Below are 230,686 nucleotides of genomic sequence, written 5' to 3'. Positions count from 1 at the left end.
CGGCGCTGCAGGGGCGGTTCTATACCCAGTTCCCCAGCATAGTCTGACGATGCGATCAGGTTGCCGACCTGCGCGGCAATCTGGGCACCGGCGGAATCCCCTGCGAGGAAGACGCGAGAGGTGTCGAGGTTGAGTTTACCGGCATTCCGGTCCAGAAAAGCCAGTGCCCGGCTTACCTGCTCAACCGGCTTCGGATAGTGAGCCGCGGGAGCCAGGGAGTAGTTGAGGGCGGCCACTGCATAGCCGTGCCCCGCCAGCAGGGCGCTATAGTTGGCGATCCCTTCCTTGCTGCCAGCGACCCAGGCGCCGCCGGGGACCCAGACCACCAGGGGCATAGGCCTGCCATTCAGCTGTGGCGAGTAGAGGTCGAGCTGGGCGTCCGGGTCGTCGGGGGCGTAGGGAATGTCCTCCCTGACCCGGACGTATGCTGGTCTCAGGGGGGCCAGCGCGGTATTGAGCTGGTTGGCCTGTTTCTCAAACGCCAGCCGAATCAGGGTGGCCGACGGCCGCGGTGAAAGTTCGAAGGCTGCATAGATCGAGCCGGTGATGACGAGCAGCAACAGGGTAGCCATCACCAGAGGCCGCGGGCGGCACCGGCGTCGACCATTTTTATTGTGTGGCTGGGGATGGTTGTCCCGACCAGCTTCCGTCATAGCTTCCTGCCCGATGGGGCGCCCTTTATCCGGCGGGCCCGGCTCCGCGGGTGAAGAACCACAGCAACAAGAACAACAGCAATGCTGCCAGCATCAGCGCCAGCCCCCGCAACATGAGCGTTTTGGCGTATTTGGCCTCGCCATACAGGAGTGCATAGGGCAGCCCGGTCAGCGGACCGAGGAAGATCGACGGGATGCCCCACAGCCACTGCTTGTTGCCCAGGGCCACCAGCGCCGCCACCAGCCCACCAAACCAGAAGATCGCCAGGCCCACCACGAAGATCAGGAACAGGGGCAGTACAAGCCACTGGTGCGCGAGGTAAAACTGGATCAGGGCCTCTTCAGTCATGGTGCGATCTTTCCTGTCGGTTGAGCTTCTTCTTTGCCCGCAGCTGCCCGCGTCCCCGGCCCGAAATCTCCGCATCCCTGCCAATGGTGGCGCAAATGCGGTAAACCCCGGGATTACGACCACGAAATTTTTAACGGGAATCAAGAATGTACAAGAAAAAAGCCTGAGTTGCCCTGATCCCGGACGTTGGTAATTCAGTGCCGCTGGGGATGAAGCTTCGGCGTATGTTTAGCCACACTGCCGTGGTTACCCGAGGAGACCAGCATATGGGCGAGTCGACTTCGCGGTCGCGTGAGGAATGTCAGGTGCCGTAAGGCCAGGTTTCCGGTGGTTCGCGCGCTTCCCAGTGCCCGGTGATATCCAGCGGTTCCAGCGCCCGGGTTTCGTCCAGGTGGAACAACGCGTCGAACTGCTCCGCCACCGTTGCGCGAAAATAGTGGCTCTGGCCCTCGGTTTCGGGTCGGTAGATGACTCCGATGGCCCGCTCCAGTAGTGGCCGGTGCAGGGCGCAGGTGTCGACGGATGCCAGGTCGAGGAAAAAGTCACCCAGCCCGGTTTCGTGGAACAGCAGTTCCACGCTGCCCTCCATTGCCGGGCGCACCCAGCGGTGCTCGGCAGGCTGATCCCACTCCCGCGCTGCGGTGACATGGCCCGTATACGTGGTAAAACCCACCAGCAGGGCCTGCTCCTCAAGCTTTTCCCGCAGCAGTTGCCCCACGTTGATTTCATCCTGCAGCGCGGCGTCGGTGGCGCGGGCATCGCCCAGGTGGGAATTGTGCGCCCAGAGCGCGATTCTTGCCGGCCGCCCCCGTTGTTTCGACAGGTACTGGCGCAGGTCCAGCACCGTGTTCACCATATGGCGGTCGCGCAGGTTCCAGGTGTTTACATCGGAGAAAAACATCCCTCGGTAGTAAGCTTCGGCGTGGTGCACAACGCGCGCGTTGCGCTCGGCGTAGAACTCCTCGTCCTCCGCCCGCGGCCCGTCGCGCTGCAGCCACTGGTTGCGGCGCTCCATCATTTCCAGCAGCTGTTCCACCGCCGCTTTCTGGCACGATTCGCTGATGCCCATGGCGGCGCGGTAACCATAGCGCTGGGGATCGCCGTGGTGGTTCATGCAGGCATACCGTTCCCGAGCGCGGCGTGCGGCTCCCGGGTCGACCGTTTCCAGGTATTGGATCACTGCCTCGGCGGAGCGGTACATGCTGTACAGGTCCATGCCATAGATGCCTGTCTGTCGCCCGCGTTCCTGGCGGCTGTTCCAGAGCCGCAGCCACTGCACGAAGGACTCCATCTCGGTATTTCGCCACATCCACAGGGGAAAGCGTTCGAAGTCCGACAGAGCCTGCCCGGGCGAATCGTCGCCGTCGCGGCCATGTACATAGCGGTTGATGCGGGCGACGTCGGGCCAGTCTCCCTCAATGACGATGGCGTCGAGGCCCTGTTCCTCGATCAGCGCCCGGGTGATGGCGGCACGCGCTTCGTAGAACTCGTGGGAGCCATGAGTGGCCTCGCCGAGCAACACCATGTCGCGGTCGCTGGCGAGCTGCAGCAGGGCGCGATAATCGGATGGGTCGCCGGAGAGGCTCAGCGCTGTTTCCCGGATCTTTTGAATAGATGTAGTTGGATCCGTCATAGATAGAAAGTCCTGCAGTTGTCTCCTGCCTGTCAGCGGGGCTGCCCATTTGCAGACGGATTGTAGGGTGAGTCTTGGCGCTTCACGGACTGGTGCTTTCTCCCGCTGACCGCGCGGTTTAGCATGGGAGCGTGTTTCTGCCACCAGTGAGGCTGCCGTGGTCCAGCAATCTGTTGTCACCGAGAGCGATGGTGCTGTGTTCATCATCCGCCTGTGTCGGCCTGAGGTGCGCAATGCGGTGGATGGACCCACGGCAGCGCAGTTGCGTCAGGCCTTCGAGGAGTTCGAGCAGAGGGAGGAGCTGGCTGTCGCCGTGTTGACCGGCAGCGGGGGCCATTTCTGTGCCGGTGCCGACCTGGGGGCACTGGGCGATCCCCGCCGCCGCAACCCCGTCGAGCCCACCGGTACGGGGCCTGGTCCCATGGGGCCGACGCGGATGCTGCTCAGCAAGCCGGTCATTGCTGCGGTCTCCGGCTATGCGGTAGCGGGGGGGCTGGAACTGGCGCTGATGTGCGACCTGCGGGTGGCGGATCCGACGGCAGTCTTTGGTGTTTTCTGTCGCCGCTGGGGGGTGCCCCTGATTGATGGCGGCACGGTGCGCTTGCCGCGGATAGTCGGCCACGGTCGGGCCATGGACATGATCCTGACCGGCCGTCCGGTCGATGCCGGGGAGGCCCTGCAGATGGGCCTGGCCAATCGACTGGTTGGCGAGGGCGAAGCCCTGGGTGCTGCCCTTGAGATGGCCGCCCGGATCGCAGCGTTCCCGCAGCAGTGCTTGCGTGCTGACCGCGCTTCGGCCTACCGCCAGTGGGACCTCGATCTCAATTCCGCCCTGGAAGCCGAGGGGCGGGGTGGCTACCCGGTGGTGTTGGAGGAGGCCATTGACGGCGCAGCGCGTTTTACCCGTGGCGCCGGGCGGCACGGCGAGTTTCCCGAGTAGGCCAGCCTGCGCAACGGAAGGCCGGCCCCCTGGTCTGTCCCCTTCCTGTGAACCGATAGCCCCGGGGGACGTTTACCGGAACACTTCTATGCTGAATGCTGACGGAGTGCACTAGCCGCAGGGAGGGCTGGCCGTGGCGGGACAAAGGGCAACAGCGCTGTATTGCTCCAGGCTCCCGCCATAAGAGGCATGTTGCTATACTCCGCACCCTTTTGAGCTGTATCCACCAAATCAGGGGCAATCCATGGCTGATTCTGACGCTTTGTGTGACATTGGTTTTATCGGCGCGGGGGTGATGGGCAAGAACCTGATCCTCAACCTGGCCGACAACGGCTACCGTGTCTGCGCCTTCGACCTGGATCACCACAAGCTGGATGCGCTGCTGGAACAGGATGCCCGCGAGCGCGGTGACCAGCCGGCCCGCGTCGAGACCTGCAACTCCTACACCGAACTCCTTTCCCGGGTAAAAGCCCCGCACCTGGTGATACTCTCCGTGCCCGCCGGTGCCCCGGTGGACGACGTGTGTAACAAGCTTCTGGATGCCGGCCTCAAGGCGGACGATATCGTGGTGGATACCGGCAACAGCCTGTGGACCGATTCGGTGACGCGCTGCAAGCGCTATGAGGGCAAACTGATCTTCTTTACCACTGCCGTCTCCGGCGGTGAGGTGGGCGCCCGCTTTGGCGCCTCGTTGATGCCCAGTGGCGATCCTTATGCCTGGGCCCGTATCGAGCCTATCTGGCATGCCATCGCCGCCAAGGTCGACCCGGGCAGCGGCCAGCCCATCGAGCGCTTCGAGCCGGGCAACCCGGTCACCGAGGGCGAGCCCTGCGCCGCCTATATCGGCCCCATCGGTTCGGGCCATTTCGTGAAAATGGTGCACAACGGCATCGAATACGCCGACATGCAGATGATCTGCGAGGCTTACGATGTGATGCGTAGCGCGCTGGAGATGACCCCGGCAGAGATTGCCGCAGTCTTCCGCGAGTGGAATGAGGGCAAGCTGAATAGTTACCTGATCGATATCAGCGCCGAGGTGCTGGCCACGGTAGACGCTGAAACCCGGCAGCCGCTGGTGGATATCATTCTCGATCGGGCCGGCCAGAAGGGCACCGGCCTTTGGACCGCAGTCAGCAGCCTGGAAGTCGGCTGCCCGGCGCCGAGTATTGCCGAGGCGGTCTTTGCCCGCTCACTCTCTACCCGCAAGGTCCTGCGTGGGCGTGCGGCGAAGAAACTGCACGGCCCCGACATTCAGCCGGTGCCAGAGGCCGAGCGCGCCGAGGCAATTCAACAGCTGCACGATGCACTCTACTGCGCCAAGATCTGTGTCTACGCACAGGGCTTTGACCTGATGAAACTGGCGGCGCGGGAGCAGGGCTGGCAGCTGAATTTCGCCGAAATCGCCCGCATCTGGCGCGCCGGCTGCATCATCCGCGCCGTCTTCCTGCAGTCCATCAGTGACGCCTATGAGCGGGACATCAAGCTTTCCAACCTGCTGCTGGATGATTTCTTCATCGAGCAGATCGCCTCCAACCAGGGTAACTGGCGCCGGGCGGTGGCGGATGCCAGTCTGCGCGGTATCCCGGTGCCGGCCCTGTCCTCAGCACTTAGTTATTACGACGCTTTCCGCCGCGAATCCCTGCCCGCCAACCTGCTGCAGGCGCAGCGGGATTTCTTCGGTGCGCATACCTTCTCCCGGGTCGATCGGCCGGAGAACGAAAAATACCACGTGCAGTGGAGCGAGAAAGGCCGGCCGATGGTCAAGGTCTGACATCGACGCTCAATAAAAAAACCCAGCTGGCCCGGGGTTTTTTATGCGTGGCGCCAGCAGTGCTGTTGAGACTGAGCTCGGTTAGCGGCCGCCGGGGAAATGCCGGAATATATCGTTGACGACCGCGGACAGGGTGGGCCGCCGTCAATCTTCTCCGAGGCGGGCCTGCATGATGGTGACCACCTCGCCGTGATAGCGCTCGCGGCGCAGCCGCTGCCAGCCCAGGGTCTCGTAGAAAATCTCCTGACCCGGTGTGAACAGGTAAAGTGCCGGCAGGCCACGGGCCTGACACTGTGCCATCACATGCCGGATCAGCTGACTGCCCAGGCCGCGGCCACGGTGGCGGGGATGGACGTACACATTGGCAAGCCACGGCCCCAGCTCGCGGTTGGTTTCCATGTCCTGCTCGAGCACCGAGGCGGAACCCCAGACACCCTCGTCATCGACCAGCACCCAGGTAGCCGGAACTGCTCCCCGCTCGAGTGAGCGGCGCAGGTCTTCGGCAAAGTCTGTATGGGTCTCGTCTGGGTATAGATGCCGCCACTCGTCAAAGTGCCAGCTGGCCAGCATATCGACGGCAGTGGGTTGGTCGCTCAGGTTATCTATACGCATCGGGAAGTGGGATGGGCGTCAGAGCTCCACTTCCTCCACCTCTGCCGCCAGCTGGTCCTGCTCGGTGCGGTTGGCGCGGGCGACAATCTCCTCCACACTGGCGCCCTCGCCGGCACCACCGAACGCGGCCACCAGGTCGGTGAGCAGGGCGGAGATCTCCAGAGTCATGACCGAGAAATCGGCATCGAAACGTTGGGCGGCATTCTCGCTGTCGGCGCTGTCCGCCTTCTCGACCAGTTCATCACTGAACTTGACCCGCTTCAGGGACAGCTGGTGATCCACCACGAACTCGACACCGCCGTTCCAGACCAGCCCCAGCTTGTGCACCTGCATCCCGGCCACCAGGTGATTGTGGATCTCTTCGGCGCAGAGGTCCTGATTCTTGCAGCGGATCACGCTGCCACTGTCTTTGGGGTCGCGCAGTTCGCACTCGTGGCCGAATTCAAAGTTGACCGGGGCCTCAGGTGCCGTGAGCCAGTGGGTCATGGCCTGCTGGGGCAGATTCTTGGCGGACAGCGGGATTACCGCCAGGCTGCTGAGGGCCTCGCGCAGGTGTTCCAGCAGCTCCTCAGCGGCAGACGCGGACGAGGCATCCACCACCACCCAGCCGTCCCGCGGTGCGATATAGGCATAGTGCAGGCGTGAGCGGGCAAAGGCCTTGGGGCGCATCTCAAGCAGCACCTCGTCCTTCAGGTTCTGTTTCTCCTTGCGGCCCACCTGGCGGTGTTCCTTCTCGGAAATGGCCTGGGCCCGTTCCTCGACTTTCTCGTTGACGACGCCGGCAGGGATGACTTTCTCCTGCTTCTTGGCGCACACCATCAGGTAGCCGTTGGTGGCATGGACAAGCTCGCTACCGTGGCGGCCCAGCGGTGGTACCCAGCCATAGCGGGCGGCATCCTGGCTGCCACAGGGCACAAACGCCTGCGGCTCCAGCAGTTCGTTCAATTTTTCGGCAGAAAGGTCAAATTCTTTGGTGAGGCGGTAAACGCGCAGATTCTTAAACCACATACAACGGGCCGTCTGTTGGGATTCTTTTCATCGGCCGGCAATTATGCGGAATCAGGCGAGGTGGGGCTAGAGCAAAGCGCCAGTTCCGGGTAACTGCCGAGTCAACAATAGGATCATGGCTTGAGTATGCTGGTCGAGGAAGGGGCTGGGTAAAATTCGACCAAATTGGGCTTGCCGATATTTTCCTGAATCTAAGCCACGGGTCAGTCGGGAGGCTGACTACGACCCGCTCCTGGATACCGATGACATGGAGGTAAAGCATCGTGGTATTGGCATCATTGTGGCCGGGTAATTCCTGGGTATTAAAAATATCCATGCCTGACGTGATCAGTCGTATGGCAAAGGAATGCCGAAACATATGGCAGCTGGCACTTTCTCGAATACCCGCATGCAGGTGAGCGAGGGCAAACGCAAGCTCTTCTTCGAAGTGCGATTATTTTACTTGATACACAACATCGAAAAACTGATGAAGTACGGGGCGATTCAGTGACTCACAGGGATATCGACACTCCTCTGCACAAAAATAGTTGCTATGGCGTCGAATAAGTGATTATGTAAAAGCGGAGTGGTCAAATCATGTTCAATGCGGTGAGCAAGAAAAAGCCGTAGGGTCATCCAGTTTGGTCCTGTTTTCCATAGGATCGTTAGAATTTCAGGGGGAGTGATTATGAGAATTTTTCTGGCAGTTTTTATCTTTATATTCTCAGTTTGTGCAGGTGCCCAAAGCGAAGAGGAAATCTATAAGGAGGCAATGCAATATGTTACCGATAATCAGGAGCTTGTATTTGCAATATCGTTTATTTTTAATGCAAGTACCAAACTAAAGTACTGTGGGTCGAGATTCGCGTCTGAGTTGTCTGACGTTGAAGTGGCTTATGGAAAATTCAATAAGTGGATCAAATCCCTGGATGATGAGATGGACACACCTGTGGAAAGAATGGTGCTAACTGAGTTCAGGGTTGATGCTGAAGGGGCGGCAATGAAAAATATTGAGGAACGTATGGTCTTACAGGCATGCGAATCATTGGTTCGGCTGGCTAAGCAGGAGAAGTTGCCCCCTAAAGTAATCGCGGTCTTAAATGGCCTGGAAAAAGCCTGAATGGCCATGCACGAGGCCTTGCTTCAACTTTGAATTGGTTACTGCCTTAAGAGATTGACATAAAAATCAAATTCAGGTTGTCGCCACTGGAATGGCGTGTGGGGTTTATTTTCCCCATGATTGATAGCTCCTCTCCGTTTCTGCATTATTGGTATTGGTGATTTTGGCATTGCTGGCTCCACAACATGGAGGTGGTCTCAGGTATGAAGATCTGGCTTCGCTGCTGATGTCCAAGCTTCGGAATCGGAATCATCCATAACCGGGCAGGTAGGATGTTATGGGATGGGTTTCTGTAGGGCTATAGTCGATAGCCATGCTGGGTGTGTGGTTGCCGACAATGCTTCCAAAGTTTGTTCTGCTGTCACTAAATTTTTGACTTTTTACTGTTAATCAAACCCCCGCCGCTGCTGGCTGAGCAGCAGGTCCAGCGCATCCGGCTGCAGTCGCCGGTTAACGGTAATCGCATAGAAGTGCTCGTATACATCGGGCAGCTTGAAGTAGACCGCCAGCTTGCCGCTCGCCAGTTCATCCCTCACCACCACGCTGGGCATCACCGCCACCGAGCCACTGTCCCGGGCCAGCAGTCGCAGCATGGCCATATCGTCCACTTCTGCTTGGATTTGCGGGTCGAACTGCCACAGGCTGCAGAAGGCATCGAAAGCCTGCCGCATTTCGCTGCGGAGGCCAGGTAGCAGCCAGCGCAGCCCGGCGTAACCCTCCGGGAAGGCGGCATTTGGCTTCAGGTCTGGGGGGCCGATCACGGAGAGGGGCTGGCTGGCCACCCGTTGTACCTGCCAGGGGCGGTGGGGGTCGTCGCCGACGTTGGTGTTGGTGAGCACCAGGTCCAGCTCATGGTTGGCAAGGCCGTCCAGCAGGGTGGGCATGGGCAGGCTCTGCAGGCTGAAGCGCTGATCCGGGTCGCTCAGCAGCGGCGCGATAAAGACCTCGATAAAGTTCCTCGACATGGTGGCGGCCATGCCGATGCGCAGCGTCTGGTGCACCGGGTTGATTCCCTGTCTCAGTACCGCCTCGAGTTCCTCCCCCTTCCTGAAGATGTCGTTGGCATAGCTGAGAACCTGCTGCCCCGCTTCGGTCAGTTGCAGCTTGCGTCCCTGGCGGTTGAAGAGCTGCTGGCCCAGGTTGTCCTCGAGCTGGCGGATCTGGGTGGAGAGGGCCGACTGCGAGATATGCAGCTGGTTGGCGACCTGGGTGAGGTTGCCGCCCCGGGCAACCTGCCAGAAGTAGTAGAGGTGGTGATAGTTCAGTCGGCTCATTGTTCTATTTTAGAGAACGATTGGTGAATTAATATCAATTTTACCTAACCCATGTCCCTGTGGATACTGCGCCCCATCGCAAATAGACCTTGGGGACTGGGATGCAAGCACACTTACTGGACTGGCTGTTGGCACTAATGGTATCGCTCTACCCGCTGGCGGCACTGTTGCGTGTGCGCTGGTCGGTGGCGATCGGCATGGGCGGCCTGGCGCTGGCTCTAGCGCTGGGCAGTGCCACCTTGCAGTGGTTGACCGATCTCGCCCCGGGCCGCTGGTTCAGCCCGCACCCGGCGAGCCCGGTGGTGGCCCTGATCGTCACTTTCATCGGGTTCCTGGTACTGCGCTTCTCGCGGAATTATCTCGCCGGTGAGCCGCGGCTGGGTGTGTTCCAGCGCCGCGTGCTGTGGCTGCTGGGCGGGGTGGCGCTGGTGGTGACCACTAACCACGCCCTGATGCTGCTGGCCGGTTGGGTTGGCATCAGTTTGGCTCTGCACAGTTTGCTGCTCTTCTATCCCGAGCGCCCGCGGGCGCAACTTGCCGCCCACAAGAAGTTCCTGTTGGCGCGGCTGGCCGAGCTGTCCCTGGGGGTGGCGCTGCTGCTGCTCTACCTGCACCACGGCAGCCCATGGCTCGATGAACTTTTCTCCGCCGACGGCATGCTCTCCCTGCAACAGGGGGTGGCGATCGTGCTGATTGCGATTGCGGCACTGATCAAGTGTGCACAGCTGCCGGTACACGGCTGGTTGGTTCAGGTGGTGGAGGCGCCGACTCCGGTTTCAGCACTGCTGCACGCAGGGGTGATCAACCTCGGAGGCTACCTGCTGATTCTGGCTGCCCCGTTGTTGGCAGCATCGCTGGCGGCCCAATGGCTGGTGCTGGTGGTTGCCGGGCTCACGGTGGTTGTGGCCAGCCTAGCCATGAGTTTGCAGACCAGCGTCAAGGAACGCCTGGCTTGGTCGACCAGTGCACAAATGGGCCTGATGCTGCTGGAATGTGCCCTCGGCCTCCATGCCCTGGCGCTGCTGCACCTGGCCGCGCACAGCTGCTACAAGGCGCACGGTTTTCTCGCCGCCGCGGACAACATGAACAAGGTGTTGGCGCAGAAACTGGCCGGTCCCCCTCGCTGGCGTTATCGGCTGTTGCCGGCGCTGGCTTTAAGTGTCGGTCTCTGGCTGCTTGGAGTAACCCCTGCGGCCCTGGCGCTGCTGGCTCTGACACTGGTGATGGTGGGACCTCTGGGCGGGCTGCTCATCGCTGTAGCTTATCTGGTCCAGAAAACCCTGTTCGAGACGCTGCTACCGGCACCGTTTGCCCCCGGTTGGTCAGAGACTCTGTGGGTGGCTGCCATCGCGCTGCTACTGTTCGCCGGGTTTGTGGCGCAGGCCGAACCGAAACGCGTTCGCTTCCGCCACTGGCTGCACGCAGGCCTTTTCCTCGATCACTGGGCGACACGTCTGACGCTGGCGGTCTGGCCCGCTCCTATCGAAAAACTCGCACTGCTATCCGCTGCAAAACGTAACAAGGAGTCCTGGTCATGAGTCTCACCGATGCCTGTGCCCGCATTGCCCCGGCTTGGCCGCTCGACCAGCTGATCGCCGTTAATCCCTGGTGGCCGCTGGTGGACCAGCCCATGCCAGAGGTTGCCGCCCGCCTCGCTGCACTGGGTGGGGTGCGTTGCCTGATGAGCATCGATCACTACCGGGCGCAGAATATCAGTGAGGCCTCCCTGGCTGCGGCGGCAGCGGAGCAGGAAATCTCCCTGACTGAAGTGGAAGCCGCCCACGATTCGGCTGCGCCACGGCACTGGCAGTCCCTCGCTGCCATGCACCGGCAGAGTGAAGCGTTCAGTTGGCGCGATGCCATTGTCGACCAGGTGAGCCGCTGCTGCGCCATGTACTGGCAGGAGGCGGACCAGCTCTACCGGCACTGGCTGGCGCATACCCGCGATGAGAAAGGGCTTGCGCTGCTCATGGGCTGCCCGCAGTTGCGCAAACTACTCAAGAAGCTGCCCAGCGATGCCGGGGCAATGCTGGAGCTGGCGCAGGCGTCACTTGGCATCAGCGAGGAGGAGGCCTGTGCTCTGGGACACGGCTGGTTACTGGAGATCAACGGCTGGGCTTCTGCTGGTGCCTACCTGCACTGGCAGGCCAACCTGGCTGGTGAAGAGCGTCAGTGCCTGCAGCAATTGCTGGCGATCCGCCTGGCCTGGGAGTGGTTGACCTTGCAACTGGCCGGCGAAGAATTATTGGCAAGCTGGCAGCAGCAGTCCATTCCGATGCTGGTCGAGGCGCACCGCTCTCACCAGCGCTTGGCCTGGGTCTGGCAGCGCGCGGCGGAGCTGGATTACCAGCGCGGTCTTGCGCGGGAACTGGCCCAGCCAGCGGAGCGGAAGAAAACAGCGGCTAAGTTGCAGGCGGTGTTCTGTATCGACGTGCGCTCAGAGCCGATGCGGCGCGCGCTGGAAGCGCAGCATGCGGGTATCGAAACCCGCGGCTTTGCCGGCTTCTTTGGCCTGCCACTGGGCTATCGGCCCGCCGGCGCGAAGTACCAGCGGCCACAGCTACCCGGCCTGCTGGCGCCGCAGGTCTGGGTACGCGAAGCAGAGCCGGCCAAGTCGGGGCCAATCAAGCTCAAGCGAAAGACCTACTGGCAGCGACTGATGGCGGGTTCGCCCGGCACCTTCGGCGCGGTAGAGGCGACCGGGCTGGCCTATGCAGCCCGACTGTTGAAGCGCAGTTTCTGGCCGAGCGCGCCGCAGCATCCGGTTAACCGGCTGTTGCGGGCGGCATCGGGGCCATTCGTACTGGAGGACGCCGACGGCCCCCTGAGCTTGGATCGCCAGGCCGGGATGCTGGCGGGCGTACTCAATGCGATGGGGCTCACCGAGCCGGCGCAACTGGTGTTGCTGGTGGGGCATGGCAGCAGTACCTGTAACAACCCCCATGCCGCGGGACTCGACTGCGGCGCCTGTGGTGGCCAGAGCGGCGAACTCAATGTGCGGGTTCTGGCGCAGCTGGCCAATGATCCGCAGGTGCGCGAGGCGCTGGCAGACCGCCATGGGATTTTCCTGCCGCCCGAATGCCGCTTTGTGGCTGCCCTGCACGACACCACCGCCGACAATATCCATTGCTTCGATGAAGTGGATGCGGAGGTGCAGGCGTGGCTGGCCGATGCAGGCAAGCGGGCCCGTGCCGAGCGTGCACCAAAATTCGGCGAGAGTGATGAAAAGGCGCTGGAGCGGCGGGGCTGGGACTGGTCGCAGACCCGGCCCGAATGGGGGCTCGCCGGCAATGCGGCGTTTGTCATCGCACCGCGTTCGCGCACCCGCAATGCCAACCTGGCTGGTCGCGTGTTCCTGCACGATTACGACTGGCGGGGGGATAAAGAGTACCGCCTGCTGGAGACGCTGCTCACTGCGCCGATGCTCGTCACTCACTGGATCAACATGCAGTACAACGCTTCGGTAACCGATCCGCAGCGCTACGGCAGCGGCAACAAGATTCTGCACAACCTGGTCGACAATCTCGGTGTGCTCGAGGGGCAGGGTGGGGACCTGCGTATCGGTCTCTCCCTGCAGGCGGTGAACGATGGCAAGCAGTGGCAGCACCGGCCCCAGCGACTGTGTGTAGTGGTTGCGGCTCCGGCAGAGCCACTGCATGCACTGGTTCGCAAGCATGCGGTGGTGCGGCAGCTGGTGGATAACCACTGGCTGACCCTGCTACGAATGGATGAGGATGGTCGGCTGTTCCGACTCTACCGGGATGAATTCCGGCAGGAAGCAGAGTAATCATGAGACAGGGGAGGTTTGTTCTGCCATGCGCACTGTTGTGTGTGACCACGGTCAACTGATGGGGCGCCGGGTGGCAACAGAAGTGGGTTTCAACTTTTCAATCGTTAACCGGATGACCCGCCCAGGCGTGGCGCCGGAAGGATATGGCTTGTGAAAACCGAATATCTTGACAAGGGTTCCATCAACCGGGCCGCCGAGTTGCTCTCCGCCGGCGAGCTGGTGGCATTGCCGACGGAAACGGTGTACGGCCTGGCGGCGGATGCGTACAACCCGGATGCTGTAGCGGCCACTTTCGCGGCCAAAGGGCGGCCCGCCGACCACCCGTTGATCGTGCACCTGAGCAGTGTGCAGGAAATGGCGTTCTGGGCCGCTTCGGTGCCGCAGGAAGCTTGGGATCTGGCGAACAGATTCTGGCCGGGGCCACTGACGCTACTGCTGCGCAAGGGCAAGCGGGTGCCTGACGTGATTACCGGTGGGCGCGATACGGTGGCGCTGCGATTGCCGGCACACTCGCTGTTCCTCCTGGTGCTTAAGCGCCTGGGGCGTGCAGTGACGGCGCCATCGGCCAATCGCCACAAGCGCTTGAGCCCCACATCCGCCGGGGATGTCCGGCGCGAACTGGATGGGTGCATCAGCGGGGTGCTCGACGGTGGCGACTGTGCGCTGGGTCTGGAGTCAACGATCCTGGATCTGACCGCTGCACCACGGATTCTGCGTCCGGGGCCCATCAGTGCGAAGGAGATTGAAAGCTGCCTGGGGCAGGCAGTCGAGCAGCCGGTGGCGCACTCTGTTGCCGTTGCCGGCAACCTGCGGGAGCATTATCGCCCCCAGGCGCCGGTCTGGCTGGTGCCGGCCGGCTCACTCGATAGGGTGGTTGGCGAGGTGCAGTCAGCGCGTCTGGGAGTGCTGCACCTGCCGGGCAACCGGCCGACTATCGGAAACTGTATCGAGATGCCGCCGAGCGCGGTGGATTTCGGGGCGCGCCTCTATCGGCAGATGCGCGATCTGGATGAGAGTGGCTGCGAAGCGATTCTCGTCGAGGAACCGCCCGCTGATGTCTCCTGGGCCGCTGTTCACGATCGCCTCCGTCGTGCCGCAATGTGCACTGCCAGCGAGGCGCGCGCGATCAATGAAGTCTTGCAGTCGTCGGCGGTCGGTGCTGGCTAAAGAAAACCGGTTGGCAGCAGCCCGGAGTGGAGTCCGGGCTGTCTGTGCAGGGTAGGATCGTCTCAACTGCCTCTGAAAGCTACAGGGGTAATTGCACCAGCGTTACGGCCTGTACTGCTCCTCAATCTGCAGGTTGCCATTTTTAACCTGACGGTAAGCCGTCAGGGGCAAGGCAATCGTGTCCGTGGCTGCGGAAGCCACGCTGTCGACGAAATAGAATCCAAGCTGCCAGTTGAAATAAATCGAGTTTTTGTTGGAATTCATTTTGCAGAGGTTATAAGACACGCCACTGTAAATCCTGGGCAGCGTCTCGCAATTGGATTCCTGACGTTTCAGGTTTGCAGCGATTTCCCTGTCTGACTTGGTCAGTGTTGTGAAGCTGCCGCATGCACTAAGGACCAGTGCCGTAGGCGCGATCAAAATTGCTTTCATGGAATAACGGTATCCTCAATGTTTGTTTTAATCGCAAAGCATTATTTTTGGAGGTGTTTCCTGAGAGCCAATGATCTCGCTGCTCAGGAAGCCACAAGAGGTGATGGTTAAAACTGATAACCAAGATGAAATCCATATTCCATGCCTGATCTGAAACCACCATTCCAGTCCGTGTGGCGATAGGTTTTCCCTGCACTGAGTCCAGTCAAAAAGCCCGCTTGGCCAGCACCGGTGAAGTAGTAGGTGTAGGTGCCTGAGAGGCGGCTCTCGAAGGAACCGTCGTCATCGTAGTCGAAAACTCTGGTCCCGGTCTCAGGTTGCAAACGGTATTGCGCATCCCAGGTTTCTCTAATACGGAAGGCGAGACCAAAACTGTGCTTTTCGAACATCGCCCGCTCCCAGCCAAGTGTCAGCCCGGCTCGGCTGTCAGGGTGGCTGGCCAAACCGGCACCGGCGTACAAACTGTTGTTGTCCAAATTTACCGAGAATTTGAACCCGGCGAGACCGCCGTATTGGGTACCAAGCCCGAGACCAAAACTGGTGTCGACATCGGCCATGGCCAGGCAGGGTAGCAGTGCGCTGATTAGAGCGAGCTTTTTCATTTTGCTTCCTTGTAACGTGAATAGGGAATGCTCAGATCAGCTTTTTGGGAAAAAGTTCTTTAAAAAATTTCAAATATAAAAAAATATTACAATCTGTCTGGTCTTGGCGAGCCTGGGAGTAATGATCGGGGCTGGGGGGAGTGCTATCTGCGAGGTGACGAGAAAAAGGGCTGCGTTGGAGCAGAGGTGAAAAGCCCCACCTCCCGTGAGGTGGAGCCGTCATCGGTCCAGTCAATCAGGCCTTCGGGATGGCCTGCACCACCTTCAGGAAGTAATCCCAGAAGTTGCCCACGCTCTCGATATGGACCCGCTCTTCCGGCGAGTGCGCGCGGCGGATGGTGGGGCCGAAGGAGACCATGTCCCAGTGAGGGTAGGGCTTGGCCAGCAGGCCGCATTCCAGGCCGGCGTGGATGACCTTTACCTCCGGTTCCTCGCCGGTCATGTCCTGATAGACATCCTTCATCAGTTTCAGCAAGGGCGAGTGGATGTTCGGTGTCCAGCCGGGGTAGGCATTGTCCAGTGATACCCTGGCGCCGGCCAGCTCGAAGGTGGCGGCGACGTTCAGGCCGTGATCGTCGCGGGCGCTGTCGGACAGGCTGCGGACCAGGCACTGGATGCGCACCTGGTGCTGGCCGTCCACTTCTTCGGTGACGACGCGGGCCAGGTTGTTGGAGGTATCGGCGATGCCTTCCAGGTCGGTGCTCATACGGGCAACGCCATTGGGGCAGCAGCGGATGGCACGGATCAGTTGCTGCTGGGTAGCCGGGTTCATCACGTTCGCGGGTCTTTCGGTCTCCTCGATGGTGATTTCCAGTTTGGCCTCGTTATCCAGCTCCGCCTTGATGACGGCGGTCTCCTGCAGGACGATTTCCACCAGCCGCTCGGCATGTTCTGCCGGTACCGATACGGTGCTGAACGATTCCCGTGGAATGGCGTTGCGCAGGCTGCCGCCATCGAGGCTGGCGATATGCAGGTCGCCGATCTCGCGCAGGGCGATGTCGATGATGCGGTTGGCGATCTTGTTGGCATTGCCGCGCCCCTTGTCGATGTCGAGGCCGGAATGACCGCCGCGCAGGCCGCGCACAGTCAGGCGGAATGCCTTGTGGTCGGCGGGCATGCCGGTGGCGGTATAGGGCAGGGCAACATTGATATCGACACCGCCGGCGCAGCCCACGTACAGCTCACCCTCGTCCTCGGTATCCAGGTTCAGCAACAGTTCCGCCTCGAAGTGGCCCGGCTTCAGGTGCTTGGCGCCGGTCATGCCGGCTTCCTCGTCGATGGTGAGCAGCGCTTCCAGCGGCGGGTGCGGGATGTCAGTGCTCTCCAGCAGAGCGAGGATGGCGGCAACGCCGATGCCGTTGTCGGCGCCCAGGGTTGTGCCTTCGGCGGTCACCCATTCGCCGTCCACATGGGCCTTGATAGGATCCTTCAGGAAGTCGTGGTCGGTGTCGGCATTCTTCTGCGGCACCATGTCCACATGGCTCTGCATGGCCAGGATTTTGCGGTCTTCCATGCCCGGCGTGGCCGGTTTCTTGATGATGACGTTGCCGATCTGGTCCAGCTTGACCTCCAGGCCGCGCTCCTTACAGAAATCGAGGATATAGGCCACGACCTTCTCCTCGTGTTTGGAGGGGCGGGGGATTTCGCACAGTTTGGCAAAATGCTTCCACAGAGGCTTGGGATTGAGCTCGGCAATACTGGTCATTGTTGGACCCCTTGTATCTGTTGCTGGCTATTGGTGCTGGCTGTTGGTGCCGGCAATGATTCTTTTGGAATTGAATTGTTACTGGCCGATCGGTTTTGCCGGTTCGCCAGTGGTGCCGGAGTCCAGTGGTGCTGGATTCCGGCCTTCGCCGGAATGACGATGGAAAGCAAGGTCGGGCAGGGGGTGGAGCCTGCCCATTGTCAGTAGATTATTGGGCCGTAACGGATTCCACCACTTCCAGCGCGATGCGGCGCTTGTCCACGTCCACACTGCTGACTTTGACGGTTACCGGCTGTTCCAGGCGGTAAGTCTGGCCCTTGTTGGTCAGGGTCAGGTGTTTGCCGTCGAATTCCGGCGGGTTTTTCTTGTCGGTGTTCATGCGCACGAAGCCGTCGATACCATTGTCATCGAGACGCACGCCGATACCGGCACCGTTCACCTGGGTGACCTTGCCGGTGAACTCCTGGCCCACCTTGTCCTGCATGAACTGGCAGTAGAGCCACTGTTCCAGTGCGCGGTTGGCCTGGCGGCCGCAGAGCAGGCTCTCCTGCAATGCTTCGATCTTGTTGTGATCCAGGGCGGGCAGTTTTTCCCCTTCAGCGGCAGCGCGCAGCACGCGGTGGTTGTGCAGGTCGTTGTACTTGCGGATCGGCGAGGTGACCGTGGCATAGCAATCGAGCCCGAGGCCCAGGTGCGCGCCGGGACAATTGGCTAGCTGGCCGGGGCGCAGCATGCGCTTGAGGACGGCCAGCAGGTTCTGCATCTCTGGCTCGTCGTGGGTTTCGAGGTATTTCACCAGTGCCAGATAGTTGTCCAGCTGGTGCAGGTCTTTTTCCGCATGCTCTGGCAGGGACTCCTTCAGCAGGCTCTTTACCTCGCCCATGCGCTCATCGCGGAAGCCCAGGTGCACGGAGAAGCAGCCCTGACTCAGTTCTGCCAGCTTGCGTCCCATGGAGATATTGGCGGCCAGCATGGCCTCCTCCACGATGCGCTGGGCGGCGTTGCGCTCCAGCTTTTCGATGCGGTCAATCTTGCGATTCTCGTTGAGATAGATCGCGTAATCCGGGCGGTCTTCCATCATCAGCGAGTGACCGGCTCGGTAGGCAGCGCGGGCTTCGGACATGGTGGCCAGGTTGCGCATGCTCTCCTGCTGCTCCGCCGGCACTGCGCTGTCATCCCCTTCGAGGAACTTTGCCACCTGGTTGTAGCTCAGCTTGTGCTGGGAGCGGATCGCGGCAAATTCATAGCTGGCTTCGCCGAGGTTGCCGTCACTGTCGACATCGACGTGCAGTACGAGCACCGGGCGCAGCTCGCCGGGCAGTAGCGAAAACTGGTGCTCACATAGCTCCCGGGGCAGCATCGGCAGGGTTTCACCGGGGAGGTACTGGCTGTGGGCGCGCCTGAAGGCCTCTTTGTCCAGCGGGCTGTCGGTTTCGATCAGGCTGGACGGGTCGGCCACGGCGATGTGCAGGGTCCAGCCGCCATCGCGGGCGGTGACCGCCAGGGCGTCATCCATGTCGCGGGTAGACTCGGCGTCGATAGTGACGAAGCCAAGGCCGGACAGGTCCTGCCGTTCACTGACGACGGACTCCAGCTTGCCGGTAATGTCTTTGGCCTGTTCCCGGGCGGCTTTGCCAAAAGCTTCCGGCAGCCGGTGCTGCGCGACCACATAGGCGTGCTCGATGCCGGGCATGTCCGGTTTGCCGATCACGGTATCGACTCTGGCTTGGGCGCGGCCATCCTTGAACGGGTGGCGGTTGATGCTGCAGGCGATAAAGTCGCCGGGCTGGGCCTTGCCGCGGGCTTTGGGGGGCAGGAAAATCCAGCGGGTAAAGCCGGGCAGGCTCGGCTGGACAAAGTGGCCCTGGCCGCGCTGCACATACTGGCCTACCAGGTACTTGAGTTCGGAATCCTGCAGGGTGTCCAGTTCCGCGGACAGCTTGCCCTTCTCTTCCTCATTCAGACTGACCCGCACCCGGTCCCCGGGGAAGACCCGCTCCATTTCCGCCGGGGGCAGGAAGGCCTCGCGGCCGTCATCGAGGGTGACAAAGCCAAACTTGCCGTTGCTGCCGCGCACCCGGCCCTCGGCAAACTCCTTGGTGGAGCGGATGTCAGTCTTCAGTTGGGAAAGTTGCTTGAGGGCGTCGGCATTCAGCATTGCGGGGTCTCTACGGCTTCTCAGGGTCGTTAGTGGGCGCGGATTCTACCAGACCATTGCGGCGGGGCCAGTGACAGTCGAACTACGGGTCGCCCCAGAATGTGACCGCTTGGGCATGTTTATTCCCGTGTGACCCCTCATCCTAATAATTGATTGATGGCGTGATGTTTTCGCCCGTCTATCGTCGGATTGTGCAAAATTTGCAAACTCTATATCCCGGCACTGGATATAATCTTACCTTCGAATAAGAACAGAAACGGGCTGTGGTCGTTCCCCAGCTGTAGAACCGGTCTCCGGAGAGGAACACAGAATGAGTATTTTTTCCCATCCCGCCTATGACAAGCACGAACAAGTTGCTTTCTACCAGGATGCCAAAAGCGGCCTGAAGGCGATTATTGCGGTGCACAACACCAATCTGGGACCCTCACTGGGCGGTTGCCGTATGTGGCCGTACGCCGATGACGGCGAGGCCCTCAATGACGTGCTGCGTCTCTCCCGCGGTATGACCTATAAATCTGCCATGGCCGGCTTGAAGCTGGGTGGCGGCAAATCGGTGATCATTGGCGATCCGCGCAAGAACAAGACCCCGGAGCTGCTGCGCGCCATGGGCGACTTCATCAACACCCTGGGCGGCCGCTATATCACCGCTGAGGATTCCGGCACCAGCGTCGCCGATATGCACGTGATCGGTGAGCGCACCAGGTTCGTCTCCGGTGTGATCGAGGGTTCCGAGCACGGCGGCGACCCGTCCCCCTCTACTGCCTACGGCGTTTTTGTCGGCCTCAAGGCGGCCGCCGAGCACCGCTGGGGCAGAAGTGACCTGAACGGCCTCAAGGTGTCCCTGCAGGGCGTGGGCAACGTGGGCTTCCGCCTCGCCAGGCTGCTCAAGGAAGCGGGTGCCGAGCTGTTCGTCACCGACATCTTCCAGGACAACATCGATCGCGCTGTCAACGAGCTGGGCGCGACCGCAGTCGGCGCCGACGAGATCTTCGACCTTGATGTCGACCTGTTCGCCCCCTGTGCCATGGGCGCCATCCTGAACGATGACACCATTGCACGCCTGAAAGTGGGTGCCATCGCCGGTGCCGCCAACAACCAGCTGGCGGAAGAGCGGCACGCGGCAGTGCTGCGCGAGAAGGGCATCCTCTACGCACCGGACTACGTGATTAACGCCGGCGGTATCATCGACGTCTATTACCAGCAGCAGGGTGACTACAAGCCGGCCCAGGTCAAAGAGCATATCGAGACCATCGGCACCACCATGCAGGAAGTTTTCCAGCGGGCTGATGAAACCGGTGACACCACCGCCCACGTGGCGGACCGGGTGGCAGAGGAGCGCTTCGGTCACGAAGACACGCTGAAAACGGATACAGCGGCAGCCTGATCGGTTGCCCGGCTGGCCGCCAGTGGGCGGTCAGCCCGTTACGGGTTTCTCCCGGTGACGAGTTGATCGTCGCGACTCCCGTGAGGTATTTGCCTGGGCGCTCTGGCGCCCTTTTTTGTCTTGGGCCTCCCTTCAGGGGGCATTGCCGGCAAGTCTGGCCTCCCACCGTATTTCTTCCTTTCTTACTTCCTTTCCGGACACGCCTCTCTCCTACAATTAGCCGGCTGATCATCGATTGGCATGGCCTGCACGTAGAAGTCTGTGACACAGGCCGCTCTGATTACGCATTCAAATCAATTGTCAGCCAACTCTGGCGCATGGATTACTACTCTTTTCACAGCCGGAAAACGAAATGACGAAACTCCCAGCTCTGTCTTGTTTGCTTCTGGTATTGGCGTTGCTCGGTGGTTGCGGAGGCGAGCGCAGCGGTGAGGAGGCTCCGCACCGGGCGTTGACGGTCGACCGCGAGGCGGCGGCCAGCAGCAAAGCCGCCGCTACCAGCGGTGATGCCTTTGTGGAGGCGCCAGAAATCCAGATGCCGTTCCACAAGGAGCGCCTGGACAATGGGCTCACGGTGATCGTGCACGAGGATCCCAAGGCGCCGGTGGTCGCGATCAATGTCTGGTACAAGGTGGGCTCAAAGGAGGAGCAGCGCGGAAAAACCGGCTTCGCGCATCTTTTCGAGCACCTGATGTTCAATGGCACCGAGAACTACCCGGGCGAATATTTTGAGCCATTCCAGCGCTCCGGTGCCACTGACATGAATGGCACCACCAACACTGACCGCACCAATTATTTCGAAACCGTGCCGAAAGGGGCGGTGGACATGGCCCTGTGGATGGAGTCGGACCGGATGGGCCATTTCAGTGGCGCCATCACCCAGGAGGTGCTCGATGAGCAGCGGGGCGTGGTCAAGAATGAAAAACGCCAGGGCGAAAATGCCCCCTACGGCAAGGCGTTTGAAACGATTGCCCGCAGTACCTTTCCTCCGCACCACCCGTATTCCTGGACCACCATCGGCTCCATGGAGGACCTGGATAACGCCAGCCTCGATGATGTGAAGCAGTGGTTTGCCGATTACTATCAGCCCGCCAACGCCATTCTCGTCATTGCTGGCGATATTACGGTGGAAGAGGCGATGGCCAAAGCGCGCAAATACTTTGGTGACATTCCCAGTACGGAAGTGCCCCCCAGGGTACAGAACTGGGAAGTACCCATGACAACCAACAAACGGGAAGTGCTGTTTGACCAGGTACCACAGACGCGCATTTACCGGGTGTGGAATGTTCCTGCCATCGGCAGCGAGGAAGAGAACGCCCTCGACCTGATGACATCGCTGCTGGCCAATCGCAAGAATTCGCTGCTTTACCGGCGCCTGGTGCGGGATGAGCAGGTGGCGACCAGTGTGAGTGCGTTTTACTACGGTCGCCAGCTGTCGGGGCAGATCATCGTGATGGTTGATGTAAAGCCCGGAGTCCCCCTGGATAAAGTCGAGACGTTACTGGATGCAGAGCTGCATGAGTTTTCCCGCAAGGGAGTCATTGCTGAGGAGTTGAAGCGGATCAAGCAGAGCGAATTCGCCAGCCTGGTGAAAGGGCTGGAGAAGGTGGGAGGCTTCGGTGGCAAGACTGATATCCTGGCGCGGTCCGAATTCTACTATGGCGACCCGGGCGCGCTGGTATCCAGCCTGAAAGACTACGCCAGGGTATCGGCCGCGGAGGTCCAGGATGTTGCCAAGCGTTGGTTGACCGATGACAGCTATACCCTGGTGATCAAGCCCGAGGAGAAGTTTTCCGCTGCCCGTGAGGGCGCTGACCGCAGCCAGCTGCCACCAGTCGACAAGGCCGTGCAGCTGGATCTGCCGCGGCAACAGGAATTTACCCTCGACAACGGTTTGCGGGTGATTCTGGCTGAACGCCACGATACGCCGGCCGTTTTTCTGAACCTGCAATTTCGTAGCGGCGCAGCCGCTGATGCCGACAGGCCGGGTCTCGCTTCTATCGCTGCGCGCATGCTGAGCGAGGGGGCCGGGAATTACGATAGCCTCCAGTTCAGCTCCCGACAGGAGGAACTCGGAGCGGCGATTACTGCCGGTAGCGGGTTGGATTACAACACCATCGGTCTCAGCGCACTGACTACGCAACTGAAACCCTCCCTCGAGCTGTTTGCGGATGTGGTCATGCGACCGGCTTTCCCGGAACAGGATCTTGCCATCGTAAAGTCAAACCGGATTGACGCCATCGCGCAGGAAAAGGCGCGGCCCCAGGGACTGGCCCTGCGGGAATTGCCGCCGCTGCTGTACGGTGAGGATCATCCATACGGGGCGCCGCTGACCGCCTCCGGTACAGTGGAGGGCATTCAGGCTATCAGCCGGGATGACCTTGTAGCATTCCACGAGACCTGGGTACGCCCGGACAATGCCACTCTGGCGGTAGTGGGGGATGTGACCCGGGAAAAGCTGGAGCCGATGCTGAATCAGATTTTTTCCGGCTGGCGGGTTCCGAAGGCGAAATTGCCGACGATTGACCTCCCTTCAGTGACTCGGCCTGACAGCATGCGGATCTACCTGCTCGACCGGCCGGGTGCCGAACAGAGTTATATCCTGGCGGGGCTGCTGTTACCCCCCTGGCAAAAGGAGGGGGCGGAGGCGTTTGATGCCATGGCATCGGTGATTGCCGGCAAGTTTACCTCCCGGGTCAACATGAACCTCCGGGAAGACAAGCACTGGTCCTATGGTGCCCGGGCCATGACCGTGGACACCGAGGGCAACCGTCCGTACATCCTGTTTGCGCCGGTGCAGACAGACAAGACGGCAGCGGCGCTGCAGGAGCTGTTGAAAGAGTACCGGACTTTCCTGGGAGAGCGCCCGATTACCGAGCAGGAACTGGCTGACTATCGGGACGACGAAGTGCTCAAGCAGAGCGGCGCTTTCGAGACCAAGGGGCAACTTCTCTCTATGATCAACTGGCAACTGGAAAAGGGCCTGCCGCCTGAATATATCGCGGAATATCCGCAGCGGGTTTCGGCGCTCACCGAGGAGACGGTGATGGCGGCAGCACGGGAATTTCTTGCCCCTGAACAGTTCACCTGGGTGATTGTCGGCGATCTCGACAAGATCCGTCAGGAGATCGAGGCGCTGGATCTGGGACCGGTACAGGTTCTGGATCATGAGCTGTGAAATCCGTCAGGGCGGGCAGGGTGCAGGAATCGCCCCCCACACATAGGCGCTTGATTTCTCGTCTGGACGCGGCCAGGGTGACGGTGCACTGGTAATCTTGTGATTTCCCGTTAGGCTAGGATGAGCGACCAAAAAGCGCGCCAGCTTTACCGGGTTTCTCCCCGGGCCGGTGCCCCTGGCTGCTGTAACCGCGCTGTGACAACTCAGAATAAATCGTTTTTCTGCAGTTCCGGACCATCCTTGCTGCTGTGGGTAGGAAGAGAGGGCTGGACGGGCCTGCTTCAACCCCGGTGCACGAACTGCTGCCTGTTGCGGCAGATGCGTGCATGGGCATTCTTTTGGGCAGGCTAGTCCAGGCGGCTGTCCCCACAATAAAAAGGTGACCCCATGAAACTTGCGATTCTCTCCAGAAGTCCCGACTGCTACAGCACCGCCCGTCTCACGGAAGCGGCCAGGAACCGGGGCCACGATGCGGAGGTGCTCGATACTTTCAAGTGTGCCATTGACCTGGAACGCGGTGCTCCTGATCTGTACTACCGGCGCAAGCAGATTGAGGACTTCGATGCCGTATTGCCGCGTATCGGCGCCTCGATCACCTATTACGGCACGGCGGTGGTGCGGCAATTCCAGGAGATGGACGTTTTCTGTGCTAACACCGCCCACGGGATCAACAATTCCCGTGACAAGCTGCGCAGCCTGCAGCTGCTGAGCCGTCACCATATCGGTATTCCCCGGACCACCTTCGTTCACAGCAAGCGCGATGTGTTGCCAGCGATCGAGCGGGTTGGCGGAGCCCCGGTGGTGATCAAGCTGATCGAGGGCACCCAGGGAATCGGGGTGCTGCTGGCGGAGACTGTCAAACAGGCGGAGGCCATCATCGAGTTGCTGCAGAGCCAGAAACAGAACGTTCTGATCCAGAAGTTCGTGGCCGAGAGCAAAGGGCGGGATATCCGCGCCTTCGTGGTTGGAGACCGTGTGGTTGCCGCCATGCGCCGAGTGGCCCAGGGGCAGGAGTTCCGTAGCAATGTGCACCGCGGGGGTATCGCCGAGCGGGTCGAGCTGCCGCCGGAATATGTCGAAACCGCCGTGCGGGCAACCCAGATCATGGGCCTTCAGGTGGCCGGTGTGGATATGCTGGAGAGCAACAGTGGACCGCAGATCATGGAGGTGAATTCCTCGCCCGGGCTGGAGGGGATCGAGACCTGTACCGGCCTGGATGTGGCCGGGGCGGTCATCGAGTATATCGCCGCCCAGGTAGATTTTCCGGAGATCGACGTGCGCCAGCGCCTGACCGTGAGTAAGGGCTACGGTGTCTCGGAAATCTACATTCCGGAAGGGTCGAAGTTTGTCGGCAAGACCATCCGCGGCACCCAGCTCTACGAGCATGACATCAATGTGCTTACGCTCTACCGCGGTGCCAAGGTCATTCCCAACCCCAAACCAGAGCGCGTTCTGGAGCCCAACGACAAGCTGCTCTGCTTCGGCAAGCTGGAGGCGATGCGGGGCATGATTCCGGTCAAGACCCGTCGTCGTCGCCGGCCGGAGATCTCCGACCTGCCTGCGGATGCGGTGCCGGCCGGAACTGCGGAAGTATCCGATTGATCCGCTCGGGTCGCGGTTTGACATGTGGCGCTGATCACCCTGTAAACGGCCGGGGGAGGTCGTGGCGAGTGGCAAGGCTTGCGACAGGGCACGCCGCTGTCCCCGGTGTGGCAGAGTGCCCTCTTGCGGAGCGGATGCATGGAAACCCAAGAGTTACTGGATGAATTAACGCAGACCGCCGGTGAGGTGCTGGCCTCGACCGACCGGATGGAAGTGCTCTGGCAACTGGGCATCATTTCAGCAATCTATGCGTTGGCCTATGTGGTTGCTCATCGCCTGGTCAAGCTGGTGCCCTGGTTCCGGCGCCCGCCGGAGAGGCCGAAGCAGTCACCTATTCATTTACTGACTTACCGTTGCGGTCGGCTGCTGTTTCCCCTCCTGGCCATTCTGCTGCTGCGGATTGACCTGGCGTTTGTTCCCCAGGTTCTCGGCGAGAGCTGGGTCATCCAGGCTGCCCTGGCCGTGGCCATCCTGCTGCTGTTCAGCGATTTCATCAAGCTGGTGATCACCCGGCCCACGGTGGCTACGGTGTTCCGCTGGGTGGGTATGCCCATCCTGTTTCTGTATGTCATCGGTGCCCTCGACGATATCGTGCGGGTGCTGGACTCGATGGCAATCCAGCTCGGTAATATCCGTATCTCTGCCTACGGCATTGCCCGGGCACTGATCTTCGGTTCACTGTTGTTCTGGCTCGGGCGGGTCTCGAACTCCACCGGGCAGACCATTATCCGTAACCAGGAAGCCCTCGATTATCGCACCCGGGAAGTAGCGGCAAAGCTGTTCGAGATTGCCCTGTTTACCCTAGTCTTCATCCTGATTCTCAACCTGATGGGCATCAACCTGACCGCGCTGGCCGTTTTCGGTGGTGCCGTGGGGGTTGGTATCGGTTTTGGGCTGCAGAACATCGCTTCCAATTTCATCTCGGGGCTGATCATCATCCTCGACCGCTCGGTGACCCTCGGCGACTATATCGAACTCGCTGACAGTCGCTGCGGCACCGTCTCCAAACTCAGCCTGCGCGCGGTGACGTTGGAAACTTTTGACGGCAAGGATATCGTCGTACCCAACGAGAAGTTCGTATCGGAATCCTTCGTCAACTGGACCCAGAAGAACCGGAAACAGCGTTATCGCGTGGACTTTTCCGTGTCCTACAGCACCAATGTGCGGCAAGTGGTTGAAATCATCAAAGCGGCGGTGGCTGAGCATCCCCAGGTGTTGAGTGGCGATGATCTTCCCATCGAGGAGCGACCGGACTGCGAAATCGACAGCTTCGGCGACAATGGCGTCAATATGTTCGTCGAGTTCTGGATGCTGGGGGTGGACGACGGCCGTAACCGGGTCGGTGGAGACCTGCTGCTGATTATCCTGGAGACGCTGCAGGAGCACGGGATCGAAATACCGTTCCCGCAGCGGGATGTGCGTATCGTTGAAAAGCCGATATTGGAAATCTAGGGGCCGGTTACCGTTGTCACATGAGGGCGTCAGGCTGAAGCGCTGGGGCGGGCGCTCAGCTCGTCGCGCCAACGCAACAGGTTGGGGTGTTGGTCGGGATCCGGGCGCAGCTTGACCGCCTTGCCGAAGTCCAGTGAGCACAGCATGCCGATATCTGCCACGGAAAAATAGTCGCCCACAAGATACCGGTTCTCTTCCAGGTGCTGGTCCAGCACATCGAAGAACTGTACGGCTTTTCTGCCGCTCTCCTCGCCAAACTCCGGAAAGACTCTCATGCGGTCGGCAAAAAATCCGGTGGTGTGCTGGAAACACATGCCGACATTGAACATCATGTTGAAGTCCCCCCGACGTGTCCACATCTCCACCAGCGCTTTTTCTTTGGGATTACGCCCGAACAGTGGCGGCTCCGGCTGCAACTCCTCGAAGTAACGCTGTATGGCCACAGATTCAGCGATGTGGCTGCCGTCATCGAGCTCCAGCACCGGCACCTTGGCATTGGGGTCCCTGCGCCGGTACTCCTCACTGAGGTTCTCACCCTTGCCAATGTCGACGTGCACATAGTCCATCTCGATGCCTTTCTCGGCCAGAAACATGCGCACCCGGCGACAATTCGGGGCCTGGGCGAATTCGTAGATTTTCATGGGGCTTCCTCTCCGTTCCGCGATTGCGGTAGATTGTAGGACTTTTCTCGCGCCGCCTGGCGAATACCTCTGCGGAATCCCTCGCAGTGGCGCGGTAACCGGATGAAGTCTTGTCCTGAATCTATGCCAGTCACAGGGGCTCTACAATGACAACAAATACCAAACAGCATCGCCTGCGGGCCCGAGTTCTGACCTTGCTGCTGCTTGGCAGCACCTGGATGGTCGCCGCTGCTTCTGCGGAAGAAATTGCCATCTATGCGGGTAAGCTGTTCGATAGTGAGCGCGGCGAGTTGCTGCCGAATCGCACGGTTCACATCGTCGATGGTCGCATTGAATCAGTGCAGGCCGGGTTCGCCAAGCGTGACCGCGAGCGGCTGGTGGACCTGCGGGACTACACGGTCTTGCCTGGTCTGATGGATATGCACACCCACCTTGTGTATGAGTTTGGCCCCCGAGCCTATATGGAAACTTTCACCTGGAATCCGGCTGATTACACTCTGCGCGGGGTCGATGCGGCGCGCCGGACACTGGAGGCTGGTTTTACCACGGTGCGGGACCTGGGCGACAAGGACAATGTGACCGTCAGCCTGCGCAATGCCATCAATGCGGGCACGATTACCGGCCCCCGGATTTTCACCGCAGGCAAGTCCATTGCCACCACCGGCGGTCACGCTGACCCTACCAATGGCCACCGTATGACACTGATGGGCAGCCCCGGTCCCGCGGAGGGAGTGGTCAATGGGGCCGACAGTGCCCGTGAGGCAGTGCGGCAGCGCTATAAGGATGGTGCAGACCTGATCAAGATCACTGCCACCGGCGGTGTGCTCAGTGTGGCCAAGAGTGGGCAGAATCCGCAGTTCATGTCAGACGAGCTGGAATCAATCGTGAAAACGGCGAAAGACTACGGTTTCACCGTGGCCGTGCACGCTCACGGTAAGGAGGGTATGGAGCGGGCGATCCGGGCCGGGGTCGACTCCATTGAGCACGGCACTTATATGGATGCGGAGACCATGGACCTGATGCGCCGGCACGATACCTGGTATGTGCCTACCATACTGGCAGGAGAGTGGGTCACGGAAAAGGCGGCTGTCGAGGGGTTTTTCCCGGAGGTGGTGCGCAGCAAGGCCTCCACCATCGGGCCGCTGATCCGCGATACTTTTTCCGAAGCCTACAAGCGCGGGGTCAAAATCGCCTTCGGTACGGACAGCGGGGTAAGCCCTCACGGGGACAACGGACGGGAGTTTGCGCTCATGGTTGGTGCCGGCATGCCTCCCGCGGATGCAATCCGCAGTGCTACCTGGAATGCAGCCCAGCTACTCGACATGGAGGATGAACTGGGGAGTATCAGCCCCGGCAGGCATGCGGACATCATCGCCGTAAAAGGCAACCCGCTGGAGGATATCACTGAGTTACAGCGCGTCCAGTTTGTGATGAAGGGGGGCGAGGTGTTCAAGCCGGTGCAGACCAGGCAGTGACTCTCGAGGAATTATCAAAGAGAGGGCGCCGCGAGGCGCCCTGTCTTTTTTGGAGAGGCCGTGCCCTGCCTCAATCTGCCAGTTCGAATACCAGATCCAGGTTGACCGTGAGAGTGGTCTCCCCCGGTGCGACCGGCGCGCGCGCATCGGCCGAGGCCATCTCAGCTCGCATCATGGGGCGAGGCATATCGACACTGCCGCCCTCGGAGACGCTGACCAGTCGCCGGACTTCCATGCCCAGCGCCTCGGCATAGGTCTCTGCCCGCGCCCTGGCTTTCTCCAGTGCCTGCAGGCGCGCTTCCGCCAGTACCGGTTCCGGCTCACCGATTTCCAGGTTGGGACCATGGATCTGGTTGGCTCCGGCCTCAGTGAGTGCATTCAGCACGTCTCCCAGTTCACCAATCTCGCGCACCTTCAGGCTGACGGTGTTGCGGGCGATATAGCCGACCAGGGTGCGGCCGGGGCGATTGGGGCTACCGGCGCTGTTGGGTGGATACTCATAGCGCGGTGTGAGACTGATGCCGGATGTCTGCACATCCTTCTCCTCGATACCTGCCTTGCGGATTGCCTTGACCACCTTTTCCATTTGCTCGGCGTTGGATTTCATCGCCGTCTCGCTGTCTTTCGCTTCCGTGACGACTCCGGCGCTGAGGCTGGCCATATCCGGTACCCGCGTGGCTTCACCGGTGGCGGAGATTGAGACCAGTGTGCCGTGAGTCGCCGGTGCATTGCCATTGCCGCATCCTATCAGGCCGAGGGTGAAGAGGGCGGCGAGAGAGAGCTTAAGCATTTTCATGACATATTCCTTTTTGTGTTGCCTGCCCCGCTGGCGAGGCGGTCGAGAAGGCCTATCCTAGTTTTTCCAAGCTGAATGGCGGCTGAGTGCTCTGAGTCGGTCTCAACCAAAAACCTGGCGGTAATCCTCATTTTCGGCATGGTAGATGGCGAAGCCGAGGCGCAACAGGCGCTGGCGCCGATCACAGAGAACTCCGCGCTGCTGCAGTTCCTCCTGCAGCTGGCCGGATCTTTCTGCGGTGGTGCAGTCGAAGGTGAAGAAATGCCCGTGACCACTGTGCAGGTCATGGTGGATCAGGTTGTCACGGTTCAGCAGAGGGTGTTCCGCCCTGTCCATGGTGTCGAGGAAGCGCTGCTGTGCGTTTTTCACATACTGGTGGATTTTATCGACGGTGACACCCTCGCGGGCGAACTGCTGCATGACAGCGAGTCCCCGGTACAGTGCTGAGTAGTCCATGGTGGCGCCGGCGAAGCGCAGCCAGTTATCGGCATAACCCACCCGGTCTGCACGGTTTTCCAGCTCCGCCAGCTCTGCGAACCAGCCGGTATTGCGGGGGCGCAGGGGGCAGTTGGCGGGAATGCTCATAAAACAGAGCCCTTCGCCTGCACCGAGGTATTTATAGGAACCAGCGGTGTAAAAGATTTTGTCTCCCACGCCGGCCAGATCGGTGGGCAATGCGAAAAAACCGTGGTAACCGTCGATGACGAACTCGGTGCGTTCCGGTTTGTTGGCAGCAATCTCCAGAAGTTTGGGGAAGACCACCCCCGAGCCGAAAAATACCTGGCTGGCGTAAGCGAGGTGGTAATCCCCCCGGTGCAGCTCCTCCTCGAAACGCGAGGCGAGGGTATCGAAGGGCTCGCGGTGGACACGCGTAATTTCGATATTGGGTTCCTCTTCCAGTCTCTGCAGTTGCCGGGCGAAGCTGTAAAACTCGCCATCTGTGGTCAGTATGCGCAGTGGCTTGGTGGGGTCGAAGGCACTGATCAGCCGGTAGACCAGCTCGTGGGTATTCGGGGCAATGGCGATACGTTCCGGCGCTGGGAGATTGAGGGCCCCGGCGACTGCGCGCTGCCAGTCGGGGATTTTCTCCCCGAAGATCAGTTCCCACTTGCTGTCGGCGTGCTGTGCCGCGTCATGCCAGTACTGCAACATGGCTTCCCGTGTCACATCCGGCCAGAAGTGATGGGAATGGCAGGCCATGTGCAAAGTGGGGTAGGCGGCGTCAGGCGCCGCTGAGGAAGCCTGCAAAAATTCTCGAAAGTATTTCTGATACATTTGATGCTGGTGTCCGATCCTGTGAACTTTTATCGTGCCGCGGCGATTGTAGCCTCTCCGCCACTATAATCGCACAGCGCCCGGGCGGAGAATCGACACATTCGCCCGGTTTATCAAAGGTATAGGCACAATCGATTGGATCCGGCAGCGATGGTGCCATTCAATGCCAGCTGTTACCCACCTGATGAGGAGTTATTGATGGAATATCTGCACACCATGGTTCGCGTTTCCAACCTCGAGGAATCCCTCAAGTTCTACTGCGAAAAGCTTGGCCTGCAGGAAGTCAGCCGCATGGACCATGACAAGGGGCGCTTTACGCTGGTATTCCTGGCGGCCCCCGGTGATGCCGAGAGCGCCCGAGAGAACAAGGCGCCATTACTGGAGTTGACCTACAACTGGGATCCGGAGACTTACAGCGGTGGGCGAAACTTTGGCCATCTGGCCTATCGTGTGGATAATATCTACGCCATCTGCCAGCGATTGATGGATGAGGGTGTGACCATCAATCGCCCGCCCCGAGACGGTCATATGGCGTTCGTGCGTTCCCCCGATGGCATCTCCATCGAATTGCTGCAAAAGGGCGAGTCCCTCGACCCGCAGGAACCCTGGGCGTCCATGGAGAATACCGGGGAGTGGTGAATGCCGGGGCCCGGTCCCGCGGAAAGCCCGGGGCCTTCCGGGCGGCTGCCGAACAAGAATGAGAATGCGCGGTGAGCCGTGCATCGCGTGTAGTAGAGAGCTTCAGTGAAAAAGCCAAGTTGTGTTTTGCTGGCGGGTGCCAATGCGGCCCGGCAGATTCGAGAGGAGGGGCTGCGTGCCGAGCGGGTCTCCACCCTGATCGGAGCCTCCGGCGGACCGAAGTGGCTGGTGATCAGCCAGTTGGACCGGGTGCTCATTGGCGAATTCTTTCGCGACCGAAAAGAGCCCGTCGTGACGCTTGGCTCATCCATCGGCAGCTTTCGCAATATGTGCTATGCCATGGACGACCCGCTGGCGGCGCTGGAGCGCCTTGAGTACGGCTATGTGAACCAGGTCTATGACTCTGGAAAGCCCACGCCGGACGAGATCACGGCTCAGGCCGGAAAAATACTCGAAGGAGTGCTGGGAAGTGACGGTGCCCGCCAGGTAGCCGGCAACAACATCTGGCAGAGCCATTTCGTGACCGTGCGTGGCCGGGGGCCCCTCGCGAGTGAGCGCCGGGCGGTGCTGGCACCGGCCCTGCTCACCTCTGCACTGGCCAATGCCTTTACCCGCAGGAGTCTCAGCGCATTCTGGGACAGGGTTGTGTTCCATGCCGGCAGCGAGTCCCGGGTGGGGTTTCGCAATCTGCGCACGGTAGATGTCCCCCTGAATGAAGACAACGTCTGCCCCGCGGTTCTCGCCAGTGGCTCCATTCCCCTGGTGATGGCGGGCATTCGCGACCCCCACGGCGCACCGCGCGGTAATTATCGGGACGGCGGAATTACCGATTACCATTTCGACCTGGGTTTCGAGCGGCCCCCCGGGCTGGCGCTCTACCCGCACTTTTTCCCCTACATGGTGCCCGGCTGGTTTGACAAGAGCCTCAGCTGGCGCTGGGTCCGGGGTGGTGCCATGGCGGATACGCTACTGGTGGCGCCATCTCCCGGCTTCGTGGCGGATTTGCCTTTCGGCAAGATTCCGGACCGGGACGATTTCGTGCGCCTCAGCACGGCAGAGCGGTTGAAGTACTGGCATGCGGTGATCGATGCCAGTCAGCGGGTGGCAGAGGATTTTCACGAATTGTGGCAGACTGGCAGGATTCCTGACCAAATGATTGAAGTGGGGGCCGATGATGTCCTCCATCGTCTGCCCAAGGTGAGTGCTGCATGACCGTGTCCCAGGAGTTCAATATCCCGCAGGAGGAGTACCGCACCACGCAGGAGCGGGTTTATTACCAGGTGCGGGATGCGATCCTGAGGGGCAAGTTCCTTCCCGGGCATGCCATCACCATTCGCGGCCTGGCCGCGGAGCTCGACTGCAGCCCTATGCCTGTGCGTGAAGCCCTTCGGCGGCTGACCTCGGAGCGGGCGCTGGAGCTCTCGGATACCCGCCGCGTGACCGTACCGACAATGACCCCGGAAAAACTGGCTGAGATTTGCGCTGCCCGGGTTTCCCTGGAGTGCCAGGCGGCAGAGCAGGCCCTGCCTTTTGTCGGGCCGAAGGAGCTGGAGCTGTTGCGCCAGCTCGACGGCCGCGTGACCACCGCCCTGGAAGAAAAGGATATCGAGGAATATGTCACGGCCAATCTCGAGTTCCACTTCACTCTGTATCGGCTCGGTCATCCCCATATCATCCTCTCCCTCATCGAGAGCCTCTGGCTGCAGACGGCACCGCTGCAGCATCTGGTATTCCAGCGCTTTGGAGTACAGGAGTTGCCGGATCGGCACCAGGACCTGATCGAAGCCATTGCCTCCGGAGATCCGGTACGGGTGCGGACTGCCGTTCGACAGGATATTGAAGAGGGGCTGGGTTCCATTTCTGCCGAGGAGCTGCTTTGATGCCTGTATTTCTCAGCTGGATCCTGCACGTTGCTGCACCACTCGCGGTAGCCTGGTATTTTTTCCGCGCGCAGTGGAAGCGTGCTGCACTCTTTATGCTGGCCGCTAATCTGGTGGCGCTGGACCGTGTCTTTTTCGAAGCGGCAGAGACACCGACCAACTGTGCGATCAACGCCTACCCCCTGCATATGATGCTGCCAATCTCTCTGTACGGGGCCATGATGTTCCTGCCGTGGTTGCCGGTGCGCTGGCTCGGCATAGGGTTGGTGCTGCACATGTTGGTTGATGCCCTGGGGTGCGGACTCTAACAGCACCTCAACCCGCCAATCAGGTACAGCTTCAGCGCTCAAACCCTCAAAAATGTTCTCATTGCTCCCTTGATTTGCCTGTTTTTGACTTCGGTCGGACTGGTTCACTGTTGCCGGGCACAAAGCGGTTAATCTTTGATGACAGAACAATAACCAGCCGGAGAAACCGCCGGCACTGCACATCAAGGAGCACGCCATGTTCGCGCGAACAGCTTTTGTCCTATGCCTCGCCCTGGCCAGCCACGGATCGCTGGCCTGCATTTCCCAGGAATCCGAATCCAACGACGCCGAAGCGGATGCCGATGGCCCTGTCTGTTCCTCGCAGGCTGTGACTGGCGGTATTGACGGGCGCCGGGATCAGGATTGGTATTACTTCGATGTAAACCAGGCTGCGACTCTGACGATTTCCCTCGATCATGACGGGCGGGATGACTTTGACTGGTACCTGTACGACCCGCAGAGGCAACTGTATGCGGCGGAAACGGGCAGCGTACCCGAGGCGGCCAGCGTCAGCGTGGATGGAGTGGGCCTCTACACCCTGAAAGTCACCCGCTACAGGGGGCAGGGCGCCTACACACTGGATGTGGCGGGCATACCCGATAGCGGCACCGGGGGCGGGGATACAGGCGGTGGCGACACCGGTGGTGGTTCTGGCGGCAGTTGTGACCAGGGGCCGCGCCCGTCTAAACCGGGTGGTCTGACCAGTTACCTCACCGGCAATGCGGCGGATGCCTGTGTGTCCCAGTCCAGTGGCGGTCTGCTGGTAATGGGGGGCGGTACCGATGTGGACGCTGCATTTACCCGCCGGGTGAAGCCCCTGATCGGGGGCGGTGATGTGGTGGTGCTGCGCACCTCCGGTAGCGACGGTTACAACGATTATCTATTGAATTTGCTGGGCGCAGACTCGGTAGAGACGCTGATGGTGGATCGTCCCCAACATGCTGAAAGCGACTATGTGGCCTGGGCGATTCGAACGGCGGAATTTGTCTGGATTGCCGGTGGTGACCAGTCCGATTACCTGAACCAGTGGCAGGGCACCCTGCTGCAGGCTGCGCTGGATGAAGTGCTTGCCCGGGGTGGTGTACTGGGCGGGACCTCTGCGGGTGCGGCGGTACAGTCCGAGTATATCTACGATCCTGACGGCGTGCTGGGGGCATATTCTTCCGAGGCGGTAACGGACCTCTGCCACGAGTATATCAATGTTTCCACCGGCTTCCTGGGTACGGCGACCATGCAAAATGTGATCGTGGATACCCATTTTGCTGAACGCGACCGGATGGGCCGCCTGATGGCCTTTATGGCGGGGCTGCCAAATGGTATCCGGGGCATCGGTGTTGACGAGGCCACTTCGATCTTCTTTACCAGCGATGGCCACGGTGTCGTCGATGGCAGTGGCAATGTCTATATCCTGGCCGAGGACGGGAGCACTTCCCGTACCCAGGCCAGCTGTGGCTCACCGGTCATTTACGAGGGTGTGCTCCGTTACAAGCTGTCGGAGTTTGATGAGTTCAACATCCTGACCGGTGCAACCAGCGTCTCGCCGAAGCGTATCGGCATTGATGGGCGCGACAATGACTTTTACATAAACCAGCCGTACCAGTAACGGCACTTTACTGAAGCACTGGTCACTGTAGTGAAGGCGGCTTGGGTGAAATTCCCAAGCTGGCCTTTTTTTTGATGACAGTTTTCCCTCTCTGGCAAGTCCTGCAGCCCGTGCATTTTTTGAGCGCCGGCGAAAGATAATTTGGTTTCGTCAGGCCCAAACCGCCGACTTCTGTGCTCTTTCAGAAAGGCTTTACAGCATTTTGTCGCCGTGATAAAAAACTCCAAAGTTTGCAAATAAGAACGTAAACCAGCCAACGCCAAGCGCTATGAACTCAAGCAACGTGGTTACAACTGCTGCTGTCGAGCGCTGCTCTGCCAACTACTACCTCAGCGAGTGGTTTGACGAGTAGCTTCCTTTCGGCACGACCGGACGCTCTGAAGTGTTGAGCGTGCTGCCGAGCACAAGGAAGCTATAAGTCGGATTTCTGTTTCCCGCCTTATTGCCAATCAACCATACGCAAGATAGCTGTGTCTGATGCATGGTGCCTTGTGCCAATCCCGGTGAGCCGATTCCTGTCAGTTTGCATCGCCCGCGGTGCGAGTGATGACTCATCAAAAAAAGGCCAAAGGTCTCAACAACGAGGGAAACACAATGAATAAGAGAACCCATCTCTACCAGGCCATTCGTGTGGCAATCGGTTGTTCTCTGGTTAGCGGAAGCGTTTATGCGCAGGAAGTGCCGCGACCAGCAGAGGAAGCCGTTGAGGAAGTAGTGGTTACCGGTACTCACATCAAAGGATTGGACACCGAGGGGGCGGTGCAGGTAGTTCAGATCGGCCGCGATGAGATTGAAGCGTCCGGTGCGACCTCCCCGATCGAGATTCTGCAGGAGCTGACCCAGACCGGTGGCGGAAACGGTACCTTTTCCACCACCACCGCAGGTCCGCTGTCGAGCAACACTCCCGTAGGCGCCGCCGGTGTCTCACTGCGCGGCCTGGGCGCATCTGCCACGCTGGTGCTGGTGAATGGTCGCCGGGTTTCCGTCAGCTCTTTCGCCAAGGGCCAGGAGTCCTTTGTCGACGTGAACTCTATCCCACTGTCTGCCATTGAGCGTGTGGAAGTGCTGCCTAGTGGTGCCGCTGCGACCTACGGCGCCGATGCGGTAGCCGGTGTGGTCAACTTCGTATTGCGCGATGATTTCGAGGGCAGCGAGATTACCCTGTCCCACGGCAACTCCACTGCCAGCTCCGATGAAGGCAAGTACAACCTGAACTGGGTCTGGGGCCACAAGGGTGAGCGCAGCCACACCATGCTGGTGGCAGACTTCTTTACCCGCAACGCGCTCTACGATCGCGACCGCGATATCACAGCGAACTCCATCCGCCCGAGCCAGCAGGGTGTCTACCCGAGCTTCAACGATCTGTTCGCCATGTACTACGACCAGACTGAAGCACCTGTGAATGGAGGTTGCCCGGAGGACCAATTTGGTTTTGGCAGCTTTGGCGAATACTGTGAGTTCAATACCAACGCCTATGTGGCAACTCAGGATGAATATGAGAGTGGGAGCCTGGTCGGTACCTTCAACTATCAGCTGACCGATGATGTGGAATGGTTCAATACCGCCATGGTGCAGATGAACCAGTCCCGGGGCACGGGCTCTCCGGCCAATTTCAGCCGCGCACCTTTTGACCCTGAGAGCCCGCTCTGGCCGGAAGAGCTGAAGGCCGACATCGTTGAAGAAGGCTCGTTCAGCCCGGACTTCCCGACCACCGACTTCAGCGATTTTTACGGATACCCGATTTTTGCCTGGGGTAAGTTCCCGGATCCTCGTGCGGTCGAAGTGGAAAACCAGTCCATGCGCCTGGTGTCGGGGCTGCGTGGTGACCTGAACGGCTGGGACTGGGAAGTGGCAGCCAATGTCGGCCGTAGCGAGTCTGAGCAGCGCGGTATTTCGGGGCTCTACAATTCTGAAGCCTTCTACAATGCAGCGCTCGGCAACCTGTGTACCGATGGCACTGTCGTGAATCGCTGGGATGTGGATCTGGTTCGTCCGGGTGCAAGCTTCAGCGGTGAAACTTGTGAAGCTAACGGTAAAACCACTGCTTGGTACAACCCCTTCGATGGACAGGCCGAACAACTGGATGTTGTAAACGACTACGTGCGCACTGATGCGATGCGTGAGGGTGTTTCCAGCCTGTACGCGATCGATGGCAACCTGTCCGGTTCCTGGATCGAGCTGCCTGCTGGTGCCGTGCAGGTTGCGGTGGGTGCCGAATTCCGTCGCGAGACCGTCGAGGACACACCTTCCGGCGACGCGGTGTCCACTACTCTGAACCCAGAGCCGATCCTTGGCTTCAGCTCCACTTCCGCTGATGCCGAGCGCGATCAGTGGGCGGTATATATGGAGCAGATGATCCCGGTTGCGGCCAACACTGAGCTGCAGCTGGCTGTCCGCTACGACTACTACGACAGCTTTGGTGGCGACACCAACCCGAAAGTCGCCCTGCGTCATGCTTTCAACGATGCCATTATCTTCCGCAGTAACTGGTCCACTTCCTTCCGGGCGCCTTCTCTGGCCCAGGTTGGTGCCGGTACCCTGTTGAGCAGCTACACCGTTGACTGTTCCGTAACGCCAGGCGCCTGTGATGGATTGGCGGATGAAAGCGGTGAATCGCTGTTGTCTGAAGAAGTGAGCAACGACGATCTCAAGCCGGAGACTGCGACCACCTGGGGTGCCGGCTTCCTGCTGAAGCCGACAGCTGATACCGAGCTGACCATCGACTACTGGAACATCGAGCACGAGAACCTGGTCGGTGTGGAGGAGGATGACTTTATCCTGCGCGCACTGAATGGCGAGTATCCCGTCGTTGGCGAGGGGGAGTTGCCCACTGGCCAGCCCGGTCTCGAGGTCGCCAATGGCTTTGTAGTCGACTCCCACTTCGAGCTGACCAATCTCGGCTGGCAGAAGACCAGTGGTGTGGATATGGCGTTCACCCAGTATTTCGATACTGACAACTGGGGTAGCTTCCGCTTTGTTCTGGATGGCACCTACCTGAGCGAGTTCGACAAGTTGCCTTCCGATACCTTCGGTATCATCAGCGAGGCCGGTCAGTACACCTATCCGCGCTGGCTGGCAAAGACCTCTCTGCGCTGGCGCTACGAGGACTGGTCTGCCCAGCTCGGAGCCCGCTACACCCACAGCTACATGGATGACCCGAGTCCCCGTGTGCTTGAGGCGGTTGGGCTGCCGGACGACGCCGCAGTTGAAGTAGATTCCTGGACAGTGTTTGACCTGAGCCTGAGCCGCGACTTCAACAACGGCAGCTATGCCAGCCTGCGCGTCAACAACCTGCTGGACGAAGAGCCGCCACTGGTACTGGGTACCGGTGCCAATGTGGATCACTTCAACCACAGCTCCATGGGTCGTTTTGTGACCCTGCGTTACAGCTACGCCTTCTAAGCGCAGTTGTATCAAGCGGGCGGTACCCTTGGGTGCCGCCCAGATAGCCGGGGCAGGGTAGTGCAAAACCATTCCCTGTTACCGGCATGCTAAATAGTTATTTCTTCCTGGTGTACCTCTATGCAAGCTTCTGCACCTGAAGTCGAAAGCCAACAGCAAAATGCAGTGGCCGCAGAGCCCAAATGGGCCATGCCGGATACCTACCTGATTCTGCTGTTTGTGGCCTTGCTCGCGTTTGCGCTGAATTTTTTGATCCCTGCCGGCACCTACGAGACCATGGTGGTCAATGAGCGTACGGTTGTGGACCCGAGCACCTATCAACAGGTGGCAGAAGAGCCTCAGGGCCTGGCCATATTTGCCGAGGGTGGCAATATCGGGCTGTTGAATTTTGCCTTTGAGGGGATGGTTTCCGGCTCCAAGTGGGGCGCCTCCATCGGTGTATTTGCGTTTATCCTGTTGACCGGTGGTGCATTTGGTCTGATTTTTGCCAGTGGCTCGGTTGAACGCGGCCTCTTTCAGGTAATTGCCAAAAACCGTGAGGCTGGCGGTCTCTACCTGGCAATTCTCTGTGTCATGTTTTCTGCCGGCGGTGCCGTGTTCGGCATGGGTGAGGAGGTCATTCCCTTTACTCTGATTGTGGTGCCGCTGCTGGTTGCCATGGGTTATGACAGTATCACTGCCCTGCTGGTGACCTATGTGGCGACCCAGGTAGGTTTCGCCACATCCTGGATGAACCCGTTCGGTGTCAGTATTGCCCAGGGCATTGCCGATGTTCCCCTGATGTCCGGCAGCGTCCCGCGCATGATCCTCTGGGCAGGGGCCACCGCTTTCCTCGTGTTGTTTACCTTGCGTTACGCTCTGCGCGTCCGCAACAACCCGGAATCTTCCCTGGCGTATCAGTCGGATGAGGTGCACCGCAACAAGCGGCAGTCCCTCGATGCACTCCAGACCATGGTGCGGGGCGATGGCTTGGTGTTGCTGCTCTTTGCTGCCGGTATCGCCTGGATGATCTGGGGGGTCGTGGAGCGTGAGTACTTCCTGCCGGAGATTGCCAGCCAGTTCTTCACCATGGGCATCGTGATCGCGATTGTCGCCATCGCCTTTGGCCTCAATGGGCTGACTGCAAACAAGGCCGCTGCGGCCTTCAAAGAGGGGGCGCAGCAATTGTTGCCCGCGGCCATGGTGGTGGCTTTTGCCAAGGGGATCGTGCTCCTGCTTGGCGGCGACGACCCCAGCAGCCCCAGTGTGCTCAACACCATACTGAACTGGGCGGGCCAGGGCCTGGCCGATGTGTCGGGCACAGTTTCGGCCTGGTGCATGTTGCTCTTTCAGACCGTTTTCAATTTCTTCATCACTTCCGGATCCGGGCAGGCGGCACTCACCATGCCGATTATGGCGCCGCTGGCAGATGTGGTTGGTGTTACCCGACAGACCGCTGTGCTGGCTTTCCAGCTGGGGGATGGCTTCAGCAATGTGGTTGTGCCCACCTCCGCCGCACTGATGGGATGCCTGGGTGCCGCGCGTCTCGACTGGGGGGTATGGATTCGCTTCGCTCTGCCGCTGATGGCCTGGCTGTTTGCCCTGGCTTCCGTGGCAGTTGTTCTCGCCGCTTTAACCGGATTTTAAGCAGTACTTATGTCAAGAATCGTTCTAATAAAAAACGCCCATGTGTTTGCCCCCAGGGATCTCGGTGTGTGCGATGTGCTGGTCGCGGGCGAAAAAATTGAAAAAATCGATCAGGGCCTGAGCCTGCCTGCAGCCATTGGTGAAACAGTGGACGCAGACGGGGCCTGGTTGATCCCCGGTCTTGTGGACTCTCTGGTGCATATCAGTGGCGGTGGAGGTGAGGGTGGCTTTGCTTCCCGCACACCAGAGCTGGATCCCCGCGAGGCCTTTGAATCCGGCGTTACCACCGTCATCGGTGTGCTGGGCACGGACGCCACAACACGTACCCTGAATGAACTGTATGGCAAGGCGCGCGCGCTGGATGCTCAGGGATTGTCCTGTTACATGCACAGCGGCTCCTACCAGTTTCCGGTGAATACGCTTACCGGGAGCGTGCGCACCGACATCATGCTGGTGCACAACATTATCGGTGTCGGTGAACTGGCGATTTCTGATCACCGCTCTTCCCAGCCGTCGACTGCCGAGCTGGTTCGGGTAGCATCGGACGCGCGGGTGGCGGGCCTGCTGAGTGGTAAGAGTGGTGTGATCAGTATTCATGTAGGCGACTGTAAAGGGCGCCTGCAACCGCTGTTTGACGCGGTCGCGTCCTCTGATATCCCTATCAGCCAGTTCTATCCCACGCATATGAACCGCAACGACAAGCTGCTCGCGCACGGGGTCGAGTTCGCGCAGGCGGGCGGCTTCATCGACTTCACCACCTCCACCACTCCGGAGATTCTTGCCAGCGGCGAGCTGCGTGCGAGTCGCGCGCTGCGGGTGGCGCTGGAATCCGGTGCCCCGGCCGAGCGACTGACCATGTCTTCGGACGCGCAGGGATCGATGACCAATTTCTGCGATAACGGAACGCTGCAGGATATCGAAGTAGGCTCCGTGGCCAGTCTGTTCGATGAGTTCCGCCGGGCAGTGCAGGACGAGCAGGTGCACTTCGTCAAGGCCCTGCAGTCGGTCACCGCAAACCCGGCCAGGGTGCTGGGGCTGCGCAACAAGGGCTGCGTGTCTGAAGGCCTCGATGCAGATCTCAGTATTGTGGATCCCGACAGTTTTGAAATACAGCATGTCATGGCCCGGGGCCGCTGGCAGTATTTTGATCGTCAATTGCGTTTCCAGGGAGCGTTTTCCAGCTAATGAATCAGGGTGCAGCCACTTCCGTAGCCATTGTCCTGCTACCGGGTTTCTCCATGGGGGCACTCGGGGTGTTGATGGAGCGATTTACTCTCGCAGGTGGCGCAGCCCCGCTGATCTTCAGTTGCTGCGGTGAGAAAATGGTTGCAGCGGAGCACGGTGTGCAGGTACAGGCACAGGTGTTACCGCCTCTGCCTCTCACTGCGCACACACTGATCGTCTGCGGAGGCAGGCAATCTCAGCCCATGCCCCGCGAGACCAGCGAACAGTTGTTGCGTCATGCACGGGGGGCAACTTACCGGATCGGCATCGGCGGGGGGGTACTGTTGATGGCGCAGGCGGGCCTTCTCGATGGGCACCGGGTTAGCCTCGCTGAGGGCTTGCGGCCCCAGCTGCAACAGACGGGCCGACCCGTGGTGCCAGAGGGGAGTCCCTTTACCCGCGACGCGAACCTCTGGACCTGTTCCAGTGAGGACGGCCTGCCGCTGATGCTGGATACCCTGTTGCCGGTCTGGAGCGGGGAGGGCGATGACGGGGGGCTACAGCTCCAGAGTGAAGTCGAGGACCGTTTGACGCTGGCCGAGGCCCAGGCCTTGATGCGCAACAACCTCGCGGAGCCATTGGCGACCGGGGAAATTGCCGGCTATCTGGGAATTTCCAGCAAGAAGCTGGAGCGGATCTTCAAGCGATTTGTCGGTCAGCTGCCGGCGAGGTTTTATATCGGCCTTCGCCTGTCGCTGGCGCGGGACCTGCTGCACCACAGCAGCCTCAGTATCGAGGAGATCGGCAAGCGCTGTGGGTTCAGTTCCCCTTCCCATTTCAGTCGCGCTTTCAGGAATCATTTCGGCTGCACCCCGCGCACGGAGCGGCAACAGTTTGTCTCCATGTGGGAGCCCCTCGCTGGCTGGGGGGCAGGTAACAGAGCATGTATCGCAGGATGAGAATTGCAACAATGAGATTACTGGTTTCCAAATTCATCGTTTTTGTGTCGCTCGCGCTGATTGCCTGCGAAGGGTATTCGGCCGGCAAGTTGATGATCGTCGGCGGGGCATTGCGCAGTGATAACGAGGCCGTGTATCGCGAATATATCGATGCGATTCCTTCGCGCTGGGCAGATGTGGCCATTGTGCCCGCCGCCTCCGGGCGCCCGGCCCACTATGCCCGTCAATTCGAGCAGGACCTGCGCAACTTCGGTTTCGAGGGAGAAATCCTTATTCTGCCGGTGGCGGTCAAGGATGATGGTTCCACCGGGGACGTCGATGAAAGCACCTGGTCCAGGGGTGCCTATGATCCGCAGGTGGTAGCAAAGCTCAAAACCGTTGGGGGTATCTGGTTTGTGGGCGGCGACCAGACTCGTATTACTGACACTCTGGTGCAGGAAGATGGGTCTGATTCGCCGCTGTTGGCGGCAATCCGCAACCGCCTGGCAAAGGGCGGTATTGTCGGCGGGACCAGTGCCGGTGCCGCCATCATGAGCAGCCCGATGATCGCCGCTGGTGACTCTCTCAGTGCACTGACCGAGCCACGGGCGGAAAACTATGCCGGCATGCAGTCACAGGAATCCGGCCAGCTGATGGTCAAAGGTGGTCTCGGGTTCCTCGATGCGGGCCTGGTGGATCAGCATTTTGACCGTAAGAGCCGCCTGGGCCGCCTGATACGGGCGCTGGAGCCGCCATTGGCCAGGGACATGCGCCGGGGTTACGGCATCGATGAGGATACCGCGGTGCTGGCCGATCTCGATACGGGTGAAATGAAGGTCCTGGGTCGCGGCACTCTGGTGCTGGTGGATGCTCGCGAGGCGGATTTCGCTGAAGACAGTCCGCGCTTTGCGGTGAAAAATCTCTCACTCTCCATTTTGAGCGAGGGCGATCGCTACAACTGGCAGACCGGCAAAATGAACCTGGATGGTGCGGCCACCGTCGGCAAAGAGGCGTTTGGCTATACCGCAGAACAGGGTGCCGGCCTGACCCAGCCCAATGGCCGCCTCGACCACCTGCTGGGGTTCTCGCTGCTGGATAACAGTGATACTGCGGAGTTGCGCCGTTACGCGTTTGCCGAGAACGGGCCCGGGGTGCTGTTCCGTTTTGAGCAGACAGGGGACAGCCAGGGGTTCTGGCGCTACGGTTCCGGCACCAAGGATCAGTACTCGATCCAGAACGTGCGTCTGTCCATCGAGCCGGTAACGGTCAGTATCAAACAGTAAACGCTCTTCCTGGGACGTGCGTCCGCACGTCCCTTTCCCCGACCTCTGTCAATTGGACATGGCTATGAATGATTCCGCCCTGTATCGCGTGGAAAAGGATCTGCTGGGCGAGCGAAAAGTGCCAGCGGCGGTGTATTACGGTGTGCAGACGTTACGTGCGCTGGAAAACTTCAACATCAGTGGTATCCCCATCAGCCATTTTCCCGACCTGGTGACCGCCCTGGCGATGGTCAAGAAGGCCTGCTCCAGGGCCAACCGGGATCTCGGCAAGCTGGAACAGGCACAGGCAGATGCTATTGCCAGAGCGTGCGATGAAATCATCGCAGGTGAGCTGCATAGCGAGTTCTGTGTCGACATGATCCAGGGTGGTGCCGGCACATCCACCAATATGAACAGTAACGAGGTGATCGCAAACCGGAGCCTCGAGCTGCTGGGCCAAAACCGTGGCGAGTATGAATACCTGCATCCCAATATTCACGTGAACATGTCCCAGTCCACCAATGACGTCTATCCCACCGCGCTGCGCCTGGCGATGATTTTCGGGCTTCAGCAGCTGGAGCACTCGACCGCGGCATTGCGGGAGTCACTGGCCGAAAAAGGACTGGAGTTCCGCGCGGTCCTGAAAATGGGACGAACACAGTTGCAGGATGCGGTACCCATGTCCCTGGGGCAGGAGTTCAGTGCCTTCGCCACCACCATTGGTGAGGAGGTGTCGAGGCTGCGGGAGATGGCGGCGTTGCTGATGGAGGTCAACTTGGGTGGTACTGCCATTGGTACCGGCCTGAATACCGAGGCGGAGTACCGGGACCTGGCCATTGCCCACCTGCGTGAGGTTAGCGGAGTACCGCTGGCGCCCGCCGAAGACCTGGTAGAGGCGACTTCGGACATGGGCGGTTTCGTCCTTCTCTCGGGCATGCTCAAGCGCACGGCGATCAAACTTTCCAAGATCTGCAACGACCTGCGCCTGCTCTCATCCGGACCCCGTTGCGGATTCAACGAAATCAACCTGCCCCAGCGGCAGCCAGGCTCTTCCATCATGCCCGGCAAGGTGAATCCGGTCATTCCGGAGGCGGTCAATCAGGTGGCATTCACCGTTATCGGCAACGATACCGCCATCACCATGGCCGCGGAGGCGGGGCAGCTGCAGCTGAACGTAATGGAGCCGCTGATCGGTTACAAGCTACTGGAATCGATCCGCTATCTGGGTGCAGCGATGGAGTCCCTGAGGCGCGACTGCGTGGTCGGTATTACTGCCAACGAGGCGGTATGCCGCAGTTACCTTGAGCGGAGCATCGGGCTGGTCACGGCCCTGAATCCCTATCTCGGATACGGCAAGACCACCACCATTGCCCAGCGGGCGCTGGAGACGGGGCGCAGCGTGGCAGAGCTGGTCATCGAGGAGCAGTTGATGACGCCCGAAGAGCTGGAGAAACTGCTGCGACCGGAGGCGATGCTGGGCCCGGTTCTGCGGGAGGGGAAAGTGCTCGCCTGACCTTAAAGTTTCATCCACCGGCTCGATAGATCTTGCGCTCGAAGCGGGGTCACCCCTAAAATGTGATCACAAATTTGGAGGTACCCCGTGCAGGCCTGAGCCAAGGCCCGGCCGAATCGGCGCGTATCTCTACCGATAAAGCCAGGAGCGAGAGATGAACAAGAGTCAACTGCTACAACAAGACCGCGAGCACCTGCTGCACCCCTTCACCGACTTCCATGACCTGGGCAAGCAGGGCACCCGGGTAATCACCAACGCCGACGGTGCCTATATCACCGATATCGACGGCCACCGCATGCTCGACGGCATGTCCGGTCTCTGGTGCTGTAACCTCGGCTACAGCCGTACCGAGATTGCCGACGCAATTTACGAGCAGCTGAAGACCCTGCCGTTCTACAACAGCTTCTTCCAGTGCACCACCATTCCGTCCATCGAGCTGGCCGATGCCCTGGCTGAAGTGACGCCGGCAGGCATGAACAATGTCTTCTTTACCGGTTCCGGTTCCGAGGCCAACGATACCAACCTGCGTATCATCCGCCGCTACTGGGACCTGAAAGAACAGCCCCAGAAGCGCATTGTCATCTCCCGCAAAAATGCCTACCACGGCTCCACCATCGGTGGTGCCAGCCTGGGCGGCATGAGCGGTATGCATAAACAGTTCCAGGCCCTGGACTACATCACGCACATCCAGCAGCCATACTGGTTCGCCGAAGGTGGTGACATGTCTCCCGAGGAGTTCGGTGTGCACGCCGCCCGCTGCCTAGATGAGAAAATTCAGGAGCTGGGTCCCGACAATGTGGCCGCCTTTATCGCCGAGCCAATCCAGGGTGCCGGTGGCGTGATCATTCCGCCGGAGACCTACTGGCCGGAAGTGAAGAAAGTGCTGGCCAAGTACGACATCCTGCTGGTGATGGACGAGGTCATCTTCGGCTTCGGCCGCACCGGTGAGTGGTTCGGTGCAGACTACTACGGTCTCAAGCCCGACCTGATGACCTTCGCCAAGGCGGTGACCAACGGCTACTTCCCGCTGGGCGGTACCATGGTCAGTGACCGTGTGGCAGAGGTGATCAAGGCCAAGGGTGGTGAGTTCACCCACGGCTATACCTACTCTGCGCACCCGGCGGCCTGTATGGCTGGCCTGGCGACCCTCAATATCCTGCGCAACGACAAGATCATCGACAACGTGCGTGACAACACTGGTCCCTACCTGGCCAAGCGCTGGGCGGAGCTGGCGGATCACCCGATCGTCGGTGAGGCGCGCAGCCTGGGCATGGTTGGTGCCCTGGAGCTGGTCAAGGACAAGGGCAGCCGCGCCCGCTTTGATGACAAGTGCACCGCCGGCGGCGTCTGCCGCGACATGAGCATCAAGAACGGTCTGGTGATGCGCGCCACCGGTGACACCATGATCATCGCGCCGCCGCTGATCATCACCACCGAGCAGGTGGACGAGCTGGTGGAAAAAGCGCACCGGGCGCTGGATGATACTGCCAAGGCTCTGGCGTAGAATGGCTGAATGCGGGCACCGCCGGTGCCCGCATTGCGTTATGGCAAGTAAAAATTCCCGGGCAATGTATGTCATTACAACAAAAATTTTCCCCTTCCCCTGAAGTCCTCAGTGAGTCCCAGACCTTCCTGGAGGAGCACCCCGATCTCAAGTGGGTCGAGGGTTTCGTGTTCGATATCAACGGTATTCCCCGCGGCAAGTGGTTACCGGCAGATTCTGCGGAAAAACTGCTGGGTGGGGGGCTGCAGATGCCGCGTAGCGCGGTGAGCCTCGATGTCTGGGGCCGTGACATCGAAGACAGCCCGCTGGTGTTTGCCAGCGGTGACAGCGACGGTGTCTGTGTCCCCGTCTCCCCCCTGTCTGAAGCTCCGTGGCACCGGGAGAAGACGGCGCAGCTGCACATGCAGCTTTTCGAAGCAGACGGCTCACCGCTCTATGCCGATCCGCGGACCCAGTTGCAGCGCGTGGTCAAGCGCCTGGAAGAGCTGGGTTACCGGGCGGTGGTGGCAACCGAGTTGGAGTTCTACCTGCTGCGGGAGGATGTGGATCACCTGGCGCGCCCGCGTCCGGTGAGTGACAACGACGCCGAGCTGGTACCGTCCACGGATGTCTACGACCTTTCCGAGCTGGATGCCCAGCGCCACTTCTTTACCGATGTGCGCACCGCCTGTGAGGCCCAGGGGATCCCGGCGGATTCTATCCTCTCGGAGTGCGCCCCGGGCCAGTTCGAGATCAACCTCCTGCACTGTGACGATCCGGTGAAGGTGGCCGACCAGACGTTGCTGTTCAAGCACCTGCTCAAAGGCGTGGCGCGAAGCCACGGGCTGCGGGTGAGCACCATGGCCAAGCCTTTTGGTGACCAGGCCGGCAATGGCATGCACGTGCACATGAGCCTGGTGGATGCCGAAGGCAACAATGTTTTCGACGATGGCACGGATGAGGGCTCCGAGCTGTTGCGTCAGGCTGCTGCCGGCATGCTGGCAACGGCTAACGATGCGATGGCATTTTTTGCGCCGCACTCCAATTCTTACCGGCGCTTCCAGGAGAGCTCCCATGCCCCCCTGAACCTTTGCTGGGGTTACGACAATCGCACCACCACCCTGCGGGTGCCGGCAAGCCCGCCGGCGGCGCGCCGTATCGAGCACCGGATAGCCGGCGCCGATGTGAACCCCTACCTGGTGCTGGCGGCCATCCTCAGCGGGGTCTGCTATGGTCTGGAGAACCGCCTGGAAGCCCCGGCGCCGGTGTCGGGGGATGCCTACCAGGTCGAAAGCGACCAGCTGGTGAACACCTGGAGCGGTGCGCTGCGGCGGTTCGAGCAGAGCCCTATCTGGCAGAAGTACCTGGATCCGCGCTTTATCGAGCTCTTCCTTCTTCTTAAGCGCCAGGAGCTACTGGAGATCGCCTCCCGGGTGACAGACGTGGAGTACCAGAGTTACCTGCACCGGGTGTGATTTGCAGCCCTGCCGGGTTGCGCACTGGTCCTAAAAAACCTGCGCGACCCGATGGCTTTGGCGTCAGGATGGCGAGCGCGGAGTAAACCTCTGCTATACCTAAGGTTAAGCGCAGTGGCGCTTACGACTCTCCTCCTGAAAGTGTGTTCGAGAAACCTGGCCCGCCTCTTGGCGGGCATTTTTTTTGGTTGCTATTTTTCTGACAGAATTTTTTCCTTTCCCTGGCCTGTCTATTAGTCGAGCCTTGCTTGAATTCAAAAAACCCTGCCTATACTGAAGTAACCGCGACTGCGGCGAAGGAGCGATTTAGCGTTACAAGGAGTTACCCATGAGATTCAAGCCTCTCATCATTCCCATGGCCGTGGCGGGTTTAGCCGGCCTCGCCGCTCAGTCCGCGCTTGCGGGCCCCTCTGGTTACCCCGTCATGCAGCCGACCCCGCCTGTTTGGGGCGCAGGTACTTTTGCTGTGCGCGTGGGGGCGGCCTATGTCGATCCCGATGAAGACGGCGTGGGCAACGTCATCACGACTTTCGTCGACGATCCCTTGACGGAAGATGTGATCGAGGAGATCCCCCTGGATGTGGGGGCATTTGTCGGCCTGGATGATGATACCAGCTGGTTTATCAACGCCACTTACGTCTTCATGGATCACTGGGCGGTCGAGCTGTACCACGCCAATGATGTCAGTTTTGAAGGCGGGTTGTTCTCGGATGCCTTCTTTGATGGCGAACTCATCGGTGAATTTGGTCAAGACCTCGGTGATTTCGATTCGTACTTCACCAGTTTCTTCGTGGACTGGTATTTCCTGGACCCGACCTGCCTGTGGCAGCCCTATGTGGGCCTGGGTGTGAATTACACCGATATCGAAGAGCAGTTCATCCGTCCGGTCTTCAACAACGACAATCGCTGGGGTGCTGGCAAGATCGGCTTTGGTAGCGACTTCAGCTGGACCGCCCAGGTCGGTGTCGATGTGGTGCTGGGTCGCGAGAGTAACTGGGTGATCAACGCATCAGCCATGTACGTGGACTCCTCACCGGAGTTCTCAATCGGCTTCGACACGGAAACCGATCTGCCAGGTTTCGAGGATCCGGTGGTGACCCCGGTGCGGATACGCAATGAGGACCTGAGTCTGGACCCGTGGATCTTTAATCTGGGCGTCGGCTATAAGTTCAGTTTCTGACCTGAGGCATTCGCAGTTCCGAGAGCGAGAGCGCATTTTGCGCTCTCGCTTTTTTGTGCTCTGCTTGCGGAGGGTTTCGCATGAAGGTTGGACGGATTCCGCCTAGCAGTCACTGTCGGGCCGGTGTATTCTTTGGTTTCACCCGCCAATGCAGAACAGTAACGACACGGGGAAGCCATGACCGCCCTGGGGAATTTTGCCGACGGTCCCATCGCCGCTGAAACGCGGCCCTTGCGTATCTGCCTGCTCGGTTACCGCAGCCACCCCTATTGTGGGGGGCAGGGCGTCTACCTGCACTATCTCAGCAAGGCCCTGGTGGATGCGGGGCACGAAGTGGACGTCATCTCCGGCCAGCCCTATCCCCAGTTGGATCCCCGGGTCAATCTCATCAAGATGCCGGGGCTCAACCTGTTCGAATGCGAAAACCCGACCCGGGCATTGCGCTGGCGGCACCTGCTTTCCTGGACCGATTTCTTCGAGTGGTGGAGCAAACTCACCGGCGGCTTTGCAGAACCCTATACCTTCGGTCGCCGGGTGGCCAGGTACCTGCACAGGCATGGACAGCGATACGACATCGTGCATGACAACCAGTGCCTCGCCTACGGCCTTCTCGACATCGAGCGCATGGGACTGCCGGTTGTTGCGACCATCCACCATCCCATCACCCGTGATCGCCAGCTGGCGCTGGATGCGGCGCCGGACTGGCGCTACCGGTTGCTGGTGCGTCGCTGGCACAACTTCCTGCACATGCAGACCCGGGTTGCCCGGCGCCTGCGCAACATCGTCACTGTCTCGGAGCAGTCGCGCCGGGATATCGTCGAGCAGTTCGGGGTGCGGCCCGAGCGGATCAGCCTCGTACACAACGGTATCGACACCACACTGTTTCGCCCCCGGCCGGACATCGAGCCGCGTCCGTTCCGTATCATGACCACAGCCTCGGCCGATCAGCCGCTCAAGGGACTGCGCTTTCTGCTCGAGGCCGTGGCGGGGCTGCGAAAGGAAATCCCTGGTGTGGAACTTCTGGTCGTGGGGAGCCTGCAGGAGGGCGGCGATACCGAAGCGTTGCTGGAGCGTTTGCAGTTGCGTGACTGTGTGCAGTTCGTCAGTGGTATCTCCAATGAAGACATGGTGAATTTTTACGCCCAGGCCGCGGTTGTGGCCTGTCCATCGCTCTACGAGGGCTTCGGCTTGCCGGCCGGGGAGGCCATGGCCTGCGGGGTGCCGGTGGTTTCCACTGATGGGGGTGCGCTGCCCGAGGTGGTCGGCGATGCGGGCATCGTGGTTCCTGCCGGCGACAGCGATGCGCTGGCCGGGGCACTGCGCCAGTTGCTAAGGGACGCGGACCTGCGGGCCCGGTTGGGTGATCGGGGCAGGGCGCGTATCTTGCAGCAGTTCTCCTGGAAGCTCGCTGCCGAGCAGCTCACGCGCTATTACCGTGGATTGATAGAGGGGGCACCTGAGGCAGTCCCCGGGCGGCAGCCGGCCGGGCAGGTCGATTCCGCGGAGGCTGCCTGATGATAACCGTGGATCCCTTTCACCTGAAGTTACAAGCCGGCCAGCGGGTGCTGGACCTGGGATGTGGTGAGGGCCGACATGCCATCCATCTGTGGCTCACGGATGCGGTGGAAGTGTTTGGCGTGGACCTGAATATCAAGGATGTGGCAACTGCGTCGGAACGGGCCCAACCGTTCGCCGAGAGCGGCCAGGTGGCCGGACGTTTGTTGCTGAGTGTGGCAGACGGCATGGCACTGCCGTTTGCTGACGACACTTTCGATGTGGTGATCTGCTCTGAGGTGCTGGAGCACATCGAGGACTACCAGCCAGTGCTGGCGGAAATCGATCGCGTATTGAAGCCCGCGGGCATCTTTGCCGCCAGTGTGCCCAGTTTCTTCCCCGAGTGGGTCTGCTGGCAGCTCAGTGAGGAATACCACCAGGTAGAGGGTGGCCATGTCCGTATTTTCCGGGAGCGCCAGTTGCGGGGCAGTATCGAATCCCTCGGGCACCGTTTTTTTGCCCGTCACCGGGCCCATGCACTGCACGCACCCTACTGGTGGTTGAAATGCCTTTTCTGGCGCCGACCGGAGTCACGACTCGTGGCTGCCTACCACCGCCTGTTGGTGTGGGACCTGATGGAAAGGCCGCGGCTCACCCGCTGGCTGGAAAAGCTGCTGAATCCGCTGCTGGGTAAAAGTACCGTGCTCTACTTCGTCAAGCCACCGCAATCCGCGGTCGAAGCATCAGCCGGCGGGGAAATCACACCCAACTCAGTGGAGGCCACCGCGTGACCGAACCTGCGGCCGTAACTGCGGTGCCCCTGTTTCCGGAATCATTCCTGCGATCGAGCGCGGACTACATTCTGTCCCAGCAGCTGCCGGACGGCATGATCCCGTGGTTCCGGGGGCACTACGCCGACCCCTGGGATCACGTGGAAGCCGCCATGGGGCTCACCATTGCCGGTGAATGGGAGGCGGCAAAGCGGGCCTACCGGTGGCTCGCGGCAAACCAGCTTGAGGATGGAAGCTGGTGGGCGGCCTACAAGGACGGCGCAGTGCAGGACCGCGAGCGCCGGGAAACCAATTTCGTCGCTTATGTGGCGACTGGCGTCTGGCACCATTACCTGGTGAGTGGTGATCGGAGCTTCCTGCAGTCGCTGTGGCCAACCGTGCAGCGGGCAATCGACTTTGTCCTCTCGCTGCAGACAGAAGAAGGCGATATTCACTGGGCCGTGGATGAGCACGGTGCTCCCATGAAGGATGCGCTGGTTACCGGCTGCTCGTCCATTTTCAAGAGCCTGGAATGCGCCGTGCAAATCGCCGAGACGCTTGACCAGCCACGTTCCGACTGGCAGAGCGCACATCAGCATCTGGGGAGCGCACTGCGTTCCAAGCCTTACCGTTTTGACCGCACATGGGAGAGCAAGGCCCGCTTCTCCATGGACTGGTTCTACCCGGTGTTGACCGGGGTTTTCCGTGGCAGCGAGGCCCGGGCCCGGATCGGGGCACGTTGGGATGAATTTGTCGTGGCAGGCCTGGGATGCCGCTGTGTCAATGATGAGCCCTGGGTGACGGTGGCCGAGTCCTGTGAGCTGACCATGGCCCTGCTGGCGGCAGGTGATAGAAAGCGGGCGGCAAACCTCTACCGCGGCCTGCACCGCTGGGCTGACAGTGACGGCGGCTACTGGACCGGATACGTCTACCCCGATCGGGCGATCTGGCCGGAAGAGAAAACAACCTGGACAGTGGGGGCCATGCTGCTGGCGGCCGATGCGCTGGCAGACCTGACGCCGGCCAGCGCATTATTTACCGGTGGCAGCACGGTTTCAGATGCGGCGAAGGATACCGAGGGTGTCGACCATCTCCAGCAACTCGAATTGGCCGGAAGCCAGCGCTAACTGGTAGATCTCGAACGGAGCCTGTCCACCATCGGCCGGATTGGGAAAAATATCGTGAATGGTCAGAAATCCGCCCGGCACGATATGCCGGGACCAGCAGCGGTAATCGGTCAGAGCCGCCTCGCGGGAGTGGCCGCCATCGATAAAAACCAGGCCCAGTGGTGTATTCCAGCGGCGCGCAGCAATGGCTGATGGCGCCACTACCGGAACAACAAAGTCCTCTAGTTCTGCCGCGCGTATATTGGCCCGAAAGGTGCGGAAGCTGTCCATCAGCTGTGCGCTGTTGTCGAACAGATCGGGATCGTGGTATTCCTCACCCGGCTGGTGTTCCTCGGAGCCGCGGTGGTGGTCGATGGCAAAGAGGATATTGTCGCTTTTACGGCAGGCTGAGCCGATATAGATGGAAGATTTGCCGCAGTAGCTGCCGACCTCGAGGCAGGCGCCCAGAGGTGCCGCCCGTGTTGCGAGGTGAAAAAGGGCTTCGCCCTCGCTGGCCGCGAGAAAACCTTTGATGTTGTCGATTTCGATGGGTAGTGGAACAGACATGGATAAACGAAACTCCGGCGGGTGTGCGGCAACGGTAAACCGCTACTGTGGCAAAAGCAATCGAGCCGGTACTGGTTTTCCTTCCACCCCGGGCGCCATCATCGAAATCCCGCCGGGGGCACCCTGAATGCGCAAAGACCATCGGCCCTACTGGTTGAAACACTGGCAGCTTCGCCTGAGAAAGTGGCGGGCCCGGCATTTCCTGTTGCCGCAGTTCGATGCAATCGGCTGTGAACCGGAAATCATGGATCCCGGTTCCGTGCATGTGTTCGGCAGTAACATCTGCCTGGGGAATTATCCGCACCTGATTTCAACCCCGGATAACGCTATCCGTTTCACTACTCTCGGGCATCGCGGTGGTGATGCATTCATCACCATTGGCGACTATGTGCTGATCTCCCCCGGCGTGCGTATTTCTGCAGCGGAATCCATTACCATCGGCGATGCCTGCATGATTGCTGCCAATGTCTATATCTCCGACTCCGACTGGCATGGCCTGTATAATCGCACGCGGCCATTTCGCTGCACGTCACCCGTCACGCTGGGTAACAATGTCTGGGTCGGTGACAGTGCAATTGTCTGCAAGGGGGTCTCGATCGGGGACAACTCGGTCGTCGGTGCCGGCAGCGTGGTGACCAGAAATGTGCCGGCAAACACGGTGGTTGCCGGAAATCCGGCCCGCGAGATCAAGGCCATCAATCCCCGACGACGCATGATCACCCGTGAAGCGCTGTTTGCAGATGCCTTCCGCCAGACGCGCAATATGGATGACCTGGATCGCATGCTGCTGGATGGCAATTCCATCCTCGGCTGGCTGCGCTCGGTTCTGCTCCCGCGTTCTGGAGACTAGCGGGGTGTCGTTGATGGAGAAAAGAAAAGTTAAGTAATGAACAGCAGAAAAAGTATTGTCCTGATTGGAATGCCGGGGGCCGGCAAGAGCACGGTGGGAATACTGCTGGCGAAGGAGCTGGCACTGGACTTTGTCGATACCGATGTGTTGATCCAGGCCCGCGAGGGCAAAACCCTGCAGCAGATCATGAACGAGAGCGATTATCTCAACCTGCGGCGTATCGAGGGGGAGGTGATTGCTGCTGCGGATCTGCCCGGCCATGTCATTGCCACGGGAGGCAGTGCGGTTTACAGCGAAGAGGGGATGGCCAACCTTGGTCGCTTTGGCCCCATCGTGTTCCTGGACTGCTCGGCGGCTGAGCTGCGACGGCGTATCCATAACTATGAGAGCCGTGGTATCGCCAAGGCTCCGGGCCAGTCCTTCGCCAGCCTTTTTGAGGAGCGGCAGGCGCTCTATCGAAAGTACGCCGATATCACCATTGAGTGTGACGGACGCAGCCTCCAGCAGGTGCTGGAGGCCATCTTGCGGGAGCTGGAAGCGATCTGAGTGCGGCGGTTGCCGACGCCGTTGATGTCGCAACCAGCCGGATCAGAGTGGCAGTTGCGTGGTGTACTTGACCTGCTTCAGGGCAAAGGTGGAGTTAACCGAGGCCACATTGGGCAGGTGTACCAGGGTGCGCTTCAACAGCTGTTCATAGTGGGCCACACTGTCCACCACCACGCGTAACAGGTAGTCCTTGTTCCCGCTGGTGGAGTAACACTCCACAACCTCCTGTACATCCTGCACGGCGGACTCGAAATTGTTCAGAGAGTCCTCGTCATGGTTGTGAATGGTCACGTAGCAATGTACTGTGACCCCCAAGTCGAGTTTTTGTGGGTCGAGCAGGGTCACGCGGCCACGGATGATGCCCTCGGCCTCCAGGCGTTTGATGCGGCGCCAGCAGGGTGTGTGGGAAAGTCCCACTTTGTCTCCGAGTTCCGCCATGGAATAATCGGCGTTCTCCTGCAGCGCTCGCAGAATCTTGCGGTCAAAATCGTCCAGGTCAGTCGAACGCTTCATAAAAACTCCCATCCTACACAATCTATTCTGGTCGAGATAACTGTCACAATTTTACGCGCTATGGCGTAAATAAAGCAATGCTCTATTGCTGCTAAGCATCTAGTATGAACTGACCAGTCCGTCGCGGGTGAAGGCGAGAATTATCGCTTTCTGCGACCGACGGGGGCAAGAGAGTCGCTACATAGTGGCGCTGTTCGCCCCACCCCCGGGCGTGGCAGGTAAGCCGGAAGAATAACGACCAATAGTCCGAGATCCATCGAACTAGGGAAATAACCGGAAGTTAGGTATATGAGTGAAGAAGTGCGCAAGGCGCAGCAGGTAGAGTCTCCGCGCAGGAAGCAGGTCTCTCTGGACGATCGCTACACCACCCTCAAGGGTCGTGTGCTCCTTTCAGGTATCCAGGCGCTGGTGCGCCTCCCCATCGACCAGATGCGGATGGATCGGGCCCGGGGCCTGAACACCGCCACCTTTATCTCCGGCTATCGCGGTTCGCCCCTGGGTGGGTACGACCAGCAGCTGAGCAGGGCCAAGAATCACCTGGACGAATTCAATATCCGCTTCCAGCCTGGCGTCAACGAGGAGTTGGCGGCGACTGCGGTCTGGGGTTCCCAGCAGGTGGGCCTGTTCGATGGCGCGGAGGTCGATGGTGTCTGCGGTATCTGGTATGGCAAGACCCCAGGGGTCGACCGCTCCGGTGACGCCTTCCGCCACGCCAATGCCGCCGGTTCCTCACCCAAGGGCGGCGCCCTGATCATCGCCGGCGATGACCACGGCTGTAAGTCCTCTTCCTATCCCGGCCAGTCCGAGTTTGCCTTCGTCGACATGCACATCCCGGTTCTGAATCCGGCCACCGTGCAGGAAGTGCTGGACTATGGCCATTACGGACTGGAGTTGTCCCGCTTCAGTGGTTGTTGGGTGGCCATGATTACCCTGGCGGAAAACATGGACAGCGCCTGCACCGTGGAGGTGGATCCTGACCGCGTGCAGTTTTCCTACCCGGAAGTGGAGCGCCCGGAGGGCGGCCTCAATATCCGCAAGCAGGATAACCCGCTCGAACAGGAAGAGCGCCTGTGGCGCTATAAGCGGCCGGCGGCACTGGCGTTTGCGCGCGCCAACCACCTGAACAGGGTTGTGCTGGAAAATCCGCAGGCGACGCTGGGGATCGTCAGCACCGGCAAGGCTCATCTGGACCTGATGCAGGCTCTCGAGGATATGGGCATCGACGAGCAGGGTGCCCGTGAGCTGGGTATCCGTATCCTGAAGGTGGGCATGACTTACCCACTGGATGTACCCGGTATCCAGGAATTTGCCCGCGGCCTCGATTACCTGCTGGTGCTCGAGGAGAAGCGCAGCCTGATGGAGGTGCAGCTGAAAGAGGAGCTGTACAACGTCCATCTCAAGGACCCCAATTTCCCGCGCATCATCGGCAAGGTGGATGAAAACGATCGCCCGCTGATGCCGATGTACGGTGAACTTTCGCCGGCAGTGGTGGCACAGGTACTGGGCAAGCTGCTGGGCGATCAGCTGGACGAGGGCGCCGGACACCGCCTGATGCGCCTCAACGCTCTTGCGGAAAGAATTTCCCGTCAGGCGGGTTCCAGCGTCTCGCGCCTGCCGATGTTCTGTGCCGGCTGCCCGCACAACCGTTCCACCAAGGTGCCGGAAGGCAGCCGGGCCCTGGCTGGGATTGGCTGTCACTACATGGCCCAGTGGCTCGACCGTGAGACCTACACCTTCACCCAGATGGGTGGCGAAGGTGTGAACTGGGTGGGGCAGGCGCCCTTTACCAGTGAAAAGCATGTCTTCGTCAACCTGGGTGACGGCACTTATTTCCATTCCGGCATTCTTGCCATTCGCGCGTCGGTCGCGGCGAAGGTGAACATCACCTACAAGATCCTCTTCAATGATGCCGTCGCGATGACCGGCGGCCAGCCCCACGACGGCGAACTGCATCCGGATATGATCTGTCGCCAGGTGCTCGCTGAAGGGGTGCAGAAAGTGGTGCTGGTGATGGATGACAAGAACAAGTATCACGGCGCCCTGAAGTTTCCGGCTGAAGTGGAAATCCGTCACCGCGATGATATGCCCCGGGTGATGGAAGAGCTTCGTGAAGTTCAGGGGTGTACCGTCATCATCTACGACCAGACCTGCGCAACCGAGCTGCGCAGGAAACGGAAGCGCGGGCTCGCGCCGAAGGCCGAGGGCCGGCCATTCATCAACGAGCGGGTCTGTGAAGGTTGTGGCGACTGCGTTCAGCAGTCGAGCTGTATTGCAGTAGAAAAGGTGGAGACGGCACTGGGTGACAAACGCCGCATTAACCAGACCGCCTGTAACCAGGATATGTCCTGCGTCAACGGTTTCTGTCCCTCCTTCGTTACTGTCAAAGGTGGCCGTCTGAACAAGCGTGCGGGTGTTGGCGACGTGCTGCGCACCGAGGCGGAAAAACTGGATTTACCACAGTTGCCCGGGGTCGAGCAGCCCTACAACCTGCTGGTGACCGGTGTCGGCGGCACCGGCGTGGTCACCATCGGCGCCCTGTTGGCGATGGCTGCCCATATCGAGGGCAAGGCCAGCAGCACCCTGGATCAGACCGGTCTGGCCCAGAAGGGCGGTGCGGTTTATTCCCACGTGCGCTTCGGTGCCCGCCCGGAGGATCTGAAAGCCGTGCGCATTTCCGACGGCCGCGCCGATGCGCTGATGGCCTGTGACCTGATTGCGGCGGGCAACCTGGCCGCTTGCCTGGCCAAGCTGGATGAAACCCACAGCCGCGCGGTGGTGAACACGCACCTGAGCCCCACGGCGGCTTCGGTTCTCGGTCGTGAGGACAGCCACTCGCCGCAGGCGGTGCTGGATACCATTCGTGACGCCGTACGTGAAATGGACACGGTCGAGGGGCACCGGCTCACCAGCCGGGCTTTGGGAGATACCCTTGCCGCCAATATATTCATGCTCGGTTACGCCTGGCAGAGGGGACTGCTGCCGCTGGAGCAGGCGTCACTGTTGCAGGCGATCCAGTTGAATGGCGTAGCGGTCGAGGCCAACCTGCAGGGATTCGCTGCGGGCCGCCTGGCCGCCGGCAACCGTCCTGTCCTCGACCGCCTGCTGTCTGCCGACAAGGCGGAGCAGCGCCTGCCCGAGGGATTGGAAGCGATTGTCGCCCATCGATCCGCTCACCTGAGCGGTTACCAGAACGAAGCACTGGCGGCGCGATACCGCCGACTTGTTGATCGGGTGAAATCTGCCGAGATCATCAAGGTCCCGGGCAGCGAAGCCCTGGCCGAGGTGGTGGCTCGCAATTATGCCAAGTTGCTGGCCTACAAGGATGAGTATGAGGTGGCGCGCCTGTATACCGACGGCCGCTTTATCGAGGAGTTGAAGGAAAACTTTGCCGGTGATTACACCCTGGAGTTCAACCTCGCACCGCCACTGCTGGCCCGCCATGACAAGGCGCTGGGTCGGCCGCGCAAGATGAAGTTTGGCGGCTGGATGTTCCGTGCATTCCGGGTGCTCGCCAAGCTGAAATTCCTGCGCGGCACTCCGCTGGACATCTTCGGTTATACCGCCGAGCGCAGGATGGAGCGGGGTCTGATCGCGGAATACGAAGCCCTGGTCGATCGCGTGACCGGCGCGCTCAATGCCGAAAACCATGCCGCGGCCATCGAGTTGCTCGGGTACCCGGACCTGATCCGCGGCTATGGCCCGGTCAAGGAGGAGAACCTGGTCAAGGCTCGCGACCTGCGCGACGCCGCGCTGGAGCGGTTTGAAAATCCCCGCAGTGGGGGGGGCAGTGCAGTCGGTAAAGTGGAAGTCTTCGATCCGGCCACCGCACAACAGGTAGGCTGATCCGGTCACCTGACCAGAGGATCAATCAACGGGGCCCTGGGCCCCGTTTTCTTTTGCCTGCGGATTGACCTGCAGTCACCTCACCAGCTCATCTGTGCCCGGATGCCGAGCTGGTTGGTGCCGTCGCCAGTAAAGTCGTTGTCGCCAAAGCGCAGGTTGAGCATAAAGCGCACTTTGGGGTTGTGGTAATAATTGATGCCCACTATCCAGCTGTCCGCTTCCAGGTCCGGGATTTCATCGTTCTGCATGGATTCATACCGGGCGGTGAGTTCCCACGCACCCCAGGGACTGTTGGGCTTGGCAGACTTGAATATGCCTTTTTTGCTGTTGTACGGCTTGTGCTCACCGGTGATCAGCCAGCTGCCCTGAATGTACCAGGCATGGACATCCTGGTCGCCGATATAGCAACCGAAGTCCGGATCGCACTCAAAAGTGGGTGGTGCGTCGAACAACTCCTCAAAAAACAGTTCGGAAAGGTAGTAGTCGCCGTCATAGTTGCCGTAGGCGTATTCCATCTGGGCGTAGAAAGGCCCCCAGGTGCCTGCGAGTTCCAGCCCCGCCACACTGACGGAACCGCCCTGCTTACCAAAGAAGAATTCCTCATCACCGAAATCCCCGAGGAAGAGTTGTCTGTCGCCCGGGGTGAGGGCAATCAGTTGGCTAGGTCCGCGCCGACCGGCATAGTCGGCCTCTGACTCCAGTAACAGTGAATTCCGGTTGGCGTTTTCATGGCTGTAGGAAAAGCCCAGGTGGACGGTGCTCAGCTCTTCATTCAGCGGTGCCCAGGTAAACCGGCCTGCCGCACCGACGCCTTCATTCCGGGGCGTATTGGCGTTGCGCAGGTTGAAGGCCATGACTCCGGCGGTGTAACAGGCCCAGTGGTTGTTCCAGCCGATGCCCTGCTGGAACTGCCGGCCGTCGAAGAGACCGGTGGCGGTGGTGAAGGGACGCTCCAGCATCAGGATCTCATTCGAGCTGGTCAGTTCCTCCATGGCGCGGAAAGGCTTGAACTGGCCCACCCGGATGGTGCCACCGTAGAAGTCATGCCCGATCCACACCTCCCGATAGCCGGACAGAGTGCTGCCGGCAGCGAAGTCCTGCTCGAGTTTGTATTCGAAGTTATAGGCCTCACCTTCGAGGGTGATGCGGGCGCGACGGAATTCCGTCGTACTGACCGGATCTTCGATATCCGGATCAAACAGGTAGGTGTCGAAATGAATGCGGCCACCGAGCGAAGCGGAAAAATTGCCGTCGTCCGAGACAATTTCCAGCCCACCTTTGGTCTTTGCTTCATCTGCCCAGGCACCGATGCTTAGTGTGGCACCGAGAAGCAAGCTGGCTGGCAGGGAAGTTTTCACGGGTACCTCCATGTACCTGCTGTCATTGGCTGAACCGCTTCCTGCGGTCATCCGCAGTCTAGCAGTGGCTAGATTGCCTTTATATGAAACTGGTGTCTTTCCAGCTTTTTCAAGACGCTTTTTTCGCCAACCAGGTGGCCGGCCCCGACGATCACAAACAGCGTGTCGTGATTCTCGCTGGCCTCCGCAATCCTGGCAGACATATTGCGGTTTCGCTGATAGAACATGACTTCAAACAGCGAAGCAAACTGCGGGTTTTCCTGTAATTCATCGGCGATCACCAGGTCGTGCATTGCTTCTGCATCACCGCTTTTCCAAGCGGACATCATCCCGGGGATCAGGGTGTCGATATCCTTTAATTGTTCCAGTGTCTGGCGCAGCAGCAGGTCCGGGTTTTCCAGGTTGTTGAGCAGCGCAAGTTGCTCCAGCACACCCTCCAGTTCCAGCACTTTCTTATCTCCCCGCTGGTGGGCCTTTTGCAGGAAGTGTCGGTCGATACCCAGTTTCGGGTCGAGTCCGCGTGCCTGCATTTCCATCAGGCTGAGTGTGATCATGGCGATAGCGGGACGCTGGCGTATGAATATGGCTTCAGGCAGTTGCCGGCTTGCAAGCCATGCCTGCAGTTGTCGGTAGGTCTCCGCAGAAAGGTCATCGCGCAGAGTTCTGTCGCCGGTATACAGTGATGCACTCATGATCTGCTGTTGCAGCACCGGATCCCGCTCTGCCATCAGGATATCGGCCTCCACAACCAGGGCGTCACTGTGTTCGAAGGCCTCAAGAATCCTGCCCCGCAATGGGTAGAAATCCGGCGTTGCCAGGTGCACCGAGCCGAGCAGGTAGACCCGGCGATCGCCTTTTTCGGCCACCCAGAAAAGCCCCTGGTCCCCGGCGGCCCGTGCTCCATTGGATAACAGCAGGAGCAGCACCAGTCCGAGGGCTGTCATCAGCGAGTGGACGGAAAGCTCCCGGTCGGTGAAAGGGAAGGGCATGGCGGATCTCCTGTTTATCCCGGAACTGACTTTTGTTTCTCTCCGGGGCTCATCTTACGCCCGAGTGTCCGACACAGCGAGCATGGGCGGTCCCTATTTGCGGGTAAGTTGAAAAAATGTGGTGCAGGGCTCGGCAGAATTCGATCAATGGCGCAGAATATTGCCCGTAGCAAGTCATGAAAAAAATAAGTACAAAGGTTGAACAGTATCATGCGGGTTTTGCAGGCGGTGCCGCAAATGGATTACTCCCCGGAAGGACGTGCCACCCTGGACCTGGGACAGGAGTTGGTGCGCCTTGGCCACGAGTCCATCGTTGTCTCATCAGGGGGGGAGCTGACCGATCGACTGGTGTTGCGGGGTTCGAGGCATCTGGAAATGCCCCTTCACCGGCGTTCCCTGTGGTCGCTCAGGTTGGTGCGCCCGTTGCGAAAGCTGTTGCGGGAGCTCGAGGTGGATGTGGTGCATGCCCGTGCACCACTGCCCGCCTGGCTGCTGTGGCTGGCAATCCGCGGATTGCCGGAAGAGCGGCGACCCCGCTTCATTACTTCTGTCCATCGACTGTATGGAAGAGGGCTCTTCAACAGCATCATGGCCGTCGGGCAGCAGGTCACGGCGGTTTCCGCTTTCGCTGCAGAAAAGCTGCGTCAGGAATTCAGCCGCAAACTGGCCTGCAAGCCGGAGGTAGTACCGGCCGGAGTGAACACCCGGGAGTTTGATCGCACTGCACCGGTTTCGGGCTACTGGCACCAGCGGTTGTTGAATGACTTTCCCCAACTGGAAGGCAGGAACTGGCTGTTGATGCCTGCAGCCCTGGCCCCGGGGCATGGCCACCGGGAGTTCCTGCAACTGTTGTCTGCGCTCAGCCTGCAACGTGATGATGTGTTTGGCCTGATCGTGGGCGAAGTGCCGCCGGGTTCCGCGAAGTTTGCACGGAACCTGGAGCGGTTGGCGCTGGATCTCGGTCTCAGCGACAAGGTGTTGTTCATGGGGCCTCGACGGGATATGCGCGAGCTGTATGCCAGCGCCCGTATTACGTATCGCCTGGAGGAAACACCGCCCGCCTATGACCGTGTTGCGGTAGAGGCGCTGGCCATGGGGTGTCCTGTGATTGCCTACCGGTCTGGTGGGCAGACAGAATTGTTGCAGCAGTGCTTCCCGCAGGGACTGGTGGATGCCGGCGATACGGACGCATTATTGAAGGCAAGCAGCGAAATCCTTCAGCGCCCTGAGCCAGTCACCTCGACGGGGCTTGGCATTGAGGATATGTCGCAGCGGGTGCTCGCGCTGTACTCCCGGGCGTGACCCCGGCGGGCTGCGATAACTTTTGCTTTGTCCGGGCAGTTTGAATACTGCGTGCTTCCCCGGATAGTGTCTCCGGGCCCGCATCCTTCCGGCAGAGGATACGCGGGTTGTAGAAGGCCCGCAGGATTTCGTCGGCAGCCCACTGCAACCCGGTGGATAGTAAATTTGCTGAAAGACCGGGTGGCCTGGGCAGCAGCCGGTTCCGGTCATTTTGCCGAGAGCAGTAACCGTCGCCTATCCGAGCAAGAGGGCGTCGCTAGGAACCAGAATCCGCATGGCTTTCTGCTGCGCCACTCAATACCTGGGCGTAGATCTCCCAGGTGGCCTGGCCCATGGATTCCACTGTCAGCTCTGCGGCCGCACGCTGGAAGCCTTCGCGAAAATGGGTGCGGAGAGAGTTGCGATCGCTCAGAGCATGGCGCAGTTTCTGTTCCAGGCATAGCGGATGAATATCCTCAAGCAGGAAATCCCCAGGGATATAGCGGTCAGCGTCTCCGGTGTTGGGGGTGATAACCGGGCACCCATGGAGCAGGGCCTCGATCCAGTCGAAAGGGGGCTGACCGGTGCAACTGGTCACGACCATAAAGTCGACCCTGCACAGAAATTTTTTGGCGGGATCCTGTTCGCCAATGAATTGCACTCGCTGGGTGAGGTTTAGCTCTTGTACCAGTGATGTCAGGGCTTCCCGCTCCGGTCCGTCCCCTTCCACGATCAACTCGACCTCTGGCATCGCCACAAGTACCCGGAGAAGATGGTCGAGACCGCAGAGCTTTACCAGCCGGCCTGAGAACATGATACGCGCTCGGGTCGGGAGAGAAGTCTCGACTTTAAAAGCTGAACCCGGGCTAACGCGGATTCCATTGGGGATCACATGCCATTGGAGTCGGGAGCTGGCAACTACTGAGTGGCTGACGGCAATTCTGGCATCGAATGAACTGGACAATTTATCACGTGGGTGGCGCAGGTTATGCCGGGTAATGACCTGGCGGGCATCCGAATACTTCTGCACCGCAGCCAGGAGTTGTGCGGACTTGCTCCCGTGGCCGTGAGCAATCTGGAACCCACCACTTCTGAGATGGCTGGCCAGGCGCCAGATCAGGTTGGTGTGGTGACGGTTGTGGTCGGTATTGAGGGCCAGAAAGCGCACGGCGGGATCCAGACTCTCCCGATAGCGGGGGTGGGCGATAACGGCGACGTCCGCATCGGTATTACGGGCCTGCCAGCCGGAAAGTTCCGCTACATGCCGGGCCAGACTGTCTTGCTCGCGACTGGCAATCAGGTGACAAATTCGTTCGATCATTGATCAGTTCCATGACCGGCTCACTGCCCTCCCGGGAAGAGTGAACCGTTTTCTGCTCAGCCCGCCTGGCCGGATTTTTTATGGAAGCATTGTTGCCGATGACTGATGACAGCCGTCTGATGAAAATGTGACTGTCGGATGACAGTGGCCGGGCTCAGAAGTTGAAATGCCAGTTCAGCGATGCGAAGTCGAAGCCGGGGTTTGGCGTGTTGGTATAGGCGTTGGAGAAGTGACTGTACCTGAGGGAGGCCACGGCACCACTGTGGAGGCGGTAGCCAGCGGCGAAATGCAGGGCGAAGTTGCCATGGGTGGTCAGCTCGATATCCCCGAAATGCTTGTCGCTGAGATAGGCGGCACCGACGCCCGCCTCGCCAAAAAATCCTTCGGCCCTTGCACGTGGATACCAGCGCAGGACGGGTTTGAGCTCAAACACATTCTGTTTCTGGCGCTCGCCGCGATGGTCCAGCCGCAGGTGGGAATAGCTGCCCTGTGCCCACCATTGCCACAGGCCAGAGGTGAGGGGGAATTCGGCAAAGCTGGTGGCAAAGTTGATGCCGGCCATCTCGGCGCTTGCGATCGAGTCCCGCTGGATGAGCGCATCCCCCAGGCCTTTACCCGCGCTGAAGATTACCTCCTGCTCTGCACGGGCTTCGGCCGGTGTCATTGAAATGTAAACAAGCAGCAGCAATAAAAGGCGCATGGCGGGCAACGAAGGCTGTTATCTGTTGTTCGGGCGAAAACAGATAACAGCCTAGTTCCTGGCCGCCAGTTGGCAAGCCTGTCCAGCCGGGCAGGTCGAGGGCGCCGGCTAGCGCCACTGTCGCCGCAATTGCCGGATGGCATCCGAGTGCAGCTGTCTGGCCCGCTCCTGACTGAGTCCCAGCTGTTCACCGATGACCCGGAAGGAGCAGTCCCGATCCGATACCAGCCCGTAGCGCAGGTTGAGCACAGTGCGCTGACGTGCTGGCAGTCGATCCACCGCCTCCCGCAGGCGCTCGGCGAGTTCCTGGTTGGTTACCAGCTCGTCGGTGTTGTAGATCTCGTCAGCGGGTGCATAGTCCAGTTTTGTGCTGCTCTGGTCCTCGGCTACGGGATCGTCCAGTGAGCCGGTGGGCCCTGGCAACTTGAGCAGGCTCTGCACCCGCTCCAGGTCGAGCCCCGACTGGGCTGCAACATTGTCGTCGGAGGCCGGGGAGCCCTTCGAACGCAGCTCACTGATGGCGCGGTAAATTGCCCGCAGGTCATCCTGCACATTGGCCGGCTGGCGCACGATGTCGTCATTGCGCCGCAGGGCCAGCTGGATTTCCTGTTGTATCCACCAGTAGGCATAAGTGGAGAAGCGGTAGCCCATCTGTGGTTTGAAGCGCTCGATGGCCTTCATCAGGCCGACGTTACCCTCCTGAATCAGGTCGATGAATGGCACCGCCGGATTGCGGAACCGCTTGGCAATCGCAATTACCAGCCGCAGGTTGCACTGGATGAGCTTCTTGCGCTGCTCCTGGAACCGCCGCAGCAGGCTCCTGAGCGCGGTGCGGTCGCGCTGCGAGATCTTGCCAGCATCGAGCAGGGCTTCCGCCCTGGCGATGATCAGGCCATGGTCATAGGCACCGGTGCTGCCCCGCTGCTCTACGCCTTCACTGCGCAGGTCGACCAGCTCCACCCCCCGCTTCTGCAGCAGGGCGATAATCTTGTCTTCCAGCTCGCGAAGAAGGCTGGTAGTGGTTTGTTCCTCCTCTGGGGTGAGCAAGTCCAGCCGGTACAGATGCTTGAGGTAGCTCTGCATCGGAGTACTGCCGGAATCCGCGACTGATTCAGCCGCTTCCTGTACCTGTTCAGTTTCCGGTTCGCTATCCGCAAGTGCCTTGTCGGAATCGCCGCCGGAAGCCAGTTCGCCTGTGTCCTTCAGCCATGCTTCATCCCTTGAGTACATACTTTCTCGGGACAACTGAGTACACCTTCTGTTGAGTACATCATCGCCACGCACAACGGCCGGGCCGCTTTGCTTGGCGTCTCTTTCTTTTTGACTATAGGTGAGGGTAGAAATTCGCGCCGCCAAAAAGGTGACTGAGGGGTGTCGCCTTTCAGGGAAATCGTCCCCCTACACCGGGGCATTCACCCGGCGTAGAGCCTTTGCGTCCGCGATGAAAGCCGGGTTGGCCGAAATGTCGGAACCGGCTTTGGCGGGCTGGTCACTTCGTCTGGATATCAAAGGTAAAGTCGATACGCTCCGCCACTTTCAGGGTCCCGAGAGCCGCGCTGAAGGGCTTCAGGCCCAGTTGCCGGTGGGACAGCGTGAAATTTCCACTGGCGCGAACTCCTGTCGCGGTGAGGGTCACTGTCGCTGGCAGCCGCAGGGCAATGGTTCGCCCGCGCAATTGCAGCTCGGCCGCGATCAGCATCTGCTGCGGTTCGGGCGTGTCCTTCAATGGCGCCTCGCCGGTCATTCGAATGACCGGAAAGCGGTCTGCCTGCAACAGGCTCTGGCCGAGCATATTGGCCCGGGTGCCGGCGATATCCGCCTGGCTCAGCTTCGAGGAAAACTCGACGCCATAGCGCCTGCGCAAAGCGGGCGGATCCACCTCCAGTCGATGGACGGGAATCTCCAGCAGGAATTGCGAGTGTTGGGGTGACTCGCGGAGGGTGACGGTGCCGCGGATGGCTGCAGCGCGGATAACGTGGCTATGCCCCAGGTGAGCCATGGGCCCGCTCCGATAGACCCGCCAGTGGATGTCGGAGGAGGCAGAGAGCGGCAGGGTTTGCTGGGCCAGCGCCAGGCCGGCGAACAGGGCGAGAGTAGGTGCTGTAATCAGAGCGAGAAGCTGTCGCAGGCGCCCTGATCGCTTTCCCCGGGCAGAAGCTGGGGTTGCGCAGCTGAAAAGCATAGCTCGACCTCCGTTGACGCGGGCCGGGACCCACTGGAATCCAGCTTAGTGCGGGCTCCGCGTCAGCGGTAAGTCAGTCGCAGCGAGTAGAGTGGTTCAGCGCTCGCGCTTCACCCGGATCTTGCGTCCGCCCTGGGCGGGTTTCATAAAGAAGGAACCAAATAGGCCGCGCTCTACGACAATCCTGTCACCGGCGCTCCAGCGAACCCGGCCGCTGTCGTTCTGGCGCCAAACCTGGCCGTTGTCCAGTGTGATGATGGCTTTGCCGTACGCGCCTTCCTGAACTTCTGAAATCTGGGCCGTGATCTGCTCCGGGGCCTCTTCGACGATGCGCTTCTGTTCCTGGCCGAAATTCTGTTCCGCACGTTCATCGAGGCTCTTGCTCAGTGCATCGTAACAGCCGAGACGCTCTTTATCAGACTGGATCGACGCACACCCACGCATCTGCTTGGTGAGGGAATCCGCGCTGGCACTGGTTGCCAGCAGTAACAGTGAAAGAAATATAGTTTTTCGCATATTGACAGTTTGTTGTAACGAGTTGATGTGATTTTGCCTCAGTGCCGGGCGGCGGACAAATGAAAACGTGCGGGCATTCACGTTTTTACACCCCGCGGCCGTGGAACAATAATCCCCTCTTATAACCATAAATCCACACTTTCAGGGGTTGGAAAATGAAAAAAATCATTATTCCCGCAATCGTGATCGCCGCAATCGGTGGTTACCTCTACTACCAGAACATGGAGCCCGCGGGCGCCGAAGCCGAAATCGCCGCGGAAGTCCAGTCCGCAGTGGAAGAGGCCGGTACGGCAGTGGAAGAGGCCGCTGAAGAAGCCGTTGTTACAGCCAAAAATGCGGAAATGATGCCCAGTGAAGGTGACGTGTTCGCCGATGCCCCGGAGCACATGATGGAGACCGCTGAAGAGGCTGCTGACGAAGTCATGGATTCTGCCGAAGAGGCGATGGACACCGTGGCAGATGAGGCCGAGGAAGTAGCGGAAGAGGTCGCCGATGAGACCGAAGAGGCGATCGATCACAGCGATGAGTAAACCCCTTCCGGTTTGATCGCAATACCCGGGCAGAGCCCGGGTATTTTTTTGTCCGGCTGTTGCCAGGCCGGCTTGCAGTGGCTAGGAGCGTTTCCGTGAACCTGAACCAGGTAACCCTTCCCGTGCGGGATATGGCGGAGGCCACAGCTTTCTACCGACGGCTGGGATTTGTCCAGATCGTCGATACTCCCCACTACGCCCGTTTCGAGTGCCCCGATGGCGATGGGACTTTCTCCCTGCAGCTGAGTGAAGGGGAGTTCCACAATGGTGCGGTGATCTATTTCGAGCACGAGGCACTCGATGAGCTGGTGCAGTTACTGCAAGAGCGGGGGATCGAGTTTGCCCAGCTTCCGCAGGATATGCGTTGGCGCTGGCGGGAGGCGGTGCTCCATGACCCCAGTGGCAACAAGGTAAAGCTCTACTGGGCCGGCGAGGATCGCCGCAACCCGCCATGGAGAACAGAAATTCGTGAACCCTGACGGGGCGCGACTTAGCCCTGCGCGTTGAACTGCTTGCCGCTGACTCCGCGACTGTCATCCCCCATCAGATAGAGATAAGTGGGCATTATGTCCTGGGGACGGGTAACGGTGTTGGGGTCCTCCGCCGGATAGGCGGCCGCGCGCATGTTGGTGCGCGTGGCGCCCGGATTGATACTGTTGACGCGGATATTGGAAACGCCATCCAGCTCGTCCGCCAGCACCTGCATCAGACCTTCGGTGGCAAACTTTGAGACGGCATAAGCACCCCAGAAAGCCCGTCCCTTGAGGCCGACACCGGAGCCGGTGAAGATGATGGAGCCCGCGTCCGATTTCTCCAGTAATGGCAAAAGCGTCTTGGTCAGCCCGAAAGCGGCATTGACGTTGACGCGCATCACCTGTTCCCAGGTGGCGTAGTGATAATTGACGATGGGCGTGCGCTGGCCGAGGACGCTCGCGTTGTGCAGGATGCCGTCGAGCCGGCCGAACTCCTGGTCTACGGCCTCAGCAAAGTGTTCGAAGGTCTCGATCCTGGCCTCATTGAGGTCCATTGGGAAAATGGCCGGTTGGGGGCCTCCGGCTTCCTCGATCTCGTCGTATACCGCCTCCAGTTTGGCGGTGGTCCGTCCCAGCAGGATGACGGTGGCCCCGTGTGCGGCAAATGTCCTGGCCGCGATACGCCCGATGCCATCGCCCGCGCCAGTCACCAGAATGACCTTGTCCTTGAGCAGGTCCGGGGCAGGGCTGTAGTTGCCAATGGTCTCAGACATGGGATTCCTTCTTGTTCCGTAATTTTCTGGTTATCAGGCAGCGGTTCACCCCGGGCCCGGGTTAGCCGTTGCGATCCGACAGGTAATGTTGCTCCAGCAGTGGCCAGATCTCGTCGGCGCTGCCCACCAGGTGATCCGCATTCCAGTTGGCCGCGCTGTCGCCGGCATCGATATAGCCATAACTGCAGGCAATGGTCGGCATGCCCGCCGCCTTGCCGGCTTCAATATCCCGCTCATGGTCGCCCACATAAACGGCCTCGGCCGGTGTGCAGCCGATGCGTGAGCAGGCGAGGTAAATCGGTTCCGGGTGGGGTTTGCGATTCTCCACATCGTCCGGGCAGACAATGGCGCCGGGTTCGGGAAATTGGGAAAACGCCCGCATCAGCGGGATCGTATAGGCGGCGGGTTTGTTGGTGACTACCCCCCAGGCGATATCGTGGGCGGCCAGCTGTCGTAATAGTTCTTCGATGCCGGGGAACGGCACGGTGTGTTCCGCCAGGTGCGCCAGGTAGAGGTCCAGAAAACGCTGGCGCAGGCCATCGAAACCCGGGTCGCCCTCGTCGCGGCCGAAGGCCAGCCGGACCATCGCTCTGGCACCATTGGATACCACGGCGCGGATGGCCTCACCGGGGAGGGGCGGTAACTGCTCCTGGTGGCGCAACTGGTTCAGGACCACGATAAAATCAGGTGCGGTATCGAACAGCGTGCCGTCGAGGTCGAATAAAACTGCTTTCATGCTACTTCCGGTGGATCAGGGCGCCTTGGTGGCGTGTACGAGATAGTTCACATCCACGTCCCGGGGATCCAGTTTGTAGGTTCGCGTGAGCGGATTGTAGGTCATCCCGGTAATGTCCCGCAGCTCAAGGTGCGCGGCCCGGATCCACGCCCCCATCTCGGAGGGGCGGATGAACTTGCTGTACTCATGGGTCCCCTTGGGCAGCAGGCGCAGGACATACTCGGCTCCGACGACCGCAAACAGCCAGCCTTTTGCCGTGCGGTTGATGGTGGAGAAGAACAGCTGCCCCCCGGGCTTGACCAGTGCTGCACAGGCACGGATCACGGAAGCGGGGTCCGGCACATGCTCGAGCATTTCCAGGCAGGTGACGATGTCAAAGCTGGCCGGCTGCTCCTCCGCCAGCGTTTCCACGGGGACCTGTCGGTAATCGATTTGAAGCTCGCTTTCCAGGGCGTGGAGCCTGGCCACATTCAGGGGCGCCTCGCCCATATCGATGCCGGTCACCTCGGCGCCGCGCTGCGCCATGGCTTCGGTCAGGATGCCGCCACCGCACCCGACATCCAGTAGCTTCTTGCCCGCGACCGGCGCGCGTTGGTCGATGTAATTGGCGCGCAGGGGATTGATGTCGTGCAGGGGCTTGAACTCGCCCTGGCGATCCCACCAGCGACTGGCCAGCTGCTCGAATTTGGCGATTTCTGCCGGATCTACATTGGTCATGGATGTCCGTCTATGTCCCTGGTATTGATAACGTCCCGCTGCCGCCGGCGGTCTTCACGCGGCGTGCGCTCCGGCTAACTGGTTTGGCAACCTTGTATCTGAAGCCGGCGATGGATCGCGGCTATTTCGACAGGCCGGCGATTCTAGCACGCCAGCCTTGCGCCCGTTGAACCAGCTCGTCCTCATTGAGGGTGGTGAGTTTGCGCCCAGCCAACAGCTGGCGGCCGGCCACCCACACGTCGCTGACATTGTGACCGCTGGCGGTATAGATAAGTTGCGAGACCGGGTCGTGCAGGGGTTGCTGCTCGAGTCCGCCCAAGTCAATGGCGGCCAGGTCTGCGAACTTGCCCGGTTCCAGGCTGCCGATCCTGTCCTCGAGCCCCAGGGCGCGGGCGCCGTGAATGGTGGCCATGGCCAGTGCCTGCTCGGCCGGCAGGGCGTCGGCCCGCCCACTGGTGGCCTTGGCCAGCAGGGCCGCGGTATTGGCTTCGGCAAACAGGTCGAGGCCGTTGTTGCTGGCGGCCCCGTCGGTGCCCAGTGCCACGTTGATGCCGGCTGCCAGCAGGTCGCTGGCAGGGCAGAAACCGGAGGCGAGCTTGAGGTTGGAGCGCGGGCAGTGTGCAACATGGGCGCCGCTCTCCCGCATCAGGTCCAGGTCCCGCTGCGCCACTGCTGTCATATGTACGCACAGGGTCTGTGGAGAGAGCAGCCCCAGCCTGTGCAGCCGTTCGATCGGTCGTTCGCCGTGCTCGGCAACGGCCTGCTCCACTTCGCTGGCAGTTTCATGCAGGTGCATCTGCACCGGGATCTGTGCCTCGGCAGCGTACACGGCCACCTTTTCCAGCGTCTCATCCTTTACTGTATACGGCGCGTGTGGGGCGAAGACCACATCGATACGCTCGTGGGCGCGGTAGTCGTCGCGCAGCGAGAGGCCTTTCTGCAGTGCATCTTCACCGTCGCGACTCCAGGGGGTGGGGGCATCGATGATCGGGAAGGCAATCTGCGCGCGCATACCCGTCTCCCGCGCGACCATGGCGGTGGCTTCGGGGAAAAAATACTGGTCTGAGAACGTGGTTGTGCCCGAGCGGAGCATTTCAGCCACGGCCAGGCGGCTGCCGTCAGCGACAAAGTCGGGAGCTACCCACTTTTGTTCCGCCGGCCAGATATGGCCCTGCAGCCACTCCATCAAAGGGCGGTCGTCTGCATATCCTCGCAGCAGGCTCATGGCGGCATGGGTGTGTGTGTTGACGAGCCCCGGAATCAGGGCATGGCGATCGAGGCGAATGACCTCGTCGGACTGGAAGCGCCTGTCGGCCTCAGCCGAGGGGTGAATCGCGATAATTCGCCCATCGCTGATTGCAATTGCACAATTTTCATACAGTTTCCCGGCGGGCACCACCGGGATTATCCAGCGGGCATGGATCAGGGTGTCTACGCGTTGGGCTTGATCGGCTGTGGCCATGGTCTGCTCGGCGTCCGTTGTCGGGCGGTAGACTTTAGCGGCGTGCCCGGGAGGGAACAAGTCGACCGGCGGGCGTCCTCCCCGGCGCCAAGTATGGTAACATTGCGCGCTTGATTGAATCCCCGGGCTCCGCCGGCAGCGGGTGCCAGTCTGCCGGGCCTCAGCGGGTGGTTTTTTCGCCACTGCTTTCCCGGCGACAGCGGGATTCGACGCGGCGGTAATAACGATTCTCAAGGAATGCCGGAACATATGGCCGAGTTAGCCAAAGAAATCTCTCCGATCAATATCGAAGAAGAGCTGAAGCAGTCCTACCTGGATTACGCCATGAGCGTCATCGTGGGCCGGGCGCTGCCCGATGTACGGGATGGCCTGAAGCCGGTACACCGGCGCGTGCTCTTCGCCATGAATGAGCTGAAAAACGACTGGAACAAGCCGTACAAGAAATCGGCCCGTGTGGTCGGTGACGTTATCGGTAAATACCATCCGCACGGCGACTCAGCGGTATACGACACCATCGTGCGGCTGGCACAGCCTTTCTCCATGCGGTACACGCTGGTGGATGGCCAGGGTAACTTCGGTTCCATCGACGGTGATAGCGCGGCAGCGATGCGTTATACCGAGATTCGCATGGACAAGCTGGCCCACGAGCTGCTGTCCGACCTCGACAAGGAAACCGTCAACTTCATCGACAACTACGACGGTTCCGAGCAGATGCCGGAAGTGTTGCCGTCGCGGGTGCCCAACCTGCTGGTCAACGGCTCCTCGGGTATTGCGGTCGGTATGGCTACCAATATTCCGCCGCACAACATGGCGGAAGTGGTCCGGGGCTGCCTGGCGCTGATCGACAATGGCGACCTGTCCATCGACGACCTGATGGAATACATCCCGGGTCCGGACTTCCCCACCGGTGCCATCATCAACGGCCGGGCTGGCATCCTGATGGCCTACCGGACCGGTCGCGGGCGCATTTACGTGCGCGCCAAGGCCGAGGTGATCCGTGATGACAAAACCAATCGCGAAACCATCATCATTACCGAGATTCCCTACCAGCTGAACAAGGCGCGCCTGATCGAGCGCATCGCCGAGCTGGTGAAAGAGAAGAAAATCGAGGGTATTTCCGAACTGCGCGACGAGTCCGACAAGGATGGCCTGCGCGTGGTGATCGAGCTGAAGCGCGGTGAGCTGGGCGATGTGGTCCTGAACAACCTGTACTCCCAGACGCAACTGGAAAGCGTGTTCGGCATCAATATGGTGGCGCTGGTGGACGGGCAGCCAAAGCTGCTGAACCTGAAAGAGCTGCTTGAGCACTTTATCCGCCACCGCCAGGAAGTGGTCACACGCCGCACCGTCTATCTGTTACGCAAGGCGCGCGAGCGCGGCCACATCCTCGAAGGCCTGGCGATTGCCATCTCCAATATCGATCCGGTGATCGAGCTGATCAAATCCTCTGCTACCCCGGCCGATGCACGCGAGGCGCTGCTGGCCAAGGGCTGGCCTGTAGGCGAGGTACAGCAGTTTCTGGAGCGCGCGGGTGCTGACGCCTGTCGCCCGGATGACCTGCCGAAGGAATTCGGACTGCGCGATGGTGCCTATTACCTGTCACCGGCACAGGCCCAGGCGATCCTGGAACTGCGCCTGCACCGCCTCACCGGCATGGAGCACGACAAGCTGCTGGCCGAGTACAGTGAGCGGCTGGAGCAGATTGCCGAGTACCTGCATATCCTGGGCAGCTTCGAGCGCCTGATGGAGGTAATCCGAGAAGAGCTGGAGGCGCTGAGCAAGGAGTTCGGCGATGACCGCCGCACCGAGATCGTGGCCTCCCGCCAGGACCTGACGGTCGAAGACCTGATCACCCCGGAAGACAAGGTGGTGACCATCTCACACGGCGGCTACGCAAAAAGCCAGCCGCTGGCGGATTACCAGGCCCAGCGACGCGGCGGTATGGGCAAGTCCGCCACCCAGGTGAAGGATGAGGACTTCGTTGAGCACCTGCTGATTGCCAACTCCCACGACACCATCCTGTGTTTCTCCAACAAGGGCAAGGTGTACTGGTTGAAGGTCTATGAAGTGCCGACCGCCGGTCGTGCGTCCCGGGGCCGGCCGATCGTCAATATGCTGCCGCTCGAGGAAGATGAGCGTATCAGCAGCCTGATGCCGGTGTCCGACTACGATGAAGACCACTTCATCTTCTTCGCCACCGCCAATGGCACCGTGAAGAAAACACCGCTCACGGCGTTTGCGCGCCCCCGCAGTGTCGGCCTGCGGGCCATTGAACTGGAGGAGGGTGATCGCCTGGTGGCGACGGCAGTAACCGATGGTAAGCAGGATGTCCTGCTGCTGACCAGTGCCGGCAAGGCGGCCCGTTTTGCCGAGGAAAATGTTCGCTCCATGGGCCGGGTTTCCCGCGGCGTGCGTGGTATCCGTATGGCCGAGGGGGTCTACGTCATTGCCATGGTCATCCCGGAAGAGGGTGGTTCGGTGATGATGGTGACCGAGAACGGCTACGGCAAGCGCACGGCAACTTCGGACTTCCCGACCAAAGGGCGCGGTACCCAGGGTGTGATTGCCATCGCCGAGAGCGAGCGCAATGGCGAGCTGGTCGGTGCCTGTCAGGTGCACCCGGGTGAAGAGATTATGCTGATCAGTGATCAGGGTACTCTGGTCCGGACGCGGGTGGACGAGGTTTCCATTCTCGGGCGCAACACCCAGGGGGTTCGGGTGATCCGGCTCAAGGACAGCGAGAATCTCGTTGGGCTGGCGCGGGTCCAGGAAAGCGACGAGGAAGATGAAGAAGAGGGCTCCGGCGAGTGAGCCCATCATCCTAGAGACAAGAAAGGCTGCGAGGATTCGCGGCCTTTTTTGACTCTGCCGCATTAAAATTCGCCCGGCAGTGTGACAGACCTTTTGGGAATTGCCCGGTTGTGCGTCGTTTTATTTCGACTTGATCCGATCGCTGCAAAGGTCTCTGAATTGCCCTGCTGCTCAGGCAAGAATCTTTCTGTTTGTGGAACTTGTGTATGCGTAAATTCAATTTCTGTGCGGGTCCTGCGGCATTGCCCGAGCCGGTTTTGCTGCAGGCACAGCAAGAGCTGCTGGACTGGGGTGGCCGCGGTTGCTCGGTGATGGAGGTCAGCCACCGCTCACCGGAATTTACCGAGGTGGCCGAACGGGCCGAACAGGATTTCCGCGACCTGCTGTCGATACCGGATCACTATCGGGTGTTATTCGTGCAGGGCGGGGCCTCCGGCCAGTTCAGTGCGATTCCCTGGAACCTCTTCGGCGGTGAAGTGCAGCAGGCGGATTTTATCCACACCGGACAGTGGGCCAGCAAGGCGATCAAGGAGGCCAGCCGTTACGGTAAGGTCAACATCGTCGCGTCCAGTGAAGACCGCAACTTCTCCTACGCTCCCGCTGCCGATTCATGGCAGGAGAGCGACAGTTCAGCTTACTTCCACTACACGCCGAACGAGACCATTGGCGGGGTCGAGTTTGATTATGTCCCCGAGGTGAAGGCACCCCTTGTTGCGGATATGTCCTCGAATATCCTCTCGCGGCAAATCCCGGTTGAGAAATTCGGCATGATCTATGCCGGTGCCCAGAAAAATATCGGTCCGTCGGGTATTGCGGTGGTGGTCGTCCGCGAAGACCTGCTGGACCGGGCGATGCCCGATATCCCTCGCAGCCTGAGCTGGAAAGTGGCGGCCGAGGCGGGATCCATGGACAACACGCCGCCGACCTTTGCCTGGTATCTGTCGGGGCTGGTGTTTCAGTGGCTGAAGGCCCAGGGTGGTGTCGACGCGATGTATGCGCAGAGCCTGACGAAGTCCGGTCTGCTGTATGACTTCCTCGACCGCAGCGATTTCTTCTCCAGCCCGGTCGATCCCGCCAGTCGCTCGCGCATGAACGTGCCGTTCGTCCTCGCCGATGAACAGCTTGATGCGCGCTTCCTGAGCGAGGCCGAGGAAGCGGGGCTGCTCAACCTGAAAGGCCATCGCTCCGTGGGGGGCATGCGCGCGTCCCTCTACAATGCCGTTCCGTTGGAGGCGGTGGAAGCCCTGGTGGCTTTCATGGCTGACTTCGAGCGACGCGTAGCCTGAACAAAGGCAGGCAATAAAGAAATAAACCGAGTGGTAACAGAAGGCAGCGGGATGTCTGAACAACAGGAACACAGCGACCAGCAACTGGCTCAGTTGCGGGATCGCATTGACCAGATCGACGGCGAGATCGCCCGGCTGATCAGTGAGCGGGCCGAATGCGCGCTCCAGGTGGCGGAAGTCAAAAAGGCGAATGGCCAGAACGCGCTCTACTATCGGCCCGAGCGGGAGGCGCAGGTGCTGCGCCGTGCAATGGAGCGCAACCAGGGGCCGCTGACTGACGAGGAGATGGCGCGGCTGTTTCGCGAGATCATGTCTGCCTGCCTGGCCCTGGAAGAGCCGGTCAAGGTGGCCTACCTGGGGCCGGAGGGCACCTTCACCCAGCAGGCAGCCCTGAAGCATTTCGGCAATTCCGCCCAGAGCCGCCCGCTGGCGGCGATCGATGAAGTGTTCCGCGAAGTGGAAGCCGGCGCCGTCAATTACGGCGTAGTACCGGTCGAGAACTCCACCGAGGGCGTGATCAATCACACCCTGGACAATTTCATGACCTCCAACCTGCTGATTTGCGGCGAGGTGGAGTTGCGCATCCATCATCACCTGATGATCTCGGAAATCACCCGGCCGGAAGCGATCACCCGGATCTACTCCCACGCCCAGAGCCTGGCCCAGTGCCGCAAGTGGCTCGACTCCCACTATCCCAATGTGGAACGGGTAGCGGTGGCCAGCAATGCGGAGGCGGCCAAACGGGTCAAGGGTGAGTGGAATGCAGCCGCGATTGCAGGCGACATGGCAGCAGACCTGTACGGTCTCAAGGTACTGGCAGAGAAGATCGAGGACCGTCCGGACAACTCCACCCGCTTCCTGATCATCGGCTCCCAGGCGGTGCCGCCGAGTGGGGACGACAAGACCTCGCTGATGGTTTCCATGCGCAACGAGCCGGGTGCACTGCACGATCTGCTGGAGCCGTTCCGCCGCCACAGCGTCGACCTGACGCGGGTAGAGACGCGCCCGTCACAGTCCGGTAACTGGACTTATGTCTTCTTTATCGACTTCGTCGGTCACCGGGACACCCCCGACATCGCCAAAGCGCTGGGGGAGGTGGGTGCCTGTGCCTCGGATATGAAGGTGCTGGGATCTTACCCGCGAGGGGTGCTCTGAGTGGCTGAGCCATTGCTTGGGCGCCTGGTTGTCGTCGGCCTGGGGTTGATCGGCGGCAGCCTGGCGCTGGCGCTGAAGGCTGCGGGCCAGTGCCGTGAAGTCATCGGCGTGGTCCGCCGCGAGCGCACCGGTCAGCAGGCTGTCGAGCTGGGGGTCTGTGATCGCGCCGTTACCAGTCTGTCCGAGGTCCTCGTGGAACTGGAAGCCGGCGACCTGATTTTCGTCGCGGTGCCGACGCTGGCGGTGGAGGCGGTGTTTGCCGAGATGAAGGGCCAGCTGCCCGACGGAGTGACCGTCACCGATGGCGCCAGTGTGAAGGGGAATGTGGTTGACGCGGCTCGCAGGGTCTGGGGGGAAGTGCCCGACTTCCTTGTTCCCGGGCACCCGATCGCCGGCTCAGAGAAGAGCGGGGTTACCGCTGCGCGGGAAGATCTCTACCGGGATCACCGGATCATCCTCACTCCGCTGCGGCACACCGGTGGGAAGGCCCTGCAGCAAGTGCGGGCAATGTGGCGCGCGGTCGGTGCCGAAGTGCTGGATATGCCGGTGGGAGAGCACGATGAGGTGCTGGCGGCGACCAGTCATCTGCCCCACGTCATCGCCTATGGTCTGGTCGATACCCTGGCCCACGATGCGGAAAACGAGAACATCTTCCGCTACGCCGCCGGCGGTTTCCGTGACTTCACCAGGATCGCGTCCAGCGATCCTGTGATGTGGCGGGACATCATGCTGGCCAACCGCGAGGCCATTCTCGCGGCGGTTGATCTGTATCGCGGCAATCTCGACGCACTGCGCAGTGCCATCGACCGCGGCGACAGCGATTACCTGATGGGGGTGTTTACCCGGGCCAAGGCGGCGCGTGATCACTTTACAAGAATGTTGGCAAAAAAAGCGTATACAGAAACCATGCAAGCACAGGAAGTTACCTTTATCGCGCAACCGGGCGGCGCTGTCAGTGGCACGTTGCGGGTTCCCGGAGACAAGTCCATGTCTCACCGTTCCATCATGCTCGGTTCCCTGGCGGATGGTGTGACCGAGGTGGAGGGTTTTCTCGAGGGTGAGGATGCCCTGGCGACCCTGCAGGCCTTCCGCGATATGGGTGTCGTGATCGAGGGGCCCGTGGACGGGCGTGTGGTCATTCACGGGGTCGGCCTGCACGGCCTGCAGGCGCCCCCCGGTCCACTGTACGTGGGCAATTCCGGTACTTCGATGCGCCTGCTGGCCGGGTTGCTTGCCGGACAGGATTTCGATGTCACCCTGACCGGCGATGAGTCGCTGTCCAAACGCCCCATGAACCGGGTTGCGCTTCCGCTGCGGGAAATGGGCGCGGTCATCGAGACCGGCCCGGAAGGCCGGCCACCGCTGCTGATTCGCGGCGGGCAGTCTCTCAAAGGGATCGACTACGCGTTGCCAATGGCCAGTGCACAGGTCAAATCCTGCGTGCTGCTGGCGGGCCTCTATGCTGAGGGACAGACCAGTACCCTGGAGCCGGCTCCCACACGGGATCATACCGAGCGGATGTTGGCTGGGTTCGGCTACGAGGTGCAGCGGGATGGCCCCCGGGCCACGCTGCGCAGCGGTGGCAAACTGAAGGCGACGAAGATCGACGTGCCCGCCGATATCTCTTCCGCCACCTTCTTTATGGTTGCGGCTGCGATTGCGCCGGGCTCCGATGTGCTGCTGCAGCATGTGGGTATCAATCCCACCCGGGAAGGCGCCATCAACATCCTGCGCCAGATGGGCGCGGATATCGAGCAGACCAACCGCCGCGAAGTGGGCGGTGAGCCGGTGGCCGATATCCGTGTTCGCTACCGTCCCCTGCAGGGAATCCGTATCCCCGAGGACCAGGTACCCCTGGCGATCGATGAGTTCCCGGCCCTGTTCGTGGCGGCAGCCTGCGCCACCGGGGAAACGGTCCTGACCGGTGCCGAGGAGCTGCGGGTCAAAGAGAGCGACCGCATCCAGGCCATGGCGGATGGCCTGGAGATTCTGGGCGTCAGCGCGGAACCGACCCCGGATGGCATCGTGATCCAGGGGGCCGGGGGTAGTGCCGGGGAAGGCGCTGTCTTTGGTGGCGGAACCGTGGACAGTCTTGGTGATCACCGCATTGCCATGTCCTTTGCGGTGGCATCCCTGCGCGCAGGCGATACCATTCGCATCCTGAACTGCGCCAATGTGGCCACGTCCTTCCCCAACTTCGCCGAGCTGGCGACACGTGCCGGGTTGCGACTGCAGAGTACCTGAAAAGATGGTCGAGAAGCCCCGGGCCGGCGCGAAATTGGATAGTAGGTGTGAGTTTGACTATGAGTGAGATGAGCGATTTGCCACCGGTGATCACCATCGACGGCCCCAGCGGTTCCGGCAAGGGCACCATCGCCCGGCTGCTGGCGAAGCGGCTGAATTATGCGCTGCTGGATTCCGGCGCTCTTTACCGGCTGACAGCACTGGCCGCGTTGGAGCGGGGCGCGGACCTGACTGATGAGGCAACCCTGACCGAAATCGCTGCCAATCTCGATATCCGTTTCGAGTTGCGCGATGGCGAGGTGGCGGCGCTCCTGGCGGGCAGGGATGTGAGTCACGACATCCGCATGGAGCGGGTGAGCATGGCTGCCTCAAAGGTTGCCGCAATGCCCGGTGTCAGGGCGGCCCTGCTGCAGCGCCAGCGGGACTTTCGCCAGGCCCCTGGGCTGGTGGCGGACGGTCGGGACATGGGTACCACCGTCTTTCCTGACGCGCCGGTCAAGGTCTTCCTGACCGCGAGCGCGGAGGAGCGGGCCCGGCGCCGCGAAGCCCAGTTGCGGGAGAAGGGGGTTTCTGTTAGCCTCCGCGACCTGCTGGAGGACATCCGCGCCCGGGACGCCCGGGATATGAATCGCGAAACCTCCCCGCTGGCTCCCGCGAAGGACGCGGTTGAGCTGGACAGTACCGGGGTAGATATCGACAGTGTCCTGCAGACGGTATTGCAGCTGGTGCGTGAAAGGATCGGTGCTTAGCTTACCCCAGCACTAGCTTGAATAAAGTAGCGGCACAGGGATGTGCCGCCATTGGCGCAGCCAATGCGAGCGACGGAGAATCCAGCAGGTCCGCGTACCTGCGCCAGAGTTTCTGTCGTGACCAATTCCGATCGTCGGGAACGATTGGAATTGACAAGGTAAATAGATTTAAACGACAGCGGCCGGGATCAGCCAGAATTGCCCGGCCGCTGTTGTAATCCGACCCGCGTACTGGCAGCGCGGTGGGGCCTGGGCTGGCGGTTGACTACACTTCAATGTTGCCACCGGCTTGGGTCCATATATATAGGTAATGTAATGAGCGAGAGCTTTGCTGATTTATTTGAAGAGAGCCTGAAAAGCGTAGAGATGGCCCCCGGTTCCATCGTGACCGGTGTGGTGATCGATGTGGACAAAGACTGGGTAACCGTTCACGCGGGCCTGAAGTCTGAAGGCGTTATCCCTTCTTCCCAGTTCGCTGATGAGAACGGGGAAGTGAACCTGCAGGTGGGCGACGAAGTTCAGGTAGCCCTGGAAGCAGTCGAAGACGGTTTCGGTGAAACCCGTCTGTCCCGCGAGAAAGCCAAGCGCGCTGAAGCCTGGAAGATCCTCGACGCAGCCCACGCTGCTGACGAAGTGGTCAAGGGTGTTATCAGTGGCAAGGTCAAGGGTGGCTTTACTGTCGACGTTGCCAACATCCGCGCGTTCCTGCCGGGCTCCCTGGTAGACGTACGTCCGGTTCGCGACACCGCGCACCTGGAAGGCAAAGAGCTCGAATTCAAGGTCATCAAGCTGGACGCCAAGCGCAACAACGTTGTGGTATCCCGCCGTGCCGTCATGGAAGCTGCCAACAGCGAAGAGCGCGAAGCTCTGCTGGCCAGCCTGCAGGAAGGCATGACCATCAAGGGTATCGTGAAGAACCTGACCGACTACGGTGCTTTCGTAGACCTGGGCGGTATCGACGGCCTGCTGCACATCACCGATATGGCCTGGAAGCGTATCAAGCATCCGAGCGAGATCGTGAACGTTGGCGACGAGATCGACGTAAAAGTCCTGAAGTTCGATCGCGAGCGCAGCCGTGTATCCCTCGGCCTGAAGCAGCTGGGCGAGGATCCGTGGGTCTCCATCAAGCAGCGTTACCCGGAGAACAGCCGCGTCAAGGCGACTGTCACCAACCTGACCGACTACGGCTGTTTCGCCGAGCTGGAAGAAGGTGTGGAAGGTCTGGTACACGTTTCCGAAATGGACTGGACTAACAAGAACATTCACCCGTCCAAGGTTGTCTCTGTTGGCGACGAGGTCGAGGTAATGATCCTGGACATCGACGAGGAGCGTCGTCGTATCTCCCTGGGTATCAAGCAGTGTCAGGAAAACCCGTGGGATGCCTTCGCGCGTAAATACGCCAAGGGCGACAAGATCTCCGGCAAGATCAAGTCCATCACTGACTTTGGTATCTTCATCGGCCTGGACGGCAGCATCGATGGTCTGGTGCACCTGTCCGACATCTCCTGGAACGAAGCCGGCGAAGAAGCCGTGCGCAAGTTCAAGAAGGGCGATGAGATCGAGACTGTTATCCTGGGCATCGACTCCGATCGCGAGCGTATCTCCCTGGGTATCAAGCAGCTGGAATCCGATCCGTTCACTGACTACGTGGCCACCAACGACCGCGGTACCATCGTGACCGGTACCATCAAGGAAGTTGATGCTAAGCAGGCAATCGTCACCCTGGCCGACGAAGTGGAAGGTGTTCTGCGCGCTTCCGAAATCAGCCGCGACAAGGTTGAAGATGCCCGCAACGTCCTGAAAGAAGGTGAAGAGGTTGAGACCAAGATCACCAGCGTGGATCGCAAGAACCGCGTGATCAGCCTGTCCATCAAAGCCAAGGATCAGGACGACGAGAAGCAGGCCATCAAGGATCACAGCAAGAAGCAGGCTGAGCAGGTTCAGCCCGCGACTATCGGTGACCTGATCAAGGCCCAGATGAACAACAAAGACTGATAGTCTTTGCTTGTTAAATGCCCTAGACTGATTGTCCTGGGCAATCCTAAAGCCGGACTGGGGTTGCCCAGTCCGGCTTTCTATTAGATGATTGCCGCTCTAATCTAGAATAATCAATGACTTACACAAGGTTGCGGGGCGCATGACCAAGTCGGAACTGATCGAGAGGATCGCGTTGAGGCTGGACCAGCTGCCGGTTAAGGATGTTGAACTGGCGGTCAAGGTAATGCTGGATTCCATGTCCGATGTGCTGGCCCAAGGGGAGCGCATCGAGATTCGCGGCTTTGGCAGTTTTTCCCTGCACTACCGCGCGCCGCGCACCGGGCGCAATCCGAAAACCGGGGACGCAGTACAGTTGGCAGGCAAGTATGTACCGCATTTCAAGCCCGGTAAGGAGCTGCGCGACCGGGTCAACCGCAGTATGCAAGAAGAGACTGTCACTGAGGTTTAGAGCAGCACGATCACCCGGCACTGTCGCGGGTTTTGGGCAGGCTAAAGTTCTGAGAGAATTACTCCTTCCTGCAGGTGGAGGTCGACCTTGTCTTTCTTACGCTGGTTACTGCGTCTCTTTTATGGCGTGCTGGCCCTTCTCTGTATTGCCATCGGTGTCTACTTTGCGGTGGACAACCCGGAGCTGATCACGCCCAGCTTCATCGGCCACGCCATGCCTGAAGGCAGTGTGGGCTTCTGGCTCATCGGAGCGCTGCTTGTGGGTGTCCTGCTCGGCTTTATCGCAAGCCTTCTGCCTTTTTATGCGGAGCGCCGGCGCGCCCGGGGCCTGGAGCGCCAGTTGCATCGCACGGAGCAGGAGCTTTATACGGTGCGTCGCAAGGTCTCCGGAGACTAACTTGGCCGATCTGACGTTCTTCTTCTTCCTGCTCGCTGCCATCGCCATCGGTTGGCTGCTGGGGCGCAGGAGTGTCAAAAAAAAGAAGCCGGACTGCAGTGAACAGCAGCAGTCCCTGGCGCGTTCCTATGCCCAGGGGCTCAACTACCTGCTCAATGAAAACCATGGCGATGCCATCGACAAGTTTATCGATTCGCTTGAAGTCAGCAGCGCCACTTTCGACACCCACCTGGCGCTGGGTAATTTGTTGCGCAAGCGCGGTGAACACGACCAAGCAATCCGTGTCCACCAGAACCTGCTGGCCCGACCCAGTCTGGCGCGGGCCAATCAGCAGAAGGCGCAGCTGGAGCTGGCGCGTGACTATATCGCCGCTGGCTGGCTGGACCGGGCCGAGCGCCTGCTGCAGGAACTGGTAGAGACATCCTCCGAATTGCGCAATACCAGCCTCGAGCATCTGGTGGAGGTATACCGGGACGAGCGGGAGTGGGCCAAGGCCATCCACGCCGTGAACCTGTTGCATGGTCGTCGCTTCAAGCGGCTGTCCTCCGAGTGGGCGCCGGTGCAGGCCCACTTTTGCTGTGAACTGGCGGAGGAGGCAATTGCTGCAAAGGACTACCTGAGTGCGCGCAAGCACATCGACTCGGCATTGGGGTACGACCGCAATTCCGTGCGTGCAAACCTGTTGTGGGGCCGGTTGGAGTACCAGTTGGGGCGTCCGCAGGAAGCAATCAAAGTCCTGCAACGCATTCCTAGGCAGAATCCGGATTACATTCCCGAAATCCTGGACCTGCTGATCACCTGCTATGAAGCCGTGGGAGACGGAACCGGGCTCGACAGCTACCTCGAATCGCTGCTGCGAGAGCACCCATCGAACAGTGTTCTGATAGCCCTGACAGAGCGGATCCAGCAGCAGCGCAGTGAGGCCGAAGCTGCCGCATTCATGGGCAAGCAGCTGGCCCTGCGCCCCTCACTGCGCGGGCTGGGACATTTCCTCGACCTGCATATCGACAGCACCCAGGGCAGGGCGCGGGAGAACCTGTCCCTGCTCAAGACCCTGGTGGATCAGCTGATCGCCAGTCGCCCCCATTACCGTTGCGGCAATTGTGGCTTCTCCGGCAATCAGCTGCACTGGCTCTGCCCCAGCTGCAAGCACTGGGATACCGTCCGCTCCGTCAAGGGGGTCGAGGGCGAGTAGTGTCGGGCGGGCCCGCGGCCCGGCTGGCTGAGATCAAACTGAAGGTGCGATTGGCACCGCAGAGAGGTAATCCTTTGCAATCCCGAGTTTCTTCCCCGGTCATCGTCGCGCTCGATTATGACAATGCGAGTGCTGCGCTGGCGATGGCGGATCAGCTGGATCCTGCACTTTGTCGCGTGAAGGTGGGCAAAGAACTGTTCACCATTGCAGGTCCCGACGTGGTGCGCGAGCTGGTGAAGAGGGGGTTTGAAGTCTTCCTGGACCTCAAGTTTCACGATATCCCGAATACTGTTGCCGCCGCTGTACGCGCGGCGGCCGAGCTGGGCGTGTGGATGGTGAATGTCCATGCGAGTGGAGGCTCCCGCATGATGAGAGCTGCCGCAGAAGCGCTCGAATCCTATGGTGATCAACGGCCGTTGTTGATCGGCGTCACGGTGCTGACCAGCACGGCCCCGGAAGAGCTGCCGGAAGTGGGTGTCCAGCGTCCGCTGCAGGAGCAGGTTTTGGCCCTGGCGACATTGGCCAGGGATAGTGGCCTGGACGGTGTCGTGTGCTCCGCGCAGGAAGCCTCGGCGTTACGTCGGGAGTGCGGAGAGGACTTCGCATTGGTCACCCCCGGCATCCGCCCGGCAGGGGCGGCTGCAGATGATCAGCGCCGGATCGTAACCCCGGCGCGGGCTATGGAACTGGGGTCCAGTTACCTGGTGATCGGCCGCCCGGTTACCGGTGCACCGGAGCCAGTAGAAGCTCTGAAGGGAATTCTGGCCGAACTGGAACCCTGACCTCCATCCAGGTGTAATGGCATGTAATGAGATGCCGCCCCCAGGCCCTGCACAAGCTGGTAAAGTGGCCGCGCTTGGGGAGGTAAAAGCAGTCCCGGCGTCACAAAAACCATAACGTCAAGGGGAAAAGCTCATGAAAGCCTTTCGTACACACCTGATCGCAATTCTCGCTTCACTTCTGTTTGTTCTCTCCGGTGCGGCCGCCCTGGCCGAGGATACCGGGTCGCAAGAGACGCTGATGGCGGCGATCACCGTCAACGTGAATAGCGCCTCTGCCGAGGAACTGGCGGAAAAACTCGATGGAGTCGGCGAGAGTCGCGCCCAGGGTATCGTGGAGTATCGCGAGGAGCATGGGCCCTTCACTTCCGTGGAGCAGTTACTGGAGGTAAAGGGCATCGGTGTCGCGACTCTGGATAAGAATCGCGCCCGAATTCAGCTCTAGTTTGCAAAGCGGACACAGTCGACGGTTTCCCTGTTTGGGGTCGGCTAGTGTCCGTATTTAATTTACCAAATGGTGTAACAGATTGATGGCGCGATGGGTTGTTTTTGGTGGTACCGGGTACATTGGCGCCGCCCTGTGCCAGCAGCTTGTCGCTCAAGGCCTGACGGTGGTTTCGGTTTCCCGTGCCGGCAAGGGCCCTGGTGAGTGTGAGCACCGCTCAATCGACCTGGTCGAGGCTGATGATTTTGAAGACCTGTTCCGCCCCGGCGATTGCGTGGTCTACGCAGCGGGGCTGGCATGCAGAAAAGCCTGTGAGCGCCAGCCCGAGCTGGCTCGAAAGCTTAACTGTGAAAGTCCCCTGGCGGTGCTTCGTGCCGCGGAGGAGGCCGGTGCCCATTCCTTTACTTACCTCTCCAGCGTCAAGGCGATGACGCCTCCACCTGGTGTTCTGGCTTGTGAGAGTACAGGACAGCCGGCCACAGACCATTATGGACACAGCAAATGGCTCGCCGAGCAGCGGCTGCTTGCCACCCGGGGCAACTGCCGGGTAAATGTGCTCAGGCCTGCGGTGGTCTACGGGATGCCCGCACACGGGAGCCAGGGCGCGGGTGGCACAGCGAAGCTGCAGTCTATTTTCCGCCTGCTGGGATCGGGCTTTGCCCTGTTGCCCGCCAGTGGCAGACGCTCCATGGTCCATATCGGCGACCTGACCGCGGCCATTCAGCAGTTGGGTGGACAATCCCTGTGTGACCGTCAAGTCTTTATTGCTGCTGAACCGCGTTTTTATGACCTGGCTGCGATTGCTTCTGAGATTAGTGGTCGCAGGGTGCGCAGCAGCCGTCGCCTGGCCAATCTGATGCTGGGACCGCTGCGTCTGTTGTCCGGTGTTGCAGCAGTTCGCCGCCTGCTTGAGGCGGAACGATGCGAGCTCTATAGTGCCGCGCGTCTGCGGGCGGTGCTGGGCTGGCGGCCCCGTGAGCGATATAGCGATTATTTGCGGGGTCAGGTGTGACTGTTAACGTGATTTCTGAGTTGGCTCAATGGGGCCCGGCATTGTTGATGGCGGCATCAGTAAGCCTGGCTGTGATATGGCTGTTGCTGTCCCGACTATTCGAGTTTGCTCTGGATGTGCCCAATCACCGCTCCCTGCATACTGTACCGGTACCGCGTACTGGAGGATGGGCGCTGGTGGCGGGGATCACCGTGGCCCTGGCGGTGAGCCCGTTGACCATTGAGCCGTTGGTCGCGGGGGCATTTCTGCTGCTGATCGTGATTTCAGCACTGGATGATTTGCAGAACCTTTCCGCCCGTCTTCGATTCGCCGTGCACGTGGTGGCGGTTTCGCTTCTGCTTTTGGCGCTGCCCGGGTCCCTGTCCTGGTGGTGGTATCCGGTTCTGTTGTTCGGCGGTGTCTGGGTAATCAACCTGTATAACTTCATGGATGGCATGGACGGGTTTGCCGGTAGCATGACCGTGTTTGGCTTTGCGGCGCTCGGTTCGGTGAGTGCCTGGCGCGAATTCGGCGAATTGGCGGCAATTTGCGGGGTGCTGGTGGTCTGTTCCCTGGTATTCCTGCGCTACAATTGGCCGCCCGCGCGGATTTTTCTGGGGGATGTGGGGTCGACAATGCTGGGGCTGGCAGCGGTGGCCGTCAGCCTGTTTGGATGGCATGAGGGGGCATTCACGTGGCTGCTGCCACTTGTGGTTTTTGCGCCTTTCTGGCTGGATGCGAGCTTCACCCTGTTGAAGCGGGTCCTCACAGGGGCGCGTTGGTGGGAGGCCCACCGCGAGCACTGGTACCAGAGATTGGCCCTGCGCGCCGGTGTGCGTCGCGCGCTGTTGATGGAAATCGCCCTGATGTTGCTGGCGTCGGTATCGGGGCTGGTACTGGTAAGGGCGGGTCTGGCCTGAGCAGGTTTTAGGTTTTGTTTGGACCTGGTGGCGCTGTTCTGGGGCCAGTGAAGGGAAGCTGACAGGGGAATGTATTGAAACGACTAGTGCGTGTTGTAAAGAGCAACTTCAAGCCCGCTCTTATGGTGGGTTATGACCTGTTGATGCTGACGGTGGCCTTCTCAGCCGCCATGGTGATCCGCTGGAACGGGTTTTCCCAGTTGTTGGAGCGTCAGACGCTCCTCTGTCTCGGCTTCACGCTGGTATCAACCAGCTTCATTTTTCTCAGGCTTGGTCTCTACCGCACGGTGATCCGATACATGGGTCAGCAGGCTCTGATGGCCGTGCTCCAGGGCGTGACAGCCTCTGCGGTCGTTCTGGCAGTCGCCTCCTATCTCACCTATGCCGGTGTGCCCAGGTCTGTGCCGGTGATCTACTGGTGTTTCGCCCTGATCGCTGTCGGCGGTTCCCGCTGGCTCGTGCGCCTCTACTACCAGATGGCGCTGGAGATTCACAAGACCCGTGTCGCTATCTACGGCGCCGGCACCGCGGGCCTCCAGTTGTACAAAGCGCTGGTGCACGGCGAACTGTATAAGCCCGTGGCTTTCTTCGATGACAACGCGTCCAAGCAGAACACCCTGATCGATGGCGTCCTGGTTTATAACCCCGCTGAAATCCACGATGTGGTGGCAGAGCGGGATATCTCCGAAGTCCTTCTGGCCATGCCGGGCGTGCCCAAGCGGCGTCGCCGTGAGATCACCCGGGGACTCCGCGATCGTGGGCTGGTGGTCAAGGTGATTCCCGGGCTCGAGGAGCTGGTGGACGGGGCAGGGCGTGGTTCCGCGGACGTGTCGCAGATCTATGAAAACGTCCTTGGCCGTGCGCCGGTCGAGCCGGAGAAGTGGCTCATTGCTTCCTCTATCAGTGGCAGGAGTGTGCTGGTTACCGGGGCCGGTGGTTCTATTGGTTCAGAGCTGTGCCGCCAGATTATCCACTGGGCGCCCGCCCAGCTGGTCCTGGTGGAGTCGTCCGAATATGCGATTTACCAGATCGAGCGAGAACTCCACCAGATCCAGCAGGATGAGGGGCTGCAAATCCCAGTGACCTCACTGCTGGGGGATGTCCGCGATCGCGGGCGTATGGCAGAGATCATTGAGAGTTTCGCTGTCGAGACCATTTATCATGCCGCTGCCTACAAGCATGTGCCCCTGGTGGAGCAGAATGTGGTGCTGGGGGCAGACAACAATGTTCTCGGCACGCTGTCAGTGCTCGAAGCCGCCGAGGCCCAGGGTGTCGATCAGTTCGTGCTCATCTCCACGGATAAGGCAGTCAGGCCCACCAATGTGATGGGGGCCACCAAGCGGTTTGCCGAGCTGATCTGCCAGGACTTTGGTCGCCGCTTCGGCCGCACCCGGGTATGCATGGTGCGCTTTGGTAATGTTCTGGGGTCGTCCGGATCGGTGATTCCGCTGTTCACTGACCAGATCAATGCCGGCGGACCGGTTACGGTGACACATCCGAAGGTCACCCGATACTTTATGACCATCCCCGAGGCGGCACAGCTGGTGCTGCAGGCCGGGAGCATGGGGCGCAACGGAGAGGTCTTCGTGCTGGACATGGGTGAGCCGGTGCGTATCTACGACCTGGCCCGTCGGCTGATTCAGATTATGGGGCACACTGTTCGGGATGAAGAAAACCCCGATGGTGACATTGAGATTCAGGTGACCGGGCTGCGGCAGGGCGAGAAGCTCTTTGAGGAGCTGTTGCTTGGTGACAATGTGACCGGTACCGATCATCCGATGATTTTGCGGGCCGAAGAAGAGCGCCTGAGTAGTGACAGGCTGCAGGCACTGATTGGAGAGTTGCGCGATGCCTGTATCAGGCACGACTGCGAGGATGTGCACAGGGTTTTGCGGGAGGCAGTACAGGACTATTCGCCCAAGCAGCCGCTGGTAGATGCGGTCTGGGCACAGCAGCAACAGGCGCCGGACCTGCCCCGCACCGCACAGGTGGAGCGACTGCCGCTGCCCCGGGAAACTGAGGTGGGCTAATATCTCCCTTTCATTCGCCCTCGCACTTCTTTCCAGAAAGGCTCGCCAACGATGACGCGGGCCTTTTTCCTTTGGGCGGCTAGTCGGGCTTCAGGCGTGTGGGAGCTTTGCTGGCGGAGCGGGCGGGATGGAGCTGAACTTCATTTTCTGCGGGCACCAAAAACAAAAAAGCCCCTGGCTCGCACCAGGGGCTTTGTGTTTGGCTCCGCCTGCTGGGCTCGAACCAGCGACCCAATGATTAACAGTCATTTGCTCTACCAACTGAGCTAAGGCGGAATTTCTAATCGGCTGTGCCGTTCAGATGGCGCGTATATTATAGGCGGCCCCTGGGGGCGTCAACCCCTTTTTTGCACTTTAACTTATTGATTTGTCAGGCTTTACTTTTTTTGAGCGACCTGGCCAAAAAGGCGTCAAAATCAACGCTGACTTTTTCCTCGCCAACGGGGCGACGGTTTGTGACTGCGGTGGGCAGGGCCTACAATCCCCGATTGCTCTCGGGACTACAAGGGTGAAAGTGTATGGAGTCGCGCCCGTTCAAGGTGGCCAGCAAGTACAAGCCGGCGGGTGACCAGCCGTCCGCGATCGAGGCGCTGGTGGAGGGGGTCGATGATGGGCTCAGCCACCAGACATTGCTCGGTGTGACCGGGTCGGGCAAGACTTTCACCATGGCCAACATCGTCGAGCGCCTGCAGCGCCCGGCTATCGTGATGGCCCATAACAAGACTCTGGCCGCCCAGCTTTATGGCGAATTCAAGGAGTTCTTTCCCAAGAATGCGGTCGAGTACTTCGTTTCCTATTACGACTACTACCAGCCGGAAGCCTACGTCCCCTCGTCGGATACCTTTATCGAGAAGGACGCCTCGGTAAACGAGCACATCGAGCAGATGCGCCTTTCGGCCACCAAGGCACTGATCGAGCGGCGCGACGTGATCGTGGTGGCGACGGTCTCGGCTATCTACGGTCTGGGTGATCCCGACAAGTACCTGAAAATGGTCTTGCACCTGGATCGCGGTGATCTGGTGGACCAGCGCACCATCCTGCGCCGGCTGGCTGAGCTGCAGTACACCCGCAACGATATGGATTTCCGCCGGGCGACCTATCGGGTCCGCGGCGATGTGATCGATATCTATCCTGCCGATTCGGACCTGGAGGCGGTGCGTGTATCGCTCTTCGATGAAGAGATCGAAGAACTGACGCTGTTCGATCCGCTGACCGGCGAGGTACTCAGAAAAGTGCCCCGTATCACCATCTTCCCCAAGTCTCACTATGTGACCCCCCGGGAGACCGTGGTGAGCGCCATCGAGCAGATCAAAGAGGAGCTCCGCGAGCGGCTCAAGCAGTTGCGTGACAACGACAAGCTGGTCGAGGCCCAGCGCCTGGAACAGCGCACCAAGTACGACCTGGAGATGATGCAGGAGCTGGGCTACTGCAACGGTGTGGAAAATTACTCCCGCTATCTTTCCGGGCGCGGCCCCGGGCAGCCACCGCCCACGCTGTTCGACTACTTCCCTCACGACGCCCTGCTGTTCATCGACGAGAGCCATGTCACGGTGCCGCAGATTGGTGGCATGTACCGCGGTGACCGCTCCCGCAAGGAGACCCTGGTGGAATACGGGTTCCGTCTGCCGTCGGCGCTGGATAACCGGCCGCTGAAGTTCGAGGAGTGGGAGAATCTGGCCCCGCAGACCATTTTCGTCTCTGCCACGCCGGGTGCTTACGAAGCTGAGCATGCCGGTGCGGTGGTCGAACAGGTGGTCCGGCCCACGGGGCTGGTGGATCCGGTGGTGGAGGTGCGCCCTGCCTCCACCCAGGTGGATGATTGCCTGTCGGAGATCCATCGCTGTGTCGAGGCGGAGCAGCGGGTGTTGATCACGGTGCTGACCAAGCGGATGGCCGAGGATCTCACCGAATACCTGAGCGAAAATGGGGTGCGGGTCCGCTACCTGCACTCCGACATCGATACCGTCGAGCGGGTGGAAATCATCCGCGACCTGCGCATTGGTGAGTTCGACGTACTGGTGGGCATCAATCTCCTGCGGGAGGGCCTGGATATGCCGGAAGTGGCGCTGGTGGCCATCTTTGATGCGGACAAAGAGGGCTTCCTGCGTTCCGATCGCTCCCTGATCCAGACCATTGGCCGGGCCGCTCGAAATCTGGAAGGGCGGGCAATTCTATACGCTGACAAGGTCACCGATTCCATGCGCCGGGCCCTGGACGAAACCCAGCGTCGTCGCGACAAGCAGATTGCCCACAACAAGGAGCATGGCATCACGCCAAAGGGTATCCGCAAGAGTGTGGCGGATATCATGGAGGGGGCGATCGCCCCCGGGGTGCCGGCCAGGGGGCGTCGCAGGGTGGCAGAAGGGCAGGGGGCATACAAGGTCCAGCCCGAGCCGCTGTCGGACAAGGAGCGCTGGGCGAAAGTCGAGGCGCTGGAAGAGCAGATGTACAACCACGCCAGGAACCTGGAATTCGAGGAGGCAGCCAAGCTCCGTGACGAGATCACCCGCCTGAAAGAGGGCCCCCAATAGGCGCGATCCCGCCGCGCCGGGGCGTCTTCCCTGGCGTAAAATTTTTTGCTGCCGGAGGGCAGTAAGTTGTTGAAAACACTGAAAACGGGTGCTAAAGTTCGCGTCCTCTGCAGCAGGGTGCTCCCGCTGCAAGCTTTCCAGACCCGTAGCTCAGTTGGTTAGAGCGCCACGTTGACATCGTGGAGGTCAGCAGTTCAAATCTGCTCGGGTCTACCAGTTTCTTGCCCGGCAACTTTGCCGGGTTTTTTCTGGCCCACAGACTGGGCCACTGCCCGCAAGGCAGAATCTTCTTCGGGCAGCAAGTCACGCGGTCTTTCGTAGGGATCGCCACTGATAGAAGGACAGCCAATGCCCGTTGTTACTCTCCCTGATGGTTCCCATCGCGTCTTCTCCGAAGCTGTTACCGTCCACGATGTGGCCGCTGATATCGGCCCCGGTCTGGCCAAAGCTGCGCTTGGTGGCGTGGTAGATGGCAAAGAGGTCGATACCGGTTATCGGATTGAAAAAGATGTCGAGCTGGCGATCATCACCGACCGTCAGCCGGAAGGCTTGGAGATCATCCGTCACTCTACTGCGCACCTGCTGGCCCAGGCGGTCAAGCAGCTGTACCCGGGTGCCCAGGTCACCATCGGCCCGGTGATCGAGGACGGTTTCTACTACGACTTTGCCTACGAGCGCCAGTTCACACCGGAAGACCTGGAGAAGATCGAGCAGCGGATGGAGGAACTGGCCAAGCAGGACATCCCGGTCACCCGCCGTCTGATGCCCCGCCAGGAGGCGGTGAAGTACTTCCGTGATATAGGTGAGGAGTACAAGGCACAGATTATCGCCGATATTCCCAGTGACGAAGACATCTCCCTTTATCGCCAGGGTGACTTCGAGGATCTCTGCCGTGGTCCCCATGTCCCCTCCACCGGCCGCCTGAAAGCGTTCAAGCTGACCAAAGTGGCGGGTGCCTACTGGCGTGGTGACGCCAGCAACGAGATGCTGACTCGCGTCTACGGCACTGCCTGGGGCAATAAGAAAGACCTCAAGGCATACCTGCATCGCATCGAAGAGGCCGAGAAGCGCGACCACCGCAAGCTGGCCAAGAAGTTCGACCTGTTCCATATTCAGGAAGAGGCGCCGGGGATGGTGTTCTGGCACCCGAACGGCTGGACCATCTACAGCACCATCGAACAGTACATGCGTCAGCGCCAGCGCAAGGCCGGCTACAAAGAGATCAAGACCCCGCAGCTGGTGGACTTCACTTTGTGGGAGAAGTCCGGTCACGCGGACAAGTTTGGTGACGACATGTTCTCGCTGACCAGCGAGGAGCGCCAGTTCGCCATCAAGCCGATGAACTGCCCCTGTCACGTGCAGGTGTTCAACCAGGGCCTGCGAAGCTACCGAGACCTGCCCCTGCGCCTGGCGGAATTCGGTTCCTGTCACCGCAGCGAGCCCTCTGGCTCCCTGCACGGCCTGATGCGTGTGCGCGGTTTCGTGCAGGACGATGGTCACATTTTCTGCACCGAGGACCAGATTCAGTCCGAGGTGTCCGACTTCATGGACCTGCTGCACGCGGTCTACAAGGATTTCGGTTTCGAAGAGGTGATCTACCGCCTCTCCACCCGCCCCGAGCAGCGGGTGGGCTCTGATGAGAGCTGGGACAAGGCGGAAAAGGCCCTGGCCGATGCGCTGGACGCCGCCGGCCTGCCGTGGCAAGAGCTGCCGGGGGAGGGGGCGTTCTACGGGCCCAAGATCGAGTTCTCCCTGAAGGACTGCCTGGGTCGCGTCTGGCAGTGCGGTACCATCCAGGTGGACTTCTCCATGCCGGGCCGCCTGGACGCCCAGTATGTGGCGGAAGATGGCTCCCGTCAGACCCCGGTCATGTTGCACCGGGCTGCACTGGGCTCCTTCGAACGCTTCATCGGCATCCTGATCGAGAACTACGAGGGCGCCTTCCCCACCTGGCTGGCCCCCCAGCAGGTGGCGATACTGAATATTACCGATCGGCAGGCAGACTACTGTCGCGACCTGGAGCAGCACCTCGGGGCGCTGAACTATCGTGCCGTGGCTGACTTGAGAAACGAGAAGATCGGCTTTAAAATCCGCGAGCACACGCTTCAGCGTGTTCCTTATCTGCTGGTGATCGGCGATAAGGAAGTCGAGAACCAGACGGTCGCCGTGCGGACACGCAGCGGAGAGGATCTCGGAACAATGACCTTTGAGTCATTTCTGGAGATTCTTGAGCAGGATGTGAACCGCCGCGGCCGTACTGCTATTGAAGATTCTCGCGACTGATTCTTGGTAACTGGAGACGAAAGCTATTAAACGAGACAGCAAGGGACGGTCCAAAAAGGCCCGCATTAACGATCAGATTGAGGCATCACAGGTACGCCTGATTGGCGCCGACGGCGAACAGGTAGGGATTGTCTCCCTCGATGAAGCGCTGGATCTGGCGCAGCAGGCCAGTCTGGATCTCGTTGAAATCGCGCCGGACTCAGACCCGATAGTCTGTAAGATCATGGACTACGGAAAGCACATTTTTGAAGCCAAGAAGGCCAAAAATGCTGCCAAGAAGAAGCAGAAGCAGCAGCAGATCAAGGAGATGAAGTTCCGTCCCGGTACTGATATCGGTGACTACAACATCAAGCTGCGCAACCTGACCCGCTTCCTGGAAGCGGGTGACAAGGCCAAGATTTCCCTGCGCTTCCGCGGCCGCGAGATGGCCCACCAAGAGCTGGGAATGGAGATGATGCAGCGCATCGAGAAAGACCTCGAGGAGCTGGGTACGGTGGAGCAGCGGCCGAAAATGGAAGGCCGCCAGATGATCATGGTCATCGCGCCATCGAAAAAGAAGAAGTGAGTTGTGGCGGGTAACCGCCACCTCTCCTCTCGGGAAGTGATTGGGCGACGGCTGCCTCCTCACTCCCGCAACGCCACTGGATTGTCCCGTGGCTAATACCGACCGGGCACCTACCTACAGGTGACCTTAATCAAAACTGGAGTACAAAATGCCGACTAAAGCAAAGACTCACAGTGGCGCTGCCAAGCGCTTCAAGAAGACGGCTGCCGGCTACAAGCACAAGCACGCCAACAAGAGCCACATCCTCACCAAGATGACCACCAAGCGTAAGCGTCAGCTGCGCGGCACCACGACTATGAACAAGTCTGATGCCACCCTGGTCGATCGTATGCTGCGCGCCAAGTAATTGGCTCCATTCGCAAAGAGTTAAGAGGATAGAGTTATGGCCCGTGTAAAACGTGGTGTAGAGGCGCGTCGTCGTCACAAGAAGATTCTGAAGCAGGCCAAGGGCTACTACGGTGCGCGTTCGCGCGTATTCCGCGTTGCCAAGCAGGCTGTTATCAAGGCTGGTCAGTACGCTTATCGCGACCGTCGTGTTAAGAAGCGTAACTTCCGTCAGCTGTGGATCACCCGCATCAACGCACAGTCCCGCGCTGAAGGCCTGAGCTACAGCCGCCTGATCGCCGGTCTGAAGAAAGCCGACATCGCCCTGGACCGTCGTGTCCTGGCCGACCTGGCTGTCTACGACAAAGCCGCTTTTGCTGCCGTAGTGGAAAAAGCCAAGGCAGCCCTGGCAGCTTAAGTCGCCTTTCAGTTGAAAGACTGAGCGCTATTAGAGATAGGGAAGGGCTGCAAAGTCCTTCCCTATTTTTTTATAGGAATTCCGGTACTGCTCAAGGTCAGTGGTGCCAAAGCGCCCTGGCATGTGTGCCGGGGTGACTTGCTAAAAAGAACGCATTTATTCAGACGGAAACGACTCCATGCAAGATTTGCAGTCACTAACCGAACAGGCACTGGCGCTGGTGGAGCAGGCGGAAGGCCTGCCGTCACTGGACCAGGTGCGTGTGGATTACCTGGGCAAGAAAGGCCATCTCACTGCGCTGCTGAAAGGGCTGGGCAAGCTCTCCCCGGAAGAGCGTCCCGCTGCTGGCGCCAAGATCAATGAAGCCAAGCAGCAGGTACAGGAGAGGATCAATGCGCGGCGCGCCGAGATGGAAGAGGCCGCCATTGCTGCAAAGCTGGCCGAGGAAACCATCGACGTGACCCTGCCGGGCCGTGGTGAGGAGCAGGGCAGCGCCCATCCGGTGACCCGCACCCTGCGCCGTATCGAAAAGCTGTTCGTGCGCCTGGGCTTCTCCGTGGAAGAAGGGCCGGAGATCGAAGACGACTACCACAACTTCGAAGCGCTCAACATTCCCGCCCACCATCCGGCGCGGGCGATGCACGATACCTTCTATATCGATCCATCCACGGTGCTGCGTACCCACACCTCCCCGGTGCAGATCCGCACCATGGAGAAGACTGCGCCGCCGATCCGCATCATCTGCCCGGGGCGCGTCTATCGCTGTGACTCCGACGTGACCCACTCCCCCATGTTCCACCAGGTGGAAGGCCTGGTGGTGGACAAGGGCGTAAGCTTTGCGCACCTGAAAGGCTGTGTGGACCAGTTCCTGAAAGCCTTCTTCGAGGCCGACGTGCCCGTGCGCTTCCGTCCCTCTTACTTCCCGTTCACCGAGCCCTCCGCCGAAGTGGATATCCAGTGCACCGCCTGCGGCGGTGAGGGCTGTCGCGTCTGTTCTGGCACTGGCTGGCTCGAAGTGATGGGTTGCGGCATGGTGCACCCGAATGTATTCGCCTCCTGCGACATCGACAGTGAAACCTACTCCGGCTTTGCATTTGGTATGGGGGTCGAGCGTCTGGCGATGCTGCGCTACGGCGTCAACGACCTGCGCCTGTTCTTTGATAACGACCTGCGGTTCCTCAAGCAGTTCTGACGCTACGAAAACCAAACGAATGCTGAAGCGCAGCCCGAGAGAACGAGCCTGCGCGGCGCCAAGCGAGTGAATACCTGGCGCTCAAGGAAAGAAGAGAAAGAGATCGATTATGAAACTCAGCAATGCATGGCTGCGGGAATGGGTCAGCCCGCAACTGACCGCACAGGAACTGGCCGACCAGATCACCATGGCCGGACTCGAAGTGGATGGAATCGAGAAAGTCGCCGGGGAGTTCTCTGGTGTCGTCGTGGGCGAGATCATTGCCTGCGAGCAGCATCCCGACGCGGACAAGCTGCGGGTCTGTAAAGTGGCCGGCCATCCGGAAGGCGAGATGCAGGTGGTCTGCGGCGCGCCCAATGCCCGCACCGGCATCAAGATCCCGTTTGCGCTGGTTGGTGCCAAGCTGCCGGGTGATTTCAAGATCAAGAAAGCCAAGCTGCGTGGGGTCGAGAGCTTCGGCATGCTCTGCGCCCAGACTGAGCTGGAGCTCGGTGAAGACAGCGACGGTATTTGGGAGCTGCCCGCCGATGCACCCACCGGTACCGATCTGCGGGAATACCTGCAGCTGGAGGACGAGACCATCGAGGTGGACCTCACGCCCAACCGTTCCGACTGCCTGGGCATTGCCGGCATCGCGCGGGAGGTGGGAGTGCTGAACCGCTGCCCGGTGCAGGGCCCGGAGATGGCGCCGGTGGCGGCGCAGCTGGATGACAGTGTACCGGTCTCCCTCATGGCTGGTGATGCCTGTCCGCGTTACGTGGGGCGGGTCATCCGCAACATCGACATCAACGCCGAAACACCCCTGTGGATGCAGGAGCGTCTGCGCCGCAGTGGCCTGCGCAGTATTGATCCGGTAGTAGACGTCACCAACTATGTTCTGCTGGAACTGGGGCAGCCCATGCATGCCTTCGATCTGGCCAAGCTCGATGGCGGTATCAAGGTGCGCCTGGCACTGGGCGGCGAGAAGCTGACCCTGCTGGATGGTCAGGAAGTCGAGCTGAAAGAGGGCACGCTGCTCATCGCCGATGAGAAAAAGCCGCTGGCCATGGCCGGCATTATGGGTGGTGAAGAGTCTGCGGTGTCCGGACAGACCCGTGACATTTTCCTCGAGAGCGCCTTCTTCAATCCGCTGGCCATTGCCGGTAAGGCGCGCTCCTATGGCCTGCACACGGATTCTTCCCACCGTTTCGAACGCGGTGTCGATTATCGCCTGCAGGAGCAGGCCGTTGAGCGCGCCACCCGGCTGCTGCTGGATATCGTCGGTGGCGAGCCCGGCCCGGTACACCTGCGGGAGCTGGAAGAGGTCATGCCGGCGGAGCGCCATATCACCCTGCGTCGCGCTCGCGTTGCAGCCGGTCTGGGCGTAGAGATCGCCGATGATGAGATCGTCGATATCCTCACCCGCCTCGGCCTGCAGAAGATCGGCGAGGACAGCGACGGCTGGACTTTCCTGGTTCCAAGCTTCCGCTTCGACCTCGCCATCGAGGCCGATCTGCTGGAGGAGTTGGCCCGGGTGTACGGCTACAACCGCATCCCCAGCGAGAGCTTCACCGCAGCACTGGATATCCTGCCGCAGAAGGAATCCCTGGTAGACCAGGAGGCACTCGAACAGACCCTGCTGGCCCGTGGCTACCACGAGGCGATCACCTTCAGCTTTATCGATCGCGATTCCGCTGGGCTCTTTGATCCCAAGTCAGAGCCGGTAGCGCTACAGAACCCCATCAGTGCCGATCTCGCTGTCATGCGTACCAGCCTGATGCCCGGCCTTTGCAAGGCACTGCAGTACAACCTCAACCGCCAGCAGAGCCGTGTGCGCCTTTTCGAAACCGGGTTGCGTTTCGTTCCGGGTGCTGACGAGCTGCGTCAGGAGCCAATGATCGCAGGCCTGATCTACGGGGGGCGCCAGGGCGAGAGTTGGACCGGTGGCAAGGACCTTGTGGACTTCTACGACATCAAAGGCGATGTGGAAGCACTGCTGGCGCATTTTGGCGAGGTGGAATTCCAGTTCCAGGCCGGTGAGCACAGCGCCCTGCACCCGGGCCAGACCGCGCGTATCACCCGCGATGGCCGCGATCTGGGTGTCGTTGGCGCCCTGCACCCTCAGCTGCAGAAGAAGCTGGAGTTGCCCAAGACTGCTTACCTGTTCGAGCTGAGCCTGGAGGCCCTCGGCGAGGCCGCTCTGCCGGCATTCCGGCCTCTTTCCCGCTTCCCGGAAGTGCGTCGAGACCTGGCCCTGCTGATTGATGCCGATGTACCGGCCGCCAGCATGGTGGAAACTGCGGCTGAAGCCGCCGGCGAAACTTTGACGGACCTCAAAATTTTTGACGTCTATCAGGGCAAAGGCATTGATTTCAATAGAAAAAGTGTTGCGATGGGCTTGACCTTTCAGCATCCGTCGCGCACCCTTAACGACGACGAAATCAATGCCGCAGTTGATGCGGTTGTCCGACAACTAGAACAAAAATATAACGCCAGCTTGCGCTGATCCGGCCATGTCGCCCCGGGGTGCAGGTTGCATGGCACCCCGAGAGCGTCTGCTGCCGGGTTGAAAGCCGCCGCGGTTTGGGCCGCTTCCGATCTGGAGTCGACGCCTCTGAATGTATTGGTAGGAACCAATGACAGAGGCACTGACCAAGGCCGGGCTCGCCGAAAAGCTGTACGAGGAGCTGGGCTTCAACAAGCGTGAGGCCAAGGAACTCGTTGAGTTTTTCTTCGAGGAAATCCGCAATGCGTTGGAAAACAACGAGCAGGTGAAGCTGTCAGGTTTTGGCAACTTTGACCTTAGGGACAAGAGCCAACGGCCCGGCCGCAATCCCAAAACCGGCGAAGAGATCCCAATCTCCGCCCGGCGCGTAGTCACGTTCAAACCGGGACAAAAACTCAAGGCGCGAGTAGAAGAGCATGCTGGAAGCGAGCAATAACAGCGAACTGCCAACGATCCCCGGCAAACGCTACTTCACCATTGGCGAGGTCAGCGAACTCTGCGCTGTGAAGCCTCACGTGCTCCGCTACTGGGAACAGGAATTCCCTCAGCTCAGCCCGGTCAAGCGTCGCGGCAACCGCCGCTACTACCAGCACCAGGATGTCATCTTGATCCGCCAGATCCGTGCACTCCTTTACGAGGAGGGTTACACCATCGGTGGCGCCAGACTGCAGATGGAATCCGGTACGGAGAAGGTCCAGACCGTGCAATTGCAGCAGGTGCTGCCGCAGATGATTGCCGAACTGGAAGGTGTGCTGGCCCTGCTGGAGACGCGGAACTAAAGTACTCAAAGGGTGCAAATCCGGGCTTGCATTCCCAGCCCACTGATGTATGATTTGCGCCTCATCGCAATGCGATGCCTTAAAAATCAAGCACTTAGCAATATTTTAGTCGCTTGATTCCCCTCCGTCGGAGTGTAGCGCAGCCTGGTAGCGCACCACACTGGGGGTGTGGTGGTCGTCGGTTCAAATCCGGCCACTCCGACCATTATTTGAAAAAGCCCGCCGTTGTGCGGGCTTTTTCGTATCTGTTGTTCAGTCAGAAAATTGGTTGATGAAGTTAGGGCTTATTGATAGATCTTTTGACTTGTCCCCAATCTTCAATCCAACTGCAACATTAGTAATGTCCGTGGTGGTTGATTCTTTTTTATCCTGCCTCACCACGGGAGCGAACTCAGCCGGAGTCTGGTAACCAAGCGATGAGGGTGGTTGCTGCTCGTTGTAGTCCTGCCGCCATCCGCTGATGATCTCTCGGGCATGCGCCAGGTCGCGGAACCAGTGCTAATTGAGGCATTCATTGCGGAATTTGCCATTGAAGCTGTCGATGTAGCCGTTCTGAGTCGGCTTGCCAGCCTGACTGAGTTTCAGCTTTACGCCATTCTCATAGCCCCACTGATCCATGGCCTTACTTGTGAACTCCGGCCCTTGGTCGGTCCTGATTGTTTTTTTGGGTAGCCCCGGAATGCAGTTATAGCATCCAGTGTGCGCACGACCTCATGGCCAGAGATACGGGGATGTTGGGGCGCACCTTGGTGCAGTCGTCGACAATGATCAGGCATTTGATACGGCGGCCGTTGGCTTAGGCATCCAACACGAAGTCCATTGACCACCCTTAATTGGGGGCTTCCGGCAGCTTGAGGGCCTACAGCTCGACCATCACGCTCTTACGTTTCTGGCGCTTGCGCACTGCGAGCTCGGCCTCAATGTACAGCCGGTAGACCTTCTTGTGATTCACCTGTAGCCTCTCTCGCCGCAGCATCTGATGCACCCTGCGGTCGTCGCTCCAGAGCGATTGCTAGCTCTGTTTCAGGAGCTTTCTGGCTCTGATATCGCATCGATGCGGGGTAACCCGACGAGTGAACAGGCCCTGCGCTCCGAGATGGTCGTTTCCAGCTGCATGGTGAGCACGGCCTCGCGCTTGCTCCCGACGGTTAATACTTTCGGTTGAGAGCAGCCCTGAGAGCCTCCTGATCAAGCATGGATTCGGCCAGCAGCTTCTTCAGGCGGGCATTCTCTTCTTCAAGTGCCTCGAGGCGGCGCGCTTCAGCCACCTCCAAGCCGCCATACTTCTTGCGCCGCGTGTAGAAAGTGACATCAGAGATGCTGTACTTGCGACAGAGCTCTTTGACCGGGATGGCGGCCTCAGCCTCCTTCAAGGCCGGGATGATCTGCTCTTCGGTAAATCGTTTCTTCATATCCATCTTCCTTATTGGTGATGAACATTACTAGAAGCTGGGTGGACTAGAAAGCGGGGAGCAGGTCACAATCACTTGAAGATGTGGTGATATCGCGCTTTACCCACTAGGCTGAGAGCCAGCAATGGCTATGCAAAGTCTTGGAAAGTTTTAGCTCGGGCGTACATCGCTGCTAGTTGTGTGGTCGCGAATATGTGAGGATCCGCAGAGTCGCTAAAGTCTGCATCCTGGTGATAGGCGTGTCTGAAGTCTAGGGTATGTTGTGACGCCGTTTCGTCAGTTCAAGTCTTTCGAGGCCATTTGGTGTCGTCTAAAAAACGCTGGAATGGGAAATGTTGCCGATTTTCGCGCCATAATTTCATTTTCTAATTTATACCTATTGTATATCGAGAGCAGATCTCTAGAATTCGCGCATCTTTTAAGGAGAGAACCGTGAGTAGGTTGCAAAGTTATCTCGATCTAACAGATTTCGCCGCTTCAATGGAGTTGATGGCGTGGTCTATTTGTGTGGTGGAGAATTTGTTCTGACAGCCTTCTAAACAAGGGAAGGTGTGAGCCTTCCGGAATGTGCTTTCAATAGCCCCCGTAGGTTCGCCTCCGGGGGTTTTTTATTTGCGATGCACAGGGCGTTGCCCACATGAATACGATGTTAATTATTGAGCGAAATGAGTTAGCGGGATTATGGGAGCCAACCAGGAATCAGAGTTGGCATTGATGGGGGATTTCTGCGTAGTGGTTGGTCGTTGCGAACCAGGAGAAGATGATTCGCTCTGAGCGATCTGCTCAGACGCAAGCCACGCGGTCAGTCCTGAGTTTTCATGTTTTGGGGAGCAACTGGAAACAAAGCCTGTTGGCCTAATTTTGTAGAAGGAACTAGTGGTGAGAAATATTGCAAGGTTGAGAAAGTTATAGGCGTATGAAAAATCGCTGCGACTGGCACTTGAGCCCAAATTTACATGCTGGAATAACAGTAGGTCATTGATCGCCCGAAAGTATTGTAAGCCACTGAAAAATATAGAGAATTTTTTTGCATTACTATTTTTTTGTGATAGCTTGAAAAGAGAGCTTGAGGCGATCGATGCTAGGTTTCATCAAAATTTTTTGTTAGTTAGCGGCGCTAGTGATTGATCATGTCAGTGTTATTAGTGCTGCTATGCCATAGGAGTAATACAGGGCTCAGGACGTTCCAGAGCTCGGTGTACCTATGCATTGCCCAGCTATTTAATGTTTTGAAGCTGTTAATTTCCTGAATCGCCTGTCGTGTCAGAGAAAACTTGCGCCGTTTCTTGAGGATGACTGGGTTTTTTCAGATAGCAGTTTGCGAACGTTTTTTTGAAGTGTGCTAGTACCTATATAAATGTAGTACCTGTCTGGCAATATTTTTCGAAACACTTGAAAAATATTGAGGCGCGTTTCGCTAAAGAGAGAAAGAATCCCATCCAATAAGTGGGTGCACATGCGGTTAAATTTGTGCAGATAATTGAGACACATGGAAGTGGTTGAGCATGGATATGTCAGTAATGTTAGGGAAGGCGTCAGTTGATATTGAGTCGATAATCAATGTCTTGGGTGGCGCACTTTATTCAACTCCGCAGGTCGTCGTGCGAGAGCTGATACAAAATGGACACGATTCCATTGTCAGACGATTGATCGAGGAAGGAAATCCTCGGGATGGTTCCGATGGAAAAGTGACTGTCGAGGTCGATAGTGAACGCCGTACATTATCTGTGACTGATAACGGTGCTGGGATGACGGACGAGGAAATCCGGAATTACCTGGCAGTGATAGGATCAGGAAAAACAAGAACGTTCCGGGGAGAGAGGCCAGAAGGTGGACTTATTGGATACTTTGGCCTTGGTTTTTTGTCTGCCTATGTGGTGGCGAATAAAACCGAGGTATGGACTTGCTCCATGCAGGAACCGGAACAAGCTTGGTATTTCAGTACTCGCTCTGGGCAAACGTTTACGATTGAGCAAGCAGCTCCAAGGCCAGTAGGGACCCGTGTTGTTCTTCATTTGAAAGAAGAGTATGAGCACCTCAGTGATCACTGGCTGGTTTGGGGGCTTGTGCAGAAATATTGCTGTTTATTGCGCATTCCCGTATATGTCGGGGGAGAACTCGCCAATGATTTTTTCCTTCCTTGGCAGGAAGGTCAGAGTTCCCTTAGGCGAAGGATATTGGCAAAGAAGTTTGCCGACCAGTTTGCGGAACCATATTCACCAATATGTGCATGGGAGTTTGAGGCAACTTCTGGCGAGGTCACGGTGAGGGGTGTGTTCTGGATTCATGGAATAAAGTCCTATGCCTCTAATGACCAGAGGAGTGTCTCGGTCTTTGTCCGTGGAATGCAAATTTCTGATGAGGAGCGAGAACTCCTTCCTGCATGGGCTGGTTTTATTGGATGTGTGCTGGAATGTGACTCTCTGAATCCTACCGCAAGTCGCGAGTCCCTGAAAAAGAATCGCGACTATGATGAGGTGATTTCCATCCTCCGGAACGAGCTTGTTGACGGGATTTCAAATCTTCCCTCGGTTGATCCAGTTAGCTGGAAAAAGGTGATGAAGATCCATAATGAAACTCTCCTGGGAGCAGCATTATGCGATGATCGCCTATTTGATGTTCTATGTGATGAGCTAACCGTTCCTACAGATATCGGTAATTTAAGACTTAAGGAGCTCCTGGATCGATCCGGAAGCAAGATACACATAAGCCACAAAGAAAAGGGCAATCCCTTTGAGGCGCTCTTGTTGCGGGCGCTCAAGGTTCCGGTCGTAACGGGTTCTAGGTATGCGGTTACTGCATTCTGCAGGAAATATGCCAATGAGCGTCGGGGAGAGGTTGTGATTCTCGGTACCAGGGAGGGGGACGCTGAGATGTTGCGCCCTGAAACTGGTAGGGAAGAATGCCGAGAACGGTTGCAAGTCCTGTTTGGCAATGACGACTGTGATGTGGTCTTGAGCCGGTTCTCGCCAGAATTCCTGCCGTTTCTTTTTGTGCGGGATAGGGAGCAGGAATTGAAGCGTGAAATTGAATCTTGCGAGGTAGAAGCGCGCATTGGCGGCGCTGCATTGAGGCTCGCTCGACAATTCACTGATGAGGTGAAAGACGGCCCGATTTTTACGCTGCACCTGAATGCCAATAGTGAGGTGGTTCAGCTTCTGCTGTCAGTCCAGGAGCCGTTGGCACAGCTGGGTGCTCAACTGCTTGCGCCCCTGATCGAACTTATTCGCGGTCCACAGGGCCATTCAGATATTGAGGGCGTTTTCAGGGAGTATTCTGAGGCGCTTACACAGGTATTAGAGGGAGGTAAATAGATATGGATATTTGGAAATGGGTTTATGGCGCTGCCATTGAACTGGAGGATGAAGGGCAGGAGCGGTTGGCTGATCTGTTGGATGAAGTTCCCGAAAAGATCTGTAGTGGTGACCATGACGTGGCAGAATCTCTGGTCGATGAGGCGCTTGCCATGCCTGCTTGCCAGGACAACGCCTGGCTCAATGTGTATTTCAGACACTGGCGCCTTCAGAGCCGGATATTGCACCGTATGGATGTGAGTCACGATGCGTTGGAGGAGGCCGTACGGTTGGTCGAGTACTCCTCCCGGGAAGATGTCAGAGATTGTCCTCAGAGTGTCTGCGCTATCCAGGACCTGACAAGCGCATATGCCATAAAGGACGGTCCTGGATTTGCTGCAGAGAGGAAGGCTGCTTCCGGTGAAACCTTGGCAAGAATCGATCCAAGCTGGCCCTGCTTTCAGTGTATCTCCGCGGAGTATGCAGATGCACTGATGGATTCCGGTGAGTATGAGGAGGCGGATCGCTTCTGTGCTGAGCAGTACTCGCGTAAAAAAACTTCTGATGATGTTCTATTACGCCAGAGGTCATACGCAAATTTAAAGCTAGGCCGTATAGAAAAAGCTTACGAGCTTGTCAAGGACATTAACTCCTCAATGTTTGGCTCTTCCAGAGCCACTGATCAGAGGTTGGCCAAGGCGCTGTGCTTGATCCATTTGGGAGATTTCGATGCCGCACTGGATCTGTTGCCCAGATTCGCGGATATAGATCCCTGCCACTTTGCCAGATGGTCGGAGTGTATTCTCCATCTAACAAGGGCAGGCCGTAATCCATTCCTTGCTGAGATGGAAGGTATTTTTGAGAGTATTGTCAAGGTTTTGGCGAAAAATGAAGCGCTGTATTATTTGGCCGATACGCACAGGATTGCAGCTGAAATTGCAATTCATGCGGAAGACTTTGTCATGGCCAGCCGGCACCTCGAGGCGGCAAAATATGGAGCAAAGAGGTTGCGTAAGCCGGATTGTATAGAGCTCGAGATTTTCGAGTTGGAAAGCGCTTTACACAAGAAGGTAGCGAAGAGCGAGTCATCTCTGGGGGGTGCTATCAACGTGAAACATCAAACAGGTGAGTCGGTTGATTAAAAGACCCTCGACCTTAGTCGTTTGTTAGTTGCCTGGCGACGGACAGACATTGGTGCGATCGAATAGTTTGAGATTTACGGGCTTCTATCAGTAGTTACACCTCGGTACCCAGCGCAATGCTTATGTCTAGCCACGTGGCACGAGGGCGGGTGTTCCTAGCCAGCCCAGTCGTCCCTCGTGAGAGACTTAATTTTGGCTGGAGATTGCTTTGAGAGTGGAACTCGCTCGTTGCAGGGGACTACTTTACCACCTAAATTGGCGTCCAGGATCAGTAGACCTCTACATTTCGTATCTGCTGTCCGGTCCAGAAATGGGTTGATGAAGTGAGGAGCTATTAATGGATGCCTCTTTAGCCTCACACCCGAAGCATGTTCACTGCGTTACTCAAAGTTCTCCGGTGTCAGCTAACTTGCACTAGCGATGAATCACTGCCTTGAAGATTACTCCTGAGGTGGGGACCCGGGCTGTCCCGACAGCACCTTCAGGTTTTCCAGTACTTTTTCGGCCCTGGCGATGTTGGTCAGCAGTTCGACATTATCAGGGTCGAGTGCTTTGGCTTCGCGCCAGACTTCTACAGCCCGCTCGATTTTTCCTTCGCTGTAAAGGTCATTGCCCAGCTTGATCGCGGCTTCAACTCGGGCGTTCAGCTGAATGCGAAATTGTGATTGCAGGGGCTGCAGTTGCGGATTTTTCGGGGAATGTTGCTCTAGTTGGTTCAGGTGTTGACGCGCGCTGAGCAGGTCACCGGTCTCCAGCGCCTGCTGTAACTCTGTGACGGGAGCTTTGTCATCCTTCTTCAGGTCAACCTTGGCAGTCTGCTGTTGCGTCTGGCGAAGTTTATGGTTGAACTGGGCGAGGGCCTGGTCGACTGCTTCGCGCTGTCCTCGATCCTGCAGAAGATCATTGCCGTACAGACGCCGTGCGATCTTGAGGGCGCGTTGAGCGGCGCTGTAGTCCTGTCGTTGCACTGCCTGTTGTGCTTGAACCTGAAGCTCTTGTGCGGAGCCTCGACATTTGCGGTGGAAATTCTTCAATTCCAGCCAGGTCAGAACGTCGGGGCCTTTGAGTTGGCGCAAGCGCTGGTAGGCGTCAGCCTCTTGCAGTAACTGTTCACCGCGCTGTATGGCCAGCTCCATACGTACCCGCTCTTCACGGGACTGGCGCCGTTCTGAAAATTGTTGCCGTGCGGCCCCGAGAGCCTGGCTATTGGGTAGTGCGTCTGTTGCGGCCTGTAAAATCTGTCCGGCGTCGTGCCACTCTCCCTGATTCTCCAGTCGCTTCGCGGTGCGGATGGCGTCCCGCTCAAATTGGCGCAAACTGCTACGCAATTGATCGATCTGTCGTTGCCGGGCTGGTGTTGAAGCATCCAGCTTTTGTAATCGCTCAAGCTCGGCGGATTGCTGGCGTACCTCTTGCAGTGTGCTGGATGGAAGGCCCTCCAGCGACTGCTGCGGTGCTGGTATCAGACTGCACGCAGGGAGAAGGGGCAACAGCAAAAACCAAACCAGTGCTAACTTGCGATTACCCATGGATGACAACCTGTCGGTTCTGGTGATTGTGCCGGCTGTCCAGGATTTCCTTCAGGTTCGCCTGCAGCTTTGCCTGATCGTCAGCATGGATGTCCTGCACGGTATAGATTCCCACCGGCGCTGATTTGCCCCGAATTGACAGTGTCCGCTCAGACTTTGCGTTGATACGCGGTTCCAGCATGCTGAACATTTTCTGCTGAATGATGATTTGATCCGCCTTGGCTTCGGCGCACAACCGCGAGGCCAAGTTGACTGCATCGCCGACCACGGTGTACTCCATTCGCTCGTCGGAACCCAGGTTGCCGGCCAGCATCGCACCACAGTTGATGCCGATGCGGAAATGCACTTCGGCGCGTCCTTCGGCACGCCGTGTTTCGTTTAAACGCGCAGCCAGTTGCTGAATCAACACCGCGCAGCTGATCGCGTTGAACGCGTGGTCGCTGTCTTCCTCGAGTACTCCAAAGGCCAGCATTGCGCAGTCGCCAATAAACTTGTCGACCACACCACCATACATTGCGCAAGCGTGTGAAATATAGGAGAAATATTCGTTCAAGAGCTCGGAGATCTGACTCGGCTGGAGCTTCTCGGACATCGCGGTAAACCCGGTGATATCGGCGAAAAGCACCGTTGCCTCAATCGGCCGATCTACCAGTCGGATCTCATCCAGGTTGGCCAGTACCTTGTCGGCGACATTCTTCGACACGTAGCGGGAGAAGACCTGCTCAACCTGCGACTTCCTCAACAGGCCGGCGGCCATATTGTTGAATCCCTGGTACAGATAGCCGATCTCGTCATTACGTTGCTCATCGATCCGGATCGCCAGGTTGCCGCGGTCGATGGCCTGGGTTGCTTTCATCAAATGGTGGATCGGAAGTGACAGGCGCCGGCTGAGCCAGTAGGCCAGCAGGGAAGCCAGCACAGTCATAGCCAGGGTAGCGTAGACAATGGCATCGCGTGTACTGGTTGCGGCCTGATCCATTTGCGAGGCTGACAAGGTCACCACCACAGAGCCGACCTGGACGTCGAGATAGTGCGCCGGGGCCACAAAGCTGATCAGCCGCTCCCGTGACCCGTCAGCTGACTCCCGAAACCATGGTTGCGCCCGGACCCCGGCAGCCTGGAAAGCCGAATCGGTTAGAGTTGGCTGGGTGCCAGTCGCCGACAGCAGCTCGCCGTCACGTGCGTAAATACCGGCACCGAGAATTTTCTCATCCTGACCGAGGTTGGTGGTCAGCATGCGCAGGTTGAGACTGTTTTCCGAGAGAATCGGCTCACTGGCCAGTTTTGCTAACTGCAAAGCCATGGTGTTGCCGAACTCATGCAGTTGGGTCCGAAGCAGGCGATTCTGATTATCGCTGATGAACAGGCCCAGACTCGCCATGCCAAGCACCAGCAGCATCGTCATGACAAGTGCCAGTTTGACCGCAATCGGGACGCGCCGGGGCAATAACCGAATCAGGCACAGCCGCAGACCGCTGGCTGCGTGCCGCAAGGTGCCTTTGGCCTTTGTGATCAACGGAGGGCTCTCCTTCTTATTGTGTCCGGTGCCCGGATGGTGAGAGTCAGTGCACTATACCAGTTCTTGGGCGGATTTATGACCAGTCTAATCCATGACCAATTGGTCAATTAGCGGGTTGCTGGGGACCTACCGGGACATTCTTGAGCAGGAGCCACAGGTGGGGAAGAAAGGCTTCCCTGGGTGTTTGTTTAGTGTTCGTTGTGGTCGCTTTTTGTGCAGTTGAGTGCATTAGCGCGGCAGTCGGTACAGGATAAGGTGAAGGGCCCGCACGGCACAGAAGACTTCCCGATGATCATTACAATGGCCCAGCTCTTGTGGGTCTACCATGCCCCCTGAGAAAAGTGCTGACAGATCCCGAGCGGTATTGGGGACAGCGCTCCGCGCGCTGACTGCAGCGGTGGGACGGGTCACACATTTGAGTATTACTTTGGTGGCTGCCGTTCCTGTCGGCCAGCTTGTGGATCTGAAGCTGTCTTGGTGTCCTGTGGCCGCTCCGGCGATCAGTCCAGGAGACGTTGTTCAAGCGGGCTGACAGTACGCTCTGGTTGACCCACCTTGCTCAGTTCCGGCGAATGCCGAGTAGAGGGAATGGCAGAGATGGGCATCCTGAACGTGGGGCATCAGCGTGTCAGCACATTGGCGAGCTTACTTGCGAGGCAATTTCCCGACCAGACTGTGATCGACCTCGCTCAACTCGCGATAGGCCTTTGGCCCTTCCGGGTCACCGCACAGGTAAGTCCGCAGGAATAAACGGATGGCCTGGCCAGCGCCAGCGGCTATGCGTGTCGCCTCTGATTCGACGGGCAGGTCGATAGAGATCCGTCCACAGGTATCATCCAATAAGCCGGAGACCACAGAATGGCTGATTTGGGGCTGGGGCATGGTGCCCATAGATCCCGGCGGAAACCCGCAACTGGGAATGTCGATCCACGTCGGAAGACAGCCTGGCTTCATCGTGACCACACTAGCTGAGATTGACTAGCATAATTTTGAGTATCGCCGAATTCGCCTGAGGCGATAAATACACCTTATGTTTAGGCAATGATCCGATAGCAGGGCGTGTAAGTTTTACCAGGCAGCTTCATCCTTTGCTGCTTCACGAAAGATTCCAGCAGCTTGTCCATGCTCTCCATCAGCTTGGGATCGCCGCACAATTCGTAAGGGCCATGTTTCTCTACCTTGCGAATTCCCTCATCCTTCACGTTTCCGGAAACAATGCCGGAGAAGGCTCGGCGCAGGTTGGCAGCCAGCAGGTAGGGTTCCTGGTTGGTATGCAGAGCGAGGTTGCGCATATTCTCATGGGTCGGCGCGAACGGCCTCTGGAATTCTGTTGAAACCTTCAATTGCCAGTTGAAATAGTAGGCATCGCCGGAGTCTTTACGGTATTGCCGGACATCTTCGATGCCGGCCGCCATCTGTCGTGCGACTGCCGGGGGATCATCGATAATGATCTGGTATTTCGATCGGGCTTCCTCGCCGAGCGTGGCGCCAATAAACTGGTCGATACGAATGAAGTAATCTGCAGCGCTGGCCGGTCCGGTAAAGATGACCGGGAAAGGTTGTTCCCGATTTTCCTCGTGCAGCAGAATACCGAGCAGGTAAAGAATCTCCTCAGCCGTACCCGCACCTCCCGGAAATACGATGATTCCGTGGCCGGTGCGCACAAAAGCTTCGAGGCGCTTCTCTATGTCCGGCATGATAACCAGCTGGTTGACGATCGGATTGGGTGCCTCCGCAGCAATAATGCCCGGCTCGGTAATGCCAAGGTATTGACCACGCCGCTCGCGCTGTTTGGCATGGCCAATCGTAGCCCCTTTCATCGGGCCCTTCATCGCCCCGGGCCCACAGCCCGTACAGATATCCAGATAACGCAGGGCAAGCTCGTAGCCGACTTTCTTAGTGTAATCATACTCCTCTGAGGATATGGAGTGGCCACCCCAGCAGACCACCAGCCTCGGCGGGCGGGCCCTCTCGAATGTTCCGGCATTACGCAGGATATGGAAGACCGCGTCGGTCACGCCGCGGGCCGATACGAGGTCATAGCGCGGATCACCGGTGATCTCGCTGTTGACGTAGATGATGTCACGAAGCACCGCAAACAGGTGCTCAGCTATACCCCGAATCATCCTGCCATCAACAAATGCACTGGGCGGGGCATTCCTGACCTCGAGTTTGACACTCCGCTCAGTGGGAATGACGGAAATATCATAGTCGGAGTATCTCTCCAGCAGCTCCTTTCCGTCATCCATATAGCCACCACTGTTCAGGACAGCCAGCGAGCAGTTTCGAAAGGCCTGGTATTGGGGCCCACGGCTGTCATGGGTCAGTTTGTGGATTTCGTGCTTGGACAGGATGGCAAACTGCCCGGTGGGTGATACTTTTGCATCGACGAGATCGTTTGACATGCAACCCTCAACTGGCACTGAAAATCTAGGACACTGAAATCACTGTAAACCGGATACAGAAGTGTAATCCAGCATTTTTCTTCGACTGGAACACCATAACTCACTCCCCTCAGGGAAGCTTGTGTCAGGCTTGTGACCCTGGTGTTCAGCATCCGGGAGCCGTGCCAGGTAATATTAAGCGCCAAATTGTCGACTGGACTATTTTGTCCGTTGCGTATTCCCGGTGAATCGCTAGAATTCCCCCATTGCCCAAGGAGAACACCGTGAACAGGTTATCAAGCCACTTCGACCGAATAGACCGCGCCGCCCCACAAGGGGCTCGGCTCTGGGCTATTTGCCTGAAGAAAAAACTCTGTTAACGGCCTCCTGAACCCCGGGAGGCGCGAGCCTTCTGGATTCGGCCCCCATAGCCCCCGTAGGTTCGCCTCCGGGGGCTTTTTGTTTTCAGGGCTCATGGCTCATCCGGTAAGAGCTCTCGAGCCTTTGCCGGGCGAGGGGTGCGAGTCCCGCGGGCCCCACCAGTTGGATGGAAAGCGCATAATCCATCTTGATGCGCAGACAGGGGCAAAAGGGAGAAGGCAACTTGGCTGCAGTCCAGGTTGCCGCAGGTTAAATCCGGTGCCCTATCAGGCAGACCGAAAACAGGGAGTTGCTGAACGGCAAGCTCTTTAGAGAGGGAAAATGTTGAGAAGAATTCTGAGAGCGAGACAGCAGTAAGCGTATGAAAGCACGCTTCGACCGGCACTTATGCCCAATATTTCATGCTGAGGTTGCAGCAGGGGCTCGCTCGCATATTTGATTGGTAACTTATTGAAAAATATGGAAAAAATAGACATTTGTGGGTTGCAAAGCTGCTTTTTCGTGATAGCTTTAAAAAGAACATGAGGCATCCGATGTTGCTCTGCCTCCAAAGTTTTCTGCCGCACAGCGGCGCTCACTACTGGTGACTCAAGTGTTATTAAGACTGCAATGCCATAAGACCATGCTCGGGACGGCCCAGAATCTGGGACGGGAGCAGTATGCCTGTGCATTGCCCAGGAGTTTTGTGCGTTGGCCATCAATGAATCCGTCGAAAGGTACAGAGATTGATTTTGGTGACCGCATGAAAGCGTAGTTCGGCCTGTCCGGTCGGCTGCGCGCCAGCCGGACTTTTGAACACGACGTGTGAAAAACCCGGTTGGCGAATCCCGCCATCCGGGTTTTTTTATGGAGGGTTAAAGTGCGCTGGCACTGACACCCAGCACGTTTGTTTAACAATCTGGTCGCTTTTTCTGATGCGGTGTAGCTCAGCGGTAGAGCAAACCCCCGATAAGGGTCTGGTCGGCAGTTCGAATCTGTCCGCCGCAACCAGAAAACATTGTCCCCATCGTCTGACTGCTCAAGCACAGCTGACTCACATGTAGTAGACAAAGTTTTGAGCAGCGTGGGGATAGCAATATCAGAGTCCATCGTTGGCGTATGGTAGAGCGGTGATACACCGGCCTTTTAAGCCGGCATACGCGGGTTCGAATCCCGCTGCGCCAACCATGGGTTTTGATTGGGTCAGTAACTCAACTGGCAGAGTACCGGCCTCCAAAACCGGTGGTTGCAGGTTCGATCCCTGCCTGGCCCGCCAATTTTCTGCGGAGTAGAGCAGTGGTAGCTCGGCGCCCTCATGAGGCGTAGGTCCCCAGTTCGAGTCTGGGCTCCGCAATCATTCTGCATCGCGCGCTCAGTGGGTAGAGCACCTGGTTGAAGCCCAGGCCACACAAGTTCGACTCTTGTGCGGTGCGCCGGTTATTGGCGAGTAGCAAAGTGGTAATGCACCCGGCTGTTAACCGGGAGACTCGCGGGTTCGACCCCCGCCTCGCCAGCCAAACAGAGGGCTGCGTCTCTCCAACGCGGATCAGGCGATCAGGATTACCTGTTCTCTTGGTAGCAGCGTGCCAGGCAGGTCCCGATCCGGGTGCGGAGTCAGTGCCCTGACGGTTTCACGCTGTGATCGCTATGATGGCGGCCGTGGCAGAGCGGCTATGCGCGAGGATGTGGCCCTCGTACACACCGGTTCGATTCCGGTCGGTCGCCCCAAAGTTGAATGCACCCGTGGCCAAACTGGATTGAAGGCATGGGCCTACGAAGCCGGGGATTGCAGGCTCGAATCCTGTCGGGTGCGCCAGTCAAGCAGCGGTCAAATCCTTCTCCCGAATCGTTGCAAGGGGGACTGCCAGAGGGTAGTCATGTTCACCGCGTTGGTGGGGCGGTGAGAGGTTTCAGTGGGTCGACCCGGGTGCCCGGAGGCCCTGGCCCGAATACTGGAACGAAGGGTTCTCGAGCCCGAATCCGTAGTCCGGGACCAATCGATGGAGACATGGCAGAGTGGTCGATTGCGCCGGATTGCTAATCCGGGGGCCCCTGGGGCCGCGGAGGTTCGAATCCTCCTGTCTCCGCCAAAGATGGATTCCGGTGTCGCCGGGCTCAGTGACTCTCCTGCCAGATGATTGGGAAGGAGAAGTTTTTTCAGGAAGGTTGGCAGAGTGGCAATGCTCCGGTCTCGAAAGCCGGTGGCCCGTTAACGGGACGCAGGTTCAATTCCTGTACCTTCCGCCAGACACGTTCATCATGCGCCGGTGGTGGAATGGGTAGACGCGGCAGGTTTAAACCCTGCTTTATTGCGGGTTCGAAGCCCGCCCGGCGCACCAGTTATTGCCCCGTTGGTGGAATAGGCAGACACGCCTGGTTTAGGCCCAGGTCATTGGGGGTTCGACTCCCTCACGGGGTACCAGACAGGAGAGCCCGGCCGGCGAAATTGGTAGACGCGCCTGCTTCAAACGCAGATCCATTCCCGATTCAAGCCCGGGGCCGGGCACCAGCTGTTTGATCCTGTCCGTAAGTGAAATCCTTTTAACAACCAATAGAGGGGGTCTGTGATGAAAGCGCAGAAGAATCGTAACTTTGTGGCCAAATACGCACGGCAGTTCAACCGCGCGTCTGTCCACCGCAATCGCAAAGCCGATCTCAAAGCAGGTCGTAGTCAGAAATACAAAGAGCGCTATTGACTGGCACCCGTATCAGGCATGGGACTACCGCTGCACGTTAACAATTGGCCGTTGTGAGTAATTGGCAACTCGCAAGATTCTGAGTCTTGAGTTCCCGGTTCGAATCCGGGACGGCCTGCCATCTTTGCCGGCTATCCGGCAGCAGTATTGATACGGGTGTCGCCGCCCTTAAAAAAGGCAGCCATGCAATCTACTCTGTCGCGCCCATTGCCGGATGCAGTGGATATGGGATTAGCGGCAGCACGCAAGCATGCCGGTAAGGTCCACAAAAGGTGTATCAATAGCCGTAGTCTCTGGTCACTCTATTTGTCCCGCTGGCCGAGTGCGATAGGCGGCGGTCTGCAACACCGCACAGGGCGGTTAAAATCCGCCACGGGACTCCAATTTTCGCACTGCTGGTTCAGCTGAGGAAGGAACTGCTGTGCAAACAACCGGCTCTCAGGAGAGCTGGTCCCAGTCCGGCAATATCTGCCCTGTTAGCATAGCGGTCCAATGCACTCGCCTGTCGAGCGATAGATCACCGGTTCAAATCCGGTACAGGGCGCCACTTTACCGGCGTATAGCTCAGCCTGATCAGAGCGCTACCTTTGGGAGGTAGTTGTCGCAGGTTCGAATCCTGCTGCGCAGACCAGATTGAATAATTGAGCGGGACTGGCTGAGAGCCTGTATGCCTGCCTGCAAACCCGCTAATCAGAAGCTGTTCCAGTTGGCGAATTTCCAGGTGCGCCCATGATCCAGTGGCGAGGTACCGGCTGTCCAGGCCGAGGACACGAGTTCAAATGCCTCTGGCCACGCCAACCCGTAGATAGACTATCGATTCATCGCCACGGGCCCAGGTGCCCCCGTGGTTTCAATGATACAAGTCACTCATTCCGCCCGCGTAGCTCAGTTGGTCAGAGCGCCTGCCTTGTAAGCAGGAGGCCGAAGGTTCGAATCCGTTCCGTGGGCATCAATTCTATAAACATGATCCCGTAGCTCAGTTGGAACAGAGCTCAGGCCTCCGAAGCCTGTGGTTGCCGGTTCGAATCCGGTCGGGATCGCCAACCATCGCGAGGAGGCACTATGCGACTCATCATTGGGGCTCGCGATCACGGCGCGAGTCTGGCCACAACAAACTATGTCAGTGCCAAGCGCATCATGCGCGAATTCCCAGTTTCGATCCTTCAGGTAGTACAACCGCTACCGAGTCGGGAGAATCTGATCGGTTTTCTGTCCTGGTGCAATGGTCGGCATTGCCTGCCGCTGCGGGTAGTACTGAACCAGGTCTCTCCCGAGGACCGCCGACTGGCCATGCAGTACCTTGTGGCTCGGGGATATCGCACAGCTGACCGTGTGACATTCATGAAACTTTAAGGCGCTCGTAGCTCAATTGGCAGAGCAGGACCCTTCTAAGGTCTCGGTTGGGGGTTCGAATCCCTCCGGGCGTGCCAGAAAAAGCGACCAGTTTTCTGCTCGAAGGAAAGGACAATGGCTCGAGTACTGTATCTGGATGCCGGTGGCAGGCCCATCCGCTGGATTAACCTCCAGCGGGCTGCCTACCTGTACGCAAAAGACCAGGTTTTGTGGGATCTGGGTGCTCGCAAGACAACGTTGCATGGTGGCTACCGGCGCTGTGGCCGTCGCTCGTTACTTTCGATTGCACCAGTGATTGCCGGCCGCAGTATCGACCGCGTGGGTGGAAGGCTGCGTCCAGCTCTTACAAACCAGAGCCTGTTCGCCCGTGATCAGTACATTTGCCTTTATTGTGGTGAGTTTTTTTCTGGCACACAGCTGACAAGGGACCATGTGATGCCGACCTCCCGCGGCGGGGCTGACTCTTGGGAGAATGTGGTGGCTGCTTGTAAGAGCTGTAACAACCGAAAGGGTGCGATGACACCGGATGAGGCTGGTATGCCGCTGTTGGCGGTGCCTTTCATGCCCAACCCCTACGAGGCGATCATGCTGCAGGCGCATCAGATTCTGGCAGACCAGATGGAATACCTGAGTACCGGATTCAGCAACAGACGCAACTGGAGGTCCGCATAATTGATGCGGACGAAATTGAAATTTCAGTATTGGAAGGCGACACGGCAAACAGGCCTGTGGTCAGCAAGGTGAAAGACATGTTGAGTTTCAAAGTGATGATCAAGTGGACACTGTCGTTCCTGAAGGAGGACTGGGTCGTCAGAGATTATCCGGTACGAATTCGGGAGCAGCCTCCGGTTGAGCAGGCTGGGGAAGGGCTTTATACACCGCGTTTTATCGCCCAGATTGAGAACTGGTGGCAGGTCGCCGGCGTGGGTGAAACGAGGGAGGAGGCTCTGGAAGACCTTGGCAAGTCCCTCGTCGCCGTCAAGGAGAGACGTGGGCAGCTTCCAAGGCCCGGTACGGGTTTGCCTATCGAGTTTGCAGCTACTGATGAAATTGGGCGCTACTGGGGAATTGTCAGCAGGATCATATCCGAAGTCCTGGAATATGAACCTGAAGATATTTTTATCACGGATGGATCCTCACTATGGGACTTCACCCATGCGGGTGATTCCATCGAGGAACTGAGAGAGCGGGTTTTCAGGGTATTTGATGTGAATGTTTCTCACATTGAAAGTGCAAATATCGCAGAAATCGCGCGCTATATATCTGAGGTTAAGGGGTGTTGAGAGCGCTCTAAACCAAGACTATCAATGAATTGAGCCAGGAAAAAATCATGCCAGTCAAGATGGTACTGAATGCGAAAGCATCGCCGGGCACTGTACCGGTAAAAATTTATACGAATGAGATTGAGCACGCTGCACTGGAGCAGCTGAAGAATATTGCCCAGCTCCCCATTGTGCATTCCCATGTGGCGGCAATGCCGGATGTGCATCTGGGGAAAGGGGCAACGGTTGGATCCGTAATCCCCACGGTCGGCGCCATTATTCCTGCGGCGGTCGGGGTCGACATCGGGTGTGGGATGAATGCCGTGCGTACGTCACTGCAGGCAAACCAGCTACCCGATAGCCTCAAGTCAATTCGCTCGGCTATCGAGGCGCGGGTGCCCGTCGGCTTTGCACGGCACAAGATGATTAATGCGAGGGAATCGGCCTGCAAGGGCCTCGCTCCCGGTGCCGACCGACTGTTCGAAAAGCATCCCGCGTTATTGAAGATGCTCCGGGACCCGCAGCGCACCTGGGTTACCCAGGTGGGGACCCTGGGTGGCGGCAACCATTTCATCGAGATCTGTCTTGATGAGAGCGATCAGGTATGGGTGATGCTGCACTCAGGTAGCCGTGGCATTGGTAACGCGATCGGGCAGCATTTCATCAAACTGGCCAGAAAGGATATGGCGGGACATATCCACAACCTGCCCGATCGTGACCTGGCCTACTTCAATGAGGGTAGTCAGCACTTTGATGATTACGTGGAAGCAGTGAATTGGGGACAGGAGTATGCCCGGGTAAACCGGCAGGAGATGATGAAGCTGGTCATTGGCTGTCTGCAGGAGCACTTACCGCCCTTTACGCTGACATCCGAGGCCATCAACTGTCACCACAATTATGTAGTACGGGAAGCTCACTTCGGGCGGGATGTGTTTGTCACCCGCAAGGGTGCTATCAGTGCACAGCGGGAGCAGTTGGGCATCATTCCCGGCTCCATGGGTGCCCGCTCTTATATCGTTCGTGGAAAGGGCAACTCGGAATCCTTCTGTTCCTGTGCCCACGGTGCCGGGCGAAAAATGAGTCGTACTGCCGCCAGAAAGCGCTTTACACGGCGGGATCTGGAGGAGCAGACAAGGGGGGTCGATTGCCGAAAGGACAGCGGGGTGCTCGATGAGATCCCTGCAGCCTACAAGGATATCGACCGTGTCATGGAAAATCAGTCAGACCTGGTGGACGTGGTACACACACTGCGTCAGGTGATCTGTGTGAAAGGTTGAGCGCCCGACAGGGCGCCATTTTGTTGACATGGATATTGGACAGAAAAAAGAGACGATGGTGTGCCTGAGCGAAGGGCGAGACAGTTCTTTCCTCCAACAGTGGCCGTTTACACGCTTGCCTGGAAAGTCTGCGGCCAGAAAAGTGATTTGCCACAGTAGCAGCGAGCTTATGATCCGGAGGCTCGGCTAAACATGGGGGCAGAACCATACCAGACATTATCCGACCGGAATCGCCCACTGTGTGAGTGGGTGTAAGAACCGAATTCCAGAGATCAGGTGTCGGTTGCAACTTGAACGGTGTCGCTGTGTTGCCTTTGCTGCGGTTGTCGATCTGAGAATGAGGTAGCCGACTTGTTTACTTAACCAAGATGGCAGTCAAGGTGAATCAGGAGCAGGAACAATGGATTCAATAACTCAAAAAAGCCATAGTCGAATACGCGCTGACAAGATCAAGCCTTATCAATGCAAGTATCTGATCGCAGTGATAGAGGATCCGCATGATATCAAGAACATCGGCACCGTAATTCGTAATGTGAATGCACTGGGTGTGGAAAAAGTCTATATCGTTGATCCGAAAAAGCGTCTTCCGGACGACTGGCAGGAGATGCGTGAAAGAAAGTCACTTGCCGGGACCTCGGTTTCTGCGATCAAATGGACATTTGTGAAGCGATTTGATAGCACGGAGGATTGTCTTCAGCACCTTGAGAGGAACAACTTCCGGTCGGTTGTTACCTCTCCGCATGTGAAGGGACACGATAATGTCGTCCTGCATGAAGGTGACTATACCCAATATCACAAGCTGGCGATCTGGTTCGGCAGTGAATCCCGGGGCATCAGCGACCTGGCTGTAAAGCGGAGCGAACTCTGCATCAATATTCCGATGCTGGGGATGATAGAAAGCCTGAATCTTGGTACGACGTCAGGCATCGTGCTGTACGAAATCACAAAACAACGGAGGGCCTATCAGCGCTTGTACAAATACAGGGGCAAGCGAGGCAGGAAATATATTGCCTGAGGAAAGTTCAAGTCATCCAGAATGGAGTGGACAATCCACGATTAATCCAAATCTCAGTGGAACAGAACCTGGCAAGCCCCGGGTTCTGAGTTTGTGGAAAAGGCGAGCGTGAATGCCCGCCTTGTTGTTTCCTCAGATGTAAGTCTGTTCCTGATCCCAAGAGACTGACTTAATACGCCATCAGCACCGGATATTTCAGGTAGGCCTGGTCATAATACGGGCTGTTTTGGTAGAAGAACTCCAACCTGGCCCTGGGGTCGCCAGCAAAATTCTTGTCCTGGAGCTTTTTCTCAAATTCTTTCTTCAATGCGGGGTCTGCCTCGAGCATTTTCTCTGCCAGCGGTACAAGCGCATAGGGCTCATAGTATTCCGTGCGCTGGAAAATGCCATTGAAGAACCCCCACTGGAAAAAGGAGTCGGGACCGCGCGGGTCCAGCAGCGCAACCGCGAGCTTGCCCAGCGGCTGGTCGGTGCTGACTTTGACATAGTCCGCCAGATTGCGGTCGACCTGATCTTCCGAAAATGTGGCGGAGACGCGAAAGTGGCCCTCGAAGGGCTCGGTCGCGAAGTGATGGTCGTCCACATTCAGTTGCGTGAGGGTCCCAGCTTTCTGGGCGGGCTCCGTACTTTCGATACCATGCGCTTTCAGGCGCTCCAACACCAGGGTTTCTGACTTGGGAATGAAAAAGGCCTTCGGCACCCTGACTTCCACGCTTTTGACGTTGTCGATAAAGACGGGCAGGGCGGGGTAATCCTTGGCTTTGCCGAGCCATACCACCTGCTCGTCGCCGGTGATGGGATTCTCTTCCTTCTTGTAATCGATGCCCTTGAACGGAGTCTTGCCAAAGACAGTGGTATCAGGGGTCTTGTTGGTGCTCCATGCCAGCACCTGGTTTTCGGGGCGGCGCTGCTGGTCGGCGGCAATCGCTTTCTGCAGCTGCTTTCCGTCTTCGGCCAGCGCCTGCAGCGATGCCTCGATCAACACATAGGTGCCAAGCACCCGCTGGCGATAGGGTTTCAGCGAGTGGTTCTCTACCAGCACGGTAGGCAGGTGGCGGAGGTCGCCGAGCCCATTGGAAAAGCGTGGACTGGCAGTCCAGTGATTAATGCCATCCGCAAAGCTCTTTGAGTTCACGCCGAAAATCAACGGGCCGGGGATATGTCCGGCTTTGGCCAGGTTGGTGTCCAACGTGGTCTGCAGGCGGGTTTCCAGCCATTTGGCGATGGACGGTGAATCGGTGGCAAAGGAACCGTTGTAGCCATAGGTAATGTCGTACTGGTAGTCCTCACCATCGGTGACATGCACATCCAGGTACAGGCTCGGCTTGTACTCATTGACGATATCCATCACTGCCCGCAGCTCGGGTGTATCGAGCTTGGCGTAATCCCGATTCAGGTTCAGGTTATTGCTGTTGGTTCGCCAGCCGGCGTTATCCGGGCCGCGCTGGTTCATGCGGGTGAAGGGCCCGGCCCGCTCATGTCCATCCACATTGAGGATCGGAATGATCAGCAGGTTGACCTGCTGGATCAGTTGCCGCAATGCCTGATCGCCGCCGATATAGTCGCGCAGCAGCATGAAGCTCGCATCCTTGCCATCGATTTCTCCAGAGTGGATGCCGGCCTGGACCAGCAGGGTCGGTTTGCCATTGGTTCTGGGATCGCTTCCCCCCGCGGTCAGGGTCAGCAGCTGGATCTTGCGGCCGCTTGCCGAGATGCCAATGTCACTGGCCCGGATATCCGGGCTCGCCTTTTCCAGCCGCTGGACGAAGGCGCGGGTCTGCTGGTAATCCGGGGTGGTGGCAAAACCGCTGGCCTCTGCCGGCGTCACCCAAGGACCCTTCTGTATGATCAGCTTCTCGGAGGCGCCCTGCCAGGGCAGCAGTTCCGGTAGCGGGGCTTCCAGTTCCTGGCTCTGTGTGGTGAGTGCCCATATGGGGGCAGTGGCGAGCAGGCAGCCTGCGAATAGTCTGGCGCGCCCTCGCGCGATCGCTTTGTGCATGGGAATGAATCCGTCGGTCAGTGGTGAATGGGATTTGGGTTGTTCCGGGGCTCGGGATGATAGGGCATAGCAGTGTCCTCCGCACCGAGAGTGGGCGGGGATTTGCTCCTTTGGCGTCAGGCTGTGCGTCAGAACGGCCACGGTAGCCAGTTAAGGGGGGGGGGAGGGGGTGCCTTCCAGGTTGTCGGCAGCGCTTAATAACTGGAAAGAAGAGACTGCAGCTGACGGAAGATCGTTAGTTTAAGGCCGCATTGAACCGTTGCAGTTTAATAAAGTATTGAATATTGTTCATTTTGCCTAATTTAAATCTGAAAGGTGTTGCCGATGGTAAACTCCATTTCGTCCCTGGATCGCACGGATATCGCCATTCTGAGGGTGCTGCAGGCCGAGGGGCGGATCAGCAATGTCGAGCTGTCCGACCGGGTGCATCTGTCACCACCGGCCACCCTGGCCCGCGTCAGGCGGCTGGAGCAGGAGGGGTATATCAGTGGCTACGCTGCCATGCTCAATCGGGAGAAGCTGGGGCATGACAACCTGGCCCTGATCGAAATCGCCCTGGAGCTGCACCAGTACGAACGGATTACCGAGGTGCTGGACCGGCTGGTGGCGATGCCGGAGGTGCTCGAGTGCTATCACGTCACCGGTGAATACGACTACATGATCAAGGTCTCCACGGTGAACAACCGGGCACTCGATCACTTCATTGCCAAGCGGCTGATTCCGCTGCCGGGGATTGCACGGATTCATACCAGCATCGTGTTGAAGGCCCTCAAGCAGACAACCGAACTGGACTTGCCGGAGCCCTAGGTCGGGTCGCACAGGTGGCCCGCCAGATCAATAAAGATAAGTGAGGCACACATGTGGGAATCAAAGAATATCGAAACCAACGTCATTCACGGTGGCAAGCAGTCGCAGGGTGAATACGGTCCGCTGTCGACACCCATCTACCAGACATCCACGTTTGTCTTTGACAATGTGCAACAGGGTGCCGACCGCTTCGCCGGCGAGGACCAGGGGCATATCTATTCCCGTCTGGGAAACCCGACCGTGGATGAACTGGAAGCCCGCATGGCAGTCCTGGAAGGGACCGAGGCAGCGGCGGCCTTTGGTTCCGGAATGGGCGCGGTATCGGCGGCAGTTTTTGCACTGTTGAAGGCCGGCGACCACCTCATTACTTCCCACCGCCTGTACGGATGCACCTTTGCCCTGTTCAACCACCAGTTGCCGGCGCTGGGCATCGAGGTGAGTTTTGTAGACCTCGCGGACGAGCAGGCGGTGCGGGCGGCGATCAAACCCAATACGCGGGTGATTTACGGCGAAACGCCGATCAATCCCTGTCTCACTGTGATCGACCTCGATGTGATCGGCAATATCGGCCGCGAGCGGGGTATCACCACCGTCATCGACAACACCTTCATGTCCCCCATCCTGCAGCGCCCGGCGAAACATGGCATTGACCTGGTGCTGCACTCTGCCACCAAGTATCTCAATGGCCACGGCGATGTTGTGGCGGGCATTCTCTGCGGCTCGGCCGAGCTGATCAATCACATCAAGATGACCACCCGCAAGGACATGGGAGCCATCATGAGCCCCCACGATGCCTGGCTGGTGATCCGCGGGTTGAAAACCCTGCACCTGCGGGTGCAGCGGCACAACGAGAATGCGCAGGTAATTGCTGAATTCCTGCAGGGGCACAGCGCCATTGAGAAGGTCTATTACCCCGGCCTCCCGGATCATCCCGGCTACAGGCTGCTCGGCAAGCAGATGCTGGGGGCCGGTGGGGTGATGGCCTTCGAGCTCAAGTGCAGTTTCGAGCAGGCGGTGGACTTCATCAACCAGTTGAAAATGTGCAAGCGCGCAGTGAGCCTCGGCGACGCGGAGACCCTGATCCAGCATCCGGCCTCCATGACGCACTCTACTTACGCCCCGGAAGAACTGGCTGAAGCTGGCATCTCCCGCACATTGATTCGCCTCGCGGTCGGTCTGGAAAACGCCGAAGACATCATGGCGGACCTGGGGCAGGCTCTGGAAAGCCTGCGCTGATACCACATACAGCCACTTCAGATCAGGAGACCGTTGCCCAGTCGCTGAATCCGGTTATGCCGCCAGTCCGGTGGGCACAGCCGGGCGGCCTCGTGCAACGGTCTCTATCCGTACAGCCTGCCGGGACAAATACACCGTGAATATGCCGTTTGATGCACAGTCATTCATTGATACTCAGGACCTGGAACTTCAGGAGTGGCTGGAGTCTCTGGAGGATATCCTGCGCCATCATGGTGCCGGTCGAGCCCGGGAGTTGCTGGGGGCGCTTCGTGAACGCCTGCTGTCTCATGGTGTGCAGGCCGATGAGGCGCCTCTCAATACCCCATACCGCAACACGATCCCGCTTGCCGAGCAGCCTCCCTATCCGGGAGACCTCTTCGTCGAGCAGCGGATAGAAAACCTGGTTCGCTGGAATGCCATCGCGATGGTCCTGCAGGCCGCGGACAGTGGCGCCGGTGTCGGCGGGCATATCGCTACCTATGCTTCTGCGGCAACCATGCTCGAGGTGGGATTCAATCACTTCTTCCGCTGCCGGGATGATCAATACGGCGGTGACCTGCTGAATGTGCAGGCCCACGCGGCTCCCGGCATTTATGCCCGGGCCTACCTGGAGGGGCGGCTGACAGAGCAACAGCTCAAAAATTTCCGTCGTCAGCTGCAGCCGGGGGGAGGGCTCTCGTCCTATCCGCACCCCCGCCAGATGCCGGGTTTCTGGCAGGCGCCCACTGCGTCGATGGGGCTCTCCACCCCTTCAGCCATTTATCAGGCCCGCTTTGCCAAGTACCTGGAAGCCCGGGGCCTGAAGCCTGCCAATGGCGGCAAGGTGTGGAATTTTATCGGTGACGGTGAGGCTGACGAGCCGGAGGTGCTGGGCACGATCAATATCGCCGCGCGTGAAAACCTGGATAACCTGGTCCTGGTGATCAACTGCAACCTGCAGCGGCTCGATGGGCCGGTCCGCGGTAACGGCAAGGTCATCCAGGAGCTGGAGCGCAGCTTTCGCGGAGCCGACTGGCAGGTGATCAAGGTAGTGTGGGGCAGTGGCTGGGATATCCTGTTGCAGACTGATCGTAAAGGCATACTGCAACGGCGCATGGACGAGACCCTCGATGGCGACTACCAACTCTATTCCACCCGTCCGGGTGGCGCCCAGCGTGAACACTGGGTGGAGAATTCGGACGAGCTGCGGGCGCTGATGAGCAGCCTGACAGATGACGAGGTTCGGGAAATCAAGCGCGGGGGCCAGGATCCTCAAAAAGTTTACGCGGCCTTTGCCCGGGCGGCCAGGGCCTGCGGCAAGCCGACGGTGATACTGGTGAAGACGGTAAAGGGAGACGGGCTTGGAGACTCGACCCAGGGGAGGAACACCGCGCATCAGAAAAAGCAGTTTTCCGCAGAGGAGCGCATCAGTATCGGGCGGAAACTGGGCATTCCCCTGAACGATGAGCAACTGGCCGGTGCGAGCCTCTATCGGCCACCGGAAGGCTCTGAGGAACTTCGCTACCTTCTGCAACGGCGCAGTGTGCTGGGGGGCGGTATGCCCAGCCGGCGCGTTGACAGCCCGCGTTTACCGTCGCCGGACGAAACGCTTTTTGCAGAATTCTTCCGCGGCAGCGGCTCCCGCCCGATTTCGACCACGATGGCCGTCGTCAAGATGATGGCGAAGCTCATCAGGGATAAGCAACTCGGCAAATTTATCGTGCCGATCGTCCCGGACGAGGCACGTACGTTTGGTATGGAAGCCCTGTTCCGGGAGGCCGGCATTTATACGCCGGGCGGCCAGAAGTATCAGCCGGTGGACAGCGACAGCCTGTTGCCGTATCGCGAAGCGGCGGACGGACAAATCCTGCAGGAAGGGATCTGTGAAGCGGGCGCCATGGCGTCATTCCTCGCCGCTGGCACCGCCTATGCCAACCACGGGGTACCCACGATTCCGCTGTATATTTTCTACAGCATGTTCGGCTTCCAGCGGGTCGGCGACATGATTTGGGCGGCTGCAGACAGCATGTGCCGGGGATTCCTGCTGGGTGGCACTGCGGGCAGGACAACCCTGAACGGGGAGGGCTTGCAGCATCAGGATGGTCACTCCCATATCCTGGCTTCCACCGTGCCCAATATGCGCAGCTACGATCCAGCCTTTGCTTTCGAACTGGCGATACTGCTGCGTGAGGGGATCGAGGCCATGTACGGCCGGGGAGAGGAAGTCTTCTATTACGTCAGCGTGTACAACGAGAACTATCCCATGCCCGCGATGCCCGCGGGCGACCGGGAGGAAATCGAAAAAGGCGTGTGCCGTGGGCTGTATCGATACCGGGTAGGGGAAGTGTCCGAAGCAGGCCTGCCCACGGTCCAGTTGTTTGGAAGCGGGAGCATCATGCAGGAAGTGCTCAAGGCCCAGGCATTACTGGCAGCGCAGGGGGTCCGGGCCGATGTGTGGAGTGCGACGAGTTATACCGAACTCGCCCGGGAGGCTGATCAGGTGGCACAGCACAATCGCATAAACCCGTCAGAGCAACGGGTTTCTTACCTCGAGAAAACCCTGTCGGGGATCGACGGTCCGGTAGTGGCATGTACCGACTATATGCGCGCACTTCCGGCCAGTATTGCGCCCTGGGTTCCCGGCCCCTATATCACTCTCGGTACCGATGGATTCGGTGTGAGCGAATCCCGCGAATGCCTGCGCAGGTATTTCGAAGTGGATGCAGCCAGCATTGCCTGTGCGGCGGTGGCCGGGCTTTTTGAGCAGGGTGCCATCGGCCTCGATGAACTGGAAGATTATCGTACTGCCCTGGGACTGCACAGCCCGTTTTGCCGTGCGGCCGAGGGGGAGTTCCAGTGGCAAGCCGGAGCCGGTGAGTGATCGAGGGTTGTCTCGCCACGAGTTTTTGGGGCGACTCAGACCTGCCAGCCAAAAGCCTCCAGTAACGCCCGGAAGTCCCCGCGCGGCGGCTCGCGCAGAGCCAGTGGCGCGCCGGTGACCGGGTGGGGCAGACGCAATTCAATTGCGTGCAGCAGCAACCGGCTACAGCCAAAGTGCTCGGCAAAAAAACGGTTGTGGATGGACTTGCCATACTTCGGGCAGCCGATCAGCGGGTGCGAGATATGCTTGAAGTGCCGGCGGATCTGGTGCCTGCGTCCCGTCTTTAACTGGATTTCCACCAGTGAATAGCGGCTGGAAGGATAGCGGTCGACCTCAAAGGGCAGTTCGATCGTGTCGAGCCGCCTGAACAGGGTGATCGCCTCCTGGCGCGGCTGATCGGCCCGCGGACGCCTGCGCTGGTGCTTGAAGTCGTTGACCGGCGGCAGTGGATGGTCGATCACGCCTTCCTCCGGGCAGTAGCCGCGGCAGACTGCGATGTATTTCTTTACAGACACGTCACTCTCGAGCAACGCCTGGGCCTTTGCCGCGACCTCACTGCTGCGGGCAAAAAGAATGACCCCGGAGGTGGGCTTGTCCAGCCGATGGATGGGGTACAGGTAGCTCCCGGTCTCATCCCTCAGGTACTGCAACAGGAACTGTGTCTCGTGCCGGTCGATACTGGACCGGTGCACCAGCCAACCCTCGGGCTTGTATGCCCCGATAAGGTGATCGTCCCGGTAAATCACCTCCGGCCGTAATTCGGGCTGGTCATCAGCTGATGTCATGAATCCGTCACTCCGCCCACTCAGCTCCACTCCGGAAGAGGTTCCACATAGACCCAGTGTTTCCTGTACAGCTTGAACAGGGAGATTTCATGCAATGAACGTTCGCTAGCGCCATCCCGGAACCAGGCCCTGAACTCCACCAGTGCCCGCTTCAGTCCCTGTTTGCTGCGCACCACTTCCAGTCTCGTCCACTCGGTATTGAGGTCGTCCGTGGTGAGATCAGGGCGTGTATCGGGATGCCAGGTGTGCCGCAGGTAGGGCAGGTTGCCGAGCACATAGGCGCTGTAACGGCTGCGCATCAGAGGCTCTGCGGCCTTCGGGTACGCCTTGCCGGAGAGGTAGAGACCGCAGCATTGGTCAAATGACTTGCCCGATCCGCACGGGCAGGGGGAATCTGTCACGCTGTCAATCTCCATGAAGGCTGGTAGTTACCTGAAAGCTTATATTGGCCGGGGCCCGGTTGGGCCGCCATTCTGCGCGAGGCCACTGGAAATCTCCAGCGCTGGGGTGCTGCCCGGTTTGCCTGTCGCCTGTGTTGGGATATTCTCGGGTGACCCGAAAAACGCAGAGAAGAAAAAATTATGTCCCCAGCCAGATACCGCCCGCTTGTTTCCCTGCTCGCCGCATTGTTTCTGATTGCCAGCCCCGGCTCCATGGCGCAGATACCGGAGGATTCCCGGCAGCTGGTACTGACCCTGAGCAGCGAGTGGGATGCCCCGACAGGGCAGGCCTTTCGGTTCGAACGCCAGGGTGATCGCTGGCAGCAGGTCGGGGTGGAGACGCCCGTGAACCTGGGACGCGCTGGCCTCGCCTGGGGCATCGGACTTCATCCGGAGCAGCCCGGGCAGCAGAAAGTCGAAGGGGATGGCCGCGCCCCGGCGGGTATATTCCGTCTCGGCGATGCGTTCGGCTATGGCCCTTCTCTGGAAACCGGCCTCGATTACCAGCCCATGACCGAGGGGCATTATTGTATCGATGTGAAAGGCTCCCCTTACTACAACCAGACGGTTGATGCGGGGGAGGTTGGGGCCGAGGCCGTGCGCGGGTCCAGCGAGGGGATGCGTCGGGATCTCCATTACGGCGACGACCAGTACAAAAAAGGGATCTTCGTCGCCCATAACCCGGCCAATATCGATGGCGCCGGCAGCTGTATTTTTGTGCATCTGTGGAGTGGGCCGGGCGAGCCGACCGCGGGCTGCACCGCTTTCGCCGAACCTGAACTGGATCGCATGCTCGCCTGGTTGAAAGAGGATGCCAACCCCGTCTATGTGGCCCTGCCTGAAGAGGAATATCGGAAACTGCGTGAGGAGTGGCAGCTGCCGCAGGTGCGCTGGTCCCGATGAAGGGCATCCGGCGGTTGACCGGTCTTCTGCTGGCGCTTGTACCTGCGCTTGCCGGATTGGCGCAGGCGGACGAAGGTCTGGCATGGCAGCAACAGACAGACCGCTGGTCCGTCTGGCAGCGGCTTGATAAGGAGGCCCTGGGAGAGACCCCGCAAGAAGGCCAGACCGGGGAACAGGGCGGCGCACTGCTGGTCCTGTTCCCCGGTTATTCAGTTCAGCGCTCCTGGGCGGAGCGGTGGGCTGAGCAGCTGATCGCGAGCCCCGTTGCCGGTGAAGTCACGGAGACCTGGGTGTTCGCCGGGCCAAAGTCGGTGTTTTACGAGAACCGCGAGCTCCCGATCACCGCCAGCCTTGAGCGCCTGCAGCAATCAAGGGCCTTCGATCGGGTCATCGTGGTGGCCCATTCCAGTGGCAGTTTCCCCGCCCATCTGTGGATCAATCAGCTGGCCTCCCGGGCACAGCTCGGCGAGCGCTATCGCGGACGGGTGGATTATGCCAACCTCGATGGCGGCTCCGGGAAAGGGCTCGAGGGCGGAGACCTGGCGCTGGGCCACGCCGCACTCGCGCTGGCCGGGCAGTGGCTCTCGGTTTCCGTGCACGACAGGGTTACCGGCAGTTTCTCGGCCAACCACGATGCCATGATTGGCCTGGCCAAAGCTCTTCCCGAAGTGTTCACCCATCGCCTGCTGGAGGTGGATTCGGGCTGTGCTGCCAATGCCGGGTGGTGTCTGCATGATGTGCCCATCAATGGCAGGCCCCACGATCAGGCCACGTTTGACCTGGAGCGGGATTACACCGTGTTCACCTCCGCGCATCCCGTCACAACCGACTGGTGGCCGGTTCCCGAAAGCGAATGATGCCTTATCGGGTTCTCCGATAGCTGCTATCGGTGCCGCATCTGGCTTACCTATGGCAGCGGGATTTTCTGCACAATTCTCGACTGTTTCCGGCCTTCGCCCTCAATTGCTCATTGCATCCACATGAAAAGTTGTGGAATATTTTATTCACGAAGTCCGTGAAAATAAGCGATAACAATTGAGTGTGATGTATGGCCAGACAACTCCCCAACCTGCTGGGTGTATTCCTGATGCTCTGTAGTTCCCTGATCATGGCTGCGGCCGGAGGAAAATCCTACATGGACTACAAAGTACCGGGGCTGGACAAGCCGGTGATCCGACAGGCGGACATCCTGCCGCTGATACAGGAGCTGCGAAAGTCGCCACTGTTACAGGTGGAGGAAATCGGTCACTCCTATGAAGGGCGCCCGATTGTCAGCATCGCCATCGGGCGGGGTGATACCCGGGTCATGCTGTGGTCGCAGATGCACGGTGATGAACCCACGGCAACCCCGGCACTGTTCGACCTGCTCACCTACATCACTGCGCCGGAGCAGGCGGAGTGGCGCGAGGGGTGGATGGATGACCTGACCCTGGTCATGGTGCCGATGCTGAATCCAGACGGCGCCGAGCGGAATACCCGGCACAATGCCCAGAGCTTCGATATCAATCGCGACGCCAAGGCCCTGCAGTCACCGGAGGGGCGGGCGTTGATGGACCTGGCCAGGTCGTTCGAGCCGCGGTTCGGCTTTAACCTGCACGACCAGAGCCGGCACTATGGTGTCGGTCAGAAAGACCGTATGGCCACCATCTCTGTGCTGGCGCCGGCCTACAACGAGGCTCGTGAAGTCAATGCCAGCCGCGAGCGGGCGATGAAGCTGATCGGTGCCCTGGTAGAAGAGATTGAGCCCTTTATCGGCGAGCATATCGCCAAGTACGATGACACCTATGCCTGGCGCGCCTTCGGCGATACTTTTTCAGAGATGGGCATCAGCACCATCCTGATCGAGTCCGGCGCACATCCCAACGACCCGAATCGTCAGGTCGCCCGCCATATGAACTTTGAAATGCTGGTGGCTGCCATCGACAGCATTGCCATGGGCAGTTATGAGTCGGTCTCCACAGCTGTGTATGACGCCATCCCCTTCAATCGTGAGGATGCGTTTGTCGATGTCAAAATCGACAATGTGCGCGCTGGTAACGGGCGTGACAGCTATCTGACCGATATCGCGATCAACCGTCGCTATGGCTCCGTCAGTGTGGTGGAAGCCGGGGACCTGTCCAATTTGTTCGGGGCGTTGCGCTTCGATGCCGAGGGCACCCGCTACCAGGCACCGAAAGCCTATACCCTGCAGGAAACGCTTGAACTGACTGACCAGCGTTATCTGGAGCTGTTGCGCAGTGGCTATGGTTATTTCGTGGGTGACAGTGAGTTGCTTGTCAGGGAGACCCGTCTGCCGGTGGTGATGAATCCCCAGAATCCCCAGGGTGAGCGCCCGGCACGTCGCCACGGCGCGACCTTCCTGCTGAGCGATGACAAGGGCGTACGTGTAGCCGTGCTCGACGGCGAGCTGGTCGATGTTCGCGATGGCGATCGCCTGCTACTCGCAGCGGAATAAATTCTGGCTGCCGCCCCCGGCTGTTGGGGCGGCAGCAACCATCCCTCCCTCCCTCCCTCCCAACCATCGCCTCCGTCCCAACCATCGGTAGTGTCGATGGGTTCAAACTGTCCAATATCTCACCCCGCCATAGACTGTTCCAGGTTCCTACTTCTGCCGCGGCAAGGCTGGCGGCGCGATTGAGACGGTAAAAACATGAGCAAGAAGAAATACTGGGAAGCAGACAAGCGGCACTGGATGCACCCCTGGACGCACTTCGAGTCCTTCCAGGAGGAGGGGTCACTGATCATGTCCCGTGCCAAGGGCAGCCGGGTCTGGGACAGCGGCAGCAAGAGTTATTTCGATGCCGTCGGCGGGCTCTGGTGCACCAACATCGGCCTGGGCCGTGAGGAGATGGCGGAAACCATTGCCGAGCAGGTGCGGCAGCTCGCCTACGCAAACCCCTTCGTGGATATGGCCAATGAACCGGCGATCAAACTGGCAGCCAGGCTGGCGGAGCTGGCTCCCGGGGATATCAACCGGGTCTTCTTCAGTTGCGGCGGATCCACTGCGATCGACACGGCTTTCCGCCTGGTGCACTTTTACCAGAACTGCCGCGGCAAGCGGGAGAAAAAGCACATCATCGCCCGTCGCGGTGGCTATCACGGCAGCACCTATGCCGCCATGTCGATCACGGGCAAGGCGGGAGACAAGATTCCCGAATTCGACTACATCCAGGACACCATCCATCATCTCTCCTGCCCGAACTTTTATCGTGCTCCGGAGGGGCTGGATGAACAGCAGTTCTGTGACCTGCTGGTAGACGAATTCCAGCAGAAAATCGACGAGCTGGGGGCAGACAGGATTGCCGCCTTTTTTGCCGAGCCGATCCTTGGCTCCGGCGGCGTAATCGTGCCACCGGCCGATTACAACCGCCGCATGTGGGAGCTCTGCCGGGCCAATGACATCCTGTTTGTGGCGGATGAGGTGGTCACTGCTTTCGGTCGGGTAGGGCACTGGTTTGCCTCAGAGGACATGTTCGGCATACAGCCGGATATCATCACCTGTGCCAAAGGATTGACCTCGGGATATCAGCCGCTGGGTGCAACGCTGTTTTCCGACCGCATCTACGACGTCATCTCCACCGGTGACCCGGATCGTTACTTTGCCAGTGGCTATACCTACTCCGGACACCCGGTGGCATGCGCAGCGGCACTCAAAAATATCGAGATCCTCGAGCGAGAAAACCTCCTGCAGCGGGTAGTCGAAGTGGGTGCCTATTTTGAAGAGCGCCTGCAGACGCTGCGGGACCTGCCCCTGGTGGGGGATGTGCGCGGCAAGCGCTTTATGATGTGTGTGGAGAATGTGCGGAACAAGGCTACCCGTGAACTTTTCCCGGACAGCCTCAATATCGGCAAGTGGATTTCCGACCGGGCCGAGCAGCAGGGCTTGATTGTGCGCCCGATCGTGCACCTGAACGTGATGTCGCCGCCGCTGACCATGGATCACCAGGAAGTGGATTTCGTGGTGGAAAAGCTGGGCCAGGCCATCGAGCAGACTCACCGGGACCTGATTGCCGAGGGGCACCTGTCATCGCGGACAAAAGCCCTGGCAGGCTGATCCCGGTCGGGGCAGGCCGGTTCAGGCCGGCTCTGCTTCGCGTCCGGCCAGCACCCGGGAAACCTGATCGATCAGGTTCTGCCCGGCTGGCCCCAGCACCTTGCGGCGCGACCAGATCAGGTCGGTGCCATGGGGGTATGGGGTCAGCTGGAAGTCGGTGGGCAGGATAGTGATCGTGCCCGCATCCAGGTGCGGCTGGGCAATATGCAGGGGTACGAAGGCCCAGCCAAGGCCCGCGGTCAGGAGCGTCATGAACAGGGAGTAGCTCTCCAGATACCAGATGCGATCACTGAGGTCGTTTTCTGGCAGTGAGCCCTGTTCCCCGGAAGCGCTGATGCGCAGGTGCAGATGGTTGTGCAGGTCCTGGCTGGAAACCAACGGCTGTGACGCCATCGGGTGCTGTACACCGGCAACCAGCACGAAGCTGCAGCTACCCACCCCGCGGAAATCAAAGTCCTCCGGGTAGTCTCCCTGGCTGATGACGATACCGATATCTGCAGTACCCTCCTTTACCAGTCTGGCCGCGGTGTCTCCCGACGCGTGCAGCAAGTTGAGCGAAACGGTGGCATAGCGCTCATAGAAGGGATTCAGCCCCCGCACCAACTGCTTCAGGTCGATGGCGGACTCGTCGATGGCGATCGTGAGGGATTCCTCCAGGCCGGCATTGAGGCTGCGGCTCTTGGCCTCGAAGCGGGAATAGGAGTTGAGCAGCGCGCGGACATCCTGCAGCAGTGCCCGCCCCTGAGCCGTCAGCTTGGGCTCGCGTCCAGAGCGATCGAACAGTTGCAGACCGGTGTCGATCTCCAGGTTGCTGATCAGGCCTGAAATGGTGGACTGGGCCTTACCCAGGCTGCGGGCCGCGGCAGAAAAAGACCCGCTGCGGGCGGCGGCCTCGAATGCTTCCAGTTGCTCAGGGGCGATAAAAAAACGCGAATCCATCGGGAACTCCGGTACTTCGTTATTCTGCTTTTCCAATCCGTGACGGCCTATGGCTGCCATCGGCAGTGCCGATGGTTGTGACTCTATCAGGGCCGCCTGCTGCTGAAAAGCCCTGCATTTTAGCTCACTACTCACGTAAAAAGCGGCAGAAAATCCCGGTCGGGGGGGGAGGCCGCCGCGGGGGTGAAATCCAATACAGCCCCTGAACATTGCTGTTGGTAGTGGGTTTCAGCGCGCAAAATCGGTGCCGGCGCGCACTTCTGTCTTATTTTCTGCACCGTGAGCGTGCGCGGAAACCTGTCTGCAGGGTGGGGCAGTGGAAGTATCGCCCAGACCTATGGTTGATATTTTTCGATTACATCGCGGCTGCGCGATGCTGGAGCCAAGGGTGAGGAGTCTGTGCGCCCGTGCTTAGGTCAATCAGAAAAATAAGGATCAGGGTATGTTGCCGTTCAAAAAAACACCGCTCGCATTTTTAATTTCCTCTCTGACGCTGACATTTGCACCCGTCCTGTATGGGCAAGATGAAGCAGGGGCGCAAGAGGCGAAAGAGAGTAGCGTGGCGACTTCTGCCACCACCTCCGCGGGAGAGCAAAAGTCGAAGAAAAAGACTGTGAAAAGAGGCAGTGATGCCGCAGTTGAAGAGTTGGTGGTGACTGCCACCAAGCGTGCCTCCGCTGCTTCTGACCTGCCGATGAATATCACTGCGATCTCGGGCGAGGCTTTGCGTGAGCAAAACATCACCGACGTCAAGCGCCTGATACAGGACAGCGTCGAGATCAGCGCGCCGGATAGTGGTGCACGCTTTGCTGACTCCGTGACCGTCCGTGGTCTCAACGTATCCCCCGTCAGTGCCAACAACCTGGAACAGTTCGTCAAGAGTACGCTGGCTTACTACATTGATGATACGCCCCTGCCAAAGCTGGGATTCCGAATCAAGGACATCAACCGTGTTGAAAAACTGCTGGGCCCGCAGGGTACCCTTTACGGTGCCGGTAGCCTCGGTGGCACTATCCGCTATATCACGAACGAGCCCACGCTCGACGAATTTGAGTTCAGTGTGAATACCGCGGCCTACCAGGTCGACGGAGGGGGGCTCAGTAACGACACCGACTTTGTGGTGAACCTGCCGGTTTCCGATACCTTTGCGGTTCGCGCATCTGCGGCATTCCTGGACGAGGCCGGATATGTTGACCGCGCTGCGAATCCGCCGTGGAGGACCGGGGATGATGCCTATATCAGTGATCCGAACCCGAATCAGGCCATCTACGAGGATGACAACTGGCAAGAGGTGACTACGGCCAAAATCGCAGCGCTCTGGGCCCCCACAGAAAATCTGGATGTCAAGCTTACCCATATGCAGCAGGACCAGCTGGCTCATGGTACTCGCGGTGCCAACCGCCTGCCGTTGTCTGAGGCTGATCCAAAATATGCGTCAATGGATTTCGGGGACTTCAAAACCCCTTATGCCATCAATGATCACACGATCATCTCGCCCCACGAGGAGTATGCCGACAAGGATTTCTCCCTGGATGTGCTGGATATCAACCTCGATCTGGGTTTTGCAACCCTGACATCCAGCACCTCAAAGTTTGAAGACACCAGTATTGGCGAGGCCGATTATACCAGCCAGGGCTATGCCTATTACGGCTGGGCAGGATTTGGTGCGGCAGATACCAACATCACTGCTTACATGACATTTGATAATGCCTATGAAGGCTTCAGTCACGAGACCCGACTGGTATCTGCGCCAAATGACAGTTACGAGTGGATCGTTGGTTTCTACACGACTGAGCAGGATAGCTCTATTGCATTCAGAGAGATTATCCCGACCATTGATGAGGAGCTTTCCTGGAAGCGTGTCGCGAGTGTAACCGATGTCGGTTACGAGGAAGACTACCGGGGTACTTATTCAGAAGACGCGGTTTTTGGTGAATTTTCTTACAGTGTCACGGACAAGTTGACCGTAACTGCAGGTGCGCGTGTCTTTAACTATGAAGACAAGCGTCACACTATCCTGCTGGATCACACATTTGCCCTACCGGACCAGGATCTGCGGACGGAAGGTGGGGAAGACAACAAGAGCTTCTTCAAACTCAATGCCTCTTATGACATCAATCAGGATGTTCTGGCTTATGTGACACTTTCCCAAGGTTTCCGCCGCGGTGGGCGGAATAACTTCCGCGACTATGCCGGCTATGAAGTAGCAGATGATTCCAAGTTCTATGAGCCGGATTCCATTGATAACTTCGAGCTGGGCCTGAAGGGTTACTTCTTCGACCAGCAGCTGTATCTGCAGACCAATGTCTACCAGATGAACTGGAAGGATCCCCAGACCTATCGCTCGCAGGCAGTGGAGTATGGTTTCCCCATCAATGGCACCGAAAACGGGCCGGATGCCGAAACCAAGGGCTGGGAGTTTTCTTCCCGCTACAGGCTCAATGACAACTGGTCACTGACGTATTCCACAGCGACGACAGAGGGCCGCTTTACCGATACTCTGACACACTGTATGTACAAGAACACCGGTGGCTCTACCGGTGACGACTACGCTTGTCGTACCTGGGTCGAGGGTGACCTTCTGGGTGGTTCGCCGAAGTGGAAGCACAATATTGGTGTCAGTTACTCTGGTGAAATTGCGGGATATCCGCTGTGGGCTTCACTGCGCGGTAACTACGTGGACGAGACCAATACCGACCGTGAAGACAGTGTACTGATCACTGATGCTGAAACCGGGCAGGTGACCAAGGATACCTGGACCCCCTGGGTGCGCCCCGCCTACACCCTGGTTCATGCCAATGCGGGTATGCGTTTCGATAAGATTGCCGCAGGTCTTTGGGCCAGCAACCTGCTGAATGACGACCCCATTGTGTCCAGCCAGTCTGGTGGGGTGCTCGGTCGTCGGATCTTCAATGCGACTCCCCGCACCATTGGCCTGAGTCTTTCCTATGACTTTTAAGCGAAGCCCCTCCTGATAGTTGGTCGGTGCGAGCCGGACATTCCACGCGGGGTAAGAGGTTACTGCCCCCGGCGCAGGATGGCTGGTAGTGAGTGCACCTGGCCGCTACTCTCCCAGCATTTGGGCCGGCTCGTCCGGCCCTTTTTTATGCTGGAGAGGGAACCTGTGATGTCATGCACCTTCGTGTTATTGAGCGCTTGTGCAGCCATCGCTTCTCCGGCAGAATAAAATATTCCAGATTTTTTAAAAGTGAATAATGGATTATCCCCGATGATGCCTACCCGTCTCCTGAATCTTCTGCGCCGTTCCGGGGCGCTTGCCACTGCGGTGGCCCTCATGGGTTCGATTAGTGCCTGTGGCAGTGATGGCTCCGAGCAGCGCGCCCAGCTCCTGCGGGACAAGATCGCCCAGAAAATCATGCTGGATATACGCTACTTCTGCCCGGACCAGCAGCGCACCGAGGAGAACCGTGGTCACTGTGCGGAGCCGGTGACGGAGCTGCCCGGGGCCCTTGCCAGGATGATCAGCGACACCGGAGTCGGAGGTGTCATCCTGTTTGCAGACAACCTGGAAAGTGTCGACCAGATCATCGGCTTGAACAGCGACCTGCAGGCCGCTGCGGCGGCCTCTCACCTGGGCAGCCCGCTGCTGATCGGTATCGACCAGGAGGGGGGCAGGGTGCACCGCCTGCCCCGGGCGGAGGTGGTCGCTTTTGCCGGCAATATGGCGATTGGAGCCACTTTCCCCCTCCATGGCGATCGCTTTGCCGGGGAGACCGCAGCGGCGATGGCGGAACAGTTGCGGGCTCTCGGCTTTAATGTGAATTTTGCCCCGACCCTCGATGTGAACAGCAACCCGGAGAATCCGGTCATCAATGTGCGCTCCTATTCGGAGAAGCCGGAAGTGGTGGCGGAACTGGGTATCGCCGCGATCCGTGCGTTCCAGGAGCAGCAGGTGGCAGCCACGGTCAAGCACTTCCCGGGTCACGGAGATACCTCGGTGGACAGTCACACCGGTCTGCCGCGGGTGGACCGTTCCCTCGAGCAGGCCCGGGCCATGGACCTGCTGCCGTTTAGCCGTGCCTTCGACCAGGCCCAGCCAGCACTGACCATGACGGCCCATATCCAATATCCGGCCCTCGATGACACGACACTGGTCTCCCTCGATGGCGAAGAGATCGTGGTGCCGGCGACACTCTCCCGTCGTATCCTCACCGATCTCCTGCGCGATGACATGGGCTACGAGGGCGTGATCGTTACCGACTCTCTCGGCATGGCCGGCATCAGTGATTATTTCTCGGTGGAAGATGCGGTGGTGAAAACCTTTGCCGCCGGTGCGGATATCGCGCTGATGCCATTGAAAATCCGTTTCCCGGAAGATATTGCGCGTCTCGACCAGATCATCGACCGCGCCGTGGAGGCCGTGCTTGAAGGCGAGCTTTCGGAAGCGGAGATCGATGCTTCCCTGGCCCGGATTGAGTCCCTGAAGCAACGCTATATCGATTCGCAGTGGATTGCCGCCAGCGAGAACGAGAAGCGTAAAAAGGCCGAGCAGGTCCTGGCGGATCCGCAGCATGCCCGGTTGGCCGATGAGCTGGCGAGCGCCGCAGTCAGTGCCATCTACCCGCCCGCTGAGGGTGTCCTGCCGGTACTGGATAAAAAGGGCGGGAAGATCCAGGTGATCGCACCAGCGCCCGCCGTGGGCGAGGCTTTCCGCCTGTCTCTGGAGGGTGTGACCAACGCAGCGGTGGAAGTGCTCGACCCGCACACCGCGCTGGAGCGGTTGCAGGCCACCAGCGGTGACGTGCTGATCGTCGCCAGCATCGTACCCGGTGAGAGTGCGGTGGAGCTTGGTGGCATGGAGGACCTTGGCCGCCTGCAGCGTCCGCCCATGGCACTCGACGACCTCTACGAAACCTATCGCAAAAGTCTCGCCATCGCCCGCGAGCGGGGACAGAAAACCGTCTTTGTCAGCATGCGTTCGCCCTATGAGGCAGCACGTTTCCAGCGCCTGGCGGACCTGCACCTGGCGAGTTTCGACTACAAGGCCTATATCGGCACCGGCGATCTGTTGCAGGGGCCCATCTACCGCGCCCTGGCCTCTGCACTGGTGAGCGATGCCCTGCCCACGGGACGCCTGCCAGTCACGGTGGAATCGGAAGAGCAGGAAACCCCGATGGAAACGGCCGCCGGAGGCTGAGCCGGATTCAACAGCGACAGGCCGGAGACCCTGCGGGATTACGCTCTGGCCTATCGGTCGCGCCATTAGTTCGTCACTTAAGCTGCATCGTGGATTTGCGCAAACTGGACTGAACCACTTCCAACAATAACAGCAGGGTGTTCCATGTCCGAGGATCTGTGTTATCTCGATGCCTGTGAAGCAATTGGGCTTTTCAGGAAGGGCGAGATCTCGCCAGTGGAAATCCTGCGTGCCCAGACAGACCGCATCGAATCCTCCGGTGCGGCGATCAATGCTTTTACCGCACGGCATTTCGAGCGCGCATTACAGGAAGCCCGTCAGGCAGAGGGCGCCTATCGCCGTGGCGAGGCGCGTCCGCTGGAGGGGATCAATACCGCGATCAAGGATGAGACCTTCATCAAGGGTGAGATCACCACCAATGGCTCCCGCCTGATGCGGGACAACTGTGCCGACGTGACCGATCCTGTGCCGGAACGCCTGCTGGCTGCCGGTGCTGTGTTCAGCGGGCGTACGGCGACGCCGGAATTTTCGGTGGCCGCCTTTACCTGGTCGGACCTGTGGGGCGTGACACGGAACCCGTGGAACCGCGCCATCACTCCCGGCGGCTCTTCCGGCGGTTCTGCTGCGGCGGTTGCCGCCGGTTTCTGCACCATCGCCAACGGCACGGACATGGGCGGGTCGGTGAGGATCCCCGCATCCCAATGTGGCCTGGTGGGGCTCAAGGCCTCCTATGGTCGAGTGCCGGAAATCCCGCCCTACAACGTGGATCCCTACGTGCACCACAGTGTGCTGACCCGCAGCGTGCGCGACACGCTGCTACTCTACAATCTGATTGCCGGCCCCCATCCCGTGGACCTGATGTCGCAATTGCCCAAGGAAGTGGTGGCGCCGGAACCGCTGGACTTGCGTGGCATTCGTATCGGCCTGTCCCTCGACCTGGGCTTTTACCCGCTCGAGAGTGATGTGCGGGCCAACACCCTTGAGTTCGCGGACATGCTGCGCCGTCTGGGCGCCGAGGTGGATACCGTTGCCCTGGACTGGGACGAGCGCTGTATCCGCACGGCACAGATCCACCAGGGCGCGCAGATGGGGCATATGCTGCGGCAGAAATTCGATCATCCCGAGTATCGCGATCAGCTGACGTCCTATGCGCGCCATTACTTTGCCCTGTCCGAGCAGGCGACTCCGGAGGAAATTCTCTGGGCCCATGGCTATGCCCAGCAGATGTGGGAGTCGCTGGAGCGCGCGTTCAGGGACTGCGATTTCCTGTTGTGCCCCACCGTTTGTACGACCAACGTGCCGGCAGATTTTGATTACAGCCGCGACCAGGTCAGCGTCGACGGGCAGGCGGTGGACCCGGTCAAAGGCTGGTTCATGACCTATCCCTTCAATACCCTGAGCCGCTGCCCGGTGCTGTCCATGCCGAGCGGGATTGCCGCCAATGGCGTGCCCACCGGCGTCCAGCTGGTGGGCAGGCCCTATGCAGATTCGGCAGTGCTGCGCGCAGCGCTGGCCGTGGAGCGGGCAGGGCAGCCTTTTATCCGCAGCGATAACCGCCCAGCTTTACCGGGTGATCAATGGGGTGGGAGAAAGGATCATGGCAAGGATCGTGGACAGGATCATGAAAAGAATCGTGAGAGAGTCGAAGCATGAGCCAGCGTGATGCCACGGAGCTGAGGACGGAAATCCGGGGCGGACATTTCTGCGGGCCCACCTCCGGGCTGGCCCCGGGTTTCGTGCAGGCCAATATCGCCATCGTGCCCGCCACCCAGGCCGGGGATTTTGAAGCCTTCTGTGATGCCAACGCTCGCGCCTGTGCGCTGCTGCACCGCTCACAGCCCGGGGAATATCTGCTGCCTGAGCTCGGTGACGATATCGATATCCGCACTGACGTACCCCGCTATCAGTTGCACTCCCCTGGTGGCGTAGCCGAAGAGGTGACCGATATCCGCGATTTCTGGCGGGATGATCTGGTGACCTTTGTCCTCGGCTGTTCTTTTTCCTTCGAGGAGGCCCTGCTCGGCCACGGACTGGAAGTGCGCAATGTGACCGACGGCTGCAACGTGCCCATGTATCGCACCAGTCGTCGTTGCCAGTCGGTGGGGCGGTTTGCCGCGCGCCTGGTGGTCAGCATGCGTCCGTTTCCCGCCGAGGCACTCGACCGGGTTCACAGTATCTGTGCCCGCTATCCCCTCGTGCACGGCGCGCCGATATTTGCCGGCGATCCATCCGAACTGGGGATTGCGGATATCCGGCGGACCGACTTCGGCGATGCGGTTCGCGTTCGCGCGGGAGAAGTTCCCGCCTTCTGGGCCTGCGGGGTTACAGCCATCGAGGCTGTGCGCAATGCGGGCCTCGACTTCTGTATTACGCATAGCCCGGGCCATATGCTGGTGACTGACCACCTCAATGAATCCCTGGCCGGGGTGAGTGCCCGTGAGCAGCTGCAGTGGTAGGGAGTACGGGCTGACGTATGTGGCAATTACAGGACGCCGGTGATGAGTCGATCATCATCTATCTGGCGCAAACCCCAAACGAGACGGTCCTGCAGCGCATCCGCCTGTTGGTGGATTTAATTCGCGATTCCCTGGCCGGCTGGGTCACCGATGTGGTGCCCTCCTATTGCTCCATCACGGTTTATTACGATGTGCTGCATTGCGATGCCCAGGCCATTGCCCGGCGCCTCACAGTTTTGCTGCAACAGTTTGAAGCGGATGGCGCGGGCAGGGCAGTAAGGGACAGCGTGGAGCGTGCGCGGCAGGTGGAATTGCCAGTTTTCTATGGCCGGGAAGTGGCGCCGGACCTCCAGCGGGTGGCGGAGTTTGCCGGCAGGACCGTCGAGGAAGTCGTCCGTCTGCACAGCGAGACGGAATTCCGTGTTTACGCCCTGGGGTTCCGCCCCGGCTTCGCCTATATGGGGGAGACCCCCGAGCTGCTGCGGGTACCGCGCCTGGATACCCCCCGGCGCCGGGTTCCCATGGGTGCTGTTGCCATCGCCGGGCCGCAGGCAGCGGTGTACCCGTGCGAGTCTCCCGGTGGCTGGAACCTGATCGGACGCTGCCCGGTGGCACTGTTTGATCGCCGTGAAGACCCGCCCCGCGTCCTGCTGCAGGTGGGGGACCGGGTGCGCTTCACCCCCGTCGACAGGGCCACTTTTCTCGAGCTCGGCGGGGTGCTGGATGGCTGACTTCGCCATTGTGGAAAAGGCCGGCCCGCTCACCCTGATCCAGGACACTGGTCGTCGCGGCCAGCAGCACCTGGGGGTCAGTGTCGGTGGCGCTCTCGACACTCATGCCGCTGGGTGGGCCAACCTGCTGCTCGACAACACGGCCAGTGCCGCGCTGCTGGAAATCTGCCTCGGTCCCTTCGCACTGCGCTTTCCCTCTGCCACGCGGATCGCCATCACCGGCGCGGACTGCGGCTGGCAGCTGGATGGCGAAGCACTGCAACCCTGGTCATCCCATCGTGTGCCTGCGGGCGGCCTGCTGCAGGCGGGTATGGCCCGCGATGGCCTGCGCGGTTACCTGGCCGTTGCCGGTGGCTTCAAATGCCCGCCGGTCTGGGGCAGTCGCGCCACTACGGTGGGAGAGCGACTCGGCGGGCTGAACGGGCTTAACGGAGAGCCGCTGAAGAATGCGGACCGTCTGCCATACGGGCAGGACAGCGGGGGCGGGCTGCGGCAGGCCCCCGCTGAATTCCAGCGCCGCTATGACGCCCCCCTGGCGCTGCGCCTGGTACCGTCCAATCAGTATGCCGATTTTTCCGAGTCGGCCCGCCGGCAGTTCTTCGGGCAGGAATACAAGGTGGCCCCGGATTCCGATCGCATGGGTGTACGGCTGTCCGGAGAGGCGCTGGAAGAGGTGCCAGGCAACCTGGTGTCCGAGGCGGTCTGCCCCGGTGTGGTTCAGGTGCCGGCCAGTGGCCAGCCAATCGTGTTGATGCGCGACTGCCAGACTATCGGTGGCTATCCGAAACTCGGTCACGTCTACAGCGTGGATCTGGACTGGCTTGCACAGGCCAGGCCGGGCGCCCGGGTCCGGTTTATGCCCGGTTCCCTGGCGGAATCCCAGGCCCTGCTCAGGGAGCAGCGGCAATTTTTTATCGGTGCCAATGATGATCGCTGATTTTACCTCCGACACGGCGCCCGGACTGACTGCCCTCGCCCTGGAAATCGAGGCGCGCCTGGTGCGTCTGGATCGGCGCGGCATGGGGCGGGTGCGCGATGCGTGGCAGAGGGGTTATCTCGATTCGTCCGTGCGTGCCCTGTTGCGACAGCGGGCACGGGTATTGATTGTGAGCGGTTTTCCAGTCGGGGACTCGTTCGAGACAGACGGCCCCGCAGGTGCGCTGATGTTGGCCGCGGCCCTGAAGCGCCTCGGCTCCGAGGTGGGCATTCTCGGGCTGCCGCAATTCCTGTCACAACTGCGCGAGGCTGCCACACTGCTGGACCTGGGCCCCGAGGTGCTCCTCAGCTGTGAAAGTTCGGTCAGCGGGGAAGATTGGGCTGATCGGCCGGAACCCTATGACTGGCTGCCGCAAGTCGTGAACACGTTTTGCCCCACGTTGCTGGTTTTCGTCGAGGTGCCGGGGATTGCCAGTGACGGCTGCCACTACAACATGCGGGGTGCAAACATCAGCGCGCGGACCCACGGCTGGGAGTCGCTGCTGTCAATGTGCGGGTGTCCGAGCCTGGCATTCGCTGATGGCGGCAATGAACTGGGTATGGGGTGTGTCGGCACCGCGCTTCAGCAACTGGATATCGAGCCGGCAGTCGCAAGCACGGATCACCTGGTGATCGCTGATGTTTCCAACTGGGGCGTCTATGGTGCGATAGCGCTGGCCTCGGCTTACACCGGGCGCGATCTGTTCCCGTCACCCGCGCTTGATTCCCTGCTCGAGACCCTTAACCGCTCTGGAATCGTCGATGGTGTCACTGGTGTCGCAGATCCCACCGAGGATGGCCTGCCGGCCGATCACGGTGCGAGCCTGATCGCCGAGTTGCGACAGCTGTCCGCCACACGAGCTTTTCGGCAATCCGCCGAAGCGTTATCGGCCGATTTCGCGGCCTGTTCTCTGGAGCCAATAGCATGAGTCGTCCACTGCGGGCACGGGTCAACCTGGATGCTATCCGGCGCAATTATGCCTTCGCCCGTTCCCTCGGGCGCGGGCACGCAGTGGCCATCATCAAGGCTAATGCCTACGGTCATGGGCTGGCGGTGGTCGGTGAGGCGCTGGCCGGTGCCGATGCCCTGGGTGTGGCTACGATCGAGGAAGCATTGGTCCTGCGTCGGGCCGGCATCAATGGCCGGCTGCTGGTATTGGAAGGCACCTTCGACCGCGCGGCGTTGCGTGAGGCCGTGGTGCAGCGCCTCGATATCGTGATCCACAGTGGCTACCAGCTGGAGATGCTGGCGCAGGTGCCGGGCGCAACCCGCCTCCGCCTGTGGCTGAAAATCGATACCGGGATGGGTCGCCTCGGTTTTCCCTGGCAGGAAACCGAGGCGATCGTTCGGCGACTGCGGACCCTGGCACCGGCTGCTGAAATTACTCTGATGACCCATATGGCCTGCGCCGACGAGCCGGACCATGACTTCAACTCGATCCAGCTGCAGCGCTTCGATACCGCCTTCGCGGGAGAGCCTCTGCCGGCGAGCATCGCCAACTCCGCTGCCCTGCTGGCGCTGCCCGGTGCACGCCGGGAGTGGAACCGTGCCGGCATCATGCTGTGGGGCGTCAATCCACGGCTCGACGGCATCCGCCACCCGGAGTTGCGCTGCACTATGGAACTGGAGTCGGCCCTGATTGCCGTGCGCCGAATCGGCGCGGGGGAGACTGTCGGCTACGGTTGTGACTACCATTTCCCTGCGGCGGGACGCTTCGGTATCGTGGCCTGTGGCTACGGCGATGGCTACCCGCGCCACGCCCCCTCAGGTACCCCGATTCTGGTCGGTGGCCACAGAACCCGCCTGGTGGGGCGGGTGTCCATGGATATGCTGGCGGTGGACCTGACCCATCTCCCGGACGCGGGGATTGGCACACCGGTAACCCTTTGGGGTGCTGCACTTCCGGTGGCTGAGGTCGCGGCCCATGCGGGCACCATCGCCTATGAGCTTCTGACCGGCCTGACGGAGCGGGTACCGCGGATTTATGAAATTGACTGACAGCCATGGAGTACAGCGGTGATCAAACTCAACTGTGACCTGGGCGAGGGCTACGGCAACTGGCAGTTGGTGGATGAGTCCCAGGTCATGCCCCACATTGATATGGCCAACGTGGCCTGCGGTTTCCACGCCGGAGATCCGCTTACCGTGCACCGGACTGTGCAGCTGGCCAAGGCACACGGGGTGCAGATCGGCGCGCATCCTTCCTACCCGGACCTGGTGGGCTTTGGCCGCCGCTCCATGGCCTGCCCCCCTGAAGAAGTAACCGCCATGGTGCTCTACCAGGCCGGTGCCCTGCAGGGGCTGTGTGCTGCTGAGGGCACGCGCATTGACTACGTCAAACCCCACGGGGCGCTGTATCACGACATGATGGGCAAAGAGGACGTCTACCGGGCGATCCTGGAGGCCGTGCGACGCATGGAGCAGGATATCCCGCTGATGCTGATGGCTACGCCCAAGCGGGAAAAGTTCGAGACCGTCGCCGCTGAATACTCGGTCCCTTTATTGTTTGAAGCCTTCGCCGATCGACGTTACCGGCCAGATGGCACGCTGACCCCGCGAACGGAGGCGGGCGCCGTGTTGCAGGAAGCCGATGCGGTGGTCGAGCAGGTCAAAAATATTGCCGCCGGTCGAGTGATCGCCAGTGACGGCCGATCCTATCCAATGCAGGCGGATACCATCTGCGTTCATGGCGACAACCCCCACGGTGTGGCAGTGATTCGGGAGATCCGCAAGGCACTGCATTCCTAGCCGGTGCAGCGATGTAGTTGCGTTCAGCAGCGCATTGCCTGCTGAGGGGCGGGGCTCAACGGAAAATATGCAACCACAGATCGTCGCCGGTGCCATTGTCATTGATGGCCAGTTCGAACGCTCTCCTCGGATAGCGGACATGCGCTCCGGATACCGAGGTATCGTAGCCACCCCACTTCTCCAGGTCCCAGCGGCCATTCGGGTCGTGTACGATGTAGTTCTCGCCATCGAAGCCGGTAACCACGACGATATGCCCGGAGGACGTGAACCAGCCGTGGACGATCACTGGATGGCCTGCTGCCAGGGCTTCCCGCAATTCCGTGATGGTGCCATCGATCTTGCTGTGGGCACGCAGGTCGCTGCCGGCCTGGCGGGCCAGGGTATTGAAGCCATCCTGTAGCGCCGCAACCGTCTGGCGGACCCCATTGAGCTGTTCGAACAGAAAGTCCGGTGTGCGCCCGTGATTGGCCGGATCGGTCAGGCCCAGGTAGTCGGTGACCATGGCCAGTGAGGTCAGTGAGCAGGTGCGTTCGGGCTCGTGGCGGTTTTCTGTCTGTTTCCAGTAGGGCAGTTGCAGGGGCTGGGCATTGGCTAAATTGGCAACCGGAGTTGCGACCGCTGCTGCGCCATGGGAGATGGCCGGCAGTAACAGCGCTGCGAGGATGAACCGGTGCAGGCGGGCCAGTGTGGGATGCATGATCGTGGTCTCCAACCGGAGGAATCAGCGCAGAGCGGTCATTCGCCCTGCGCCTTCCTTGAAGAACTGAGTTCGTGACGAAATTATTCCTGGCTTTCCAGTTCCGCTATCAACGTGCCCGGGACCTCGGGGTAGCCGCTCAGCTTGTTGGGGAAATATTTTTCCAGAAGCGCCAGCAGAATCGCGCGGGAGTGGTTGTCCACCTCGCCGTCCACTTTCCAGGGACGGAAGTGATACTGGAATGCGCGGGTGTAGAGAGTGATGTCGTCCTCGGTGGCTTCCTCCGGATCGATACCATAGCCGTAGTCGGCCAGCCACTGGGCGAAGCGGCGGCGGATGCTCTCCCGGTCGCTGCTGGTATTACCCTGCAGGTGGTCCATATGGCGCTTTACCGCCTCGTCTTCGTACCAGGCACCGATGCCGACCTCTGCGAGTTGCTGCCACGGGAAGCGCGGGCCCGGATCGATTTTGTACTGGGGCACGACGTCACCGTGGCCGACCACGCGGGTAGGGGTGATATCGGGATAGCGCGCGAGGATATCTTTGGACAGCTTGATCACCAGCTCGATCTGTTCCGGGTCAAACTCGGGGAAGAAACAGATCTCCTCACCGATTTCTTCGGTGGATGTCTCCACTGGCGGGTGGCAGTGGGCGCGGTTAACGATTTCGATACCGATCGACTGGTCGTTGATCTGGTAGCGGTCCTCCCAGCGCGCCGGGCCCGCGTGCCAGGCCCGGCGATCCTCGTCAACCAGCTGATAGACCCTCAGGTCGTCATGGGGGTAGGTGGGATCGTTGTTTTCCGGAACCAGGTAATGGGAGCTGACCGGCGATGAGCTGGGCTGGGTCAGAGCCCGCAGGGAATGATCAAAATCGATGGTGGTAAAGTGCATTACCAGGAAGCGAACCCGCTCGCTGGCATTCTCCGACTCGACCCGCTCGATTTTGTAGCCCTTGCCGTGATGGCCGACACCACCAGTAGCGCACCCGCCCAGCAATAGCGCACAAGCGGCGAGAAAGATAGCTTTGTGCGAGAGGTGATTTATTCGGAATGACATAGAGACTCCTTCAGTCGAATTCCCGAGTCGAAATCCCCGGCGGGGATTGGATCAATCTTTACGATCCCATCGTTCGACGTCATGCGATGGATATAGGTGCCGTCACCGAGGGCGATGCCCACATGGGTCAGTACGCCCTCGGCCCAGTTACCGTAGGTATTTTTCAGGAAAACCAGGTCGCCTGGCCGCAGGTCTTCAATACGGGTGATTTTCTCGCCGAATTCATCCGCTGCCAGCGAGTCCACATGCTCCGGCAACAGTTTGTCGTCGGGGCCCAGCAGATGTGCATCCCAGGGATCCCTGGTTTCCAGTGTCGCAAAGTGCTTGCCGCAGGCGGCGACCAGTACCTCACGGGTCCAGTTCATGCACTGCTCGGCCGTGCCGACACGGTATTCGCGGCTTTCCCAGGGAAGTGCCTTGGCGACGACCCTGCTGGCCATGCTCTGCTGGGGCTGCGGGGACGCCGCACCGGCGCCCACTGGCAACAGCAGGGCGGCGAATAACGGCATCAGCAGCCGACGGGTAAGGCTTGTTTTTTTCATGACGGATCAATCTCGATACAGTTATTTGTTCTGTCGGTATCTGGTGTCAGCCATAGCGGATCGATGCAGATACCTTTCAGCACTTCCCCGACCGGCAGTGGCAGTTGCAATGCCAGTTTGCCGTCACTGGCGCGCATCCAGGTCTGTGCGGGGATTTTCAGATGATAGGAGCCGCCGTTCTCCGTGCTGACCTGCAGCGGTACCGGCAACAGTGCGCTGCCGGCATTGTCGATGGTCAGATGATACCAGCGTGATTCGCGGGTTGGCTCTGGCAGGGGCGGGGGGAGGCTCATACGGCGCTCGTCTGTGCGTGCGGGCAGGGGGCGCGTGTAGGTGTCTGCAAGTTGCGGTTGTCGATCGACGACGAACTGCTGGATCCCCCCGGCGGTATAGGCCAGTGCAGCGGGTTCGGGCTGCTCAATTGACCGCAGTGGCAGAGCCATGTCGTTCTGCAGGATTCCGGTAACAGAGAAGTCCACTGAGGCCGCATCAAAAAACCAGCTGCGCCAGAACCAGCTCAGGTCTTGCCCCGCTGCAGTTTCCATCGCGCGGAAGAAATCCCCCGGGATAGGGCGTTTGCCCTGCCAGGCAGTGGCAAATTGTTGCAGTGCGCGGTCGAATTCCTGCGGTTCGAGTACCAGGTGCCGCAGCATGTTCAGTACGCTGGCAGTCTTGTTGTAGGCGTTGGCGATTTTCTGCCCGAGACTGTCGGCAGAAGTCATGATCGGCTGGTGGGTATCCGATGCAAGGTAGCCCGCTACTGAGCGCGGTTCCCCGTAAATCACATCGAAGTTTGCTTCCCAGCTGTGCTCGCCCCGGTATTCGATAAAGCTGACCAGCCCCTCGTCCAGCCAGGCCCACTCCCGTTCATCGGTGTTGACCGTCATCGGCAGGTAGTTGTGCCCGACCTCGTGGATGATGCTACCGATAAAGTCATACTTGGTCAGTGCATCCCAGGGTGGCTGATCCGCACTACCTGCTTCAGGGCTGTCACCGCTGCGCTCGGGGCGGGTGGCAATGGTGGCCAGCCCCGGGTATTCCATGCCGATCCCAGCGGCGTTAACCACGCTGACGCTTTCAAGGGGCAGGGGGAAAGTAGCCTGGTCGAATACCTGCAGGGTGTGCTCCATGGCAGCCAGCCCGAAAGCACTCCATAGCGGAGCAGCCTCTGCGGGGAAGAAAAGTTGCAGGCGGCGGCCGCGGCTATCGCGTTTGATTTGCCACTGAAAACCGGAGGAGGCCGCGAAGGCGAAATTCCTCAGTTGTTCACCGGTGAAGAACCACTGCTTCCTACGCTCGGAGCTGTGGCTGCGGTTCTCGTCGGCGTCTGCTGCGCTGACAATCCATCGTGGCTCCGGGTCATCGCTTTTCCACTGGCGCAGCTGTTGCCGCTCCAGGACCTCCGCCGGATTCTGCAATTCACCGCTGGCGGCGACGACGAAATTCTCCGGCGCGCTGATTCGTACGCGATACCGGCCGAACTCCGGGGAAAACTCACCCTGCTGCAGGAAGGGTTTCAATTGCCAGCCGGCGTAGTCCGTATAGGCCACGGCGCGTGGAAACCACTGTGCTGCCACGAAGATGCGCTTGCCATCGGTTAGGGTTTCATACCCGCTGCGGGCCACCGTGTCCTGCTTTTCCGTCAATGGCAGTCGCCATTGCATGGAAAGGGCGATCTTTTCACCGCTTTCCAGCGGGCGCGGAAGCTTGACCTGCAGCAGGGTGTTCTTTACCTGCCAGGCAAGTGCTTTGCCATCGGCACGCTGTACCGACTCCATCGTGAACCCGGTGTCGGACCGGCTCCTGGCCAGGGCCACCTGCTGTGCAGTTTCATCGCCCGTCAGCAGGCGATACCCTGCCGCGCTTTGATTCGCCAGGGCATCGTGGTCCAGGTTGAAAAAGAGGGTATCGAGCGCATCCGGTGACTGGTTGTGGTAGTGCACCACGGCGCTGGCCTCAAGCTGTGCCGCTGCTGGTTGGAGAACCACATCAATGTCATAGTCCACCCGCTGTTGCCAGTAACTGGCTGACGGCTTGCCATTGGCGCTGCGGAATGCGCCGAGCCCCAGCTCTGCCTGGGTCAGGCGCGCGAAGGGATCCTTGATGAAGAATGGCTGCGCCCATGCGCTGTTGATTGTGAGGGCAGCAGTGAAGCCGACTAGCAGACCTTTCGAGAATGACTTTGTCACAGGCTCCCCGCTGCCGGTACTGATGCCACCGCACTTTCGGGGCGCGATTCGGTCACCAGGGCCATACAGAGTGCCAGCACCACACTGCCGATCCCGAGCGCGAGCACACCGGCGTAGCCGAACGGCCCGATCAGGCTGGCCGCGAGCGGCGGACCGATGATTTCACCGACCTTGAACGCACTGGCACAGAGCACGATAAAGCGTCCGGTATCGTCCACCCGATTGAACTGGTCCATCAGCAGCGGAATGGTGAAGCTCCAGAAGAACTGGAAGACGATCGAGGTGGTGGCATAGAGCAGATAGGCGTTGCCACTGTGTTCGCCCATCAGCACGGCCATGGTGCCCACCTGGAAGGCGATGGAAATTGCCAGGGCGAAGGAGCGGCCGGTCAGCCTGCTGGCCAGCGGTGTCGCCAGCGAGCCCAGACCGCTGATGGCAAAGCCGATGCCCAGCAGGTCTCCAACCTCGGCCCCGGCGAGCCCCATATCGACACCAATACGCTCGAGATAGGCCCACACCGCCGACACGCCGCAGTAATAAACCACGGTGGTAGCAAAGACCAGCAGGGATTTGCCATGGATCAGGGGGCCGAGGCCCGCGGATTGCGGGCCAGCGGCGGTCCGCTGCGAGCGGGGGAAACAAATCGCGCACAGGAGCAGGGTGACAGCCAGCCAGCCATTCAGGTAATGGAAGAAGCCGTTGACCTGCCATACCTCCATGATCCGCGGCACGGCAAAGAAGCCGATGGTACCGAAAGTCACCTGTGCGGTGACCATCAGCCCGAAGGCCAGCGGGGGACGACGGTGATCACCGAGGCCTGCCAGAGCCACGGCATAGGCCGCCCCGCAACCGACGCCGGCGAGGATGCGGCAGGCCATCAGCAGTGTGAAATCCGTGGTGCCGAGGCTCAGCAGGTTGCCGATCAGGAACAGGACCAGCCCGGCGAGGGTAACCTGCTTCCAGGGCACGAGCCGCACCCACAGGATTGCTGAGGCCGAGCTGGCAAAGATGCCGATAACATCGGCCGCCGCCAGCCAGCCGATCTGCTTTTCGGAAAAAGTGCCCTGATCGCTGAGTCCGCCCACCCAAAGTGGAAGCAGGGTGAGAACGGCGGCGCCCATCATGGACACCATCAGGAGGCTGGCGAGGTTGTACCAGCGGTCGGGAGTCGGCTGCATGGTGGTCTTCTTCATTATTATCGATGTAGGGGCCAGTTTAAGCCCTCACCGGGGGCGATCGAAATAAGGCCAATCGGCCACAGCGATAGGTCACGATGTTGAACTGTGCGCCAGACACGGCGCAATTTCAAACCTTCTCACCGGGTGATTAAAACTAAAAAATTCTTGACGGTCCATCAAATCGAAAATAGTTTATTCCTCGAGGTTCCTTGGTTGTGGCTGCCGCATGGATCGGGATCTGGTGTTTCCCAGCATCTGGCAGCTTGCCCCGAGCGCTTGTTGTGCAGCGTTTGCAGGGGCTCTATGTGCTTTTCGTGTTCCCACCGAGCAGACCGGGCGAAGGTTTGTCCCGTCGTCTTCTCACCATTGTTGTTGCCGGCACTCTGTGCCGGTTTTTTTATGTCGCTTACAGGTTTATTCAAAGTTGTTAGTGATATTTGAATAATGTATTCTCGCGGTGGTAAGCCTGCCGGTATTGTGGTGTTCAGAGGTAAAGAGGTCTGGACTGGCGAGTGGCCGGACCCGCCGGGGGGGGACAGGAGCGAATCGATGACAATAAGAATGACGTTGACGGGGCTGCTATTCGCCCTGTCACTGCCCGCTCTCGGTGGCGGGGTTGATTTGAAGTCGCCGGGGGGCGATTCCACCTTTATTTCCGACGTCCCGGCCGTCGAGGAGGGCATGCTCTCGGCCGATTTCTGGCTGTCGCGCCTGGACGGGGATGCCATTCGCCTGTCGGAGCAGCAGATCCGGCAGTTCAATGCTGCCAATCTCACCCGGGATCAGTATCTCCATCATTTGAGCAATTTTCCGACGCAGCTGCCGGGAAAGCGCGTACTCGAATTGCTGGATGCGGTAAGTCGTCCCGCCTCGTCGCCACGCTATCACGTCGATGGACGTGTGGTGTCGGAGGCTGACTATGCCGCATGGCAGGCTGCCGTACAGCGGGACAAGCTGCCAGAGCAGGTCCCGGTGCGCTGGGGGATGGTCGTGCAGCGGGCCAGTATGCGCAGTTATCCCACCCGCACACGTATCTACAAACAACCGGATGACAGCGACCTTGACCGCCTGCAGGAGACTGGTGTTTTCCCCGGGCAGCAGCTGGCATTGCTGCATGAGAGCGCGGACGGCAAATGGTGGTTTGCGGTCAACTATCACTACGCGGCCTGGCTGCCCAAGGCGGCTGTCGCCGTTGGCGAGAGGGAAGAGATCGAGCGCTGGCAGGAGGGTGACAACCGACTGGTGATTGCCGGCTCGCAGGTGCAGACCAATTACAACCCGGTCGATCCGAGGACGTCTGAGGTGGTGCTGGACATGGGAGTGTCTTTGCCTCTGATGACGGCGGCTGAGGTGGGCCACAACGTCAACGGGCAGAACCCCTATGCCAGCTATGTGGTCCGGTTGCCGGTGCGAGATGCGCAGGGGCGGCTGGAATTTGCTCCGGCGCTGATTGCCCGCAGTCGCGATGTGCATGTCGGTCCGCTCGAATATCGCCCTTCGCTGGTGATCAAACAGGCTTTCAAGTTTCTCGGCGAGCGCTATGGCTGGGGCCATGACTACAACGGCCGCGACTGCACCGGTTTTGTCGGCGAGGTCTACAAGTCCTTCGGTATCCTGATGCCGCGCAATTCCGGCCAGCAGGGTCGCAGTGACTTTGCGCCGACGCGGCGGCTTGATGATGCCAGCCGCGAGCAGAAGTTGCAGGCGCTGGAAGAGTTGCAGGTAGGCGACCTCATCTACATTCCCGGCCACGTGATGATGTTTATCGGTCACGTGGATGGCGAACCCTATGTGATTCACGATGTAACGGGCCTGAGCTACTTCGATAGCGAGGGTGACTTCTATTCCGGGACCCTGTCGGGAGTTTCCGTTACGCCGCTGACGCCACTCTGGCTCGGCCGCAACAGTGACTTCGTCGACAGTATCTATGCAATAAAAACCATTATTTGATCGGTACCGCCATGAAAATTGTTGATGTGAAGCTGGGCATGCTCAAAGTGCCATTGATCACGCCATTCAAGACGGCACTGCGCACGGTCGAGTGTGTCGAGGATGTGGTGGTCATGCTGGAAACCGATACCGGCCATATCGGTTACGGTAATGCTCCCGCCACGGCGGTGATTACCGGTGATACCCACGGTTCGGTGATTGAGGCAGTGCGGACGGTATTCACTCCGCTGCTGCTCAACCGCGAAGTGGCTGACCTCAATCGCCTGACCCGACAAATCGGCTCGGCGATGATCAACAACACCAGTGCCAAGGCGGCCATCGAGATCGCCCTGTACGATCTTTTCGCCCAGAGTTACAAGACACCGCTGTACCGTATCCTCGGAGGCGGTGAAAACTGTCTGACCACGGACATCACCATCAGTGTCGACTATATCGACAAGATGGTGGCCGATGCGGAAAGTGCGGTTGAGCGTGGCTTTGAAATCCTGAAGCTGAAGGTGGGCAAGGACATCCGCCTCGATATCGAGCGTATCAAAGCAGTGTACTCGGCGGTGAAGGGTAAGGCGCTGTTGCGTCTCGATGCGAACCAGGGCTGGACTCCGAAACAGGCGGTGATGGCGATCCGCAGCCTGGAAGAGGCCGGCGTGATTCTCGAGTTGGTGGAGCAGCCGGTCAAGGCAAACAACCTTGAGGGAATGCGCTACATTTCCGAGCGGGTCAAGACGCCGATCATGGCCGACGAGAGCATTTTCGGTCCGCTGGAAGTGATGGATGTGATCCAGCGTCACGCGGCAGAAATCATCAATATCAAGTTGATGAAAACCGGTGGTATCTCCAATGCTTTGAAGATTGCCGACCTGGCAGGGCTGTATGACCTGGAGTGCATGGTGGGGTGCATGCTGGAGACCAGTATCGGTGTCTCCGCAGCGGCGCACATGGCCGCAGCAAAGTCCTCTGTAGTCTCCAAGCTGGATCTGGATGTTCCTTCTTTGTGCCAGTACGACCCGGTGATTGGTGGCGCAACCTACAAGGATGCGGATATCATTCTGAACGAAACCCCGGGACTGGGTATTGAAAAAATCGAAGGGCTGGAGCTGCTGGTATAAAAGCCGGCGGCGAACCGTCCAGCGGAGCCCCAAGCATGACATGTTTGCTGAAGATGCGCGCGATGCGCGACCAGATGTCAGTCAACGAACGCAAGCTGGCTGATTTCATTCTGGATAATACCAAGCTGCTGCGCGATTACTCCTCGCAGCAACTGGCGGACGTGGTTGGTGTCAGCCAGTCAAGCGTGGTGAAGTTTTCGCAGAAGCTTGGCTACAAGGGTTACCCGAGTCTCAAGCTTGCAGTCTACGAGACTTACGCGGAAACCAGTCGTGGCCAGTCCGGGCAGGGCGGTGGTGATGGCCACTTTGCCCAGCCGGACAATCCCCTCAGCCAGCTCGGGCAGAAAAAGCTCGAGGTGCTGGAGAATACGGCAGGCATCAATGAGGCGGAGAGTCTTGCCGCAGCGATAGCCGCAATTCGCGGTGCCCGCTGTATCCAGGTCTCTGCCTGCCCCGGCTCAGTGGCAGTGGCAAAATATCTCACTTACCAGTTGCTGGAGCTGGGCTGCTGGGCGGTGTTCGTGGAAGGGGCCCAGGTCCAGCAGCGGATCGCGAACTCGCTTGGTGAGGAGGACCTGCTGTGCATCATCTGTGATTTTGGTGGTGAGGAGTCGCTGGTGGATGTGGCCAATCACGCCCGCGAGCTGGGTGTCAAAGTGCTCAGCCTGACCCGTTACAACTACAACGCGGCCAGCATCCATTCGGATATCCGGCTCTTCGTGGTGCCCGCCGATGAGGATGAGGATATGCAGCGCTTGCTGTTCCGTTCCGGCCAGTTGCACCTGGTAGAGGGACTTGTCAGCGGGTTGCTGACCCAGGAGGCCTGATCCACTGTTGCTTTCCAGCGCCTACAAAAAGGCCGAAATCCCCCGGGGGATTTCGGCCTTTTTGTAGGGTTTTATTGCTGCGGCTGACCGGGGCTCAGCCCTGGTCGACCACCTCCCACTCCAGGCTGTAGTCCCACTGGTCGAAATAGAGATTGCCGCCGCGCCATTCCACCTCGCCGCGTTGTGAGTCGACGGTCTCGGAGCGGAAGTGTTGCTTGGCAGGTAAGAAGGGTTCGCCGTAGTCGCTGTTGAAAATCAGGCGGTAGGCGTCAATACCGCCGAGGTAAAACCAGGTCTCGCTGTCATTCTTGCCGGCCAGCTTGCCGTGGGTGACATCCATGGGCATCCAGCCATAAGGGGCCAGGTAGAGCTGCCCCCAGTCGTGCATGGTGTCAAAGGTGGCGGGGGAAAACTCCCAGCCGGACTCCCAGCGGGCGGGGATGCCGTTCATGCGTAGCAGGGTGATCAGCAGCATGGTCTGTTGGCCACAGTCAGCATGTCCCGCTTCCGCTGCGTATTGGCTGATATTGCGGATAGTCGAATACTCGCGGGCCCCGGCCCAGGGGATGCTGTCTACGTAGGCAAACAGTTTCTGCGCGATTCGGTAGGGATTGGTCTCGTCGCCGACGATGCGCTCAGAGAGCGCGCGCAGGGAGGGACTGAACTGTATGTGCGGGGCGCGCTCCCCGAGGAACGGGGTCAGGGCCTCGGTGGGCTCCACCATTTTTACCCGCTCGGGATTGATTCGGGTGAAGCGGGCGATACTGTCAAATTCGTAGCTCACAGCAAATTCGACCGGTTTGCCTGGTTCGGCCTGCTTCTCGAAGTAAATAGTGCGCTGGGGCTGGGTCACCGGTGCCAGCACGTGGTCTGATGGTGAAGAGGCCAGCAGTGCGACATTTTCCTGGCGGCCTTCGATGGTTTTGGGAAACGGCAGCCAGGCGCGGACGGTCTCGCCAGCAGGTACCGCGTCCGGGTCGACGCTCAGGGAGTAGCTGACACGGATGCGCTTGCGGACCGGTTCTTTCGCCTGAATGATTTCCCTGTGGTGCGAGTGCAGTTGATACAGCGGTGCCTTATCCGTAAACCGGCGGTATTCCCCGGTCCTCGCTGCTGCGGCATCAGAGATATGGACCAGGTTGTAGGCGGTCTTGCCAAAAAAGCGACGTTCTCCGTCGATGATTTTTGACTCCAGCAGCCCGGCGTTGTCCCATGCCTCGATGTCGGCATCAGTGGCATCAGGAATATAGCGCTGGATTGAAGTCAGCAAATCGTCGCGCTGAAGGGTGAAGTCCATCTCAATGCGGCGCATCCGTTCCGCCTCAAAGCGCAGCTGCCGGTGTTCCGACTTCAAAGCCTTATTCCCGAGCAGTTGTTTGATCTGTTCGCGGGCGTCGCTGTAACGACCGCTGTCGACCAGTTTCTGTACATCCCGGAGGTTGTCCGCCGCACCGGCACTGAGAGAGGAAAAGGTAATCACGGCGGACAGGAGTAGCGTTAGCTTGCGCGAGAGGTTAGGTGAGGACACGGGGTGCTCCCTTTTTTGCTGCTGCCTTTTTGTGCTGCTGGCTGTGCGGTTGGCCTTACTTCCGGCCTGCTTGATACCAGATTCGGCAGCGTGAGGTTGGAATAAATTATATTTACACGTATTTTATGAGTTGATAAATTATTCTACTCATGACGGGCCGTCAAGGATCCGCAGCCGCGCCTGATGCGCATGGCAAAAAGTGGTTCTCGCGTGCAAATAGTGAACGATTGAGTTGCTCTCACAAACCGGGGTAATCCAATCCATCAATGCATCCGGCCGTCTGTCTTTTTTTGCAGGGGTATCACAATGAAAATAAAAGCAGTTGCAGCCTCGATCGCTGTCTTTCTCGCGGGGTGCACTGATTCCCCACCTTCGTCCAGTGAAATTGAAAGCCTGGTGGAGCGTGTGCTCGAGGAAGAACGGGTGCCCGGAGCTGCAGTCGCTGTCTGGCATCGTGGAGAACCGGTACTGCTGCGCGGGTTCGGTGTGACCAACGTGGAAACGCCCCGCCCGGTGGATGACGAAACGCTGTTCAAGCTTGCCTCGACCACCAAGGCGTTCACTACCGCAGCCCTGGCGTTGCTGGTGGAAGAGGGCAAGCTCGACTGGGACAGTCGCGTCGTGGACCACCTGCCAGAGTTCAGGCTGGCCGACCCCTGGATCACGTCGGAATTTCGCGTTGTCGATCTGCTGACCCATCGATCTGGCCTGGGGCCAGGGGCCGGCGACCTGATGCTCTGGCCGCAACCCAATACCTTCGATCGCAACGATGTGCTCTCCGGCCTGCAGTACCTGCCCATTACCCGAAGCTTTCGCTCCGACTATGCCTACGACAACCTCCTTTACATCATCGCCGGAGAATTGATCGCGGCGGTGTCCGGGCAGAGTTACGAGGACTTTGTCCAGGGTCGGCTGCTGCAGAAATTGGGTCTCGAGCACTGTTACGCCGGCCCGGTACCGGCCTCGGCGCGGGACAATCTGGCGGATCCCCATCGGCTGGAGGAACAGGGGCTGGTGGTGGATACGCCGAACCTGGCCGGTGACGAACCGATCGTCCTTGCCGCTGCGGGCGGTATGCACTGCAGTGCCGGCGATATGGTGACCTGGTTGCGTACGCTGCTGGCCGGTGGTGTCTCCCCGTCCGGTGAGCAGATTTTCAGTCAGGAGACCCGCGATGAACTCTGGCGGCCGGTCACCCTGATGCCGCTGTCTGAATCCCGTTCCGAACGTGACGCAGGCCATTTCTACGCCTATGCGCTGGGCTGGCGGGTCCAGGACATGCACGGCAAGCGGGTAATCCACCATACGGGTTCACTCTCCGGCATGTATGCCTGGGCGGCACTGGTGCCGGAAGAGGAGCTGGCCATCGTGGTGTTGATGAATCGGAGTGCCGGTGTCGCACGGCAGGCACTGATCTATGGCCTCTTGAAGCCCTACCTCGGGGCGGAAGAGCAGGACTGGCTGGCGTACTTCCAGGAGCTTTATGGCGGTGCTTCGGAGCCCTACGAGCCGGAACTGCTGCCGGCGCCGGAGAGCATGGCAGACATTTCCGATGCGGAGGTCACCGGAAGCTATCGTGACCCCTGGTTTGGCCCCATTGAGATCGAGCGAAACAATGACGGTTTGCGCTGGCGTTCACTGAAGTCGCCGCGCCTCACCGGTACCATGCTGACTGCGGCCCCCGGCGTCTGGAGCGTGAAGTGGGATGATCGCAGCCTGGATGCGGACGCCTGGATGCGCGCGGAGCGCGACGAGGATGGCACCCTGGTGCTGACCCTGCAGCCCCAGTCCCGCGGTGTGGATTTCAGTTACGACTTTCAGGATCTGCGTTTCGAGCGCGTGAGTGAAGGCAGTTGAGAAGTGGTGTGAGGAGAGTCCCATGGAAAGAAGAACACTGATCAAGTCCCTGGTGGCAGCACCACTGCTCGGAAGCCTTGCCGCTGCCGGAAACGCCGGTGCAGCGCCATCCACTGGTGAGCTGCTGCGCCCGGCCCGCCTGCGCCGCGGCATGACCGTGGGCCTGGTCACACCAGCCAGTAATGCCTGGGAGGATGAGGATATCCGCTTCGCCATCGACGTGGTGAAGTCCCTCGGCTTCCGGGTGAAGGAGGGCGAGCACCTCTACCAGCGTACCCAGTATCTGGCCGGGCCGGATGCGGCGCGCGCGGAGGATTTCAACCGCATGTTTGCGGATCCCGAGGTGGATGCGGTCTTCTGCCTGCGCGGCGGCTACGGCACTCCGCGAATCCTGCCCATGCTCGATTACGGCACCATCCGGCAGAACCCCAAGGTGCTGCTCGGGTACAGTGACATTACTGCACTGTTGAACGCGATCCATGAGCGATGCGGGCTGATTACTTTCCACGGTCCCATCGCTGCACAGAATTTCAGCGACTACACCCTTGAGGAGTTTTCCAAGGTGCTGGTGCGGGCAGAGGCCCCGGCCCGTCTTGGTGAGGCACCGCCGTTTGAGGGCGGCCCGGGCCGGGTGGAGCGTCGCAACCGGGTGACCCGTTTCCGCGGTGGACGCGCCCGCGGGCGGCTGATCGGGGGCAACCTGACCCTGATGTGCAGCCTGCTGGGCACACCCTACGAGCCGGATTTCCGCGATAAGATCCTGTTCCTGGAGGATGTGGGCGAGGCACCGTACCGCATCGACCGGATGCTCACCCAGCTGTGGCTGGCCGGCAAGCTGGACGAGGTGAATGGGATCGTCTTTGGCAAGTTCACCGATGCGGACACCAGTGGCAACACCTTCAGTGTCGAGCACGTCCTGCGCGAACGCTGTGCCGGGCTCGAGGTGCCGGTGGTGCGCGGTCTCATGATTGGTCATGTGGACGACCAGACCGTGGTGCCGGTGGGAGCCATGGCGGAACTGGACGGGGACAGCGGCGCCCTGATCCTGCAGGAAGCGGTGGTGAGTTGAGGACCGCTTCATTCCGCTCGAACAGGCTGGATTCCGTTAATTATCGGTTCCGGCGATAAAAGCTGTTTCGGCAGGCCCTCCGGGGCCTGTCAGCATATTAAAAACAATAATCAAACGATGCTGTATGACTGAATTATCCTGGATTACCCTGCTGCCGCCATTTCTTGCCATCGGCCTGGCGCTACTCACCCGACAGGTTTATCTGGCGCTGTTTGCCGGTATCTGGCTCGGGTATTTTCTGCTCAACCAGTCGGGCTTCTTCGCCTCCCTCGCCGAAGCACTCGATGGCGTGATTGCGGTGCTGTCCAACCCGGGTGACGCGCGGGTGGTGGTATTCACCCTGATCATCGGTGCTTTCATCATTACCCTGGAGCGCTGCGGGGCTGTCAGCGGTTTTGTCCGTTTTCTCGAGCGCAGTCGCTGGGTCACCAATGGCAAGCGGGCCCAATGGATGGCCTGGCTGGTCGGTATCGTGATCTTTATCGAGTCCAACATCACCGTGTTGGTGGCGGGTACCGTGTCCCGGCCGCTGTTCGACCGTTTCCGGGTCGCGCGGGAAAAACTGGCCTATATCATCGATTCCACTTCCGCCCCGATTTGTATGCTGATCCCGCTGAACGCCTGGGGTGCATTTAACCTGGGGCTGCTGGATGGCCTCGGGGTGGATGAGCCGCTGAAGGTGCTGCTGGCCAGTATTCCCCTGAACCTCTATGCCATCACCGCTGTTGCGCTGACGGCTTATACCATCACCCGGGATTACAATCCGGGCCCCATGGCGAAGGCCGAGGCCCGTACCTACGGCGGCGATGTGGACGGTGTCGACATTGCCGCTGCAACGGCGGAGCGCAAGCACGTCAAGCCGCGCCTGATGAACATGTTGTTGCCGGTGATTACCCTGATCGTCGCCATGCCGGTGGGGCTCTGGATCACCGGAGATGGCGAGATCTTTGCCGGTTCCGGTTCCACTTCCGTGCTGTGGGCCTCCTTTGCAGCCCTGACCGTGGTTTCTCTGCTGGTCATTTTTCAGCGCAGTATGACTCTCGAGGAGCTGAGTCACACCTGGATGGAGGGGGCCGGCCGCATGCTGCCGCTGGCCGTCATCCTCGTGCTGGCGCTGGCCCTGGGCTCGATTTCCAAGACCCTGGGCACCGGTGACTATGTGGCCGGAATGGTCGGGGATGCCATCCCGGTGGCGTTTCTGCCCCTGGTGATTTTCCTGGTTGCCGGCGTGATCGCTTTCTCTGTGGGGTCGAGTTGGGGTACCTTCTCCATTATGTTGCCCATCGCCATCCCGGTGGCGTCGGCACTGGGCGCTGAACCAGCCCTGTTTGTGGCGGCTGTGCTTTCCGGGGGTATCTTCGGGGACCACGCTTCGCCCATCTCGGATACAACCATTGTCTCGTCGCTGGCGGCGGGCACGGAACATATTGATCACGTGCGAACCCAGTTGCCATATGCCCTGATAGCCGGCGCTGTCAGTGCGGTTGGTTTTGTCGGCCTGGGTTTGCTGTTGCTGTAGTTTGTGAGTGCGTTGATGACGGAATGCAAGATTGTACTGGTCACTGCGGAGCCAAGGTTTGGCGCCCGCTGGGTTTCTGAACTGGGCCTGGTGGCAGAAAGTGACCATGATTCGCCGGTGAGGCTGGCTTTTTGCCACACCGGGCTGGATGAGCTGGAGGATTTTCTCCAGCGCGGTGAAACCCAGATCGTCGCACTGGATGATGGCAGCCTGGGTCCGGACACCCTGGCAGAGGCCTACAGCACACTGCGCCGCTGGCGCGCTGAGATCGATTGCGTGCTGCTGACCGCAGGTGGCAGCGCGGCCAGTGAGCGGAATTACGAGAGCGTGATCTCCCGCAGCGAGTCCAATTACGGCGTGGTCTACCGCACCCTGCGCCGGATCCTGCTGGAGCGCATCGCCACTCCTTTCGCCGATGCCCTGCGCGAGTATGTCTATGCTGCCCGCGATTCATGGCACACGCCGGGCCACTCCAGTGGCGACAGCCTGAGTTCCAGTCCGTGGGTGGTGGATTTCTACCGCTTTATGGGCGAGCACATCTTCAATACGGACCTGTCCGTCAGCGTGAAGATGCTGGATTCCCTGATGGACCCCATCAGCGTGATCCGCCAGTCCCAGCAGTTGACCGCCAAGACTTTTGGCGCTGCGCACAGTTATTTCGTCACCAACGGCACCTCCACATCCAACAAGATCGTCCTGCAGCACCTGTTGCGCAGTGGCGACCGGGTAATTGTGGACCGCAACTGCCACAAGTCCGTGCACCACGCCATGATCATGAGCGGTGCGCTGCCGGTGTACCTGGAGTCCTCGGTCAACCAGCACTACGGTATTTACGGGCCGGTATCCAAGGCGAAAATTTTCGATGCCATTGATCGCAACCCGTCTGCACGCCTGCTGGTGCTGACATCCTGCACCTATGACGGCCTGCGTTATGACCTGAAGCCGATCATCGACTATGCGCATGACCACGGCGTTTATGTGCTGATCGACGAAGCCTGGTATGCGCACGGCCGCTTCCACCCGGCACTCCGCCCCACAGCGGTGGAGTGTGGTGCTGATTTCGTGACCCAGTCCACCCACAAGATGCTGTCGGCGTTTTCCCAGGCGAGCATGATTCACGTGGGCGAGAGTGTGAAAGACTTTGATGCGGCGGGTTTCCGTGAAGACATCAATATGCACACGTCCACCAGCCCCCAGTACGGCATGATTGCCAGCCTGGATGTGGCGCGCAAGCAGATGAGCATCGAGGGCTTCGAGGTAATGAGCCGCACCCTGGCCTTTGCCGAGGACATTCGCCAGTTCGTGCGCGAATCCACTCCCTTTGCGAGTCTGGCAGTGGAAGACCTTTGCAGCGACGAAGTCGCCGGTGATGACATCCTGCTGGATCCCACCAAGGTCACCATCGATGTCGGTTGTGCCGGTGTCTCTGCGCCGCAGGCACAGCAGGTGCTGTTCAACAAATATGGCATCCAGGTGGAGAAGAATACACACAACACCCTGTCGTTCCTCGTCACCATCGGCACCACGGAGAGCAAGGTGTTGCGCCTGAAAGAGGCACTGCGACACCTGTCGGGGGATTGCCTCGAGTCGGGCTCCGCCGACAGCGGCCAGTCCCTGCCGGCGCTGAGTGCCATTCGCGTGTTGCCGAGAGCCGCTTATTTCGCCCGCGGTGAAAAACTGCCGTTGAGTGGCAATGACGGCAGGGCCCTGGTAGGGCGTATCGCCTGTGACGAAGTAGTGCCGTATCCACCGGGCATCCCGTTGCTGGTGCCGGGTCAGGAGATTACTGCTGAAATTCTCGCGGCAATCCGCTCTTACGTGGAGGATCGCGAGGACCTGGAAATGCATGGTTTGCGCTCGCTGAATGGCGTTCCGGCAATCCGTGTCATGTGCGCTGACGAAGTGGAGGCGGGGGTCCGCGAGCTGGAAGCGCTCTGAGTACGGCGCTGCCAGGGGAAAACATCCAAGAATAATCAGGCCGGCGTGAATCCGGGTGGAGCGGCCGGGGAGGGGGTGTCATGGAAGTGGGAAAAAGCTGGTTGCTGGCACTGGTGGTGCTGACCGCCTGTGCCCAGGAGGCGCCTGAGCCGCCGGTGCAGATGGCGACGGTCGAAGCCCCGGGTATTCGCGTCGACATGAAATATTTCAGCGGCGACAACCTGGTCGGCGAGCCCCTGGATGGCTACGAGGCCAACCGCTGCCTGCTGGCTCCGGGGGCCGCCGGCGCACTGAAGGCGGTGGCGAAAGACCTGGCCAGCCTCGGCCTGGGTCTGGTGGTTTTTGACTGCTACCGTCCGCAACAGGCCGTCAATCATTTTGTGCGCTGGGCGGCCGAGCCCGAGGATTTCTCCACCAGAGAGGAGTTCTACCCCCGGGAAGAGAAGTCACAGATGTTCGAACGCGGTTATATCGCCGAGCGCTCCGGCCACAGCCGCGGCGCAACGGTGGACCTGGGCCTGTATCGGCTGGAGAGCGGTGAGCTGCTCGATATGGGCACCGGTTTCGATTTCATGGATGAGCGCTCTGCGACTGAATACCCACTAAAAGATCCCATCGCAGTCCAGAACCGCATGCTCCTCCGCGACGCCATGTCCGCCCACGGCTTTGCCAATTATGCGCAGGAGTGGTGGCATTATACCTTCAAGCCAGAGCCCTGGCCCGAGCAGTATTTCGATTTCCCTGTCCGCTGACAGCTAGCCGAGAGACCATGGATGTGAATAAAAAAGACAGCGCTATCATGAATGCTTTCACCCTTCGCCGCCTGCTGGCCCTGATGGCGGTACTGACGTGCCTGCTGCCACTCTCCGCTTGCAGCGAGGATCGACCGCAACCCGTGCTCACCGGTGCCGAGCAGCCCGGGCGCTACCTGCCGCTGCTGGAAGAACAGCGTGTGGGGCTGGTGGTCAACCAGACCTCGCAGGTGGGCGAGCAGCACCTGGTGGACTTCCTGCGCAAAGAGGGCGTGGATATCGCGCGCATTTTTGCCCTTGAGCACGGTATCCGCGGCGATGTGGAGAACGGCGGTAAGGTGGACGACGGTATCGACGGTCCCACCGGCCTGCCGATTGTCTCCCTGTACGGCGGGCAGTATGCACCGTCTGAGGAAAGCGTCGCCGATCTGGACTGGCTGCTGTTCGATATCCAGGATGTGGGCGTGCGCTTTTATACCTATATCAGCTCGCTGCACTACCTGATGCAGGCCTGTGCGGATTATGGTGTGCCGCTGATGGTACTGGATCGCCCGAATCCGAATGGTGACTACACCGATGGCCCGATGCTGGAGCCGGAATTCCGCAGCTTTGTCGGTATGCACCCGATTCCCCTCGTGCACGGCATGACGGTGGGAGAGCTGGCGCAGATGATCAACGGCGAGGGGTGGCTGCAAGAGGGTGCCCGCTGCGAGCTGACCGTGGTGCCGGTGGCCAACTACCACAAGAGCGATGCCTATTCACTGCCGGTGAAACCCTCGCCCAACCTGCCCAACGACCTGTCCATCCGCCTGTATCCCTCCCTGGGACTGTTTGAAGGCACGACGGTCAGTATCGGCCGCGGCACCGAGTTTCCGTTCCAGGTTGTCGGCCATCCCGGCGACGAGCAGGGCCGCTTTGAATTCACCCCGCAGCCGATTCCCGGTGCCAGCGAAAATCCCAAGCATCGCGGCGCCCTTGTCAGGGGGGACGACCTGCGGGCGCTGGACGCTCAACCGCGTTTTTCCCTCCGACACCTGATCGAGTGGTCCGGCCGCACCGGTGAGCCGGTGGAAGAATTTTTCTCCCGTGCCGGCTTCTTCGACAAGCTGGCGGGCACCGACCGGCTGCGCAAGGCGATCGTGGCTGGCCAGAGCGAGGACGAGATCCGACGCAGCTGGGCCGGTGCGCACCAGCAGTTCATCGAACAGCGCCAGCCCTACCTGCTCTACCCGGAGGGCTGAGCATGTTGCAGCGCCACAAGGAACAGATCCTCTCCCTCAGCCCGCAGGGACGGCTGATGTCGGTGGACCTGTTGCGGGGGCTAGCCATCGCCGCAATGGTGCTGGTGAACAATCCCGGCAGCTGGTCCTATGTGTACGCGCCGATGGCGCATGCGGAGTGGCACGGCTGGACTCCCACGGACGTCATCTTCCCGCTGTTCCTGTTTGTGGTTGGTGTTTCCATGGTACTGGCCAACGGCCGCCGTGAGACTTTTCCCGCGGTCGGCTGGCCGCAGTGGTCGCGCGCGCTGAAGCTGTTCGGCCTGGGGCTTTTTCTCGCGGTATTTTTTTACAATTTCCGCGATCCGGCCTACGACTGGTTTGAGGATCGCCTTGCGGGTATCCGCTGGCTTGGTGTGCTGCAGCGTATCGCTCTGGTATACATCCTCTGTTGTTATCTGGTGTCCTGGCTCTCCACCCGCGGCCTGGTCGTGGCCGCAGTGCTGTGTCTGCTGGTACCGTGGCTGATGATGATGTTGATTCCATACAGCGGTGACAGCGGCGAGGTGTTCCACGGTCAGCTGCTGTTTGGCAACCACTTTGCTGCCTGGCTGGACTACTGGCTGCTGGGCAAGGAGCACCTCTACTACCGCAACGCAGAGCCGTTCCCGTTTGACCCGGAGGGCGTGCTGACCACACTGCACGCGGTCTCCACCTGTCTGCTGGGCGTACTGGCCGGACTGGCCTGGAAATCGAGTGATGGTTCGGAAGCCAGCCGATTGAAGCTTTGCCAGCACTGGGGCGTTGCCGGGGTCCTGCTCCTGCTGGTCGGTCAGTTTCTCCATCCCTGGGTGCCGATCAACAAGGCACTGTGGTCACCTAGTTTCGTGATGGTGACCGGCGGTGTTTCCCTGATGCTGCTGGCTACACTCTTCTATCTGGTGGATATCCGCGGTTTCCGCGGGCCGCTGGCACCGCTGCTGGTATTCGGTGTCAACGCCATCGCCCTGTTCATGCTGGCCGGCGTCGTGGGGCGGCTGCTCATCATGGTGCCGGTCGGGGAGACGACGCTCAAGGGATGGTTGTTCGGCAATGTATTCCAGCCCCTGTTTGGCAGTTACGGCGGTTCTCTGGCGTTTGCCGTCAGCTGCCTGGCACTGTTTTATCTGGTGATGTGGCAGATGTACCGCCGCAGGATTATCTGGAAGGTTTGATCTTGTGTCCGCAGAAGCCCTGTTAACCGAGCTCCGCTCCCGGCTGCCGGCGGAGTGCCTGCTGACGCAGCGGGAGCAGATCGCTCCCTTTGAATGCGACGCGCTACCGGTCTACTGCAGCCGGCCGCTGGCGGTGGTGCTGGCCCAGAGCGAGGCGCATGTGGTCGCTGTCGCCACCGCCTGTCACCGCCACCAGGTACCCCTGGTGACCCGCGGAGCGGGAACCGGGCTGTCCGCCGGGGCCAAACCCATCGAGGCGGGCGTGCTGCTGGTCACCGCCGCCATGAACCGGATCCTGGAACTGGACCGGGATGCCATGACCGCCAGGGTGGAGCCGGGCGCCGTCAACCTGCAGGTCTCCCGCGCGGCCGCACCTCTGGGCCTCTATTACGCACCCGATCCCTCGTCCCAGATCGCCTGCTCCATCGGTGGCAACGTGGCCGAAAATGCCGGCGGTGTGCATTGCCTCAAGTACGGCGTCACGGTCCAGAATGTGGTGGCCTTACGGGTTGTAACGGCAGAAGGGCAGGTCGTCCTCCTCGGCAGCCAGTGCCTGTCCCAGCCGGGCTACGACCTGCTGGCACTGTTGCATGGATCGGAGGGCTGTCTCGGCATCATTACCGAAGTCACGGTGAAACTCACACCACTGCCGGAAGACACCCGCACACTGATGGCGGATTTCTCCTGCGTGCGGGCCGCGTCCGATGCCGTCTCCGCCATCGTGCGGGCCGGTGTGATTCCCGCTGCGTTGGAAATGATGGATGCGCTGGCCATTTCTGCCACCGAGGCATTCTGCCATGCAGGCTATGCGCTGGATGCGGCGGCAATCCTGATTATCGACCTGGATGGTGATCCCCGCGAGGTGGAGGCCGAGCTGCTGCTGGTGGAGGAGGTGCTCGGCCGCTCCGGTGCCACCCGTGTGCAGCTGGCTGCAGACGATGTGCAGCGGGCCCTGTGGTGGAAGGGGCGCAAAAGCGCCTTCCCTGCCATCGGCCGCCTGTCCCCGGATTATTACTGTATCGACGGCACCGTGCCGCGCCACCGCATTGGCGACGTGCTGGAAGCCATCCAGTCCTTTGCCGTGAATTACGATCTGCGGGTGGCCAATGTCTTTCACGCCGGTGACGGCAACCTGCATCCCATCATCATGTTTGACGGCCGTGAACCCGATGTCCTGGAGCGGGTGGAACGCCTGGCGGCGGATATTCTCGAGTACTGCATCGCCGTCGGTGGCAGCATCACCGGTGAACACGGCGTCGGGCTGGAAAAGATCAACCAGATGGCAGTGCAGTTCAGCGACGCGGAGATTGCACAGTTCATGGCCATCAAGGAAGCACTGGACCCGCAGCGGTTGCTCAACCCCGACAAACAGATTCCCGAGCTGGCCCGGTGCCAGGAATACCGCGCATTGAGGCGTTCCCATGAGTGAGTTTTGCGCAGAGCACGACCGCAGTACCCGACTGCAGGCACAGGTGCAGGAGGCACTGGCCGGGGCGCAGCCTCTGGGGATTGTTGGCAGTGGCAGCCGTGCCAGCCTGGGGCTGGTGCCGGCTGGTGCATCCCTCTCCGTCGCCGACCACCGCGGGGTGATCGACTATCAGCCCGATGAGCTGGTCATCCGTGCGCGTGCGGGCACCAGGCTGATCGAACTCGAACACCTCCTGGCCAGCCATGGCCAGCGTTTCGCCGCCGATATCCCGGTGCCAACAGCCGAGAGCACGCTGGGCGGCGCCATCGCCTGCGGCTGGGATGGCCCCGCGCGCTCCCTCGGGGTTTCCCTGCGGGATACAGTACTCGGTTGCCGGCTGGTCAACGGCCGTGGCGAGATCGTGAATTTCGGTGGCCAGGTGATGAAGAATGTGGCCGGCTATGACCTGTCCCGCCTGCAGGCGGGTGCGCTCGGGACCCTCGGGGTGATCCTCGATGTTTCCCTGCGTCTGGCGCCATTGCCGGAAAAGCAGGTGACACGAGCTTTCGCCGTCCGCCGCGAGGAGCTGGAAGACTGGTGGCCGCGCTGTCGGGAGCTGCGCCCACTGCTCAGCGCCAGCTGCTGGCGCGACGGCCAGCTCTACCTGCGCCTGAGTGGCAGGGCGGGGGCCCTGGATCAGGTCCTGCCCTCGATGGGTGGGGATGACATTGCGTTCGACTGGAAAGCGCTGCGTGATCTGCGCAGCGATTTTTTCGGTGCCACGGGACTGGCCTGCCTGTTTTTGCCGCCACGGACACCGATGGCGATTCAAGAGGGCGAAACCCTGCTGGACTGGGAAGGCGCCCGTATCTGGGTCAGGGGTGGCAATCACCCGGAATTACAGCGCGCGGTGCAGGACGCGGGCGGTTTCCTCCGCGTGCTCAGGGGCGAGGCAGTCCCGCCAGTTGTCGCCGCGCCGGACTGGCACCGGCGGCTCAAGCAGGCCTTTGATCCCCGGGGTATCTTCAACCCGGCGATTTTCAGCGATCAATTTGGCGGTGGGGGAGAGCACTGATGCAGGTTCGCATTATCGAGGGGCTATTGCATCCCTGGGAGGCGAAACGGGCGGAAGAGGTGCTGAATGCCTGTGTGCATTGCGGATTCTGTACCGCCACCTGTCCCACCTATTTGCAGGCCGGCAATGAGCTCGATAGTCCGCGCGGACGGATTTACCTGATCAAGGAAATGCTCGAGACCGGTGAGGCCACGGAAGTAACCCGCACCCACCTGGATCGCTGCCTGACCTGTCTCAGCTGCGAGACCACCTGCCCATCCGGTGTGGAATACCACAAGCTGGTGGCAGTGGGGCGCACCACCAGCGAACGGCTGGCGCCTCGAACGCCGCTACAGAAAGCCCTGCGCCGGGTGCTGCGCATCCTGATGGTGACCCCGGGCCTTTTCCGGGTGCTGATGGCCATCGGCCGCCCCTTTGGCCCGCTGATGCCGCGGGCCCTGCGACGGGTCTATTTCCCGGCCCGCCGCGGGCAGCGTGCATCTCCAGCCACCGACTCGCTGCGCCGTTCGGTGACGACCGATCCGGAACGCGGCAAGGTGCTGCTGGTGAGGGGCTGTGTGCAGCCGACCCTGCGGCCGGAAAGCGATGCCGCCTTCCTGCGTATCCTCAACGCCCTCGGCGTGCCGGTGGAGGAGTCAGCAGCGGCCAGTTGCTGTGGCGCGGCCAGCTACCACACCAGTGGCGAGGAGCAGGCGCGCTCGCTGGCGCGCAGGCAGGTGAACCACTGGTGGCAGCGGCTCAGTAAGGAGCCAATCCGGGCGATTGTCTCTACTGCCAGCGGCTGCGGTGTGCACCTGAAGGACTATGCCACCGTACTGGCGGACGACCCGGAATACCGCCACAAGGCCGAGCAGATCGCGCAATTGATTCGAGATCCGGTTGAGGTGTTGGAGCAGGTGTTCGGGGATCAATCCTTCCAGTTTCCAAACAGGGACATCAGTCATGAATTTGTATTTCACTGCCCCTGCACGCTGCAGCATGGGCAGGGATTGACCGGACGGGTCGAGCGGTTGCTCTCCCGATTGGGAATCAGTCTGCCGGAGGTGGAGGATGCGCACCTCTGTTGTGGCTCCGCCGGCACTTACTCGGTACTGCAGCCATCGATGTCGCGGGCCCTTCGCGCGGAGAAGCTGGAAAATCTGGAGGCTTCCCGTCCGGGCACCATCCTCACCGCCAATATCGGCTGCCAGCTGCATTTGCAGGGCGGCACCGAGATACCGGTACGGCACTGGCTGGAGATCGTCGCAGAGTTGCTGGAGGAGGGGCCTCGGTCCGGGGGGATTCCTGACTAGCTGAACGGTGTTGGGAGCATTGAGTTCAGCCGGAGCTACTGGCCACTATGAACCGGAATCACATTGCCGGGATGCGCTGGGGAGAATATTTTCGGGGGCTTTCCTTACTGACGAAGTCCCGCCGCCAGAAATTAAGACAGGGATCCTGGCGCTGTGTCGCCACAGGATTAGGAGAGAAGGCAGTGTGGGGTTACTAATACACTGTGCCCCCACACTCAGAGTCCCTTCCGCTTCAGGCAAGCGCTTCCTCAGCTTGCCTTTCTGGCTTTACCTGCTGTAACGCCAGTCGCAGGAACCCGTTGGATTCTTTCAGCGCACGCTCAGCGTCAGCCCGATCAAGCCCGCTCAGGATGACCATGATGGCAAGCTTCGCATTGTGGTCACATTGGCCGAGTACCCGGTCAGCTTCCTCGAAGCTTACCCCGGTCGCCTCCATCACGATCCGGCGCGTGCGGCCGATCAGTTTGGCGTTGGTGGCCTTCACGTCCACCATCAGGTTATAGAAACTCTTGCCAAGGCGGATCATGCTGGCGGTTGTCAGCATGTTGAGCACAAGCTTTTGCGCCGTGCCCGCTTTCATGCGGGTAGACCCGGTGAGGATTTCCGGGCCGGCTTCCGGCAGTATGGCGATGTCTGCCTCGTTGGCGATCACCGCGGCGCGGTTACAGGAAAGGGCCACGGTCGTGCAGCCCAGCTCGCGCGCATACCGCAGTCCGCCGATCACATAGGGGGTCCTGCCGCTGGCGGCAATACCGACGACCACGTCTTTGTCGCACAGGTTGATCTTCTGCAGATCCGCGCGACCCAGGTCCGGGTTGTCCTCGGCCCCTTCCTGGGCCCGGTAGACGGCGTCATCACCCCCGGCAATCAGGGCGACCACCATATCCTCACTGACGCCATAGGTGGGTGGACACTCGACGGCGTCCAGGATCCCCAGGCGGCCGCTGGTGCCGGCCCCCATATAGATGAGCCGGCCTCCGTTCTTGAACGCCTCGACGATCTTTTCTACCGCCTCCGCAACCTGGGGCAGGACGCGGTGCACGGCGACGGGTACTTCACGGTCGGCGGTGTTGATTTTTTCCAGGATGGCCTCGGTGGGCAGCAAGTCGATGTCCTGGGTATCCGGGTTGCGGGCCTCACTGGTGAGGCGGCTCAGCTCCTGAATCAGGTCTTGGCTCATTGTTGTGTTCCAGAATTTGGCGAGAGCGGGTTTACGCCTGTTATAACGCCGGCGGCAGTAAACCCAAATTCGCGCAGTTGCCATGATTTCCTGGAAAGCGGGGCTCCAGGATCCTTCCTTTTGAGACTATTCGGCTAACTTCAGGGCGCAGTAGCGACCATGCAGTCGCTTCTGGCCAGAATGCAGGCACCGTCCAGGGCGGTGCCGAGCGGCGGAATCAGGCGCTCCTGCAGGTCCGGGGCCAGATAGGGCACCAGCTTCTCGGCTAACCCACCCAGCAACGCCAGGGGCAAGGCCTCGGCGGCGGACGCAGCGCGGATCAGGCGCTCCACCTCCGCGGTGGTGTTGGAGACGATCTCCCGCGCCAGGTCACAGCCGGGCAGGTGGGAGAACACCAGTGGCGCCAGGGCGCCATATTCCCGTGAGCCGGCGCTCTGCAACCAGGCCAGGATGGGGCCGCGATGCTGTCCTACCTCCGCCATGATCTGCTGGCAGAGCGGGGTCCGTGGGCTGCCGTAAATGTCGAGCTCCCAGAGCATAGCGCGCACGGCGCTCTTGCCGATGGCCGCGCCGCTCCCTTCGTCGCCCACCGCCAGGCCCCAGCCACCGAACTGCCGGATCTCGCCATTACTGGCTAGTCGCATCACGACCGAGCCGGTGCCAATGGCGGCCATGACCAGCGGGCTGCCGGCACCGGCACCGATCAGAGAGGTCCGCGCATCGGAGGTGACCGTTACCTGGGCAAAACCGAGGGACTCGAGCCGGGCACTCATTTTCGCTGCGGCCGAGGGATTACCGGCTCCGGCGACGCCGCAGACCAGTTGGATCTTTTCCGCCGTGAGGCCACTCTGTGCCAGCAGGTCGCGGCACAGCCCGATGACGTTGCCGATCGCCCCCTCGATATCCTGGGTCAGCGAACTGGCCCCGGCGCGAAGTTCCAGCGGCGCCATGCCGGGCCCGCCGATGCGCCCGACTGTTTTGGTGCCGCCGCCATCGATGCCAAGGAAGCACTGGCTCATGCGCGGGCTTCCTCGGGGATCTCGCTGTCGGCCAGCTCGGAGGGTTTACCGAGACAGCAGATCGAGAAGGCGATGGCGGTGCCCAGACACAGCTGCCAGGTAAAGGCGAGCACCAGCGGTTCCTCATTGCCTGTGAGCAGGGTAATCATCCAGGGCTGCAGCATGAGGGTGACGAAAAAGCCACCGATCAGCGCCATGGTCACGCTCAGGCCGCTGCCGCGGTTGGTAAACAGAACGGTAAAGAAGACACCCAGTAGCCCGGAGTAGGCGAACACCATGACCGAGAGGGCAAAGGTGATCAGCGGCAGGTCACTGATCTGCTGCCAGTAGAAACACAGGATGGCCATGCCGCTGAGTGCAGCACCGATCAGGGCCATGGCGCTGCGTCCCGCGACCACGAAGTGGTGGGCGGGCTTGTTGATTCCGCGCCGCTCCAGCCAGTTGCGGTACAGATCCTCGGTGAGGACACTGGCCATGGAGTTGAGGCTGGAGTTCAGTGTCGACAGCGCTGCGGCAATGACGCCGATGGTCACCAGCCCACGCAGACCCGCAGGCATCTCGTTGAGGACGTAATGCATAAAGACGGTGACGTCTCCACCGGCCGGCGAGGAGACGGCGGTGCCGCCCATCAGCTCCGGTACCTGGTAGAAGATATAAAGCAGCAGGCCGATACCCATGAAGACCGCCATCACCGGCGCCACCATCACCACCGACAGCAGCATGGCACGGGCACCATCGCGGGGCGTCTTGCAGGTGAGCAGCCTCTGGGTGACATCCTGGTCGAGGCCGAAGGCGGCAATGTTCAGCAGCACAAAGCCGGTGAAGGTTGCCCACAGGGTGAAGGGATCCTGCAGGTTCCAGCTGGTGTCGACCAGTGCCAGCTTGGAACCGCTGCCATCGGCCGGGCTCTGCAGCGCGGAGACAATCGCTGGCAGGTCCGCGGGAATCTGCCACAGCAGTACCCCGACCACGGCGATGGCAGCACTGACGTAGACGATGCATTGCAACACGTCGCTCTGGATCACCGAGCGCACACCGCCGATGAAGGTCTGCAGCAGGCCCGCTGCCGTCAGCACGAGTACTGCCAGCACGACGTGATCAGCATCGATGTCATTGAAGAGGATCATGGAGACGGCGATTGCCGCCATATAGAGACGGGCGCCGCTGGCAAAGACCCGACCCAGCAGATACATGGCCCCGGCTTTCTGCTTGGCGCCTTCCCCGAAGCGACTCTGCAGCAGCTCGTAAACCGTGGTGACCCGCTGGCTGTAGAAGCGCGGGATCAGGTGGCGGGCGACCACGAAAGCTGCCAGGAACGCGCCCAGGTTGGTGAACAGATAGGTCAGGTCACCGCGATAACCCAGGTCCGGCCCTCCGAGAAAGGTCGCTGCGGACTGTGTGGTGGCCAGGGTAGAAATGGCCACCATCCACATGGGCATGCTGTTGTGGGCCAGAAAATAGTCGCGGCTGTCTGCGGCGCGGCTCCGGCTGAAGTACCAGCCGCTGCCGACAAGAATGGCTCCGTAGAGTGCAAAAATTGCCCAGTCGAGCCCAGTGAACTGCAATTCCATCAATGCCCACCCGTTGTTATTCTTCCGTGCGCCTCGCGACGCCGTGCATAATTATTCCTAATAATTCCTCATATTGGTATCATTTATTCTTTGGTGGGGCAAAGGTTTTTCCATCGGTCGTGCCGATCCTGCTCCCCGGTAACTTGGATCTTTGAAAGGGCCGGGGGCCAGGTGCTTCCGATAGCGTGAAAACTATGGGTTCGATTGCAAAAATCCGCGCGATGCGGGATTCGATGTCCAGTCACGAACGTCGAATCGCGGATTTTCTTCTGGAGAATGTGGAGGAGGTGCGCGGCAAGTCGTCGAAGGCGCTGGCAGATCGCATTGGTGTCTCCCAGTCCAGTGTGGTCAAGTTCAGCCAGAAGCTTGGCTACAAAGGGTATTCCGACCTCAAGCTTTCCCTGACCGAATCCCTTGCCCGAACGTCACTGCTGCCGAAAGCGATCCATGGCGATATCGCCATCGGGGATGACGTCACCACCGTCGCGCAGAAGCTGATTGCCCGCAAGACCGTGTCGCTGAACGAGACCCTGGCGGTGAACCCTGAGGCCCAGCTACTGGCTGCGGCTGGTTTGCTCGGCGGTGCCGGGCGTATCCTGATGGCCGGCGTCGGAGCGTCTTCGCTGGTCGCCAAGGACCTGGCATTCAAGCTGATGAAGCTGGGTAAAGCCGTACTGGTAGAGAGTGATACCCACGTGCAGATGGCGAATGCTGCAACGCTGGGAGAGGGGGATGTGATTCTTGCCATTTCCGAGTCGGGCCAGACCCAGGAGGTGGTACGAGTTGCCGAGGCAGGCCTGGCCCAGGGCGCCGCGGTGATTTCCCTGACCAGCTTTTCCCGCAACCCGCTGGTGGAAGTGGCCGGCATCAACCTCTTCTGTGTTGCCGATGAAGCCGGTACCCGCAGTTCTTCCATCCTCGCCCGTACGGCACAGTTGATGGTGACTGACCTGTTGTTCCTGCTGATGTCCCAGCGGGATGAGAAGGCCAAGGACCTGTTTGAGCGCAGCCGCGAAGCGGTGGCGGTGTTCCGCCAGCAGGGACAGTCGAGAAGGTCTCGAGCCAGCTGACATTCATGCCAATCATTGTCCTGCTGGCGTAAAGCAAAGCGGAAATACCATTGTTTGCGCGCCGGCCTTGCTTCACCGGATAAGGAATAATATATTCCTTATCGCTGTCGGATTTGCAATAAACGGTTATGGTATCGAGTCGTTGCGTGAATTCGTGAGCGGCGGACTCATCCGGTCCCGAGGTTTGAGGCAGGCTGAGTCGGCATTTTCACCTTGAACTTCCAATTCCGGATTTCCCTTCCGCGAGAATTGGCTTTCAGGGGGTGGGCTTTGCCCACCCCCTTTTTTCATGTCTGCCGGTTGAAACTTCCGCCAAGGCAGCAGGAAAGAGGAAGCACGCGCAAGCCGTTGCTATGCTGGAATTATTGCAGGGTTGATAGGCGAGTGTTGTTATGCAGTGGTTACTCGCGCTGGGGCTGTTGCTCCCGATCGGTGTTTTTGCCCAGGAAGTTTCTGATTCCGAATCCCGCCAGGGCGGTGGTGGGGCCAGTCCGTATCTCTCGTTCTGCCAGCAACGGTTCTACGAGGAAGAGGACGGGCGCCTGCTCTGTAACTGGGCGGTGAATTTCAACTTTGCCTGCTTCGTTTCCTACCCCTCAAACAAGGTCATCCAGGCCGGCTCCAGGATTACCGACCCCGAAGTGGTGGGCGAGTGTGACAATGGGGAGCCCATCATCAAGCTGTTGCATTACTGAGGAAGCCGTTTCTTTCCTGCATCAGGGCTTGTGGGTTTCAGGGGCCTGTTGTTTTGGGAGGCGGCCCTCCGCGGTCAGCCGTTTCAGTAATGACTCCAGCTGGTCGTAGGTGAACGGTTTGCGGATACATTCGAGAATGCCATCCTGCAGGATGCTCTCGATTTTGCTCTCAACGCTGTAACCCGTCGACAGAATCGCATTGATGTCCGGATTGATTGCCTTCAGCAGCGAAAACAGCTGCTGGCCGTCCATTTTCGGCATGATCATATCCAGTAATACCAGGTCTATCTCCCGGTAGTTGCCCCGATAGAAAGCGATGGCGGTCTCGGCCGAATCGAATGCCCATACCCGGTGGCCATGCATTTCAAAAAGGGCCTTGGAGTAGTTCCGCACCATCGGTTCGTCATCCACCACCATGATGCGGATCCCCTTGCTGCGCCCGGTTGCATGCCGGGTTTGGCCCTCCGTTTTTTCTTCTACCTGGCCAATGGGCAGGAACAGGTCAAAGCTGCTCCCCTGGCCTTCCATGCTGTGGCAGCGAATCGCCCCCTGGTGCATGTGGGTCATGCCGTATACCGCCGCAAGACCCAGACCGGCGCCGCGGCCGCTGTCCTTGGTGGTGAAAAAAGGCTCGAATATTCTCTGCCGCACCGATTCGGGCATGCCGGTGCCGTCGTCGCTGATGGTGATCTGGAGGTGTGGGCCGGGTTGCAGTTCAAATTCGGATATCGTGGTCGGGGATTCGATTTCCACATTGCGGCTCGAGAGGCGCAGCATGCCCCCGTCGGGCATGGCATCCTTGGCATTGATGCCCAGGTTGAGCAGTGCACTCTTCAGCTGGGCGGTATCCCCGAGAATATGGTAGCGGGAGGCCAGCAGATTCTGCTCGATAATGATTCTCCGGTCGATCGTCCGTGCCAGCATCGCACAGACGTCGCGGATGATTTCGTGGGTGTTGCATTCCCTGAGCTGATATTTGCCCTTGCGGGCGAAAGTGAGGAGCTGCTGAGTCAGTTCCGCGGCGTGCTGGGCTGTTGTCAGGATGTGGGTTGCGTATTCGCCGACTTGCGGGTGATCACTCAACTCGCGGATAACCTCGGCATAGCCGCTGATCCCGTGAATCATATTGTTGAAGTCATGGGCGATGCCCCCGGCGAGTTCACCGATTGCCTGCATCTTCTGGGCCTGACGCAGCTCCTCTTCGAGACGCCGCTGCTTGGTAATGTCGGAGCCGATGCTGAGGACTCCCACCAGATTGCCGTCATCGTCCTTGAGAACCTTGTTGGTCCAGGCAATCCAGACACGCTTGCCCGACCGGGTGACATTTTCATTGATGTTGTAACGGTGGGCCTCGGGATCACGGCAGATTTCATCCATCAGCGGCCGGAGGTCCCGCCCCGTGCTTTCATTCTCTGGCACGATGGTTCCGACTACATGTCGACCGATAATCTCACGCTCGGAATAGCCGAAAAACTGCTGGGCATATTCATTGAAGAAGGTAATGAACCCGTTGCGGTCCCAACGGAGGATGATCGAGTTGGCGTGTTCTACTAGCTCCCGGTAGCGCTCTTCACTCTTGCGCAGCGCCTCGTAAATGACACGGGTCTCCCCGTTGACGTCAACAGGCAGTGCCGGCTTGCCCTGGTCCTTGATTGTCATTTTCCATTCCTGTTGCTGCCCAACTGAGCATATTGCCGGCCGCGACTCCCTGTGCCGGCCCCGGAATTCCAGCACGGGGACCACGCAATGTCTACAGGGGCCGGATTTGGTCGGTACTCGACCGTATAATGCGCCGTGCAGCAGGCAGATTGAAGCGAGGGGGTGACATGAAGGGCTCTGGGGAGAGCGGGGATGCCAGCCGGAAGGCTGCGAGACTGCTCCGGGTTATGGGAGAGCAGTGTCGGCACCTGCGCCTTGCACACAATCGTTCCCAGGAGGAGCTGGCCGCCGCCAGCGGCATTGGTATGAGCACGCTGAAACGGCTGGAGAAAGGGCAGGGCTGTCACCTCTCGGCGCTGGCAGAAGTCCTGGTGCAGCTGGGGGTGAGCGAGCGATGCGAGACGCTCTTTGAAGACCTGGCACAGGACTTACAGGTAGCGGATGCAGCGCGCTTGCGTGCCTCGAATAACAGAAAGCGCTGACAATGATCCGGTCGAGGTCGCTGGAGTTCGGGTTGAATGAAAAATGATCTCTTGTCGGGGCTGGTTTTTCAGGTCAACCGATTCCGGCAGATCCGGCGATGGCGAAAGCGGGCAGTGCTGGTAGCATAGTCACCTCAATTGATAACAAAACAGTCAACGACACCGGGACATAACAATGCAGCATCACTTACGCTGTCTCGCGGCCCTGCTGGGCGCCGCCATTCTTGTGACCGCCTGTGGCGGTGAGGAAAAGGGTGGGGATAAGGAGGCGAGCAAGAGCTTCGCCGATCTCGATGCCTTCCCCTCCACTTACGCCATCGAGCAGAGTAAACCCGTCATCATCCGCAATGCCACCGTGCTCACCGGCACTGGCGAGCGCCTCGACAATACCGACCTGGTACTCGAAAAAGGCAGGATCGCCAAGATTGGCGAAAAGCTGCGCGCTCCCCGGAACGCGCTCGAGATCGATGCCAAGGGCAAGTGGGTGACCCCGGGGCTGGTGGATGTTCACTCCCACCTCGGCAATTATCCGGCTCCCTCCATTGAGTCCTCCCAGGACGGCAATGAAATGACTTCGCCGAATACGGCGGAAGTCTGGACCGAGCACTCCGTCTGGACCCAGGACCCGCAGTTTGAACTGGCCCTGGCGGGAGGCGTCACCACCCTGCAGATACTGCCGGGCTCCGCCAACCTGTTCGGCGGCCGCAGTGTAACGCTGAAGAATGTACCCGGTCGCAGTGTGCAGGACATGAAATTCCCGGGCGCTCCCTATGGCATGAAGATGGCCTGCGGCGAGAACCCCAAGCGGGTATACGGCGGCAAGGGCACCGCGCCATCCACGCGCATGGGCAATGTTGCGGGCTATCGCAGTGCCTGGCTGGAAGCCTCCCGCTACAAGGACAAGTGGGAAAAATATTGGGAAAAGGGTGGCGAAGCTCCGGACCGCAACCTGCAGCTGGAGACCCTGGCCGGGGTGCTCAACGGAGAGATTCTGGTGCACAACCACTGCTATCGCGGTGAGGAGATGGCCATCATGATGGACATCGCCGAGGAATTCGATTTCCAGATCACTGCTTTCCACCATGCGGTCGAGGCCTACAAAGTCGCCGATCTTCTGGCCGAGCAGGGTGTCTGCTCCGCCATGTGGGCAGACTGGTGGGGCTTCAAGCACGAGGCCTTCGATATGACCGAGGCCAATATCGCCATCGTCGATCAGGCCGGCGCCTGCGCCATGATCCACTCGGATTCGGCGATCGGAATCCAGCACCTGAACGAGGAAGTGGCCAAGGCCATGACCGCCGGTCAGCGCGCCGGATTTGATATCACTCCGGAATACGCGGTGACCTGGATGACCCTGAACCCGGCCAGGGCACTGGGCGTTGCTGATGAGACCGGCAGCATCGAGAAGGGTAAGATGGCGGACGTCGTTCTGTGGTCCGGTAACCCGTTCAGTGTCTACAGCAAGGCGGAGAAGGTCTTCATCGACGGCGAGCTGATGTTCGACCGTGAAGACCCGGCCCGCCAGTCCCATAGTGATTTTGAACTGGGTATCCTGAATCCTGAGGGAGAGCGCTCGTGAAAACCCTGAATAAACTGATATTTCCCGCGCTGGCCCTGCTCGCCGGTGCCGTCATCCCGAATGCCATGGCAGAGACCTTGCTGATCAAGGGAGGCCGCGTTCACACCCTCTCCGAGGCAGGAACTCTGGATACTGCCGATGTCCTGGTACGTGACGGTCGCGTAGAGCAGGTGGCCCCGTCCATCGCCGTCAAGGCAGACCGGGAGATCGATGCCAGTGGCAAGATCGTGACACCCGGTGTTATCGCCCCGGTTTCCGAGCTGGGCCTGGTGGAAATCGGAGCAGCCAGCAGCACCAACGACTACGCGGTGACTGGCGACAGTATCGGAGCGTCCTTTGACCCCTTGCCGGCCTACAACCCCAAATCGACCCTGATTCCCTTTAACCGTGCCGGCGGTGTAACCCGCGCGCTGGTTTTTCCCGATATCAAAATGTGGGGGGAAGGTGTCGGTGACCCGCAGCGGGTTTTTGCCGGTCGCAGTTTTGCCATCGCCCTGAACGGGCAGTTTGACAGTGTGGTCGCCACCGATCTGGCGCAGAAGGCCTTTACCGGCGAAGCTGGTGGTCTGCTCGCAGGTGGCAGTCGCGCCAACGCGATCGCCAAGGTTCGCAACGCCCTGGAAGAGGCCAAGGAGTATCGTGATAACCGCGAGGCCATCCGCCGCGGCCAGTGGCGGGAACTCAACCACTCTGTTGAAGACCTGGAAGCACTGCAGCCGGTGCTTGAGGGTAAGCAGCCCCTGCTGCTGACGGCCAATCGCGCCAGCGACATCATTGCCGTTCTCGACCTCGCCCGCCAGTTCCAGTTGCAACTGGTCATCCAGGGGGCGGCTGAGGGCTGGATGGTGGCTGACCGGATTGCCGCGGCCAAAGTACCGGTCATTGTCGATGCCATCAATAACCTGCCGACCGCTTTCGAGACTCTCGGCGCGCGGCTGGATAACGCAGCCCTGCTGAACAAGGCGGGGGGCAAAGTGCTGATCAGCGGCCCGGGTTACGCGTCAACGCACAATGTGTATCTCGCGCGGCAGTCCGCCGGCAATGCGGTTGCGGCGGGGCTGCCCTACGAGGAGGCTCTCAAAGCGATCAGTACCAATGTTGCCGAAGTCTTCCGCATTGGGGGTGGCAGTATTGCCCCGGGGCGTGTGGCCGATCTTGTGGTCTGGAGTGGCGATCCGCTCGAGGTGACGAGCTATGCGGAGGCGGTCGTGATCAATGGTGAGCCGCAATCCCTGGTCAATCGTTCGACGCGACTGCGGGACCGTTACCTGAAGCCTGAGGCCGGACACGAATTCGGTTTCAAGCGTTGACCGGCCCTGAACACAAAAAGCTGATAGGGAATTACCGATGGCTACAGTCACCGCTTTTTACGCTGCACTCTGTGCGCTGCTGATCATCGCCCTGGCGTTCCGGGTGGTTAAGTTCCGTCGTTCGCAGAAAGTCGGGCTCGGTAGTGGCGGGAAGCATGATGCGGAGGTCGTCATTCGTGCGCATGCCAATGCCGTGGAGTATGTGCCGCTGGCACTGCTGCTGCTGTTGCTGGCGGAACTCAATGGCCTGGCGGCAAGCTGGCTGCATATTCTCGGGGGAGCCCTGGTCCTCGCGCGTTTTCTGCATGCCTTCGGGCTGACAGCGGGCAGGGGAGGCTATCACCCCGGACGCTTCTGGGGGACTGCATTGACCTGGATCGTGATCCTGGTGCTCGCTGCAGTACTGCTTGTCGGGACTTTCTCTGCCCTGAAATTCTGATTCCTCCCGCTGGCTGGGCCAGTGCCGGGATGCGGGCCCAGTCTTGGGGGGGATCGGGGGCAAAGGTTGGCCCACAGGGAAGCATACAAAAAAGCCCGGCCAGGCCGGGCGCAGTACAGGGATGGTAATCGTGGCTGTGGTGCTTACTGGTTGGCCGCCAGCGGGGTAACGCGGTCGTCGTCTGCAGAGGTCTCTTCTTCCTCTTCCAGCAGTATTTCAGGCTTGCCCTTACAGGCCTTGGCCAGATTTTCGCGGCGTTTGGCCAGCAGCAGGCCGATTTCCTCGCCCACCTCCTCAGAGATGCCATCCACATGGCGCTCGATCAGGGAGGTGATGTTGGCGGCGAGTTCCAGCATCTTGTCGTGTTCTTCGGCGTCTTTTTTGTTGTCGAACATTGCTCCGTCTCTATCGCATTTCCATACAGCTACAACGGCCATGGTTGCCTCCGGTTTTTATTGAAGCGGGTTGGTGATCTGTATTTCTGTACAGTAAGTGTATATTTGTACAGTGTCAAGTTCGGGGTTTTGCGGTGAGTCGACCGGCTGTTGCGTTTTGCGGCGTCGCTCAGGGGGGAAATGCAGGGATAATGATCACTCGGTAGCGTTCCTCCCCCCCCCCTATCAAAAGAGAGGGCGCGCTGCCTCAACCCCGCAGTAAAGTGTTAGAGCCCGCATCGCGGGCTTTTTTTGTGCTCCGATGGCCCGGGTCCTGGGCTGCTGGCTTACAGGCTCAGCACCAGTCGCGCCGCAAGCCCCAGAAGGAGAACCCCAAACAGTTGCTGCAGTCGATGGGCGGCGGTAGCGCCCAGCCATCCCCGACCACTTCCCAGGCTGACCAGCAGCGCAACCAGGGCGTACCAGGTTGCGTCGATGCCGGCAGCGAGTCCGGCCATACCCAGCTTGGTAGCCAGCGTCTGCTCAGCCGAGACGAACTGACTGAACAGGGCGGTGAAGAAGATCGCCACCTTGGGATTGAAGAAGGCAATGCCGAAACCCTGCAATGCTGCGCGGGAAACGGAAACCGGCGCTGCGGCCGTGCCTCTGGCTGCTTTACTGTCCGGGGCAGGGGCTCTCAGGGCTTTCCAGCCCAGGTAGAGCAGCATGGCGGCACCGCTCCACTGGAGCAGGGAAAAGAGCAGGGGAGTGTGGGTGACCAGCACTGCCAATCCAAAGGCGGTCAGGCCTGCGTAGAGTGCGATGGCCGCGCCGTGGGCAAGGGCGCTGGCCAGGCCCTGCTGGGGGCCGGCGGCAGCACAGCGCAACACGATCAGCAGGCTGGGGCCCGGACTCATGGCGCCGAGGGCACAGATTCCGGCCAGGGACAGCCAGGCCAAGAGATCCATCAGAATCCCCCTCCCTGGTCCAGCCATTTCTGCTCGGCCGTGGTGGTCTCCCGGCCCAGCGGCGCATTGCGGTGCGGATAGCGCCCGAACTCGTCGATGACCTTCTGGTGGGCGAGCGCATACTGGTAGAAGCTCTCGGCCTGGGCGGCGCCCGTGGCCCCATCCAGATAATCCATACGCAACTGGTTGAAATATCCCACCGAGCGCTGCTGCATATCCTCGCTTTCTGCGTGTTCCAGGGGCATGCCGAGGAAAGCGCGCTGGAATAGTCCCAGCTCCCGGTCGTCCCCCCGCTCGATGACGGTCAGGGCCACTTCCAGTGCCAGCGCGTCGCCGGCAAACGCCCGGGCGGTGCCGCGGTATACATTGCGGGTAAACTGGTCACACAGCAGCACCAGGGCCAGCTCTCCCGCCAGGCTGCGCCGCCAGTCTTCCAGTTCACCGGCCAGGGCTGACTCCACCAGATGGCCGAATCGCTCTTCCATCTCGCTGTCCAGGGCCTCGTTGCGGGTAAACCAGAGCTGCTGGTGCAGTTCGTCCGCGGGTGCCTGCAACTGGTCAGAGCCAAACCAGAACTCCAGTACTTCTGAGGGGTGCGCCATGGGTTCTCCCAATTTTTTTGCCACCGGTGCATCCAACCGGTGATGTCGCCCCATCTTACTGGTGTACAAGGAATTCAGCCAGGAGGCGAAACCATGAAAAGCACTGATACAGGACGTTCCAAACAGGTACAATTTTACGCCGCGCTGGCACTGCTGCTAAGCGCGCTGCCGGCCGCAGCGGCCGAGCTCTCCCTTCCCATGGACGAGGTAGAGCGTGAGCTGGCGCAGAAGACCGAGGAGGTTTTCTCGCGCAAGCTCAACGAATGCCGGCAGGCGCAGGAAAAGAGTGCCGGGGAGGCGGATAAGCCGGTCTATCCGGTACGCATTGCCGACCGGCCCTCATTGCAGGGCGGTGCACTGGGCCATCAGGTGGGCCTGCCCCTGACGGCGCTGTAAAGAAATCGACTACAGGTAACACAGGTAGAGAGCACGATAATGAGAGCGAGAACCAATAACATCACCGCAGCCGGTTCCCGGCTGCTGCTGGGCCTGGTGGCGACCCTGTCGCTGACCGGTTGGGCCCAGGAGGCCCCCGAGCCGCCCCAGCCCCCGGCGGCGGTCGAGGCTCCCGAGACCCGGGAGCATCAACGGGAGATGGAGCGGCTGCAGCGTGAGATGGAGCAACATGCGCGCGAAATGGAAAGCCGCGCCCGCGAGATGGAAAGCCATGCGCGGCACCTGGAGCGGGCTCAGGGCGAAGTGGAGAAGCAGGTGCGGATCCTGCGCGGGGATGACGGCACACTGCGCATCACCACCCGCGACGAGACAGGAGAGCGCAGCGAGGTTCACGTTGACCTGGGCGAGGAGTTCGGCGGCGCCCTGACCCGGCGGATTTACGAGAAGCTGGAGAAGCAGGGCATTCTGGATGAGAAAGGCCTGGTGGTCGAGGAGTCTCTGGATGGGGTGCCGAAGAATATCCAGATCGGTATTTCCAGCGACCTGGATAAGTCTCCACGGCATCAAGAAAGGGAGGGTATTGATATGAGTTGGCTGGTAGGCGTGGTGCTCTTTCTTGGGATTTTCAGCACCCCTGTTCTGATCGTCTGGCTGGTGACCCGCAACAGCTACCGCAAGAAGCAGCTGCTGATGGAAAACATCAACCGCATGGTGGCCGAGGGCCACGACATTCCACCGGAATTGCTCGATGCGATGGAGGGCGAGTCTCCGAGCAAGGCGCGCGACCGCGGCTTTACCCTGATCGCTGTCGGCCTGGCCCTGTTCATCTGGTTGACCATCGCTATCGGCGCAGGTGCCGGTAGCCTGGGCCTGATCCCACTCTTTATTGGTGTGGCCCGCTTCATCAACTGGAAGCTGGATCACCGTTCCGAAGGCCAGGTGGGTTAAGGGCAGGGACCTATGGACCTCAATGACGAGGAACTGATCCGCAGGATCGTCGAGGATGGGGACCAGCGGGCATACGCCCAGCTGGTCCACCGCTATCAGTCACAGCTGCGTTTCTCGCTCCGCCAGCTGTGCGATGGCGACCAAGGCCTCGCAGACGATATGGCGCAGGAGGCCTTCATCAAGGCCTACAAAGCGCTGCCTGCGTTTCGCGGCGACGCGCGTTTCAGCACCTGGCTGTACCGCATCGCCTATAACCTCGTCATGAGTCACAAGCGCAAGAATGCCCCGGAAGTGAACCAGGAGCTGGTGGACCGGGCCCAGGCGGATGAATCGGTGGAAGAGTCCCAGCAGTTGGGGATGGCCCGGGACCTGCAATCCGCCATGGGAGAATTGAGTGAAGCCCAGCGCCAGGCAGTGCACCTGTGCATGCAGCGGGGCTTCTCCCACGAGGAGGCGGCCAGTATTATGAAGTTGCCGCTGGGTACGGTAAAATCCCACGTTAACCGAGCGCGGGCCAAGCTGCAGACACTGTTGCAGGCGTGGCGCGAGGAGGTAGTCAGTGGATAGCTTTGATCAAAAACACAGCAAGATCGATGGCATGACAGATTCGGCACTACTGGGCAATGACCCGGAATTCGATGCCTGGCTGAGCCGCGAGCTGAAGTTCGACGAGCCCTATCTCGACGACAACGGCTTCTGCGAGCAGGTAATGGCCAGGCTTCCCGCGCCGTCCAGACGCTCGGAAAAACGCGCTAGCCGCATGCAGTATGCCGCAGTGGTTGCGGCATCGGCCATCGTCGCCTGGCAGTTCCCCTTTGATGCCGTCGTTACCGAAGCCGTGCGCCAGTCCATCAGCCTGTATTCCCTGGTTGGCTTGGGTCTGCTGGCTTCACTGGCGACCATGACGGGCGGGATTCTCGCGGCGCGCCGCTGAGAGGCAGTCCAGCTCTGGCATAGACTCAGCCGTTATCTGGATCCGGCCGCTGCGGCGGCCGGACAATCACTCTCTCTCCCCCAGGCCTCTCTTTTCCGGCGCCTGCCGGTGCTTTAGGCTTCTCCAGCCCAGCCATCAACCACCAGGTCGCGCCAGCCGCTCCGGGCTGTCCGTTCTGGCATTCGGGACGACCCAGGTTGGGTTGGGTATCAGCGAGTGCCGTACTGGTTGAGGGTGATCTCACCGCGTTTCGTCACCCTCAGGGCTGGCAGAATGGAGCGGCGCAGCCCCAGTTTGGCCTGTAGTTCATAGGGCACAGCATCCCGCGGTCGTCCCAGCAAGTCGGCTGCCGCCATCAGCGAGCCGACCAGACTGGCGGTGGCGTCTACGGTAATATCCTCCTGCCCGTAGGCCGGAACCGGCCTGAGGTTGCTGGCGGTACCGGTGACCACTTTGTGCCCTGCCAGCTTGAGGGTGTAGTAGAGGCCTGACAGGGCCAGTTCGGAGTTGTTGGGATTGAAAACCCGCAACCGGATCCGGAAGCGCAGCTCGTTCCCGCTGGATGGCAGGGGTTCCAGGGCCACGATCTCAACCTCCGGTTCCTGGAAGGAGGGTGAGAGCACCGCGCAACCGGTCAGTCCCGCCAGTAGTAGCAGGGTGAAGAACAGCGGAATACTTCTGGGCATCAATGATCTCCCGGGTCGGTTGGCGTAGAATTCCTGTTAATCCTAGACCGCGCCAGTGCCAATTGGTTTGCCTGGATCCCGGGGCAAACAGCCAGGCCAGGCTGCGAGTCGTAAAAACCATGATATTCAGATCTTGCCGCCCATGAAGACAAAAGTCGCCCTGATCTCCGCACTGGTGCTATTACTGCTGGCCTCCTGGCGCTGGTTGCTGCTGCCCGCAGTGGATAGTCGCCTCAACCAGTACCTGGGACAGGGCCAGCCACCCCTTTCCACCAGAGCGCAGGAGTTGCATCGCTCTCTGCTGGTGGGCGACCTGCATGCAGACAGTTTTCTCTGGGCCCGTGATCTGGCCGATGCCTCGGCCTACGGCCATCTGGACCTCCCCCGTGCCCGCACCGGCAACCTGGCCATCCAGGTGTTCACGGCAGTAACCAAGTCACCCCGGGGTCTGAATTACGAGGAAAATGCCAGCGATGCCGGCGACAACATCACCTTGCTGGCGGTGGCCCAGGGCTGGCCACTGCGCACCTGGGACAGCCTGCTCGAGCGGGCGCTGTACCAGTCGGAACGGTTGCACCGGCTTGCCTCGAACCGGCCTGAAGCCATCGTGTCGGTCAAGACCGCGGCCGACCTGCGGAAGGCCCTGGCACAGCGCAGTGATGGCGAGGGCCCCCTGGCTGCGATCCTTGGAATCGAAGGTGCACACCCGCTGGAAGGAAAACTGGAAAACATTGCTGTCCTGTATGACGCCGGTTTTCGCGTCATGGGCCTGCAGCATTTCTTCGACAATGAGCTGGGTGGCTCCCTGCACGGGGTGAGTGGGGCGGGCCTGACCGACTTCGGGCGCCAGGCCGTGCTGGAAATGACACAGCGCTCGATCATCATCGATGTGGCCCATTCCTCGGAGCAGGTGGTGCGCGATGTCCTGTCCCTGACCGAGCGCCCGCTCATCGTGTCCCATACCGGCCTGAAGGGGCACTGTGACTCGGCTCGCAACATCAGCGATGATCTGATGCGACAGATTGCCGACCGGGGCGGACTGATCGGTGTGGGATTCTGGGATGGGGCCGTCTGTGATCCCAGCCCCGGGAGCGTGGTGAGCGCTATCCGTTATGGCATCGACCTCCTTGGTGTCGAGCATGTGGCCCTGGGGTCGGACTATGACGGCACGGTGGCAGTCACCTTCGACGCCGGTGAGCTGGGGGTGTTGACCGAGGAGATGCTTCGTCAGGGCTTTACGGAATATGAGATACGCCGGGTGATGGGCGAGAATCTGCGCGACTTCCTCCTGGCCCAGCTGCCACAGGGTTGATCCCAGGATCTGGATCGGCCGGGCACGCCATCAGCTATAAATGGAGTTGGTGTGTGCAACGGAGCCCTGCGGTGTATTCCGATCTGGACAATTCGATCGACTTCCTGCGCCGGCTCCTGTACCGGGCTCAGTCAGAGAAACAGGAGGGGCAGGAAGATTCTTCCGCCCTGGAGGGGCTGGAAGAAATCACCCCCGAGCCGGTATCCGAGGCTGCCCTGACCGTGGCCGCCTCCCTGAATGATGTCTGGAAGGACTTTCTCGCCCATACCCCATTCGTTATTGCCAGTTTCATGGTGCTGATCGCCACCTGGCTGATCGTGATCATGTTGCGCCGCTTCGGTTGGCACCTGTTCCAGCGCACCACTTCCCGCAAATCCCTGCAGGACCTGTTCGTCAGACTGCTCACCATCGTGATCTGGGTGCTGGGACTGCTGTTCGCGGCCATGGTGCTGTTTCCCGGACTGACACCCGCCAAGGCTTTGGGGGCGGTGGGCCTGTTGTCGGTGGCGATCGGCTTTGCCTTCAGGGATATGTTCGAGAATTTCTTTGCCGGGATCCTGATCCTATGGCGTTTCCCGTTCGAGGAGGGGGACGTGATCGCCTGCGAGTCGATTGTCGGTCGGGTGGAGTCGGTGGAGGTCCGCAATACCACCATCCGTCGTATGACCGGCGAGCTGGTGATCGTGCCAAACCTGTTTCTGTTCAAGAACCCCTGTGAAGTCCTGACAAACCGGGTAAAGCGCCGCGTCAGCATTACCGCTGGTGTGGCCTATGGAGAGGATATAGAGGAGTCAGTGAAGGTGATCGCGGCAGCGGTGAAGGAGTGCCGGACCGTCCGCGATGATGAGCAGGTGCAGGTCTTCCCGGAAGGCTTTGGTGAGAGCAGTGTCGATATCGAAGTCACCTGGTGGACAGGTTCGACCCCGGGCCAGGTCAGGGAATCGATTGGCGAGGTGGTCACCGCGATCAAGAAAGCGCTGGATGCGGCGGGCATCGAGATTCCGTTCCCCTACCGCACTCTGACCTTCAAGGAGCCCCTTAATCTGGTACGGGGGGAGGGCCGCTCCCCTGGCGCCGGGGCGGAGGGCGATGCCGGCTAGCGGCGTTTTTTCCCGCAGACCGGGATGCCACTCTGACCGCCCCTCTGGCAATACGCTCTCGCAATGGTCCGCAGCGGGCTGCGGGTCAGATGGTGCTGTCCGGCTGATTTTCAGGGCGCGCCTTGATGAACGCCGGTATCTCATTACAGGCCAGCATGATGCGGTGAATGGCCGGGTATTCGGCGATATCCATGCCAAAGCGCTCGGAGCTGTAGATCTGCGGTATCAGGCAGCACTCGAGCAGTCCCGGCTGTTCTCCGGCAGCGAAGGGGGACGGATTCAATTGGTTTTCCAGGGCAACAAAGCCCTCGTGAATCCAGTGTCGGATCCAGTCCACTTTCTGCTCGTCAGTCAGGCCGTATTCAGACTGCAGGTAGCGCAGGATGCGCAGGTTCTGCACCGGCTGGATATCACAGGCAATTCCATACGAAAGTGCCCGGATACGGGCACGCTCCAGCGGTGCTGTCGGCAACAGCGCCGGCTGCGGATGTGTCTCATCGAGCCACTCGAGGATTGCCAGGGATTGAGTCAGCACCTGCTGGCCATCTACCAGGGCGGGTACCAGTCCCTGCGGGTTCAGGCGCGTGTATTCCTCCCCTCGTTGCTCGTTCTTGAGCAGGTTGACCGCCCTGTAATCAAAATCCAGACCCTTCAGGTACAGCCCGATCCGGACCCGGTAGCTGGCGGAGGAGCGAAAGTAGCCGTGTAGTTCCATCGTGTTGTTTATCCCATCCGGTGTGTTGTCGCGGCATCAGCGGGCGTTTCGCGCAAACATAACGTGCCAGGGCCAGTCCTGAATAACAAAAATGTCTTTGCACGCCGTATAATGCGCCACCGTTTATCTCCGGGAGCGAGCCCGCTCTGCGGCGGTGCTGTGTGAGTCCCCTGCAGGGAGGTCCGCACTGCCGCCCGGCGACGAAGTGGTTACAATTGAAACCAATGTTAGATACATTTGTAACCCCGTACAACCCGGGCACCTTGAGCAAAGGTTCCGGAGAGGCAAGCAGGAGAGGCTGAACAGCGGCAATGAACAGTGAAAAGAACCGGCACGAAGAGGCCGGCGCCCCGGACGACCTGCGTCTGGAAAAGTTTTTACCCTACCGGCTCTCGGTGCTGTCCAATCGGGTGAGTAATGCCATCGCGCAGGCCTATGGCGAGCGGTTCGAGCTCACAATCCCGGCCTGGCGGGTGATGGCGATTCTCGGACGATTCCCTGACCTGTCCGCCGCGGATCTGGTCGAGCAGACCGCGATGGACAAGGTGGCAATCAGTCGCGCGGTGTCCGCGTTGTTCCGCAATGATTACATCACCCGCAGTGAGGATCCCGCTGACCGGCGCCGGCAGGTGCTCAACCTGTCGCCGCTGGGCCGCGATGTTTACGAGCGCATCGTGCCCCTGGCCCAATACTACGAGAACGACCTGATGGCCTCGCTCAGTGCCGAGGAGCGAAAGCAGCTGGACAGCATCATTGAAAAGCTGATGGATCGCGCGCAGGCCTGGGCCGAGCGCGGGCTGATCGATTGAAGTTAACGAATTAAAGGAGAAGTCACATGTTTGAGAAATTCACCAGCCTGCCACCGGATCCCATTCTCGGCCTCCTTGCCAGCTACCGGGTGGATGAGAACCCCAACAAGATCGACCTGGGGGTGGGTGTCTACAAGGATGAGAGTGGCCATACCCCGGTACTGCAGTCGGTAAAGGAAGCAGAAACCAGGCTGCTGCAGGGTGAGGAGACCAAAGCCTATATCGGTCCGGCCGGCACCCCGGGTTTCAACAGCGCCATGCAGGAATTGGCGCTCGGTGAGGGCCATCCCGCCCTGATCGCCAACCGGGTGCGCTCCGTGCAGACGCCGGGCGGTTGCGGTGCCCTGCGGGTACTGGCAGAACTGGTCAACCGCGCGCGGCCCGGTGCGCGGGTATGGGTCAGCGATCCCACCTGGGCCAATCATGTACCGCTGCTGGGCAATGCGGGCCTGAAGATTGAAAGCTATCCCTATTACGACCGCGCCACCAGCAGCCTCCGTTTCGATGAAATGGTAGAGACGCTGAAAAATGTAGGCGAGGGCGACCTTGTGCTGCTGCATGCCTGCTGTCACAACCCCTGTGGCGCGGACCTGACCCGTGAACAGTGGAAGGTGATTGCTGAAATGGCGCAGAAGCAGGGATTTACGCCATTTATTGATATGGCCTACCAGGGTTTCGGTGACAGCCTCAGTGACGATGCCTGGGGCCTGCGACTGATGGCCGAATCTGTTCCGGAAATGCTGCTCGCCGTGTCCTGCTCAAAGAATTTCGGTCTTTACCGCGAACGCGTCGGCATGGCACTGGTTATCTACAACGATGCCGCTGCAGCGGACAACGGCCAGAGCCAGTTGCTGAACGTCGTGCGCGGCAACTACTCCATGCCCCCGTCCCACGGGGCAGCGATCGTGGAAGCGATCCTCACGGATGCCGGCCTCCGCGCCAACTGGGAAGCCGAGCTGACCGAAATGCGTGAGCGCATCAACAGCCTGCGCTCTGGCGTGGTCGAGAGCCTGGCCGCCGCCGGTGCCCCGGGGGATTTCTCCTTTATCCAGCGACAGAAAGGCATGTTCTCGTTCCTGGGAATTTCCGCCGAGCAGGTGCAGCAGTTGCAGAAGGAATACTCCATCTACATGGTGGACTCCAGCCGGATCAGTATTGCCGGCCTGAGTCAGGGCAATATGGAATATTTCAGCAAGGCAGTAGCCGCTGTACTCTGACAGCAGTGACGCAGGGCAGAAACTTCGGGCCGGCCGCCGCGCTCGCCTGAGGGGCCCTGTTGAACGAGCTGTGAAGCAATAGAGCTCTGAAAGAATAGAGCTTTCAAAGAGAGTCCCGTGTGTTTAGCGGGATGTTTCTTGTTTGCACGACAAATGGACGTTTGAGGTAAACAACCCGTGTCAAAGGTCTCCCCGGAAATCTGGACTCCCGCAAGCTGGCGCAGGCTCGAGGCCAGGCAGCAGCCGAACTATCGCTCGCCGGAAGACGTTGAGCAGGTCCGCAATACGCTATCCGGTTACCCTCCACTGGTTTTCGCCCAGGAGGCGAGAGATCTCCGCCGCCAGTTGGCACAGGTCGCCGAGGGCAAGGCATTCCTGTTGCAGGGCGGTGACTGTGCAGAGTCTTTCTCGGACTTCAATGCCAACCGCATCCGTGACACCTTCAAGGTGCTGCTGCAGATGGCGGTGGTGCTCACCTTCGCCGGCAATATGCCGGTGGTGAAGGTGGCGCGGATGGCAGGGCAGTATGCCAAGCCCCGCTCTTCGGACACCGAAACAGTCGATGGCGTGGAGCTGCCCAGTTATCGTGGCGATATCATCAACGGCATTGAGTTTACCGAGGCGGCCCGCCAGCCGGACCCGGACCGCATGCTCACGGCTTACAACCAGTCTGCGGCGACCCTGAATCTGCTGCGCGCCTTTGCCCAGGGCGGCCTGGCGGACCTGCACCAGGTGCACGGCTGGAACCTGAGCTACCTGGAGAGCAATCCCCAGCGGGAGAAGTACGCCCAGCTGGCGGAGCGCCTGCAGGAGGCACTGGAGTTTATGGCCGTCTGCGGCGTGAATTCCGACAACACCCCGGCAATCCGTGAGACGGTGCTGTACACCTCCCACGAGGCACTGTTGCTGGATTACGAGCAGGCCCTGACCCGCACCGACAGTCTCACGGGCAAATGGTACGACTGCTCTGCCCATATGCTCTGGATCGGTGAGCGTACCCGGCAGTTGGACGGTGCTCATGTAGAGTTTCTCTCCGGTGTCTGGAACCCCATCGGCGTCAAGGTGGGGCCGGGTATGGGGACCGACGAGCTGCTCCAGTTGATCGAACGCCTCGATCCCAATAACGAGCCGGGGCGCCTGACCCTGATCACCCGCATGGGTGCCGATACCCTCGGCGATAAACTGCCGGCCCTGGTGCAGGCGGTACAGAGGGAAGGGCGCAAGGTGATCTGGAGTACTGACCCGATGCACGGCAATACGGTAAAGGCCAGCAGTGGCTACAAGACCCGGGATTTCGACAAGATCCTGCGAGAGATCCGCGACTTTTTTTCAGTGCACCGCGCCGAAGGCACCCATCCAGGGGGGATTCACCTGGAAATGACAGGACAACACGTCACTGAGTGCACTGGGGGTGCCTGGAAGATCTCCGAGGAAGACCTGGCAACCTGCTACGAAACACAATGCGATCCGCGCCTGAACGCCGATCAGGTGTTGGAGCTGGCCTTCCAGCTATCTGACTGGTTGCGCAGCGGCCGCGCTGGCTGAAATCGTCAACCTGGAAACTGGCGGGGTAGGGAAACTGTACCGGCTCTTCATAGGCAACAAGAACTACTCGTCGTGGTCATTGCGGCCGTGGGTCCTGTTGCGCCAGTTACAAATTCCTTTTGACGAGCAACTGGTGCCGTTTGATGAGGGCGGCAGCTGGGAGAAATTTCGCCATTTTTCACCCAATGGCCTGGTGCCCTGTCTTGAGGATGGCGATATTACGGTGTGGGACTCACTGGCGATTGTCGAGTATATCGCTGAACATTACCCACAAGTCTGGCCCGAATCCAACGCTGCCCGCGCATGGGCCCGCTGTGCCGCGGCGGAAATGCACTCCGGTTTCGCTGCCCTGCGCAGTCAGTGTCCGATGAACTGCGGCGTTACCATTTCATTGAGAGCCCTGACTCCAGCGCTGCAGAAAGATCTCAACCGCATCGCCGAGCTGTGGCAACAGGGGCTGCAACGGTTTGGGGGCCCTTTTCTGGCGGGCGATCGCTTTACCGCCGTGGATGCCTTTTTCGCCCCGGTTGCTGTTCGTGTGCAGGGTTTCGGCTTGCCACTGCCCGAAGCGGCTGCGGCCTATGTCCGGCGCCTGCTCGGGTTGCCTGTGATGATCAAGTGGGTCGACGAAGCCCTGCTCGAACCCTGGCGTGAACCCAGCCACGAGCAGGAATTGCTGCAGTCTGGCACCCTGGTCGAGGACCGTCGCGTCCAGCCCACCTGAACCCTGTCCTCACTGGAACCACCGGTTCCGATTCATGGCATACCACTCCGAGCTGTGAGCTCATATTGTGGCGTCATAGTACCTAGCAATCGTTGTCCTTTGCGTAATAAACGCAATAAGTCGTTATCCAATGTGGGCGTTGGCCGATAACCACCCCCGAGGTGACTTTAGCCGCCAGGTGTTTTGCCCCTCAGGTAGCGGACGAGGGCAAAAGAGATCAGTAGTTGGAGGCAAGACACGCCATTGGGTGGTATTTGGCGCAGAACTCCGGTTAAATCATTTGAAGGACTGCATTCTCCACCGTCTAGGGATCACGGTTTATGCGCGTACTCCATATCGCGTACCAACAGCTCCGCCGTTACGGGAAGACAAGGGTCAGTTGGGCCCAGAAGCTTACCAATGGCCTGATCAAGAACGATCATTTCGTCCACACGTTCAGTGACCGGGATGTGGCCGCCTTTGAGGCGCCTCTGGGTATTCGTGACCTGGGCAAGAGCAAGGCGAATCGTCGACTGCTGGAGACGGTGGAGGCGGTCGATCCTGACCTGGTGATCGCCGGGCATTGCGACATCATCACCAACGAGACGCTGGCAGAAATTCGCAAGCGCAACCCCTCAGTGAGCATCGCACACTGCAACAACGATCCTCTGTTCGTGCCCAGTAATGTGGAACGTATCAAGCACCGTGCCCGTGTTGCGGACGCCGTTTTTGTCTCTACCGGCCGCCCGGAACTCAGGCAGTTTGAGGGACTGGGAGCAAGGGTCTATCACATGCCCAATCCGGTCGACCCGGCAAAGGAGGGCATGAACAACGCCGGCAGGACGGATCTGGAAACGGATCTCCTCTTTTGCAGTAACAGCACCAACCTGACGAAGCGCCTGGAATTGGTAAAGTGGCTCAAGGATTCCCTGCAGGGAGAGCTCAATTTCAGGACTTACGGCAGTTTCGGCGAACCTCCAGTGTGGGGGCGGGATTACGATCGGGCATTGGCCAACACCCGCATGGGACTCAACCTGAATCGCCAGGAGGGACATTACTGGTACTCCTCTGCCCGAATGGCGCAGCTGGCCGGAAACGGGATTCTGCAATTCACCCATAGCGGCCCACGTTTCGATGAGTTATTGCCGGCGGAGTCGGTTGTGTACTTTGACGACCGAGAAGACCTGCTGCGCAAGGTACGTGAGTTCCACAACGACGATGCGAAACGGCGCTCGTGGGCCGCAAGAGCACGGGAATTCTTCCATACGGAAATGAATTCACAGCTCTATGCGCAATATATCGTCGAGGCTTCACTGTTGCAGGCTTTCACCCATGATTATGTGTGGGCGCGGGACATCGTTCAGGATGGATTGCGCCAATGACCATCCGGCTTGCCGCCAGTCAGCCCTTTGCCCGCGGTGGCAACAGGCTCTGCTACGTCCATCCGGAGGACAATTCGCTCTGTATCAAGGTGCGGCGGCCGGATTTCACACTGGCAGACCGCCGTCGTAAGAAAGGCTTCCCGAAAAATCTCAAGCCTCTCTCCTCGTTCGACGACAATCTCGAGGAGGCAAAAGTAATGTCTGCCCTGCAGAGGCGGTTCGGCGAGCTTGTTTTCCGGCACGTCAGTCACTGTTTTGGATTTGTAGATACCGACATGGGGCGAGGCCTTGTTTCTGAGCTGATCAGGGATGGCAACGGCGCGATATCCCAGACACTGAAAAAAGTCATCTGGGATGAGGCCTTCAACCGAGAATGCCGCCGGGCAGTCACCGAGTTGTGTCAGTTCTGGGCAGCCAACCTGGTGCCTTCAAGGCATCTCCTGTTACACAATATCGTTGTCCAGCGTGATAGCGAGGGCGCGATCAAAAGGCTGGTAGTGATTGACGGGCTGGGCAGTGCGGCACTGCTGCCCATGGGCTTGTTACCGAGATCGCTTCAGCGCAAAAAAATCGAAAAGAAAATTGCCGTCATGCACGGGCGCATCGAGACGTTACTTGGCCAGAGGAAGCAGGCCAGGTTTCCCGGTTATCACGGGCTATTGATGCATGATGGTGTCTCTTCCCAATGATACGGAAATCATTATGGCAGTTAACATGGAATCACTTCGTGTCGCACAGGCCCTGGCGGGTGCCGATCAGGGCGGTGCTGAGAACTTCTTCACGCGTCTGGCAACGGGCCTGCAGCAGGCCGGAACCATTACTCAGAAGGCATTCATTCGCGGTCACCAACATCGCCTGGAGTCCTTGAGAAGTGGCGGGGTGACGGCCGAGGGCTTCCGGTTTGGAGGCCCGCTCAACCAGGTCGATCGCTTCCGCTTCCGGCGGGCGTTGCGGGCCTTCCAGCCCGATATTGTGCTCACCTGGATGAGTCGTGCCAGCAAGCTGACGCCGAAGGGAGATTACTCACTCGTCAGCCGCCTCGGGCACTACTACAACCTCAAGTACTACCGGCATTGCGACTACTGGCTGGGCATTTCCCGCGGTATCTGCGATTACCTGGTCCGGGAAGGGATGCCGGCCGACCGTGTTTTCCATATTCCCAACTTTGCGGATGAGGGTGATGTGGAGCCCCTGCCGCGGGACAGCTTCCATACGCCAGCGGACCGCCCGCTGCTGCTCGCCGCCGGTCGCCTCCATACCAACAAGGGTTTCGACACCTTACTGCAGGCGCTTGTGAAGGTGCCAGATGCCATCCTGTGGCTGGCTGGCGCCGGGCCGGAGGAAAAGTCCCTGAAGGAACTGTGCCGGCAGCTCGGGCTGGATGAGCGGGTGCGCTTCCTCGGTTGGCGCGGAGACGTGACTGCCTTGATGCGAACCGCTGATATGTTTATCTGCCCGTCACGGCATGAAGGGCTGGGATCTGTGATCATGGAGTCCTGGGCACATGGCTGCCCGGTGATCGCGACGGACTCCCAGGGACCGGGTGAATTAATCGAGTCGGGAGTCAATGGCATTATTACGCCTGTGGATCAACCGGGGCCCCTCGGGTCGGCAATCACTGGTCTGATCGCCGACGAGGCCGCGCGCAGGCAGCTGTCGGAAGCCGGTCAACGCCACTATCGAAAGCATTTCAGTCGTGCCGTAATTGTCGACCAGTACATTGACCTATTTGGCACACTGAAACGCAGGCCCTGATAGGGTAGCGACGATTCCCGATTAAGCGATTTGCCGGGCTGTTTCTGAATGGGTCACGCCCGGCAATGCCCCCCCTGGTCCTGCGGACCATCCCTTCACTGTCCTGACAGGCAGTAAAGTCCAATCGGCACGGTTCCCCTCAGGCTGGTCCCGCAGCCAGTCCCTCCAACTTGTGACCATCTGGGTAGATGTGTTCACAGGAGTGTCTGCAGGATTTTGGCAGCAGTTTTTAGGCCCCTTAATAAGTCGTTATCAGCTGGCATTTATCACTGCAGATCAACCTTTTCGCGCAATTGTTTACCAGCGCAGCGGGAGGCGTCCTGAAAAAGTGTCGTTTTGCCGTGTCAGGGAGGGGATCGGACCCGGGTGAATGGCAGTTGGCGCAAAAATCCGGGTAAACTCGGGCGCTTATACGTGACCGTATTCTAACAAGAGAGAGGAACTAGCCGATGCGTCAATCCCTGATCGCGCTTTCCATCGCCGCGGCCATCGCAGCCGCTGCCGGTTGTAGCAAGGAGGCTTCTCAGGCCCCGACTGCGGCCGAGAATGTACAGGTTCAGGCCAGCGCCGCCGCTGATGCTAACAGCTCCGTGGTCGCCAGCAATCCGCTCCTTGCCGAGTGGACCGGCCCCTACGGCGGCGTACCTGCGTTCGATAAGATGCGCGTCGAGGACCTGAAGCCTGCGATGGAATTCGCCATGGCAGAAAACCTGCGCGAGATCGATGCCATCGCCGCCAACCCGGAACCGGCGACTTTCGCCAACACCATTGCCGAGCTGGAGCGCAGTGGCGCAGAGCTTGATCGCGTATTTGCCTACTATGGCATCTGGTCTGCCAATATGTCCTCCCCGGAGTTCCGTGAGGTCCAGGGCGAACTGGCCCCGAAACTGGCGGATTTCCAGTCCAGAATCATTCAGAACGATGCCCTGTTCCAGCGCATCAAAGCCATTTACGATGCCCGCACCAAGTCTGATCTCGACGCAGAGCAGCAGCGTGTTGTGGAGCTGATCTACAACGAGTTTGCCAACAATGGGGCCACCCTGACCGGTGAGGCCAAGCAGCGCTATGCCGAAATCAACAAGCGCCTTGCGGAGCTGCACACCAAGTTTGCAAACAACGTGCTGGCAGATGAAGAGGGGTACACCCTGTTCCTGAGCAGCGATCAGTTAAGTGGCCTGCCGGAGTCTTTCGTGAAGGCTGCAGCGGCGCTTGCAGAGGAGCAGGGCCAAAAGGGTAAATTCGCCATTACCAATACCCGTTCTTCCATGGACCCCTTCCTGACCTACTCCGACAACCGCGAGCTGCGGGAAAAGGTCTGGCGCAATTACTACAGCCGTGGTGACAACGGTGGTGAGCATGACAATAACGCCATCATCGCCGAGATCCTCAAGCTTCGCGACGAGCGTGTAGAACTGCTGGGCTTTGACAACTATGCCCAGTGGCGCCTGCAGGACCGTATGGCCAAGACCCCCGAGCGCGCCATGGAGCTGATGGAAGCCGTATGGCCGGCCGCAGTGGCCCGCGTGGAGCAGGAAGTGGCGGACATGCAGGCACTGGCCGACGGGGAAGGTGCGGATATCACCATCAAGCCGTGGGATTACCGCTACTACGCCGAGAAGGTGCGGAAAGCCAAGTACGACCTGAACTCCGACGAGGTGAAGCAGTACCTGCAGTTGGACAAGCTGCGTGAGGCGATGTTCTTCGTCGCCGGCGAATTGTTCAACTTTGCCTTCAGCCCGGTGGAAGAGGGCAGTGTGCCGGTCTTCCATGAGGACGTGAAAGTCTGGGAAGTGAACGATAAGACCACCGGTGAGCACATCGGTCTGTGGTACCTGGATCCGTTCGCCCGCTCCGGCAAGCGCTCCGGTGCCTGGGCGACCATGTACCGTGACCACACCACCTTCGATGGCAAGACCAACGTACTGTCTTCCAACAACTCCAACTTCATCAAGGGTGCGCCGGGCGAGCCTGTGCTGGTGAGCTGGGACGATGCCGAGACCTTCTTCCATGAGTTCGGCCATGCGCTGCACTTCCTGGCTTCCAATGTCTCCTACCCGACGCTGAACAGCGGTGTGCGTGATTACACCGAGTTCCAGTCACAGCTGCTGGAGCGCTGGTTGTCCACCGATGAGGTGATCGACAACTACCTCGTGCACTACAAGACCGGAGAGCCGATCCCCGCGGAGCTGGTCGCCAAGATCAAGAAGGCTTCCAAGTTCAACCAGGGTTTTGCGACCACTGAATACCTGGCCTCCGCACTGGTGGATATGAAGTTCCACACTGCCGATCCGGAGGGTATCGACCCGGACAAGTTCGAGCGCGAAACTCTGGAAAAGCTGGGTATGCCGGATGAGCTGGTAATGCGTCACCGCTCTCCACACTTCGGCCATATCTTCTCCGGTGAAGGTTACTCCGCTGGTTACTACGGCTATATGTGGGCCGACGTGCTGACTTCTGATGCGGCCGAGGCCTTCACCGAGGCAGAAGGCGGCTTCTACGATAAGGGCGTGGCCCAGAAACTGGTGGATCATCTGTTTGCCCCGCGCAACGCCGTGGATCCGGCTGATGCCTACCGCGCATTCCGCGGCCGCGATGCCCGCATCGACGCACTGATGCGCGACCGCGGTTTCCCGGTGCCGGAAAAGCAGTCAGAAGCGAAGAAAACCACGGTTGCGGTCAAAGACTGACAACAGGCTTTGCAGCTGATAGTAAAAGCCGCGGTGCGAGAGCGCCGCGGCTTTTTTATTGAGTAATTCGCAACGTTGATTGATGCCAATCAGAACGCATGCGAGAACATCAGCCTCGCCCGCCAGACCTCCAGCCCCTCGCCGGAAATGTTCTCCTGGGATATTTCCGCTTCCATGAAACTTGATTCGGACATATACCACTGTGCGCCAACCCTCGCCAGACCGCTGAATTTCGAAGTTGCCTGGTAACCGCCGCTGGTGATACCCCGGGCGACATCGACGTCGTTAGCCAACTGAAAAGCCATTCTTGAGCCGAATTCGAAATAGGCTGCGGCGACGCTGGTCCGGTTCAGGGGAAATCGTCGGGAAATGACCAGACTTGTTTCGGAGTAACTGATGCTGCTACTGGTGTCTCTGGTGTTCAGTTGCAGTGTTTCGCCTTGAAACAGGCCACGCAGGTTGGAGTTTTCGGTCTCCGCGTGGGAGTAGTTGAGGTAGGCTTGCGGCTGGAAGCCCCACTCCTGCCATGAGTAATAGCCCTCAAGCCCGATATTGAAGAACCACTCGTCGGTTTCGCTATTGCCGCGGAATGAAGCCAGCGCTGTCTCTGTTTCCGTGTAGGAATAATTGAGGTTGGAGTTGAATGCCAGGCTGTTACTGAGGTAATGGCCGAAATAGGGGCCGATGGAGATGCGATCTGAGCGGGTCTCCAGAAACCCTCTGAAACCCTCGCCCTCATAACGGGAGACCGCCGCTGCACCACCAACAAAAGTGCGTTTTGCAATTTTCCGGTGGGCTCCAAAGCTCAGGCGAGATTCGTTTGAATCGAAATTCCTGTCCCCCCTTCGGTCGCGAAGCTCTGTGTGGTCTACATCGCTCCAGACATCCCAGTCATCGGACACTTTGTCGTAGTCGGGCAGGTATTCACTGGTAAAGCGGGCAGCCAGTGGCAAGTCCGACTTGCCGCTGTCGTACGACTCATACCATTGACCCCGATAGCCATCGGGACAGTAGACCCGATTGCCGGCATAGGTCGCATTGACGTACTGGCCGGACAGCGGGTCGACGCAGACTATCCATCTCAGTGGTGCTCTATCCGGCTCCTGTGCTGCAATGTCTCCGCCTTCCACCTCGGGAGGCAGGGTACCGATTGGTCTCTCCGGATCAACGGGTACCTGTGGGGTGATGCCGGTGGGGGGCAGTTTGCCGACTGGTTGCTCGGGGTCGACCGGCACTTCCGGGGTAACCCCCGTGGGTGGCACTGTGCCGATCGGGCTTTCCGGATCGATGGGTACCGTGGGCGTAACTCCTGTTGGCGGCAATGTGGCGATGGGCGACTCAGGATCGACAGGCACTTCCGGCATCACGCCGGTGGGTGGCAGCGTGCCGATCGGGCTCTCAGGATCGACTGGTAGTGCCGGCGTAACCCCTGTTGGTGGCAATGTGGCGATGGGCGATTCAGGATCGACAGGCACTTCCGGCATCACGCCGGTGGGTGGCAGCGTGCTGATCGGGCTCTCAGGATCGACTGGTAGTGTCGGCGTAACCCCTGTTGGTGGCACTGTGGCGATGGGCGACTCAGGATCGACAGGCACTTCCGGCATCACGCCCGTGGGTGGCAGCGTGCCAATCGGGCTCTCCGGGTCGACCGGGACCTGGGGCGTGATTCCTGTCCCGGGCGGCCTCAGGGTAGGGACTTCCGGAGTAATGCCTGTTCCGGGTGGCCTCAGGGTAGGGACTTCCGGGGTAATGCCTGTTCCGGGCGGTCTCAGGGTTGGCACTTCAGGGGTGATTCCAGTTCCGGGCGGACGCAGTACCGGCACTTCCGGAGTAACCCCTACTCCCGGCGGGACAACAGGAATCTCGGGTGTAATTCCGACAAAATCCGGGGGAGGGATTACTCCGATAGGAGGGATCGGTTTGGTGCCCGGGAACTGTGGAAGAATGATCGGGTCGGCTTTCTGGTTCTCATTGTCGATCGAGCAGGGTCGATCGCCGCTGAGGTCGAGCAGCACATGGGTACCGCCGTTACTGAAAACCAGGACGGGTGAGACAGAGATATGGGGGCCGGGGGCAGTGCGGCTCCACTGGTCGACGATGTCTTTTGTGTTAACGACCTGCAGGCCAAAACTACCGGGGGATGTCAGTGACAGCCACACGGAGCGCGTTTGGTCGAACGTTGCGCCAACATAGATCAGTTTTCCGCTGGCATTGCAGTTGGCCCCCAATGCCGGGACAGCAAATGCCGCGAGTCCAAAGACGCCGGCGAGCCGGCAAAATGAAATCCGTTTCATCCTTACAGTCTAGACACTGAGGATGAAGCGCCCGCTCTTCGCCGGTAGCGAGGCAGTTGGGGAAGGGGCGGTGAGAAACCCGGCGCTGGCGATAATCCGTGCCCAGGAGTTTCGATTGGAGCTGGCTGTAGCCGGGGAGTAACGGTCCGGGACGATGGCGGATTACCGCCATCGTCATTTCAGAGTCGTGCTACTGCCGTCGCTGGAAGACACTTTTGCCTTCAACCCAGGTCTCTGCGACCCTGACCTGCCAGATCTCCTGCGGGTCGATGGTAAAGATATCCCGCTCGAGAAGAATGAAGTCGGCAAGCTTGCCGGGCTCGAGGTTACCGATAACCTGCTCCTGGTGGCTGGCATAGGCCGCATCCAGGGTGAAGGCCCGCAACGCCTCTTCCTGTGTCATGGCCTCCTGGATCCGCCACCCCGTGGCTGGTTGCCCGCTGCGGTCGCGGCGGGTTACGGCGGCGTGGATACCAAACAGGGGATTCACCGGCTCCACGGGGAAGTCGGAGCCGGCGGCAATGCGGGTGCCCTGGTCCAGGAACTTCCGCCAGGCGTAGGCTCCGTCGAGGCGCTCGTTGCCCAGGCGGTCGCCGGCCATGTTCTTGTCACTGGTGGCGTGGATCGGCTGCATGGAAGCGATCAGGTTGAGTTCCGGAAAACGGGCAATATCTTCGACCCGGAGAACCTGTGCGTGTTCGATGCGGTGGCGATAGGGCGTCTGGTCTTTTTTCTTGTCGAGGGTTTTCAAATGATCCAGCACGAGCTGGTTGGCGCGGTCGCCAATGGCGTGCACGTTGACCTGAAAGCCCTTGTCTATCGCCAGTTCCAGCAGCTGGTGGAAGTCACTTTCCGGGTAGAGCAGCAGGCCCTTTTCACCCGGGCGGTCATGGTAGGGCTCCAGTAGCGCTGCACCGCGGCTGCCGAGTGCACCATCGGTGTAGAGCTTGATGCTGCGCACGTACAGGCGGTCTTGCGGTGCGCCGATATGTCCGCCATCCAGGAGCTGGGGCAGATGTTTATCCGCTGCCGAGATCATCGGGTAGACCCGCAGGGGGAGCGCGTCCTCTTGTGCCAGCTGTTTGTAAGCAGTCAGCGTTTCCCGGTCCACACCGGCATCATGTATTCCAGTCAGCCCGAGGGACAGGGCGAGTTCAAAGGCCTGAACCAGTGCGGCTTTTTTCTCCTGCAGGGACGGTGCGGGGATAACCTGTTCCACCAGTGCCATGGCATTGTCGATGAGCACCCCGGAAGGCTCACCATTCTCCAGATGGTGAATTTCGCCGCCCGCCGGTGAGTGGGTGTTGCGATCGATACCAGCGAGTTCGAGGGCCTTGCTGTTGGCCCAGCCGGCGTGTCCATCGACGCGGCGAAGCCAGATGGGGTGGTCGATTTCCAGCGCGTCCAGTTGCTTCCGGGTCGGGAATTGCTTTCCTGGCCAGAGTACCTGGTTCCATCCGCGTCCCTGGAGCCATTGTCCCGGCTCCAGTTTTTCGGCGTATTGCTGGATGGCGGCCAGTGTCTCTTTCAACCCCAGGTCGCGCAATTCCAGCTGGTTTTCCAGCAGGCCCTGTGAGAGCACATGCCCGTGGGCATCGATCAGACCGGGCAGCAGGGTGCGCCCCTTGCCGTCGATTTTTTTTGCTGAGGGAAACTTCTTCATGAGTGCGGAAGATTTCCCGGTGGCAAGCACTTTGCCGTCGTCAAAGGCGAGAGCGTCAAACTGGACCAGAGCGTTATCCGTGGTGTGGTAGCCCTTGACGTTGTGAATCAATGTGGTGGCAAAGAGTTCGGGTGAGGTAACGGCGAGTGCCAGGGAGGCTGCCAGAGACTTGAAGCGGCGGTGGAATTTCATTGTTATTTGCCTTTTGACCTGCATGAGAGTGTGGTCGATAGTAGCAATGGTACCTTTTGGCTGGCAATCGAGCCCCGTTTGTCGAGTCGCAACACAAAATCGGTAGCAGGTTCCCGGGGAAGGAGTGTTTATGGCTCGCTGGTTTATTATCGCCGGAGCGATTCTGGTGACGGTTGGTGTACTGATGCATTTCGCTCCGTGGCTCTTCAACTGGTTTGGACGATTGCCCGGCGATATCCGCATAGAGTCAGAGCGCAGTCGGGTATTCATTCCCATCACCTCCATGATCATTCTCAGTGTGGTCCTCAGCGTGCTGCTGAGCTTCTTTCGTCGCTGACTTCGAATCGGTCCGAAGGAGCGGGAAGCTTTCGGGGGAGGGTTGAGAAGCGAGGCGGGCTTCAGAGTGCTGCTGGGGATCTGTGGTCGGTATGATTCTGCGGGAAGAGGGACCGTCCATCGGTGGCCGGTCCTCATCTCAGATCAGGCAGTTTCTCAGGGCTTTTCGAGCAGTTGCTCCAGCGGCAACTCGGTGCGGTAACGGACCTGCTTGAGGGAAAAGCTGCTCTTGATGTGGTCGATGCCCGGCAGCTCGGTCAGTTTCTTGTCCAGAAACTCCTGATAGGCCTGTAGGTTGGGGACCACGACCCGCAGCAGATAGTCGAAGTCCCCGGTCATCAGGTAACACTCCATGACCTCTGGCCACTGGGCGATCACAGATTCAAAGTCCTGCAATTCCTTCTTTACCTGGTGGTTGAGTGTCACCTGGATGAAAACGCTCACCGGAAGCCCGACTTTCTGGGGCTCGAGCAAGGTCACGGCGCGCTTGATGAAGCCCTGTTCATGGAGGTTCTTCACCCGGCGGGAGCAGGGGGAGGGGGACAGGCATACCTTTTCCGCCAGCTCGATATTTGGAATGGTGGCGTCCTCCTGGAGGATCTCCAGGATTTTCTTGTCAATGGCGTCCAGTGTATAGGCCATGTTGAAACTCGCTCTTCTCTCTGGCTCGCTTTGTCGTGCCGCTGGTCAGGAACTGCCTGTCAATCTGCCGGCCCGCCTATCAGTGTGGTTGGCCTGAGCTGACTGGCCGTGGCACAGGTGTCACCGGTGGGGCATCAGGGGGTGATTTGTTGCATCACCGGCCCGTTCTTTGGTGACTTGTGCCTGAATTATGCCCCATGTCGACCTAATTTGGTATGACCTGCCGCTCTCCCCGGTGGTACTTTTTTGCGGAGAGCAATAATCATAAGGCAGGTGACTCCATGGCGATGGTCGAGAGCGATCAGGAGCTGGGTTTCGATCGCGAGTACTCCCTGAAGGCCGCGTTTACCCGCGATTCCGGGCGGGTCTTTCTCACTGGAATCGACGCACTGGTGCGGCTGCCGCTGATGCAGAAGCGGCTGGATGAGATGCTGGGCCTCAATACTGCGGGCTTCATCTCCGGTTACCGCGGCTCCCCTCTCGGCGGATACGATCAGGCCCTCTGGCGACACAAGGCTCTGCTGGCCGAGCGCGACATTCATTTCGAGCCGGGCGTGAACGAAGACCTTGGCGCGACCAATATCTGGGGCACGCAGCTGCTGGATCACTATCGCCAGCACGCGACCCGGGACGGCGTCTTCTCGATCTGGTACGGCAAAGGCCACGGCGTGGATCGCACCGCGGATGTCTTCCGCCAGGCCAATGTACAGGGTACCTCCCGTCACGGTGGCGTGCTTGCCCTGTGTGGCGACGACCATACCGCCGAATCCTCCATGTTCTCCCACAATACCGACCAGATTTTCGAGTCGGTGATGATGCCGCTGCTGTTCCCGGCATCCATCGATGAATACCTGACCCTGGGTCTGGCGGGGATTGCCCTGTCACGGTTCAGTGGCCTCTGGGTCGGCTTCAAGACCATCACCGAGACGGTGGAAGCCGGGGCTTCCCTGCAGGTGCCCGGGTTGCCGAGCTTTGTGACGCCCACCGACTTCCAGGTCCCTGTCCACGGGCTCAATTACGACCCCAACCTGAATTGGCCAGCCGAACGCCTCGAGTATGAGCGACGCATGCTGGAGGAGCGCCTGCCGGCCGCGCAGGCGTGGGCCTATGCCAATCGCATCGACAGGACAATAGTCGACGCACCGCGCAAACAGTTCGGTATCGTCACCGTGGGCAAGGCGCACGGCGACCTGCTCGAGGCTCTGCAGCTGCTGGAGCTGAGCGAGGACGACCTCCGCAAGGCGGGGATCTCGGTCTACAAGGTGGCCATGACCTGGCCACTGGAGCCACGCGGCATCAGTGAATTCTGCCGGGGTATGGACCGCGTGCTGGTGGTCGAGGAGAAGCGGCCACTGGTAGAGGCCCAGCTCAAGTCACTCCTGTACGGCTGGCGCGATAGTGAGCGCCCGACCGTCAGTGGCAAGAAGGGCAGCGACGGCACCGATTACCTGCCGGCAATCTGGGGCTTCGGACCGGATCGGGTGGCGGATGTGCTGGTGCGCTGGCTCGCGGACACCGATTTCGGCCGTGAACTGGCCGCGGTGGCTGAACGCAATCTCGCCGGCGGAAGTTGTATGGCCACGGCCAAAGTCGGTGGCCTGCTGGCTCGGGAGCCGGTGTTCTGCGCCGGGTGCCCCCACAACACATCGACCAAGCTGCCCGAGGGGAGTCTCGGCAGCGCGGGTATCGGCTGCCACATCATGGCGCTGGGCAAAGGGCTACGCACGGATACGTACTCCCATATGGGGGGCGAGGGCGCTCAGTGGGTGGGCCTGCATCGCTTCTCCAGCGAGAGCCATATCTTCCAGAATATGGGCGACGGCACCTACAACCATTCCGGTATCCTGGCCATCCGCCAGGCGGTGGCCAGCAAGGTCAACATTACCTACAAGATCCTGCTCAATGACGCTGTCGCCATGACCGGCGGTCAGCCCGCCGATGGCGAAGTGAATGCCCCGACAGTAGCTGCCCAGCTGGCCGCGGAGGGCGTGGGCACCGTGGTATTGCTGAGTGAAAACCCGGAATACTGGGAACAGAACCGCGACCAGCTGCCGCCCAAGGTGGAAATCCTGCCGCGCTCTGAGCTGGATGCCGTCCAGCGCCGCCTGCGGGAAACCCCCGGGGTCACGGCCATCATTTACGAGCAGGTGTGCGCGGCGGAAAAACGTCGTCGGCGCAAGAAGGGCCAGATGGAGGATCCGAGCACCCGGCTGCTGATCAACCACCGGGTCTGTGAAGGCTGCGGGGACTGCAGTGTGCAGTCGAGCTGTATTGCCGTCGAACCGCTGGAAACACCATACGGCCGCAAACGCCAGATCAACCAGTCCAGCTGCAACAAGGATATGCGCTGCGCTGATGGTTTCTGTCCCAGCTTTGTCAGTGTCGAGGGCGGCGAATTGCGCAAACCACCAGTGGATGCCCTGGCGCGCTCCCTGGACAAGGCGATAGCCAACTTACCCCCGGCACCCCGTGCAGACCTGGCGGCACCGCAAAGCATTCTCGTCGGTGGCATCGGCGGCAGTGGCGTACTGACCGTGGCGGCCCTGCTGGGGATGGCGGCTCACCTGGAGGAGAAGGGCTCCACCACCCTGTATTTCACCGGGCTCTCACAGAAAAATGGCGCTGTGGTTGCCCACGTGAAGGTGGCCAATACGCCCGGGGACATCACAACCGCACGCATCCGCGATGGTTCGGCGGATGTCCTGCTGGGTTGTGACATGGTGACGGCCGCATCCCAGCGGGCCAAATTCGCAGCCGGCCAGCTCCGGGCGGTGGTCAATACGGCAGAGGTACCGGTTGCTGCCTTTATCCGCGACAACGATCTCGCCTTTCCGGCGGACGCGACCACGGCCAGCATCGAGTCTCTTTGCCGGGACTACTTCTCTTTCGATGCCAATCGGTACGCGCAGGCGCTGTTCGGCGATACCGTGGCTTCCAACCTGCTGTTACTGGGCTATGCCTGCCAGCGGGGATTGCTGCCTGTCGGCCAGGCGGCCCTGGAACGGGCGATCGAGCTGAATGGTGTGGCAGTTGAGAGCAACCTGCGTGCCTTCCGCGCCGGGCGCCTGCTTGTGGTGGACCCCGGGGAGGTCAAGGCGCTGCTCACGCCGGCCCAGCCGGTACAGGTCATGGAACCGGCAGAAGCCCCGCTGGCACTGGTCGAGCGGCTGGCTTCAGAGCTGGCCGAGTACCAGAATGCCGGTTATGCAGAGCGATTCCGTCAGGCCATCGCCAAACTGCAACAGGCGGAAAGTCGTTTGGGGCTGGATGATGGCTCCCTGAGCCGGGATGCCGCCAGGAGCCTGTTTAAAGCCATGGCTTACAAGGATGAGTACGAGGTGGCCCGCCTATACAGTGGCGAGGACTTCCGCCGTCAGCTGGATGAAACCTTCACCGGTGGCTACCGCTTGAAATTCCACATGGCGCCGCCGCTGCTGGCGCGCCCGGACAGTAGTGGCCGCATTCGCAAGCTGGTGTTCGGGCCCTGGATGGCACGGCTGCTGCCCCTGCTGGCCAGAGGCAAGGTCTTACGTGGAACCCCGCTAGATCCGTTCGGCTATACCTCGGAGCGTCGCGCGGAGCGGGCGTGGGCAGTGGAAGTGGCGGCGGCTTTCGACCGGGTGGCTGCCAGCCTCGGCCACGAGGACCTGGGTGCCGCCAGAGAGTTGTTGTCCCTGCCGCAGCAGGTTCGAGGTTACGGGCATGTGCGAGAGCAGAAAATGCAGGGGGTGCGGGAGCGCTGGGATGCGCTGCTGGATCATTTCACCGGCTCAGGAGGCACTCCCAGGGCGGTGAGTGCACCGTCGGCCGGGCGGGTCAGACGGGTGCCTACCCGGGAGACCCGCCGCGCTGCCCGTGTCGCGCACAGCTGAGCGGTCATTGGCATCACAGAACGAAAAAGGGCCGGTAGTACCGGCCCTTTTCATGTGCTCATTTGCGGGTTCTCTTGCCCGCTCTTTCTTGCCCGGGGCCTGAGCCTAGCGGCGGTCAGGCCGGCCGGAAAGAGAGGAAGGGGTTGATCAGCCAGCCCAGTAGGCCGGTAACCTTGACCGGTGCCTCAACAACCGACAGGCACAGGCATTCCTGGTCCTGCGTGGCGATAGGGCGGTGCACGTCGCCGGGCTCCCGCAGCAGGAAATCCCCGCGCCGGTAGACGCCCTCGCTGTCGGAAAAGCTACCGTACAGGACCACGGTGACCTCGCGCCCGCGGTGATCGTGCTCGGCGACCTTGCCGCCGCGACAGATGCGCTGGAAGGCCACTTCATAGCGATCCTGTCCGGTGTTGAGACGGGAGGTGCGCAGGGCACTGGATACCCGCCTCCATTTCAACGGGCCCGTGGACGTGACCAGCTTGCGGATGACTTTTGGCAGGTCGGCAAGCACTGGGTCACTGGAGTACACAGGGCGCGGCTTGGCAGGCGCTGCCTCTCCGGAGGAGGCCTCTTGCTGGTCCTCGTGCTCAATGCGGCCCATCAGCTGGTCAAATGCCGCGGTATCCACGGACTGTGGGGCGCTGTCGCATAGCAGGGCGCCGCCGATCCTGTCCAGATTTTCGCGCTGCTGGCGGCACTGTGGGCAGAGCTGCAAGTGGGCTGACACGGCCAGGCTGAGAGCCCAGGGCAGTGAGCCCGCGGCATACTCCAGCAGCATATTGTTGTCGGGATGATGACGAATCATGGTCCACCTACTTACTCAGTCTTGCCTGCAACTTCTTGAGTGCCAGTCGCACCCGGGACTTCACCGTGCCGAGGGGAAGGCCCAACTCGGCAGATATTTCACTGTGTGACTTACCTTCCATGTAGGCCTTTTCCAGCACGTGACTCTGCTCCGGGGGCAGGCTGGCCAGCCCCTCGGCGATTTCCTGTTCACCCCGGCTCCTCTGAAGGAACAGCAGGGGCTGCGTGTCTGCCGTATCGTCCCAGATGTCGTCCACGTCCACATCGCTGCTATCGGAATCCTGGCGCCGGTTGTTCCGGCGAAGCATATCGATACGGCAGTTCCGCATGATCGTATACACCCAGGTATTGGCTGAGGCCCGGGACGGATCGAAGGTCGGCGCCTTTCGCCAGACCCGGATCATAACCTCCTGGACAAGCTCGTCTGCTGCCTCTGCGCAGAATGCCTGGGTATTGCGGCTGTAGTGAAAGCCCTTGATCAGGGGGGCAAAATGGCGAAAGAGTCGCTCGAAGGCGGCTCGATCCTCATTCTTGCCGACCCGGACCAGCAGCTGGCTCCAGTCGTCATCACGCGTTTGTGGGATTTCCAAGGGCTTCCCTGTACGTTGGATTGATGTCACTTGCGCCATGTTATCGATCTTTTGATACTTGTCGAACCTTCAATACGGCGGCGGGAAGCAGTCGGATCTCTGTCTCTGGGCATATATATGGATTTTTTTGTTGCCGAGAGCGGTTTTTCTCTCCCTTCCGGGTAAATCCGGCTGCGCACAGTCGGCGTACAAGTCCCCAACCAGCAACTCACGGATAGATGGAGCAGATGAGCGGATTGATAGCAGAACTGCAGCAGTACTACAGCGATTTTGGCGCCGTCGCCGGGGATCCGGGCCTGCTCGACAGGCTGTATGACGAAGGGGTCACCTTCTGCGATCCTGTACATCGGGTTGAGGGATTGCCAGCACTCAAACGCTACTTCGCGGGAATGAGTGAGGGGTTGACCAGCTGCCGCTTCGAGTTCGACGATGCGGTCCTTGGTAACGGCAATGCCTGCCTTCCATGGCAGATGCACTACACCCACCGGCAGCTGAACAGGGGGCAGCCCCTGATCCTGAGGGGCTGCAGCCTGCTGCAGTTCCGGGAGCGGGTTTACTATCATGAGGATTTTTATGACCTCGGGGCCATGGTCTATGAGCATGTCCCGCTGCTGGGGTCGGTGGTGCGTGGAGTCAAAAAGCGCCTGGGCGGCGCCGGGAGCTGAACCATGGCCGATATTCGCGACAAAACCATCTGGATTACCGGTGCCAGCTCCGGCATCGGCAAGGCACTGGCCCTTCGCCTCGCCCGCAACAACAACTTCATCATCGTCAGCAGCCGCGGTCGCGACAGCCTGCTGGAGCTGCAGAAGGCAGCGCCTAAGCAGATCCGGGTGCTGGAGTGCGATGTGGGCGACGACGCGGCAATGGATGAGGCCGGGGACCGCCTGGCGAGCTTGACAGACCACCTGGATATGGTGGTGGCCTGTGCCGGCACCTGTGAATACGACGATGGCCTCAAGCTCGACGCGGCCAGTTACCGGCGGGTCTTCGATGCGAATTTCTTTGGTGTGGTAAACACCCTGCGCCAGGCGCTGCCATTGCTCGCACACAGTAAAAAGCCGGTGTTTGCCGCCGTCGGCAGTCTTTCGTCAGTGGTCGGTTTTCCCCGCGCAGAGGCCTATGGTGCATCGAAGGCCGCGCTGGGCTATTTCCTCGACTCGGTGCGCGCAGATACCTCGAGGGTCTGCCTGCATGTGGCGCATATCCGTCCGGGATTCATCGATACTCCGCTGACCGAGTCCAACGACTTCGATATGCCGTTCCTGATGACTCCGGACGACGCCGCTGCCTCTATAGAAAGTGGCCTGGCCCGGGGTAAGCATGTGATCGACTTTCCCCGCCGACTGAGCTGGCCGCTGCGCTTCCTCGGGTTTTTCCGCAGCCTCTGGTTCCGCATCGTTGCCCCGAAAATGACAAGAATACGAACCCTAAGGAAATCTTCATGCGCATAGCCATTGTAGGCAGTGGTATAGCAGGACTGACGTCTGCCTACCTTCTCAATAAGAAATATGACATCACACTTTTTGAAGCAGGGGACAGATTAGGGGGACACACCGCAACTGTCGATGTGGAAGAGGGGGATCGCAAGCTCGCCATCGATACCGGCTTTATCGTCTACAACGACTGGACCTACCCGAACTTCATCAAGCTGATGGGGCAGCTTGGCGTCGAATCGCAGCCCACGGATATGGGCTTCAGTGTCTGTTCCGACACAGACTCTTTCGAGTATGCCGGCAACAACCTGAACAGCCTGTTCGGACAGCGCTCCAACCTGCTGCGCCCCGGGCACTGGCGTATGTTGCGGGATATCCTGCGTTTCAATCGGGAGGCGGTCCGCGACTGGCAGTCGGGCAAGCTTTCCGAAGGCATGACCCTGGGGGAATACCTGGAGCAGAATGGTTACTCGGCGGAGTTCTGCGACCGTTACCTGGTACCAATGGGCTCCGCGATCTGGTCAGCCAGCCTGTCGCAGATGCGGGATTTCTCCGTCGATTTCTTTGTGCGCTTCTTCTTCAACCACGGGTTGCTGAATATTTTCAATCGCCCCCAGTGGCGGGTCATCAAAGGCGGTTCCCGGGAGTATATTGCCCCCATGGTGGGCGCTTTCCGGGACCGGATCCGGCTCTCGACCCCGATCGCTTCGGTAATCCGCACCGCCGATGGTGTGGAGCTGCGCACCAGCGCTGGTGAGCAGCACCAGTTCGATGCGGTGGTCTTCGCCTGTCATTCGGATCAGGCCCTGGGCTGTCTCTCGGATGCCAGCAATGACGAGACTTCGATACTCCGTGCCATTCCCTACGCCGCCAACTCTGTTGTGCTACACACGGATACCAGTCTGCTGCCGGCCCGCCAGCGTTGCTGGGCCAGCTGGAATTACCGGCTGCAGGGCGGTGGCGACCAGCTACCCGTGCTCACCTACAATATGAACATTCTGCAGCGGCTGGAGTGTGAGCAGACCTATTGCGTTACCCTGAATGCAGACGATGCAATCGACAAGGACAAGATTATCGGACGCTATGAATATGCCCATCCCCAGTTTTCTGTCGCGGGTATGCAGGCCCAGCAGCAGTGGGAGAAAATCAATGGGGTGAACCGTGCCTGGTACTGTGGTGCCTATTGGGCCAACGGATTCCACGAGGACGGGGTGAAGAGCGCCCTGCGGGTGTGTGAGGCGCTTGGAGTCACACTCTGATGGAAAGCGCCATCTACAGCGGTTGGGTCCAACACCGTCGCTTTGGCCCCCGGGAGCACAGCTTCCGTTACCGGGTGTTCATGATGTATCTGGACCTTGCAGAGCTGGACCTCCTGCTCGCGACATCGCGTTTCTGGTCCAGGGACCGTTGGGCGCCGGCCCGCTTCCGTCGTGAGGATTTCTTCGGTGATCCCTCGGTGTCGCTGGACGAAGCGGTGCGCCAGCGCGTGGCCGATGAGGCCGGCGAGCGGCCCGATGGCCCTATACGCCTGTTGGCAAACTGGCGCTATTTCGGTTACAACATGAATCCAATCAGCACCTATTACTGTTTTGATAATAATGGGGAAGAGGTGCGCTGGATTCTGCTGGATGTCCACAATACCCCGTGGAACGAGCGGCACAGTTACCTGCTTGATTGCCGTAGCGGGGGCAGGGTGCAGAAAGCCGAATTCAATAAGGATTTCCACGTGTCACCATTCATGCCCATGGAACAGGGATACCGCTGGCGCAGTGTCACCCCGGGCGAGCGGCTGACTGTTTACTTGCAAAGTTTTGAGGAGAGCGGTCGCGTATTTGATGCCACGCTGAGCCTGCGCCGACAGGAAATTTCCACTGCGGCGCTCAATGGTATTTTGATCCGGTACCCGCTGATGACCGTAAAGGTCATCGCCGCAATATACTGGCAGGCATTCAGGTTGTTGCTCAAGCGCGTTCCCTTATTTTCACACCCGGGGTCCGCCGTTCGGGCCGATGCAGGAGAAAATCGCCGATGAAATCCGTTCAAGCAAGCTCTACCAATCCCAACCCGGCAGGCAGCCTTCCACAGCTCTCTGAAGAAAAGGAGAACTGGCTCGAGTCACTGGCCCGGCGTCTGGTGTTGACCAAGCTGCAGACCATCGGCCGTGGCCACCTGGTGGTGGAAGAGGGCGGGAAGCGTTATCAGTTTGGTGAGCCGGCAGAAAGCGCCGAGGTCTGTGCAACGATTCGTGTCCACGATGCTAGCACCTATACCCAGGTACTCCTCAATGGCACCGTCGGCTCCGGCGAAGCCTATATGCAGGGCGCCTGGAGTTCCCCGTCACTGGTCGATGTGATCCGGCTGATGGTCGGTAACATGGCATTGCTGGAAAATATGGATTCACGCTGGAGCTTTGTGAGTAAAGCCTTCCTGAAAGTGTTGCATGCGATGAATGCAAACAGCCGTCGGGGGTCCAAAAAGAACATTGCCGCCCACTATGACCTGGGCAATGATTTCTTCCGGCTGTTCCTTGACGAATCCATGATGTATTCGTCAGCGATATTTCCCCGCGAGGATGCAACCCTGGCCGAGGCATCCGTACACAAGCTGGAGCGCATTTGCCAGAAACTGCAATTGAGCCCTTCGGACCACCTGCTGGAGATCGGTACCGGCTGGGGCGCGATGGCCATCCACGCCGCCAAACGCTACGGCTGTCGTGTGACCACGACGACCATTTCCCGCGAGCAATTCGAGTACGCCAAAGCCTGGGTTGCCCGCGAGGGTCTGCAAGACCAGATTACGCTGCTACTCAAGGATTATCGCGACCTGCAGGGCCAGTATGACAAGCTGGTTTCGATTGAGATGATTGAGGCTGTCGGCCACGATTATCACCGCAATTTCTTCTCCCAGTGCAGCCACCTGCTGAAAGATGATGGCCTGATGGTGATGCAGGCGATCACAATCCAGGACCAGCGCTACCACCGCTACCGCAAGGAAGTGGACTTTATCCAGCGCTACATCTTCCCGGGAGGCTGCCTGCCGTCCAACCAGGTGGTGGCAGACCACGTGGCCGATAACACGGACATGCAGATCGTCGCCCTTGAAGATATCACTTTCCACTATGCGCGCACGCTGCGCGCCTGGCGTGACGCCTTTTTCGAGCAGATTGAGGAGGTCAAGCGGCAGGGCTTTGACAATCGCTTCGTTCGTATGTGGGATTTTTATCTCTGCTATTGCGAGGGCGGTTTCCTCGAGCGGGTGATCAGCACCGCACAGTTCGTCATGGCCAAGCCGCGCTGTAAAGCGCTGCCCTCCTGATTCCGGCGAGGGGGAAGGGGCAAATGTGGCGCTTTGCCGTCAATGCTGTCCTTTTTGACATTGCCTGGCCCCTCTGTGTGCTGGTCGACAGCGTAGCGATCATCCTGGCGTTCACACTGGCGAACCTGCTGATCCACCTGTTTGTCGTCGCCAACAAGCCGCGGGAGTGGCTCTGGGTGGCTGCGATCTGGTTGACCGGCGTGGCCATGGACACCGTGGTATTTTCCACCGGCCTGCTGGTCAACGACAACGGCTCCCCATTTCCACCGCCCTGGCTCATGCTGCTGTGGGTCAACTTCGCCACGGCATTGCGCTACAGCATGTTTTTCCTGCAGAAAAGCGCCTGGCTGGCTGCGGCACTTGGGGCGTTTTTCGGACCTTTCAGTTACTGGACCGGCTCCTGGCTGAATGGCACCGTCGAATTCAGCCAGCCGGTGATCCTCTCTGTTGGCGTGCTCGTAATATTCTGGGCAATGTACCTGCCCTTTACGACCTGGCTTGCCCGCCGCCAGATATTCAGTGAGGTGCCCCATGCGTAAGTTGCTGTTTTTATTTGTTACGGCGCTCGTTGCCGTGAGTGGACAGGCCACGGCCAGCTGCGGCTACGAGGGTGAGGCTTTTGCCGTGGGGCAGGCCAGGAATCCCGGCAGCGGTGCACTGGTTTACTGTGAATACCACTTGCCCGCGCAGGGGAATGAGCGGCGGGTGCTTTATTACACCCCACAGGGTCACCGGATTGCCGAGAAGCGTCTCAGCGGTGTCAACTCGACCGTGCCCGGAGTGGTGCAGCAGGACTATCGCCATGGAGAGCAGCGCATCGTGCAGCCCCGTGGTGGCCAGGTGGAATTGCGGTACCGGGACGCGGCCAATAGTGGCTGGGAGGTGGAGACACTGCCTACTGCAGTCGTGGACGTTGCCGACGCGGGTTTTGACACCTTCGTCCGCAATAACTGGAGCCAGCTCTCGGCCGCACAGACGGTTTCGTTTGCGTTTGCCTCACCGCTGCATGGCCGCGCTATTCCCCTTCGGGCACGGCAGGTCGGTTGTGCCGGTGGGGGGCAGGCACAGAAGCTCTGCCTGAGGGTTGAGCTGGACCAGGCCCTGCTACGCATGTTCGCCGGGGACCTGTATCTGGAATATGACCGCGGAAGCCGCCGCCTGCTGTTGTTCGATGGCGTTACCAACCTGTTGGATGCCCAGGCTGACAGCCAGCGCTTGCGAATTGACTACCGGTACTGAACTTGCGTCCGGAGGGTAGCAACCCCTTGAGCTGACCTTTTGGTCAGCTTTTTTTTGGCCGCTCGCTGGCGCCGTTTCCCTCGGGCGTCTAAACCTAAGTGGAAAGAGGCGTCACTTTCGGCGCCTGTAACGTTCGGGTCGGCAACGGAAGGCAACGGTTGGAGCCGGGCGAAATGAATCGAGGCAGGAAGCAGCCGTCAGTACAGAACGAGGTTGCGCTATGAAACTTGCAATGCTCTCCGCCATCGGCCTCAGCACCGTCCTCGCTGTGGGTTGCGTTACCCAGGAGCAGGTCCCGGGCGCCGGTGGGATCGTGATCGATACCCAGGGCGTCAACATCTCCCAGTACCAGCGGGATCTCATGGACTGCCGGTCCAACGCCTACTATGCCCGCGCTGATGCCGGCCGCCGGGGAGTGGCCCGCGCCGCCGGTGGGGCGCTACTGGGTGGCGCACTGGGGGCCATTGTCGGCGATACCAGCGGTGCCGCGGCAGCCGGAGCCGGAGCCGGGGCCCTGCTCGGTGGAGTGTCCGGTGTAGGCAGTTCCTACACCGAGGAGGGGCGCATCGTCAGAAACTGTCTGCGCGGTCGCGGATATCGGGTATTAAATTGATGAATTTTTGACCTTTCGCAAAGAAAGGTGGTCAAAGACTTCAACTGACCTGTTGATATTCGGCAATCTCACAGGACTTTCTTCGAGCCGGGCTAGCCCCGGCTCTTTTTTTGCCAGTCAAGAATGCCCCCTCCGGCCTTTCTCCCCAACGTCCTTCACTGCGTGGTCAGAAAGTAAGTTTCTCAAATGTCCATTAGCAGAGACGACGAGAAGGGTGCCAAAACCTCGGTTAGTACAATCGCGATATACCCTCGTCGGGCGTCTATTCCCCAGATCTTTGAGATCAGGTTCATCTTTGTGACGTTAAAGTTAACGGCTTGATCGTTCAGGCCGATAGCTGCTGGCTAACGATCGGGCACCCCCCATGCCTATAAATACTTTGGCTGCTCTGGTGGGGCCGGGATTTCCAGTCTGCCCCGTGCACTCAACGACCAAAACAACAATAACTTCGAGGAAATGATCATGTTATTCAGAAAGCTTTGGCTGGCTTTGCTGTTGACGGTGAGCGGTGAGGTGTATGCGCTTTGCCCCGATGGTGCCATGTTTGATGGCGACCTCGACTTCTGCAGCAATGAGATCAATGCTTTTGGCCCCTTCACCAATACGATGGTGCAACGATGTGTTGCTTATGGTGGTGGTAGTGCCTGTACGAATACTTATACCTATTCCGTTCAAGGTACCGATATTCAGGTGCTCCGTTGGTCCAAATCATTCACACAGAACCTCCGTGGCACCGGGGATTGCCCAGATGACAGCGTGAGATCACCGACTTATGGGAATCACTGCTTCGAGCAGGTGGAAGGAGCCGCCAACAATATTTACGGCAACTTCAGCGCTGAAGAGGTTGCAGCATGTGAGCTGCTTGGCGGTGGGACAGCCTGCTTCACCAATCGCTGGTCTGCAGGGTTTTATCTCCAGGTCAAAGACCAGCTGGACAGCAACACACCCTCTTCAGGGGAGCCACTGGTAAACAAATTCGGGGCCTGGCTCTGGTATATCGATGAGGCCGGGTTGAACAGGACGCACACCCAGCTCGCCGACGAGCTGGCAGCACTGGGTGTGAAGCGGATCTTTATCAAGATTGCAGACGGTACGCAGAACTGTGATCTCTTTATGGATGTCTGTTCCACGGAAACCGCCGACATTTATCGCTCCCGGGGGATTGAACCCTGGGCATGGTCTTATAACTACCCGCAGGACTATGCGCGTCAGGCCGATGCTCTGTACTACGCAGCGAAATATGGTTATGTCGGCTTAGTGCTCGACGTGGAGGTCGAGTTCAACAATACCACCAGCGAGTTACATTCGCTCTACCAGGCCTTTCATGCGGCGCGACAGGATGCCGTCGATGCGGGCTACGCAGCGCCAGGCTTCCCGATAGGCACAACCACTTGGGGTAACCCGCTGGACCAGGGGATGAATGTCGGCATCATTGACCAGTATGTGGATTTCCATATGCCACAAACTTATGTGGAGGTCTGGGGTGGAAGCTACATGGACGCGGTCAAGTACTGGGTCGGTGTGGGCAATTGCGAGTACAGGCAGCTCGGCGCCGAGAAGCCGATCTGGCATATTGTTTCAACAGAGTACGACCAGATTTCACCGGAACAGCTCAATGACTTTCTGGCTGCTGCAGGACCCAACGCCTCGATCTGGCGGGTACCCGGTGGCTCGGTTCCGCAGGCGGTCTGGGACGACTGGGCCAATGTGGATTGGGACATGTCTGTTTTCGATGCTACCGAATGTAATGATGGTAACAACACGTTAACCGACTATCTGGGCGAGCACACTGGTGATGAGAGCGAGGTGCCGGTGGAAGTGCCCTACTGGCAGCAGACAGAGAACTATTATGATCCCTATGGCACCTGCTCAGTCACATCGCTGGCAATGGTCACCGATTACTTCGGTTTTACCGACCCGAGTGTGAATGGCCGAAGCCCCGATTACCTTTATGAAGAACTCGGCGGTGTACTGCAGACAGTGCCGGATCTGGAGTGGGGCTTTAATGAGATGGCCCGCCGTGCTGGCAGCGGCAAACGTGCGCTCAGCAAAACCAATGGAACCATTGACGAGCTGCGGACTGCCGTTAGCTCGGGAAAACTTGCCATTGTGCACGGTTGGTTTACGCCGCCCGGGCACATCATGGTGGTCACGGATTTTGATGGCGAGTATTACACCGTGAACGACCCTTTCGGCCAGTGGGACCTGGTCAAGTGGGGGAGCTACAACAGCAGCGTGTCGGGGGAGGGTATACGTTATCCTAAAGATGCCTTCGAATATGCCATTAATGATAACGGTACCGGCGACGACCTGTGGTTACACATATACGAGTAAGCTGAACTTACCGGTAGACAAAAAGAGAGCGGCCATTGGCCGCTCTCATTGATTTTGGATCTGACAACCCGGCTTGTTACTGCTGCAGGGAGAACAGCTGTGTGTTGCCGCCCGTGGCCACGGTATTGATGGTCTTGGTCTTCTCCTCGGCGAAGCGGAACAGGTAATGCGGGCCGCCCGCTTTCGGACCGGTGCCGGACAGGCCCTGGCCGCCGAACGGGTTCACACCGACGACTGCACCTACCATGTCACGATTCACGTAGCAGTTACCCACGTTGACGCGTTTGAATACCGCGTGAGCCCGGCCCTCGATGCGGGAGTGCAGCCCGAAGGTGAGGCCGTAACCAGTGGCGTTAATCCGGCGGATAGTGTCCTCCAGCTCGCCTGCCTTGAAACGCACCACGTGCAGGAAGGGGCCGAACACCTCGCGCTTGAGCAGCGAGAAATCCTCGATCTCTACCACCTGCGGGCCGAAGAAGGTGCCCCTGGCCGGCTTCTTGCCCTCGTCGAAGGCAAACAGCGGCTTGGCTTCGCTGGCCATGCGCTCGCGGTGTTTCTCCAGCAGGCCGAGGGCCTTTTCGTCGATCACCGGACCGATATCGGTGGAGAGCCCGGACGGATCGCCCAGAGTCAGCTCTTCACAGGCGCCTTTCAGCATGTTCAGCAGGTTGTCGGCGATGACATCCTGGACGCACAGAATCCGCAGTGCCGAGCAGCGCTGGCCGGCGCTCAGGAAGGCGGACTGGATCACATCATCCACCACCTGCTCGGGCAGGGCGGTGGAGTCGACGATCATCACATTCTGGCCGCCGGTTTCGGCGATCAGCGGCGTGATGGGGCCTTCCTTGTCCGCCAGCTGCTTGTTGATCAGGCGCGCGGTCTCGGTGGAGCCGGTGAAGGCTACGCCGGCCAGGCGCGGGTCCTCGATCAGCGGTGCACCGACGGCGGCGCCGGTTCCGGTGATCAAGTGCAGCACTTCCTTGGGTACACCTGCCTCGTGCATCAGTTCGACGGCTCGCGCTGCGATGAGCGGAGTCTGCTCTGCGGGCTTCGCCAGCACGGCGTTACCGGCAGCGAGCGCGGCAACCACCTGGCCGGTAAAGATGGCCAGCGGGAAGTTCCACGGGCTGATGGCCACGAATACACCGCGTCCGGTCAGGTACAGCTGGTTGCTCTCGCCGGTGGGTCCGGGCAGGTCGCGGGGTTCGCCAAAGTGCAGGCGCGCGCCGTTGCCATAGTAGCGGCAGAAATCCACCGCCTCGCGTACTTCAGAAATGCCGTCATTGAGTGTGCGGCCGGCCTCTAGGCACACCAGTGCCGTGAGGTCATTCATGTGCTCTTCGTACAGGTCGGCAATGCGGTCGAGTATCTTGCCTCGGGCCTCGCCACCCAGACGATCCCAGGCCACCTGGGCCTCGGACGCGGCCTGGTAGGCAGCGTCGATCTGGTGCTTATCGGCATTGGCGGTGTAGCCAACCACATCGCCGGTGGCCGGGTTGAGGACCGGCTCATCGGCTGCGCCCATCACGCCTTTGATGATCGGGCCGCCCTTGAACTGTTTGCCACGCATGTTGCTGACTGCTTCCAGCAGGGGCTCGGCGTCCAGCGGGTCGGTCAGTTCGATGCCGTGGGAGTTCTTGCGCGGCAGCGGTTCGCCGCCGAGCAGGATATCCGCCGGAACGGGAATTTGCGGGTGGCGGAACGGCTTGCAGTTTTCGCTCTGTTCGATGGTGTCCTTCACCAGTTCCTCCACCGGAGTAGCCTCGTCCATAAAGCGGTTGACGAAGGAGCTGTTGGCACCGTTTTCGAGCAGCCGGCGTACCAGGTAGGGCAGCAGGTCTTTGTGCGCGCCCACCGGGGCGTAGACCCGTACCGGTACACGCTTGCCGTGCACCTTTTCCAACTGGGCATACAGCAGGTGTCCCATACCGTGCAGGCGCTGGAACTCGTAGTTGCCCTCGTCGCCGGCCATTTCCAGAATCAGGCCCACGGTGTAGGCATTGTGGGTGGCGAACTGCGGGTAGATGGCGTCACGGGCGTCCAGCAGTTTCTTGGCGCAGACCTGGTAGGACAGGTCGGTGTGGCATTTGCGGGTATAGACCGGGTAATCGCTCAGGCCCATCTGCTGGGCGTGTTTGATCTCGGTATCCCAGTAGGCGCCTTTTACCAGGCGCACCATGACCTTGCGGCCGGTGTCTCGGCCCAGGGCGATCAGCCAGTCGGCCACGTGCGGGGCGCGCTTCTGGTAAGCCTGCAGCACGAAGCCCAGCCCCTGCCAGTCACGCAGCTCCGGGTCGCGGGCCAGTGCCTCGAAGATATCCAGGGAGACATCCAGGCGGTCGGCTTCCTCGGCATCGATGTTGAGGCCCATGTCGTACTTGGCAGCGGCCAGGCAAAGTTCCTTCACCTTCGGCAGCAGCTCCTGCATGACACGCTCACGCTGCAGGACCGAGTAGCGCGGGTGCAGGGCAGAAAGCTTGATGGAGATGCCGTTGGCCTCCACCACGTCGCGCTTGTCGTTGTCCTTGCCGATCGCCTCGATGGCCATCATGTAGGCGTCGAAGTAGCGCTGGGCGTCCGCCATGGTGCGGGCGCCTTCTCCGAGCATATCGAAAGAGAAGCGGGTGCCGGGCTCGTTTTCCGCCGGACCGCGCTTGAGGGCCTCCTCGATGGTGCGGCCCAGCACGTACTGGCCACCCATGATCTTCATCGCCTGCATCATGGAGGTGCGCACCATCGGCTCTCCCATACGGCTGACCAGGCGCTTCATCCAGTGGGAAGGCTTTTCGGTAATGTCCGGGTCCAGCTCGACGATGCTGCCGGTGAGCATCAGGCCCCAGGTGGAGGCGTTCACGAACAGGGAGTCGGACTGGCCACGGTGGCTGGACCAGTTGCCGGAATGCACTTTCTCTGCGATCAGTTTGTCGGCAGTATCCGCGTCGGGCACCCGCAGCAGGGATTCCGCCAGGCACATCAGTGCGACCCCTTCCTTATTGGAGAGGCCGAACTGCTGCAGGAATGCGTCCAGGGTGCCGCGCTTGCTGCGTTGCTTGCGGGACTCCCGCACCAGATCACGGGAGGTCTCAAGGATCCTCGCGCGGGTCGTCTCGTTGGGGCGCGGCGCCGCCAGCAGTTCGCTGACGCACTGGTTTTCGTCGGCGTGCAGATATTGGCGGGCCAGCTGGCGCGCGCTGTGCAGTTCTCCGGCGAATTCTTTCGACATGGTTACTCCCGAACTCTCAAAATGGGGCCAGAATAAAAGTCGGATTATGGGGCAATTGTTTCAGAATTAATCGCCATTTTGGTGCAAAGTGTGGTTAAATCTAGCGCTTATTGGCCGAATCACCAGTAGGGTATGTTGCTATGTCACGTCAGTTGGAAGATCTTGACCGCATCGACCGCCAGATCCTGCGCATCCTGCAGCGCGAGGGACGCCTGCCCAATGTGGAGCTGGCGCGGCGGGTAAATCTGAGCCCCACTCCCTGCCTTGAGCGCGTCAAGCGCCTGGAGCGGGAAGGCTTCATCCGCGACTATGTAGCGCTGCTCGATCCGCTTAAAGTCCATGCCGGCCTGGTGGTCTATATCCAGGTGACCCTGACCGATACCGCTACCTCCGCACTGGAGGCCTTCAACGACCATGTCTCCAGCCTGGAGGAGGTGCAGGAGTGCCACATGGTTGCCGGTGGCTTCGACTACCTGGTGAAAATCCGCATCAAGGACATGCTGGGCTACCGGCGCTTCCTCGGCGAGAAGCTCGCCTCCATTCCGGGAGTGCGGGAAACCCACACTTACGTGGTCATCCAGGAAGTGAAGACGGATACCGCCGTGGCGGTTCCGGACCCGGAACCCAAGGCCAAGTCCGGCAAACGTTGATAAAAGCTTAGACGCTCCGAGCAACGCGATTACACCTCGGAGTAATGAGGCAGAGAGGTGGCAGGTTTGCCGAACAGTGATAACCGCAGGGCCTACATACTCGCGCTGGCCGCAGTTCTCTGCTGGTCCACGGTGGCCAGCGCGTTCAAACTCTCGCTGCAGTTTGTGTCGCCCCTGCAGCTGGTGACCATCGCTGCCGTCGTCTCTGCGCTGCTGATGAGTGCTGTGGTGACCCACCGGCGCCTGTGGAGCGAGCTTGGCCAGCGCTGGCGGGTGGACTATCGCTGGTACCTGGCCCTGGGTTTCTGCAATCCCTTCCTCTATTACCTGGTTTTATTTAACGCCTACGACCTGTTACCGGCGCAGCAGGCGCAACCACTCAATTACACCTGGGGCATCGTACTGGCGTTGCTCTCTGTACCACTACTGGGCCAGCGCCTGCGGGGTGTGGACGTGGTGGCCGGGTTGATCTGCTACAGCGGCGTGCTGGTGATTGTTACTCGCGGGAATCCGTTCGGACTGGAATTTGATTCAATCACCGGCGTGGCCCTGGCGCTTTTCAGCACGCTGATCTGGGCCAGCTACTGGCTGCTCAATACTAGAGTGCAGGGCAGTGCTGCGGTGAATCTGCTGCTCAGCTTTCTTTGCGGTCTGCCGTGGCTGTTCGGCGTTGTCATCTGGCAGGGCGACTGGCAGTGGCCACCAATGCAGGGCTGGCTGGGAGCGGTGTATGTAGGCCTGTTTGAGATGGGCATTGCCTTCCTGCTCTGGCAGGGCGCACTGCGCGCCTGCGATAACACTGCCCGGATCAGCAACCTGATTTATCTCTCACCGCCGGTCTCGCTGCTGCTGATCGCGCTGCTGGTCGGCGAGACAATTCATCCCGCGACGGGTATCGGCCTGGTACTGATCATGACCGGTGTGGCCGTGCAGCAGGGCCTTATCCGCCGTCTTTTCCGCAACCGAATCACGACTGCAGTACAACGATAAAGATACAGAGGTGATGTATGGACTTTGCACTGACTGAAGAACAACAGATGATCCAGGAGGCCGCGCGCCAGTTCGCCGAGAGCGAGCTCAAGCCCGTCGCCGCCGAACTGGACAAGACCGGCAACCGGGAACTGTTGCTGGAAAAGCTCAAAGCGCTGGCTGAACTCGGCTTTATGGGCATCAATGTCGATCCCGAATTCGGCGGCACCGGTGCCGGTACCATCGCTTTCAGTCTCGCCATCACCGAACTGGCCCGCGGTTGTGCCTCCACCGCCACCACTACTTCCGTTACCAACATGGTGGCGGAGGTGATTCAGGCGGTCGGCAGTGAGGAACAAAAAGCCAGGTACCTGCCCAAAATCTGCAGCGGCGAATACGCCGCCGGCTCTTTCTGCCTGACCGAGCCCAGCTCCGGCTCCGACGCTGCCGCCATGCGCACTCGCGCGGTTAAAGATGGCGACGAGTATGTGCTCAATGGCAGCAAACTGTATATCTCCAGCGCCGAGTTTGCAGGCGTGTTCGTGGTCTGGGCTGTCACCGATGCCGACGCGCCAAAAGGGAAGGGCATTTCCTGTTTCCTGGTGGAGGCGGGTGCTCCGGGTCTGGTGATCGGCAAGGCCGAAGAAAAGATGGGGCAGAAAGCGTCCGTCACCAATGAGGTTTCCTTCGACAACTGCCGTATCCCGGCTTCAAACCTGATGGGCGAGGAGAACCGCGGCTTCCGTATCGCCGCCGGAGAACTCGCCGGTGGCCGTATCGGTATCGGCTCTCTTGGGCTCGGTATTGGTCTCGAGGCACTGGATTGCGCGCGCAACTTTATTCAAGAGCGCGAACAGTTTGGTCAGCCGCTGGCCAAATTCCAGGGCCTGCAGTGGCAGCTGGCGGACAAGTACACAGAAATGGAAGCGGCGCGACTGTTGCTGTTGCAGGCGGCGTGGCAGAAGGATGCCGGTATGCCGTTCGGGCCGGCCGCATCCATGGCCAAGCTGTTCGCCACCGAGAAAGCCAATGAAGCGTGCTATACCGCGCTGCAGATGCATGGCGGTGCCGGTTACACCCGCGACTATCCGCTGGAGCGCATGGCCCGGGATGTGCGTATTACCACCATTTACGAAGGCACCAGTGAAATCCAGCGTCTGATTATTGCCCGTCACCTTCTGGACAGCATGCGCTGATCTGTCCACCGGGCCACAGTGTTGCCGGTAGGTGACGGTGTGGCCCGGGTAAAAGTGCAGGCCGGATGCTCCCTTCCCCGTCGGCCCACTCCCCCCCGGCTTGCTCGCTTTGCGCCTTTCGGTGCCACACCTGAGCTGACACCATTTTCGCTACCAAACTGAAAGGCAGAATCCCTGTCTAGAATAAAGTGACAGTGTCTGAAACGGGTAAAGGGATGCCCGTGAAATGGAGTTCAAGATGTACAGGATTTCAGTAGTGCTGTTCGCAATTCTGCTGGCTTCGGGAGCCCATGGACAGGGCGGCGAAGATCTCGCCAAGGAACTCGCGAATCCGGTTTCAAGCCTTATCAGCGTACCCTTTCAGAACAATTTCGATTACGAACTTGGTCCGTTGGATCAGGGACGTCGTTACACGCTGAATGTCCAGCCGGTGATCCCCATCTCATTGAATGAAAACTGGAACCTGATCAGCCGTACCATTGTTCCTGTCGTCAACCAGGAAGATGTGTTCCCACAGGCACCGGAGAAAACCGGGCTTGGCGATACCACGCAGAGCTTGTTTTTCTCTCCTGCGGAGCCGGTCAATGGCATCACCTGGGGCGTGGGTCCTGCATTCCTGTTGCCAACGGCCACGGAGCCACAGCTGGGCACCGAGAAGTGGGGCGCCGGGCCAACAGGCGTGGTGCTCAAGCAGACCGGCGGCTGGACCGTCGGGGCTCTGGTCAATCATATCTGGTCCTTTGCCGGTGATGACGACCGGGATGATGTGGACAGCACCTTTGTGCAGCCCTTTTTTGCCTATACCACGCCGGATGCCTGGACGTTCACCCTGCAAGCCGAATCCACCTATAACTGGGAAGTCGAGCAGTGGAATGTTCCGGTCGCATTCCTGGTCGCCAAGGTATTTCAGGTCGGCGAGCAGACCTATCAGGTTCAGGCTGGGCCCCGTTACTACGCCGAGAGCCCCGACACGGGCGCCGATGGCATGGGTTTTCGACTGAGCTTTATTCTTTTGTTCCCTGCGGGGAAGTAGAGATCCGGGTAAAGAGAACAGGACTATGTCACGGGTACAAAGCACTGGCGCAGTAATCCGACCGCTGGCTCTGGCGATTGGCGCCCTGGGCCTCGCACCACTGGCAGAGGCCGGCGGGCTGATGGTGTGGGAGATCGGTACCCCCACATTGGGTACTGCAGGTGCCGGTTGGGCAGCAATGCCGGAGGACGCCTCCACCGCCTTTACAAATCCGGCGGGAACTGTGTGGCGGGACAACACCGAGATCCGCGCTGCCGGTCAGCTGCTATACGGGGATGTCGATTTCTCAAGGGGGGAGGAGAGTAATGTACCGGGGAATGACGGCGGCAACCCTGTTGGCTGGTTTCCCGGCGGTGGTGCCTTTGTTGCAGGGCGCTTGACCGACAACTTGGGTTGGGGGCTGGCGATGGCCGGCAATTTCGGTGGCGTGCTGGATTATAAAGATGAATGGGCAGGGCGGCGTTTTCTGCAAGACGTGGACCTGCTGGGCATGAGCCTGATTCCCTCGATGAGCTGGAAGATTCATCCATGCCTTTCCGTTGGCGTCGGGTTGAATGTGATGGCGGGTTATTTCAACTGGAAATCTGCCCCGAGGGCCGGGCTGCTCGGCGGCGACGGCAGCCTCGAATATAGCGACGTGGATTTTGGCTACGGAGGGAACCTGGGACTTACTTATCGTCCGGTTCCCTCCACAACACTCGGGTTCACTTATACTTCGCGGGTCGACTTGGATTTTGATGCCCGTATGGAGTTGGACAGTTTTGGTCCGCTGTTCGATATCGCAGTAGAGCGTTTTGACGGGCGGCGCACCAGGATCGGAATGAATGTCCCCGCTACCTATACAGCGAGTCTTCAGCAGGAGCTCACATCAACAACCAACTTCTATATGAATATCGGCTGGCAGGAATGGTCTACATACAGTCCTCTGGCACTGGAGCTGGATGATCCTGAGCAGACTTCGTTACGTATCGACCGGGGCTATCGGGACACGGGACATTTCGCCCTCGGTGCCCGTCATGGCTTCGTTGATGGCCTCATGCGGGACTGGTCAGTTTCAGCGGGTATTGCTTATGACAGTGCCATGGTGAAGACCAGTACACTCACGGCGGATATCCCAACAGCCGAGGCCTCCTGGCGTTTTGGCGTGGGTGCCGGCAAAGAGTTGTGTCCGGGGCTGACACTGGATCTTGGTTACACGCTGGTCTGGCAGGGTGATATCGACATCGACCAACAGGGGCGGCCGCCGTTCAGTCCCAGGTTGCAGGGCACCTTTGAGGATGTCTCTCTGCATTTTTTTGGAGGCTCGTTGCAATTCGAACTCTAATGGCTGTATGAAAGCACGAATACAGCATCTACACAGGAGCGATCCATGACCGGGCCCACGCCGACCGTAGTAACCGTGGAGGAAAGCGGGGAAGGCAAGTTTACCCAGACCCTGCATTCCGGCCCGCACCAGTTGGTGGCAGACGAGCCAGAGGAATACGGTGGTAATAATGCAGGCCCCGGTCCCTATGAATATGTGTTGATGGGGCTCGGGGCCTGCACCAGCATGACGATCCGTATGTACGCCGATCGCAAGAAAATCGCCCTCAAGCGGGTGCGGGTAATTCTCTCCCATCAGAAGATTCACGCCGATGACTGTGCGGATTGCGAGACGGAGAAGGGCAAGATCGATGAAATCGTCCGGGAAATTACCCTCGAAGGGGAGCTAACCGGGGAGGAAAGGACGAAGCTGTTGGATATTGCCAACCGCTGTCCTGTGCACCGCACGCTGACGTCTGAAATCAAGGTCCGCTCGCGCCTTTCTTCGGCCAGTTAGCCATTCCCAACACCATACCTTGGGGAATTTCCTGCTGCCAAAGGGTATCTGGCAATGGTGTCCGGCCTGGCCCTCAGATTTGCGATTCGACGGGAAGATGGGCGAGGATTCCACAGAGAAACCGCTGCCAGAGGGTGCTGTTAGGATCCCTCCTTTTTATAGTCTCGCTGCCATGTTCGTCCATCCCATGCCAGTGGATGCTTCCACTGTCGCCCACTGACAGCTTCCAGGCGCTGTCCGGCGCGGTCCAGTCTTCGAATAGTTTATGTAACTGCCCGTTGATATCCCGGTTGTCGATCAGGACCCCAATCTCTGTATTGAGAGTCATGGAGCGACTGTCCAGATTGATAGAGCCGACAAAGCTTCGGTTCTGATCAAGAACAAACGTCTTGGCGTGCAGTGTCGACTGGGACTTATTGTTAAACCAGGGCAGTCGGCCCTCCCTTTCTGCGGAGGGCTTCAATTCCCAGAGCTCCCCTCCAGCGCGTAGCAGGGGTTTTCGATAGCGGGAGTAAGCGCCGTGGACCATCGCGGTGTCAGTAGAACTCATGCCATTAGTCAGTATTCTTACCGACACACCGCGATCAACAAGTCTGTTGAACAGCTTGATGCCCGGCTCACCGGGAATCAGGTAGGCATTAGTGATTTCAAGCCGCAGTCTCAGCCCACTGATGATTTGGGCGAGCTGGTATCCGGGGTAGTCCTCAATAGGGGTTTCTTCCGGGCTGGTCGCTTTTTGCGGAGGATCGGCAAACAGGGTGGCCGCCCCCCAGTCAAAATTAATCCTGCCGGCGAGAAGTTGCTCCCGGAAATCCGACTCCCTGACAGACTTGTGCAGCTCTGAGCTGGCTTCCCGGGACTTGTGCTCGACCAGGTGCTGGTTCAGATCCATCAGCGAGCGGTAGTCATCGGTACCCAGTGCCAGCTCTGCGATTGGCACGGATATCGGGTGGTTCCAGTAGTCATCAAATGTTTCGGAGGCTGCAGTAACAATCGGACCGATGGCGAGGACATCGACATCCAGAAAGGCACAGTCGGCGGAGACAAAATAACCATCTGAGATATTACGACCACCGGTGACCATGGCGACGCTGTCAGCCAGCAACAGCTTGTTGTGCATCCTATGGTTGATGCGCCCGAGGTTAAAGACCTGCTTCAGCCTGTGCCGGAGTCCGCTTTTGCCTTCTACCGGATTGAAAACCCGCACCTCGATATTTTCATGGTTATCAAGGGACCCTATCCATGGGTTGGCGATCCTTGTGCCCAGATCGTCGACAAGAAGGCGCACGCGCACCCCCCTCTCGGCCGCATCGAGCAGCTTCGCCATCAGCATCCGGCCTGAGATGTCATCACTGAAGATGTAATATTGCAGATCCAGAGAGACTTCCGACTCTTCGATCAGGGCAATGCGTGCTGCCAGTGCGGTCAGCCCCTCATGGGCCAGGTAAAAGCCGGAGTGGTCGTCCGGCTGATTCAGCCCCGTGGTCTTGATCTGCTTCGCCAGAGCTGCGCTACTGACCGGTGGCTTGGTGTAGGATTTCGCACAGCCGTCTGGATTGTAATGCTGTTTCTCGTCGCCACCCTGCATACTAAAACTGCCTGTGAGAATCAGTCCGGGCACCGGGACCATTCGGCTTCACTTCAATAGTGTCGGCTGCCTACGCCGGTGCGTAGTGTCCGCAATGCCCAGGTATGACCGGAAATCGCATCGGGTTGATCAAGACTTCTTCAGTAAACCCACGATGGTTCCCGTAACCGACTTGTCCGGAACTGCCAGAAAATCCGGTTTTGAAAATTCAGGTTCGGGATACTGGTAAAACCCCTTGCCTCCGAGCATTCCCTGTAAGCCCTTGTTGAGGAAATTCTCCTTGATATATCGGGCATTGGCTGACATTTCTTCGTCCTGGTTTTCCTTACCCCAGTGGTTGAGGATGTCGTAGCTGGTCTTCATTCCGATGATATCGATGATGCCGAAGGGTCCATAGGCAACTCCGCGGTTGCTGATCATGTAGGTCCTGTCAATATCTTCCGGAGTTGCCACTCCCTTTCTCACCAGCGTCAGGCATACATTGATCATTGCCCACAGCCAGGTGTTCAGGACATAGGCGTTCTGTTCTTTCAGTATCGGGATCGGGACCATACCGATCTCTATCGAAAAGTCGACCAGTGCACGGTAAGTGTCATCACTCGTGCCCGGGTGACCCATGATCTCGACGACGTTGTTGATCCAGATAAGGTTGGCGAAGTGCAGGGCCGCATATTGCTCGGGACGGCCGGTATATTCGGCAAAGTCGCTCGGCAGCAGAGTTGAGGAGTTGGTTGCCAGAATGGTTGCCTCGGGCAATTTCCCGGCGAGATCGCGATACACAGAGATCTTGATATCAGGAACTTCCGGCACTGCTTCGATCACCAGTTGGGCATCTTTGACCGCCTCTTCCAGGCTGTTGCTGTAGCGCAGGCGCTGTTGGGTAGCCGTCATCTCCTCCGCGCTGGCACCAAGATCCTTCTGGTACTGGCCGACATACTGTTCATGCACTGCACGGCAACGTTGCAGAGAATCCTCTGAGATATCGAAGATCACCACCTGTTTGCCTTTGTATGCACTGTGGAAAGCGATCTGTCCACCCAGCACTCCAGCACCAAGGACTGTGACGTTCTGTAATTGAGATTGGTTCATTGACGACACCTTCGAATACTTGCCATGAGTGACTGTGATAACAAACCGTGGGTTTGCTGTACTATCCCATTCCTGAAATCAGGACATATCGTTTTTGGGGATGCCAGAGCTGTGGCCTTCACAGACGGGACGGGTGACTGTGTGGGTCCCCCTCCTTATGAGGCTTGTCTTCATGGTCCACACCATGCTCCTCCTTGAGCGGGATCTCCCAGCTTCCCTGTTCAGTCCAGGGATCCTCTTCAGGTAGCTCCTCAATATAGATTTCTTTGTCCTCAAAGTCCGGCTGGCATCTGAGGTCGTAGTTGGCAGCTCTCACTATGGAAATACAGAGCAGAACTGCTACGAGCAACAAAGGCACTCCACCGATAACACTGGCCGTTTGTAATGTTTCCAAGCCGCCCAGGAACATCAGGGTGACGGGCATTACCGAGAGTGCGAAGGCCCAGAACAGTCGATTCCAGCGCGCTGGCTCCTCATCCACCTCTTTTTGTACAACCGCCGCCAGGATGTAGGAGATCGAGTCAAAAGTCGTGGCGGTAAAGATTAGTGCCAGAACAGTGAAGACCAGGATGACCACTGTGCCAAGAGGCAGGGTTTGCAAGATGGCAAATATCGCGGTGGTGGCGTCCTGCTGGTTGAGAATCTGCACTACATCCAGCTCTCCTGATAATTGCAGGTA

Annotated in this window: 190 protein-coding genes, 22 tRNA genes and 3 pseudogenes (2 of these 215 cut by a window edge); 154 read left to right on the top strand and 61 right to left on the bottom strand. The window is 59.7% G+C overall.

Going from position 1 to position 230,686, the window contains the following annotated elements; all coding sequences use genetic code 11:
- The 3 genes from LVD12_RS03100 to LVD12_RS03090 form a co-directional block, all read right to left on the bottom strand.
- On the bottom strand, positions 1-653 hold the 5' portion of the coding sequence (locus LVD12_RS03100) for an alpha/beta hydrolase (RefSeq protein ID WP_237065527.1). Its footprint begins 514 nt before the window's first position; the window shows 653 of its 1,167 coding nt (coding positions 1-653); its start codon is at positions 651-653; its stop codon lies beyond the left edge, outside the window.
- A 25-nt stretch (positions 654-678) separates the two neighbouring features.
- Positions 679-1,002, bottom strand: a complete 324-nt coding sequence (locus tag LVD12_RS03095) for a hypothetical protein (RefSeq protein WP_237065526.1) — start codon at positions 1,000-1,002, stop codon at positions 679-681.
- A 301-nt stretch (positions 1,003-1,303) separates the two neighbouring features.
- Positions 1,304-2,635 carry an erythromycin esterase family protein gene (locus LVD12_RS03090; protein WP_237065525.1) on the bottom strand — a complete coding sequence of 444 codons (1,332 nt, stop codon included), beginning with the start codon at positions 2,633-2,635 and terminating at the stop codon, positions 1,304-1,306.
- Between the two features lie 157 nt (positions 2,636-2,792).
- Here LVD12_RS03090 and LVD12_RS03085 point away from each other — a divergent pair, with 157 nt between their 5' ends.
- A complete protein-coding gene (locus tag LVD12_RS03085) occupies positions 2,793-3,575 on the top strand; it encodes a crotonase/enoyl-CoA hydratase family protein (RefSeq protein WP_237065524.1) in 783 nt (260 codons plus the stop codon).
- 244 nt (positions 3,576-3,819) lie between these two features.
- Positions 3,820-5,346 carry an NADP-dependent phosphogluconate dehydrogenase gene (gnd, locus tag LVD12_RS03080; RefSeq protein ID WP_237065523.1) on the top strand — a complete coding sequence of 509 codons (1,527 nt, stop codon included), beginning with the start codon at positions 3,820-3,822 and terminating at the stop codon, positions 5,344-5,346.
- 144 nt (positions 5,347-5,490) lie between these two features.
- Here gnd and LVD12_RS03075 read toward each other — a convergent pair whose 3' ends face one another.
- From LVD12_RS03075 to LVD12_RS16195, 3 genes are read right to left on the bottom strand one after another with little or no spacing between them, the layout of a single operon-like run.
- On the bottom strand, positions 5,491-5,958 hold the full coding sequence (locus LVD12_RS03075) for a GNAT family N-acetyltransferase (RefSeq protein ID WP_237065522.1): 468 nt from the start codon (positions 5,956-5,958) through the stop codon (positions 5,491-5,493).
- A gap of 18 nt (positions 5,959-5,976) precedes the next feature.
- A complete protein-coding gene (gene rdgC, locus LVD12_RS03070; protein ID WP_237065521.1) occupies positions 5,977-6,966 on the bottom strand; it encodes a recombination-associated protein RdgC in 990 nt (329 codons plus the stop codon).
- Positions 6,956-7,324, bottom strand: coding sequence for a tyrosine-type recombinase/integrase (locus LVD12_RS16195; protein WP_369413352.1), 369 nt, complete (start codon positions 7,322-7,324; stop codon positions 6,956-6,958). Before LVD12_RS16195 ends, rdgC begins: the two co-directional genes overlap by 11 nt.
- Here LVD12_RS16195 and LVD12_RS16050 point away from each other — a divergent pair, their 5' ends adjacent.
- Positions 7,325-7,456, top strand: a complete 132-nt coding sequence (locus tag LVD12_RS16050) for a hypothetical protein (RefSeq protein ID WP_255771324.1) — start codon at positions 7,325-7,327, stop codon at positions 7,454-7,456.
- A 177-nt stretch (positions 7,457-7,633) separates the two neighbouring features.
- A complete protein-coding gene (locus LVD12_RS03065) occupies positions 7,634-8,065 on the top strand; it encodes a hypothetical protein (protein ID WP_237065519.1) in 432 nt (143 codons plus the stop codon).
- A gap of 386 nt (positions 8,066-8,451) precedes the next feature.
- Here the strand turns inward: LVD12_RS03065 and LVD12_RS03060 are convergent, their stop codons facing one another.
- Positions 8,452-9,339 carry a LysR family transcriptional regulator gene (locus tag LVD12_RS03060; RefSeq protein WP_237065517.1) on the bottom strand — a complete coding sequence of 296 codons (888 nt, stop codon included), beginning with the start codon at positions 9,337-9,339 and terminating at the stop codon, positions 8,452-8,454.
- 101 nt (positions 9,340-9,440) lie between these two features.
- Here LVD12_RS03060 and LVD12_RS03055 point away from each other — a divergent pair, with 101 nt between their 5' ends.
- From LVD12_RS03055 to LVD12_RS03045, 3 genes are all read left to right on the top strand, one after another.
- Entirely contained in the window at positions 9,441-10,877 is a 1,437-nt protein-coding gene (locus LVD12_RS03055) for an NADH-quinone oxidoreductase subunit L (protein WP_237065515.1), read from the top strand.
- Complete coding sequence (locus tag LVD12_RS03050) at positions 10,874-13,126, top strand: YbcC family protein (protein ID WP_237065514.1); 2,253 nt, start codon at positions 10,874-10,876, stop codon at positions 13,124-13,126. Before LVD12_RS03055 ends, LVD12_RS03050 begins: the two co-directional genes overlap by 4 nt.
- Positions 13,127-13,279: 153 nt before the next feature.
- A complete protein-coding gene (locus LVD12_RS03045) occupies positions 13,280-14,296 on the top strand; it encodes an L-threonylcarbamoyladenylate synthase (RefSeq protein ID WP_237065513.1) in 1,017 nt (338 codons plus the stop codon).
- A gap of 102 nt (positions 14,297-14,398) precedes the next feature.
- Here the strand turns inward: LVD12_RS03045 and LVD12_RS03040 are convergent, their stop codons facing one another.
- The 4 genes from LVD12_RS03040 to LVD12_RS03025 all read right to left on the bottom strand — a co-directional run bounded on the left by LVD12_RS03040 (position 14,399) and on the right by LVD12_RS03025 (position 19,193).
- Positions 14,399-14,728, bottom strand: coding sequence for a YceK/YidQ family lipoprotein (locus tag LVD12_RS03040; protein WP_237065512.1), 330 nt, complete (start codon positions 14,726-14,728; stop codon positions 14,399-14,401).
- Positions 14,729-14,835: 107 nt separating this feature from the next.
- A complete protein-coding gene (locus LVD12_RS03035; RefSeq protein ID WP_237065511.1) occupies positions 14,836-15,330 on the bottom strand; it encodes a hypothetical protein in 495 nt (164 codons plus the stop codon).
- A gap of 235 nt (positions 15,331-15,565) precedes the next feature.
- On the bottom strand, positions 15,566-17,035 hold the full coding sequence (locus tag LVD12_RS03030; protein ID WP_237065510.1) for an aminoacyl-histidine dipeptidase: 1,470 nt from the start codon (positions 17,033-17,035) through the stop codon (positions 15,566-15,568).
- Positions 17,036-17,243: 208 nt separating this feature from the next.
- Positions 17,244-19,193: a VacB/RNase II family 3'-5' exoribonuclease gene (locus LVD12_RS03025; protein WP_237065509.1), complete on the bottom strand. Its 1,950-nt coding sequence runs from the start codon at positions 19,191-19,193 to the stop codon at positions 17,244-17,246.
- Positions 19,194-19,503: 310 nt separating this feature from the next.
- Here LVD12_RS03025 and LVD12_RS03020 point away from each other — a divergent pair, with 310 nt between their 5' ends.
- From LVD12_RS03020 to LVD12_RS03000, 5 genes and pseudogenes are all read left to right on the top strand, one after another.
- Positions 19,504-20,577, top strand: coding sequence for a Glu/Leu/Phe/Val dehydrogenase dimerization domain-containing protein (locus LVD12_RS03020; RefSeq protein ID WP_237065508.1), 1,074 nt, complete (start codon positions 19,504-19,506; stop codon positions 20,575-20,577).
- 352 nt (positions 20,578-20,929) lie between these two features.
- The gene (locus LVD12_RS03015) at positions 20,930-23,755 is read left to right on the top strand and encodes a M16 family metallopeptidase (protein WP_237065505.1); all 2,826 of its coding nucleotides are present in this window, start codon (positions 20,930-20,932) and stop codon (positions 23,753-23,755) included.
- Positions 23,756-24,142: 387 nt separating this feature from the next.
- Positions 24,143-25,066, top strand: a pseudogene (rimK, locus tag LVD12_RS03010) (30S ribosomal protein S6--L-glutamate ligase); the annotation flags it as partial.
- Positions 25,049-25,357, top strand: a complete 309-nt coding sequence (locus tag LVD12_RS03005; protein ID WP_439651319.1) for a cation:proton antiporter regulatory subunit — start codon at positions 25,049-25,051, stop codon at positions 25,355-25,357. The pseudogene rimK and the gene LVD12_RS03005, both read left to right, overlap by 18 nt.
- Before the next feature lie 138 nt (positions 25,358-25,495).
- Complete coding sequence (locus LVD12_RS03000) at positions 25,496-26,809, top strand: mechanosensitive ion channel family protein (RefSeq protein ID WP_237065503.1); 1,314 nt, start codon at positions 25,496-25,498, stop codon at positions 26,807-26,809.
- Positions 26,810-26,838: 29 nt separating this feature from the next.
- On the opposite strand, the gene LVD12_RS02995 is transcribed toward LVD12_RS03000, so the two are convergent.
- Positions 26,839-27,450 carry a glutathione S-transferase family protein gene (locus tag LVD12_RS02995; RefSeq protein WP_237065500.1) on the bottom strand — a complete coding sequence of 204 codons (612 nt, stop codon included), beginning with the start codon at positions 27,448-27,450 and terminating at the stop codon, positions 26,839-26,841.
- Between the two features lie 146 nt (positions 27,451-27,596).
- Between LVD12_RS02995 and LVD12_RS02990 the strand changes: the two genes are divergently transcribed.
- A complete protein-coding gene (locus tag LVD12_RS02990) occupies positions 27,597-28,925 on the top strand; it encodes a metal-dependent hydrolase family protein (protein ID WP_237065498.1) in 1,329 nt (442 codons plus the stop codon).
- 70 nt (positions 28,926-28,995) lie between these two features.
- Here LVD12_RS02990 and LVD12_RS02985 read toward each other — a convergent pair whose 3' ends face one another.
- Entirely contained in the window at positions 28,996-29,721 is a 726-nt protein-coding gene (locus tag LVD12_RS02985) for an SIMPL domain-containing protein (RefSeq protein WP_237065495.1), read from the bottom strand.
- Between the two features lie 102 nt (positions 29,722-29,823).
- A complete protein-coding gene (locus LVD12_RS02980; RefSeq protein ID WP_237065493.1) occupies positions 29,824-30,969 on the bottom strand; it encodes a hypothetical protein in 1,146 nt (381 codons plus the stop codon).
- Positions 30,970-31,194: 225 nt separating this feature from the next.
- Between LVD12_RS02980 and LVD12_RS02975 the strand changes: the two genes are divergently transcribed.
- The 17 genes from LVD12_RS02975 to LVD12_RS02895 all read left to right on the top strand — a co-directional run bounded on the left by LVD12_RS02975 (position 31,195) and on the right by LVD12_RS02895 (position 52,860).
- On the top strand, positions 31,195-31,635 hold the full coding sequence (locus LVD12_RS02975) for a VOC family protein (protein ID WP_237065491.1): 441 nt from the start codon (positions 31,195-31,197) through the stop codon (positions 31,633-31,635).
- A 105-nt stretch (positions 31,636-31,740) separates the two neighbouring features.
- Positions 31,741-32,847 (top strand): hypothetical protein, encoded by a 1,107-nt coding sequence (locus LVD12_RS02970; RefSeq protein ID WP_237065489.1) that lies wholly within the window; start codon positions 31,741-31,743, stop codon positions 32,845-32,847.
- The gene (locus LVD12_RS02965; protein ID WP_237065488.1) at positions 32,844-33,515 is read left to right on the top strand and encodes a GntR family transcriptional regulator; all 672 of its coding nucleotides are present in this window, start codon (positions 32,844-32,846) and stop codon (positions 33,513-33,515) included. Before LVD12_RS02970 ends, LVD12_RS02965 begins: the two co-directional genes overlap by 4 nt.
- Positions 33,515-33,823 (top strand): DUF6122 family protein, encoded by a 309-nt coding sequence (locus tag LVD12_RS02960; RefSeq protein ID WP_237065487.1) that lies wholly within the window; start codon positions 33,515-33,517, stop codon positions 33,821-33,823. Before LVD12_RS02965 ends, LVD12_RS02960 begins: the two co-directional genes overlap by 1 nt.
- A 196-nt stretch (positions 33,824-34,019) precedes the next feature.
- Entirely contained in the window at positions 34,020-35,426 is a 1,407-nt protein-coding gene (locus LVD12_RS02955) for a cyanophycinase (protein WP_237065486.1), read from the top strand.
- A 594-nt stretch (positions 35,427-36,020) separates the two neighbouring features.
- Positions 36,021-38,828 carry a TonB-dependent receptor domain-containing protein gene (locus LVD12_RS02950; RefSeq protein ID WP_237065485.1) on the top strand — a complete coding sequence of 936 codons (2,808 nt, stop codon included), beginning with the start codon at positions 36,021-36,023 and terminating at the stop codon, positions 38,826-38,828.
- A 120-nt stretch (positions 38,829-38,948) separates the two neighbouring features.
- A complete protein-coding gene (gene yfcC / locus LVD12_RS02945) occupies positions 38,949-40,454 on the top strand; it encodes a putative basic amino acid antiporter YfcC (RefSeq protein WP_237065484.1) in 1,506 nt (501 codons plus the stop codon).
- A gap of 9 nt (positions 40,455-40,463) precedes the next feature.
- Entirely contained in the window at positions 40,464-41,639 is a 1,176-nt protein-coding gene (gene iadA, locus LVD12_RS02940; RefSeq protein ID WP_237065483.1) for a beta-aspartyl-peptidase, read from the top strand.
- Entirely contained in the window at positions 41,639-42,577 is a 939-nt protein-coding gene (locus tag LVD12_RS02935; protein ID WP_237065481.1) for a GlxA family transcriptional regulator, read from the top strand. The genes iadA and LVD12_RS02935 overlap by 1 nt, the downstream gene beginning before the upstream one ends.
- 11 nt (positions 42,578-42,588) lie before the next feature.
- On the top strand, positions 42,589-43,839 hold the full coding sequence (locus LVD12_RS02930; protein ID WP_237065479.1) for a cyanophycinase: 1,251 nt from the start codon (positions 42,589-42,591) through the stop codon (positions 43,837-43,839).
- A 64-nt stretch (positions 43,840-43,903) separates the two neighbouring features.
- On the top strand, positions 43,904-45,331 hold the full coding sequence (aspA, locus tag LVD12_RS02925; RefSeq protein WP_237065478.1) for an aspartate ammonia-lyase: 1,428 nt from the start codon (positions 43,904-43,906) through the stop codon (positions 45,329-45,331).
- Between the two features lie 154 nt (positions 45,332-45,485).
- The gene (locus LVD12_RS02920) at positions 45,486-46,835 is read left to right on the top strand and encodes an aspartate aminotransferase family protein (protein WP_237065477.1); all 1,350 of its coding nucleotides are present in this window, start codon (positions 45,486-45,488) and stop codon (positions 46,833-46,835) included.
- A 68-nt stretch (positions 46,836-46,903) separates the two neighbouring features.
- On the top strand, positions 46,904-48,289 hold the full coding sequence (locus LVD12_RS02915) for a glutamine synthetase family protein (protein WP_237065476.1): 1,386 nt from the start codon (positions 46,904-46,906) through the stop codon (positions 48,287-48,289).
- 328 nt (positions 48,290-48,617) lie between these two features.
- A complete protein-coding gene (locus tag LVD12_RS02910) occupies positions 48,618-49,469 on the top strand; it encodes an OmpW/AlkL family protein (RefSeq protein ID WP_237065475.1) in 852 nt (283 codons plus the stop codon).
- A gap of 177 nt (positions 49,470-49,646) precedes the next feature.
- Positions 49,647-50,984, top strand: coding sequence for a glycosyltransferase family 4 protein (locus LVD12_RS02905; protein ID WP_237065474.1), 1,338 nt, complete (start codon positions 49,647-49,649; stop codon positions 50,982-50,984).
- Positions 50,984-51,754, top strand: coding sequence for a class I SAM-dependent methyltransferase (locus LVD12_RS02900; RefSeq protein ID WP_237065473.1), 771 nt, complete (start codon positions 50,984-50,986; stop codon positions 51,752-51,754). The genes LVD12_RS02905 and LVD12_RS02900 overlap by 1 nt, the downstream gene beginning before the upstream one ends.
- Positions 51,751-52,860, top strand: coding sequence for a prenyltransferase/squalene oxidase repeat-containing protein (locus tag LVD12_RS02895; protein ID WP_237065472.1), 1,110 nt, complete (start codon positions 51,751-51,753; stop codon positions 52,858-52,860). Before LVD12_RS02900 ends, LVD12_RS02895 begins: the two co-directional genes overlap by 4 nt.
- Here LVD12_RS02895 and LVD12_RS02890 read toward each other — a convergent pair.
- On the bottom strand, positions 52,789-53,406 hold the full coding sequence (locus tag LVD12_RS02890) for a class I SAM-dependent methyltransferase (RefSeq protein ID WP_237065470.1): 618 nt from the start codon (positions 53,404-53,406) through the stop codon (positions 52,789-52,791). The genes LVD12_RS02895 and LVD12_RS02890 overlap by 72 nt on opposite strands.
- Positions 53,407-53,533: 127 nt before the next feature.
- Between LVD12_RS02890 and LVD12_RS02885 the strand changes: the two genes are divergently transcribed.
- Entirely contained in the window at positions 53,534-54,256 is a 723-nt protein-coding gene (locus LVD12_RS02885; protein WP_237065468.1) for an acyltransferase, read from the top strand.
- A gap of 36 nt (positions 54,257-54,292) precedes the next feature.
- Positions 54,293-54,802: a shikimate kinase gene (locus LVD12_RS02880; RefSeq protein ID WP_237065467.1), complete on the top strand. Its 510-nt coding sequence runs from the start codon at positions 54,293-54,295 to the stop codon at positions 54,800-54,802.
- Positions 54,803-54,844: 42 nt separating this feature from the next.
- Here the strand turns inward: LVD12_RS02880 and LVD12_RS02875 are convergent, their stop codons facing one another.
- The gene (locus tag LVD12_RS02875; protein ID WP_069948238.1) at positions 54,845-55,315 is read right to left on the bottom strand and encodes an Lrp/AsnC family transcriptional regulator; all 471 of its coding nucleotides are present in this window, start codon (positions 55,313-55,315) and stop codon (positions 54,845-54,847) included.
- 288 nt (positions 55,316-55,603) lie between these two features.
- Here LVD12_RS02875 and LVD12_RS02870 point away from each other — a divergent pair, with 288 nt between their 5' ends.
- Positions 55,604-59,158 (top strand): indolepyruvate ferredoxin oxidoreductase family protein, encoded by a 3,555-nt coding sequence (locus LVD12_RS02870; protein WP_237065465.1) that lies wholly within the window; start codon positions 55,604-55,606, stop codon positions 59,156-59,158.
- Between the two features lie 80 nt (positions 59,159-59,238).
- Here the strand turns inward: LVD12_RS02870 and LVD12_RS02865 are convergent, their stop codons facing one another.
- Both LVD12_RS02865 and LVD12_RS02860 read right to left on the bottom strand, forming a co-directional pair.
- Complete coding sequence (locus LVD12_RS02865) at positions 59,239-60,516, bottom strand: OprO/OprP family phosphate-selective porin (RefSeq protein ID WP_237065464.1); 1,278 nt, start codon at positions 60,514-60,516, stop codon at positions 59,239-59,241.
- Positions 60,517-60,584: 68 nt separating this feature from the next.
- Positions 60,585-61,505, bottom strand: a complete 921-nt coding sequence (locus LVD12_RS02860) for a TraB/GumN family protein (RefSeq protein WP_237065462.1) — start codon at positions 61,503-61,505, stop codon at positions 60,585-60,587.
- 237 nt (positions 61,506-61,742) lie between these two features.
- On the opposite strand from LVD12_RS02860, the gene LVD12_RS02855 reads away from it, so the two are divergent.
- Positions 61,743-62,807: a glycosyltransferase gene (locus LVD12_RS02855; RefSeq protein WP_237065460.1), complete on the top strand. Its 1,065-nt coding sequence runs from the start codon at positions 61,743-61,745 to the stop codon at positions 62,805-62,807.
- A 256-nt stretch (positions 62,808-63,063) separates the two neighbouring features.
- Here LVD12_RS02855 and LVD12_RS02850 read toward each other — a convergent pair whose 3' ends face one another.
- The 5 genes from LVD12_RS02850 to LVD12_RS02830 form a co-directional block, all read right to left on the bottom strand.
- Entirely contained in the window at positions 63,064-64,107 is a 1,044-nt protein-coding gene (locus LVD12_RS02850) for a glycosyltransferase family 4 protein (protein ID WP_237065459.1), read from the bottom strand.
- A 154-nt stretch (positions 64,108-64,261) separates the two neighbouring features.
- Positions 64,262-64,771 carry an acyloxyacyl hydrolase gene (locus tag LVD12_RS02845; RefSeq protein WP_237065458.1) on the bottom strand — a complete coding sequence of 170 codons (510 nt, stop codon included), beginning with the start codon at positions 64,769-64,771 and terminating at the stop codon, positions 64,262-64,264.
- Positions 64,772-64,915: 144 nt separating this feature from the next.
- Positions 64,916-66,037 (bottom strand): sigma-70 family RNA polymerase sigma factor, encoded by a 1,122-nt coding sequence (locus tag LVD12_RS02840; RefSeq protein ID WP_237065457.1) that lies wholly within the window; start codon positions 66,035-66,037, stop codon positions 64,916-64,918.
- A 259-nt stretch (positions 66,038-66,296) separates the two neighbouring features.
- The gene (locus LVD12_RS02835) at positions 66,297-66,989 is read right to left on the bottom strand and encodes a YceI family protein (RefSeq protein WP_237065456.1); all 693 of its coding nucleotides are present in this window, start codon (positions 66,987-66,989) and stop codon (positions 66,297-66,299) included.
- Between the two features lie 96 nt (positions 66,990-67,085).
- Complete coding sequence (locus LVD12_RS02830; RefSeq protein WP_237065455.1) at positions 67,086-67,505, bottom strand: hypothetical protein; 420 nt, start codon at positions 67,503-67,505, stop codon at positions 67,086-67,088.
- A 155-nt stretch (positions 67,506-67,660) separates the two neighbouring features.
- Between LVD12_RS02830 and LVD12_RS02825 the strand changes: the two genes are divergently transcribed.
- Positions 67,661-68,035, top strand: a complete 375-nt coding sequence (locus tag LVD12_RS02825) for a hypothetical protein (protein WP_237065454.1) — start codon at positions 67,661-67,663, stop codon at positions 68,033-68,035.
- A gap of 95 nt (positions 68,036-68,130) precedes the next feature.
- Positions 68,131-68,514: a VOC family protein gene (locus tag LVD12_RS02820; protein ID WP_237065453.1), complete on the top strand. Its 384-nt coding sequence runs from the start codon at positions 68,131-68,133 to the stop codon at positions 68,512-68,514.
- Between the two features lie 11 nt (positions 68,515-68,525).
- Here LVD12_RS02820 and LVD12_RS02815 read toward each other — a convergent pair whose 3' ends face one another.
- The 4 genes from LVD12_RS02815 to LVD12_RS02800 form a co-directional block, all read right to left on the bottom strand.
- Positions 68,526-69,281 carry a YciK family oxidoreductase gene (locus LVD12_RS02815; protein WP_237065452.1) on the bottom strand — a complete coding sequence of 252 codons (756 nt, stop codon included), beginning with the start codon at positions 69,279-69,281 and terminating at the stop codon, positions 68,526-68,528.
- A 61-nt stretch (positions 69,282-69,342) separates the two neighbouring features.
- On the bottom strand, positions 69,343-70,017 hold the full coding sequence (locus LVD12_RS02810) for an HAD-IA family hydrolase (protein WP_237065451.1): 675 nt from the start codon (positions 70,015-70,017) through the stop codon (positions 69,343-69,345).
- Between the two features lie 15 nt (positions 70,018-70,032).
- Positions 70,033-70,734: a bifunctional 2-polyprenyl-6-hydroxyphenol methylase/3-demethylubiquinol 3-O-methyltransferase UbiG gene (gene ubiG, locus LVD12_RS02805; protein ID WP_237065449.1), complete on the bottom strand. Its 702-nt coding sequence runs from the start codon at positions 70,732-70,734 to the stop codon at positions 70,033-70,035.
- Positions 70,735-70,855: 121 nt separating this feature from the next.
- Positions 70,856-72,196, bottom strand: a complete 1,341-nt coding sequence (locus LVD12_RS02800; protein ID WP_237065448.1) for a TRZ/ATZ family hydrolase — start codon at positions 72,194-72,196, stop codon at positions 70,856-70,858.
- 249 nt (positions 72,197-72,445) lie between these two features.
- Between LVD12_RS02800 and gyrA the strand changes: the two genes are divergently transcribed.
- From gyrA to LVD12_RS02730, 14 genes are all read left to right on the top strand, one after another.
- The gene (gene gyrA, locus LVD12_RS02795) at positions 72,446-75,007 is read left to right on the top strand and encodes a DNA gyrase subunit A (protein WP_237065447.1); all 2,562 of its coding nucleotides are present in this window, start codon (positions 72,446-72,448) and stop codon (positions 75,005-75,007) included.
- A gap of 206 nt (positions 75,008-75,213) precedes the next feature.
- Entirely contained in the window at positions 75,214-76,293 is a 1,080-nt protein-coding gene (gene serC, locus LVD12_RS02790; protein WP_237065446.1) for a 3-phosphoserine/phosphohydroxythreonine transaminase, read from the top strand.
- A 51-nt stretch (positions 76,294-76,344) separates the two neighbouring features.
- Positions 76,345-77,448 (top strand): prephenate dehydratase, encoded by a 1,104-nt coding sequence (gene pheA, locus LVD12_RS02785; protein ID WP_237065445.1) that lies wholly within the window; start codon positions 76,345-76,347, stop codon positions 77,446-77,448.
- On the top strand, positions 77,449-79,692 hold the full coding sequence (locus LVD12_RS02780) for a bifunctional prephenate dehydrogenase/3-phosphoshikimate 1-carboxyvinyltransferase (RefSeq protein WP_237065444.1): 2,244 nt from the start codon (positions 77,449-77,451) through the stop codon (positions 79,690-79,692).
- Positions 79,693-79,760: 68 nt separating this feature from the next.
- Positions 79,761-80,441 carry a (d)CMP kinase gene (gene cmk / locus LVD12_RS02775; RefSeq protein ID WP_237065893.1) on the top strand — a complete coding sequence of 227 codons (681 nt, stop codon included), beginning with the start codon at positions 79,761-79,763 and terminating at the stop codon, positions 80,439-80,441.
- A gap of 315 nt (positions 80,442-80,756) precedes the next feature.
- Positions 80,757-82,436, top strand: coding sequence for a 30S ribosomal protein S1 (rpsA, locus tag LVD12_RS02770; RefSeq protein ID WP_237065443.1), 1,680 nt, complete (start codon positions 80,757-80,759; stop codon positions 82,434-82,436).
- Between the two features lie 142 nt (positions 82,437-82,578).
- Entirely contained in the window at positions 82,579-82,887 is a 309-nt protein-coding gene (gene ihfB / locus LVD12_RS02765; RefSeq protein WP_237065442.1) for an integration host factor subunit beta, read from the top strand.
- 87 nt (positions 82,888-82,974) lie between these two features.
- Positions 82,975-83,283 (top strand): LapA family protein, encoded by a 309-nt coding sequence (locus LVD12_RS02760; RefSeq protein WP_237065441.1) that lies wholly within the window; start codon positions 82,975-82,977, stop codon positions 83,281-83,283.
- Between the two features lies 1 nt (position 83,284).
- Positions 83,285-84,478, top strand: a complete 1,194-nt coding sequence (gene lapB / locus LVD12_RS02755) for a lipopolysaccharide assembly protein LapB (protein ID WP_237065440.1) — start codon at positions 83,285-83,287, stop codon at positions 84,476-84,478.
- Between the two features lie 74 nt (positions 84,479-84,552).
- A complete protein-coding gene (gene pyrF / locus LVD12_RS02750) occupies positions 84,553-85,260 on the top strand; it encodes an orotidine-5'-phosphate decarboxylase (protein ID WP_237065439.1) in 708 nt (235 codons plus the stop codon).
- 133 nt (positions 85,261-85,393) lie between these two features.
- Complete coding sequence (locus LVD12_RS16190) at positions 85,394-85,702, top strand: ComEA family DNA-binding protein (protein WP_369413351.1); 309 nt, start codon at positions 85,394-85,396, stop codon at positions 85,700-85,702.
- Between the two features lie 85 nt (positions 85,703-85,787).
- Positions 85,788-86,714: an NAD-dependent epimerase/dehydratase family protein gene (locus LVD12_RS02740; RefSeq protein ID WP_237065437.1), complete on the top strand. Its 927-nt coding sequence runs from the start codon at positions 85,788-85,790 to the stop codon at positions 86,712-86,714.
- A 47-nt stretch (positions 86,715-86,761) separates the two neighbouring features.
- Positions 86,762-87,613, top strand: a complete 852-nt coding sequence (locus LVD12_RS02735) for an MraY family glycosyltransferase (RefSeq protein WP_237065436.1) — start codon at positions 86,762-86,764, stop codon at positions 87,611-87,613.
- 74 nt (positions 87,614-87,687) lie between these two features.
- Complete coding sequence (locus LVD12_RS02730; protein ID WP_237065435.1) at positions 87,688-89,643, top strand: polysaccharide biosynthesis protein; 1,956 nt, start codon at positions 87,688-87,690, stop codon at positions 89,641-89,643.
- A 200-nt stretch (positions 89,644-89,843) separates the two neighbouring features.
- Here the strand turns inward: LVD12_RS02730 and LVD12_RS02725 are convergent.
- A tRNA-Asn gene (locus LVD12_RS02725) sits at positions 89,844-89,919 on the bottom strand.
- 242 nt (positions 89,920-90,161) lie between these two features.
- Here LVD12_RS02725 and uvrB point away from each other — a divergent pair.
- From uvrB to LVD12_RS02670, 11 genes are all read left to right on the top strand, one after another.
- Complete coding sequence (uvrB, locus tag LVD12_RS02720) at positions 90,162-92,174, top strand: excinuclease ABC subunit UvrB (RefSeq protein ID WP_237065434.1); 2,013 nt, start codon at positions 90,162-90,164, stop codon at positions 92,172-92,174.
- Between the two features lie 139 nt (positions 92,175-92,313).
- Positions 92,314-92,390 (top strand) — tRNA-Val (locus LVD12_RS02715).
- 132 nt (positions 92,391-92,522) lie between these two features.
- Positions 92,523-94,457, top strand: a complete 1,935-nt coding sequence (gene thrS / locus LVD12_RS02710) for a threonine--tRNA ligase (RefSeq protein ID WP_237065433.1) — start codon at positions 92,523-92,525, stop codon at positions 94,455-94,457.
- Positions 94,458-94,467: 10 nt separating this feature from the next.
- Positions 94,468-95,022: a translation initiation factor IF-3 gene (gene infC, locus LVD12_RS02705; RefSeq protein ID WP_305080504.1), complete on the top strand. Its 555-nt coding sequence runs from the start codon at positions 94,468-94,470 to the stop codon at positions 95,020-95,022.
- A 148-nt stretch (positions 95,023-95,170) separates the two neighbouring features.
- The gene (gene rpmI, locus LVD12_RS02700) at positions 95,171-95,368 is read left to right on the top strand and encodes a 50S ribosomal protein L35 (RefSeq protein ID WP_067080149.1); all 198 of its coding nucleotides are present in this window, start codon (positions 95,171-95,173) and stop codon (positions 95,366-95,368) included.
- 36 nt (positions 95,369-95,404) lie between these two features.
- Entirely contained in the window at positions 95,405-95,764 is a 360-nt protein-coding gene (gene rplT, locus LVD12_RS02695) for a 50S ribosomal protein L20 (protein WP_067080150.1), read from the top strand.
- A gap of 178 nt (positions 95,765-95,942) precedes the next feature.
- Positions 95,943-96,956 (top strand): phenylalanine--tRNA ligase subunit alpha, encoded by a 1,014-nt coding sequence (pheS, locus tag LVD12_RS02690; RefSeq protein WP_237065432.1) that lies wholly within the window; start codon positions 95,943-95,945, stop codon positions 96,954-96,956.
- Between the two features lie 109 nt (positions 96,957-97,065).
- Positions 97,066-99,441 (top strand): phenylalanine--tRNA ligase subunit beta, encoded by a 2,376-nt coding sequence (gene pheT, locus LVD12_RS02685; RefSeq protein ID WP_237065431.1) that lies wholly within the window; start codon positions 97,066-97,068, stop codon positions 99,439-99,441.
- 130 nt (positions 99,442-99,571) lie between these two features.
- Positions 99,572-99,877: an integration host factor subunit alpha gene (gene ihfA / locus LVD12_RS02680; protein WP_237065429.1), complete on the top strand. Its 306-nt coding sequence runs from the start codon at positions 99,572-99,574 to the stop codon at positions 99,875-99,877.
- Positions 99,858-100,220 (top strand): MerR family transcriptional regulator, encoded by a 363-nt coding sequence (locus tag LVD12_RS02675; RefSeq protein WP_237065427.1) that lies wholly within the window; start codon positions 99,858-99,860, stop codon positions 100,218-100,220. Before ihfA ends, LVD12_RS02675 begins: the two co-directional genes overlap by 20 nt.
- 128 nt (positions 100,221-100,348) lie before the next feature.
- Positions 100,349-100,425: transfer RNA gene (locus tag LVD12_RS02670), tRNA-Pro, on the top strand.
- 128 nt (positions 100,426-100,553) lie between these two features.
- Here LVD12_RS02670 and LVD12_RS02665 read toward each other — a convergent pair.
- Positions 100,554-101,632, bottom strand: a pseudogene (locus LVD12_RS02665) (IS3 family transposase); the annotation flags it as partial.
- Positions 101,633-103,137: 1,505 nt separating this feature from the next.
- On the opposite strand from LVD12_RS02665, the gene LVD12_RS02660 reads away from it, so the two are divergent.
- A complete protein-coding gene (locus tag LVD12_RS02660) occupies positions 103,138-104,946 on the top strand; it encodes an ATP-binding protein (protein ID WP_237065425.1) in 1,809 nt (602 codons plus the stop codon).
- A gap of 2 nt (positions 104,947-104,948) precedes the next feature.
- Entirely contained in the window at positions 104,949-106,067 is a 1,119-nt protein-coding gene (locus LVD12_RS02655) for a hypothetical protein (protein WP_237065424.1), read from the top strand.
- A gap of 440 nt (positions 106,068-106,507) precedes the next feature.
- Here the strand turns inward: LVD12_RS02655 and LVD12_RS02650 are convergent, their stop codons facing one another.
- From LVD12_RS02650 to ppnN, 3 genes are all read right to left on the bottom strand, one after another.
- A complete protein-coding gene (locus tag LVD12_RS02650; RefSeq protein ID WP_237065422.1) occupies positions 106,508-107,596 on the bottom strand; it encodes a tetratricopeptide repeat protein in 1,089 nt (362 codons plus the stop codon).
- Entirely contained in the window at positions 107,589-109,112 is a 1,524-nt protein-coding gene (locus tag LVD12_RS02645; RefSeq protein WP_237065421.1) for an adenylate/guanylate cyclase domain-containing protein, read from the bottom strand. Before LVD12_RS02645 ends, LVD12_RS02650 begins: the two co-directional genes overlap by 8 nt.
- Before the next feature lie 1,037 nt (positions 109,113-110,149).
- The gene (gene ppnN, locus LVD12_RS02640; protein WP_237065419.1) at positions 110,150-111,520 is read right to left on the bottom strand and encodes a nucleotide 5'-monophosphate nucleosidase PpnN; all 1,371 of its coding nucleotides are present in this window, start codon (positions 111,518-111,520) and stop codon (positions 110,150-110,152) included.
- A 1,275-nt stretch (positions 111,521-112,795) separates the two neighbouring features.
- On the opposite strand from ppnN, the gene LVD12_RS02635 reads away from it, so the two are divergent.
- The 25 genes from LVD12_RS02635 (at position 112,796) to LVD12_RS02520 (ending at position 119,462) form a co-directional block, all read left to right on the top strand.
- Positions 112,796-112,870, top strand: a tRNA-Ile gene (locus LVD12_RS02635).
- Positions 112,871-112,972: 102 nt separating this feature from the next.
- Positions 112,973-113,047, top strand: a tRNA-Lys gene (locus LVD12_RS02630).
- Positions 113,048-113,059: 12 nt separating this feature from the next.
- A tRNA-Trp gene (locus LVD12_RS02625) sits at positions 113,060-113,135 on the top strand.
- A gap of 6 nt (positions 113,136-113,141) precedes the next feature.
- Positions 113,142-113,213 (top strand) — tRNA-Met (locus LVD12_RS02620).
- Positions 113,214-113,220: 7 nt separating this feature from the next.
- Positions 113,221-113,292, top strand: a tRNA-Phe gene (locus tag LVD12_RS02615).
- Positions 113,293-113,300: 8 nt separating this feature from the next.
- A tRNA-Asn gene (locus LVD12_RS02610) sits at positions 113,301-113,376 on the top strand.
- 136 nt (positions 113,377-113,512) lie between these two features.
- Positions 113,513-113,587 (top strand) — tRNA-His (locus LVD12_RS02605).
- A gap of 9 nt (positions 113,588-113,596) precedes the next feature.
- Positions 113,597-113,675, top strand: a tRNA-Arg gene (locus tag LVD12_RS02600).
- A 186-nt stretch (positions 113,676-113,861) separates the two neighbouring features.
- A tRNA-Ser gene (locus LVD12_RS02595) sits at positions 113,862-113,949 on the top strand.
- 70 nt (positions 113,950-114,019) lie between these two features.
- Positions 114,020-114,106, top strand: a tRNA-Ser gene (locus LVD12_RS02590).
- A gap of 14 nt (positions 114,107-114,120) precedes the next feature.
- A tRNA-Leu gene (locus LVD12_RS02585) sits at positions 114,121-114,198 on the top strand.
- A 6-nt stretch (positions 114,199-114,204) separates the two neighbouring features.
- Positions 114,205-114,281: transfer RNA gene (locus tag LVD12_RS02580), tRNA-Leu, on the top strand.
- A gap of 9 nt (positions 114,282-114,290) precedes the next feature.
- Positions 114,291-114,368 (top strand) — tRNA-Leu (locus LVD12_RS02575).
- Between the two features lie 58 nt (positions 114,369-114,426).
- Positions 114,427-114,555, top strand: a complete 129-nt coding sequence (locus tag LVD12_RS16045; protein WP_255771320.1) for a DUF7230 family protein — start codon at positions 114,427-114,429, stop codon at positions 114,553-114,555.
- 308 nt (positions 114,556-114,863) lie between these two features.
- Positions 114,864-114,938, top strand: a tRNA-Cys gene (locus LVD12_RS02570).
- A gap of 87 nt (positions 114,939-115,025) precedes the next feature.
- A tRNA-Asp gene (locus LVD12_RS02565) sits at positions 115,026-115,102 on the top strand.
- A 6-nt stretch (positions 115,103-115,108) separates the two neighbouring features.
- A tRNA-Pro gene (locus LVD12_RS02560) sits at positions 115,109-115,186 on the top strand.
- Positions 115,187-115,429: 243 nt separating this feature from the next.
- Positions 115,430-115,504, top strand: a tRNA-Thr gene (locus tag LVD12_RS02555).
- A gap of 16 nt (positions 115,505-115,520) precedes the next feature.
- Positions 115,521-115,598, top strand: a tRNA-Arg gene (locus LVD12_RS02550).
- Positions 115,599-115,617: 19 nt separating this feature from the next.
- Positions 115,618-115,908 carry a hypothetical protein gene (locus LVD12_RS02545; RefSeq protein ID WP_237065417.1) on the top strand — a complete coding sequence of 97 codons (291 nt, stop codon included), beginning with the start codon at positions 115,618-115,620 and terminating at the stop codon, positions 115,906-115,908.
- Position 115,909: 1 nt separating this feature from the next.
- Positions 115,910-115,985: transfer RNA gene (locus LVD12_RS02540), tRNA-Arg, on the top strand.
- 37 nt (positions 115,986-116,022) lie between these two features.
- Positions 116,023-116,580: an HNH endonuclease gene (locus tag LVD12_RS02535; RefSeq protein ID WP_237065415.1), complete on the top strand. Its 558-nt coding sequence runs from the start codon at positions 116,023-116,025 to the stop codon at positions 116,578-116,580.
- Positions 116,581-116,657: 77 nt separating this feature from the next.
- Entirely contained in the window at positions 116,658-117,191 is a 534-nt protein-coding gene (locus tag LVD12_RS02530; protein WP_237065412.1) for an NAD-dependent epimerase/dehydratase family protein, read from the top strand.
- Between the two features lie 47 nt (positions 117,192-117,238).
- Positions 117,239-118,447, top strand: a complete 1,209-nt coding sequence (locus tag LVD12_RS02525) for an RtcB family protein (RefSeq protein WP_237065411.1) — start codon at positions 117,239-117,241, stop codon at positions 118,445-118,447.
- Positions 118,448-118,847: 400 nt separating this feature from the next.
- Positions 118,848-119,462 carry a TrmH family RNA methyltransferase gene (locus tag LVD12_RS02520; protein WP_237065409.1) on the top strand — a complete coding sequence of 205 codons (615 nt, stop codon included), beginning with the start codon at positions 118,848-118,850 and terminating at the stop codon, positions 119,460-119,462.
- A 169-nt stretch (positions 119,463-119,631) separates the two neighbouring features.
- Here the strand turns inward: LVD12_RS02520 and LVD12_RS02515 are convergent, their stop codons facing one another.
- Entirely contained in the window at positions 119,632-121,461 is a 1,830-nt protein-coding gene (locus LVD12_RS02515; protein ID WP_237065407.1) for a M14 family metallopeptidase, read from the bottom strand.
- Positions 121,462-121,785: 324 nt separating this feature from the next.
- On the opposite strand from LVD12_RS02515, the gene LVD12_RS02510 reads away from it, so the two are divergent.
- The 3 genes from LVD12_RS02510 (at position 121,786) to aceE (ending at position 126,364) form a co-directional block, all read left to right on the top strand.
- Positions 121,786-122,268 carry an Lrp/AsnC family transcriptional regulator gene (locus LVD12_RS02510; protein WP_237065405.1) on the top strand — a complete coding sequence of 161 codons (483 nt, stop codon included), beginning with the start codon at positions 121,786-121,788 and terminating at the stop codon, positions 122,266-122,268.
- A gap of 51 nt (positions 122,269-122,319) precedes the next feature.
- Positions 122,320-123,504: a methionine gamma-lyase gene (gene megL, locus LVD12_RS02505; RefSeq protein ID WP_237065404.1), complete on the top strand. Its 1,185-nt coding sequence runs from the start codon at positions 122,320-122,322 to the stop codon at positions 123,502-123,504.
- Between the two features lie 142 nt (positions 123,505-123,646).
- Positions 123,647-126,364 (top strand): pyruvate dehydrogenase (acetyl-transferring), homodimeric type, encoded by a 2,718-nt coding sequence (gene aceE / locus LVD12_RS02500; protein WP_237065889.1) that lies wholly within the window; start codon positions 123,647-123,649, stop codon positions 126,362-126,364.
- Between the two features lie 35 nt (positions 126,365-126,399).
- Here aceE and LVD12_RS02495 read toward each other — a convergent pair whose 3' ends face one another.
- The 3 genes and pseudogenes from LVD12_RS02495 to LVD12_RS02485 form a co-directional block, all read right to left on the bottom strand.
- Positions 126,400-127,149, bottom strand: a complete 750-nt coding sequence (locus LVD12_RS02495) for a pseudouridine synthase (RefSeq protein ID WP_237065402.1) — start codon at positions 127,147-127,149, stop codon at positions 126,400-126,402.
- Positions 127,150-127,169: 20 nt separating this feature from the next.
- Positions 127,170-127,448: a YchJ family protein gene (locus tag LVD12_RS02490; protein ID WP_237065887.1), complete on the bottom strand. Its 279-nt coding sequence runs from the start codon at positions 127,446-127,448 to the stop codon at positions 127,170-127,172.
- Positions 127,449-127,493: 45 nt separating this feature from the next.
- Positions 127,494-127,565, bottom strand: a pseudogene (locus LVD12_RS02485) (SEC-C metal-binding domain-containing protein); the annotation flags it as partial.
- Between the two features lie 165 nt (positions 127,566-127,730).
- Here LVD12_RS02485 and LVD12_RS02480 point away from each other — a divergent pair.
- The 4 genes from LVD12_RS02480 (at position 127,731) to LVD12_RS02465 (ending at position 132,546) form a co-directional block, all read left to right on the top strand.
- Positions 127,731-128,492 carry a L,D-transpeptidase family protein gene (locus LVD12_RS02480; RefSeq protein WP_237065400.1) on the top strand — a complete coding sequence of 254 codons (762 nt, stop codon included), beginning with the start codon at positions 127,731-127,733 and terminating at the stop codon, positions 128,490-128,492.
- Positions 128,459-129,349 (top strand): hypothetical protein, encoded by an 891-nt coding sequence (locus LVD12_RS02475; protein ID WP_237065398.1) that lies wholly within the window; start codon positions 128,459-128,461, stop codon positions 129,347-129,349. Before LVD12_RS02480 ends, LVD12_RS02475 begins: the two co-directional genes overlap by 34 nt.
- 191 nt (positions 129,350-129,540) lie before the next feature.
- Complete coding sequence (locus LVD12_RS02470) at positions 129,541-130,947, top strand: M14 family metallopeptidase (RefSeq protein ID WP_237065397.1); 1,407 nt, start codon at positions 129,541-129,543, stop codon at positions 130,945-130,947.
- Positions 130,948-131,142: 195 nt separating this feature from the next.
- Positions 131,143-132,546: an aminotransferase gene (locus tag LVD12_RS02465; RefSeq protein ID WP_237065396.1), complete on the top strand. Its 1,404-nt coding sequence runs from the start codon at positions 131,143-131,145 to the stop codon at positions 132,544-132,546.
- A gap of 21 nt (positions 132,547-132,567) precedes the next feature.
- On the opposite strand, the gene LVD12_RS02460 is transcribed toward LVD12_RS02465, so the two are convergent.
- A complete protein-coding gene (locus tag LVD12_RS02460) occupies positions 132,568-133,485 on the bottom strand; it encodes a LysR family transcriptional regulator (protein ID WP_237065394.1) in 918 nt (305 codons plus the stop codon).
- Positions 133,486-134,098: 613 nt separating this feature from the next.
- Between LVD12_RS02460 and LVD12_RS02455 the strand changes: the two genes are divergently transcribed.
- The 9 genes from LVD12_RS02455 (at position 134,099) to LVD12_RS02415 (ending at position 145,554) form a co-directional block, all read left to right on the top strand.
- Positions 134,099-136,444 carry a TonB-dependent receptor gene (locus tag LVD12_RS02455; RefSeq protein WP_237065392.1) on the top strand — a complete coding sequence of 782 codons (2,346 nt, stop codon included), beginning with the start codon at positions 134,099-134,101 and terminating at the stop codon, positions 136,442-136,444.
- Between the two features lie 336 nt (positions 136,445-136,780).
- Positions 136,781-138,643 carry a glycoside hydrolase family 3 protein gene (locus tag LVD12_RS02450; protein WP_237065390.1) on the top strand — a complete coding sequence of 621 codons (1,863 nt, stop codon included), beginning with the start codon at positions 136,781-136,783 and terminating at the stop codon, positions 138,641-138,643.
- Between the two features lie 144 nt (positions 138,644-138,787).
- On the top strand, positions 138,788-140,296 hold the full coding sequence (locus LVD12_RS02445) for an amidase (RefSeq protein WP_237065389.1): 1,509 nt from the start codon (positions 138,788-138,790) through the stop codon (positions 140,294-140,296).
- Positions 140,293-141,099, top strand: coding sequence for a putative hydro-lyase (locus LVD12_RS02440; RefSeq protein WP_237065387.1), 807 nt, complete (start codon positions 140,293-140,295; stop codon positions 141,097-141,099). Before LVD12_RS02445 ends, LVD12_RS02440 begins: the two co-directional genes overlap by 4 nt.
- 17 nt (positions 141,100-141,116) lie before the next feature.
- Positions 141,117-141,830, top strand: coding sequence for a 5-oxoprolinase subunit PxpB (gene pxpB, locus LVD12_RS02435; protein ID WP_237065385.1), 714 nt, complete (start codon positions 141,117-141,119; stop codon positions 141,828-141,830).
- Complete coding sequence (locus tag LVD12_RS02430) at positions 141,823-142,767, top strand: 5-oxoprolinase subunit C family protein (protein WP_237065384.1); 945 nt, start codon at positions 141,823-141,825, stop codon at positions 142,765-142,767. Before pxpB ends, LVD12_RS02430 begins: the two co-directional genes overlap by 8 nt.
- Positions 142,757-143,734: a glutamate cyclase domain-containing protein gene (locus LVD12_RS02425; protein WP_237065382.1), complete on the top strand. Its 978-nt coding sequence runs from the start codon at positions 142,757-142,759 to the stop codon at positions 143,732-143,734. The genes LVD12_RS02430 and LVD12_RS02425 overlap by 11 nt, the downstream gene beginning before the upstream one ends.
- Entirely contained in the window at positions 143,731-144,804 is a 1,074-nt protein-coding gene (gene alr, locus LVD12_RS02420) for an alanine racemase (protein ID WP_237065379.1), read from the top strand. Before LVD12_RS02425 ends, alr begins: the two co-directional genes overlap by 4 nt.
- An 18-nt stretch (positions 144,805-144,822) precedes the next feature.
- The gene (locus LVD12_RS02415; RefSeq protein WP_237065377.1) at positions 144,823-145,554 is read left to right on the top strand and encodes a 5-oxoprolinase subunit PxpA; all 732 of its coding nucleotides are present in this window, start codon (positions 144,823-144,825) and stop codon (positions 145,552-145,554) included.
- A 55-nt stretch (positions 145,555-145,609) separates the two neighbouring features.
- Here the strand turns inward: LVD12_RS02415 and LVD12_RS02410 are convergent, their stop codons facing one another.
- The 5 genes from LVD12_RS02410 to LVD12_RS02390 all read right to left on the bottom strand — a co-directional run bounded on the left by LVD12_RS02410 (position 145,610) and on the right by LVD12_RS02390 (position 151,218).
- Complete coding sequence (locus LVD12_RS02410) at positions 145,610-146,251, bottom strand: C39 family peptidase (RefSeq protein ID WP_237065376.1); 642 nt, start codon at positions 146,249-146,251, stop codon at positions 145,610-145,612.
- A gap of 83 nt (positions 146,252-146,334) precedes the next feature.
- Positions 146,335-147,309, bottom strand: a complete 975-nt coding sequence (locus LVD12_RS02405; protein WP_237065374.1) for an N-acetylmuramoyl-L-alanine amidase — start codon at positions 147,307-147,309, stop codon at positions 146,335-146,337.
- Positions 147,294-147,851, bottom strand: a complete 558-nt coding sequence (locus LVD12_RS02400; RefSeq protein ID WP_237065373.1) for an NlpC/P60 family protein — start codon at positions 147,849-147,851, stop codon at positions 147,294-147,296. The genes LVD12_RS02405 and LVD12_RS02400 overlap by 16 nt, the downstream gene beginning before the upstream one ends.
- Positions 147,848-150,040 carry a M1 family metallopeptidase gene (locus LVD12_RS16185; RefSeq protein ID WP_237065372.1) on the bottom strand — a complete coding sequence of 731 codons (2,193 nt, stop codon included), beginning with the start codon at positions 150,038-150,040 and terminating at the stop codon, positions 147,848-147,850. The genes LVD12_RS02400 and LVD12_RS16185 overlap by 4 nt, the downstream gene beginning before the upstream one ends.
- Positions 150,037-151,218 carry an MFS transporter gene (locus LVD12_RS02390; RefSeq protein WP_237065371.1) on the bottom strand — a complete coding sequence of 394 codons (1,182 nt, stop codon included), beginning with the start codon at positions 151,216-151,218 and terminating at the stop codon, positions 150,037-150,039. The genes LVD12_RS16185 and LVD12_RS02390 overlap by 4 nt, the downstream gene beginning before the upstream one ends.
- A 549-nt stretch (positions 151,219-151,767) precedes the next feature.
- On the opposite strand from LVD12_RS02390, the gene LVD12_RS02385 reads away from it, so the two are divergent.
- The 3 genes from LVD12_RS02385 to LVD12_RS02375 are packed head-to-tail and all read left to right on the top strand — an operon-like array spanning position 151,768 to position 155,101.
- Positions 151,768-153,168, top strand: coding sequence for an NlpC/P60 family protein (locus tag LVD12_RS02385; protein WP_237065370.1), 1,401 nt, complete (start codon positions 151,768-151,770; stop codon positions 153,166-153,168).
- An 11-nt stretch (positions 153,169-153,179) separates the two neighbouring features.
- Positions 153,180-154,274, top strand: coding sequence for a dipeptide epimerase (locus LVD12_RS02380; protein ID WP_237065369.1), 1,095 nt, complete (start codon positions 153,180-153,182; stop codon positions 154,272-154,274).
- Between the two features lie 35 nt (positions 154,275-154,309).
- Positions 154,310-155,101, top strand: coding sequence for a MurR/RpiR family transcriptional regulator (locus LVD12_RS02375; protein WP_237065368.1), 792 nt, complete (start codon positions 154,310-154,312; stop codon positions 155,099-155,101).
- Between the two features lie 94 nt (positions 155,102-155,195).
- Here LVD12_RS02375 and LVD12_RS02370 read toward each other — a convergent pair whose 3' ends face one another.
- Positions 155,196-156,629 carry a transglutaminase-like domain-containing protein gene (locus LVD12_RS02370; RefSeq protein WP_237065367.1) on the bottom strand — a complete coding sequence of 478 codons (1,434 nt, stop codon included), beginning with the start codon at positions 156,627-156,629 and terminating at the stop codon, positions 155,196-155,198.
- 306 nt (positions 156,630-156,935) lie between these two features.
- On the opposite strand from LVD12_RS02370, the gene LVD12_RS02365 reads away from it, so the two are divergent.
- The 10 genes from LVD12_RS02365 to glcF all read left to right on the top strand — a co-directional run bounded on the left by LVD12_RS02365 (position 156,936) and on the right by glcF (position 169,973).
- Positions 156,936-158,486 (top strand): serine hydrolase, encoded by a 1,551-nt coding sequence (locus LVD12_RS02365; protein ID WP_237065366.1) that lies wholly within the window; start codon positions 156,936-156,938, stop codon positions 158,484-158,486.
- Between the two features lie 22 nt (positions 158,487-158,508).
- Positions 158,509-159,555: a S66 peptidase family protein gene (locus LVD12_RS02360; protein WP_237065365.1), complete on the top strand. Its 1,047-nt coding sequence runs from the start codon at positions 158,509-158,511 to the stop codon at positions 159,553-159,555.
- A 124-nt stretch (positions 159,556-159,679) separates the two neighbouring features.
- On the top strand, positions 159,680-161,074 hold the full coding sequence (locus LVD12_RS02355; protein ID WP_237065363.1) for a Na+/H+ antiporter NhaC family protein: 1,395 nt from the start codon (positions 159,680-159,682) through the stop codon (positions 161,072-161,074).
- Positions 161,075-161,089: 15 nt separating this feature from the next.
- Complete coding sequence (locus tag LVD12_RS02350) at positions 161,090-163,012, top strand: aminotransferase class I/II-fold pyridoxal phosphate-dependent enzyme (RefSeq protein WP_237065361.1); 1,923 nt, start codon at positions 161,090-161,092, stop codon at positions 163,010-163,012.
- 80 nt (positions 163,013-163,092) lie between these two features.
- Positions 163,093-163,764, top strand: coding sequence for a M15 family metallopeptidase (locus LVD12_RS02345; RefSeq protein WP_237065359.1), 672 nt, complete (start codon positions 163,093-163,095; stop codon positions 163,762-163,764).
- Positions 163,765-163,781: 17 nt separating this feature from the next.
- On the top strand, positions 163,782-165,005 hold the full coding sequence (locus LVD12_RS02340) for an exo-beta-N-acetylmuramidase NamZ family protein (RefSeq protein WP_237065358.1): 1,224 nt from the start codon (positions 163,782-163,784) through the stop codon (positions 165,003-165,005).
- 2 nt (positions 165,006-165,007) lie between these two features.
- Positions 165,008-166,198: an acyltransferase family protein gene (locus LVD12_RS02335; protein ID WP_237065357.1), complete on the top strand. Its 1,191-nt coding sequence runs from the start codon at positions 165,008-165,010 to the stop codon at positions 166,196-166,198.
- A 4-nt stretch (positions 166,199-166,202) separates the two neighbouring features.
- Positions 166,203-167,627 (top strand): FAD-linked oxidase C-terminal domain-containing protein, encoded by a 1,425-nt coding sequence (locus tag LVD12_RS02330; RefSeq protein ID WP_237065356.1) that lies wholly within the window; start codon positions 166,203-166,205, stop codon positions 167,625-167,627.
- Entirely contained in the window at positions 167,620-168,681 is a 1,062-nt protein-coding gene (glcE, locus tag LVD12_RS02325; protein ID WP_237065355.1) for a glycolate oxidase subunit GlcE, read from the top strand. The genes LVD12_RS02330 and glcE overlap by 8 nt, the downstream gene beginning before the upstream one ends.
- The gene (gene glcF / locus LVD12_RS02320) at positions 168,681-169,973 is read left to right on the top strand and encodes a glycolate oxidase subunit GlcF (protein WP_237065354.1); all 1,293 of its coding nucleotides are present in this window, start codon (positions 168,681-168,683) and stop codon (positions 169,971-169,973) included. Before glcE ends, glcF begins: the two co-directional genes overlap by 1 nt.
- A 232-nt stretch (positions 169,974-170,205) precedes the next feature.
- On the opposite strand, the gene murQ is transcribed toward glcF, so the two are convergent.
- The 3 genes from murQ to LVD12_RS02305 form a co-directional block, all read right to left on the bottom strand.
- Positions 170,206-171,153 (bottom strand): N-acetylmuramic acid 6-phosphate etherase, encoded by a 948-nt coding sequence (murQ, locus tag LVD12_RS02315; RefSeq protein WP_237065353.1) that lies wholly within the window; start codon positions 171,151-171,153, stop codon positions 170,206-170,208.
- A gap of 140 nt (positions 171,154-171,293) precedes the next feature.
- The gene (locus LVD12_RS02310; RefSeq protein ID WP_237065352.1) at positions 171,294-172,172 is read right to left on the bottom strand and encodes a glucosamine kinase nucleotide-binding domain-containing protein; all 879 of its coding nucleotides are present in this window, start codon (positions 172,170-172,172) and stop codon (positions 171,294-171,296) included.
- Entirely contained in the window at positions 172,169-173,743 is a 1,575-nt protein-coding gene (locus LVD12_RS02305; protein ID WP_237065351.1) for a sodium:solute symporter, read from the bottom strand. The genes LVD12_RS02310 and LVD12_RS02305 overlap by 4 nt, the downstream gene beginning before the upstream one ends.
- Positions 173,744-173,937: 194 nt before the next feature.
- On the opposite strand from LVD12_RS02305, the gene LVD12_RS02300 reads away from it, so the two are divergent.
- Together LVD12_RS02300 and LVD12_RS02295 are read left to right on the top strand one after the other, a co-directional pair.
- Positions 173,938-174,813 carry an SIS domain-containing protein gene (locus LVD12_RS02300; protein WP_237065350.1) on the top strand — a complete coding sequence of 292 codons (876 nt, stop codon included), beginning with the start codon at positions 173,938-173,940 and terminating at the stop codon, positions 174,811-174,813.
- A gap of 392 nt (positions 174,814-175,205) precedes the next feature.
- Positions 175,206-175,508: a hypothetical protein gene (locus tag LVD12_RS02295; protein ID WP_237065348.1), complete on the top strand. Its 303-nt coding sequence runs from the start codon at positions 175,206-175,208 to the stop codon at positions 175,506-175,508.
- Positions 175,509-175,529: 21 nt separating this feature from the next.
- Here the strand turns inward: LVD12_RS02295 and LVD12_RS02290 are convergent, their stop codons facing one another.
- The gene (locus tag LVD12_RS02290; RefSeq protein WP_237065346.1) at positions 175,530-177,167 is read right to left on the bottom strand and encodes a PAS domain S-box protein; all 1,638 of its coding nucleotides are present in this window, start codon (positions 177,165-177,167) and stop codon (positions 175,530-175,532) included.
- A gap of 167 nt (positions 177,168-177,334) precedes the next feature.
- Between LVD12_RS02290 and LVD12_RS02285 the strand changes: the two genes are divergently transcribed.
- From LVD12_RS02285 to LVD12_RS02270, 4 genes are all read left to right on the top strand, one after another.
- Positions 177,335-177,649, top strand: a complete 315-nt coding sequence (locus LVD12_RS02285; RefSeq protein WP_237065344.1) for a helix-turn-helix domain-containing protein — start codon at positions 177,335-177,337, stop codon at positions 177,647-177,649.
- 175 nt (positions 177,650-177,824) lie between these two features.
- A complete protein-coding gene (locus tag LVD12_RS02280; protein WP_237065342.1) occupies positions 177,825-179,228 on the top strand; it encodes an amidohydrolase in 1,404 nt (467 codons plus the stop codon).
- A complete protein-coding gene (locus LVD12_RS02275; protein ID WP_237065341.1) occupies positions 179,225-180,538 on the top strand; it encodes an amidohydrolase family protein in 1,314 nt (437 codons plus the stop codon). Before LVD12_RS02280 ends, LVD12_RS02275 begins: the two co-directional genes overlap by 4 nt.
- A gap of 37 nt (positions 180,539-180,575) precedes the next feature.
- Entirely contained in the window at positions 180,576-180,977 is a 402-nt protein-coding gene (locus LVD12_RS02270; protein WP_237065340.1) for an MAPEG family protein, read from the top strand.
- Positions 180,978-181,120: 143 nt separating this feature from the next.
- Here the strand turns inward: LVD12_RS02270 and LVD12_RS02265 are convergent, their stop codons facing one another.
- The 3 genes from LVD12_RS02265 to LVD12_RS02255 all read right to left on the bottom strand — a co-directional run bounded on the left by LVD12_RS02265 (position 181,121) and on the right by LVD12_RS02255 (position 182,921).
- Positions 181,121-181,414, bottom strand: a complete 294-nt coding sequence (locus LVD12_RS02265) for a YebG family protein (protein WP_237065338.1) — start codon at positions 181,412-181,414, stop codon at positions 181,121-181,123.
- 284 nt (positions 181,415-181,698) lie between these two features.
- A complete protein-coding gene (locus LVD12_RS02260) occupies positions 181,699-182,319 on the bottom strand; it encodes a LysE family translocator (RefSeq protein ID WP_237065336.1) in 621 nt (206 codons plus the stop codon).
- A complete protein-coding gene (locus tag LVD12_RS02255; RefSeq protein ID WP_237065334.1) occupies positions 182,319-182,921 on the bottom strand; it encodes a DUF924 family protein in 603 nt (200 codons plus the stop codon). Before LVD12_RS02255 ends, LVD12_RS02260 begins: the two co-directional genes overlap by 1 nt.
- 93 nt (positions 182,922-183,014) lie before the next feature.
- On the opposite strand from LVD12_RS02255, the gene LVD12_RS02250 reads away from it, so the two are divergent.
- The 4 genes from LVD12_RS02250 to LVD12_RS02235 are packed head-to-tail and all read left to right on the top strand — an operon-like array spanning position 183,015 to position 185,199.
- Positions 183,015-183,317, top strand: coding sequence for a hypothetical protein (locus tag LVD12_RS02250; protein WP_237065332.1), 303 nt, complete (start codon positions 183,015-183,017; stop codon positions 183,315-183,317).
- A 39-nt stretch (positions 183,318-183,356) separates the two neighbouring features.
- Entirely contained in the window at positions 183,357-184,265 is a 909-nt protein-coding gene (locus LVD12_RS02245) for a DUF6249 domain-containing protein (protein WP_237065330.1), read from the top strand.
- A gap of 12 nt (positions 184,266-184,277) precedes the next feature.
- Positions 184,278-184,832 carry an RNA polymerase sigma factor gene (locus LVD12_RS02240; RefSeq protein ID WP_237065328.1) on the top strand — a complete coding sequence of 185 codons (555 nt, stop codon included), beginning with the start codon at positions 184,278-184,280 and terminating at the stop codon, positions 184,830-184,832.
- The gene (locus LVD12_RS02235; RefSeq protein ID WP_237065326.1) at positions 184,825-185,199 is read left to right on the top strand and encodes a hypothetical protein; all 375 of its coding nucleotides are present in this window, start codon (positions 184,825-184,827) and stop codon (positions 185,197-185,199) included. The genes LVD12_RS02240 and LVD12_RS02235 overlap by 8 nt, the downstream gene beginning before the upstream one ends.
- A gap of 209 nt (positions 185,200-185,408) precedes the next feature.
- Here the strand turns inward: LVD12_RS02235 and LVD12_RS02230 are convergent, their stop codons facing one another.
- A complete protein-coding gene (locus LVD12_RS02230; protein WP_237065324.1) occupies positions 185,409-185,885 on the bottom strand; it encodes an LEA/WHy family protein in 477 nt (158 codons plus the stop codon).
- Positions 185,886-186,027: 142 nt separating this feature from the next.
- On the opposite strand from LVD12_RS02230, the gene LVD12_RS02225 reads away from it, so the two are divergent.
- Together LVD12_RS02225 and LVD12_RS02220 are read left to right on the top strand one after the other, a co-directional pair.
- Complete coding sequence (locus LVD12_RS02225; protein ID WP_237065323.1) at positions 186,028-187,197, top strand: dipeptidase; 1,170 nt, start codon at positions 186,028-186,030, stop codon at positions 187,195-187,197.
- Between the two features lie 71 nt (positions 187,198-187,268).
- Positions 187,269-188,297 carry a mechanosensitive ion channel family protein gene (locus LVD12_RS02220; RefSeq protein ID WP_237065321.1) on the top strand — a complete coding sequence of 343 codons (1,029 nt, stop codon included), beginning with the start codon at positions 187,269-187,271 and terminating at the stop codon, positions 188,295-188,297.
- A gap of 85 nt (positions 188,298-188,382) precedes the next feature.
- Here the strand turns inward: LVD12_RS02220 and maiA are convergent, their stop codons facing one another.
- Positions 188,383-189,012, bottom strand: coding sequence for a maleylacetoacetate isomerase (gene maiA / locus LVD12_RS02215; protein WP_237065320.1), 630 nt, complete (start codon positions 189,010-189,012; stop codon positions 188,383-188,385).
- 311 nt (positions 189,013-189,323) lie between these two features.
- Between maiA and LVD12_RS02210 the strand changes: the two genes are divergently transcribed.
- From LVD12_RS02210 to LVD12_RS02175, 8 genes are all read left to right on the top strand, one after another.
- Positions 189,324-189,821, top strand: coding sequence for a MarR family winged helix-turn-helix transcriptional regulator (locus LVD12_RS02210; RefSeq protein WP_237065318.1), 498 nt, complete (start codon positions 189,324-189,326; stop codon positions 189,819-189,821).
- Between the two features lie 26 nt (positions 189,822-189,847).
- Positions 189,848-191,038: an amino acid aminotransferase gene (locus tag LVD12_RS02205; protein ID WP_237065316.1), complete on the top strand. Its 1,191-nt coding sequence runs from the start codon at positions 189,848-189,850 to the stop codon at positions 191,036-191,038.
- 177 nt (positions 191,039-191,215) lie between these two features.
- Positions 191,216-192,583, top strand: a complete 1,368-nt coding sequence (locus LVD12_RS02200) for a class II 3-deoxy-7-phosphoheptulonate synthase (protein ID WP_237065315.1) — start codon at positions 191,216-191,218, stop codon at positions 192,581-192,583.
- Positions 192,576-193,307 carry a glutathione S-transferase family protein gene (locus LVD12_RS02195; protein ID WP_369413359.1) on the top strand — a complete coding sequence of 244 codons (732 nt, stop codon included), beginning with the start codon at positions 192,576-192,578 and terminating at the stop codon, positions 193,305-193,307. Before LVD12_RS02200 ends, LVD12_RS02195 begins: the two co-directional genes overlap by 8 nt.
- A 320-nt stretch (positions 193,308-193,627) precedes the next feature.
- Positions 193,628-194,668, top strand: coding sequence for a glycosyltransferase family protein (locus LVD12_RS02190; RefSeq protein WP_237065312.1), 1,041 nt, complete (start codon positions 193,628-193,630; stop codon positions 194,666-194,668).
- A complete protein-coding gene (locus tag LVD12_RS02185) occupies positions 194,665-195,357 on the top strand; it encodes a YrbL family protein (RefSeq protein WP_237065311.1) in 693 nt (230 codons plus the stop codon). Before LVD12_RS02190 ends, LVD12_RS02185 begins: the two co-directional genes overlap by 4 nt.
- 13 nt (positions 195,358-195,370) lie before the next feature.
- Entirely contained in the window at positions 195,371-196,423 is a 1,053-nt protein-coding gene (locus tag LVD12_RS02180; RefSeq protein ID WP_237065310.1) for a glycosyltransferase, read from the top strand.
- 449 nt (positions 196,424-196,872) lie between these two features.
- Positions 196,873-199,110 carry a M3 family metallopeptidase gene (locus LVD12_RS02175; protein ID WP_237065309.1) on the top strand — a complete coding sequence of 746 codons (2,238 nt, stop codon included), beginning with the start codon at positions 196,873-196,875 and terminating at the stop codon, positions 199,108-199,110.
- Positions 199,111-199,199: 89 nt separating this feature from the next.
- Here the strand turns inward: LVD12_RS02175 and LVD12_RS16160 are convergent, their stop codons facing one another.
- On the bottom strand, positions 199,200-201,404 hold the full coding sequence (locus LVD12_RS16160; RefSeq protein WP_305080502.1) for an autotransporter outer membrane beta-barrel domain-containing protein: 2,205 nt from the start codon (positions 201,402-201,404) through the stop codon (positions 199,200-199,202).
- 190 nt (positions 201,405-201,594) lie between these two features.
- Positions 201,595-203,259, bottom strand: a complete 1,665-nt coding sequence (locus tag LVD12_RS02160; protein ID WP_237065308.1) for an amidohydrolase — start codon at positions 203,257-203,259, stop codon at positions 201,595-201,597.
- Positions 203,260-203,389: 130 nt separating this feature from the next.
- On the opposite strand from LVD12_RS02160, the gene LVD12_RS02155 reads away from it, so the two are divergent.
- A complete protein-coding gene (locus LVD12_RS02155) occupies positions 203,390-203,596 on the top strand; it encodes a DUF2905 domain-containing protein (protein ID WP_237065307.1) in 207 nt (68 codons plus the stop codon).
- A gap of 155 nt (positions 203,597-203,751) precedes the next feature.
- Here LVD12_RS02155 and LVD12_RS02150 read toward each other — a convergent pair whose 3' ends face one another.
- Positions 203,752-204,237 carry an Lrp/AsnC family transcriptional regulator gene (locus LVD12_RS02150; protein ID WP_237065306.1) on the bottom strand — a complete coding sequence of 162 codons (486 nt, stop codon included), beginning with the start codon at positions 204,235-204,237 and terminating at the stop codon, positions 203,752-203,754.
- Between the two features lie 281 nt (positions 204,238-204,518).
- On the opposite strand from LVD12_RS02150, the gene LVD12_RS02145 reads away from it, so the two are divergent.
- Entirely contained in the window at positions 204,519-208,109 is a 3,591-nt protein-coding gene (locus tag LVD12_RS02145) for an indolepyruvate ferredoxin oxidoreductase family protein (RefSeq protein ID WP_237065304.1), read from the top strand.
- Positions 208,110-208,224: 115 nt separating this feature from the next.
- Here the strand turns inward: LVD12_RS02145 and LVD12_RS02140 are convergent, their stop codons facing one another.
- Entirely contained in the window at positions 208,225-208,914 is a 690-nt protein-coding gene (locus LVD12_RS02140; protein WP_237065302.1) for a ChrR family anti-sigma-E factor, read from the bottom strand.
- 7 nt (positions 208,915-208,921) lie between these two features.
- On the bottom strand, positions 208,922-209,503 hold the full coding sequence (locus LVD12_RS02135; RefSeq protein ID WP_237065300.1) for a sigma-70 family RNA polymerase sigma factor: 582 nt from the start codon (positions 209,501-209,503) through the stop codon (positions 208,922-208,924).
- Positions 209,504-209,730: 227 nt separating this feature from the next.
- Between LVD12_RS02135 and LVD12_RS02130 the strand changes: the two genes are divergently transcribed.
- From LVD12_RS02130 to LVD12_RS02090, 9 genes are all read left to right on the top strand, one after another.
- Positions 209,731-210,168 (top strand): nuclear transport factor 2 family protein, encoded by a 438-nt coding sequence (locus tag LVD12_RS02130; RefSeq protein WP_237065298.1) that lies wholly within the window; start codon positions 209,731-209,733, stop codon positions 210,166-210,168.
- A gap of 3 nt (positions 210,169-210,171) precedes the next feature.
- Positions 210,172-210,957 carry an SDR family NAD(P)-dependent oxidoreductase gene (locus LVD12_RS02125; RefSeq protein WP_237065297.1) on the top strand — a complete coding sequence of 262 codons (786 nt, stop codon included), beginning with the start codon at positions 210,172-210,174 and terminating at the stop codon, positions 210,955-210,957.
- Positions 210,948-212,198 carry an NAD(P)/FAD-dependent oxidoreductase gene (locus LVD12_RS02120; RefSeq protein ID WP_237065296.1) on the top strand — a complete coding sequence of 417 codons (1,251 nt, stop codon included), beginning with the start codon at positions 210,948-210,950 and terminating at the stop codon, positions 212,196-212,198. Before LVD12_RS02125 ends, LVD12_RS02120 begins: the two co-directional genes overlap by 10 nt.
- Positions 212,198-212,971 (top strand): DUF1365 domain-containing protein, encoded by a 774-nt coding sequence (locus LVD12_RS02115; protein WP_237065295.1) that lies wholly within the window; start codon positions 212,198-212,200, stop codon positions 212,969-212,971. Before LVD12_RS02120 ends, LVD12_RS02115 begins: the two co-directional genes overlap by 1 nt.
- A complete protein-coding gene (locus LVD12_RS02110; RefSeq protein ID WP_237065294.1) occupies positions 212,968-214,254 on the top strand; it encodes an SAM-dependent methyltransferase in 1,287 nt (428 codons plus the stop codon). The genes LVD12_RS02115 and LVD12_RS02110 overlap by 4 nt, the downstream gene beginning before the upstream one ends.
- Before the next feature lie 23 nt (positions 214,255-214,277).
- A complete protein-coding gene (locus LVD12_RS02105) occupies positions 214,278-214,793 on the top strand; it encodes a DUF2878 domain-containing protein (protein ID WP_237065293.1) in 516 nt (171 codons plus the stop codon).
- Positions 214,786-215,493, top strand: coding sequence for a hypothetical protein (locus LVD12_RS02100; protein ID WP_237065292.1), 708 nt, complete (start codon positions 214,786-214,788; stop codon positions 215,491-215,493). The genes LVD12_RS02105 and LVD12_RS02100 overlap by 8 nt, the downstream gene beginning before the upstream one ends.
- Positions 215,494-215,713: 220 nt before the next feature.
- Positions 215,714-216,106 carry a glycine zipper family protein gene (locus LVD12_RS02095; RefSeq protein ID WP_237065290.1) on the top strand — a complete coding sequence of 131 codons (393 nt, stop codon included), beginning with the start codon at positions 215,714-215,716 and terminating at the stop codon, positions 216,104-216,106.
- 462 nt (positions 216,107-216,568) lie between these two features.
- Entirely contained in the window at positions 216,569-218,440 is a 1,872-nt protein-coding gene (locus LVD12_RS02090) for a C39 family peptidase (protein WP_237065288.1), read from the top strand.
- A gap of 76 nt (positions 218,441-218,516) precedes the next feature.
- Here LVD12_RS02090 and putA read toward each other — a convergent pair whose 3' ends face one another.
- Positions 218,517-221,663, bottom strand: a complete 3,147-nt coding sequence (gene putA / locus LVD12_RS02085; RefSeq protein WP_237065286.1) for a bifunctional proline dehydrogenase/L-glutamate gamma-semialdehyde dehydrogenase PutA — start codon at positions 221,661-221,663, stop codon at positions 218,517-218,519.
- 140 nt (positions 221,664-221,803) lie between these two features.
- On the opposite strand from putA, the gene LVD12_RS02080 reads away from it, so the two are divergent.
- From LVD12_RS02080 to LVD12_RS02055, 6 genes are all read left to right on the top strand, one after another.
- Complete coding sequence (locus LVD12_RS02080) at positions 221,804-222,313, top strand: Lrp/AsnC ligand binding domain-containing protein (RefSeq protein WP_067080512.1); 510 nt, start codon at positions 221,804-221,806, stop codon at positions 222,311-222,313.
- 66 nt (positions 222,314-222,379) lie between these two features.
- Positions 222,380-223,303 (top strand): DMT family transporter, encoded by a 924-nt coding sequence (locus LVD12_RS02075; protein WP_237065284.1) that lies wholly within the window; start codon positions 222,380-222,382, stop codon positions 223,301-223,303.
- Positions 223,304-223,320: 17 nt separating this feature from the next.
- Positions 223,321-224,478 (top strand): acyl-CoA dehydrogenase family protein, encoded by a 1,158-nt coding sequence (locus LVD12_RS02070; protein ID WP_237065282.1) that lies wholly within the window; start codon positions 223,321-223,323, stop codon positions 224,476-224,478.
- A gap of 226 nt (positions 224,479-224,704) precedes the next feature.
- Positions 224,705-225,511: a transporter gene (locus LVD12_RS02065; RefSeq protein WP_237065280.1), complete on the top strand. Its 807-nt coding sequence runs from the start codon at positions 224,705-224,707 to the stop codon at positions 225,509-225,511.
- Positions 225,512-225,536: 25 nt separating this feature from the next.
- Positions 225,537-226,835, top strand: coding sequence for an OmpP1/FadL family transporter (locus LVD12_RS02060; RefSeq protein WP_255771315.1), 1,299 nt, complete (start codon positions 225,537-225,539; stop codon positions 226,833-226,835).
- Between the two features lie 45 nt (positions 226,836-226,880).
- Positions 226,881-227,330: an OsmC family protein gene (locus LVD12_RS02055; RefSeq protein WP_237065276.1), complete on the top strand. Its 450-nt coding sequence runs from the start codon at positions 226,881-226,883 to the stop codon at positions 227,328-227,330.
- 73 nt (positions 227,331-227,403) lie between these two features.
- Here LVD12_RS02055 and LVD12_RS02050 read toward each other — a convergent pair whose 3' ends face one another.
- From LVD12_RS02050 to LVD12_RS02040, 3 genes are all read right to left on the bottom strand, one after another.
- Complete coding sequence (locus tag LVD12_RS02050) at positions 227,404-228,960, bottom strand: phospholipase D family protein (protein WP_237065273.1); 1,557 nt, start codon at positions 228,958-228,960, stop codon at positions 227,404-227,406.
- A gap of 87 nt (positions 228,961-229,047) precedes the next feature.
- Positions 229,048-230,007: a 3-hydroxyacyl-CoA dehydrogenase gene (locus LVD12_RS02045; RefSeq protein ID WP_237065271.1), complete on the bottom strand. Its 960-nt coding sequence runs from the start codon at positions 230,005-230,007 to the stop codon at positions 229,048-229,050.
- Positions 230,008-230,125: 118 nt separating this feature from the next.
- Positions 230,126-230,686 carry the 3' portion of a BCCT family transporter gene (locus LVD12_RS02040; protein ID WP_237065269.1) on the bottom strand. Its footprint extends 1,137 nt past the window's final position, so 561 of the gene's 1,698 nt are visible here — the last part of the coding sequence; its start codon lies beyond the right edge, outside the window; the stop codon is at positions 230,126-230,128.

Origin of the sequence: Microbulbifer guangxiensis (genome assembly GCF_021729075.1) — a bacterium.
GTDB lineage: Bacteria > Pseudomonadota > Gammaproteobacteria > Pseudomonadales > Cellvibrionaceae > Microbulbifer > Microbulbifer guangxiensis.
The sequence above is the reverse complement of the archived record's forward strand: the minus strand, read 5'-3'. Positions and strand labels throughout refer to the sequence as shown.

Bases quoted from the DNA above. Each gene is read 5' to 3' on its own strand.
- LVD12_RS02965 (WP_237065488.1), top strand. From the start codon at position 32,844: ATGACCGTGTCCCAGGAGTTCAATATCCCGCAGGAGGAGTACCGCACC.
- LVD12_RS02425 (WP_237065382.1), top strand. From the start codon at position 142,757: ATGATCGCTGATTTTACCTCCGACACGGCGCCCGGACTGACTGCCCTC.
- LVD12_RS03050 (WP_237065514.1), top strand. From the start codon at position 10,874: ATGAGTCTCACCGATGCCTGTGCCCGCATTGCCCCGGCTTGGCCGCTC.
- LVD12_RS02410 (WP_237065376.1), bottom strand. From the start codon at position 146,251: ATGCATCCCACACTGGCCCGCCTGCACCGGTTCATCCTCGCAGCGCTG.
- LVD12_RS16195 (WP_369413352.1), bottom strand. From the start codon at position 7,324: ATGTTTCGGCATTCCTTTGCCATACGACTGATCACGTCAGGCATGGAT.
- iadA (WP_237065483.1), top strand. From the start codon at position 40,464: ATGTCAAGAATCGTTCTAATAAAAAACGCCCATGTGTTTGCCCCCAGG.
- LVD12_RS02210 (WP_237065318.1), top strand. From the start codon at position 189,324: ATGAACAGTGAAAAGAACCGGCACGAAGAGGCCGGCGCCCCGGACGAC.
- yfcC (WP_237065484.1), top strand. From the start codon at position 38,949: ATGCAAGCTTCTGCACCTGAAGTCGAAAGCCAACAGCAAAATGCAGTG.
- LVD12_RS03025 (WP_237065509.1), bottom strand. From the start codon at position 19,193: ATGCTGAATGCCGACGCCCTCAAGCAACTTTCCCAACTGAAGACTGAC.
- LVD12_RS02240 (WP_237065328.1), top strand. From the start codon at position 184,278: ATGGACCTCAATGACGAGGAACTGATCCGCAGGATCGTCGAGGATGGG.
- LVD12_RS02230 (WP_237065324.1), bottom strand. From the start codon at position 185,885: ATGCCCAGAAGTATTCCGCTGTTCTTCACCCTGCTACTACTGGCGGGA.
- maiA (WP_237065320.1), bottom strand. From the start codon at position 189,012: ATGGAACTACACGGCTACTTTCGCTCCTCCGCCAGCTACCGGGTCCGG.
- pxpB (WP_237065385.1), top strand. From the start codon at position 141,117: ATGTGGCAATTACAGGACGCCGGTGATGAGTCGATCATCATCTATCTG.
- LVD12_RS02890 (WP_237065470.1), bottom strand. From the start codon at position 53,406: ATGTCTGTTCCACTACCCATCGAAATCGACAACATCAAAGGTTTTCTC.
- serC (WP_237065446.1), top strand. From the start codon at position 75,214: ATGCGTAAATTCAATTTCTGTGCGGGTCCTGCGGCATTGCCCGAGCCG.
- LVD12_RS02285 (WP_237065344.1), top strand. From the start codon at position 177,335: ATGAAGGGCTCTGGGGAGAGCGGGGATGCCAGCCGGAAGGCTGCGAGA.
- LVD12_RS02190 (WP_237065312.1), top strand. From the start codon at position 193,628: ATGCGCGTACTCCATATCGCGTACCAACAGCTCCGCCGTTACGGGAAG.
- LVD12_RS02300 (WP_237065350.1), top strand. From the start codon at position 173,938: ATGGGTTCGATTGCAAAAATCCGCGCGATGCGGGATTCGATGTCCAGT.
- rplT (WP_067080150.1), top strand. From the start codon at position 95,405: ATGGCCCGTGTAAAACGTGGTGTAGAGGCGCGTCGTCGTCACAAGAAG.
- cmk (WP_237065893.1), top strand. From the start codon at position 79,761: ATGAGCGATTTGCCACCGGTGATCACCATCGACGGCCCCAGCGGTTCC.
- LVD12_RS02175 (WP_237065309.1), top strand. From the start codon at position 196,873: ATGCGTCAATCCCTGATCGCGCTTTCCATCGCCGCGGCCATCGCAGCC.
- putA (WP_237065286.1), bottom strand. From the start codon at position 221,663: ATGTCGAAAGAATTCGCCGGAGAACTGCACAGCGCGCGCCAGCTGGCC.
- ihfB (WP_237065442.1), top strand. From the start codon at position 82,579: ATGACCAAGTCGGAACTGATCGAGAGGATCGCGTTGAGGCTGGACCAG.
- gyrA (WP_237065447.1), top strand. From the start codon at position 72,446: ATGGCCGAGTTAGCCAAAGAAATCTCTCCGATCAATATCGAAGAAGAG.
- LVD12_RS02660 (WP_237065425.1), top strand. From the start codon at position 103,138: ATGGATATGTCAGTAATGTTAGGGAAGGCGTCAGTTGATATTGAGTCG.
- LVD12_RS02935 (WP_237065481.1), top strand. From the start codon at position 41,639: ATGAATCAGGGTGCAGCCACTTCCGTAGCCATTGTCCTGCTACCGGGT.
- LVD12_RS03040 (WP_237065512.1), bottom strand. From the start codon at position 14,728: ATGAAAGCAATTTTGATCGCGCCTACGGCACTGGTCCTTAGTGCATGC.
- rpsA (WP_237065443.1), top strand. From the start codon at position 80,757: ATGAGCGAGAGCTTTGCTGATTTATTTGAAGAGAGCCTGAAAAGCGTA.
- LVD12_RS02115 (WP_237065295.1), top strand. From the start codon at position 212,198: ATGGAAAGCGCCATCTACAGCGGTTGGGTCCAACACCGTCGCTTTGGC.
- LVD12_RS16045 (WP_255771320.1), top strand. From the start codon at position 114,427: ATGAAAGCGCAGAAGAATCGTAACTTTGTGGCCAAATACGCACGGCAG.
- glcF (WP_237065354.1), top strand. From the start codon at position 168,681: ATGCAGGTTCGCATTATCGAGGGGCTATTGCATCCCTGGGAGGCGAAA.
- rdgC (WP_237065521.1), bottom strand. From the start codon at position 6,966: ATGTGGTTTAAGAATCTGCGCGTTTACCGCCTCACCAAAGAATTTGAC.
- LVD12_RS02470 (WP_237065397.1), top strand. From the start codon at position 129,541: ATGGCCAGACAACTCCCCAACCTGCTGGGTGTATTCCTGATGCTCTGT.
- LVD12_RS02405 (WP_237065374.1), bottom strand. From the start codon at position 147,309: ATGTCATTCCGAATAAATCACCTCTCGCACAAAGCTATCTTTCTCGCC.
- megL (WP_237065404.1), top strand. From the start codon at position 122,320: ATGTGGGAATCAAAGAATATCGAAACCAACGTCATTCACGGTGGCAAG.
- LVD12_RS02120 (WP_237065296.1), top strand. From the start codon at position 210,948: ATGCGCATAGCCATTGTAGGCAGTGGTATAGCAGGACTGACGTCTGCC.
- LVD12_RS02495 (WP_237065402.1), bottom strand. From the start codon at position 127,149: ATGACATCAGCTGATGACCAGCCCGAATTACGGCCGGAGGTGATTTAC.
- LVD12_RS02995 (WP_237065500.1), bottom strand. From the start codon at position 27,450: ATGAAAATCTACGAATTCGCCCAGGCCCCGAATTGTCGCCGGGTGCGC.
- LVD12_RS02880 (WP_237065467.1), top strand. From the start codon at position 54,293: ATGAACAGCAGAAAAAGTATTGTCCTGATTGGAATGCCGGGGGCCGGC.
- LVD12_RS03075 (WP_237065522.1), bottom strand. From the start codon at position 5,958: ATGCGTATAGATAACCTGAGCGACCAACCCACTGCCGTCGATATGCTG.
- LVD12_RS02815 (WP_237065452.1), bottom strand. From the start codon at position 69,281: ATGTCTGAGACCATTGGCAACTACAGCCCTGCCCCGGACCTGCTCAAG.
- LVD12_RS03055 (WP_237065515.1), top strand. From the start codon at position 9,441: ATGCAAGCACACTTACTGGACTGGCTGTTGGCACTAATGGTATCGCTC.
- LVD12_RS02205 (WP_237065316.1), top strand. From the start codon at position 189,848: ATGTTTGAGAAATTCACCAGCCTGCCACCGGATCCCATTCTCGGCCTC.
- LVD12_RS02160 (WP_237065308.1), bottom strand. From the start codon at position 203,259: ATGAAATTCCACCGCCGCTTCAAGTCTCTGGCAGCCTCCCTGGCACTC.
- LVD12_RS02125 (WP_237065297.1), top strand. From the start codon at position 210,172: ATGGCCGATATTCGCGACAAAACCATCTGGATTACCGGTGCCAGCTCC.
- LVD12_RS02140 (WP_237065302.1), bottom strand. From the start codon at position 208,914: ATGATTCGTCATCATCCCGACAACAATATGCTGCTGGAGTATGCCGCG.
- LVD12_RS02310 (WP_237065352.1), bottom strand. From the start codon at position 172,172: ATGAGCCAGTGCTTCCTTGGCATCGATGGCGGCGGCACCAAAACAGTC.
- LVD12_RS02110 (WP_237065294.1), top strand. From the start codon at position 212,968: ATGAAATCCGTTCAAGCAAGCTCTACCAATCCCAACCCGGCAGGCAGC.
- LVD12_RS16160 (WP_305080502.1), bottom strand. From the start codon at position 201,404: ATGAAACGGATTTCATTTTGCCGGCTCGCCGGCGTCTTTGGACTCGCG.
- LVD12_RS02525 (WP_237065411.1), top strand. From the start codon at position 117,239: ATGCCAGTCAAGATGGTACTGAATGCGAAAGCATCGCCGGGCACTGTA.
- LVD12_RS02450 (WP_237065390.1), top strand. From the start codon at position 136,781: ATGGGTTCGATTAGTGCCTGTGGCAGTGATGGCTCCGAGCAGCGCGCC.
- LVD12_RS02440 (WP_237065387.1), top strand. From the start codon at position 140,293: ATGAGCCAGCGTGATGCCACGGAGCTGAGGACGGAAATCCGGGGCGGA.
- LVD12_RS02810 (WP_237065451.1), bottom strand. From the start codon at position 70,017: ATGAAAGCAGTTTTATTCGACCTCGACGGCACGCTGTTCGATACCGCA.
- LVD12_RS16190 (WP_369413351.1), top strand. From the start codon at position 85,394: ATGAAAGCCTTTCGTACACACCTGATCGCAATTCTCGCTTCACTTCTG.
- glcE (WP_237065355.1), top strand. From the start codon at position 167,620: ATGAGTGAGTTTTGCGCAGAGCACGACCGCAGTACCCGACTGCAGGCA.
- LVD12_RS02855 (WP_237065460.1), top strand. From the start codon at position 61,743: ATGGATTACTCCCCGGAAGGACGTGCCACCCTGGACCTGGGACAGGAG.
- LVD12_RS02835 (WP_237065456.1), bottom strand. From the start codon at position 66,989: ATGCTTTTCAGCTGCGCAACCCCAGCTTCTGCCCGGGGAAAGCGATCA.
- LVD12_RS02920 (WP_237065477.1), top strand. From the start codon at position 45,486: ATGAACAAGAGTCAACTGCTACAACAAGACCGCGAGCACCTGCTGCAC.
- LVD12_RS02830 (WP_237065455.1), bottom strand. From the start codon at position 67,505: ATGCGAAAAACTATATTTCTTTCACTGTTACTGCTGGCAACCAGTGCC.
- thrS (WP_237065433.1), top strand. From the start codon at position 92,523: ATGCCCGTTGTTACTCTCCCTGATGGTTCCCATCGCGTCTTCTCCGAA.
- LVD12_RS02270 (WP_237065340.1), top strand. From the start codon at position 180,576: ATGGCTACAGTCACCGCTTTTTACGCTGCACTCTGTGCGCTGCTGATC.
- pheT (WP_237065431.1), top strand. From the start codon at position 97,066: ATGAAACTCAGCAATGCATGGCTGCGGGAATGGGTCAGCCCGCAACTG.
- LVD12_RS02070 (WP_237065282.1), top strand. From the start codon at position 223,321: ATGGACTTTGCACTGACTGAAGAACAACAGATGATCCAGGAGGCCGCG.
- LVD12_RS02950 (WP_237065485.1), top strand. From the start codon at position 36,021: ATGAATAAGAGAACCCATCTCTACCAGGCCATTCGTGTGGCAATCGGT.
- LVD12_RS02385 (WP_237065370.1), top strand. From the start codon at position 151,768: ATGACAATAAGAATGACGTTGACGGGGCTGCTATTCGCCCTGTCACTG.
- LVD12_RS03015 (WP_237065505.1), top strand. From the start codon at position 20,930: ATGACGAAACTCCCAGCTCTGTCTTGTTTGCTTCTGGTATTGGCGTTG.
- LVD12_RS02265 (WP_237065338.1), bottom strand. From the start codon at position 181,414: ATGGCCGTTGTAGCTGTATGGAAATGCGATAGAGACGGAGCAATGTTC.
- ppnN (WP_237065419.1), bottom strand. From the start codon at position 111,520: ATGTCAAACGATCTCGTCGATGCAAAAGTATCACCCACCGGGCAGTTT.
- pheS (WP_237065432.1), top strand. From the start codon at position 95,943: ATGCAAGATTTGCAGTCACTAACCGAACAGGCACTGGCGCTGGTGGAG.
- LVD12_RS02060 (WP_255771315.1), top strand. From the start codon at position 225,537: ATGTCACGGGTACAAAGCACTGGCGCAGTAATCCGACCGCTGGCTCTG.
- LVD12_RS02250 (WP_237065332.1), top strand. From the start codon at position 183,015: ATGAAAAGCACTGATACAGGACGTTCCAAACAGGTACAATTTTACGCC.
- LVD12_RS02295 (WP_237065348.1), top strand. From the start codon at position 175,206: ATGCAGTGGTTACTCGCGCTGGGGCTGTTGCTCCCGATCGGTGTTTTT.
- LVD12_RS02545 (WP_237065417.1), top strand. From the start codon at position 115,618: ATGCGACTCATCATTGGGGCTCGCGATCACGGCGCGAGTCTGGCCACA.
- LVD12_RS02915 (WP_237065476.1), top strand. From the start codon at position 46,904: ATGTCATTACAACAAAAATTTTCCCCTTCCCCTGAAGTCCTCAGTGAG.
- LVD12_RS02960 (WP_237065487.1), top strand. From the start codon at position 33,515: ATGCCTGTATTTCTCAGCTGGATCCTGCACGTTGCTGCACCACTCGCG.
- LVD12_RS02355 (WP_237065363.1), top strand. From the start codon at position 159,680: ATGACTGAATTATCCTGGATTACCCTGCTGCCGCCATTTCTTGCCATC.
- LVD12_RS02090 (WP_237065288.1), top strand. From the start codon at position 216,569: ATGTTATTCAGAAAGCTTTGGCTGGCTTTGCTGTTGACGGTGAGCGGT.
- LVD12_RS02510 (WP_237065405.1), top strand. From the start codon at position 121,786: ATGGTAAACTCCATTTCGTCCCTGGATCGCACGGATATCGCCATTCTG.
- LVD12_RS02955 (WP_237065486.1), top strand. From the start codon at position 34,020: ATGTTCGCGCGAACAGCTTTTGTCCTATGCCTCGCCCTGGCCAGCCAC.
- aspA (WP_237065478.1), top strand. From the start codon at position 43,904: ATGAATGATTCCGCCCTGTATCGCGTGGAAAAGGATCTGCTGGGCGAG.
- LVD12_RS03090 (WP_237065525.1), bottom strand. From the start codon at position 2,635: ATGACGGATCCAACTACATCTATTCAAAAGATCCGGGAAACAGCGCTG.
- LVD12_RS02800 (WP_237065448.1), bottom strand. From the start codon at position 72,196: ATGGCCACAGCCGATCAAGCCCAACGCGTAGACACCCTGATCCATGCC.
- LVD12_RS02290 (WP_237065346.1), bottom strand. From the start codon at position 177,167: ATGACAATCAAGGACCAGGGCAAGCCGGCACTGCCTGTTGACGTCAAC.
- uvrB (WP_237065434.1), top strand. From the start codon at position 90,162: ATGGAGTCGCGCCCGTTCAAGGTGGCCAGCAAGTACAAGCCGGCGGGT.
- gnd (WP_237065523.1), top strand. From the start codon at position 3,820: ATGGCTGATTCTGACGCTTTGTGTGACATTGGTTTTATCGGCGCGGGG.
- ihfA (WP_237065429.1), top strand. From the start codon at position 99,572: ATGACAGAGGCACTGACCAAGGCCGGGCTCGCCGAAAAGCTGTACGAG.
- LVD12_RS03035 (WP_237065511.1), bottom strand. From the start codon at position 15,330: ATGAAAAAGCTCGCTCTAATCAGCGCACTGCTACCCTGCCTGGCCATG.
- LVD12_RS02050 (WP_237065273.1), bottom strand. From the start codon at position 228,960: ATGGTCCCGGTGCCCGGACTGATTCTCACAGGCAGTTTTAGTATGCAG.
- LVD12_RS02145 (WP_237065304.1), top strand. From the start codon at position 204,519: ATGGCGATGGTCGAGAGCGATCAGGAGCTGGGTTTCGATCGCGAGTAC.
- LVD12_RS02260 (WP_237065336.1), bottom strand. From the start codon at position 182,319: ATGGATCTCTTGGCCTGGCTGTCCCTGGCCGGAATCTGTGCCCTCGGC.
- LVD12_RS02490 (WP_237065887.1), bottom strand. From the start codon at position 127,448: ATGCGCAGCCGTTACAGCGCCTATGTGCTCGGCAACCTGCCCTACCTG.
- LVD12_RS02155 (WP_237065307.1), top strand. From the start codon at position 203,390: ATGGCTCGCTGGTTTATTATCGCCGGAGCGATTCTGGTGACGGTTGGT.
- LVD12_RS02345 (WP_237065359.1), top strand. From the start codon at position 163,093: ATGGAAGTGGGAAAAAGCTGGTTGCTGGCACTGGTGGTGCTGACCGCC.
- LVD12_RS03030 (WP_237065510.1), bottom strand. From the start codon at position 17,035: ATGACCAGTATTGCCGAGCTCAATCCCAAGCCTCTGTGGAAGCATTTT.
- LVD12_RS02515 (WP_237065407.1), bottom strand. From the start codon at position 121,461: ATGCACAAAGCGATCGCGCGAGGGCGCGCCAGACTATTCGCAGGCTGC.
- LVD12_RS02445 (WP_237065389.1), top strand. From the start codon at position 138,788: ATGTCCGAGGATCTGTGTTATCTCGATGCCTGTGAAGCAATTGGGCTT.
- LVD12_RS02180 (WP_237065310.1), top strand. From the start codon at position 195,371: ATGGCAGTTAACATGGAATCACTTCGTGTCGCACAGGCCCTGGCGGGT.
- LVD12_RS02055 (WP_237065276.1), top strand. From the start codon at position 226,881: ATGACCGGGCCCACGCCGACCGTAGTAACCGTGGAGGAAAGCGGGGAA.
- LVD12_RS03000 (WP_237065503.1), top strand. From the start codon at position 25,496: ATGGAAACCCAAGAGTTACTGGATGAATTAACGCAGACCGCCGGTGAG.
- LVD12_RS03095 (WP_237065526.1), bottom strand. From the start codon at position 1,002: ATGACTGAAGAGGCCCTGATCCAGTTTTACCTCGCGCACCAGTGGCTT.
- LVD12_RS16050 (WP_255771324.1), top strand. From the start codon at position 7,325: ATGGCAGCTGGCACTTTCTCGAATACCCGCATGCAGGTGAGCGAGGGC.
- LVD12_RS02930 (WP_237065479.1), top strand. From the start codon at position 42,589: ATGAGATTACTGGTTTCCAAATTCATCGTTTTTGTGTCGCTCGCGCTG.
- LVD12_RS02400 (WP_237065373.1), bottom strand. From the start codon at position 147,851: ATGAAAAAAACAAGCCTTACCCGTCGGCTGCTGATGCCGTTATTCGCC.
- LVD12_RS02100 (WP_237065292.1), top strand. From the start codon at position 214,786: ATGCGTAAGTTGCTGTTTTTATTTGTTACGGCGCTCGTTGCCGTGAGT.
- LVD12_RS02465 (WP_237065396.1), top strand. From the start codon at position 131,143: ATGAGCAAGAAGAAATACTGGGAAGCAGACAAGCGGCACTGGATGCAC.
- LVD12_RS02390 (WP_237065371.1), bottom strand. From the start codon at position 151,218: ATGCAGCCGACTCCCGACCGCTGGTACAACCTCGCCAGCCTCCTGATG.
- LVD12_RS02535 (WP_237065415.1), top strand. From the start codon at position 116,023: ATGGCTCGAGTACTGTATCTGGATGCCGGTGGCAGGCCCATCCGCTGG.
- LVD12_RS02910 (WP_237065475.1), top strand. From the start codon at position 48,618: ATGAGATTCAAGCCTCTCATCATTCCCATGGCCGTGGCGGGTTTAGCC.
- LVD12_RS02350 (WP_237065361.1), top strand. From the start codon at position 161,090: ATGACGGAATGCAAGATTGTACTGGTCACTGCGGAGCCAAGGTTTGGC.
- murQ (WP_237065353.1), bottom strand. From the start codon at position 171,153: ATGAGCCAAGACCTGATTCAGGAGCTGAGCCGCCTCACCAGTGAGGCC.
- LVD12_RS02530 (WP_237065412.1), top strand. From the start codon at position 116,658: ATGTTGAGTTTCAAAGTGATGATCAAGTGGACACTGTCGTTCCTGAAG.
- alr (WP_237065379.1), top strand. From the start codon at position 143,731: ATGAGTCGTCCACTGCGGGCACGGGTCAACCTGGATGCTATCCGGCGC.
- LVD12_RS03020 (WP_237065508.1), top strand. From the start codon at position 19,504: ATGAGTATTTTTTCCCATCCCGCCTATGACAAGCACGAACAAGTTGCT.
- LVD12_RS02655 (WP_237065424.1), top strand. From the start codon at position 104,949: ATGGATATTTGGAAATGGGTTTATGGCGCTGCCATTGAACTGGAGGAT.
- LVD12_RS02875 (WP_069948238.1), bottom strand. From the start codon at position 55,315: ATGAAGCGTTCGACTGACCTGGACGATTTTGACCGCAAGATTCTGCGA.
- LVD12_RS02185 (WP_237065311.1), top strand. From the start codon at position 194,665: ATGACCATCCGGCTTGCCGCCAGTCAGCCCTTTGCCCGCGGTGGCAAC.
- LVD12_RS02065 (WP_237065280.1), top strand. From the start codon at position 224,705: ATGGAGTTCAAGATGTACAGGATTTCAGTAGTGCTGTTCGCAATTCTG.
- pheA (WP_237065445.1), top strand. From the start codon at position 76,345: ATGTCTGAACAACAGGAACACAGCGACCAGCAACTGGCTCAGTTGCGG.
- LVD12_RS02080 (WP_067080512.1), top strand. From the start codon at position 221,804: ATGTCACGTCAGTTGGAAGATCTTGACCGCATCGACCGCCAGATCCTG.
- LVD12_RS02305 (WP_237065351.1), bottom strand. From the start codon at position 173,743: ATGGAATTGCAGTTCACTGGGCTCGACTGGGCAATTTTTGCACTCTAC.
- LVD12_RS02360 (WP_237065365.1), top strand. From the start codon at position 158,509: ATGGAAAGAAGAACACTGATCAAGTCCCTGGTGGCAGCACCACTGCTC.
- LVD12_RS02870 (WP_237065465.1), top strand. From the start codon at position 55,604: ATGAGTGAAGAAGTGCGCAAGGCGCAGCAGGTAGAGTCTCCGCGCAGG.
- LVD12_RS02990 (WP_237065498.1), top strand. From the start codon at position 27,597: ATGACAACAAATACCAAACAGCATCGCCTGCGGGCCCGAGTTCTGACC.
- LVD12_RS02520 (WP_237065409.1), top strand. From the start codon at position 118,848: ATGGATTCAATAACTCAAAAAAGCCATAGTCGAATACGCGCTGACAAG.
- ubiG (WP_237065449.1), bottom strand. From the start codon at position 70,734: ATGACCAATGTAGATCCGGCAGAAATCGCCAAATTCGAGCAGCTGGCC.
- LVD12_RS02850 (WP_237065459.1), bottom strand. From the start codon at position 64,107: ATGATCGAACGAATTTGTCACCTGATTGCCAGTCGCGAGCAAGACAGT.
- LVD12_RS02675 (WP_237065427.1), top strand. From the start codon at position 99,858: ATGCTGGAAGCGAGCAATAACAGCGAACTGCCAACGATCCCCGGCAAA.
- LVD12_RS02480 (WP_237065400.1), top strand. From the start codon at position 127,731: ATGTCCCCAGCCAGATACCGCCCGCTTGTTTCCCTGCTCGCCGCATTG.
- LVD12_RS02985 (WP_237065495.1), bottom strand. From the start codon at position 29,721: ATGAAAATGCTTAAGCTCTCTCTCGCCGCCCTCTTCACCCTCGGCCTG.
- rpmI (WP_067080149.1), top strand. From the start codon at position 95,171: ATGCCGACTAAAGCAAAGACTCACAGTGGCGCTGCCAAGCGCTTCAAG.
- LVD12_RS02280 (WP_237065342.1), top strand. From the start codon at position 177,825: ATGCAGCATCACTTACGCTGTCTCGCGGCCCTGCTGGGCGCCGCCATT.
- LVD12_RS02885 (WP_237065468.1), top strand. From the start codon at position 53,534: ATGCGCAAAGACCATCGGCCCTACTGGTTGAAACACTGGCAGCTTCGC.
- LVD12_RS02335 (WP_237065357.1), top strand. From the start codon at position 165,008: ATGTTGCAGCGCCACAAGGAACAGATCCTCTCCCTCAGCCCGCAGGGA.
- LVD12_RS02045 (WP_237065271.1), bottom strand. From the start codon at position 230,007: ATGAACCAATCTCAATTACAGAACGTCACAGTCCTTGGTGCTGGAGTG.
- LVD12_RS02845 (WP_237065458.1), bottom strand. From the start codon at position 64,771: ATGACACCGGCCGAAGCCCGTGCAGAGCAGGAGGTAATCTTCAGCGCG.
- LVD12_RS02150 (WP_237065306.1), bottom strand. From the start codon at position 204,237: ATGGCCTATACACTGGACGCCATTGACAAGAAAATCCTGGAGATCCTC.
- LVD12_RS02900 (WP_237065473.1), top strand. From the start codon at position 50,984: ATGATAACCGTGGATCCCTTTCACCTGAAGTTACAAGCCGGCCAGCGG.
- LVD12_RS03060 (WP_237065517.1), bottom strand. From the start codon at position 9,339: ATGAGCCGACTGAACTATCACCACCTCTACTACTTCTGGCAGGTTGCC.
- LVD12_RS02225 (WP_237065323.1), top strand. From the start codon at position 186,028: ATGAAGACAAAAGTCGCCCTGATCTCCGCACTGGTGCTATTACTGCTG.
- LVD12_RS02380 (WP_237065369.1), top strand. From the start codon at position 153,180: ATGAAAATTGTTGATGTGAAGCTGGGCATGCTCAAAGTGCCATTGATC.
- LVD12_RS02460 (WP_237065394.1), bottom strand. From the start codon at position 133,485: ATGGATTCGCGTTTTTTTATCGCCCCTGAGCAACTGGAAGCATTCGAG.
- LVD12_RS02130 (WP_237065298.1), top strand. From the start codon at position 209,731: ATGAGCGGATTGATAGCAGAACTGCAGCAGTACTACAGCGATTTTGGC.
- LVD12_RS03065 (WP_237065519.1), top strand. From the start codon at position 7,634: ATGAGAATTTTTCTGGCAGTTTTTATCTTTATATTCTCAGTTTGTGCA.
- LVD12_RS02245 (WP_237065330.1), top strand. From the start codon at position 183,357: ATGAGAGCGAGAACCAATAACATCACCGCAGCCGGTTCCCGGCTGCTG.
- LVD12_RS02825 (WP_237065454.1), top strand. From the start codon at position 67,661: ATGAAAAAAATCATTATTCCCGCAATCGTGATCGCCGCAATCGGTGGT.
- LVD12_RS02105 (WP_237065293.1), top strand. From the start codon at position 214,278: ATGTGGCGCTTTGCCGTCAATGCTGTCCTTTTTGACATTGCCTGGCCC.
- LVD12_RS02365 (WP_237065366.1), top strand. From the start codon at position 156,936: ATGAAAATAAAAGCAGTTGCAGCCTCGATCGCTGTCTTTCTCGCGGGG.
- LVD12_RS02740 (WP_237065437.1), top strand. From the start codon at position 85,788: ATGGCGCGATGGGTTGTTTTTGGTGGTACCGGGTACATTGGCGCCGCC.
- LVD12_RS02375 (WP_237065368.1), top strand. From the start codon at position 154,310: ATGACATGTTTGCTGAAGATGCGCGCGATGCGCGACCAGATGTCAGTC.
- LVD12_RS02735 (WP_237065436.1), top strand. From the start codon at position 86,762: ATGGCGGCATCAGTAAGCCTGGCTGTGATATGGCTGTTGCTGTCCCGA.
- aceE (WP_237065889.1), top strand. From the start codon at position 123,647: ATGCCGTTTGATGCACAGTCATTCATTGATACTCAGGACCTGGAACTT.
- LVD12_RS02430 (WP_237065384.1), top strand. From the start codon at position 141,823: ATGGCTGACTTCGCCATTGTGGAAAAGGCCGGCCCGCTCACCCTGATC.
- LVD12_RS02905 (WP_237065474.1), top strand. From the start codon at position 49,647: ATGACCGCCCTGGGGAATTTTGCCGACGGTCCCATCGCCGCTGAAACG.
- LVD12_RS02650 (WP_237065422.1), bottom strand. From the start codon at position 107,596: ATGGGTAATCGCAAGTTAGCACTGGTTTGGTTTTTGCTGTTGCCCCTT.
- LVD12_RS02095 (WP_237065290.1), top strand. From the start codon at position 215,714: ATGAAACTTGCAATGCTCTCCGCCATCGGCCTCAGCACCGTCCTCGCT.
- LVD12_RS02975 (WP_237065491.1), top strand. From the start codon at position 31,195: ATGGAATATCTGCACACCATGGTTCGCGTTTCCAACCTCGAGGAATCC.
- LVD12_RS02340 (WP_237065358.1), top strand. From the start codon at position 163,782: ATGGATGTGAATAAAAAAGACAGCGCTATCATGAATGCTTTCACCCTT.
- LVD12_RS02840 (WP_237065457.1), bottom strand. From the start codon at position 66,037: ATGTACTCAAGGGATGAAGCATGGCTGAAGGACACAGGCGAACTGGCT.
- LVD12_RS02255 (WP_237065334.1), bottom strand. From the start codon at position 182,921: ATGGCGCACCCCTCAGAAGTACTGGAGTTCTGGTTTGGCTCTGACCAG.
- LVD12_RS02860 (WP_237065462.1), bottom strand. From the start codon at position 61,505: ATGCCCTTCCCTTTCACCGACCGGGAGCTTTCCGTCCACTCGCTGATG.